This is a genomic window from Pseudomonas sp. 31-12 (assembly GCF_003151075.1).
In the GTDB taxonomy this organism is placed as follows: Bacteria; Pseudomonadota; Gammaproteobacteria; order Pseudomonadales; family Pseudomonadaceae; genus Aquipseudomonas.
On sequence record NZ_CP029482.1, the window covers coordinates 6058956 to 6225000 of the forward strand.

The 166045-nt window shown below is 59.2% G+C and carries 162 protein-coding genes, 4 tRNA genes and 2 rRNA genes (2 of these 168 only partly in view); 61 read left to right on the forward strand and 107 right to left on the reverse strand.

What is annotated here, in order from left to right:
* A protein-coding gene (locus tag DJ564_RS28640; protein ID WP_109635093.1) for a DUF6515 family protein crosses the window boundary here: on the reverse strand, window positions 1-701 show its 5' portion. 316 nt of this gene lie to the left of the window's left edge; 701 of the gene's 1017 nt are visible here — the first part of the coding sequence; its start codon is at window positions 699-701; its stop codon lies off the left edge, out of view.
* Between the two features lie 436 nt (window positions 702-1137).
* Here DJ564_RS28640 and DJ564_RS28645 point away from each other — a divergent pair, with 436 nt between their 5' ends.
* Window positions 1138-1617 (forward strand): Lrp/AsnC family transcriptional regulator, encoded by a 480-nt coding sequence (locus DJ564_RS28645; RefSeq protein WP_007894448.1) that lies wholly within the window; start codon window positions 1138-1140, stop codon window positions 1615-1617.
* 211 nt (window positions 1618-1828) lie between these two features.
* Entirely contained in the window at window positions 1829-2038 is a 210-nt protein-coding gene (locus DJ564_RS28650; RefSeq protein ID WP_109635094.1) for a DUF2788 domain-containing protein, read from the forward strand.
* On the opposite strand, the gene DJ564_RS28655 is transcribed toward DJ564_RS28650, so the two are convergent.
* The 4 genes from DJ564_RS28655 to DJ564_RS28670 form a co-directional block, all read right to left on the reverse strand.
* Window positions 2033-2668, reverse strand: a complete 636-nt coding sequence (locus tag DJ564_RS28655) for a pseudouridine synthase (RefSeq protein WP_109635096.1) — start codon at window positions 2666-2668, stop codon at window positions 2033-2035. The two genes, DJ564_RS28650 and DJ564_RS28655, sit on opposite strands and share 6 nt — an antisense overlap.
* 70 nt (window positions 2669-2738) lie before the next feature.
* The gene (amn, locus tag DJ564_RS28660) at window positions 2739-4238 is read right to left on the reverse strand and encodes an AMP nucleosidase (RefSeq protein ID WP_169858286.1); all 1500 of its coding nucleotides are present in this window, start codon (window positions 4236-4238) and stop codon (window positions 2739-2741) included.
* 127 nt (window positions 4239-4365) lie between these two features.
* Entirely contained in the window at window positions 4366-6015 is a 1650-nt protein-coding gene (locus tag DJ564_RS28665; protein WP_109635098.1) for an acyl-CoA dehydrogenase family protein, read from the reverse strand.
* Between the two features lie 73 nt (window positions 6016-6088).
* Window positions 6089-8473, reverse strand: coding sequence for a hybrid sensor histidine kinase/response regulator (locus DJ564_RS28670; RefSeq protein ID WP_109635099.1), 2385 nt, complete (start codon window positions 8471-8473; stop codon window positions 6089-6091).
* Between the two features lie 421 nt (window positions 8474-8894).
* Here DJ564_RS28670 and DJ564_RS28675 point away from each other — a divergent pair, with 421 nt between their 5' ends.
* The 4 genes from DJ564_RS28675 (at window position 8895) to DJ564_RS28690 (ending at window position 12428) form a co-directional block, all read left to right on the forward strand.
* On the forward strand, window positions 8895-9692 hold the full coding sequence (locus DJ564_RS28675; RefSeq protein WP_109635101.1) for a hydroxymethylpyrimidine/phosphomethylpyrimidine kinase: 798 nt from the start codon (window positions 8895-8897) through the stop codon (window positions 9690-9692).
* 32 nt (window positions 9693-9724) lie between these two features.
* The gene (gene thiE, locus DJ564_RS28680; protein WP_109635103.1) at window positions 9725-10348 is read left to right on the forward strand and encodes a thiamine phosphate synthase; all 624 of its coding nucleotides are present in this window, start codon (window positions 9725-9727) and stop codon (window positions 10346-10348) included.
* A 15-nt stretch (window positions 10349-10363) separates the two neighbouring features.
* Window positions 10364-11647: a glutamate-1-semialdehyde 2,1-aminomutase gene (gene hemL / locus DJ564_RS28685; protein ID WP_109635104.1), complete on the forward strand. Its 1284-nt coding sequence runs from the start codon at window positions 10364-10366 to the stop codon at window positions 11645-11647.
* A gap of 226 nt (window positions 11648-11873) precedes the next feature.
* Window positions 11874-12428: a tetratricopeptide repeat protein gene (locus DJ564_RS28690; RefSeq protein ID WP_109635106.1), complete on the forward strand. Its 555-nt coding sequence runs from the start codon at window positions 11874-11876 to the stop codon at window positions 12426-12428.
* A gap of 179 nt (window positions 12429-12607) precedes the next feature.
* Here the strand turns inward: DJ564_RS28690 and DJ564_RS28695 are convergent, their stop codons facing one another.
* The gene (locus DJ564_RS28695; RefSeq protein ID WP_007894425.1) at window positions 12608-12937 is read right to left on the reverse strand and encodes a DUF1820 family protein; all 330 of its coding nucleotides are present in this window, start codon (window positions 12935-12937) and stop codon (window positions 12608-12610) included.
* Between the two features lie 135 nt (window positions 12938-13072).
* On the opposite strand from DJ564_RS28695, the gene miaB reads away from it, so the two are divergent.
* From miaB to lnt, 5 genes are all read left to right on the forward strand, one after another.
* Window positions 13073-14401 carry a tRNA (N6-isopentenyl adenosine(37)-C2)-methylthiotransferase MiaB gene (miaB, locus tag DJ564_RS28700; RefSeq protein ID WP_162556250.1) on the forward strand — a complete coding sequence of 443 codons (1329 nt, stop codon included), beginning with the start codon at window positions 13073-13075 and terminating at the stop codon, window positions 14399-14401.
* Between the two features lie 206 nt (window positions 14402-14607).
* A complete protein-coding gene (locus DJ564_RS28705; RefSeq protein WP_109635109.1) occupies window positions 14608-15612 on the forward strand; it encodes a PhoH family protein in 1005 nt (334 codons plus the stop codon).
* Entirely contained in the window at window positions 15605-16099 is a 495-nt protein-coding gene (gene ybeY, locus DJ564_RS28710) for an rRNA maturation RNase YbeY (RefSeq protein ID WP_109635111.1), read from the forward strand. Before DJ564_RS28705 ends, ybeY begins: the two co-directional genes overlap by 8 nt.
* A gap of 5 nt (window positions 16100-16104) precedes the next feature.
* Window positions 16105-16944 (forward strand): HlyC/CorC family transporter, encoded by an 840-nt coding sequence (locus DJ564_RS28715; protein WP_109635113.1) that lies wholly within the window; start codon window positions 16105-16107, stop codon window positions 16942-16944.
* Window positions 16945-16958: 14 nt separating this feature from the next.
* Window positions 16959-18482, forward strand: coding sequence for an apolipoprotein N-acyltransferase (gene lnt, locus DJ564_RS28720; RefSeq protein ID WP_109635115.1), 1524 nt, complete (start codon window positions 16959-16961; stop codon window positions 18480-18482).
* Window positions 18483-18638: 156 nt separating this feature from the next.
* Here the strand turns inward: lnt and DJ564_RS28725 are convergent, their stop codons facing one another.
* Together DJ564_RS28725 and DJ564_RS28730 are read right to left on the reverse strand one after the other, a co-directional pair.
* A complete protein-coding gene (locus DJ564_RS28725; protein ID WP_109635117.1) occupies window positions 18639-19406 on the reverse strand; it encodes a YdcF family protein in 768 nt (255 codons plus the stop codon).
* 105 nt (window positions 19407-19511) lie between these two features.
* The gene (locus tag DJ564_RS28730) at window positions 19512-19832 is read right to left on the reverse strand and encodes a hypothetical protein (RefSeq protein WP_109635118.1); all 321 of its coding nucleotides are present in this window, start codon (window positions 19830-19832) and stop codon (window positions 19512-19514) included.
* A 279-nt stretch (window positions 19833-20111) separates the two neighbouring features.
* On the opposite strand from DJ564_RS28730, the gene leuS reads away from it, so the two are divergent.
* The 5 genes from leuS to DJ564_RS28755 all read left to right on the forward strand — a co-directional run bounded on the left by leuS (window position 20112) and on the right by DJ564_RS28755 (window position 26243).
* Complete coding sequence (gene leuS / locus DJ564_RS28735) at window positions 20112-22718, forward strand: leucine--tRNA ligase (RefSeq protein WP_109635120.1); 2607 nt, start codon at window positions 20112-20114, stop codon at window positions 22716-22718.
* Between the two features lie 89 nt (window positions 22719-22807).
* Entirely contained in the window at window positions 22808-23413 is a 606-nt protein-coding gene (lptE, locus tag DJ564_RS28740) for an LPS assembly lipoprotein LptE (protein WP_109635122.1), read from the forward strand.
* Between the two features lie 39 nt (window positions 23414-23452).
* Entirely contained in the window at window positions 23453-24490 is a 1038-nt protein-coding gene (holA, locus tag DJ564_RS28745) for a DNA polymerase III subunit delta (RefSeq protein ID WP_109635124.1), read from the forward strand.
* Window positions 24491-24693: 203 nt separating this feature from the next.
* Window positions 24694-24858, forward strand: coding sequence for an alternative ribosome rescue factor ArfA (gene arfA / locus DJ564_RS28750; RefSeq protein WP_094470475.1), 165 nt, complete (start codon window positions 24694-24696; stop codon window positions 24856-24858).
* Between the two features lie 62 nt (window positions 24859-24920).
* A complete protein-coding gene (locus tag DJ564_RS28755) occupies window positions 24921-26243 on the forward strand; it encodes a lytic murein transglycosylase (protein ID WP_109635125.1) in 1323 nt (440 codons plus the stop codon).
* A gap of 101 nt (window positions 26244-26344) precedes the next feature.
* Here the strand turns inward: DJ564_RS28755 and DJ564_RS28760 are convergent, their stop codons facing one another.
* From DJ564_RS28760 to DJ564_RS28820, 13 genes are all read right to left on the reverse strand, one after another.
* Window positions 26345-27295 (reverse strand): LD-carboxypeptidase, encoded by a 951-nt coding sequence (locus DJ564_RS28760; RefSeq protein WP_109635127.1) that lies wholly within the window; start codon window positions 27293-27295, stop codon window positions 26345-26347.
* A 163-nt stretch (window positions 27296-27458) separates the two neighbouring features.
* The gene (gene lipA / locus DJ564_RS28765; RefSeq protein WP_109635129.1) at window positions 27459-28484 is read right to left on the reverse strand and encodes a lipoyl synthase; all 1026 of its coding nucleotides are present in this window, start codon (window positions 28482-28484) and stop codon (window positions 27459-27461) included.
* 1 nt (window position 28485) lies between these two features.
* On the reverse strand, window positions 28486-29133 hold the full coding sequence (gene lipB, locus DJ564_RS28770) for a lipoyl(octanoyl) transferase LipB (RefSeq protein WP_109635131.1): 648 nt from the start codon (window positions 29131-29133) through the stop codon (window positions 28486-28488).
* Complete coding sequence (locus tag DJ564_RS28775) at window positions 29133-29408, reverse strand: DUF493 domain-containing protein (protein ID WP_008152827.1); 276 nt, start codon at window positions 29406-29408, stop codon at window positions 29133-29135. Before DJ564_RS28775 ends, lipB begins: the two co-directional genes overlap by 1 nt.
* An 80-nt stretch (window positions 29409-29488) precedes the next feature.
* Window positions 29489-30646, reverse strand: a complete 1158-nt coding sequence (locus DJ564_RS28780; RefSeq protein WP_109635132.1) for a D-alanyl-D-alanine carboxypeptidase family protein — start codon at window positions 30644-30646, stop codon at window positions 29489-29491.
* 180 nt (window positions 30647-30826) lie between these two features.
* A complete protein-coding gene (locus DJ564_RS28785) occupies window positions 30827-31840 on the reverse strand; it encodes a septal ring lytic transglycosylase RlpA family protein (protein ID WP_109635134.1) in 1014 nt (337 codons plus the stop codon).
* Window positions 31840-32850, reverse strand: coding sequence for a lytic murein transglycosylase B (mltB, locus tag DJ564_RS28790; RefSeq protein ID WP_010467366.1), 1011 nt, complete (start codon window positions 32848-32850; stop codon window positions 31840-31842). Before mltB ends, DJ564_RS28785 begins: the two co-directional genes overlap by 1 nt.
* Window positions 32851-32867: 17 nt before the next feature.
* Window positions 32868-33971 (reverse strand): rod shape-determining protein RodA, encoded by a 1104-nt coding sequence (gene rodA / locus DJ564_RS28795; RefSeq protein ID WP_162556277.1) that lies wholly within the window; start codon window positions 33969-33971, stop codon window positions 32868-32870.
* A 31-nt stretch (window positions 33972-34002) separates the two neighbouring features.
* Entirely contained in the window at window positions 34003-35898 is a 1896-nt protein-coding gene (gene mrdA, locus DJ564_RS28800) for a penicillin-binding protein 2 (RefSeq protein WP_109635136.1), read from the reverse strand.
* Window positions 35899-35908: 10 nt separating this feature from the next.
* On the reverse strand, window positions 35909-36376 hold the full coding sequence (rlmH, locus tag DJ564_RS28805; protein WP_007937439.1) for a 23S rRNA (pseudouridine(1915)-N(3))-methyltransferase RlmH: 468 nt from the start codon (window positions 36374-36376) through the stop codon (window positions 35909-35911).
* A gap of 9 nt (window positions 36377-36385) precedes the next feature.
* Window positions 36386-36880 carry a ribosome silencing factor gene (gene rsfS, locus DJ564_RS28810; protein WP_010467363.1) on the reverse strand — a complete coding sequence of 165 codons (495 nt, stop codon included), beginning with the start codon at window positions 36878-36880 and terminating at the stop codon, window positions 36386-36388.
* Between the two features lie 72 nt (window positions 36881-36952).
* The gene (nadD, locus tag DJ564_RS28815; protein ID WP_109635137.1) at window positions 36953-37675 is read right to left on the reverse strand and encodes a nicotinate-nucleotide adenylyltransferase; all 723 of its coding nucleotides are present in this window, start codon (window positions 37673-37675) and stop codon (window positions 36953-36955) included.
* Window positions 37644-38915, reverse strand: coding sequence for a glutamate-5-semialdehyde dehydrogenase (locus DJ564_RS28820; RefSeq protein WP_109635139.1), 1272 nt, complete (start codon window positions 38913-38915; stop codon window positions 37644-37646). Before DJ564_RS28820 ends, nadD begins: the two co-directional genes overlap by 32 nt.
* Before the next feature lie 189 nt (window positions 38916-39104).
* Here DJ564_RS28820 and DJ564_RS28825 point away from each other — a divergent pair, with 189 nt between their 5' ends.
* Both DJ564_RS28825 and DJ564_RS28830 read left to right on the forward strand, forming a co-directional pair.
* Complete coding sequence (locus DJ564_RS28825) at window positions 39105-39803, forward strand: DNA-3-methyladenine glycosylase (RefSeq protein WP_109635140.1); 699 nt, start codon at window positions 39105-39107, stop codon at window positions 39801-39803.
* An 83-nt stretch (window positions 39804-39886) separates the two neighbouring features.
* Window positions 39887-41203, forward strand: a complete 1317-nt coding sequence (locus tag DJ564_RS28830; RefSeq protein WP_109635142.1) for a bifunctional DedA family/phosphatase PAP2 family protein — start codon at window positions 39887-39889, stop codon at window positions 41201-41203.
* On the opposite strand, the gene DJ564_RS28835 is transcribed toward DJ564_RS28830, so the two are convergent.
* The 3 genes from DJ564_RS28835 to DJ564_RS28845 are packed head-to-tail and all read right to left on the reverse strand — an operon-like array spanning window position 41204 to window position 42880.
* The gene (locus DJ564_RS28835) at window positions 41204-41794 is read right to left on the reverse strand and encodes an LON peptidase substrate-binding domain-containing protein (protein ID WP_109635144.1); all 591 of its coding nucleotides are present in this window, start codon (window positions 41792-41794) and stop codon (window positions 41204-41206) included. It abuts the gene before it with no gap.
* A 10-nt stretch (window positions 41795-41804) separates the two neighbouring features.
* Window positions 41805-42521 carry an LrgB family protein gene (locus DJ564_RS28840; RefSeq protein WP_109635146.1) on the reverse strand — a complete coding sequence of 239 codons (717 nt, stop codon included), beginning with the start codon at window positions 42519-42521 and terminating at the stop codon, window positions 41805-41807.
* A complete protein-coding gene (locus DJ564_RS28845; RefSeq protein ID WP_109635147.1) occupies window positions 42518-42880 on the reverse strand; it encodes a CidA/LrgA family protein in 363 nt (120 codons plus the stop codon). Before DJ564_RS28845 ends, DJ564_RS28840 begins: the two co-directional genes overlap by 4 nt.
* 197 nt (window positions 42881-43077) lie before the next feature.
* Here DJ564_RS28845 and DJ564_RS28850 point away from each other — a divergent pair, with 197 nt between their 5' ends.
* The 3 genes from DJ564_RS28850 (at window position 43078) to DJ564_RS28860 (ending at window position 46036) form a co-directional block, all read left to right on the forward strand.
* A complete protein-coding gene (locus tag DJ564_RS28850) occupies window positions 43078-43533 on the forward strand; it encodes a MaoC family dehydratase (protein WP_010467353.1) in 456 nt (151 codons plus the stop codon).
* 115 nt (window positions 43534-43648) lie between these two features.
* Window positions 43649-45367, forward strand: coding sequence for a C13 family peptidase (locus DJ564_RS28855; RefSeq protein ID WP_109635149.1), 1719 nt, complete (start codon window positions 43649-43651; stop codon window positions 45365-45367).
* Window positions 45368-45394: 27 nt separating this feature from the next.
* Window positions 45395-46036 carry an oxidoreductase gene (locus tag DJ564_RS28860; protein ID WP_109635151.1) on the forward strand — a complete coding sequence of 214 codons (642 nt, stop codon included), beginning with the start codon at window positions 45395-45397 and terminating at the stop codon, window positions 46034-46036.
* Window positions 46037-46146: 110 nt separating this feature from the next.
* Here the strand turns inward: DJ564_RS28860 and DJ564_RS28870 are convergent, their stop codons facing one another.
* The 4 genes from DJ564_RS28870 to DJ564_RS28885 form a co-directional block, all read right to left on the reverse strand.
* The gene (locus tag DJ564_RS28870) at window positions 46147-46431 is read right to left on the reverse strand and encodes a YceK/YidQ family lipoprotein (RefSeq protein WP_109635155.1); all 285 of its coding nucleotides are present in this window, start codon (window positions 46429-46431) and stop codon (window positions 46147-46149) included.
* Window positions 46424-47056 (reverse strand): flavin prenyltransferase UbiX, encoded by a 633-nt coding sequence (gene ubiX / locus DJ564_RS28875; RefSeq protein WP_109635156.1) that lies wholly within the window; start codon window positions 47054-47056, stop codon window positions 46424-46426. Before ubiX ends, DJ564_RS28870 begins: the two co-directional genes overlap by 8 nt.
* Window positions 47053-48402, reverse strand: coding sequence for a UDP-N-acetylmuramate:L-alanyl-gamma-D-glutamyl-meso-diaminopimelate ligase (mpl, locus tag DJ564_RS28880; protein WP_109635158.1), 1350 nt, complete (start codon window positions 48400-48402; stop codon window positions 47053-47055). Before mpl ends, ubiX begins: the two co-directional genes overlap by 4 nt.
* 220 nt (window positions 48403-48622) lie before the next feature.
* Window positions 48623-50536: a sigma-54-dependent Fis family transcriptional regulator gene (locus DJ564_RS28885; RefSeq protein WP_109635160.1), complete on the reverse strand. Its 1914-nt coding sequence runs from the start codon at window positions 50534-50536 to the stop codon at window positions 48623-48625.
* 478 nt (window positions 50537-51014) lie between these two features.
* Here DJ564_RS28885 and DJ564_RS28890 point away from each other — a divergent pair, with 478 nt between their 5' ends.
* The 10 genes from DJ564_RS28890 to DJ564_RS28935 all read left to right on the forward strand — a co-directional run bounded on the left by DJ564_RS28890 (window position 51015) and on the right by DJ564_RS28935 (window position 61261).
* Entirely contained in the window at window positions 51015-52535 is a 1521-nt protein-coding gene (locus DJ564_RS28890) for an aldehyde dehydrogenase family protein (RefSeq protein ID WP_033054129.1), read from the forward strand.
* A gap of 116 nt (window positions 52536-52651) precedes the next feature.
* On the forward strand, window positions 52652-54100 hold the full coding sequence (gene eat / locus DJ564_RS28895) for an ethanolamine permease (RefSeq protein WP_109635162.1): 1449 nt from the start codon (window positions 52652-52654) through the stop codon (window positions 54098-54100).
* 51 nt (window positions 54101-54151) lie between these two features.
* The gene (locus tag DJ564_RS28900; protein WP_109635163.1) at window positions 54152-55546 is read left to right on the forward strand and encodes an ethanolamine ammonia-lyase subunit EutB; all 1395 of its coding nucleotides are present in this window, start codon (window positions 54152-54154) and stop codon (window positions 55544-55546) included.
* 8 nt (window positions 55547-55554) lie between these two features.
* Window positions 55555-56379: an ethanolamine ammonia-lyase subunit EutC gene (gene eutC / locus DJ564_RS28905; protein WP_178082329.1), complete on the forward strand. Its 825-nt coding sequence runs from the start codon at window positions 55555-55557 to the stop codon at window positions 56377-56379.
* Window positions 56380-56499: 120 nt separating this feature from the next.
* Complete coding sequence (locus tag DJ564_RS28910; protein ID WP_109635166.1) at window positions 56500-56958, forward strand: N-acetyltransferase; 459 nt, start codon at window positions 56500-56502, stop codon at window positions 56956-56958.
* Window positions 56959-57199: 241 nt separating this feature from the next.
* A complete protein-coding gene (locus tag DJ564_RS28915; protein ID WP_010467341.1) occupies window positions 57200-57856 on the forward strand; it encodes a DedA family protein in 657 nt (218 codons plus the stop codon).
* 6 nt (window positions 57857-57862) lie between these two features.
* Entirely contained in the window at window positions 57863-58675 is an 813-nt protein-coding gene (locus DJ564_RS28920; RefSeq protein WP_109635168.1) for a zinc-dependent peptidase, read from the forward strand.
* Between the two features lie 113 nt (window positions 58676-58788).
* Window positions 58789-59316 (forward strand): inorganic diphosphatase, encoded by a 528-nt coding sequence (ppa, locus tag DJ564_RS28925; protein ID WP_028620880.1) that lies wholly within the window; start codon window positions 58789-58791, stop codon window positions 59314-59316.
* Between the two features lie 230 nt (window positions 59317-59546).
* Window positions 59547-60293, forward strand: coding sequence for a S24 family peptidase (locus DJ564_RS28930; RefSeq protein WP_109635170.1), 747 nt, complete (start codon window positions 59547-59549; stop codon window positions 60291-60293).
* Between the two features lie 563 nt (window positions 60294-60856).
* Complete coding sequence (locus DJ564_RS28935; protein ID WP_109635171.1) at window positions 60857-61261, forward strand: hypothetical protein; 405 nt, start codon at window positions 60857-60859, stop codon at window positions 61259-61261.
* 2 nt (window positions 61262-61263) lie between these two features.
* Here the strand turns inward: DJ564_RS28935 and DJ564_RS28940 are convergent, their stop codons facing one another.
* From DJ564_RS28940 to DJ564_RS28965, 6 genes are read right to left on the reverse strand one after another with little or no spacing between them, the layout of a single operon-like run.
* Window positions 61264-62079 (reverse strand): YfaP family protein, encoded by an 816-nt coding sequence (locus DJ564_RS28940; protein WP_109635173.1) that lies wholly within the window; start codon window positions 62077-62079, stop codon window positions 61264-61266.
* Window positions 62080-62082: 3 nt separating this feature from the next.
* Entirely contained in the window at window positions 62083-63702 is a 1620-nt protein-coding gene (locus DJ564_RS28945) for a DUF2300 domain-containing protein (RefSeq protein ID WP_109635175.1), read from the reverse strand.
* 1 nt (window position 63703) lies between these two features.
* On the reverse strand, window positions 63704-68269 hold the full coding sequence (locus DJ564_RS28950; protein WP_109635177.1) for an alpha-2-macroglobulin: 4566 nt from the start codon (window positions 68267-68269) through the stop codon (window positions 63704-63706).
* Window positions 68266-68916, reverse strand: a complete 651-nt coding sequence (locus DJ564_RS28955) for a DUF1175 domain-containing protein (protein ID WP_109635178.1) — start codon at window positions 68914-68916, stop codon at window positions 68266-68268. Before DJ564_RS28955 ends, DJ564_RS28950 begins: the two co-directional genes overlap by 4 nt.
* A complete protein-coding gene (locus tag DJ564_RS28960) occupies window positions 68901-70613 on the reverse strand; it encodes a DUF2138 domain-containing protein (protein ID WP_109635180.1) in 1713 nt (570 codons plus the stop codon). The genes DJ564_RS28955 and DJ564_RS28960 overlap by 16 nt, the downstream gene beginning before the upstream one ends.
* Window positions 70614-70649: 36 nt before the next feature.
* The gene (locus tag DJ564_RS28965; protein ID WP_109635181.1) at window positions 70650-71441 is read right to left on the reverse strand and encodes a YfaP family protein; all 792 of its coding nucleotides are present in this window, start codon (window positions 71439-71441) and stop codon (window positions 70650-70652) included.
* Between the two features lie 277 nt (window positions 71442-71718).
* On the opposite strand from DJ564_RS28965, the gene DJ564_RS28970 reads away from it, so the two are divergent.
* From DJ564_RS28970 to DJ564_RS28990, 5 genes are all read left to right on the forward strand, one after another.
* Window positions 71719-72864 (forward strand): Fic family protein, encoded by a 1146-nt coding sequence (locus DJ564_RS28970; protein WP_109635183.1) that lies wholly within the window; start codon window positions 71719-71721, stop codon window positions 72862-72864.
* Window positions 72865-73124: 260 nt separating this feature from the next.
* Window positions 73125-73367 (forward strand): exodeoxyribonuclease VII small subunit, encoded by a 243-nt coding sequence (locus DJ564_RS28975; protein ID WP_007894317.1) that lies wholly within the window; start codon window positions 73125-73127, stop codon window positions 73365-73367.
* Window positions 73364-74266, forward strand: a complete 903-nt coding sequence (ispA, locus tag DJ564_RS28980) for a (2E,6E)-farnesyl diphosphate synthase (RefSeq protein WP_109635185.1) — start codon at window positions 73364-73366, stop codon at window positions 74264-74266. The genes DJ564_RS28975 and ispA overlap by 4 nt, the downstream gene beginning before the upstream one ends.
* Before the next feature lie 91 nt (window positions 74267-74357).
* Window positions 74358-76256, forward strand: a complete 1899-nt coding sequence (gene dxs, locus DJ564_RS28985; protein WP_109635187.1) for a 1-deoxy-D-xylulose-5-phosphate synthase — start codon at window positions 74358-74360, stop codon at window positions 76254-76256.
* 164 nt (window positions 76257-76420) lie between these two features.
* Window positions 76421-78304 carry a TonB-dependent receptor domain-containing protein gene (locus DJ564_RS28990; RefSeq protein ID WP_109635188.1) on the forward strand — a complete coding sequence of 628 codons (1884 nt, stop codon included), beginning with the start codon at window positions 76421-76423 and terminating at the stop codon, window positions 78302-78304.
* A gap of 103 nt (window positions 78305-78407) precedes the next feature.
* On the opposite strand, the gene DJ564_RS28995 is transcribed toward DJ564_RS28990, so the two are convergent.
* From DJ564_RS28995 to nrdR, 12 genes are all read right to left on the reverse strand, one after another.
* Entirely contained in the window at window positions 78408-79244 is an 837-nt protein-coding gene (locus DJ564_RS28995; RefSeq protein ID WP_109635190.1) for a cobalamin-binding protein, read from the reverse strand.
* Window positions 79244-79663, reverse strand: coding sequence for an MFS transporter (locus DJ564_RS29000; RefSeq protein WP_109635191.1), 420 nt, complete (start codon window positions 79661-79663; stop codon window positions 79244-79246). The genes DJ564_RS28995 and DJ564_RS29000 overlap by 1 nt, the downstream gene beginning before the upstream one ends.
* On the reverse strand, window positions 79660-80277 hold the full coding sequence (gene ribA, locus DJ564_RS29005; RefSeq protein WP_109635193.1) for a GTP cyclohydrolase II: 618 nt from the start codon (window positions 80275-80277) through the stop codon (window positions 79660-79662). The genes DJ564_RS29000 and ribA overlap by 4 nt, the downstream gene beginning before the upstream one ends.
* Before the next feature lie 233 nt (window positions 80278-80510).
* Window positions 80511-81248, reverse strand: a complete 738-nt coding sequence (locus DJ564_RS29010; RefSeq protein ID WP_109635195.1) for an ABC transporter substrate-binding protein — start codon at window positions 81246-81248, stop codon at window positions 80511-80513.
* 22 nt (window positions 81249-81270) lie between these two features.
* The gene (locus DJ564_RS29015; protein ID WP_008033735.1) at window positions 81271-81774 is read right to left on the reverse strand and encodes a phosphatidylglycerophosphatase A; all 504 of its coding nucleotides are present in this window, start codon (window positions 81772-81774) and stop codon (window positions 81271-81273) included.
* Window positions 81771-82736 (reverse strand): thiamine-phosphate kinase, encoded by a 966-nt coding sequence (gene thiL, locus DJ564_RS29020; RefSeq protein ID WP_109635196.1) that lies wholly within the window; start codon window positions 82734-82736, stop codon window positions 81771-81773. The genes DJ564_RS29015 and thiL overlap by 4 nt, the downstream gene beginning before the upstream one ends.
* An 18-nt stretch (window positions 82737-82754) precedes the next feature.
* Window positions 82755-83255, reverse strand: a complete 501-nt coding sequence (nusB, locus tag DJ564_RS29025) for a transcription antitermination factor NusB (protein ID WP_008033741.1) — start codon at window positions 83253-83255, stop codon at window positions 82755-82757.
* Window positions 83252-83728, reverse strand: a complete 477-nt coding sequence (gene ribE, locus DJ564_RS29030; RefSeq protein ID WP_003185938.1) for a 6,7-dimethyl-8-ribityllumazine synthase — start codon at window positions 83726-83728, stop codon at window positions 83252-83254. The genes nusB and ribE overlap by 4 nt, the downstream gene beginning before the upstream one ends.
* A 91-nt stretch (window positions 83729-83819) precedes the next feature.
* Window positions 83820-84911, reverse strand: coding sequence for a bifunctional 3,4-dihydroxy-2-butanone-4-phosphate synthase/GTP cyclohydrolase II (gene ribBA, locus DJ564_RS29035; RefSeq protein WP_109635198.1), 1092 nt, complete (start codon window positions 84909-84911; stop codon window positions 83820-83822).
* A 16-nt stretch (window positions 84912-84927) separates the two neighbouring features.
* Window positions 84928-85590, reverse strand: a complete 663-nt coding sequence (locus DJ564_RS29040; RefSeq protein WP_109635201.1) for a riboflavin synthase — start codon at window positions 85588-85590, stop codon at window positions 84928-84930.
* Between the two features lie 46 nt (window positions 85591-85636).
* The gene (gene ribD / locus DJ564_RS29045; RefSeq protein WP_109635203.1) at window positions 85637-86770 is read right to left on the reverse strand and encodes a bifunctional diaminohydroxyphosphoribosylaminopyrimidine deaminase/5-amino-6-(5-phosphoribosylamino)uracil reductase RibD; all 1134 of its coding nucleotides are present in this window, start codon (window positions 86768-86770) and stop codon (window positions 85637-85639) included.
* On the reverse strand, window positions 86767-87231 hold the full coding sequence (nrdR, locus tag DJ564_RS29050; protein WP_003228656.1) for a transcriptional regulator NrdR: 465 nt from the start codon (window positions 87229-87231) through the stop codon (window positions 86767-86769). The genes ribD and nrdR overlap by 4 nt, the downstream gene beginning before the upstream one ends.
* A gap of 128 nt (window positions 87232-87359) precedes the next feature.
* On the opposite strand from nrdR, the gene DJ564_RS29055 reads away from it, so the two are divergent.
* The 3 genes from DJ564_RS29055 (at window position 87360) to trxA (ending at window position 89546) form a co-directional block, all read left to right on the forward strand.
* Complete coding sequence (locus DJ564_RS29055) at window positions 87360-87824, forward strand: YbaY family lipoprotein (protein WP_109636232.1); 465 nt, start codon at window positions 87360-87362, stop codon at window positions 87822-87824.
* Window positions 87821-88477 (forward strand): methyltransferase, encoded by a 657-nt coding sequence (locus DJ564_RS29060; protein ID WP_109635204.1) that lies wholly within the window; start codon window positions 87821-87823, stop codon window positions 88475-88477. Before DJ564_RS29055 ends, DJ564_RS29060 begins: the two co-directional genes overlap by 4 nt.
* Before the next feature lie 196 nt (window positions 88478-88673).
* Window positions 88674-89546 (forward strand): thioredoxin, encoded by an 873-nt coding sequence (gene trxA / locus DJ564_RS29065; RefSeq protein ID WP_109635206.1) that lies wholly within the window; start codon window positions 88674-88676, stop codon window positions 89544-89546.
* 25 nt (window positions 89547-89571) lie between these two features.
* On the opposite strand, the gene DJ564_RS29070 is transcribed toward trxA, so the two are convergent.
* Window positions 89572-89922: a hypothetical protein gene (locus DJ564_RS29070; protein ID WP_109635208.1), complete on the reverse strand. Its 351-nt coding sequence runs from the start codon at window positions 89920-89922 to the stop codon at window positions 89572-89574.
* A gap of 134 nt (window positions 89923-90056) precedes the next feature.
* Between DJ564_RS29070 and DJ564_RS29075 the strand changes: the two genes are divergently transcribed.
* The 5 genes from DJ564_RS29075 (at window position 90057) to DJ564_RS29095 (ending at window position 94197) form a co-directional block, all read left to right on the forward strand.
* Window positions 90057-90641, forward strand: a complete 585-nt coding sequence (locus DJ564_RS29075) for a DUF2796 domain-containing protein (RefSeq protein ID WP_109635210.1) — start codon at window positions 90057-90059, stop codon at window positions 90639-90641.
* Window positions 90642-90775: 134 nt separating this feature from the next.
* Window positions 90776-91486 (forward strand): ABC transporter ATP-binding protein, encoded by a 711-nt coding sequence (locus DJ564_RS29080; RefSeq protein WP_109635212.1) that lies wholly within the window; start codon window positions 90776-90778, stop codon window positions 91484-91486.
* 1 nt (window position 91487) lies between these two features.
* Window positions 91488-92753 carry an ABC transporter permease gene (locus tag DJ564_RS29085; RefSeq protein ID WP_109635214.1) on the forward strand — a complete coding sequence of 422 codons (1266 nt, stop codon included), beginning with the start codon at window positions 91488-91490 and terminating at the stop codon, window positions 92751-92753.
* A gap of 11 nt (window positions 92754-92764) precedes the next feature.
* Window positions 92765-93277: a DUF3299 domain-containing protein gene (locus DJ564_RS29090; RefSeq protein WP_109636234.1), complete on the forward strand. Its 513-nt coding sequence runs from the start codon at window positions 92765-92767 to the stop codon at window positions 93275-93277.
* 221 nt (window positions 93278-93498) lie between these two features.
* Window positions 93499-94197: an OmpW family protein gene (locus DJ564_RS29095; protein ID WP_109635216.1), complete on the forward strand. Its 699-nt coding sequence runs from the start codon at window positions 93499-93501 to the stop codon at window positions 94195-94197.
* A gap of 195 nt (window positions 94198-94392) precedes the next feature.
* Here the strand turns inward: DJ564_RS29095 and DJ564_RS29100 are convergent, their stop codons facing one another.
* Window positions 94393-95322 (reverse strand): NAD-dependent epimerase/dehydratase family protein, encoded by a 930-nt coding sequence (locus DJ564_RS29100; protein ID WP_109635218.1) that lies wholly within the window; start codon window positions 95320-95322, stop codon window positions 94393-94395.
* Window positions 95315-96199: a sugar nucleotide-binding protein gene (locus DJ564_RS29105; RefSeq protein ID WP_109635220.1), complete on the reverse strand. Its 885-nt coding sequence runs from the start codon at window positions 96197-96199 to the stop codon at window positions 95315-95317. Before DJ564_RS29105 ends, DJ564_RS29100 begins: the two co-directional genes overlap by 8 nt.
* A 345-nt stretch (window positions 96200-96544) precedes the next feature.
* On the opposite strand from DJ564_RS29105, the gene DJ564_RS29110 reads away from it, so the two are divergent.
* Window positions 96545-100861: a DEAD/DEAH box helicase gene (locus DJ564_RS29110; RefSeq protein ID WP_109635221.1), complete on the forward strand. Its 4317-nt coding sequence runs from the start codon at window positions 96545-96547 to the stop codon at window positions 100859-100861.
* 132 nt (window positions 100862-100993) lie between these two features.
* Here the strand turns inward: DJ564_RS29110 and DJ564_RS29115 are convergent, their stop codons facing one another.
* Window positions 100994-103102, reverse strand: a complete 2109-nt coding sequence (locus DJ564_RS29115) for a mechanosensitive ion channel family protein (protein ID WP_109635223.1) — start codon at window positions 103100-103102, stop codon at window positions 100994-100996.
* Window positions 103103-103458: 356 nt separating this feature from the next.
* On the opposite strand from DJ564_RS29115, the gene DJ564_RS29120 reads away from it, so the two are divergent.
* From DJ564_RS29120 to DJ564_RS29140, 5 genes are all read left to right on the forward strand, one after another.
* Window positions 103459-104661: an MFS transporter gene (locus DJ564_RS29120; RefSeq protein WP_109635224.1), complete on the forward strand. Its 1203-nt coding sequence runs from the start codon at window positions 103459-103461 to the stop codon at window positions 104659-104661.
* A gap of 208 nt (window positions 104662-104869) precedes the next feature.
* Window positions 104870-105796 (forward strand): DUF72 domain-containing protein, encoded by a 927-nt coding sequence (locus DJ564_RS29125; protein WP_109635226.1) that lies wholly within the window; start codon window positions 104870-104872, stop codon window positions 105794-105796.
* On the forward strand, window positions 105793-106590 hold the full coding sequence (locus DJ564_RS29130; RefSeq protein WP_109635228.1) for an endonuclease/exonuclease/phosphatase family protein: 798 nt from the start codon (window positions 105793-105795) through the stop codon (window positions 106588-106590). The genes DJ564_RS29125 and DJ564_RS29130 overlap by 4 nt, the downstream gene beginning before the upstream one ends.
* The gene (gene clsB / locus DJ564_RS29135; RefSeq protein ID WP_109635229.1) at window positions 106587-107882 is read left to right on the forward strand and encodes a cardiolipin synthase ClsB; all 1296 of its coding nucleotides are present in this window, start codon (window positions 106587-106589) and stop codon (window positions 107880-107882) included. The genes DJ564_RS29130 and clsB overlap by 4 nt, the downstream gene beginning before the upstream one ends.
* Entirely contained in the window at window positions 107869-108879 is a 1011-nt protein-coding gene (locus DJ564_RS29140; RefSeq protein ID WP_109635231.1) for a lysylphosphatidylglycerol synthase domain-containing protein, read from the forward strand. Before clsB ends, DJ564_RS29140 begins: the two co-directional genes overlap by 14 nt.
* A 122-nt stretch (window positions 108880-109001) precedes the next feature.
* Here the strand turns inward: DJ564_RS29140 and DJ564_RS29145 are convergent, their stop codons facing one another.
* The 3 genes from DJ564_RS29145 to DJ564_RS29155 form a co-directional block, all read right to left on the reverse strand.
* Complete coding sequence (locus tag DJ564_RS29145; protein ID WP_109635233.1) at window positions 109002-109760, reverse strand: S9 family peptidase; 759 nt, start codon at window positions 109758-109760, stop codon at window positions 109002-109004.
* Complete coding sequence (locus DJ564_RS29150; RefSeq protein WP_109635234.1) at window positions 109750-110859, reverse strand: DUF3182 family protein; 1110 nt, start codon at window positions 110857-110859, stop codon at window positions 109750-109752. Before DJ564_RS29150 ends, DJ564_RS29145 begins: the two co-directional genes overlap by 11 nt.
* Window positions 110860-111159: 300 nt before the next feature.
* The gene (locus tag DJ564_RS29155) at window positions 111160-112152 is read right to left on the reverse strand and encodes a GlxA family transcriptional regulator (protein WP_109635236.1); all 993 of its coding nucleotides are present in this window, start codon (window positions 112150-112152) and stop codon (window positions 111160-111162) included.
* Between the two features lie 104 nt (window positions 112153-112256).
* Here DJ564_RS29155 and DJ564_RS29160 point away from each other — a divergent pair, with 104 nt between their 5' ends.
* From DJ564_RS29160 to DJ564_RS29205, 10 genes are all read left to right on the forward strand, one after another.
* On the forward strand, window positions 112257-112811 hold the full coding sequence (locus DJ564_RS29160) for a cysteine hydrolase family protein (RefSeq protein WP_109635237.1): 555 nt from the start codon (window positions 112257-112259) through the stop codon (window positions 112809-112811).
* Window positions 112812-113093: 282 nt separating this feature from the next.
* On the forward strand, window positions 113094-113675 hold the full coding sequence (locus DJ564_RS29165) for a YjfI family protein (RefSeq protein ID WP_010467297.1): 582 nt from the start codon (window positions 113094-113096) through the stop codon (window positions 113673-113675).
* Window positions 113676-113699: 24 nt separating this feature from the next.
* Window positions 113700-114398 carry a PspA/IM30 family protein gene (locus DJ564_RS29170; protein WP_109635239.1) on the forward strand — a complete coding sequence of 233 codons (699 nt, stop codon included), beginning with the start codon at window positions 113700-113702 and terminating at the stop codon, window positions 114396-114398.
* Window positions 114399-114533: 135 nt separating this feature from the next.
* On the forward strand, window positions 114534-115097 hold the full coding sequence (locus DJ564_RS29175) for a rhomboid family intramembrane serine protease (protein WP_109635241.1): 564 nt from the start codon (window positions 114534-114536) through the stop codon (window positions 115095-115097).
* Window positions 115098-115168: 71 nt separating this feature from the next.
* The gene (locus DJ564_RS29180) at window positions 115169-116203 is read left to right on the forward strand and encodes an ion channel (protein ID WP_109635242.1); all 1035 of its coding nucleotides are present in this window, start codon (window positions 115169-115171) and stop codon (window positions 116201-116203) included.
* On the forward strand, window positions 116190-116867 hold the full coding sequence (locus tag DJ564_RS29185) for a DUF2491 family protein (RefSeq protein WP_109635244.1): 678 nt from the start codon (window positions 116190-116192) through the stop codon (window positions 116865-116867). The genes DJ564_RS29180 and DJ564_RS29185 overlap by 14 nt, the downstream gene beginning before the upstream one ends.
* A gap of 15 nt (window positions 116868-116882) precedes the next feature.
* Window positions 116883-117311 carry a DUF350 domain-containing protein gene (locus DJ564_RS29190; protein ID WP_109635246.1) on the forward strand — a complete coding sequence of 143 codons (429 nt, stop codon included), beginning with the start codon at window positions 116883-116885 and terminating at the stop codon, window positions 117309-117311.
* A gap of 18 nt (window positions 117312-117329) precedes the next feature.
* Window positions 117330-118049: a DUF1190 domain-containing protein gene (locus DJ564_RS29195; protein WP_109635248.1), complete on the forward strand. Its 720-nt coding sequence runs from the start codon at window positions 117330-117332 to the stop codon at window positions 118047-118049.
* Between the two features lie 12 nt (window positions 118050-118061).
* Window positions 118062-119219 (forward strand): glutathionylspermidine synthase family protein, encoded by a 1158-nt coding sequence (locus DJ564_RS29200; protein ID WP_109635249.1) that lies wholly within the window; start codon window positions 118062-118064, stop codon window positions 119217-119219.
* A gap of 109 nt (window positions 119220-119328) precedes the next feature.
* Complete coding sequence (locus DJ564_RS29205) at window positions 119329-121533, forward strand: OsmC domain/YcaO domain-containing protein (protein WP_109635251.1); 2205 nt, start codon at window positions 119329-119331, stop codon at window positions 121531-121533.
* A gap of 73 nt (window positions 121534-121606) precedes the next feature.
* Here the strand turns inward: DJ564_RS29205 and DJ564_RS29210 are convergent, their stop codons facing one another.
* Window positions 121607-122134, reverse strand: a complete 528-nt coding sequence (locus DJ564_RS29210) for a single-stranded DNA-binding protein (protein ID WP_016969466.1) — start codon at window positions 122132-122134, stop codon at window positions 121607-121609.
* A 9-nt stretch (window positions 122135-122143) separates the two neighbouring features.
* Window positions 122144-123541 (reverse strand): MFS transporter, encoded by a 1398-nt coding sequence (locus tag DJ564_RS29215; RefSeq protein WP_109635253.1) that lies wholly within the window; start codon window positions 123539-123541, stop codon window positions 122144-122146.
* Between the two features lie 191 nt (window positions 123542-123732).
* On the opposite strand from DJ564_RS29215, the gene uvrA reads away from it, so the two are divergent.
* Window positions 123733-126567, forward strand: coding sequence for an excinuclease ABC subunit UvrA (gene uvrA / locus DJ564_RS29220; protein WP_109635255.1), 2835 nt, complete (start codon window positions 123733-123735; stop codon window positions 126565-126567).
* A 65-nt stretch (window positions 126568-126632) separates the two neighbouring features.
* Here the strand turns inward: uvrA and bfr are convergent, their stop codons facing one another.
* From bfr to DJ564_RS29480, 52 genes are all read right to left on the reverse strand, one after another.
* Window positions 126633-127097 (reverse strand): bacterioferritin, encoded by a 465-nt coding sequence (gene bfr, locus DJ564_RS29225; protein WP_007943775.1) that lies wholly within the window; start codon window positions 127095-127097, stop codon window positions 126633-126635.
* Between the two features lie 149 nt (window positions 127098-127246).
* The gene (locus tag DJ564_RS29230) at window positions 127247-128701 is read right to left on the reverse strand and encodes a catalase (protein ID WP_109635257.1); all 1455 of its coding nucleotides are present in this window, start codon (window positions 128699-128701) and stop codon (window positions 127247-127249) included.
* Window positions 128702-128938: 237 nt separating this feature from the next.
* Window positions 128939-129325: a 50S ribosomal protein L17 gene (rplQ, locus tag DJ564_RS29235; RefSeq protein ID WP_008145500.1), complete on the reverse strand. Its 387-nt coding sequence runs from the start codon at window positions 129323-129325 to the stop codon at window positions 128939-128941.
* 42 nt (window positions 129326-129367) lie between these two features.
* Window positions 129368-130369 (reverse strand): DNA-directed RNA polymerase subunit alpha, encoded by a 1002-nt coding sequence (gene rpoA, locus DJ564_RS29240; protein ID WP_003186012.1) that lies wholly within the window; start codon window positions 130367-130369, stop codon window positions 129368-129370.
* Window positions 130370-130391: 22 nt separating this feature from the next.
* Entirely contained in the window at window positions 130392-131012 is a 621-nt protein-coding gene (gene rpsD / locus DJ564_RS29245; RefSeq protein WP_003210056.1) for a 30S ribosomal protein S4, read from the reverse strand.
* Window positions 131013-131030: 18 nt separating this feature from the next.
* On the reverse strand, window positions 131031-131420 hold the full coding sequence (gene rpsK / locus DJ564_RS29250) for a 30S ribosomal protein S11 (protein WP_002555466.1): 390 nt from the start codon (window positions 131418-131420) through the stop codon (window positions 131031-131033).
* 30 nt (window positions 131421-131450) lie between these two features.
* Window positions 131451-131807, reverse strand: a complete 357-nt coding sequence (gene rpsM / locus DJ564_RS29255) for a 30S ribosomal protein S13 (RefSeq protein WP_003186020.1) — start codon at window positions 131805-131807, stop codon at window positions 131451-131453.
* Window positions 131808-131937: 130 nt separating this feature from the next.
* The gene (gene rpmJ / locus DJ564_RS29260; RefSeq protein WP_002555468.1) at window positions 131938-132054 is read right to left on the reverse strand and encodes a 50S ribosomal protein L36; all 117 of its coding nucleotides are present in this window, start codon (window positions 132052-132054) and stop codon (window positions 131938-131940) included.
* Between the two features lie 27 nt (window positions 132055-132081).
* Window positions 132082-133410: a preprotein translocase subunit SecY gene (gene secY / locus DJ564_RS29265; RefSeq protein ID WP_007896784.1), complete on the reverse strand. Its 1329-nt coding sequence runs from the start codon at window positions 133408-133410 to the stop codon at window positions 132082-132084.
* Entirely contained in the window at window positions 133411-133848 is a 438-nt protein-coding gene (gene rplO, locus DJ564_RS29270) for a 50S ribosomal protein L15 (protein ID WP_007896782.1), read from the reverse strand.
* A gap of 3 nt (window positions 133849-133851) precedes the next feature.
* Window positions 133852-134028, reverse strand: a complete 177-nt coding sequence (gene rpmD / locus DJ564_RS29275) for a 50S ribosomal protein L30 (RefSeq protein WP_003186033.1) — start codon at window positions 134026-134028, stop codon at window positions 133852-133854.
* Window positions 134029-134030: 2 nt separating this feature from the next.
* Window positions 134031-134531: a 30S ribosomal protein S5 gene (rpsE, locus tag DJ564_RS29280; protein ID WP_007943782.1), complete on the reverse strand. Its 501-nt coding sequence runs from the start codon at window positions 134529-134531 to the stop codon at window positions 134031-134033.
* Between the two features lie 3 nt (window positions 134532-134534).
* Window positions 134535-134885 carry a 50S ribosomal protein L18 gene (rplR, locus tag DJ564_RS29285; RefSeq protein WP_003186037.1) on the reverse strand — a complete coding sequence of 117 codons (351 nt, stop codon included), beginning with the start codon at window positions 134883-134885 and terminating at the stop codon, window positions 134535-134537.
* 10 nt (window positions 134886-134895) lie between these two features.
* Window positions 134896-135429, reverse strand: coding sequence for a 50S ribosomal protein L6 (gene rplF, locus DJ564_RS29290; protein ID WP_003176412.1), 534 nt, complete (start codon window positions 135427-135429; stop codon window positions 134896-134898).
* Window positions 135430-135441: 12 nt separating this feature from the next.
* Entirely contained in the window at window positions 135442-135834 is a 393-nt protein-coding gene (gene rpsH / locus DJ564_RS29295) for a 30S ribosomal protein S8 (RefSeq protein ID WP_003186040.1), read from the reverse strand.
* A 209-nt stretch (window positions 135835-136043) separates the two neighbouring features.
* Window positions 136044-136349: a 30S ribosomal protein S14 gene (rpsN, locus tag DJ564_RS29300; RefSeq protein ID WP_003176414.1), complete on the reverse strand. Its 306-nt coding sequence runs from the start codon at window positions 136347-136349 to the stop codon at window positions 136044-136046.
* Window positions 136350-136362: 13 nt separating this feature from the next.
* Window positions 136363-136902 carry a 50S ribosomal protein L5 gene (rplE, locus tag DJ564_RS29305; RefSeq protein ID WP_003176415.1) on the reverse strand — a complete coding sequence of 180 codons (540 nt, stop codon included), beginning with the start codon at window positions 136900-136902 and terminating at the stop codon, window positions 136363-136365.
* Window positions 136903-136922: 20 nt separating this feature from the next.
* Window positions 136923-137237 carry a 50S ribosomal protein L24 gene (gene rplX / locus DJ564_RS29310; protein ID WP_003176416.1) on the reverse strand — a complete coding sequence of 105 codons (315 nt, stop codon included), beginning with the start codon at window positions 137235-137237 and terminating at the stop codon, window positions 136923-136925.
* 11 nt (window positions 137238-137248) lie between these two features.
* Window positions 137249-137617: a 50S ribosomal protein L14 gene (gene rplN / locus DJ564_RS29315; protein ID WP_002555479.1), complete on the reverse strand. Its 369-nt coding sequence runs from the start codon at window positions 137615-137617 to the stop codon at window positions 137249-137251.
* A gap of 23 nt (window positions 137618-137640) precedes the next feature.
* Complete coding sequence (gene rpsQ / locus DJ564_RS29320) at window positions 137641-137907, reverse strand: 30S ribosomal protein S17 (RefSeq protein WP_003176419.1); 267 nt, start codon at window positions 137905-137907, stop codon at window positions 137641-137643.
* Window positions 137908-137909: 2 nt separating this feature from the next.
* Window positions 137910-138101 carry a 50S ribosomal protein L29 gene (rpmC, locus tag DJ564_RS29325; RefSeq protein ID WP_002555481.1) on the reverse strand — a complete coding sequence of 64 codons (192 nt, stop codon included), beginning with the start codon at window positions 138099-138101 and terminating at the stop codon, window positions 137910-137912.
* A complete protein-coding gene (gene rplP / locus DJ564_RS29330; RefSeq protein WP_007896757.1) occupies window positions 138101-138514 on the reverse strand; it encodes a 50S ribosomal protein L16 in 414 nt (137 codons plus the stop codon). The genes rpmC and rplP overlap by 1 nt, the downstream gene beginning before the upstream one ends.
* A gap of 12 nt (window positions 138515-138526) precedes the next feature.
* Entirely contained in the window at window positions 138527-139213 is a 687-nt protein-coding gene (gene rpsC, locus DJ564_RS29335; protein ID WP_003176422.1) for a 30S ribosomal protein S3, read from the reverse strand.
* A 13-nt stretch (window positions 139214-139226) separates the two neighbouring features.
* Window positions 139227-139559: a 50S ribosomal protein L22 gene (gene rplV / locus DJ564_RS29340; RefSeq protein ID WP_003103908.1), complete on the reverse strand. Its 333-nt coding sequence runs from the start codon at window positions 139557-139559 to the stop codon at window positions 139227-139229.
* Between the two features lie 13 nt (window positions 139560-139572).
* Entirely contained in the window at window positions 139573-139848 is a 276-nt protein-coding gene (gene rpsS, locus DJ564_RS29345; protein WP_002555486.1) for a 30S ribosomal protein S19, read from the reverse strand.
* A gap of 16 nt (window positions 139849-139864) precedes the next feature.
* A complete protein-coding gene (rplB, locus tag DJ564_RS29350) occupies window positions 139865-140689 on the reverse strand; it encodes a 50S ribosomal protein L2 (RefSeq protein WP_003176423.1) in 825 nt (274 codons plus the stop codon).
* Between the two features lie 14 nt (window positions 140690-140703).
* Complete coding sequence (rplW, locus tag DJ564_RS29355; protein ID WP_002555488.1) at window positions 140704-141003, reverse strand: 50S ribosomal protein L23; 300 nt, start codon at window positions 141001-141003, stop codon at window positions 140704-140706.
* Window positions 141000-141602 (reverse strand): 50S ribosomal protein L4, encoded by a 603-nt coding sequence (rplD, locus tag DJ564_RS29360; protein ID WP_007896707.1) that lies wholly within the window; start codon window positions 141600-141602, stop codon window positions 141000-141002. Before rplD ends, rplW begins: the two co-directional genes overlap by 4 nt.
* A 12-nt stretch (window positions 141603-141614) precedes the next feature.
* Window positions 141615-142250: a 50S ribosomal protein L3 gene (rplC, locus tag DJ564_RS29365; protein WP_003186059.1), complete on the reverse strand. Its 636-nt coding sequence runs from the start codon at window positions 142248-142250 to the stop codon at window positions 141615-141617.
* Between the two features lie 80 nt (window positions 142251-142330).
* Window positions 142331-142642 (reverse strand): 30S ribosomal protein S10, encoded by a 312-nt coding sequence (gene rpsJ / locus DJ564_RS29370; protein ID WP_003186070.1) that lies wholly within the window; start codon window positions 142640-142642, stop codon window positions 142331-142333.
* A 156-nt stretch (window positions 142643-142798) separates the two neighbouring features.
* Window positions 142799-143992: an elongation factor Tu gene (tuf, locus tag DJ564_RS29375; protein WP_007896660.1), complete on the reverse strand. Its 1194-nt coding sequence runs from the start codon at window positions 143990-143992 to the stop codon at window positions 142799-142801.
* A gap of 31 nt (window positions 143993-144023) precedes the next feature.
* Window positions 144024-146129 carry an elongation factor G gene (fusA, locus tag DJ564_RS29380; RefSeq protein ID WP_109635258.1) on the reverse strand — a complete coding sequence of 702 codons (2106 nt, stop codon included), beginning with the start codon at window positions 146127-146129 and terminating at the stop codon, window positions 144024-144026.
* A 30-nt stretch (window positions 146130-146159) separates the two neighbouring features.
* Complete coding sequence (rpsG, locus tag DJ564_RS29385) at window positions 146160-146630, reverse strand: 30S ribosomal protein S7 (RefSeq protein ID WP_002555493.1); 471 nt, start codon at window positions 146628-146630, stop codon at window positions 146160-146162.
* Between the two features lie 118 nt (window positions 146631-146748).
* Window positions 146749-147120: a 30S ribosomal protein S12 gene (gene rpsL, locus DJ564_RS29390; RefSeq protein ID WP_002555494.1), complete on the reverse strand. Its 372-nt coding sequence runs from the start codon at window positions 147118-147120 to the stop codon at window positions 146749-146751.
* 216 nt (window positions 147121-147336) lie between these two features.
* Window positions 147337-151536 carry a DNA-directed RNA polymerase subunit beta' gene (gene rpoC, locus DJ564_RS29395; RefSeq protein WP_007896632.1) on the reverse strand — a complete coding sequence of 1400 codons (4200 nt, stop codon included), beginning with the start codon at window positions 151534-151536 and terminating at the stop codon, window positions 147337-147339.
* 64 nt (window positions 151537-151600) lie between these two features.
* A complete protein-coding gene (gene rpoB / locus DJ564_RS29400; RefSeq protein ID WP_010467260.1) occupies window positions 151601-155674 on the reverse strand; it encodes a DNA-directed RNA polymerase subunit beta in 4074 nt (1357 codons plus the stop codon).
* Window positions 155675-155894: 220 nt separating this feature from the next.
* A complete protein-coding gene (gene rplL, locus DJ564_RS29405) occupies window positions 155895-156260 on the reverse strand; it encodes a 50S ribosomal protein L7/L12 (protein WP_010467258.1) in 366 nt (121 codons plus the stop codon).
* Window positions 156261-156340: 80 nt separating this feature from the next.
* The gene (rplJ, locus tag DJ564_RS29410; RefSeq protein ID WP_010467255.1) at window positions 156341-156841 is read right to left on the reverse strand and encodes a 50S ribosomal protein L10; all 501 of its coding nucleotides are present in this window, start codon (window positions 156839-156841) and stop codon (window positions 156341-156343) included.
* A 198-nt stretch (window positions 156842-157039) separates the two neighbouring features.
* Window positions 157040-157735 carry a 50S ribosomal protein L1 gene (rplA, locus tag DJ564_RS29415; RefSeq protein ID WP_007896626.1) on the reverse strand — a complete coding sequence of 232 codons (696 nt, stop codon included), beginning with the start codon at window positions 157733-157735 and terminating at the stop codon, window positions 157040-157042.
* Window positions 157735-158166 carry a 50S ribosomal protein L11 gene (rplK, locus tag DJ564_RS29420; RefSeq protein WP_003210097.1) on the reverse strand — a complete coding sequence of 144 codons (432 nt, stop codon included), beginning with the start codon at window positions 158164-158166 and terminating at the stop codon, window positions 157735-157737. Before rplK ends, rplA begins: the two co-directional genes overlap by 1 nt.
* A gap of 117 nt (window positions 158167-158283) precedes the next feature.
* Complete coding sequence (gene nusG / locus DJ564_RS29425) at window positions 158284-158817, reverse strand: transcription termination/antitermination protein NusG (RefSeq protein WP_007896622.1); 534 nt, start codon at window positions 158815-158817, stop codon at window positions 158284-158286.
* A gap of 9 nt (window positions 158818-158826) precedes the next feature.
* Window positions 158827-159195, reverse strand: a complete 369-nt coding sequence (secE, locus tag DJ564_RS29430) for a preprotein translocase subunit SecE (protein ID WP_008145488.1) — start codon at window positions 159193-159195, stop codon at window positions 158827-158829.
* Between the two features lie 45 nt (window positions 159196-159240).
* Window positions 159241-159316, reverse strand: a tRNA-Trp gene (locus DJ564_RS29435).
* Between the two features lie 53 nt (window positions 159317-159369).
* Entirely contained in the window at window positions 159370-160563 is a 1194-nt protein-coding gene (gene tuf, locus DJ564_RS29440) for an elongation factor Tu (protein ID WP_010467251.1), read from the reverse strand.
* A gap of 83 nt (window positions 160564-160646) precedes the next feature.
* Window positions 160647-160722, reverse strand: a tRNA-Thr gene (locus DJ564_RS29445).
* Between the two features lie 26 nt (window positions 160723-160748).
* A tRNA-Gly gene (locus DJ564_RS29450) sits at window positions 160749-160822 on the reverse strand.
* 24 nt (window positions 160823-160846) lie between these two features.
* Window positions 160847-160931: transfer RNA gene (locus DJ564_RS29455), tRNA-Tyr, on the reverse strand.
* A 142-nt stretch (window positions 160932-161073) separates the two neighbouring features.
* A complete protein-coding gene (locus DJ564_RS29460) occupies window positions 161074-161514 on the reverse strand; it encodes a hypothetical protein (protein ID WP_109635260.1) in 441 nt (146 codons plus the stop codon).
* Between the two features lie 7 nt (window positions 161515-161521).
* The gene (locus DJ564_RS29465; protein WP_109635262.1) at window positions 161522-162271 is read right to left on the reverse strand and encodes a pantothenate kinase; all 750 of its coding nucleotides are present in this window, start codon (window positions 162269-162271) and stop codon (window positions 161522-161524) included.
* The gene (gene birA / locus DJ564_RS29470) at window positions 162261-163220 is read right to left on the reverse strand and encodes a bifunctional biotin--[acetyl-CoA-carboxylase] ligase/biotin operon repressor BirA (RefSeq protein WP_109635264.1); all 960 of its coding nucleotides are present in this window, start codon (window positions 163218-163220) and stop codon (window positions 162261-162263) included. The genes DJ564_RS29465 and birA overlap by 11 nt, the downstream gene beginning before the upstream one ends.
* Before the next feature lie 133 nt (window positions 163221-163353).
* A 5S ribosomal RNA gene (rrf, locus tag DJ564_RS29475) occupies window positions 163354-163469 on the reverse strand.
* A gap of 173 nt (window positions 163470-163642) precedes the next feature.
* A 23S ribosomal RNA gene (locus DJ564_RS29480) occupies window positions 163643-166045 on the reverse strand; it runs 489 nt beyond the window's last position.

Genomic DNA, 166045 nt, shown 5'->3' on the forward strand with positions numbered 1-166045 from the left:
CCGCCGATCCACACCTCACGCGCGTAGTCAGGCAAGTAGCTGACCCGAATCCCGCGCGGAGGTTGAACCACCACATAACGCGGGCCTTGTGGACGATACCAGTAGCCGCCGGAATAGAAATAATCCCGACCGCCATAAGGCACGCGGTAGTCACGGTCCGGAAAACGGTCAATCACATGACCCGGGCGATACTGCGGGCCGGGGCCCCAGCCATTACCGTGCCCGTCCGGGCGACCGGCCCAGCGGCGATCATCGGGACGCGGACCGTTGTTCTGCCAGTGCTGGTTGTAATCGTTGCGCCGTGGAACGTCCTGATAATAACCACGCTGCGGCTCCTGGGTCTGGCGCACGCTGTCGGGCCGACCCTGGATCGGCAGGTCATTGGCCGGTAGCTGCGGCGGTGGCGGCGGTGAGCGAACAGGATTGTTGTAGTTGGGCTGCTGACGGTTCTGCCACTGCCCGTTGTTCTGATTCTGGCCGTTATGCTCGAACTGGCGACTGTTGTCGCCCCGAATGATGTCGTTGTTCTGCGGGCGCGGCTGATTATTGCCGCCATGCCCCCGATCGTTGCCCTGATGACCGTCCGATCCACGTTGCCCGCCATCGGGGCCACGGTTTTGCTGATCATCGGCCAGCGATTGCGCAGTGACGCTTACACACAGCAAACCAACACCGGCCAAACGCCAGATGTGCGACTTCATGCTTTTCCTCACTGCGGGTTAGGGCCTGTACGTAAGACTGGGAAAGGACAGGGCGGTTCTGCAACAGGTTATCAGTCGCGCAACTTATTTATTGAGGGCAGTTCTCAAATTCCAGGCAAAAGAAAAGGGAGACCCGTCGGCCTCCCTTAGATAACTTCGTCCGTGCTCGACGCTTATGACGTCGGCTCACCTCACGCCGTCTTCTGGACAGTGTGTAGCTCGGGGGCCGGCACATCCCCTGTGGGGGTGGCGGCCGCCGCTGGCCTGATTCGGGCGAGCAGCTGTGGACTGTTTGTCCGAGCAGTGATTCTGGTGATAAGAATAGGCCGCGGGCGCCGGCAGAGGATTGCGAAGATTGCTCAATTAAACATCACTTGCGCAATTTTTAACCCTGGATAGATAATCTGCCGCAATAGTTATGACAAAGGCCTGATTGATGAGCAAACTCGACCGATACGACTTGAGCATTTTGGCGGAATTGCAGCGTGACGCGCGCATCTCCAACCAGGAGCTGGCCGAACGCATCGGCCTGTCGCCTTCGCCTTGCTCGCGCCGGGTCAAGCAACTGGAAGACGACGGCTACATCACCCGCCAGGTGGCGCTGCTGGACCGCAAGATGCTCGGCTTGAGCCTCACGGCTTACGTGCTGATCGGCATGGACCGCCATACGCCGGAGCGTTTCGAGAACTTTGAAGCCGCGATTCGAACGTTGCCGCAGGTGCTGGAATGCAGCTTGGTGACGGGGATGGATGCGGATTATCAGCTCAAGGTTGTGGTGCCGGATATGGATCACTATCAGAAATTGCTGCTAGGTCATTTGACCCGGATTGAAGGGGTGACCAGCGTTCGTTCGAGTTTTGTGTTGAATCAGGTGCTCAATAGTACCGAGCTACCTTTAACCCATCTGCGCAGCTAAGTACGCCATCGCGGGCAAGCCCGCTCCCACAGGTTATGTGTCGGTCACAGAATTGCGATCGACACAAAACCTTGTGGGAGCGGGCTTGCCCGCGAAGGGGCCGGCACAGGCGACGAATAGCTGCGACACACTGCCGCAGGTCAATCCTCCACCCCTGCCCCATGCCGTATACTCCAGCGCCTTTTAGCCCCGCCCGCGCTGGAGAAACTCAATGGATCCTGCCGTATTCGAAGAGTGGATGATGACTGGACTGGTCAGCATCCTGATCATTTTCATGGGTTTCATCGTCTGGGATCTGGCGAAGAAATCCAAGGCCGGACGCTTTGGCTCGGTCATCCTGTTCTCCGTACTGGGTCTGGGCGTGGCCGCGTTCGTGATCAAAAGCGTGGTGATCGGCCTGATCGAATCCGGCGCGTTATAAGCGCGCCGGCACTTCCTTCCACTGGCCCTGGTCGAGCCCTTCGATCGTCCAGTCGCCGATTCTGACCCGCACCAGACGCAACGTCGGCAAGCCGACCGCCGCCGTCATGCGCCGTACCTGACGGTTACGCCCCTCGCGAATGACCAACTCAAGCCAGCTCGTCGGCACACTTTTGCGAAAACGCACCGGCGGATTGCGTGGCCACAGCTCAGGCTCATCCAGTTGCCGCGCCTCGGCGGGCAAGGTCATGCCGTCATTCAGTTCGACACCGTCACGCAAACGCTGCATCTGCTCGACGCTCGGCTCGCCCTCCACTTGCACCCAATACGTCTTGGCCAATTTGTGTTTCGGGTCGGCGATGCGCGCCTGAAGCTGGCCATCGTTGGTCAGCAGCAGCAAACCTTCGCTGTCGCGGTCCAACCGTCCTGCCGGGTAGATCCCCGGAATCTCGATGTAGTCCTTGAGCGTCGCCCGCCCTCCTTCGTCGCTGAACTGCGTCAGCACATCGAACGGTTTATTGAACAGAATCAGCTTCGGCTCGGCCGGCGGCGCTTTGGCGACACGGCGCGGGGCTGAAGGAGCTGGCTTCGCGCCTGGACGACGGGAAGGAGGATGCGGTGGACGGGACATGGGGAAAACAACATCTAACGGTCAGGGCTGCTAATGCTAGTGCCCTGACCGCTAAATGGCCATCTCGCAATCAGCGGAACGGCGGCTCGTCGAAGCTACGCAGTTTGCGCGAGTGCAACGAGTTGAGTTCGGTGCGCAACAGATCCACCGCCTCGATGCCGATCTTCAAGTGCTGGCTGACCGCGCGCTCATAGAAGGCGTTGGCCGAACCCGGCAGTTTGATTTCGCTGTGCAGCGGTTTGTCCGAGACGCAGAGCAACGTGCCGTACGGCACTCGCAAGCGATAACCCTGGGCCGCGATGGTGCCGCTTTCCATGTCCACCGCCACGGCGCGGGACAGGTTGATCAGCGGACGTTCCTGAGCCCAGCGCAGTTCCCAGTTACGGTCGTCGTAAGTCAGCACGGTCCCGGTGCGCAGGCGTTTCTTCAGCTCATCGCCCTTCTCGCCAGTGATGTTCGCGGCCGCTTGCTGCAAGGCCATCTGCACTTCGGCCAGGGCCGGGATCGGAATGTTGGGCGGCACGACGCGGTCGAGAATCCCGTCGCGACGCATGTAGGCGTGGGCCAGCACGTAGTCGCCAATGGTCTGCGACTGACGCAAGCCGCCGCAGTGGCCGATCATCAGCCAGCAATGCGGACGCAGCACCGCCAAGTGGTCGGTGATGTTCTTGGCGTTGGACGGGCCGACACCGATGTTCACCAGGGTCACGCCATGGCCATCGCTGGCGATCAGGTGATAGGCCGGCATCTGATAGCGGTGCCACACCACACCGGCGGCAATCGCCGAGGCTTCGCCGTGGTCCATGCTCTTTTCGATGATCACGTTGCCCGGCAATACCATGCGCACGAAACGCGGATCGCTGCGCAACTGTTCCAGGCCATGGACGATGAACTGATCGACGTAACGGTGGTAGTTGGTCAACAGAATCCACGGCTGCACATGACGCCAGTCGCTGCCGGTGTAGTGCACCAGACGCCGCAGGGAGAAATCGACCCGCGCGGCATCAAACAGGGCCAGTGGCAGAGGATCGGTGTTTTCCCAATCATACAAACCATCGGCAATGCCGTCGGTCGCGGCCGACAGGTCGGTACTCGGGAACACCCGCGCCAGCACGGCAGCGGTGACACCGGAGCCGGCCAGTTCATCGCCCTGCTCGACCACGTACGGATAAGGAATGTTTTGCTGGCTGATGCCGACTTCCACGGTCACGGTGAAGTCGTGCATCAACGGCACGAGTTGTTCCAACAGGTATTTACGAAAAGCCGCCGGATGGGTGACGGTGACGCTGTAGGTTCCGGGCAACTGAACCTTGGCATAGGCGCGCGTGGTCTGTGGGACTTCGCCCTGGCAGTGGTAGGTCAGACGCAGTTCGGGATAACGAAACATCGCACGCTGTTCAGCGTCCGGTTCAACTCGGTCCTTGAGATAACGCTTGAGCGCCTGGTTCAGCGCGGTGGTTGCACGATTGTGCAAGAGCGCAAGCCGGTCCACGGCTTGCTCGGCGGTTTGAACGACAATAAAAGCTTCGGTCACGATCAGCATCCTGTGTTCTGACTTGCAGAGCTTCATCTTGCCTGCATCATCGCTTCACGGGAACAGTGGCGTGTTGGCTGCACACCAATTCTGAGACACCTTTGAACCTGTGGGAGCGGGCTTGCCCGCTCCCACAGGTTCAGCAGTGTTGATCAAAATGTGATCAGAATCCTTGCGGGGTTGAGCGGGCGACGATCGATTCCACCTCCAACCCACGCGGCAACGCGCCATACACTCGACCGGCCGAACCGAGGCGACTGGCGATGAAGGCATCGCTGACCGCCGAGTTGCCGGCCTCCAGCAGCAGCTTGGCCTGGAGCCCCAGCGCGATGTCTTCGGTGAGCTGCCGCGCGCGGTATTGAATGTCGCTGGTGTCCTTGAACGCCGTCTGCAACTGAGTGATGTGCGCGGCCAGGCGTTTATCGCCATGACCATCACCCAACTCGCTGAACAACACATCAAGCACACCCGGCTCCTTCGACAACGCTCGCAGCACGTCCAGGCATTGCACATTGCCGGAACCTTCCCACGTCGAATTGACCGGCGCCTCACGGTACAGACGCGGCAGGATGCTTTCCTCGACATAGCCCGCACCGCCCATGCATTCGGCGGCTTCATTGATCATTGCCGGCGCGCGCTTGCAGATCCAGTACTTGCCCACCGCCGTCACCAGTCGGGCGAATTTGGCTTCATGGCTGTCATCCAGATGATCCAGCGCCTTGCCCATGCGCAGGCTCAAGGCCAGGGCCGCTTCGCTTTCCAGCGCCAGATCGGCCAAAACGTTCTGCATCAATGGCTGCTCACTGAGCAACTTGCCGCCGACCCTGCGGTGAGCGCAGTGATGGCTGGCCTGAGTCAGCGCCTGACGCATCAGCGAGCTGGAGCCGACCATGCAATCGAAACGAGTCATCGCGACCATTTCAATGATGGTCGGAACCCCGCGCCCTTCTTCGCCGACCATCCACGCCAGCGCACCGCGAAATTCCACTTCGCTGGACGCATTGGAGCAGTTGCCGAGTTTGTTTTTCAGGCGCTGGATATAGAACTGGTTGCGCGTGTCGTCCGGGCGATGGCGCGGCAGCAGGAAACAGGTCAAACCCTTGTCAGTCTGCGCCAACGTCAAGAACGCATCGCACATCGGCGCGGAACAGAACCACTTGTGACCCACCAACTCATAGGCCTGGCCCGGACCACTGGCGCCAACCGGGTACGCCTTGGTGGTGTTCGCCCGCACGTCGGTGCCGCCCTGTTTCTCGGTCATCGCCATGCCGATGGTAACGCCAGCCTTGTGCGCCATACCGACATTACGCGGGTCGTATTCAGTGGAGAGGATTTTCGGCAGCCATTGTATGGCCAGATCCGGTTGCAGGCGCATCGCCGGAACGCTGGCGAAGGTCATGGTCAGCGGGCAACCGCTACCTGCTTCGGCCTGGCTGTGCAGGTAGGTCATGGACGCGCGAGCCACATGCGCGCCGAGCTGCGGATGCGCCCAGGGCAACGAGGTCAACCCGTGCTCGACCGCCGTGCGCATCAACTCGTGATACGCCGGGTGAAATTCCACCAGATCGATGCGATGGCCGTAGCGGTCATGGCTGACGAACACCGGTTTGTTCTGATTGGCCAGAAACCCTGCTTCCATCAGCGGCCCGCCGGCCAGTGCGCCATACGCGTCGATCCGCGACTCGGCCCAACCGGCCCCGAAACGCCGCGACCACTCCTGCAAAGGCAGGTCGATGCGGTAGAGGTTGGTGCCGTCCAGCGACGGTGGCTGGTTGGTGACTTCGTGGGTTTCGGCGAACTGATGCAGGTTCATGACGGGGCTCCTTTGGTCAGCCAAGGACTTCAGTTAAGCACCGCCCCCTGGCCGAACAAAGTGTCATACCTGCCTAAATGTCGGCGCTTTCGCCTTGCCCCGAACAGAGCACCCGCCGATACAGCGCCGCTTGCAAATCCTCGAATTTCACCGGTTTGCTCAGGTAGTCGATCAAGGCGCCAGTCGGGCAGCGCTCCCGATCGGCGCTCACGGCAATCACGAACACTGGCAACTCGGCGCAGCCCGGCAAGGCGCGGATCTGGCAGCACAGGGAGGTGCCACCCTGCGTCGGCAACTGACAATCGAGCAGCACCGCGTCAAAGGTTTCTCGCTGCAAGAGATCAAGCGCGGCAGCGCCACCGTCGGTGGCGCGCACCCGGAATCCGAGCTTGAGCAACATGCCGCGCATCACCAATTGATTGATGCTGTTGTCATCCACCAGTAGCACCGTGCAGTCCTGTGGCAATCGAAGACGAGGAAACTCGCGGGTCATCAAGGGCACGGCCGGCCGCTCGACCACGGGCAGTTCGAACTCGACATCCAATTGGAAGCGGCTGCCGCTGCCGGGCTCGGACCGATGGGTCAGGCGTCCGCCGAGCAATTCGACCAGTTGGCGACAGATCGCCAGGCCAACGCCCAGGCCGCCGTATTCGCGGGTCATTGAACCGTCGAGCTGGAAGAAGCGCTGATACATCGTCGCCTCGCCCAGATCGGTGAAGCCGATGCCGGTGTCGATCACCGCAAACGACACCGACACCCGACCGTTCTCCACCGGTTTGCCCGTGACGCGCAGGGCCAGCCCGCCGACCCGGGTGAATTTGATGGCGTTGTCCAGCAGGCATTCCAGGCATTGCGCCAGCTTGGCACTGTCACCGTTCAAGCGATCCGGCAGGCCTGGCGTCACTTCCACTTTGAAGTCCAGCGACTTGCTTGCAGCATTGCCTTCGAACTGCGCGCGCAAGGTCTCGACGACGCCGCGCAGACTGAACGTTGCCGAGCTGACCTTGAGCTTGCCGGCTTGCAATTCCGTCAGGGTCAGGATGCCGTTGACCATGCGCATCATGTCCCGCGCAGAACCGGCGGCGGTTTGCTGGTATTGCTCCAGTTCCGGGTCCATCTCGACGGTCTGCATCAACTCGAGCGAACCGATCACACCGTTCATGGGCGTGCGCAACTCGTGGGTCAGGGTGGCGAGGAATTCGTCCTTGAGCTTGTTGCTGTGGGCCAGTTGCTGGTTCAGCACTTCGAGCTTCTGACCGGCATCGAACAGCGTCTGCGCCTGCTGCTCGCGCATGGCGTTGATGCGGTCGGCCAGGGCCAGGGACAGCAACGCCACTTCGATGGCCGAACCGATCTGGCTGGAATACATGGTCAGGAACACGTTGGGCAGGTAACCCAAGACCATCATGGTGTTGACGATGCCGCCGAGCAGGAAAGCCGACCAGGCAATGATGAAATACCGCGCCACCCGCAGGCCACGCAACCAGGCGCACAGCCCGGCGATGAAGATCACCACGGTGAAGACCAGCGCCAAGGCTGTCGCCAGACGCAAGGCCAGCGCGTAACTGGCCATCAACGACAACCCGATCACCACTGCACTGAACGCCACCAGGGCCAACAGTAAACGGTCGAGCCAGCGACCGTGGCTGGCCGTCTGCAAGAAACTGCGAGCGAACTGGCTGCCGAACAGGCCTGCGCACCCGATGAAGAACGGCGTCGCGGCGTTGGCCCACCAGGGGTTGTCCGGCCAGAAATACTCCACGGCCGCGCCGTTCACCGACAGCTGATACAGGCCGAATGAAGCGATGTAAAAGATGTAATAGAGGTAACTGGTGTCGCGCACGCTGAGGTAAATGAACAGGTTGTAGACCAGCATTCCCAACAACACGCCATAGATCAGCCCCAGCACATACAGGCGGACCGGTTGTTCTTCGAGGTAAGCGGTGCTCGACCACAAGGTGACCGGCGCCTGGATCGACCCTTCGCTCTGCAGGCGCAGGTACACGGTTTGCGCCTGGTCAGGGGTGAAATTCAGATCGAACAGGTAGTTGTTCTGGCGGATCTCGCGCGTGGCAAACGGCAACGCATCGCCGGTTTGCCGGGCCAATCGATAGTCACCGCCCGCATCGGGCAAGTAGAGATCGAGGTGATCGAGGGGCGGATAGGCCAGTTCCAGCAGCCAGGTCCGTTGCGCCGCCGGATTGGTCGGGCGGTAATGCAGATCGATTTTCAGCCAGAACACCGAACGCGAGTAACCGGCGTTGAGAGTGGCTTTATCGTGGGGCTTGAAGTTTCCGGCCGCGGCTTGCGCACGAACATCGGCGATGGTCGCCTGACCGCCCGCGTCTTCGTACACCTGCAGGGCTCGGCCCAGGGGAAGGCTCTGGGTGAATTCATCGAACTCGACGGCGCTCGCCATTAGGGGCAAGCACAACAGTAACATCAGCAAATAGCGCATTTAAGCCCCAGCGTGGCCTGTCCGGTTATCTCAGGAAGCCCCTCATTCCCTTTGAGTAGACGTAAAACCGGTATTACCTGTTATTGGTTTGGATCCACTCTAGCATAGCCGTTGATGGCCATTGAGCACCATTGAAATTTTTCCTGCGAAGGCTCTAGTACGGGCGTTCCAGCGGCATGATTGAGGCAGATCTGTTTATGCTGTCAGCGCGTGACAAGGCATCGGCCGCTTTACACATTCCTGTAGCAGCTGGCGAAGCCTGCGTTCGGCTGCGAAGCAGTCGTGAATTCAGACGATGCGATGCATCATTCAGACCGCGCGCTCAGGTTTTACGACAGCTTCGCAGCCGAACGCAGGCTTCGCCAGCTGCTACAAGTCACTCCCATGACTCGTTGGTCGACTGGTGGTAAGCTCGCGCACCATGAATATCTACAGCTCTCGCCCCGTTGTCCTCTGTCTCTCCGGCCACGACCCAAGTGGTGGCGCCGGCTTGCAGGCAGATATCGAAGCCCTGCTCGCCCAGGGTTGTCATGCGGCCCCGGCCGTCACCGCCCTGACCGTGCAAGACACGGTCAACGTCACTGACTTTCGCGTGCTCGACCGCGAGTGGGTGCTGGCCCAGGCCAATGCCGTGCTCAACGACTCCGAAGTCGCTGCCGTGAAGCTGGGCATGCTCGGTTCCCTGGAGATGGTCGACACCGTCGTCGAACTGCTCTCGGCGCACCCGCATTTGCCGGTGGTCTGCGACCCGGTGCTGCGTGCCGGCGGCGGCGGACGCCTGGGCAAGGATGAAGTTGGCTACGCCATGCGCGAACGCCTGCTGCCCCTGTCCATCATCGCTACCCCCAACCTTCCCGAAGCCCGCATCCTCGCCGAACTGCCCGAAGGCACCGCGGACGAGTGCGCTGAAAAACTCCTGCCGTTCGTCAAACACCTGCTGATCACCGGCGGTCATGGCGACGAACACGAAATCCACAATCGCCTGTACAGCCGCGAAGGCCTGCGCGAAACCTATACCTGCCAGCGCCTGCCCGGCAGCTATCACGGTTCCGGCTGCACCTTGGCCAGCGCCCTGGCCGGTCGACTGGCCCAGGGTGAAAACCTCGCCAGCGCCGTGCAGACCGCGCTTGACTACACTTGGCGTACCCTGCGTGATGCCGAGCAGTTGGGCAAAGGCCAGTTCGTGCCGCGTCGCCTGCCGCTGGATTTCTGTTCGTAACTTTCTATTCGCACTGCGGTGAGGCTTGTCCGATGAAACTACGTGGCCTGTACGCCATTACCGACAGCCAGTTGCTGGCCGGTAAATTTCTCTCGTACGTGGAAGCGGCGCTGGAAGGCGGCGTCACCCTGCTGCAATACCGCGACAAAAGCAGCGACGACGCCCGACGTTTACGTGAGGCCGAAGCCCTGCGCGATCTGTGCGATCGCTACAAGACTCATTTGATCATCAACGACGACGCCGAACTGGCCGCTCGCTTGAACGTCGGCTTACACCTGGGTCAGACCGATGGTCCGCTGACACCGGCACGCGCGTTACTCGGCCGTCAGGCGATCATCGGTTCAACCTGCCACGCGCAACTCGAACTCGCCGAGCAAGCGGCCAAGGAAGGCGCCAGTTACGTCGCCTTCGGTCGCTTCTTCAATTCCAACACCAAACCCGGCGCCCCGACCTGCAGTCTTGAACTGCTCGACCAGGCCCGCAGCAAACTGCACCTGCCGATCTGCGCGATTGGCGGCATCACCTTGGACAACGCCGCGCCGCTGGTGGCCCATGGGGTCGACTTGCTGGCGGTGGTGCATGGCCTGTTTGGCGCCGACAGCACGGCTGAAGTGACCCGCCGCGCCCGTGCCTTTAACGAATTACTGAAAATCTGATTTGAGAGCCCGATCATGTCTCGTTCCGAAACCCTGTTTGCCAACGCCCAGAAACACATTCCCGGTGGCGTGAACTCGCCTGTTCGCGCGTTCAAAAGCGTGGGCGGCACACCGTTGTTCTTCAAACACGCCGAAGGCGCCTACGTCACTGACGAAGACGACAAGCGTTATGTTGACTACGTTGGCTCGTGGGGCCCGATGATTCTTGGCCACAGCCACCCGGACGTGCTGGACGCGGTGCGCAAACAACTGGAGCACGGCTTGTCCTACGGCGCTCCGACCGCGATGGAAACCGAGATGGCCGACCTGGTCTGCTCGATCGTGCCGTCGATGGAAATGGTGCGCATGGTCAGCTCCGGCACCGAAGCGACCATGAGTGCCATCCGTCTGGCCCGTGGTTTCACCGGTCGCGACAACATCATCAAGTTCGAAGGCTGCTACCACGGTCACTCCGACAGCCTGCTGGTCAAGGCCGGTTCCGGCGCCCTGACCCAAGGCGTTCCAAGCTCGGCCGGTGTGCCGGCGGATTTCGCCAAGCACACCCTGACTCTGCCGTTCAATGACATCGACGCAGTCGAAGCCATGCTCGCTGACGTCGGCCAGGACGTGGCCTGCATCATCGTCGAGCCGGTGGCCGGCAACATGAACTGCGTTCCGCCGGCGCCAGGTTTCCTCGAAGGCCTGCGGACCCTGTGCGACAAGCACGGCGTGGTGCTGATTTTCGACGAAGTGATGACAGGTTTCCGTGTTGCCCTCGGCGGTGCGCAAGCGCACTTCGGCGTGACGCCGGACCTGAGCACCTTCGGCAAGATCATCGGTGGTGGCATGCCGGTCGGCTGCTTCGGCGGCAAGCGCGAAATCATGTCGCGCATCGCGCCACTAGGCCCGGTGTATCAGGCTGGCACGCTGTCGGGTAACCCGCTGGCCATGGCGGCGGGCCTGACGACATTGCGCCTGATCAGCCGCCCTGGCTTCCATGACGAACTGAGCGACTACACCAGCCGCTTGCTCGATGGCCTGCAACAGCGCGCCGATGCCGCGGGCATTCCGTTCGTGACCACGCAGGCTGGCGGTATGTTTGGCCTGTACTTCAGCGGCGCCGATGACATCGTGACCTTCGATGACGTGATGGCCAGCGACGCAGCATTGTTCGGTCGCTTCTTCCACTTGATGCTCGAAGGCGGCGTGTACCTGGCGCCAAGTGCTTTCGAAGCCGGCTTCACCTCGATCGCTCATGGCGAAACCGAGTTGAAATTGACGCTGGATGCCGCCGAGCGTGCATTCGCCGCATTGAAATAACGCTGTGCCCGCTGACGCTGGCGATTGCCAGCGTCAGCTTTCACCTGGATTTACACCCTTATTCCTACGGTTCTGCTAATAATCCCCCGTAAATGGGGCGATATATTCCCCGCGCAGCAGAAAAACGAGTAAAGACTTTGTAAGGTTGGCCCTGCTTATTTCATAATGCGCGCTTATTGGATCCCCTCGATGGGTCCGCGCGCCCTTCAGAGGTAAGTCGATTCCCATGAACCGCACCGGCCGCGCCCTTGCACTGGGCTGCCTGTTGCTCCTTCAGCCCCTGCTCGCGCTCGCACAAGCAGGCGGCAACTCGTTGTTAATCCCAGCGATGGGTCGCTGCACCCTCAATACTCAGCCGCAAGACCTGACGCAAGCGCTCGCCGCCTGCCAGAAAGCGTCGGATGAAGGGGATGCGCAAGCGCAATACGAGTTGGGTGAGTTCTACTACGACGGCAAAAACACCCCGCGCGACCTCAAAATAGCCCTGGGCTACTTCGAAAAGGCCTCGCTGCAAGGCCACGCCCAGGCGCAATTCAAACTCGGCACCATGTTCTTTCACGGCGAAGGCGTGCCGGCCAATAACGTTCAGGCGTATATCGTGCTGAAAATGGCCGCGGTCAACGGCGCGGAAGATGCGCTGGATACGGCGGATGAAGTCGCCGAGAAGATGCCGCGCGAAGATCTGGAAGTCGCTACCCAGGTGCTGGGGCAAATATTCCGTAAATACCTGATGGAATTGCAGAGCGCCGATGGGCGTACGCCGTTTTCGCCACTGCCCTGATTGACGCAGGCCCCTGTGGCGAGGGAGCTTGCTCCCGCTCGGCTGCGCAGCAGTCGTAACGTCAAACAATGCGGTGAATCAGAAAAACGGTGTTTGCAGAGTTTAGGGCCGCTTCGCGCCCCAGCGTGAGCAAGCTCCCTCGCCACAAACAACCCAGTTCATTTCAAAAGCTTTCCTGCTTACTTCTCAGGCATCGGCATCGGAAACGGCATGACATTGCCGACCGCGCCGCGGGCTTCGCTGATTTTCGGTGTGCCGAGGCGTTCCACTTCGTCGATGCGCACAATCGAATGCATCGGCACGAAACTGCGCACCACGCCCTCGAACTGAGCTTTGAGCTTCTCTTCGCTCGGATCGACGACCACTTGCGTACGCTCGCCAAAGACGAACTCTTCCACTTCCAGGAAGCCCCACAGATCACTTTGATAGATCTGCTTGGCATACATTTCGTACACCTGGCCCTGGTTGAGGAAAATCACCTTGTAGATTGGGGCTTCACGTTTGGTCATGGTGGGCGGGCAACACATTGGGGGATAAAAATGAGGGCGCGAACTATAGCATAGCCGCCGGACGCACAGCGGTAGGAACCTGGGGACATGTTCCCTATAATGCGCGGTTCTTTGAATCACGTGATGACTGTATCCATGGCCAAGAAGCTTTACATCGAAACCCACGGTTGCCAGATGAACGAGTACGACAGCTCGCGCATGGTCGATCTGCTGGGTGAACATCAGGCCCTGGAAGTCACCGCTCGCGCTGAAGATGCCGACGTGATCCTGCTCAACACCTGCTCGATCCGCGAACGCGCCCAGGACCGGGTGTACTCCCAACTCGGCCGCTGGCGCGAACTGAAACTGGCCAACCCGGACATGGTAATCGCCGTCGGCGGTTGCGTGGCCAGCCAGGAAGGCGCGGCCATCCGCGATCGCGCCCCGTACGTGGACGTGGTCTTCGGCCCGCAAACCCTGCACCGCCTGCCGGAAATGATCGACGCCGCGCGCGCCACCAAGCTGCCGCAAGTCGACGTCTCGTTCCCGGAAATCGAAAAATTCGACCATTTGCCCGAGCCGCGTATCGACGGTCCAAGTGCCTACGTGTCGGTCATGGAAGGCTGCAGCAAGTACTGCACGTTCTGCGTGGTGCCTTACACCCGCGGCGAAGAAGTCAGCCGACCGTTTGATGACGTGATTGCCGAAATCATGCACCTGGCCGAAAACGGTGTGCGGGAAGTGACGCTGCTGGGTCAGAACGTCAACGGTTATCGCGGGACCACTCACGATGGTCGCCTGGCGGATCTCGCCGAACTGATCCGCGTGGTAGCCGCCGTCGATGGCATCGACCGGATCCGCTACACCACCTCACATCCGCTGGAATTCTCGGACAGCCTGATCCAGGCCCACGCCGACGTGCCGGAACTGGTGAAACACCTGCACTTGCCGGTGCAATCGGGTTCAGACCGCATTCTCTCGGCGATGAAACGCAACCACACCGCGTTGGAGTACAAATCCAAACTGCGCAAATTGCGCGCCGCCGTGCCGGGGATCTGCATCAGCTCGGACTTCATCGTTGGCTTCCCGGGCGAGACCGAGAAAGACTTCGAACAGACCATGAAGCTGATCGAAGACGTCGGTTTCGACTTCTCCTACTCGTTCGTCTACAGCCAGCGTCCGGGCACCCCGGCCGCCGATCTGGCCGACGAAACGCCGGAAGAGTTGAAAAAGGAACGCCTGAACGCGCTGCAACATCGCTTGAACCAGCAGGGTTTCGAGATCAGCCGACAAATGGTCGGGTCGATCCAGCGGATTCTGGTCACCGATTATTCGAAAAAAGACCCCGGCGAGCTGCAAGGTCGGACCGAGAATAACCGTATCGTCAACTTCCGCTGCGACAATCCGACCTTGATCGGCCAGTTCGCCGATGTGCACATCGATGCCGCACAGCCGCACTCGCTGCGGGGCTCGCTGGTCCAGTAACCCATATCTCCCCTGTGGGAGCGGGCTTGCTCGCGAAAGCGTCGGCACATCCAACATCTATGTGACTGACAGACCGCATTCGCGAGCAAGCCCGCTCCCACAGGGGGACGGTGTTTGGCGCTGGATTATTTAAGAGCTTTCGCACCCAGCCCACTGGCGTTATCCTTGATTTCATCTTAATTGCCCCAGGGCGGCTAAATACGACCTTGAACGCACCCATAGAACCACATCGTTTTATTCTCGAGCCCTTTGAGGCCCGCCGCTTCGCCAATCTGTGCGGGCAGTTCGACGAGCATCTGCGCTTGATCGAACAGCGCCTGACCATCGAGATCCGCAACCGCGGAAACCAGTTCGAGCTGATCGGCGACCCCAAACACACCACCTCCGCGGAAAACCTCCTGCGCCGCCTGTACCGGGAAACCAAGGGTACCGAGCTGTCGCCGGACATGGTTCACCTGTTCCTGCAGGAATCGGCCGTCGAAGAGCTGGACACCGTCTCCCCGTCCGAACCCTCCGTAGCCCTGCGTACCAAAAAAGGCATGATTCGCCCTCGAGGCTTGAATCAGCTGCGCTACGTGAAGGAAATTCTCGGCAACGACATCAATTTCGGCATTGGCCCGGCCGGTACCGGCAAGACCTATCTGGCCGTTGCCTGCGCGGTCGACGCGCTCGAACGCGAGCAGATCCGTCGCATCCTGCTGGTGCGCCCGGCGGTTGAAGCGGGCGAAAAGCTCGGCTTCCTGCCCGGCGACCTGTCGCAGAAGATCGACCCGTACCTGCGCCCGCTCTACGACGCTCTCTACGAGATGCTCGGTTTTGAACACGTGGCCAAGCTGATCGAGCGCCAGGTCATCGAAGTGGCGCCACTGGCCTACATGCGCGGTCGCACGCTGAACAACAGTTTCATCATCCTCGACGAAAGCCAGAACACCACCGTCGAACAGATGAAGATGTTCCTGACCCGGATCGGCTTCGGCTCCACAGCCGTCATCACCGGTGACATCACCCAGGTCGACCTGCCGAAAGGCACCAAGTCCGGGCTGCACCATGTGATCGAAGTGCTCAAAGACGTTCCGGGCATCAGTTTCACCCATTTCATGCCCAAGGACGTTGTGCGCCATCCGCTGGTGCAACGCATCGTCGAAGCCTACGAGCGCTTCGAGAATCGCGCGGCAGACGAAACGCCAAAGGACAGTCGCCGCGATGCTTGAGCTCGATCTGCAACTGGCTACCCAAACGTCTGCCCCCAGCGAAGCCGAGTTCCGCCAATGGTGCGAACTGGCCCTGCGCCAGCGCACCGCCGACTCTGAAATGACCATCCGTTTGGTCGATGAAGAAGAGGCCCGCGAGCTGAACCACACCTGGCGGCAGAAGGATTACGCCACCAACGTCCTGTCGTTTCCTGCCGATGTGCCTGACGAGTTTCTGGATATCCCACTGCTGGGCGATCTGGTGATTTGCGTGGCCGTGGTCGAACGCGAAGCCGCCGAGCAAGGCAAGGAACTAAAGGCCCATTGGGCGCATCTGGTGATTCACGGCAGCTTGCATCTGTTGGGTTACGACCATATAGATGACGACGAAGCCGAAGAAATGGAAGCACTGGAACGAATGTTGCTTGCCGAGTTGGGCTATCCCGACCCTTATGAAGACGACGAAACAGACACAACCCCTCCCGTGACAACAAAGGATTCAGAGTAATCGCTATGAGCGAAGATCGATCGAGCAACGGGCAAAAGTCTTGGCTGGGTAAGCTCACCCAGGCTTTTGCCCACGAGCCGAAGAACCGCCAGGAGCTGCTGGAGCTGCTGCGCGACGCACACCAAAACAAACTGCTGGACAGCGAAGCGCTGGCCATCGTCGAAGGCGCCATTCAGGTCGCTGACCTGCAAGTACGGGACATCATGGTCCCGCGCTCGCAGATGATCAGCATCAAGGCGACCCAGACACCTCGCGAGTTCCTGCCTGCCGTGGTCGACTCGGCTCACTCCCGTTACCCTGTCATCGGCGAAAGCCACGATGACGTGATGGGCGTGTTGCTGGCCAAGGACTTGCTGCCATTGATCCTCAAGGAGAATGGCGACAGCTTCAACATCAAGGATCTGCTGCGTCCGGCCACCTTCGTGCCCGAGTCCAAGCGTCTGAACGTGCTGCTGCGTGAGTTCCGCGCCAATCACAACCACATGGCCATCGTCATTGACGAATACGGCGGTGTAGCGGGCTTGGTGACCATCGAAGACGTGCTGGAACAGATCGTCGGCGACATCGAAGACGAGCACGACGTCGAGGAAGACAGCTACATCAAGCCGCTTCCAAGCGGTGACTTCCTGATCAAGGCCCTCACGCCGATCGAGAACTTCAACGAGTTCTTCGACAGCGAATTCTCCAACGACGAGTTCGACACCGTTGGCGGCCTGGTGATGAGCGCGTTCGGGCACTTGCCAAAACGCAATGAAATCACTGAAATCGGTCCTTATCGCTTCCGCATCCTGAACGCCGACAGCCGTCGGATTCACTTGCTTCGCCTGACGCCTATTGCCCGGTAATTCTAAGGATTGAAATGCATCGTATGACCCGCCCCGGCTGGCCCGGTAACCTGCTGGCCGTGGCGGCCGGTGCACTCACCACCCTGGCCCTGGCGCCGTTCGATATCTGGCCGTTGGCATTGCTGGCGGTCGGCTTCTTTTATGCCGGCTTGCGCGAACTGAGTCCTCGTCAGGCCTTGGGCCGTGGCTGGTGTTTCGGTTTCGGCCTGTTTGGCGCCGGCACTAGCTGGATCTATTACAGCATCCACCACTTCGGCGGCGCTTCGGTGCTGCTGGCCGGTTTCCTGATGCTGATCTTCACGGCGGCGATTGCCTGGTTCTTCGCCCTGCCCGCCTGGATCTGGGCGCGCTGGCTGCGTCGTAACGAAGCACCGCTGGCGGATGCCTTGGCGTTTGCAGCTCTGTGGGTCGGCCAGGAAGCGTTTCGCGGCTGGTTTCTCACCGGTTTCCCGTGGCTCTACTCCGGTTACAGCCAGCTCGACGGCCCGCTGGCCGGGCTCGCCCCCGTCGGCGGGATGTGGCTGATTTCCTTCACCCTGGCCCTGACGGCTGCGCTGATCTACAACTCAATACGTCTGGTGCGCACGGGCCGCAAAGGCTTCATCGCCGCAGGCGTGTTGCTGCTGGTCGGCCCTTGGGTGGCCGGCATGGCCTTGAAGGAACACGCCTGGACCAGCCCGGCGGGCCCGGCGCTGAGCGTCGCGGCCATTCAGGGCAATATCGAACAAAGCATGAAGTGGGACCCGGCGCAGCTCAACGCGCAGCTGGCGTTGTACCGCGACATGAGCCTCAGCTCCAAGCCAGTCGACTTGCTGATCTGGCCGGAAACGGCCGTCCCGGTGCTCAAGGAGTCCGCCGAGGGCTACCTGAACATGATGGGGAATTTCGCCGCAGAGCGTAAATCTGCGCTGATTACCGGCGTTCCGATCCGCCAGGAAGTCCGCCACGAGAAACGCTTCTTCAACGGCATTACCGTGCTCGGTGAAGGCGATGGCACCTATCTCAAGCAAAAGCTGGTGCCTTTTGGCGAATACGTTCCGTTGCAGGACGTGCTGCGCGGGCTGATCGCGTTTTTCGACCTGCCGATGTCTGACTTTGCCCGTGGCCCGGCTGACCAGGCCATGCTGCAAGCCAAGGGTTATCAGATCGCGCCATTCATCTGCTACGAAGTGGTCTACCCGGAATTCGCCGCCAGTCTGGCGGCTCGCAGTGATTTGCTGCTGACCATCAGCAACGACACCTGGTTCGGCACCTCCATCGGTCCGCTGCAACATCTGCAGATGGCGCAGATGCGCGCGCTCGAGGCCGGCCGCTGGATGATCCGCGCCACCAACAACGGCGTGACCGGCCTGATCAACCCGTTCGGGCAGATCACGGTGCAGATCCCACAGTTTGAACGCGGCATCCTGTACGGCGAAGTCGTGCCGATGCACAACCTGACGCCTTACCTGGAATGGCGTTCGTGGCCGTTGATCATCGTTTGTGTGTTGTTGTTTGGCTGGGCACTGGTGGCGAACCGGATGGCCAAAACCGTCTGAGACTGGCGAGCTTTTGTGGCGAGGGGGCTTGCCCCCGTTCGACTGCGCAGCAGTCGTAAAACCTGCAATCGCGACTTTACCCGCTGCGCCGCGTCGCATGACTTCAGGGCTGCTCCGCAGCCCAACGGAGGCAAGCCCCCTCGCCACAGGTATCGATTATTTCTGTCGGTAAAACAGCGAATACCCGATCTGCCCCACCGCCTCATTCAACAACTGCCCGCTCTGCCAGATCGATTTGAATTCCGGCATCCAGCCGCCCAGCGGCCGGGCATTGTCTACGCCTAAAAACCCCACCGGCGCTGGCACCACTTCAAACCCTGCCTGTTCAAAACTCCAGACCGATCGCGGCATGTGCCAGGCCTGTGTGACCACCACTACCCGCTTGATTCCCTGCGGCAACAACACCTCGGCGCTGAACTGCGCGTTCTCCCACGTCGTGCGGCTGCGCCCTTCCTGCCAGCGCACGGTCACGCCGAAATCATCGAGCAACGAATCCGCCATCAACTTCGCTTCGGTGGGCGGCGTACCGTAATGCAGGCCGCCACTGGTGAGAACGGGCAACCCGGAAGCCTTGGCCAGCCGCGCCGCATACCGTTCGCGCTCCAGACCTATACCTGTCGGCTGATCAACCCCCCAGGCAATATCGCCACGCTCACGCCCGGAACCCAGCAGCACAATCGCATCCGCGCGCTGGTTCAGGGTGGCCCATTCCTCCCGTGCCAGTGGCGGCTCACTTTCCAGCGCCTTGGCGCCCCACTGCACCACCACCGGCAAACTCATTAACAGGAAGCCGCCGAAACCCAAGGTAAAGAAAACCGCCGCAAGCCTCGGCCTAGAGCGGCGCAACCACCACGCAAGTATCAGCAACAGCAAAAGAATGCCGGGCGGCAATAGAAGTTGTTTCACGAAATAGCGAAAAGGCATCGAGCATCTCCAAAAGATGCCCGAAGCCTAAGTGGGTTGACGCAATGCGACAACAAGTGCGGAAGGACTATTCTTTAAAAAGCCATGGGACATGGCTTGCAGTCGTTATTTGAACTGCAGAGACCGGACCTTTTCCGCGTCCCTGCCAGGTGCCTTGTCCTTGAGCCAGATGATCTTGGCCGAACGTGGTGCGTCGAGTTGCTTCACTGCTGCAGACAAGCATCCGTGCGTCTCACGTTCACTGCGGTCCAGATAGGCTTTGACCAGTGCAAACTCTGCGGGGCTCAACCCACGCAGTTCCAGCTCCAGGGGACGCTCATCGCGTAGCCGGTCCGCGGTTTTAGCTGCGTCCAGGGCCATCCCCAGACGATCGATCAGCCTTTCGTACAACTGCGGTTTCGTGACTTTTTTCTGTGACTCAACCATCCCTCACCTCATTGAAGATAAGACTCGCTCCCCATTTAGAGCTTAGCTTCCATGAACAAACCGGCTGGATGCCGCGACCAACGGCCCTCGCGGCGGTTTTCACAAGACGCGCGGCAGTAATCAGGGTTTCCCTCGGTAGAGTGCGGTCATGTATGCTACGGCGCTTCCTGTAACTCCACTTCCAGCTCGCGTGGGCACCGAAACGCCGATTTGGCGTCGTCACCGTCCAGCGTTGCATTGAAGAGGATTAGGCCACCCCTATTCAGTTCAAAAGTAGCCATGCACGAACAATATCAGCCCCGTGAAATCGAAGCCGCCGCCCAGTCGTTCTGGGATGAGCAAAAGTCCTTTGAAGTCAGTGAACAGCCAGGCAAGGAGACTTTCTATTGCCTGTCGATGTTCCCTTACCCCAGCGGCAAGCTACACATGGGGCACGTGCGCAACTACACCATCGGCGACGTGATCTCCCGCTACCAGCGCATGCAAGGCAAAAACGTCCTGCAACCCATGGGTTGGGACGCCTTCGGCATGCCGGCGGAAAACGCCGCGATGAAGAACAACGTAGCGCCCGCCAAGTGGACCTACGAAAACATCGCCTACATGAAAACCCAGCTGCGCAGCCTGGGCCTGGCGGTGGACTGGTCCCGCGAAGTGACCACCTGCAAGCCTGATTACTACCGCTGGGAACAATGGCTGTTCACTCGCCTGTTCGAAAAAGGCGTGATCTACAAGAAAAGCGGCACCGTGAACTGGGACCCGGTCGACCAGACCGTCCTGGCCAACGAACAAGTAATCGACGGCCGCGGCTGGCGTTCCGGCGCGCTGATCGAAAAGCGCGAAATCCCGATGTACTACTTCAAGATCACCGCCTACGCGGATGAGCTGCTGGAGAGCCTCGACGAACTGACTGGCTGGCCTGAACAGGTCAAGACCATGCAGCGCAACTGGATCGGCAAATCCCGTGGCATGGAAGTGCAGTTCCCGTACAACGTCGACTCCATCGGCGAAGCCGGCGCGCTGAAAGTCTTCACCACCCGTCCGGACACCCTGATGGGCGCGACCTACGTCGCCGTGGCCGCCGAACACCCACTGGCCACCCTGGCCGCGCAGAACAACCCTGAACTGCAAGCGTTCATCGCTGAATGCAAGGGCGGCAGCGTTGCCGAAGCCGACGTCGCCACCCAAGAGAAAAAAGGCCTGCCGACCTCGCTGTTCGTCGAGCACCCGCTGACCGGTGAGAAACTCCCGGTGTGGGTCGCCAACTATGTGCTGATGCATTACGGCGATGGCGCTGTCATGGCTGTCCCGGCTCACGACGAACGTGATTTCGAGTTCGCCACCAAGTACGACCTGCCGATCAAGTCCGTGGTGCGCACCAGCTCTGGCGACACCAACCCCGCTCCATGGCAGGACGCTTACGGCGAGCACGGCACGCTGATCAACTCCGGTGAGTTCGACGGCCTGGACTTCGCTGGCGCATTCGACGCCATTGAAGTCGCGCTGATCAAGAAAAACCTCGGCGCCTCGCGTACCCAGTTCCGCCTGCGCGACTGGGGCATCAGCCGTCAGCGCTACTGGGGCTGCCCGATCCCGATCATCCACTGCACCACCTGCGGTGACGTGCCGGTCCCGGAAGATCAACTGCCTGTCGTACTGCCGGAAGACGTGGTGCCGGATGGCGCCGGTTCGCCATTGGCGCGCATGCCTGAGTTCTACGAGTGCGCTTGCCCGAAATGTGGCGCACCGGCCAAGCGTGAAACCGACACCATGGACACCTTCGTCGAGTCGTCGTGGTACTACGCCCGTTACGCCTCGCCACACTATGAAGGCGGCCTGGTAGAAAAATCCGCGGCTGACCACTGGCTGCCGGTTGATCAGTACATCGGCGGTATCGAACACGCGATTCTTCACCTGCTGTACGCGCGCTTCTTTCACAAGTTGATGCGCGACGAAGGCCTGGTGAGCTCCAACGAGCCGTTCAAGAACCTGCTGACCCAGGGCATGGTGATTGCCGAGACTTACTACCGTCGCGAAGCCAATGGTGCTTACACCTGGTTCAACCCGGCGGACGTCGAACTCGAACGCGACAGCAAGGCCAAGGTCATCAGCGCCAAGCTGATCGCAGACGGCCTGCCGGTGGAAATCGGCGGCACCGAGAAGATGGCCAAGTCGAAGAACAACGGCGTCGACCCACAATCGATGATCGACCAGTTCGGTGCAGACACCTGCCGTCTGTTCATGATGTTCGCCTCGCCACCTGACATGAGCGCGGAATGGTCCGACTCCGGCGTCGAAGGTTCGCACCGTTTCCTCAAGCGCGTCTGGCGTCTGGCTCAAGCCCACGTCACTCAGGGCCTGCCGGGCAAACTGGACATCGCCAGCCTGAACGACGAGCAGAAGACCATTCGCCGTTCGATCCACCTGGCCATCAAGCAGGCCAGCCACGACGTCGGTCAGAACCACAAATTCAACACCGCCATCGCCCAGGTGATGACGCTGATGAACGTGCTGGAAAAAGCCGCGCAAGGCTCAGAACAGGATCGCGCACTGGTTCACGAAGGGCTGGAAGCCGTGACGTTGCTGCTGGCTCCGATCACCCCGCACATCAGCCACGAGCTGTGGCATCAACTGGGTCACGCTGGCCCGGTGATCGACGCCGGTTGGCCGGTGGTGGACGAAACCGCGCTGGTGCAGGACAGCCTGACGCTGGTCATCCAGGTCAACGGCAAGCTGCGCGGCCAGATCGAAATGCCGGCCACCGCGACTCGCGAAGAAGTCGAAGCCGCTGCCCGGGTCAACGAGAACGTGCTGCGCTTTGTCGACGGCCTGACTATTCGTAAAGTGATTGTAGTGCCCGGGAAACTGGTCAATATCGTCGCCAGCTAAAATTGGATCAGGCGCCAGGTGAGCCTGGCGCCGAGTAAAACCTTTCGGGCCGCACGGTCGACCCACATGGTTTCAAGGGGAGCAACAAGATGATCAAACGCAATTTGCTGGTGATGGGCCTTGCGGTCCTGTTGAGCGCCTGCGGTTTCCAGCTGCGCGGCACCGGCACCAATGAAATGGCGATCAAGGAGCTCGATCTGAGCGCCCGCAACGCCTACGGCGAAACCGTGACGCAATTGCGTCAAGTGCTGCAAAGCAGCGGCGTCAAGGTTTACACCGGAGCGCCGTACAAGCTTGTGTTAACGGATGAGCAGGAAAGCCAGCGCATCCTCAGCTACGCCGGTGCCGGCCGTACTGGCGAATATCAGGTGAGCACCGTGTTGAGCTACGACATCCGGGGTGCGCAAGGCCTGCCGCTGCTGAGCGACAAGCTCGAAGTGCAGAAGATCTTCATCCACGATGGCAACAACCTGGTGGGTTCCGACCAGGAAGCCAATACGGCTCGCACAGAAACCCGTCGCGAGTTGGTTCAACGCATGATGCTGCGCCTGTCACAGCTCTCTCCGACTCAGTTGGAGCAACTGCAACAGACCGCCGACGCCAAGGCAAAAGCCGAAGCCCAGGCACTGGAAGCGGCGCAGAAAGCTGAAGCGGAAACCCCGCGTCAGTCGCCCATCGAAATCCCGCAGCAATAAGACTTACGGGGCGCCCAAGCGCCCCGTTCGACCTCTCTTATGAAACTCGCCCCTGCCCAACTCGCCAAGCACCTGCAAGGCACCCTCGCGCCTATCTACATCATCAGTGGCGATGACCCGCTGCTGTGTCAGGAAGCCGCCGACGCCATTCGTGCCGCCGCTCGCCAACAGGGGTTTGACGAACGCCAGGTCTTCGCCGCCGACGCCAGTTTCGACTGGGGGACGTTGCTGCAAGCCGGGGCAAGCATGTCGCTGTTCGCCGAAAAGCGCCTGCTGGAGCTGCGCTTGCCATCCGGCAAACCCGGTGACAAAGGCGCCGCTGCCTTCATCGAGTACTGCTCGCGCCCGGCCGAAGACACGGTGCTGCTGATCAGCCTGCCCAAGCTGGATGGCAGTGCGCAGAAAACCAAGTGGGGCAAGGCGCTGGTCGAAGGACAGCAGACGCAGTTCGTGCAGATCTGGCCGGTGGATGCCAACCAGTTGCCAAGCTGGATTCGTCAACGGTTGTCCCAGGCCGGGCTTTCCGCCAGCCAGGACGCCGTGGAACTGATTGCCGCGCGTGTCGAGGGCAACCTGCTGGCCGCCGCTCAGGAAATCGAAAAGCTCAAGCTGATGGCCGAAGGTGGCCAGATCACCGTCGAAACCGTGCAAGCGGCGGTGGCCGACAGTGCGCGCTTCGATGTCTTTGGCCTGACCGACGCGATTCTCAACGGCGAAGCCGCCCATGCCCTGCGCATCCTCGAAGGGCTGCGCGGGGAAGGCGTCGAACCCCCGGTTATTCTCTGGGCGCTGGCCCGGGAGCTGCGTCTGTTGGCCAACCTTTCGCTGCAATACAGCCAGGGCGTGCCGCTGGACAAAGCCTTCAGCCAGGCTCGACCGCCAGTCTGGGACAAGCGCAAACCGCTGATGAGCAAAGCCCTGCAACGCTACCCGGCGCAACGCTGGGCGCAGTTGTTGCTGGAAGCGCAGCGCATTGATGCGCAGATTAAGGGTCAGGCTGCCGGATCGCCGTGGATGAGTCTTAGTCGGTTGTCGTTGTTGATGGCGGGCCAACGGCTGACGTTGCCTGCGGAGTAAGGTTTTTTGTGGAGGGAGCTTGCTCCCGCTGGGTTGCGAAGCGACCCCGCTTATCCCTGAAAGCAGGGGACCGCTGCGCAGTCCAACGGGAGCAAGCTCCCTCGCCACAGATATCATTGCCTACGCAATACGGGGACTAGACAGCCCTCCAACTTCAGCAGATTATTTCCCCCGCAAAACCCACTCATCCGAGAGATCCGATCATGAGTAAAAAGCCATCCAAAAATGGCCCCAACAAGGCCAAATCCATCATCGCCCAGCCACTGTTCCGCAGCCGTCAGGAACGAGCCGGAAAGGGCAAAGGCAGCTACCGCCGCGAAGCCTTCCAGTCTAATAGCTGGGAGGCTTCTTACTTTCTGGCGGCCTGAAAGGCAAGCCATCGCTCAACATGTTAAGGTCTGCACCTGATTCGTATTCCCTGGACCTGTGCATGCCCCTTTGTATTTCCCGTCGTTGGCCCCTGCGCCAACTGATCGCTGCCTCCAGCCTCATTTTGCTTGTCGCCTGCGCGGAAAAACCGACCGCCGCTGACGCCCAGCCGCTTCAGACCCTTCCCGTCGCAACAGCCCCTGCGGTCATTCCGCCCGTGGTGCCGACTGGTGAAAACCTCGACATCCAGCCCACCCAGACGTTTGCCGAATGGCAGGCGGGTTTCCGCAAAGATGCGCTGGCCGCCGGCATTCGCGCCGATCTGTTCGACCGCGCGTTCGCCAATGTCAGCCTCGACAACAGCGTGATCCGCGCCGATCGCAGCCAGCCCGAATTTTCCCGTCCGGTGTGGGAATACCTCGACGGCGCCCTGTCGCCGCTGCGGGTACGTAAAGGTCAGGCGCTGGTCAGCCAATACGCTGACATCCTGCAAAGCATCGAACAGCGCTACGGCGTCGATCGCCAGGCGTTGGTATCGGTGTGGGGCATGGAGAGTAACTTCGGTCAGTTCCAGGGCAACAAGTCCGTGATCAACTCCCTGGCGACCCTGGCCTACGAAGGCCGGCGTCCAGGCTTTGCTCATGCGCAACTGATTGCCGCTCTGCAGATCCTGCAACAAGGCGATATCGAGCCAGAAAAAATGCTCGGCTCCTGGGCCGGTGCCATGGGCCAGACCCAGTTCATCCCGACCACCTACAACACCCACGCCGTGGACTTCGACGGTGACGGCCGCCGGGACATCTGGAACAGCCCGGCCGACGCCCTCGCCTCGACAGCGCACTACCTGCAAAGCTCCGGCTGGCAGAGAGGCCAGCCATGGGGCTTTGAAGTGCAGTTGCCGGGTAGCTTCAATTACGTTCTGGCCGACGGCACGATTCGCAAGAGCGTCGCGGAATGGCAACAGTTAGGTGTCTCGCTGCCCAATGGAGCCCAGGTTCCGGCGGGCTCCGAACACCTGTCCGCCGCCCTGCTGCTGCCAGCCGGTTATCGCGGCCCGGCGTTCCTGGTGCTCGACAACTTCCGCGCGATCCTCAAGTACAACAACTCGTCGTCTTACGCATTGGCGGTGAGCCTGTTGTCCGAGCGCTTCAATGGCGGCGGACTGATCAACGGCACCTGGCCAAAAGATGATTTGCCGTTGAGCCGCACCGAGCGGATCGAACTGCAAAGCCTGCTGAGCGCGCAGAACTACGATGCGGGCACTGCCGACGGCATCATCGGCGCCAACACTCGCAAAGCGATCCGTAGTGCACAGCAGTCCTTTGGCTGGCCGGCGGATGGGTATCCAACGCACAAACTGCTTGAAGGCCTGCGGAACCGTTAAAAGCTTCGCGAGCAGGCTCGCTCCTACAGTTTTTGTGTCGTTCACAAAACCAATGTGGGAGCGGGCTTGCTCGCGAAGACTGACTGTCAGGCGACAACTGTCTACCGTTTGACCACCACATCCTGCTCCAACACCAATTCCTTCCTCCCCGCATCCAGTCGAACCAACGCGCCCATCGGTAACGTCAGGTTCGGATCGCAATGCCCGCTGCGCCACCCGGCCAGCACCGGAATCCGCAACGACTCGAATGTCTGCTTGAGCAATCGCTCCAGCGCCATCACATCAACCCCCGCCACATCGCCCACCAGAACTCCGCGCAACTTGCCCAGCGTGCCAGCCAGGCGCAGATGAGTCAGCAAGCGGTCGATGCGATACAGCGGCTCGTTGATGTCCTCGATCAGCAGAATCACGCCCTCAGCGTCCATCTCGTAAGGCGTGCCCATGGTCGCGGCTATCATCGACAGATTGCCCCCCAGCAAACGCCCGTGAGCAATGCCAGGCTCAATTGTGGTCAGCGGGAAAGCCACAGGGTGCAAAATCACACTGCCCGCCTTCACCTGCCCTCTGAGCATGTTGAAAAACGAAGACTCGGTCGGCTTTTGCTTCTCACCAAGCAAATCGGCATTGAGCAGCGGACCGTGAAAGGTCACGAAACCGGCGTAACGGCTGATTGCCACGTGCAGCGCAGTGATGTCGCTGTAGCCGATAAACGGCTTGGCGTTGTTTTGCAGCAACTCGAAATCGATTCGATCGAGCAGGCGCGGCGTACCGTAACCGCCACGCAGGCAAATGATCGCGTCGACTTCGGTGTCGGCGAACGCCGCGTGCAAGTCATTGAGCCGCACATCGTCGCTGCCGGCCAGGTAGCCATCCTGCTCGTACACCCCAGGAAACACCCGCAGCGCATAGCCGCGAGCACGCATCCAGGCAACGGCCTTATCGGTGTCCAGCCCGGCAGGACCGGCGGGCGCAATGACGCCGATCAGCCCTTGCGAAGGCAAGGCCGGAACGGGTGAGTGAGGAAACAGCGTGTGAGTGGGTCGAACGGTCATCCATGAATCTCCCTGCGCGAAAAGCTTCACCACACAGTAGTCAGGAACGGGGACAAACAGAAGAGGATCAATCGCCCCGCAGGTTGCAGGAAAAGACGGTAGCGGCCGTAGGCACGGCCAACAAAAACGCCCGCAAGGTTTGAAAAACCTTGCGGGCGCTTTGTTACAAGGACGAGATCAGTTCAGCTTTAACCAGCTTCGCCTGCTCGTCGGCGTGATACGAGGAACGTACCAGCGGGCCGGAAGCGACGTTCTTGAAGCCCATCTTGTAACCTTCCTCGGCGAACCAGGCGAATACGTCCGGGTGCACGAAACGCTGAACCGGCAAGTGACTGCGCGACGGTTGCAGGTACTGTCCCAGGGTCAGCATGTCGATGTCGTGTTCGCGCATGCGCTTCATGACTTCGATGACTTCTTCGTCGGTTTCACCCAGACCCAGCATCAGGCCGGACTTGGTCGGAATGTGCGGCATCATCTGCTTGAAGCGTTGCAGCAGAGTCAGCGACCACTGGTAATCCGAACCCGGACGCGCAGCCTTGTACAGGCGCGGCACGGTTTCCAGGTTGTGGTTGAACACGTCTGGCGGCTCGGCTGCGGTGATTTCCAGCGCGACGTCCATGCGGCCACGGTAATCCGGGACCAGGGTTTCGAGCTGCACGTTCGGCGACAGCTTGCGGATCTCGCGGATGCAGTCGGCAAAGTGCTGGGCACCGCCGTCACGCAGGTCGTCGCGGTCAACCGAGGTGATCACCACGTATTTGAGTTTCAGGTCGGCGATGGCGATGGCCAGGCTTTCCGGCTCATTGACGTCCAGTGGCTTCGGACGACCGTGGCCCACGTCGCAGAACGGGCAGCGACGGGTGCAGATGTCGCCCATGATCATGAAGGTCGCGGTGCCGCCGGAGAAGCACTCGCCCAGGTTCGGGCAGGACGCCTCTTCGCACACGCTGTGCAGCTTGTGTTTGCGCAGCAGGGCCTTGATGCGGTCGACTTCCGGGGAAACCGGGATGCGCACGCGGATCCAGTCAGGTTTCTTCGGCAGTTCGGTAGTCGGAATGATCTTTACCGGGATACGTGCAACCTTCTCGGCGCCGCGCAGCTTGACGCCGGCTTCAACCTTGGCACGCGGGGCCGGACGCTCGGTAACATCCAGCGTCGGGATCATGGTTTGCACTGCATCAGTAGTCATATCAGTCGATTCCGCCCGTTAGGGTCGTCTGCTCAGCATAGTCGAGGTGTTTGACGAGCTGCGCGCGCAGCCGGGCACTTACCTCGGCAAATTCAATCGATCCTGCGTGATCGCTCAGCTGGGTCATCGCCAGCCCGGCGTAGCCGCAGGGATTAATCCGTCGAAACGGTTCCAGGTTCATGTCCACGTTCAGGGCCAGGCCATGAAAGGAGCAACCGTGGCGGATCCGCAGACCCAGGGACGCGATTTTCGCCCCGTTGACGTAGACACCCGGCGCATCGGGCTTGGCCGCTGCGGTCACACCGTAGCTGGCCAGCAGCTCGATCAGGCAATGTTCCATGCGGGTGACAAGGTCACGCACGCCGAAACCCAGTTTGCGCACATCGAGCAACAGGTAGGCCACCAACTGGCCAGGGCCGTGGTAAGTCACCTGACCACCGCGATCAACCTGCACCACCGGGATATCCCCCGGCAGCAGCAAGTGCTCGGCCTTGCCGGCCTGGCCTTGCGTGAACACCGGCGGGTGTTCGACCAGCCAGATCTCGTCCGCGGCATCGCTGCCGCGTTCGTTGGTAAACCGCTGCATGGCATGCCAGACCGGCTCGTAAGCCATCTGACCGAGCTCGCGAAAGCCCAGCGTGCCAGACATCACAGCACCATGTGCACGAAACCGGTAGCCCGCAACTCGCTGTTGATGTCATACAGCTGTTCTTGGCCGGTGGCGATGATGTGCAACTGGATGGTCGTGTACTTGCCGTTGGTGCTCTGGCGCTCGGCCAGGGTCTTGTGGTCAACGGTCGCGTGTTTCTCAAGGATCGCGATGATCTTGTCCTTGAAACCCACGCCGGTATCGCCGATCACCTTAATTGGGTAATCCGCGCAGGGGAATTCGATCTTTGGCGCCTTTACTTCGGTATCTGTCATGGCGTAACGGCCTCGTAAGCCGTGGCAACGGACATGGCCCCGCTCCGGATTGGAACGGGGCCATGCAAGTCCACACTAATTCAGTTGAACAAGCCGTAGAAGAATAGACGGATGCTATCCCACATGCGGCGGAAGATACCACCCTCCTCGACAGCGTCCAGGGCGATCAGGTCAGCGCTGCGCACCACCTTGTCGTCCAGTTTCACTTCGACTTTACCGATCACGTCGCCCTTGGCGATTGGCGCAACCAGTTGCGGATTCATGGTCATGCTCGCGGCGAGCTTTTTCAGCTGGCCTTTTGGCAGGGTCATGGTCAGGTCTTGAGCCAGGCCGGCCTTGACTTGATTGGTGCTGCCTTTCCAGACAGGAGCCTGAGCCAGCTCGGCGCCTTTCTGATAGAAGGTCTGGGTTTCGAAGAAGCGGAAACCGTAGGTCAGCAGCTTCTGGGTTTCGGAAGCACGGGCCACTTCGCTGTTGGTGCCAAACACCACGGCGATCAGGCGCATGCCATCACGTACGGCCGAAGACACCATGCAGTAGCCGGCTTCGTCGGTGTGGCCGGTTTTCAGACCATCGACGGTCTTGTCGCGCCACAGCAGCAGGTTGCGGTTAGGCTGCTTGATGCCGTTCCAGAAGAACTCTTTCTGCGAGTAGATCGCATAGTGAGCCGGGTCTTCGTGGATGATCGCGCGAGCCAGCACGGCCATGTCGTGAGCCGACGAGTAGTGCTCAGGGTTCGGCAGACCGGTCGGGTTCATGAAGTGGCTGTTGGTCATGCCCAGGTCGGCCACGGTTTTGTTCATCATGTCGGCGAATGCGTCTTCGCTGCCGGCGATGTGCTCGGAGAGCGCAACACTGGCGTCGTTACCCGACTGAATGATGATGCCGTGCAGCAGGTCGCTGACAGTAACCTGCGAACCAACCTTGATGAACATCCGCGAACCGCCGGTACGCCAGGCGTTTTCGCTGACAGTCACCGGATCGTTTTCACCGATCTGGCCACGACGGATTTCCAGGGTCGCGATGTACGCGGTCATCAGCTTGGTCAGGCTGGCCGGCGGCAAACGCTGGTCACCGTTGTTCTCGACCAGCACGTTGCCGCTGCTGGCATCCATGAGCACGTAGGATTTAGCAGCCAGTTGTGGTGGCGACGGCATCATCTCGACCGCGAACGCGGCAGGCGAGAGGAGCAGCGGGACTAGCAGGCACAGGCGTTTGGCAAAGGTGGTGATGTTCATCCGTCTCTCGAAATCGCTAATGGAAACTGCCCGAAGGCAAAACTAATCAGATGACCTTCTAACGGGCCATCGCGTGTTCAGTTGCTCACTCAGAACCCTTGCCGGGCTTTTGTTCTTCAAGAGCCAACAACCAGGCCCACCCCCCAAACCGCAAGTGAACCGTCAATCAAGTACTACGTATTATTCGGCGGTGACCACGCTCGGCGAACCGAGATTGGCCAGGCGCACGCTGTTCTGCACTTGCTGGATTTCACCCGGCGAGCCGATCGGCCCCAGGCGCACCCGATGCAGCGTCTGTTGATTACGCACGATCGAGCTGATGAACACCGGAGCGCTCACCATCCCGCTGAGCTTCGATCTCAGGAGCTCTGCAGCGTCCGGGTTGGCGAACGCGCCCACCTGCAGATACTGGCCAGAGGCTGGTACAGAAGCGTTTTTTTTTGCATCAATCTGCACGGGCACTACGGCCGCCGCGTGTTGCTGCGGCGGTGGCGTCCATTGCTCGACGGTGCCTGCCGAAGCGGTAATCGTCGGCGCGGCATTTTGCGCTACTTGCGGCTCGTTGAGCATCAAAGGCGCCGGACGGCCCTTTTGTGCCCACCACTGTTGCGGATCGATGCCTTCGACCTTGACCCGCGCAGTGCCGGTTTCGGCGTAACCGAGTTTTTTCGCGGCGGCGTATGACAAGTCGATGATGCGGTCCGAATAGAACGGCCCACGATCGTTGACCCGCAGGATCACACTCTTGTGGTTGTCCAGGTTGGTCACCCGAACGTAACTTGGCAGTGGCAAAGTCTTGTGAGCGGCACTCATGCCGTACAGGTCATACACCTCGCCATTGGCGGTGTTCTGGCCGTGGAATTTGGTCCCGTACCAGGACGCCGTGCCCGAGGCGACATAGGTCTTGGATTCTTGCAGCGGGAAGTACGTCTTGCCCAGCACGGTGTACGGGTTGGCTTTATAAGGACCCGAGTGCAGGGTCGGCGTGGCATCCGGGATGCGCGATACGTCGACATCCCACCACGGTGCGCCATCTTTGTGCGCACGGTTGATGTCCAGCCCCGGCGTCGAACGCACGGCGGTGGATGACGATTTCTGAGCCGGCGCGCGGCTGGTCGAGCAACTGGCGACCAGCACCGCCAACGCGGCGAATGCCATCAGCTTCAGGGGTTTATTCATAGGCAATGCCCGCATTACTTGACGCCCCGTGCTTGGACCAGCTGTTCAGACAGTTGATGTACCGCCATGGCGTACATCACGCTGCGGTTATAACGCGTGATTGCGTAAAAATTCTTCAGGCCCATCCAGTATTCGGGGCCGTTGTCACCTTCCAGGCGGAAAGCCGTGACCGGCATATCATCGCGCAGCGCATCATGACTCGACCAGCCCAAGGCTCGCAACTCCCCGACCGTTTTAGTCGGCTCGATGCCCGTCGTCAAACCTTCGTCCACTTGCTCGCCACGCACATCGGCGCGGCTGACCACCGGTTCACCGGCGACCCAGCCGTGACGCTTGAAATAACTGGCGACGCTGCCAATGGCATCGTCCGGGTTGGTCCAGATATTAATGTGGCCGTCACCGTCGAAGTCCACCGCGTAGGCGCGAAAACTGCTCGGCATAAACTGCGGCAAACCCATTGCGCCGGCGTAGGAGCCTTTGAGGGTCAGCGGATCGACCTGCTCTTCACGGGCCAGCAACAGGAACTCACGCAATTCCTTGCGGAAGAATTCGGCACGGGGAGGATAGTCGAAACCCAAGGTGGACAAGGCGTCGATCACCCGGAAATTGCCGGTGTTGCGGCCGAAAAATGTCTCAACGCCGATGATCGAGACAATCACCTGCGCCGGCACACCATATTCCTGCTCGGCACGGGCCAGTACCGCCTCGTGCTGACGCCAGAAGTCCACACCCCGGGCGATCCGCGCGTCGGTAATGAACATCGGGCGGTATTCGTTCCATTGCTTGACCCGTTCGGCAGGCTTCGAGATCGCGTCCAGAATCGACTGCTTGCGCTCGGCTTCGCGGAACACGCCCATCAGCTGTTCACCGGCAAAACCGTAGTCGCGGGTCATTTCACCGACGAATTCGGCCACCTGGGGTGAGCCTTCGTAATCGCCGGCCAACGCGTCCTGCGTTGTGCCAAGGATGCTTACCAGGCCGACCCACGGCGCGTATCGAGTCGCCCAGCCACGCATTACTTGCATTGACATCTTCACCTTATTCAAACCTGCGCGATCCACTTACGATGGGTATGGATCGACATCAAAACCCCAAACGCTGACAGCAGCGTTACCAGCGAAGTTCCTCCGTAGCTAATGAACGGCAACGGCACCCCCACGACCGGCAACAGGCCACTGACCATACCGATGTTGACGAAAACGTAAACAAAAAACGTCATGGTCAGGCTGCCCGCAAGCAATTTGCCGAACAATGTCTGGGCCTGGGCGGTTATCACCAGCCCACGACCGATCAATAAAAGGTAGATCAGCAGCAGTGCGCAGATGCCCACCAGGCCGAACTCTTCGCCCATGACCGCAATAATGAAGTCGGTGTGGCTTTCCGGCAGGAAATCCAGGTGCGACTGGGTGCCGAGCAGCCAGCCTTTGCCGAACACGCCGCCGGAACCGATGGCGGCTTTCGACTGAATGATGTTCCAGCCCGTACCGAGCGGATCGCTCTCCGGGTCAAGGAACGTCAGGATTCGCTGCTTCTGGTAGTCGTGCATGATGAAGAACCACATCGCCACCGCCACCGGCACGGCAGCGGCCAGCACGCTCATGATCCAGCGCCAGCGCAAGCCACCCATGAACAAGACGAAAGCGCCACCCGCAAGAATCAGCAGCGAGGTGCCGAGGTCCGGCTGCCGCACGATCAGGATGAAGGGCAAGCCGATCAGGAACAGGCTGACTCCGACGTGCTTGAGCTGAGGCGGCAAAGTACGTTTGGACAAGTACCAGGCGATGGTCGCCGGCATCAGGATCTTCATGAATTCCGAAGGCTGGAAGCGGATCACCCCCGGAATGTTGATCCAGCGCGTGGCGCCCATGGCGTTGTGGCCCATGACGTCCACCACCACCAGCAACAGCACGCCGATCACGTAACCAACCGGCACCCAGCGCGCCATGAATCGCGGCTCGAACTGGGCGATAACGATCATCGACACCAGACCGATGCCGAACGAAGTGGCTTGCTTGGCCAGCAGATCCCAGCTCTTGCCACTGGCCGAATACAGCACGAACAGGCTGCCGGCGGCGAGGGTCAGCAGCAGGATCAGCAACGGGCCGTCGATGTGCATGCGTTGCAACAGCGTCGCACGGCGACGCATCACATCCTCACTGGAGAGGATGCGATCGAAATTACTCTTCACGGGCCGTAGCCTCCGCACTGATAGGGCTGGCGTATTCGGCCTTCAACCGGCCGTCCTGGTCCAGAAGCCAGGCGTCCATGATCTGACGCACCACGGGCGCGGCGACGCCGGAACCGGACTCGCCGTTCTCGACCATCACCGACACCACGATTTGCGGGTTGTCGGCCGGTGCAAAGCCGACGAACAAGGCGTGGTCGCGGTGGCGTTCCTGAACCTTGGAGCGGTCGTACTTCTCGCCCTGCTTGATCGCGACCACCTGGGCGGTACCACTTTTACCCGCGATGCGGTATTGCGCACCGATCGCCGCTTTGCGCGCCGTACCCCGGGCACCGTGCATCACCTGCTGCATGCCATGGTTGACCTTGGTCCAGTCGGACGGGTCGCGCAGGACGATGTCCGGTATCGGGTTTTCGTCCTTCGGCTTCTCGCCTTCGACGGTCTTGGCCAGGTGCGGACGGTTCCAGACACCTTTGTTGGCGACCAGCGCGGTGGCCTGGGCCAGCTGTAACGGCGTGGACTGCATGTAGCCCTGCCCAATCCCAAGAATCAGTGTCTCTCCCGGGTACCAGGCCTGACGTCGGGTTGCACGCTTCCATTCCCGTGTCGGCATCAGCCCCGGTGACTCTTCGAACATGTCCAGCGAGACCTTCTGGCCGATGCCGAACTTGCTCATGTACGCCGACAAGCGATCGATTCCCAATTTGTGGGCCAGGTCGTAGAAGTAGGTGTCGTTGGACCGCATGATCGCCGTGTCCAGGTCCACGTAGCCGTCACCGGTACGGTTCCAGTTACGGTATTTGTGGTCGTAATTGGGCAACTGGTAATAGCCAGGATCGTAGACCCGACTCGACGCAGTCACGACACCAGCATCCAGCCCGGCAATCGCCACCGCCGGCTTGATGGTCGAGCCCGGCGGGTAGAGGCCGCGCAGCACGCGGTTGAACAGTGGCCGGTCGATGGAGTCGCGCAGCTCGGCATAGGCTTTGAAGCCGATGCCGGTGACGAACAGGTTCGGATCGAAACTCGGCGCACTGACCATTGCCAGCACTTCGCCGGTTTTCGGATCGAGCGCTACCACAGCGCCACGGCGACCACCGAGCGCCGCTTCGGCGGCTTCCTGCAATTTGATGTCCAGGCTCAGGACGATGTCCTTGCCGGGAATCGGATCGGTACGCTTGAGCACACGCAAGACGCGGCCCCGAGCGTTGGTTTCGACTTCCTCGTAACCCACCTGGCCGTGCAACTCGGGCTCGTAGAAACGCTCGATACCCGTTTTGCCGATGTGATGGGTGCCGCTGTAATTGACCGGGTCGAGGGACTTCAGCTCTTTCTCGTTGATCCGCCCCATGTAGCCCACCGAGTGCGCAAAGTGCGGGCCCTGCGGGTAGTGACGCACCAGCTGCGCGACCACTTCCACCCCCGGCAGACGGAACTGATTCACCGCGATGCGGGCGATCTGCTCTTCGGTCAGCTCGAACAGGATCGGCACCGGCTCGAACGGCCGGCGCCCCTGACGCATGCGCTTCTCGAAGATCACCCGGTCTTCGGGTGTCAGTTCCAGCACTTCGACGATCACGTCGAGCACTTGCTGCCAGTCGCCGGACCGTTCGCGGGTCATGCTCAGGCTGAAGCTGGGCCGGTTATCGGCCACCACCACGCCATTGCGGTCGAAGATCAGCCCGCGGGTCGGCGGAATCGGTTGCACATGGACGCGGTTGTTTTCCGACAGGGTCGAGTGGTACTCGTACTGGATCACTTGCAGGAAATACAGCCGCGCGATCAGCACGCAGATCAGCAACACCACCGCAATTGCCCCGAACACGACGCGGCCACGCACCAGACGGGCGTCTTTTTCGTGGTCCTTGATGCGGATCGGCTGGGGCATGAGGGCAGAACTACTTGTGGTAAGGGTGGCCGGACAAGACTGTCCAGGCACGATACAGCTGTTCGCCGATCAGAATCCGCACCAGCGGGTGCGGCAACGTCAACGGTGACAACGACCAGCGCTGATCGGCCCGCGCACACACTTCCGGCGCCAGCCCTTCGGGGCCACCGACCATGAAATTTACCGTGCGCGAGTCAAGCCGCCAGCGATCGAGTTCGACCGCCAACTGCTCGGTGCTCCAGGGCTTGCCGTGGACTTCGAGGGTGACAACACGCTCATTCGGCCCGACCTTGGCCAGCATGGCTTCGCCTTCCTGACGGATGAAGCGTGCCACGTCGGCGTTCTTGCCACGGGTGTTGAGCGGTATTTCCACCAGTTCCAGCGCCAGCTCGGACGGAAGACGCTTGGCATATTCATGCCAGCCTTCTTCCACCCACTTGGGCATGCGTGAACCGACGGCGATCAGTCGCAGTCGCACAGCGGTCCCTTATTGCTGGTCTTTGTTGAGCTTGACGAAGTGCTCATGGGTGTTTTCCGGGCTGTGGTGAGCCGCGTTCAGAGCACGGCTCTGTTCCGCACCGGACCACAGACGCTCCAGGTCGTAAAACTGACGAGCCGAAGCCGTCATCATGTGCACGATGACGTCATCCATATCCAGCAGCACCCAGTCGCTGTCGCCCTTGCCTTCTTCACCCAGTGGCTTGACGCCCAGGGCTTTGACGGCTTCTCGGACCTTGTCCAGCATCGCGCCGATCTGGCGGTTGGAGGTACCGGTGGCGATGATCATGTAGTCAGTAATGCTCTGCTTTTCACGAACGTCGATGACCTGGATGTCCTGGCCCTTGACGTCTTCCAGGGCGGCTACGGCAACCTTGACCAGCTCATCACCCTTCAGGGGCTCGGTGGTGAGAACCGGCTCAGGCAGCGGGGCGCTCTTGAACGTGCCTTTGCGCTTTACTTTAGTTACGTCTTTGTTCGTCATATAAAACTCGTTTTGCTCGTATGTTCGGGCGCTTCGGTACACGCGTTCACGTGTTTTGAAGCGCTCCCTTTTTCAGTTCGACGCACGGTAGAGTCCGTGCGCATCGATGTAGGCCAGGACCGCGTCGGGCACCAGGAAACGTACCGACTTACCGCTGGCCAGCAGTTGACGGATCTGGGTGGCGGATACCGCGAGCGGCGTCTGCCAGACGAATGCAATCTGTCCGCTCGGCCCTTTGAGGGCCAGCGGGTCGCTCACCGAGCGTGCCGCCAACAGATTGCGCAAGGCATCCGGCGGTTCGCTGTCGGCATCCGGGCGTTGCAGCACCAGGATGTGGCAATGCTGGAGCAACTCTTCCCAGCGGTGCCAAGTGGGCAGGCCGCAAAATGCGTCCCAGCCCAAAAGTAGAAAAACCTGGTCAGAGGCGGCCAATTCGGCGCGCATCAGTTCCAGGGTGTCGATGGTGTAGGACGGTTTGTCCCGCTGCAATTCGCGGGCGTCCACCACCAACGGCGCCACACCGGCCACCGCGCACTCGACCATCGCCAGACGGTCCTTCGCCGACACCTGCGGCGTACCACGATGAGGCGGCCGGGCACTGGGTGTCAGGCGTAACTCGTCGAGCGCCAGAGATTCGGCGACTTCCAGCGCACCGCGCAAATGGCCGATGTGCACCGGGTCGAAAGTCCCGCCCAGTACGCCAATGCGTCGAGGCGCAGGCTCGCTGGCGGTTTCCGGAGCTGCCTTTTTGAGGTCGCCCAAGTCAGACCGACGCCTGGCCGCGCAACTGGCCATCACCGACCACGATGTACTTCTCGCAGGTCAGACCTTCGAGGCCCACCGGGCCGCGGGCGTGCAGCTTATCAGTAGAAATGCCAATCTCGGCACCCAATCCGTATTCAAAGCCATCGGCGAAGCAGGTCGGCGTGTTGATCATCACCGACGACGAATCGACTTCCGCCACAAAACGCCGGGTGTCGGCGAGGTTTTCACTGACGATCGAGTCGGTGTGATGCGAGCCGTACTGATTGATGTGCTCGATCGCCTGGTCCAGCCCGTCAACGACGCGGATCGACAGAATCGGCGCCAGGTATTCGGTGTTCCAGTCTTCGTCAGTGGCCAAGACAGCCTCGATGATCGCCCGGGTGCGCTCGCAACCGCGCAGCTCGACGGCTTTTTCGCGGAACTGTGCGGCCATCGACGGCAGGAAATCCTTGGCGACGGCTTGATCCACCAGCAGCGTTTCCATCGCGCCACAGATGCCATAACGGTAAGTCTTGGCATTGAAGGCGATGCGCTGGGCTTTCGGCAGATCGGCGTGGGCGCTGACGTAGACGTGGCAGATACCGTCCAGGTGTTTGATCACCGGCACGCGGGCATCGCGGCTGACGCGTTCGATCAAGCCACGGCCGCCACGGGGCACGATGACGTCGACGTATTCGGGCATGGTGATCAGCGCGCCAACGGCGGCACGGTCGGTGGTTTCGACTACTTGCACGACGGCAGCGGGCAATTCTGCCTCGGCCAGGCCACGTTGAATGCAGGCAGCGATGGCGCGATTGGAATTTATCGCCTCGGAACCGCCACGCAGGATGGTTGCATTGCCGGATTTCAGGCAAAGGCTCGCGGCATCGATGGTCACGTTCGGCCGGGATTCGTAGATGATCCCGATCACGCCCAACGGCACGCGCATCTTGCCGACCTGAATGCCCGATGGCCGGAAGCTCATGTCGCGAATCGCGCCGACAGGGTCCGGCAGCGCCGCGACCTGACGCAAGCCGACGATCATGCCGTCGATGCGTTCCGGGGTCAGCGCCAGACGCTCAAGCAATGCCGGTTCGAGACCATTGGCACGACCTGCAGCCAAATCCAGCTCATTGGCCGCCGTCAGCTCGGCGCGTGCAGCGTCCAGCGCATTGGCAGCCGCCTGCAAGGCGCGGTTTTTCTGCGCAGTGCTGGCACGGCCAATGACGCGAGAAGCCTCGCGGGCGGCGCGACCCAGGCGGGTCATGTAGTCAAGAACGGACTCAGTCATTGTCTGTGGTGGTCTTTGCTAAGGTCTTGGTAAAGAGTAAAGCGGCAGATTATAGCTGTCGCGTCCCGGGACTAACAGCGGTGACGGGCGGATGGTCGAAATGGAGGGCAATTAGCCGACGTTCAGCCGGGATTAAGCTGCAGATTGTTATCATCACGACTCAATCAGCCTTGATAAACATCGTTCATCATGTCCAACCTGACTGTTCGAGCGTCCGCTGCAGGCCTGCCCACGGGGCTCCCGGACGAGTTTTTCGACCGCGACGCGCAAACCCTGGCCCGGGATTTACTCGGCAAAGTCATCCGTCATCGAGTCGGTGACCTGTGGCTCAGCGCCCGGATTATCGAGACCGAGGCCTATTACTGCGAAGAAAAAGGCAGCCACGCGTCCCTCGGCTACACAGAAAAGCGTAAGGCTTTGTTTCTGGATGGCGGGCACATCTATATGTATTACGCCCGCGGTGGTGATTCCCTGAACTTCAGCGCCCAGGGGCCGGGCAACGCGGTACTGATCAAATCTGCCTATCCATGGGTCGACGAGTTGAGCGGGCCGGCGAGCCTTGCGCAGATGCTGCTGAACAACCCCGACGCCCAAGGCCGCCCTCGCCCGTCGCAAAAGCTTTGCGCCGGGCAGACATTGCTTTGCAAGTCGCTGGGTTTGAAGGTACCGGCCTGGGATGCCAAGCGTTTTGACCATGAAGTGTTGCTGGTCGAAGACGTCGGCCCGGCGCCTGTTCACATCATTCAAACCACGCGACTGGGCATCCCCCATGGGCGTGATGAGCATTTGATGTACCGCTTCGTCGACGCAGCTTACGCGCCGTATTGCACGCGGAACCCGATGCGAAGGGGGCAGGTCGAAGGTCGCGATTATTTTTTGCTGTCCTGAATAATGCCTCCCACATGGGTTGTAGTGTTTTGAAGATTGCGTTCGTCCCATGGGACCAATGAACATCAGAGGGAGTTGTTTTTATGGGCCCATGGCTCGATAGCGTGACCGGTTGGCTGGCGGCTAACCCGCAATGGCTGGCCGCTGCGGTGTTCATCGTGGCATTCGTGGAATGCCTGGCAATTGCCGGGCTGATCGTGCCCGGCACGGTGTTGCTGTTCGCCGTGGCGGTGCTGGCCGGCAGCGGCGCGCTGTCATTGAGCGAAACGCTGTTGCTGGGGTTCGTCGCCGGCGTGCTGGGCGATATCGTTTCGTACTTCATCGGTCGACATTTCCACCAGAACATCCGGCGTCTGCCTGGGCTGCGCCACCATCCGGAATGGATCGCCGGCGCCGAGGCGTATTTCCAGCGCTACGGCATCGCCAGCCTGCTGGTCGGCCGCTTTATCGGCCCGCTACGGCCGATGCTGCCGATGGTCGCCGGGATGTTCGACATGCCGTTCCCGCGCTTCGCCGCTGTCAGCTTGTTGGCCGCCGCAGGCTGGAGCGTTGCGTACCTGCTGCCCGGATGGGCCACGGGCGCGGCGATTCGCTTGCCATTACCCGAAGGTTTCTGGCCTGAAGCAGGGATCGTCGCCGGCAGCATTGCGCTAATGATCGGCTTGAGCGTGACCAGCAGCCTGCGCCGCCATCGCCACGCCACCGCCTATATAGCGAGCCTCGGCTTGTTGATTCTGGCGGGGCTGTTTATCGGCTACCCGCACCTGACCGCGCTCGATCAAGGCGTGATGACCCTGGTGCAGGAACACCGCAGCCCGATGCTCGATGAAGTGGCCGTCACCTTCACGCTGATCGGCGAATTCCGCAACATGCTGGTGTTCAGCGCCCTGCTGACTGGCTTGCTGCTGCTCACCCGGCAGTGGCGCCAGGCGATTTTCGCCGGCGGCACCCTGCTCTTCACCGCGCTCGGCAACACGTTCACCAAACAATTTTTCGCCCGTGTGCGCCCGGAAGTGCTGAGCGACCCGCTCACCAGCTACAGCATGCCCAGCGGCCACGCCTCGGGCGCCTTCGCCTTGTTCCTGACCCTCGCCGTGCTGGCCGGTCGCGACCAACCGCCGCGCATGCGCCTGACTTGGTTGCTGCTGGGTTGTCTGCCGGCCCTGGCGATTGCCCTGTCCCGGGTATACCTGGGCGCGCACTGGCCGACGGATATACTGGCCGGCGCGATGCTGGCGGCCGGCGTGTGTGCCGCCAGCTTGTGGCTGAGCCAGCGCCAGACACCGCTCAATGCCATGCCGCCCAAGGTCTGGTGGCTGGTATTGCCGGCGATGGTGGCGCTGTTCGGGTTCTTCGCATTGCGACATCTGCCGCATGCGATGTTGCGGTATGCCTACTGATCAGGCAAACAACTCGCCCTGCAACTCATCCAGCAACGCCTGAATCGCATCCAGTCGCTGTTGGGGATCATCGAGTTGCAGCAGGTCGATCTTGTCCAGCTCGGCGAACGGCAGCAGGTACGCCAACTGATTCGCCAGCGACTGTTGCCCGGTCGCATCGGTGCCCATGTTCAACGCCTCGACCATCGGGTGTTCGGCCAATGCCTTGAGGAGTGCGACCAGGTCGGCATCCTCGTCCTGCAGCGGTTGCTCAGGCTCGTCTTCCAGCCACTCGACGTCAGCGACGGTCAACTGATCGCGCTGCACCTCGGTGCGCAATACATGAAAACGCCGCCCACCCTGCACGCGAATGCCCAGCAGGCCATTGTCCTGTTGCTTGAAATCGGTGATCAGCGCCTCACACCCCACCAGCGCATAGCCGGCCGGAGCAATGCCGACTTCTTCGCCGTCGAGAATGCACACCACGCCGAAACCGCCGCCCTGCTTCATGCAGCGGCCGATCATGTCCAGGTAGCGCGCCTCGAAGATCTGCAAGTCGAGGATGCAACCAGGGAACAGCACCGTGTTCAACGGGAAAAGCGGCAAGCTCATAGACATTTCCTTACACCACTATCGACACCGCCAACGGCAGGAACACCGCCGTGGCTACGCCCATCAGACTCATCGCCAGCGCCGCGAAGGCGCCGCATTCTTCACTTTCCTGCAAGGCCACCGAGGTGCCGACCGCGTGGGCGGTCATGCCCAGCGCCATGCCCCGGGCTTCAGGGCTGTGCACACCCAGCCGGGTCAGCAGACTCGGCCCGAAGATCGCACCGATCACGCCGGTGATCAACACGAACACCGCCGCCAGCGCCGCGACACCACCGATCTGCTCGGCCACCAACATGGCAATCGGCGACGTCACCGACTTCGGCGCCATGGTCATCAGGATCATGTGCTCGGCGCCAAACCACCAGCCCAGCAACACACCCATGCCCGTGGCAACCACGCCGCCTATCACCAGCGTAGTAAATATCGGCCAGAACAACTGCCGAATCCGTCGCAGATTGAGGTACAGCGGCACCGCCAGTGCAACGGTCGCAGGCCCGAGCAGGATGCTGAGGATCTCGGTGCTCTTGCGGTATTCGATAAAGGTGATGCCACACACCGTCAGCACGCCGATCACCAACAGCATGGAGACCAGCACCGGTTGCAGAAAGATCCAGCGGGTCTTCTCGAAGGCCGCCAGCACCAGCTGATAAGCGCCCAACGTAATGCCGATGCCGAACAACGGATGATGGATCACCGAATCCAGCGCGCCGTGCCAGTCGAGGATCATGGGCGATCTCCGCGGTGGGCATGACGCTTGACCATGCGCTGCATCAGCACCCCGGCAAACGCCATGGACAACACCAGCGACAACACCAGTGCGCCGACGATGGCCCAGAAATCCGCGGCGATGTCCTTGGCGTAAACCATCACGCCCACGGCCGGCGGCACCAGCAGCAACGGCAAATAACGCAGCAGGCTGCTGGCCGCCAGGTTCAGCGGCTCGCCGACCTGCCCGCGTGAAATCAGGTACACCAGCAACAGCAGCAGGCCGACAATCGGCCCAGGCAGTACCGGTAAAAACAAATGGTTGATGGCTGTGCCCAGCAATTGGAACAGCACCAGCCAGGTCAGGCCACGTAACAACATCCAGCATCTCCCGCACGCACTCCCCACCAAACAGGGGCCGGGCATTATAAGCACGTCAACGCTATGGATCGGCATTCGCCAAAAGCATGGTCGGTTGACCGGAGCAATTTGCCATGTTGATCTAAAGTGGTTCACAGGGAGGCCAAATCCCCCCACTCGAAAAACTATAAATCCGATGAAACCCAAGGAGAGTCTCAATGCCCTATGTTCCCGTTGCAGAGCTCAAAGATTATGTCGGCAAGGAACTCGGACGTTCCGAATGGCTCACCATCGATCAGGAGCGCATCAACCTGTTCGCAGAAGCCACAGGTGATTATCAGTTCATCCACGTCGACCCGGTCAAAGCCGCGCAAACGCCATTTGGCAGCACCATTGCACACGGATTTCTGTCGCTGTCGCTGATCCCGAAACTGATGGAAGACATCCTGATCCTCCCTCAAGGGGCGAAGATGGTGGTCAACTATGGTCTGGACAGCGTGCGTTTCATTCAGCCAGTGAAGGTCAACTCCAGGGTTCGACTCAAGGTCGACATGAACGAAGTCATCGAGAAGAAACCCGGTCAATGGCTGCTCAAAGCCACCGCCACGCTTGAAATCGAAGGATCGGACAAACCGGCGTATATCGCCGAGCCGCTGTCCCTCTGTTTCGTCTGACACAGGCCTGATTGCGAAACAGCTCACGCTGTTTCGCGCCGTGTCTCTGCCGTGTCTCTATAAATGCGACACATAGCTGCGGCATACTCCGTCGCATAATTGCCCGGATCCCGCTATGCGCTCACTTGCCCTCCTCGCCTTGACCCTGTTGCTCACCGCTTGCGGCGATGGCGAATCGCTGCTGCCTCCGGATGCCCGCTTGCCGGACGGCGGGCGCTATCGCGGTGATCTGGTCAACGGCTTGCTGCAAGGCCAGGGCCGCATCGACTACCCCAATGGCAGCTGGTACGCCGGCGAGTTCGACAAAGGCCAATGGCATGGCCAGGGCGAATGGCATGGCAGCAACGGCGAGGTCTATCGCGGCCAATTCAATCAAGGCTTGTTCGACGGCCAAGGCACACTGACCACCAACGGCAGCAGCTACACCGGCGGATTCAAACTCGGCCGTCGTGATGGCGAGGGCACGCTCAAAGAAAACGCGATGACCTATCGCGGTGAATTCAAGGCCGATCAATATTCAGGGCTCGGTCGTCTCGAACTCGACGACGGCAGCTCCTACCAGGGCCAGTTCGCCTACGGTAAACCCAACGGTGAAGGCCAGCGCGGCGACGCCAGCGGCAATCAGTTCACCGGGCACTTCAAGGACGGTCAGCTGGAAGGCAACGGGACCTTCAACAGCGCCGACGGCGACATCTACGTCGGTGGCTTCAAGAACAATCAACTGCACGGCAAGGGCCGCTACGAGAACGCCGACGGCGATGTCTGGCTGGGCCAGTTCAAGGAAGGCTCGCTGAACGGCAAGGGCGAGTTGATTGGTGCCGATGCCAGTCATTACGTCGGCCAGTTCAGCGACTGGCGCTTCAGCGGCCAAGGCCGATTGAACCTGCCCGACGGCAGCTTCTACATCGGCCAGTTCGACGCAGACGCCTATTCGGGGCGCGGCACGCTGGTGCTGACGGACGGCACGGTGCAAAGCGGCACGTGGATCAATGGTCAGCGGGTCCGCGATGCCGATGGCAAATTGTTGCCCGATAGCCTGGAGCTCGGTTTGCTGGCCCAGGGCCGTTTGCTCGACGATGCACTGACCAACGTGCCGGCCTCGACGCCAGCGGTTGAGCTGTACACGTTGACCGTCGGCGGTGACGGTAAGCAGAGCGTGTTCCTGCGTGAGTCCGATTACGTCAGCAACATGCTGACCAGCCGCTTCGGCGCCTTCGGCCAGATCCGCCTGGTGAACCATCGCGATCACCTCGTCGACCGGCCGATGGCCACCCGGGAAAACCTGCGCCGCGCTGCGTTGACCCTCGCCGAGCGCAGTGGCCCGGAAGACTTGATTTTCATCTACCTGACCAGCCACGGCAGCAGCGAACATGAACTGGTGCTCGACCAGCCGCGCATGGAGTTGGCCGATCTGCCGGCCGATGAACTCGCCGCCGTCCTCGCACCGCTGAAAAATCGCGACAAGATCATCGTGATTTCATCCTGCTACTCCGGCGGTTTCATCCCCGCGCTCAAAGATGAACGCACGCTGATCATGACCGCCTCACGCGCTGACCGGGTGTCCTTCGGTTGCTCGGAAGAAGCCAATTTCACCTACTTCGGCGATGCGCTTTTTGCCCAGGCACTGAACCAGACCGATGACCTGGAGCAGGCCTTCAAGCTGGCCAAGGCCACGGTGGCGGAGCGTGAGCTGGCTGACGGCTTCGAAGCCTCTGAACCGCAGATCTGGGCGCCGAAAACCGTTCTCTCGCACTGGCAGCTGTTACGCAAGCAGCAGGCACGAAAAGCACTACAAAGTGTCTCTATCAGCAACAAGGATGCAAAGAGCAACTAAGCTGAACAGTATCAAGGGGGAAACACTATGTACTTGACGCCTCAGCATGTATTGCTTGCCGGAGCTACCGGGTTGACCGGTGAACATCTGCTTGATCGCCTGCTCAATGAGCCAACGATTTCAAGGGTATTGGCCCCCTCACGCCGGCCACTGGCCGAGCATCCCCATCTGGAAAATCCGGTCGGTGACCCGGCGGTGTTTCTGCCGCAGTTGAACGGTCGCGTCGACATCGCCTACTGCTGCCTCGGCACCACGATCAAACAGGCCGGCTCCGAACAAGCCTTTCGTGCGGTGGACCTGGACATGGTGGTGGCGTTCGCCAAACGTGCGCGGGAGATGGGCGCACGACACCTGATCGTCATCAGTGCCTTGGGGGCCGATCGCAGATCCTCGGTTTTCTACAACCGGGTCAAAGGCGAGATGGAATACGCATTGCGTGCGCAGGACTGGCCGCAGCTGACCATTTGCCGACCTTCGGTGTTGTTGGGCGAGCGACTCGAACCGCGCACGGCTGAGCAATTTGTCGGGCCGTTGTCGCGCTTGATCCCTGGCAAATACCGCGGCATCGAAGCCTGCCAATTGGCGCGGGCGATGTGGCGGCTGGCACTGGAAGAACAGGATGGGGTGCGGATTGTCGAATCGGACGAGTTGCGCAAGTTAGGCAAATAGTCCGCAGGACCTGTGGCGAGGGGGCTTGCTCCCGTTGGACTGCGCAGCAGTCCCTATTTTGGGGCCGCTTCGCGACCCAACGGGGGCAAGCCCCCTCTCCACAGGGTCTCCTACAACCCACCCGTTGCCTGAAAACTTACCCCGATCACCGTCAGCAATGACAACGGCAATAACAGCGTGTCGAGCAACGCGCTGGCCGGCAGGTCGACACCAGGGTAGCTCGGCGCTTCGGCGCCAAACCGGTCCATGGCGCAGCACCCACCGTTCATGGCGTACAAATCAAGACGCGTCCCGGCGTACACCACTGGCGCCCCCGGCTTGGCGGCGTCCAGCGTGCGTGCCGTGGCGCAGCCCGTCAGTTGCAGCGCCAGCAGCATAATCAGCAGCTTATTCATCGCTGCTCAAATGATGTTCGCCCCAGCGCGGCAGCATGTCTTGCGGGATGTTCAACAGGTTGAGAATCCGCGCCACCACAAAGTCGATCAAATCATCGATGGTCTGCGGTTGGTGATAGAAGCCAGGGGATGCCGGCAAAATCGTCACGCCCATGTTCGACAACTTGAGCATGTGCTCCAGATGAATGCTCGAATACGGCGCCTCGCGCGGCACCAGAATCAACTGGCGACGCTCCTTCAACGTCACATCGGCAGCCCGCTCGATCAGGTTGTTGCAGGCACCGGTCGCGATGGCCGACAAGGTCCCGGTAGAGCAAGGCACCACCACCATCGCCGCGGGCGCACCGGAGCCCGAGGCCACCGGCGACATCCAGTCTTCCTTGCCGTACACCTTGATCTGCCCGGCCGCCGCGCCGGTGTATTCAGTGAGGAAGGCCTGCATCGACTGCGGCTTGGCCGGCAGCGTGACGTCAGTTTCGGTCGCCATCACCAGTTGCGCCGCCTTGGAGATCAGGAAGTGCACTTCGCGGTCTTCGCGGATCAGGCAGTCGAGCAGACGCAAACCGTACTGGGCGCCCGAAGCGCCGGTCATCGCGAGGGTGATGCGTTCCGGGCCGTTGTTCATTGCAGCGCCTCGGCGAGTTTGCCGTGCAGGCCGCCGAAGCCGCCGTTGCTCATGATCACCACGTGGGTGCCGGGCTGGGCCTGGCTCTTCACGCGCTCGATGATACCTTCCAGGGAGTCGCTGACAATCGATGGCACCGTGCACAATGCGGCGGTCGCGCCCAAGTCCCAGCCGAGGTTGGCAGGGGCGTACCAGATCACTTGATCGGCATCGACCACGCTTTCCGGCAAACCGTCACGGTGAGCGCCGAGCTTCATGGAATTGGAGCGCGGCTCGATGATCGCAATCAACGGCGCATCGCCGATGCGTTTGCGCAAGCCGTCGAGGGTCGTCGCAATCGCCGTCGGGTGGTGAGCGAAGTCGTCGTAGATGGTGATGCCGCGAACCTCGGCGACTTTTTCCATCCGGCGCTTCACGCTTTTGAACGCGCTCAACGCGGCGATGCCCATGGCAGGCACCACGCCGACATGGCGAGCGGCCGCCAATGTGGCCAGGGCGTTAGCGACGTTGTGCTGGCCGGTCATGTCCCAGTCGACGACGCCTTGGGCCACGCCTTCGAACATCACTTCGAACTTCGAACCGTCTTCGCTGAGCAGTTTGACCTGCCACTGACCGCCGGCACCGGTGGTTTGCACCGGGGTCCAGCAGCCCATCTCGATGACCCGCTGCAACGCCGGCTCGGTGGTCGGGTGGATCACCAGGCCTTCGCTCGGGATGGTGCGCACCAAATGGTGGAACTGCCGCTCGATGGCGGGCAAATCCGGGAAAATGTCGGCGTGATCGTATTCCAGGTTGTTCAGGATCGCCGTGCGCGGACGGTAGTGAACGAACTTGGAGCGCTTGTCGAAGAACGCGCTGTCGTACTCGTCCGCTTCGATGACGAAGAACGGCGTACCGCCCAGACGCGCTGACACCGAGAAGTTTTGCGGCACGCCGCCGATCAGGAAACCCGGGCTCATGCCCGCGTGCTCCAGGACCCAGGCGAGCATGCTGCTGGTGGTGGTTTTGCCATGGGTGCCGGCGACAGCCAGGACCCAGCGACCTTGCAGCACGTGGTCAGCCAGCCATTGCGGGCCGGAGACGTAAGGCAGGCCTTTGTTGAGCACGTATTCGACGGCCGGGTTGCCGCGGGACATGGCGTTGCCGACCACCACCAGATCCGGCGCCGGATCGAGTTGGGCGGGGTCGTAGCCTTGGGTCAACTCAATGCCCTGCGCTTCAAGCTGAGTGCTCATCGGCGGATAGACGTTGGCATCGGAGCCCGTCACGTGATGGCCCAGCTCTTTGGCCAGAACTGCCATCGAACCCATGAAAGTGCCGCAGATACCGAGAATATGAATGTGCATAGTCGACCTCGTAAAACATGGCCGCAGGTTAGCGTAGGGAGGAGAAAATCGCACTCTTTAGCTGATGGTGCCCCGGTCTCTGTGGCGAGGGAGCTTGCTCCCGTCCGGCTGCGCAGCAGTCGTAAAACCTGAGTTCGCGATGTACCTGATACACCGTAGTTGCAGATTTTTGGGCCGCTTCGCAGCCCAGCGGGAGCAAGCTCCCTCGCCACAAAAGCCTCTAGCGGGCGATTCCGTGTTTGCGCAGCTTCCGATAGAGGGTGTTACGACTGACGCCAAGCTGTTCGGCGGTATGCGTCATGTGCCAGCGCGTCTGCTCCAGCGCATTAAGCAACGCCAGCCGCTCTGCATCGTCCAGCGGATATTCGGAGGGCTCTTCGACGGCCACAACCGGCACCGGCCTAGCCTGGCGAATCATCGCCGGCAAATCCTCCAACCCGATCCGCCCGTCGTCACACAACGCCGCCAAGGTGCGCAGCACATTGCGCAACTGCCGCACGTTCCCCGGCCAGGCGAAGCCCAGCAAGGCTTGCCGGGCCGGCTCATCGATCAGCACCGTCTCACCGCCCGCCTCTTCGGCCAGCAGGAAATCAAGCAGCTGCGATTTGTCACTGCGCTCACGCAACGCCGGCAACGCAACCTCCAGCCCATTGAGCCGGTAATACAGGTCCTCGCGGAAGCTACCGTCCTGCACCCGGTCCAGCAAATTACGGTGAGTGGCGCTGATGATCCGCACATTGACCGCCTCCGGTTCGCCGCCAATCGGCACCACCTGACGATCTTCCAGCACTCTTAGTAGTCGGGTCTGCAACGCCAACGGCATGTCGCCGATTTCATCGAGGAACAGCGTGCCGCCGTCCGCCTGCTGCAACTTGCCGCGCATGCCTTCCTTGCGCGCGCCGGTGAAGCTGCCGCCGCGATAACCGAACAGCTCGCTCTCGATCAGGCTTTCGGGGATGGCTGCGCAGTTAAGGGCGACGAACGCTTTCTCGGCTCGCTGGCTGGCCTGATGCACGGCTTTGGCAAAGGCCTCTTTGCCGGAACCGGTTTCGCCATTGATCAACAGCGGCACGTCTCGCTCGAAGACCCTCAAGGACTTGCGGAAATCTTCCTGCAACGCGGCATCGCCCAGGCAAATGCCCGACAGACGCGGACGCTCGGCAATCGCCGGGCTTGGCACCACGGGTACCGGAATGCTGCGCGGCTGCCCGCGCAACAGGGCAAACAGGCTCCGCCCATCGCGGGTGCGCAATGGCCAACTGGCGCTGGCGTTGACACTGGCTCGACCGAGCAAGTCGTCCAGCGAGCAATCGAAAAACGCCTCGACCGGCTTGCCCAACAATCCGCCGCGAATATGCCCCAGCAAGTTCAACGCACTCTGGTTGACCGCACTGATCCGCCCTTCCCCGTCGAATGCCAGCAACCCTTCGCTGAACAGCCCGACGGATTCAGCCTGCAAGTGAAAGCGCAGCAGCCATTGATTGTCGAAGTAGCGCAGGAAATAGCAGCTCTCGATCATCTTCGCCGACAGATTGACCAGGGCCATGGTGTGGAATTGGCTTTGTCGTGAAACCTCGTGACGCGCCGAGGACACGTCAAGCACCGCCAGCAGCTCGCCGTGAGGGTCGAACACCGGGCTCGCCGAGCACGTCAGGCCCGTGTGGCGGCCGCGAAAGTGTTCATCCTGGTGAATGGTCAGCGACTGGCGCTCCACCAGGCAGGTGCCGATACCGTTGGTGCCTTCGCAGGCTTCGCTCCAGTCGGCGCCGAGCCACAGGCCTGCGCGTTCGAAGATTTTCCGTTCGGCGGGCGCGGTGACACAGTTGAGGATCACCCCGCGGGCGTCGGTCAGCAGTACGGCATGCCCGGCGCCGGAGAGTTGCTGATGCAGGCTGGTCATTTCGTTGCCGGCAATGTGCAGCACTTGCTGCAAGCGTTCGCGGCTTTCGAGCACCCGCCCATGTTCCAGCACCGTCGGCGCCATGGTCAGGGCCGGGTCGAGGTGATAGTCCTCAAGACAGCGCAGCCAGGAACGGGCAATGGACGGATCGCTGCCGGGACCGTGCAGGTGGGACTTGCCCTGAGTGACGGTCAAGACTTGCTGGGCATGGCGACTCAAATGGTTGTCGTGCATTTCTTATTATTCTCCCCGAGAGCTAAATACATAGCTTTAGCCACTTCCTGTGGCGAGGGGGCTTGCCCCCGTTCGGCTGCGCAGCAGTCGTAAACCCTGAACACGCGGCACGTGCCTGCTATATCGAGGTGGCCGGTTTGGGGCCGCTGCGCAGCCCAACGGGGGCAAGCCCCCTCGCCACAAAGCTCCCTCGCCACAGAGAAATACCGGTGCAGTGATTTGTGGCCCAGCATCCTCCAGCCATCGGCGCATTGCAATGCTGGCAAGACCGCCCGGTCACAGCTTGTGCCACAAGCGGTACAAAGTGTCACAGGGGCTGTACCGAAAGCGTCACAGGCGCGGTCCGCCTGTCCGACAAAAACCACGCAAGGCCTTGATTTGCCTGACCTGCAGGGCAGTGGCCCGACCTTTGCTCTACGCTTATAGCAGGCGCACATGCGCTCTCCCTTATAAGCACAAAAGCCAAGGAGAAATCACCATGCGTTACGCTCACCCCGGTACTGAAGGCGCTATCGTTTCGTTCAAGAGCAAATACGGTAACTACATCGGCGGCGAGTTCGTCGCGCCTGTCAAAGGTCAGTACTTCACCAATACCTCGCCAGTGAATGGCCAACCGATTGCCGAATTCCCGCGGTCCACGGCCGAAGACATCGAAAAGGCCCTGGACGCTGCCCACGCTGCGGCCGATGCCTGGGGCGCCACGTCCGCCCAGGCGCGCTCGCTGGTGCTGCTGAAAATCGCCGACCGCATCGAACAGAACCTCGAAGTCCTGGCAATCACCGAATCCTGGGACAACGGCAAAGCCGTGCGTGAAACCCTCAACGCTGACATTCCGCTGGCCGCTGACCATTTCCGTTACTTCGCCGGTTGCATCCGCGCTCAGGAAGGCAGCGCCGCCGAGATCGATGGCAACACCGTGGCTTATCACATCCACGAACCGCTGGGCGTGGTCGGGCAGATCATCCCGTGGAACTTCCCGATTCTGATGGCGGCGTGGAAACTCGCCCCGGCCCTGGCTGCCGGTAATTGCGTGGTGCTCAAGCCGGCCGAGCAGACGCCACTGGGCATCACCGTGCTGATGGAACTGATCGGCGACCTGCTGCCGCCAGGCGTGCTCAACGTCGTGCAAGGTTTCGGCAAAGAAGCCGGCGAAGCGTTGGCCACCAGCAAACGCATCGCCAAGATCGCCTTCACCGGCTCGACCCCGGTCGGCTCGCACATCATGAAATGCGCCGCTGAAAACATCATTCCGTCCACCGTGGAGCTGGGTGGCAAGTCGCCAAACATCTTCTTCGCCGACATCATGCAAGCTGAAGAGACCTTCATCGAAAAAGCCGCCGAAGGACTGGTGCTGGCGTTCTTCAACCAGGGCGAAGTCTGCACCTGCCCATCCCGTGCATTGGTGCAAGAGTCGATCTACGACGACTTCATGAAAGTGGTGATGAAGAAAGTCCTGTCGATCAAGCGTGGCGACCCGCTGGACACCGACACCATGGTCGGCGCCCAGGCGTCCGAGCAGCAATTCGACAAAATCCTTTCGTACCTGGAAATCGCCAAGGGCGAAGGCGCCGAGCTGCTAACCGGCGGCAAGGTGGAAAAACTCGAGGGCAACCTGGCGACCGGGTATTACATCCAGCCGACCCTGCTCAAGGGCACCAACAAAATGCGTGTGTTCCAGGAAGAAATCTTTGGCCCGGTGGTGAGCATCACCACGTTCAAGGACGAAGCCGAAGCCCTGGCCATCGCCAACGACACCGAGTTCGGCCTGGGTGCCGGCCTCTGGACCCGTGACATCAACCGCGCCTACCGCATGGGCCGCGCCATCAAGGCCGGTCGTGTGTGGACCAACTGCTACCACCTGTACCCGGCGCATGCCGCGTTCGGCGGTTACAAAAAGTCCGGCGTCGGTCGTGAAACCCACAAAATGATGCTCGACCACTATCAGCAGACCAAAAACCTGCTGGTGAGCTACGACATCAATCCGTTGGGCTTCTTCTAAACCGTCTGTCGCAGGCAAGCCACTCTCCTTGAGGGAGTGAGCTTGCTTGCACATCGGGCCTTCGTGCCAACCCGGCAATCACGCCGGTCAAAAACAATAAGAACAGGTGAACCCCTATGCCTAGCGATCAAGCCAGCGTGCAGCCGGCTACCTCCTCGGTCGACTTTGAAAAAGTTGGCTCCGACTATTTCCAGCAACGGGAACTGAAAAAAGGTGCAGCAGGCTGGGTCCTGCTGGTGGGTCTTGGCGTGGCCTACGTCATCTCCGGCGATTACGCGGGTTGGAACTTCGGCCTGGCCCAGGGTGGCTGGGGCGGCATGTTTCTCGCCACGTTGCTGATGGCGACCATGTACCTGTGCATGTGTTTCTCCTTGGCGGAACTGTCTTCCATGATTCCTACTGCGGGTGGCGGCTACGGTTTTGCCCGTAGCGCATTCGGGCCGTGGGGCGGCTTTCTGACCGGGACCGCAATCCTGATCGAATACGCCATCGCCCCGGCGGCGATCGCGGTGTTTATCGGCGCCTATTGCGAGTCACTGTTCGGTATCGGTGGCTGGATGATTTACCTGGCGTTCTACATCATCTTTATCGCCATTCACATTTTCGGGGTCGGCGAAGCCCTGAAATTGATGTTCGTCATCACCGCCATCGCCGCCCTGGCACTGGGCGTGTTTCTGGTGGCGATGGTGCCGCACTTCAACGTCGCCAATCTGCTCGACATCCCGGTGACTGAGGCCAAGGGCGCCAGCAGCTTCCTGCCCTTCGGCTACGTCGGCGTGTGGGCGGCAATTCCTTACGCGATCTGGTTCTTCCTTGCTGTCGAGGGCGTGCCGTTGGCAGCAGAAGAAACCAAAAACCCGAAACGCGACCTGCCCCGCGGATTGATCGGCGCCATGCTGGTGCTGGTGAGCTTTGCCCTGCTGATTCTGGTCATCGGCCCGGGCGGTGCGGGCGCCAATGCGCTGCTGACCTCGGGTAATCCGTTGGTCGAAGCATTGAGCAAGGCCTATGGCGGCTCGACCTGGATGGGCCACTTCGTCAATCTGGTGGGTCTGGCGGGTCTGATTGCCAGTTTCTTCTCGATCATCTACGCCTACTCGCGGCAGATCTTCGCGCTGTCCCGCGCCGGCTACCTGCCGCGCAAACTGTCAGAAACCAACAAGAGCAAGGCCCCCGTACTGGCACTGATTATTCCTGGCATCATCGGATTCGGCTTGTCGCTGACAGGTCAAGGCGACCTGCTGATTCTGGTAGCAGTGTTCGGCGCGACCATTTCCTACGTCCTGATGATGGCGGCGCACATCACACTGCGCATTCGGCGCCCCAAAATGGATCGCCCATATCGCACGCCCGGCGGTATCTTCACCTCCGGCGTAGCGTTGGTGCTGGCTTGCATCGCCGTAGTAGCGGGTTTTCTGGTAGACCCTCGCGTGGTGATTGGCGCTGCGATCATCTATGGAGTGTTAATTGCTTACTTTGCTTTCTACAGTCGGCATCACTTGGTAGCAGGCACGCCCGAAGAAGAATTCGCGGCCATTCAGAACGCTGAAAAAGCCCTGCACTAACGGCCAGAAATCGCGGCGCAGGCCCTGTCTGCGCCGTCACGGAGAATCTGTATGGCAAGTTTTGCTCAAACGATCGGCGCCCAGACCTACCGCTTCGCGAGCCTCAAGGACGTCATGGCCAAGGCCAGTCCGGCGCGCTCCGGGGACTTTCTGGCCGGCGTCGCCGCCCTCAACGACGGCGAGCGTGTGGCCGCACAAATGGCCCTGGCTGACATCCCCCTGAGCCATTTCCTGCAGGAAGTACTGATTCCTTACGAAGCCGATGAAGTCACCCGACTGATCATCGACACTCACGACAAACAAGCCTTCGCCGCCGTCAGCCATCTCACCGTCGGCGGGTTCCGCGACTGGCTGCTCAGCGATGCGGCCGACGAACAGAGCCTGCGCGCCCTCGCTCCCGGCCTGACCCCGGAAATGGTTGCCGCCGTGTCGAAGATCATGCGCGTGCAGGATCTGGTACTGGTGTCGCAAAAGATCCGCGTGGTCACGAAATTCCGCGGCACCATGGGTTTGCGCGGGCGACTGTCCACGCGCCTGCAACCCAATCACCCCACCGACGAACCGGCCGGCATTGCGGCGAGCATTCTCGACGGCCTGTTGTACGGCAACGGCGACGCGATGATCGGCATCAACCCGGCCACCGACAGCATCGCGTCGATCTGCGCCATGCTGGAAATGCTCGACGCGATCATCCAGCGCTACGAAATTCCGACCCAGGCCTGCGTGCTGACCCACGTCACGACCTCCATCGAGGCGATCAATCGCGGTGTTCCGCTGGATCTGGTGTTCCAGTCGATCGCCGGCACTGAAGCGGCGAACGCCAGTTTCGGCATCAACCTGAATGTCCTGCAGGAAGGTTATGACGCCGGCCTGAGCCTGAATCGCGGCACTCTGGGCCAGAACCTGATGTATTTCGAGACCGGCCAGGGCAGTGCCCTGTCGGCCAACGCCCACCATGGCATCGATCAACAGACCTGCGAAACCCGCGCCTACGCCGTGGCGCGCCATTTCAAACCGTTTTTGGTCAACACCGTCGTAGGATTTATCGGCCCGGAATACCTCTACAACGGCAAACAGATCATCCGCGCAGGTCTCGAAGACCACTTCTGCGGCAAGCTGTTGGGCGTGCCGATGGGTTGCGACATCTGCTACACCAATCACGCCGAAGCCGATCAGGACGACATGGACACCCTGCTGACCCTGCTGGGCGTGGCCGGGATCAACTTCATCATGGGCATCCCGGGCTCTGACGACATCATGCTCAACTACCAGACCACCTCGTTCCACGACGCCCTTTACGCCCGCCAGACCCTGGGCCTGAAACCGGCGCCGGAGTACGAACAGTGGCTGGCAAAAATGGGCATCCTGACGCAGGCGGACGGCAAGATTCACTTCGGCGACAAGCTGCCGCCGGCCTTCCGCCAAGCAATGGCGCAACTGGGATGAGTGTTGAAATGGATAAACCACCTGTTGATCCTGAGAATCCGCTATTGGAACTGCGTCGCCTGACCCCGGCGCGGATTGCCCTGGGCCGCACCGGCACCAGCATGCCGACCCGTGCGCAACTGGATTTCCAGTTCGCCCACGCTCAGGCCCGGGACGCGGTGCACTTGCCGTTCGATCACGCTGGACTCAGCTCACAACTGGCCAAGGCCGGGCGTGAGAGTTTGCTGCTGCACAGTGCCGCCACGAACCGGGACACTTACCTGCAGCGGCCCGATCTGGGGCGAAAGTTGAGTGATGAGTCGGCGCAGACCCTGCGCGAGTACGCGCTGGCCAAACCGGGCGGTGTGGACCTCGTGATCGTGGTCGCCGATGGCTTGTCGGCGCTGGCCGTTCATCGCCATACCTTGCCGTTTCTGGCGCGGATGCAAGAGCAGATCGAGGCTGAAGGCTGGTCCGTTTCGCCGGTGGTGCTGGTGGAGCAAGGCCGGGTCGCCGTGGCCGACGAGATTGGCGAATTGCTCGGCGCAAAAATGGTGGTGATCCTGATCGGTGAACGCCCCGGCCTCAGTTCGCCGGACAGCCTGGGGTTATATTTCACCTACAATCCAAAGGTCGGGCTGACGGACGCCTACCGCAATTGCATCTCCAATGTCCGGCTCGAGGGCTTGAGCTACGGCATGGCGGCACACCGTTTGCTGTACCTGATGCGCGAGGCTTGCCGCCGGCAGCTGTCGGGAGTCAATCTGAAGGACGAAGCCCAGGTTCAGACGCTGGAGTCGGACGCAGGTGCAGACATGAAAGGTAATTTCCTACTGAGCCCGCCGAATGCCTGAACCGTTTCCGCATTGCGTTTCTGTTCCGGTTTCAGGCAGGATCGATGCACGGCTGCCCGAGTGAAGAACCGTTCGCCGTCAGAGCACGTGAAGACAGCCACTTGAAGACGAGACCTATCGATGCGGATTATTCAAGCGACCCTCGAACACCTGGACCTGCTGACCCCGTTGTTCGTCAAATATCGCGAGTTTTATGGCTCCCTGGCGTATCCGGACTCGTCCCGGGCGTTCCTTGAGAAACGCCTGCGACGCAAGGAATCGGTGATTTACCTGGCGCTGGCCGATGGCGACGACAAACTGATGGGTTTCTGTCAGTTGTACCCGAGCTTTTCGTCCCTTTCGCTCAAACGCGTGTGGATCCTCAACGACATCTACGTCGCCGAAGACGCCCGCCGCCAATTGGTGGCCGACAACCTGATCCGCACCGCGAAGAAAATGGCCAAGGAAACCAATGCCGTGCGCATGCGCGTTTCCACCAGCAGCAATAACGAAGTGGCGCAGAAAACCTACGAATCCATCGGGTTCAAGGAAGACACCGAGTTCAAGAACTACGTGTTGCCGATCAGCGACGAGCTCTGATGCCTGCCGGCTTCTGTGATGAGGGATCGTTCGCCCTCATCACAGAAGGGTTATTTATTGTCACCAGTCTTCCGGCCGCGCCATAGACATCCCCCGCTACAATCTCGACGCGCGTTTCACCACTCAGCCCGTATAATGCCGGCCTTTTCGGCTTGTAAGAAAAACTACACTCCTCTGTAGGCTTTCGCGAAGTCATCCGCACAGGCCCGCAGAGTCCGGCCGTCACCACAGGTGCCCCTCCATGGATTTCAACCCGATCGACCTTATCCTGCATCTCGATGTTTACCTCGACTTGCTGGTGAACAACTACGGGCCATGGATCTACGCCATCCTGTTTCTGGTGATCTTCTGCGAAACCGGCCTGGTGGTAATGCCCTTCCTGCCGGGCGATTCCCTGTTGTTCATCGCTGGCGCCGTAGCGGCCGGCGGCGGCATGGACCCGGTATTACTGGGAGGCCTGTTGATGCTGGCGGCGATCCTCGGTGACAGCACCAACTACGTCATCGGCCGAACCGCGGGCGAACGTTTGTTCAGCAACCCGAACTCGAAAATCTTCCGTCGCGACTACCTGCAACAGACCCACGACTTCTATGACAAGCACGGCGGCAAGACCGTGACCCTGGCGCGCTTCCTGCCGATCATCCGCACCTTTGCACCGTTCGTCGCCGGCGTCGCCAAAATGCCTTACCCGCGTTTTTTTGCCTTTAGCGTCCTCGGCACCATTCTGTGGGTCGGCGGCCTGGTGACCCTGGGTTACTTCTTCGGCAACGTACCGTTCATCAAGAAAAACCTTTCGCTGCTGGTGGTGGCCATCATCCTGCTGTCGCTGGTGCCGATGATCATCGGCGTGGTCCGCAGTCGCTTCGGCAACGCCGCGTCCAAAACCCAATCGCGCTGACTCGCGATGTGGTCCCTGAGCGCCTGGCGTCGCCGGCGTATCCTGGCCAGACACCCGATTGCCGACGATCTGTGGCAACGGGTGCGCCATCACTTGAGTTTTCTCGATGGCCTCAGCGCCGCCGAAGATCAATGGCTGCGCGAAGCCTGCGTGCTGTTCCTGGAAGATAAACACCTGACCGCCCTGCCCGGCGTCGAACTCCATCAGGAGCAACGCCTGCTGCTCGCCGCTCAAGCGCAATTGCCTTTGCTGCACCTGGGCGACCTGAACTGGTATCAGGGTTTCCATGAAATCGTCCTCTACCCCGATGACTTCCTCAGCCCTCAACGCCATCGTGATGCCAGCGGCGTCGAACACGAGTGGGACGGCGAGCACAGCGGCGAAGCCTGGCAGCAAGGCCCGATCATCCTCGCCTGGCCGGGCGTAATGGCCAGCGGCGGCTGGGAAGGCTACAACCTGGTGATCCACGAACTCGCGCACAAACTCGACATGCTCAACGGCGACGCCAACGGCTTGCCGCCGCTGCACCCCGACATGCGGGTCAGCGAATGGGCCAAGGTCATGCAGCACGCCTACGACGACCTGAATAAGCACCTTGACCGTAATCCGGACGCCGAAACGGCTATCGACCCCTACGCGGCAGAAAACCCCGCCGAATTCTTCGCGGTCACCAGCGAATACTTCTTCAGCGCCCCGGATTTGCTGCACGAGGCGTATCCTCAGGTCTATGAGCAGCTGAAGCTGTTTTACCGCCAGGACCCACTGGCCCGGCTGCGGCAACTTCTGGCCGAGAACCCGGTCTATCAGGCACACGACTAAGGTCTCTACGACCCTTGGTACGTAGCATCAACGGCGGAATATGCCTATAATCGCCGCCACTTTTTGGTCAATCCGGCCAAGTGTTTTTGGTCAACTAACGGGGGCACCGCCCAATGAGCTACAGCAAGATTCCGGCTGGCAAAGACCTGCCGAACGACATCTACGTCGCGATCGAGATTCCGGCCAACCACGCGCCGATCAAATACGAAATCGACAAAGACAGCGATTGCCTGTTCGTTGACCGTTTCATGGCCACCCCGATGTTCTACCCGGCCAACTACGGTTTCATCCCGAACACCCTGGCTGACGACGGTGACCCCCTCGACGTGCTGGTCGTGACCCCTTACCCGGTTGCACCAGGCTCGGTGATCCGCGCACGTCCGGTCGGCATCCTGCACATGACCGACGACGGCGGCGGCGATGCCAAAGTCATCGCAGTCCCACACGACAAGCTGTCCCAGCTGTACGTCGACGTGAAGGAATACACCGATCTGCCTCCACTGCTGCTGGAACAGATCAAGCACTTCTTCGAGAACTACAAAGACCTCGAAAAAGGCAAATGGGTGAAGATCGAAGGTTGGGGTGACGCAGAAGCCGCTCGCACCGAGATCATGAAGTCGGTTGCTGCCTATAAAGGCTAAGGCGCCATTGGCCTCGTGCCTGTGACGGCTTGAAGAAAACCCCGGTTGATCCGGGGTTTTTTGTGGGCGTCCATTAAGGGCTTTTTAAACGGCGCGTTTACTTCCAGAACGCTACGTTTTTTCTTGTTTAATTTGTTCCAAATACGTCTTACATCCGGTCGTAAATTTCCCTCGAAATTTGAACGGTTCGTTTATTCAAAGCCCGCCCCAGCGCCCGTAGACTCGTGTTTATGAAAAAGAACACTAGCGGCCCACGGTTTAAAGCGCTCCTCGAAAAAGCGAAAATAACGACGACAGGATTTGCCGCTTTCTTCGATACGGAGCCGCAAAATATCCACAACTGGTACACCCGCGGTGTACCCGCCTACCGCATGGAAGAAGTCTCCAGACTACTCTCGGTAAACAGCGACTGGCTGAAAACCGGCGAGGGTTCCCAAGACTCCAAACACCTGCGCCTGCTCGACGAAGCCGGCAACACCTTCGACGCCCAGGCCATTCGCGGCATCTACACGGTGGTCGAACCCACCGATGTCGAATTGCCCCTCTACAAGGAAATACCCATCGCCCCGGGCTCCTTCAACACTCACGTCGTCGAAGACCCCGGCCAATTCATCCGCCTGCCCAAAAGCCACCTCGACTCCCTGGAAATCAAATACACGGATGTCTTCTGCGTCCACATGAGCGGCAACGGCATGGGAGCACGGATCGAGGACGGCTCCACACTCGCCATCGACCGCGGACTGACCAAGGTGATTGACGGGGAAATCTACGCCATCGAGCACGACGGCATGCTGCGCATCAAATACCTGCACCGGATGCCGGGCAATGCCCTGCGGTTGCGCAGCTACAACCAGGCCGAACACCCGGATGAGATCTTCAATGCCGAGCAGATTGATAAGCAGAACATCAGGGTGCTGGGGTGGGTGTTCTGGTGGTCGACGCTGAACAAACGGCGGCCGGCGGTGCCGTTTTTGTAACGCCCGGGCATTTTTACACCCACAGGCATCACACAATCCCTGTGGGAGCGGGCTTGCCCGCGAAAGCGATGGAACATTCACCCTGGATATCCAGACGGATCACTCGATCCCAAGCCCCGACAGCTCTAATACGCTCACCGCACTGGGAATCCGGCAAAAAAATCAGTATGCTGCGCCCCACATTTGCGCATCACCCCGCCCCGCGGCTCTGATCGCACCGACAAGGCAGATGATTTTCTCGCCGAGTCCCACAGCCGGACGCAAGATCCGGGTGTACGTTTTGAAGGCTGGCGAGGTTTACCAAAAATGAACCAAGCCAGTCCCCGAGAAGCCGGCCACAAGCCGGCTTTTTAATGCCTGTAAGAATCAGAATTGGGGCCCACATCGCATTAGTCAGCAGCCTGCCGACTAACTTTGCCTGCCTAGTTCAAGCAATTGTGCAACAGGTTGCTGCCCAATTAATAACCTCGCCCCTAATAAGCCTGTCTCGCTCAAATATCAGCAAAGACCGTCCAACAACCAGTACTCTCCGTCACCTCGACTCCCACCCTCTCTGGCCCTGCATGAAGAACCTGATCGTCACCACAGCCCTGATTTTCTGCCTGACTGGATGTGTCGGCGTACTCGTAGCGGTGCCGGAAAAGACGACACTTAAAACCGACGCCTACCGGGATCTGACTTATCAATCCAGTACGCCGGTGATTACCAGTACGGTCAAATCCTCGCCAACCCGCGAGTGGTGCGGTATTACGCTGTGGGCTGTGATAATTCCGGTGCCATTGAAGCTGCCAGTTTGCGAGTCGTACTACGAACAATCCTTCGGCAACGATGTATTTGGAAATACCGTAGTGCTGCTGAATTCCGAGCAAAAGGTACCCGAACCCTTTTATACCTGCGGCCCATTCATGGTACTTGGGCCGATCAGTCATGGGTATGAAGGCAACGCTCTGTGCGGGACGTTTCCCTAAGATCAGGGATAACTAAACCCCTTAACCAACGTCAACTCTCCCACCGCCCGCATCGGCACCAGAAAAGTCTCCATCTTCTCGTTCGGCGTCCCTTCCTCCGTAATCACCGTCACCTGCGCCGTGGTCAGCGCCTGAACCGCCTCCTCCTGCCCTTCCTCATCACTCCGATACCCGCCCCCGAAGTAATTCACATAAACGAGGTATTGCCCCTTGATCGGCGCCGGCATGGCGAAGATTTCAGGGCCATACCCCGTCGTCACGTCAACATCCAGCGCCGCACCATTAGGCACAACCCGATCGCCATACCAGATGTGCGCACCATCGGGCGTGATGAGGTGCAGATCCAGATCCGTCCCATCGCTGTCCCACGCCAGCAGCACCCGCAACTTGGCCGGTGTGGCACCACCACTGGCATTGAGAAACTGCGTCCGATGCCGTTGCTGTCCATCGGGGCTGCGAACTTCAACGCTGTTGCTGCCATTGGGAAACGAGAACGGTCGATCAAAGCGTCCAGCCGGATCAATCTTCAGCGGCATGCTGACGCCGTTGATGATCAACCGTCCCGGTTCACCGGACTTGGGCGTGGCGTTGATCTGCCCGGTGATACGCGCCGTGTTGGCCTGACCCACCGGGGTGTTCACCGACGAAGCCGGGTAGTTGACGGTCTGACGAAAGCTTTCACCTTCACCTTCGGACGCGCCAGTGCGCCAACCACCAACAGGCGTATCAAGTTTCACGCCGCTATCAGCCGCAAAAACCGTCGGCAATACGCAAAAAGTACAAAGGAACAGGAAGACCTGTGGATAACGGAGTTTCATGGCCTATTCCAGCAAGAGGTGGCGGGCGAGCCCTTCGATGTAGGTTTCATCCTGGCCGTTGGGATGTGCTTCGAAGGCCAGGTGCAGGTATTCGTGGGTCAGGTCGAGGCGGTCTTGCAGCGACAGCACGCCGCGCACGTAGATGCGCTGGCGTTCGCGGTCGACATAGGGGCGGCCGAAGGCCAGGCGGCAGACGGCGAAGGTGCTGACGTCGTTGTAGCCGACTTCGCTTTCCAACCGCGGACGCCAGCCGCGGCGTTGCTTTTGCAGCCAGTCTTGCGCGGCGGGCAGTGCTTCGCAGGAGGCGACGGGGTTGTCCCAGCGGCTGAGGCTGGCGCGCGGGTAGGCGTGCAGCAGGATGGCGTCGTAGCGTTGGCCGGCGTTGGCTTGTTCGACGGCGTGCTGCCAGGACAGTTTGTCCGGGCCGGGTTGGTCGGAGTGATAGGTGACGGTGCTGCCGGCGAGGACCAGGTCGCTGGTCCAGGCGGCGATGTGGCGTGATTCGGCGGTGGCCGGGCGTGGGGCGACGCGTTGGCGGCTGCTGCTGTCGTCGATGCTCAGGCAATCGCCGTGGCGGGTGGCGTTTTGCAGCAGGTAGGTGCGGATGGCGACGGCCAGGGCTTTGGCGGCTTCAGCGGGTTCGGGTTTGGCTTCACGTTGCAGGACACGGGCGACGTACTCTTCACGGTCCAGCCGGGCGACGAGCTTGTCCTTCAACAGAAACAGTTCGCCATCGCTGTGGATATCGAGTTGATTGCCGTTGGCGAATTCGACGCGGTAATCGCCTTGCAAAGGCCCGGAAGCCACAACGTGATCCCCGGCCAGAACACGCCCGATCGGATAACGGGAAAACAGACCGACCTCGACACATCGTCCTGCGTCCGCGGGCCAATCCACCGGCAACACCGAAGCCAACGCAGCCCCGTAATGACGAAGAACCATCTGACTGGTCCCGCGCCCACCCGCCCAGATCGGCGTGCCGTCCGTCATCCAACCGGCAAACCCGCCCTGACGCGACGATGGATCCTGATCGCCCAGCCAGCTCCAGGTTTTCACCCGCAGTCGACCACCGAGTTCGCCAACGACGTTGCCGTCAGCCGCATTGAGCACCACATCGAGCAACACCCGCCGCGCCTGATCCTGAGTCGGCATCACGGCCAGCACCTTCAGCAATTCCGCCACCGACACGCGCGTAGAAGGCTGCAACGAAGGCAAGTCCAGCAACCATTCCGGAGCCTGCCGAGCCTGCCAATATTCCCGCCAGCCAGCATCAGAAATGCCCAATCGCGCCGGATCAAAGTACAAGCCGCACGATTTCACCAACGCCTGATCGCGCTCGATCTTGCCACCCGCCGTGCAGCAATAAACTTCCTCTTTCGACTGCCCGCGACACTCATACGCCGGCTCACGGGCGCCGGTATCCACCAGCCAGCCGTACACAAACAATTTCCACAAACTGCCGAGCGGTGCCTGCACATCAGCAGGCAATGGCTCGCGGGAAATCACCTGAGTCCGGTTCAGCGAAATCAATTCACCCTTGAAGCCCAGTCGCAGCGGTTCGTCCTGCGCTGTCGCCAGCGCAGGAATCAAACACAGCAACCAAAAGACCAGCGCTCGGGTCATGTCAGTTGACCGTGACCTGACCGAGAGCCGGTTTCTGTTCCTGGGCCTGATGTTGTGGCGCGTAGACCTGAGTGAAGCGCACCGGCGGCAGGTCGAACTGGCCTTTCTGCGAGAAGCGCACCAGATGACGCAGGCGCAGTTCGCCGCTCAAGGCATCGACCGGAATGGCATACGCCATCTGGCCCGGTTCGAAACGCGCTTTCTCCAGTGCAGTCGGTTCCGTGCCGGCCTTGCCCATGAGCTTGATGCCCCAAGTCGTGCGCTCGACATCGGCGCCCGGCGGCAGCGGCACTTCAATCATGCCGTAGCGCAACGGCTTGGCGGCTTTGCTGGTGATGATCACTTCGTCCAGATACAGGCCGTCACTGGACAACGGTTTGTTGCCCACCGCTTCAAGCTTGAATTGGAACGCTTCGTCACCCGGCACCAATCGAGACAGGCGCCGGGTGATGGTCACCGCCATCGGCTCAACCGGCGGTTGTTTGGTCTGGAAGCTCAGCGCGGCGCGCAACGGACGTTCCTGCGTTCCGGTCAGCGACAACACCGCCGGCACAGACGAAGCACCCTGCCATGTCCAATACATCTCACCGGTAGCACTGTGTTGTTTTTTCCAGCCTTCACCCGGAGCCAGTGCAATCGTCGGCGACGCTTGCTCGATGCTGCGCTGCAACCAGGTCAGCGCCAACGCGCGCTCCAGGGTTGATTGCTGTGGCAGCAACCGTTGCAACAACGCTTGCGCACGAGCCTGATCGAAGGTTTGCAGCGACAGGTTCAAGGCTTCGGCAAAGGGCTGAGAACTGACCGCCAGACGTTGCTGTGCATCCGGCAGCTGACGATTGAATGCGTCGGGCAAAGCCACCTTCGACTGACGCGCCAGCGATGCCGTCAGCGCACGAGCAGCCGCCAGACCCAATGCGGAATCCGGATCGCTCATGACAAGGCTGTCCCCGCCATCCTCCATCAGGTTCGCCGCATTGCCCTCGCCTGCGTTGGCCAAGTCATCCATCAAACCGCTGAGCAACGTATTGACCGGCAATTGCATCTGCTTGGCGAACGACAGAATCAGCGCCCGCTGCAACAACGGCGTGTTTTTCGCCTGCTTCGAATACACCTCCAGCACTCGCTGCCAATGCTCCGGCGGCAGGCTCAGTTCCAGCGCTTTGCTGGCGTGCCAGTCGGCGTAATAGGCGTAGGCAGTGAGGAACGCATCCGGCTCACCGTCCATGCCCCACCAGGTGAAGCTCGCGGAAGGCCCGGCCATTTGCACCAGGCGCAGGCGGCTGTTCTGCATGATCAGGCGCAAGCGATCGCGGATCTGCGGGTTCGACGACAAGGTCGGATACGCAATGCTCAACGGCAGCAAACGGCTAGCCGTTTGTTCGACGCCGCCGTACGGATAGCTCAGCAAATCATCGAGCGCCGAGCGGAACAGCGCTTGCGGACTGTCATCCAGACGCAGGCGAATATCCGTCGCGTCCGCCGGCAGCGTCAGCGGCGTGTCACCGCTGGCCACGTCCAGGCTCTGGCTTTGCGTCACCTGCCAACCTTCGCCGGTCGCAGTCAGGCGCACGGCCAGGGCATCGGCGGTTTTACCGTCCTGCACCAGTTCGGCGGCCCACTCGCCGGAGGCCAGCGCGAACGCCGGCAGCGCGATGTAGTTGATGCCGTTGTTGAGCGTTACCGGCACGCGCTGCTCGGTGCCGCCGTAATGGATGACCAGTTCAGCCTTGACCGATTTTTCGGCCTGGCTGAAAGCGAACACACCGAGATCCGGTTTGTCGCCATTGCGGAACTTGGTCGGGCCGCTCCACTTCAGGTACAGCGGTTTCTCCGAGCGCACGAATTGCTTCTTCTGCCCGACCTGACCGTCATCGGCGATGGCCCGCGCAGTGATGCGCCAGCGGGTCAGCGAGTCCGGCATTTTGAAGGTGAAGCGGATTTTGCCGTTGGCGTCGGTGATCAACTCAGGTTCCCACGCGGCGGTGTCGACGTCTTCGCGACGCGGCCGCTCCAGCACTTTCACGCCGCGCTCGCTGCGGTTGGCTTTGCCCGGTGCCCCGGGGCTGCCCGGCAGCGCAACGTCGTAGCTGATAAACGACAGACTGGCGCTGGTACGCACGTTGTTGCGGCGCGGGTGGTAGAAGAACTGGTCGATGGTCGGCGCGACTTCCGGTTGCAACGCGTAGACCATTTCATCGACCACGCTGACGGTCAGGTGCGCCGGAATCGGCTTGCCGGCGAACTGGGTAGTCAGGTCGACCGACACGGTATCGCCCGGCTGGTACGACTCTTTATCGGTGGCAATGGCGACGTCGATTTGCGGCGCGATCACCTTGATGCCGGCGTTCTGGAAGCTGTACTGACCGCCCTTGGTGTACAGCACCGAGAACGTCAGGTTCGGCGCGAAATTGTCCTTCACCGGAATGCGCGCGCGGTATTGGGTGTCGCTGAGTTTTTCCATCTTCAGCCAGTCGCCGCCCTTGGACAACAGCGCGGTGGACTCGACCTTGTCGCGTTCCAGCGACAGCAAGGCATCGCTCACTGGCTCAGGGAAAGTGATCAGCGCCAAGGCTTCATCGCCCGCCTTGTACTCGGGTTTGTCGAGAACGATTTCCACGGTGCCGGGCACCGCTTTCACGCCATCGCCCGTGACCGAATGGCCAGTGGCGCCGACGACTCGACCATGGCCATCTTTCAACGTCAGGTTGTAGGTGCCCGGACGGTCGAAGGCCAACGTGAAGCCTTTGTCGGTTGCGGCGAGTTTGCCATCACCGATGCTCTGATCTTCCAGACGCACCCAGCTGTAGCTGCCCGGCGTGACCGCTTTGCTTTCCTCGCTGCCACCTTCATTGGCGTAGCTGAACGCAACTTTGTCGCCTACTGCGCTGAACCGCTGCGGGGCGCTCAAGCGGAAACTGGCGGCACCACGGTCGATGAGGATTTCCTTGGTGGTCTTGACCCGATACGCCGCGCCATCGCTGGCAAACACGGTGAGCATGTAGCGGCTCGGTTTCTCGGCGGCCGGCAGGTCGAGGGTCGCGCTGCCCTTCGAATCCGTGGTCAGTTCGGTGCTGGTCAGTTCCACCGGGAATTGCCCGAGGTATTGCAGCTCGTTGTCGACCATCGACAATTGCTGGGCGCGCAGGCTCAGGCTCAATTTGGCGTTCGCCACCGGCTTGCCGTCCGGGTACAGCAGCACGAGGCTGCCCTTGACCGGTTCGCCGGTGCGGTAATCCTGCTTGGCCAGGTTCAGCGAGATTTCGAAGTGCGGCTTGATGTATTCGGCGACGCGAAATGCGCTGCTGTAAGCCTGATCCTTGTAGCTGAAACGCAGTTCATAACCACCCGCCACCGCGTTATCCGGTAGCTGGAAGCGGCCCTGGGTGCCGGACTTGGAATCGAGTTTCAGCGAGAGCGATTGCAGCGCCGTGCCAGTAGCATCGAGCACGGTGACGTTGACGTCGGCAGCGGTCGGCTGCACCGAGTCCCGGGCATTCTTGAACTCGCGGCCGACGATTTTCAGCGACACCCAATCCCCCGGCCGATACAGCGGCCGATCGGTGAAGGCATAGAGTTTGGTGTCGTAGATTTCGCTGTCGTAATAGAAGTTCTCGGAGACGAATACACCGCCCTCCTCGTCCTCGCCGATCACGAACGAACGCTCCGGGCTGACGTGTTTGAGGCGTAGCAAACCATCGGTATCGGTGGCGCCGCTGCTCATCACGCCCAAGCCATCGGTCCACAGCACATTCACTTTTGGTACCGAACTGCCTTCGTGTTTGCGCGCGGCCCAGACCAGCAATTCATCACCGGCAATCTTGCTCACGGCGACGGTGTTGGAGACAAAGACCATGGTGGTCGCGCGGTACTTGCCGATCAGCGCTTCCACCAGGTACAAACCCGGTTTCAGGTTGCCCAGCGGAATGTAAACGTTGCCCGGTGCGACGCTGACGAACTCACTGGAAGAACCGGCCAGATTCACACCGGTAGGCGGCTGGATCGGCTTGGCTTGCCACAGCGGATAACGGAACTGACTGACCACCGGCAAACCCGGGATCAATGCGAATTGCGGCTGTGCGTCGTAAGGCGTTGGCGCGGCAATCGCGCTGCCCATCTTCAGTTCCGGCACTTCCTCGGTGACTTGTTTACGGGACTCGTAGGAAAACGCCCGCTGCATCACGCGACGGGATTTGCGATACCAGTTGTCCCACAGGTACGCGAGGGTGTTCGACAGCCCTTCGCCCTTGAACTGGCCGTCACTGACCACGCGGTGCAGGTTCTTCTGGCGCTTGAGGAAATCCAGCGGTTTGTCGATGCGATACACGCGGATGTCGGCGCCGCCGTAAGGCTCCATGCGGAACCGGCGATAGTCGCGGCCCGGCGCTTCGAGGCGCACCATCGCCTGTTCGTCGCTGGCGAAACTGCTGTCCGCCAGCAGGAAAAAGCTTTCACCGGCCACCGGCGTGTAGCCGCTCGGCTCGACGGAGTCTTCAGCGTTGACTGCTGAAAACGGCAACACCAGGAGCAACAGCAAAGGCAGAAAACGCAACATGCGGGCACCGATCATTGGGAGAGGAAGTTCAGTCGATAGACGCCGATGAAGTTGGGGTTGGCTGCGTCGGGTATCCATCGGGTGTCCTTCCATGTCATGAGTTGCTGCAGGCTCGCGGAACGCATGCCGTTGTCTGTGGGGGTGGTGGTGCCGGTGTGATAAGCGATGTAGCGGCCCATCCAGATCATCAGGTGCTGGTCGTCGCCCTGATCGAAAAACATCAGGTCGCCAGGCCGGGCCTGCGATACGTCGCGGCCCACCAGATGACTGTTGAACTGGATCAGTTTGATTGCGTTGACGTACGGCCCGACCTTGCCGCCGCCCTGCTGCCACTGCTGGGCGAGGCCGCGTTGGGCTTCGCTCAGTGGCAGCTCTGGCGGCAGGTAACGGTTGGACAGGCCATTGCTGCGCAGCCATTTATCGTCGTGGACTTTCAGCGCTTCGTTGGCGGCGAAACGCACCAGACCCGCACAGTCCTGCTGATACCAGCGCGGACTCGGGCCTTGGGTCAGTTGTTCCTGGGCGATGCGCACGAACCAGGCGCGGAACACCTGGGATTGCTGCGGATCCAGCGCTGCCGCTTCTGTGGCAAATGCGCGACTGCCCAGCAACATCGCCAGCAGGCCGAGGCCTCGGATGAGTGCGGTCACAGGGCTTTCCATTCCAGCGGCAGCCACTGCCAATGGCCGTCAGGCTCACTGCCTTCAGGCAAGGTCAGGGCGTATTTTCCGTAACCGCCGAGCTTGCGCAGTTTCGGGATCAGGTAGGTTTGCGCGGCGTTGTAGAACACCGGTTCCATGTCCTGCGGCAGGCTGTCGAGGGTTTCCTGTTGCATCAGTTGCGCCATGGCATCCGGGCCGAAGTAGACCGGCATCAGCAGGTCTTTCGGCACCACGTCGGCCATCGGCGGGAAGCGTTTGTCGAGGGTGCCGAGTGCCTTGTCCACGAGCTTGTCGTCGAGGGAGAACAGCAACGTCGAACCGTGACGCGTCAGGCTGACCTTCATGAACGCCTTGCCGGTGATCGCATCCGGGGTCTCGGCATCCTTGGCTTTATAAGGACCGAAGTTGGAGCTGACCTGGCGCTGCCATTGATGGCTTTGGCCTTCCTGCTTCTCGACCACCGGGAACGCGTGTTCTTCAACGTTGCCTTCGTAGGCGCCGACCATCGAGCCGAACAGAGTGCCCAGGTCGCCGTCGAGTTTGGCGCTGTCATCATCGTTCAGGCTGGCCACCAGCAACGGCGTGTACAGCCGCGAATCGGCGTACCAGCAGAGTCCGGCCGCACCGGCCATGTGTTCGGTCAGGGACTGGGCCACGGTTTCGTCGGCGCCCAGTTTCACTAGCAGCGGTTTCTGTTGTTCGGCGGCGAGCGGCAAGGCCACGCAAGCACTGGCGCCCATCGGCATGGCTTGCCAGATCGGTTTGAAATCGAAGTCCGGCTGGTTGTCCAGTTCGTCCATGGCGAGGAAGCTGTGCCAGCCCTTGTCGTCCATGTCGAAGCGCAGGCCGGCGAAGTTCGGGATGAAACGCTGGTAACCCATGGCCAGAACGCTGGCGTTGACCGACAAGCGTTGTTTCACTTCAGGCGTGCGCGGTGGCAGGCCGAAGGCTTCGGGGAACAGTTTCTGACCGCCGAGCAGTGCTTCCAGCGCTTGGGTCGACACCATGCCGCGCTCGTCAGTCGGGCCGTGGCCGGTGTCATACAGCTTCGAAGGGTTGGACAGCACCACCAACTTGTCGCCATAGGAGACGAACACCAACGCTTTGCTGTTGTTATAGGTCAGTTGATACAGCGGCACCGCATCGCCGGCGACCTTGATTTCACCGAGCTGGGTCAGCTGCGTATCATCCAGTGCCACTTTGGCCAGCGGCTCCAGCACCTTGGCCAGACCACCGCGATCCATCACCAACAAAAAGTCTTTCAGACGACCATCCGCCCCGCGCCACAACGCCACATCCGCCGGCTGATCGAAGAGTTGCTCGATCAGGCTGTCCTGCAATTTCAGGTCATGCTCGTAAATGATCCGCCGCAGGCTGCCAATCAAGCCGAGGCGATCGGCATGCGCTTCGTAATAGAAGACGAAATCTTCGGTCAGGGTTTCCTTGAGGAACGGCACGGCCAGCAAGTCCTTGGGCAACTGGCTCAAGGAGTGGGTTTCGAGCAGGCCGTCCGGGCGGCTCATGCCCAGTTTGTCACTGGCCAACTCTGCCGGTGGCGCCTTGGGTTTGTGCATGAACCAGCCCAGTCCGGCCGCGACGCCGGCCACCAGGCACAGTCCGATCAGCACGGCTGGCCAGCGCCGGGAAGGTTTGGCGGCCGGTGCGTCAGCGGCAGGAGTCACAGTGTTATCACTCATTTCACAAAGCCCAATTCATCCGTGGAGGCGGGATGCTTAATAGTTGAAAGTCTTGACCAGCAGCAGGTCACCGATGGCCCGCAGGGGCACGATGAAGGTCTCGCGTTTTTCGTCGACGGTGTTTTCGTTGAGCACCAGGTTGATCTGCGAAGTGATCACCTCGTTCTGGTTGCTGGTCTCATCGAAGTTATAGCCGCCGCTGCCGAAGTTGCCCCAATAGTTCACGTAAACCAGATAGGTGCCATGCATCGGTGCGGTCATGGTGAACATTTCCGGGCCAGGGCCATCGACACCGTCCGGGTCCAGGCCGCCGCCGTTGCTCATCGCCGGGCGAGCCCAGAACGCATGCTGGCCGTCGGGGGTCACGATGTGCAGATCGAGTTCGGCTTTCGGATCGTCCCATCCCAGCACCACGCGAATCCACGCCGGGGTGCGCAGGTTGTTCGCTTCATAAAATTGAACGCGCTTGAGGGATTTGCCTTCGACACTGCGCACTTCGACGCTGTTGGAGCCGGCACCGAACGCATACGGCCGGGCGAAACGCCCTTGGTCGTCGGTGTACAGATTCAGGGGATTGCCGTTGACCGCCAGCGTGTGCGGCCCGCGTTGCGTGCCGATGGCCTTGAGCTGGCCCTGGATCATCGTGCGATTACGCTGCACGCCCCGGTCGATGGGCGGCGTGGGATAGGCGACTTGAGGGTATTCGCTGCGATCGAGCAGGCCGTTGTAGCGCCAGCCGCCGACCGGTTCCGACAGCTCAGCCGTCGACTCGGCCCAGGCAGCGGTCGCGCAGACCCACCCCATCAGCACTAGAAGAAATGAACGCATGTGACGCCTCCTGCCATGCATAACGAAACCTTGCACCCGATCCTCGGCGCGTTACAGATCCAAAAACTGCGTTTCGTCAGAAAGACCCGTGACTATTGGGTCGTAGAAGGCGCGAAGGTTAGCCATTTGGCGGTTTTTTAACAATCGGATACATCTATATTTGCGGTAGGAATCACGGTGATTTTTGGACGTGAGCCGAATAAAGAGGTTATTCGGCTCACGAAATGAGCCGAATACGACTATCATTCGGCTCATTGACCTTGGAGCACCTGAATTCATGGCACCTCACTGGATCTGGCAACAGCCCGAATGGCCGAATTTCAACTGGCAAGCCGAGCGCCTGACACCGCTGCTGCGTGAGTGCGTGCAGGCGCAAGGCCGGTTGATGGGCATGGCCAGTTCCGTGGGTGGCTCGCTAAGTGCGCAGAGCGAACTGGATGCGTTGTTGCAAAACATCGTGACGTCTTCCGCTATCGAAGGTGAACAGCTCAATGTTGGCTCGGTCCGCTCTTCGCTGGCGCGGCGCCTGGGTCTGGAACAGGTCGATGGCGATCACGTCAGTCAGCGCAGCGAAGGTCTGGCGGAGTTGATGCTCGATGCCACCCAGCACTTTGCGAAACCGCTGACGCTGGAGCGATTGCTGGAATGGCATGAGTGGCTGTTTCCGGATCAGGACACTGACCTTGCTGCTCGAGCGATGCATGTCGGCGCGTTACGCGGCGATGAGCCGATGCAGGTAGTTTCAGGCCGGCTCGACAGACCGACCATTCACTTTGAAGCGCCTCCCCGTCGTGGCCTTGAGCAACAACTCGATACGTTCCTTGCCTGGTTTGAAGCCAGCCGAAGTCAGGAAGGGCTCGATCCATTGCTGCGGGCCGGCATCGTGCACTTCTGGTTCGTCACCTTGCACCCCTTCGACGATGGCAATGGCCGCCTGACACGCACCCTCACCGATCTGGCGCTGGCTCAGGGCGAGGCACAGGCCATCCGTTTCTATGCGATGTCAGCGAGCATTCTTGAGGATCGCGCTGGCTATTATCGGGCGCTGGAAGCCAGCCAGAAGGCGACGACGGATATTACTGATTGGTTGGAATGGTTTCTGAAAACCTTGCTGCGCAGCTTGCATCAGGCCATGGCGCGGATCGAATCGGTGCTGGGCAAGGCGCGTTTCTGGCAGACGCATCGGCAGTCCCCCTTAACGGCGGAACAGACCAAAGTGCTGAATCGCCTGCTTGATGGCGGGGAGCGCGGTTTCGAGCATGGCATCAGTGCGGCGCAGTATCAGGCAGTGGCGAAAGTATCCAAAGCTACTGCCACTCGTCATCTGAGCGAACTGTTGGAGAAAGGCTACCTGAAGCGTCTACCAGGCGGCGGGCGCAATACTCGCTACCAGATCAGCTACCCCGATGCCTCCACCGATTAATCAGGATCAACGCTGTCCTGTGGCGAGGGAGCTTGCTCCCGCTCGGCTGCGCAGCAGTCGTAAATTGCTGAATGCGGTCTTCTTGAAAAAACCTGGGTGAATGGTCTTGGGGCCGCTGCGCGACCCAGCGGGAGCAAGCTCCCTCGCCACAAGGGGTGTTTTCAACTTGGGATCAAGGCTCAAAAACCCGCCCTCATTTGCCCATAACCCCCATGTCTGCTAGTGTCGCGCCGGTTTAACGTCAACCGGAAATAGCCGCCATGGCCCGCAAAAAAGCTGCACTGGATTTCGAACAATCCCTCGCTGACCTGCAAACGCTGGTAGAGCGTCTGGAGAACGGCGAATTGTCGCTGGAAGACTCGCTGACGGCTTTCGAGCAAGGCATCGGTCTGACCCGCGATTGCCAGGCGGCGCTGGCCCAGGCCGAGCAAAAGGTTCAAGTGCTGCTCGAACGTGATGGCGAGCTGGCCGAGGAACCCTTCGACGCGGATCAGCCAGAATGATTGCAGCGTATTCGGCGACCAGCCAGGCCCGCGTCAACGCCGCACTGGAAACCTTGTTCAACGCGCCGAGCCCTGAGCTCGCGCGCTTGTACGAAGCCATGCGCTACAGCGTGATGAATGGCGGCAAACGGGTTCGCCCGCTACTGGCCTACGCCGCGTGCGAAGCGCTCGGTGGCAAGGCCGAGCAAGCCAACGGTGCGGCCTGCGCCGTTGAGCTGATTCACGCTTATTCCCTGGTGCATGACGATTTGCCGGCCATGGACGACGACGATCTGCGTCGTGGCCAGCCGACCACGCACAAGAAATTCGATGAAGCCTGCGCAATTCTGGCCGGTGACGGCTTGCAGAGCCTGGCGTTCAGCGCCCTGCTTGATCCGCGCCTGAGCAACTCTGACGCTGCTCTCACCTCCGATCACCTTCGCCTGCAAATGGTCAGTGCGCTGGCATTGGCGGCAGGCCCGGCCGGTATGGTCGGCGGCCAAGCCATCGACCTCGGTTCGGTTGGTCTGAAACTCGATCAAAAAGCCCTCGAAACCATGCACCGGCACAAGACCGGCGCGCTGATCGAGGTCAGCGTCAAACTCGGCGCCCTGGCCAGTGGCCGCGCCGAGAAGGACGAACTGAAGTCCTTGCAGACTTATGCACAGGCCATCGGTCTGGCGTTTCAGGTGCAGGACGACATTCTCGACGTCGAAAGCGATACCGAAACCCTCGGCAAACGTCAGGGCGCCGACATCGCTCGTGACAAGCCGACCTACCCGGCCCTGCTCGGCCTCGACGCGGCCAAGGCTTACGCCCTGGAATTGCGCGATCAAGCCCTGCATGCGCTGCGACCGTTTGACGCGGCCGCCGAGCCGTTGCGCGATCTGGCCCGCTACATCGTCGAACGGCGCAGCTGACAGCGTATCCGCCAAAAAAGAGCAACGCGTGGGCAGGGGGCGATGCATCAGGTAAACTGCCGCATCTTTTATACCTATAACGATTCGCCTGATGCCCACGACGTTTCATGAGATTCCCCGCAAGCGCCCGACCACGCCCCTGCTCGACCGTGCCAACACGCCGGACGGCCTGCGCCGGTTAGGCGAAGCCGAGCTGGAAACCCTGGCCGATGAGTTGCGCCTGGAATTGCTCTACACGGTCGGACAGACCGGCGGGCATTTCGGTGCCGGCCTGGGCGTCATCGAGCTGACCATCGCGTTGCATTACGTCTTTGACACACCGGACGACCGGCTGGTGTGGGACGTGGGTCATCAGGCCTATCCGCACAAAATCCTCACCGGCCGTCGCGAGCGCATGGGCACCCTGCGCCAGAAGGACGGCGTTGCGGCTTTCCCGCGTCGCTCCGAGAGCGAGTACGACACCTTTGGCGTCGGTCACTCCAGCACCTCGATCAGCGCAGCGCTGGGCATGGCCATTGCCGCCCGTCTGCAGAACAGTGATCGCAAGGCCATTGCTGTGATCGGCGACGGTGCTCTGACCGCGGGCATGGCGTTCGAGGCGCTGAACCATGCGCCGGAAGTGAACGCCAACATGCTGGTGATCCTCAACGACAACGACATGTCGATCTCGCGCAACGTTGGCGGGCTGTCGAATTATCTGGCGAAGATCCTCTCCAGCCGCACTTACGCGAGCATGCGTGAAGGCAGCAAAAAGGTCCTGTCGCGCCTGCCCGGCGCCTGGGAAATCGCCCGTCGCACTGAAGAATACGCCAAAGGCATGCTGGTTCCCGGCACGCTGTTCGAAGAGCTGGGCTGGAACTACATCGGCCCGATTGATGGCCACGACCTGCCGACCCTGATCGCCACCCTGCGCAACATGCGCGATCTGAAAGGCCCGCAGTTCCTGCACGTCGTCACCAAGAAAGGCAAAGGCTTCGCCCCCGCAGAAGTCGACCCGATCGGTTACCACGCCATCACCAAGCTTGAACCTGTTGATGCGCCGGCCGCGGCGCCGAAGAAATCCGGCGGACCGAAGTATTCCGGCGTGTTCGGCGAATGGCTGTGCGACATGGCCGCGTCTGACCCGCGCTTGGTGGGCATCACTCCCGCGATGAAGGAAGGCTCCGATCTGGTGGCCTTCAGCGAGCGTTTCCCGCTGCGCTATTTCGATGTGGCGATTGCCGAACAGCATGCTGTGACCCTCGCCGCCGGCATGGCCTGCGAAGGTGCGAAACCGGTGGTGGCTATCTATTCGACGTTCCTGCAACGCGGTTACGACCAACTGATTCATGACGTCGCGGTGCAAAACCTCGACGTGCTGTTCGCCATCGACCGCGCAGGGCTGGTGGGCGAAGACGGCCCGACGCATGCGGGCAGCTTCGACCTGTCGTTCCTGCGCTGCATCCCCGGCATGCTGGTGATGACCCCGAGCGACGAAAACGAACTGCGCAAAATGCTCACCACCGGTCACTTGTTCAACGGCCCGGCGGCGGTGCGTTACCCGCGCGGTAGCGGCCCGAATGCAACGATCGAGAAAGACCTGCAACCGATCGAAATCGGCAAAGGCGTGGTTCGTCGCCAGGGCAACAAAGTCGCCCTGCTGGTGTTCGGTGTGCAACTGGCCGAGGCGCTGAAAGTCGCCGAGAAGCTGGATGCGACCGTGGTCGACATGCGTTTCGTCAAGCCGCTGGATGAAGAACTTGTTCGCGAAATCGCTGGCAGCCACGAGTTGCTGGTGACCATCGAAGAGAACGCGATCATGGGCGGTGCCGGTGGCGCGGTCAGCGAATTCCTTGCCCGTGAAAACATCCTCAAATCGATGCTGCATCTGGGCTTGCCGGACAGTTACGTCGAGCATGCGAAGCCTGCGCAGATGCTGGCCGAGTGTGGGCTGGATGAGGCAGGGATCGAGGCTTCGGTGCGTGAGCGCCTGACCCTGCTCAACATCTGAATAAATGCAAAACCCCTTGTGGGAGCGGGCTTGCTCGCGAATGCGGCGTATCAATCAGCATAGATGTTGACTGATACGCCGCATTCGCGAGCAAGCCCGCTCCCACATTGGTTTTCTGTGACTTTCAAAATTTGTGTTCGCCTTAAAGCGCCAACGGATTGCCGATGAAACTCTCCCCCCTCGCCCTGACGCTGACCCTGCTGCCGGCCGGCCAACTCTTGGCTGACACCTTCGAACGCGATCAAGCCCTGAAGCTCCCCGAAGTGCTGATCAGCGCCAACCGTCAGGTCGAAGCGCGCAACGACAGCAGCGCCGCCAACACCGTCTTCACCCGCGAAGACATCGACCGCCTGCAACCGAGCAGTGTCACGGACTTGCTAAGTCGTGTGCCGGGTGTGCAGGTCGGGCAAACCGGCGGGCGCGGCAGTCTGCCGGGGATTTACATTCGCGGGACGAAGTCGGCGCAGAGCCTGGTGCTGGTGGATGGTCAACGCATCGGCAACTCGACTTCCGGCGACAGCAACCTGCAACACATCAACATCGAACAGGTCGAGCGCGTGGAAGTGTTGCGCGGCTCCCGCTCGGTGATTTATGGCAGTGATGCAATTGGCGGCGTTATCCAGATTTTCACCCGGCGTGGCGTCGAACAAGGCCTGCAACCGCGTCTGCACGCTGGATTTGGCAGCAACCAGACGTGGGAGCGAAGCCTGGGGTTGTCCGGTGGCAATGAAAAAACCCGTTTCAACCTTGGCGCCAGCCTCGATGAAACAGCCGGAATTAATCGCACCCACGAGTCGTATCCCAGTGATGGCGATCACGATGAGTATCGCAATAAATCGGTGAGTTTGAGCTTGAGCCATGCCCTCACCGATGACATCGAAATCGGTGCCAACGCTCTCGATAATCGCGGCAAAAGCGAGTTCGACAATCCATTTGGCCGCTTCGACACGACGACCTTCGAATCGCTCCAGCAGCAGCCTTACAGCGACTTTGCCGTAAGCAGCATCAGCAGTTATGTCGATGCCCGGGTTAACGGTCTCTGGAAAACCCGTGTCGAATTCGCTCACAGTGAAAACCGCGAGAAGACACTGGACACGCTCAGCGATGAGCGCAGCGTGTTCAACACGTACCGTGATTCGGTGAATTGGCAGAACGACCTGACGCTCAATGAGCGCAACAGCCTGATTCTCGGCGGCGACTGGTACGAAGACCGGATCAACAGCAGCACCCCGTTCGACGAGGACAGCCGCTGGAACCGCGCGGCGTTTATCCAGCATCGCTATCAGGCGGACAACTTTTCCACGGAACTGGGTCTGCGCCGGGACCAGAACCAGCAGTTCGGTGGACAGAACAGCTGGAGCGGCACCTTCACGCTGCCGCTGAACCCGGACAACGACGTGCTGCTGACCTACAGCGAAGGTTTCCGCGCACCGACTTTCAATGACTTGTACTACCCGGATTTCAGCAATCCGGACCTGACGCCTGAAACCTCGAAAAGCTACGAGCTGCAATGGCGCAGCCAATTGACCGAGACCAGTCGCCTCGAAGCTTCGCTGTATCGCACGGACCTTGAAGACGCGATTATCTTCGGCAGTAACTCACGGCCGCAGAACGTGGCTTCAGCGCGTATCAACGGGTTCGAAGCGACACTGAAACAGGAACTGTTCGGCTGGCAGAGCAACCTCGGCGTGGCGATCATCGACCCACGGGATCGCGACAGTGGCCATACCCTGGCCCGTCGTGCGCGGCGGACCTTGAGCCTGGATCTGGATCGACAGTTCGACCGGCTAGGCCTCGGCGCCAGTTGGCAGGCGGTGAGCAGCAGCTATGACGATGAGAACAATCTGCAGCCGCTGGGCGGGTATGCGTTGCTGGGGTTGCGCAGTAGCTGGAAATTGAATCGTGAGATCAAGCTTGAGCTGAAGGTCGATAACCTGCTGGACAAGGGTTATAGCCGGGCGTTGTACAGCCATGATGGCAGTCAAAACGGGTATCGCGAGGAAGGTCGGGCGTGGATGTTCGGGGTGACCTGGACGCCGGAGCTCTAAGAGCGACTCGGTCACCTGTGGCGAGGGGGCTTGCCCCCGTTGGGCTGCGAAGCGGCCCCAAATCCAGGCACCGAGCTTTATCAGACACACCGAATCAACCGAATTACGGCTGCTGCGCACCCGAACGGGGGCAAGCCCCCTCGCCACAGGGCGCGATGACTTGGCACAGTTTGGCCGTCGCCTCGATCATCTGCCCACTCGGTCGCTCCAGGCCCTTATCGGTCACCAGCAGCAATTGCTCCCGAGTCACTGCAGCGACTTGCGGCCAGGCTTTCCACGCGTCCAGTTGCGCCTGATCACCGGCCAGAACCACCTCGGGATTACGCTGCAACACGGCTTCGACGCTGACCTGCGGTGCCGGCAATGTCAGGTCGGCAAACACATTCCGCGCCCCGCACACTTCCAGCGCATCACTGATGATCTGCCCGCCACCCACGGTGTACAGCGGTCGATCCCATACCTGATAAAACACCCGCAACGGCTCATCCCGGCGATAACGCAGACGCAGCGCATCCAGTCGCTGGCGTAATTGCGCGGCCAATGAAACGCCACGCTCAGGCCGACCGAGTTGCGTGGCAATCGCTTCGATCTGCGCGGTCAGTTGTTCGAGGGTATGAGGTTCGGCGACATACGTGGGGATGTTCAGTCGCTTAAGCTGCTCACGCTGGGCCGGGCCAACGCTGCCGGGCCAGAGCAGCAGCAAATCGGGCTTGAGGCTGAGCAGCCGCTCCATGTCCAACTGGCCATAACGGCCAACCGATGGAAGCCCTTTGAGTTCGGCAGGACGTTCACCTGCATCCAGCACGCCGACCAGAAGGTCCGCGGAACCCAGTTCGACAACGATTTCAGACAGAGACGGCGCGAGGCTGACAACGCGCTCGACAGCAGAGGCCATGCCGCTACTGGCCAGCAGCATCACCGCCAGCCAGACGCGAAACATCAGGCGAGTTGACGCGGGATACGGTAGAGGTAGAACAGCACCGTGGTCGACAGCGCCAGCAGCACCAACGGCACTGCTTCGAGGCCGACGAACACCGCCAGCGCACCGATCCACGCCGGCAGACTCGCGACTAGCAACGCCGTGCGACGCTTGGCAGCCAGGGTGATCCAGGCGGCGGGTTCTTCAGGGGTGTCGAGGGCTTTCTGGGTGGCGATCAGTGCGTGCTTGTAGCCGCCGAAAAACTTCAGGCTGACAAACATAGAAGCGACACCAGCAATGAACAAAGGCATCGCCAGCACCGGCAAGATCGCCTCGCCCTGGCCAAAGACGCCATTGATCACGAACAGCGGCAACAGGGCCAAGGCCATGTATTGCCACCAGTTGAAGGACAATCGCCGCCTTACTTGACCGCGCGTCACGCCCGGTCTGCCTCGCCCTGATGCTCGTTGCCCATCATGTGGTCGAGCTTGCTGGCCTTGGTGGCCAGGTAGAGTTTGTTGTGCGGGTTATGCCCGGTGTGCAGCGGCACGCGCTCGGCGACCAAAATGCCCATGTCGGTCAAGGCTTTGACCTTGCGCGGGTTGTTGGTCATCAGGCGCAGGGATTTCACGCCCAGGTGTTCCAGCATCGGCAGGCACATGGCGTAGTCACGCTGGTCGGCGGCAAAGCCCAAGCGTTCGTTGGCTTCAACGGTGTCGGCACCGCCATCCTGCAACTCATAGGCGCGGATCTTGTTCAGCAGGCCAATGCCACGGCCTTCCTGGCGCAGGTAAAGCAACACGCCACGGCCTTCACGAGCGATAGCCTGCAAGGCGGCTTCAAGTTGCGAGCCGCAGTCGCAACGCTGGCTGAACAAGGCATCACCCGTCAGGCATTCGGAGTGCAACCGGCCGAGTACCGGGGCACCGTCGGCGAACTCACCCAGGCTCAACACCACGTGCTCGCGCCCGTTTTCTTCATCGAGAAAGCCGTGCATGGTGAATTGCGCAAAAGGCGTTGGCAGCTTGGAAGCGGCGACAAAAACGACAGGCACCGGTGTGCTCCTGATCAATAAGTACTGGAGATTCGCAGAGGCGGCATTGTAACAGCAGGTTCCTGCAGACGCTTAGGCTGAATTATGGGGCATAACGATCAAAAAGTTAGATCTCAGGCCCACCATCAACCCCTGTGGGAGCGGGCTTGCTCGCGAATGCGGGCTGTCAGTCGACTGAAATGTTGACTGAACTACCGTTTTCGCGAGCAAGCCCGCTCCCACATTGACCGTGTTCAGTTCGGGTTGAACGGATAGGGTTGTTTCCAGCGTTCGAAGATCGGTTTCAATCGGCCGCTTTTCACCAGCAGTTCCATGCGCTGATCGAACAGCGCCATCAATGCGCGAGCCTTGGGCGTATCGGCGAAGCACAGGTACAGCGGCAATTCCGCGATGTGTGTTCGGCGAAACTGCGACGGTTCCTTGGCCCACTTCAGGATGTAGTCGACCTCGGTCAGCGCGTCGATGTAGAAGTCGGCACGGTTACGGGTCAGCATCGACAGAATGCCGGTGCGCCGCACGACCTCGTTATAGCGCTGCACGCCGGGCAGGTATTTCTGGTACTCGTAACCGCGGACCCAGGCCAGTCGATAGTTGCCAAGGGTTTCCGGGGTCGGCGCCGGATTACTGGCCAGGCCTAGGGCGTAGATGTGATCGGTATCGTAATTCCAGCGTGGATAAAGCACATCACTGGCCTCGTCACGGTAAGAACCGACACAGGCATCCACTTCACCACGCTGGGCCAGGCCCACGGCGCGGGTGTAAGGTTCGGTACGAAAAGCCAGTTTGATCCCGGCCGGTTCGAACACTTCCCGCAGCACATCCCACCCCAGGCCATGCCCGTCAGCAGCGGTATAGTCTTCCCATTCCTCGCTGGCCAGATGGATCACGGAGGGCGTCGTCGCGGCATCCTCCGCCTGGGCGAACGAGCAAAACATGGCGAACACCATCACAGCCAACCGGCGCCGAGCCATCCTTAATCCCCTGTCTCGCCCGTCAGGCGAAAATCCATACCAGCCCCTGCATCGCCAACCACGCAAACACACCTGCCAATACGTCATCGAGCATGATCCCGACGCCACCGTGCACATGCCGGTCGATCCAGTGAATCGGCCAGGGCTTGAGAATGTCGAAGAAGCGGAACACCAAGAACCCCGCGAGCAACCAGTACCAACCTTCCGGCACCAGCCACAGGGTGATCCACATCCCGACCATTTCGTCCCAGACGATGCCTTCGTGGTCGTGCACCCGCAAATCGTCGGCGACCTTGCCGCACAGCCAGAAGCCGAACAGCATGGTGATGCCGAGCATCAGCCAGTAACCCCAGTCGGGCAGCATCTGCCACAACGGGATGAAGGGTAGCGCAACTAACGAACCCCAGGTGCCCGGTGCTTTTGGCAAGGTGCCCGAACCGAAGCCGAACGCCAGGAAATGCCAGGGATTGCGCCAGACCGAAGGCGGTACGAATTCCGCCGGGACCTGTTTGGGATGATCTGTCACGGTGTCTCCCGAAAATGTTGATAGCCCCGGGTTTGCGGGGTGATGTCTTGCCCAGCGGCATCCAGCAGCACAACGCCCTGCCCTGCCACCACACGTCCGACCACGTGGATCGGCCAGCCGGCGGCCAGCAACGCGGGCAACTCGACGGACGGTAGGCTGAAGGCCAGTACATAGTCATCGCCGCCACTCAGGGCCGCGTCTTCAGCACCCGGCTGGCCGAGGAAGGCAACTAGAGCGTTCGACAGCGGTAAGCGGTCGCGTTCAACCTGAATGCCGACATTCGACGCCAGGGCGATATGCCCGCAGTCCGCGAGCAGGCCGTCGGAGATGTCCAGCGCCGATGTGGCTTTGCCACGAAGCGCCTGACCCAACGCCAGTTGCGGCTGCGGTGACCAGTAATGGGCCAGCAATGGGTCGGCGATGGCGGTTTCAGCCGTACGCTGCCCCAACACCAGCGGCAAGGCACCCGCCGCATTGCCCAACTCACCGCCCACGCAGAACAAATCGCCGGGCTGCGCCCCCCGGCGGGTCAACGCCTTGCCGGCCGGCACACGACCAAACACGGTCATCGTCAGGCTCAGCGGCCCGCGCGTGGTATCGCCGCCCACCAGTGTCACCCCACAGCTCTGCGCCATGGCGTTCAAACCACGGGCGTAGGCGTCCAGCCAATCGGCGGTCACCGTCGGCAAGGTCAGGGCAAGGGTAAAGGCAACGGGGGTGGCGCCCATGGCGGCCAGATCACTGACGGCTACAGCCAGCGAACGCTGACCGAGCAGAAACGGGTCGCAAGGATCTGCGAAATGCACGCCGGCAACCAGCGTGTCGGTGGAAATCGCCAACTGCTCCCCGGGGGGAACAGCCAGCAAAGCGCAGTCATCGCCGATCCCGAGGGCAACGCCTTCGCCGCCTTGCGCACAAGGCGCGGCGGCGAAGAAATTGCGGATCAGCTCAAACTCACCCATAGCGATTGCAAGCGCCGATTAGCGCTTGAACGCCTTCACTTCAGCTTCACGCAGACGCGGGGCCAGCTTGTCGAGTACACCGTTGACGAATTTGTGGCCGTCGGTGGAACCGAAGACTTTCGCCAGCTCGATACCTTCGTTGATCACAACGCGGTAAGGGACGTCGACACGCTCAAGCAGTTCCCAGGTGGACAGGCGCAATACCGCCAGTTCAACCGGGTCCAGCTCTTCGATGGTCAGGTCCAGGCAAGGCTTGAGAGCGGCGTCGATCTTGTCCTTCTGCGCTGGAACCCCGTGCAGGATTTCACGGAAGTAGGCGCCGTCGACATCGCTGAAATCGTTATCGACCCGAAACTGCGCTTCGATCTCGTTCAGCGACTGCTTGGCCATGTGCCACTGGTACAGCGCTTGAGTCGCGAGCTGACGGGCTTCGCGACGCTTGACGCTTTTCGATGGCTTGCCAGCATCCGCAGGCTTTGGATCGCGCGGGTTGAAACGATCGCTTTCGTCGCTAATCACTTGGCCTCCAACTGCGCCAGCAGGCTGACCATTTCCAGAGCGGACAGGGCAGCTTCGGCACCTTTGTTACCGGCCTTGGTGCCGGAACGTTCGATGGCTTGCTCGATGGAATCAACGGTCAGGACGCCGAAAGCGACCGGAACGCCGAACTCCATGGACACCTGGGCCAGGCCCTTGGTGCATTCGCCCGCCACGTATTCGAAGTGCGGAGTACCGCCACGAATGACCGCGCCCAGGGCGATGATTGCCGCGTATTCGCCCTTCTGAGCGACTTTCTGCGCAACCAGCGGGATTTCGAAGGCGCCAGGCGCGCGGATGATGGTGATGTCGCTTTCGCTCACGCCGTGGCGAACCAGGGCATCAACTGCACCGCTGACCAGGCTTTCAACGACGAAGCTGTTGAAACGGCCCACTACCAAAGCGTAGCGGCCTTTAGGGGCGATGAAGGTACCTTCGATGGTCTTCAGGGTCATTCGTTAGATCTCTTAAAGAGCCGGGACGCGTTTTCTACGCATCCCTCAGTGATGTGTTAGCCGCGAATCAAGGACTGGAAACAACCGGTCATTATTCGGAGGGCACGTATTCTACAACTTCCAGATCGAAACCGGATATCGCATTAAATTTCATTGGCGCCGACATCAAGCGCATTTTGCGTACGCCCAGGTCCCGAAGGATCTGCGAACCGGCACCAACGATGCTGTAAGTGGTCGGTTTTTTCACGGCCGTCTGGTCCGCAGTTTCACGGATGTGCGCCAGCAACACGTCGCCATCGAGCGGGTGACCGAGCAACAGCACCACACCGCTGCCCGCCTCGGCCACCGCGGCCATGGCGGCGCGCAGGCTCCAGCGGCCCGGTTGCTTGACCATCAACAGGTCGCGCAGCGGGTCCATGTTGTGTACGCGAACCAGGGTCGGTTCTTCAGCGCACACGGTGCCCAGGGTCAGGGCCATGTGCACGTCGCCTTCCACGGAATCACGATAGGTCACCAGGTTGAACTGGCCCAGTTCGCTGTCCAAAGGCTGCTCGGCAATCCGCTGAACGGTACGTTCGTGGATCATCCGGTAGTGAATCAGGTCGGCGATGGTGCCGATCTTGATGTTGTGCTCGGCCGCGAAGGCTTCGAGTTCAGTGCGACGGGACATGGTGCCGTCGTCGTTCATCACTTCGCAGATCACGCCGCTTGGCTCGAAACCGGCCATGCGCGCCAGGTCGCAGGCCGCTTCGGTGTGGCCAGCGCGCGCCAGGGTGCCGCCGGCCTGAGCCATCAGCGGGAAGATGTGGCCAGGGCTGACGATATCTTCAGCCTTGGCGTCTTTCGCTGCGGCCGCTTGCACGGTGCGCGCGCGGTCGGCAGCGGAGATGCCGGTGGTCACGCCTTCGGCCGCTTCGATGGACACGGTGAACTTGGTGCCGAAGCCGGAACCATTGCGCGGTGCCATCAAAGGCAGCTTGAGCAGCTCGCAGCGCTCGCGGCTCATCGGCATGCAGATCAGGCCACGGGCGTGCTTGGCCATGAAGTTGATGTGTTCGGCCTTGCAGCACTCGGCGGCCATGATCAGGTCGCCTTCGTTCTCGCGGTCTTCGTCATCCATGAGGATGACCATCTTGCCTTGGCGGATGTCTTCAACCAGTTCTTCGATGCTATTGAGCGCCACAAGGCACCCCCTTCAGTCAGGATTTGAGGTAGCCGTTGGCGGCCAGAAAGCTTTCAGTGATGTTACTGGAGGCTGGCTCTGCGGCCTTGTCGCCCAACAACAGGCGCTCCAGATAACGTGCCAGCAAGTCGACTTCGAGGTTCACCCGGCGACCTGGCTGGTACGACGCCATGATGGTTTCGCTCAGGGTGTGCGGAATGATTGTCAGCATGAACTCGGCGCCATCGACCGCGTTCACGGTCAGGCTGGTGCCGTCGACGGTGATCGAGCCTTTATGGGCGATGTACTTGGCCAGGTCCTTCGGCGCACGGATGCGGAATTCCACGGCACGGGCATTCTCGGTACGGGCAACCACTTCGCCTACGCCATCGACATGACCGCTGACCAGATGCCCGCCGAGGCGAGTGGTCGGGGTCAGGGCTTTTTCCAGGTTCACCGGGCTGCCGCTTTTCAGATCATTCATCGCGGTGCAGTCGAGGGTTTCGCGACTGACGTCCGCCGCAAAACCATTGCCCAGCAATTCAACGGCAGTCAGGCACACGCCGTTGACCGCGATGCTGTCGCCCAGTTTGACGTCGCTCAGGTCGAGCTTGCCGGTTTCTACGTGGACCCGTACATCTCCGCCTTTTGGGGTCAATGCACGAATACTGCCGATGGATTCGATGATGCCGGTAAACATGGAGTCCTCCTCGAGAACAAAGCCGTCGCGTGGCGCAGGCCGGGAATTATACGCTCGCCGCCGGCGCAGGAATGGCGATGACTCGCCAGTCATCGCCAACCGCGCGAATTTCGGTGATTTTGAGCTCGGGCGCGTCTTTCATTTGCGCGAGCGGCCAGTCCAGTAATGGGCGAGCCGAGGAGCCGAGGAACTTGCCTGCGATGAAAATCTGGAATTCGTCCACCAGACCTTGCTGGGCGAAAGCCCCCGCCAGACGCGGACCCGCTTCGACCAACACTTCGTTGACCTCACGGGCGGCGAGTTCGACCAGCAGTTTGCGCAGGTCGACCAAGCCATCGTCACCGGCCACGATCAGGCACTCCGGACCGTTGGCGTATTGCTCTTCAATCGCCATGCAGGTGGCGACCAGCGCCGGGCCAGCCTTGAAGAACGGCGCGTCCAGCGGCACGCGTAAACGGCCGTCGATCAGCACGCGCAGCGGCGGACGGCTCATGGCCAGGGCCGTTTGCTCGGCGTCCAGGCCCAGCTCATCGGCCCGCACGGTCAAACGGGCATTGTCCGCCAGCACCGTATCGGCGCCGGTCAGCACAACGCTGGCCTGGGCGCGCAGGCGTTGTACTGCTGAGCGCGCCGCCGGGCCAGTGATCCATTGGCTCTCGCCGCTTTCCATCGCCGTGCGACCGTCCAGGCTCATGGCCAGCTTCACCCGCACGAACGGCAAGCCGTGTTCCATGCGTTTGAGGAAGCCTTCGTTGAGCTTGCGCGCCTCGCCTTCCAGCACGCCGCTTTCGACAGCGATGCCAGCCTGGGCCAGGCGCTGCATGCCGCGACCGGCCACCGACGGATTCGGGTCCTGCATCGCCGCGACGACCCGTGCGAGGCCGGCATTCACCAGCGCATCGGCACAGGGCGGCGTGTGGCCGTGGTGGCTGCACGGTTCGAGGGTCACATAAGCGGTAGCGCCTCGGGCCTTGTCGCCAGCGGCGCGCAGGGCGTGGACTTCGGCATGGGGTTCGCCGGTGCGCACATGCCAGCCTTCGCCGACAATTTGCCCGTCCTTCACGATTACACAGCCGACCCGAGGGTTGGGGTGGGTCGTGTAGTGGCCTTTACGCGCCAGTTCCACGGCGCGGGCCATGTAATGGGCGTCGAGGATGGCAAGTTCTGTGGAGGTGGTCATTCTTTCACCGGCTCACGGGCCAGGCGATCGATCTCTTCGCGGAACTCGTTGAGGTCCTGGAAGCGCCGATACACGGAGGCGAAACGAATGTAGGCGACTTCGTCGAGCTTTTGCAGCTCGGCCATCACCAGTTCACCGACCACGAGGGATTTGACCTCTCGTTCACCGGTGGCGCGCAGTTTGTGTTTGATGTGCACCAGCGACGATTCGAGGCGTTCGACACTCACCGGGCGCTTCTCCAGTGCGCGCTGCATGCCGGCGCGAAGTTTTTCTTCGTCGAAGGGCTGACGGCTACCGTCGGTTTTGATCAGGCGCGGCAACACCAGTTCGGCAGTCTCGAACGTCGTGAAACGCTCGCCGCAGGCCAGGCATTCACGCCGGCGGCGCACCTGTTCGCCCTCGGCGACCAGACGCGAGTCGATGACCTTGGTGTCGTTGGCACCGCAGAAGGGACAGTGCATGGTGGCAGGCAACAAAAAAAGGGAGGGCCATGGTAGCGCATCCCCGTGGCAAGACAAGCCATAGGGTTTGCGGTATACAGACTGGCTATAGAGCTTGATCCATGGATTTCACCTTGCTGGAGCCGCAAATGTCCCTAAGACCGCTCGTATTGCTCAGTGTTTTCAGCCTGCTGGTGGCCTGCAGCAGCGATGCGCCCAAGCCCCAGCCGCCAACGCCAGGGCCCGCCCCACAGGCGGCGCAGAAAAAAGCCAAGGAGTCGGCCAACCTCGGCCCGCTGCCCGCGTATCAGCGTGAACTGAGCGGCACCCTGCAAGGCATACCGGCCGGTGCCGAAGTCGAGCTGGCGCTGCTGGTGATCGATGCCCAGGACCGTCCGCAACAATTGCTCGCCAGTTCGAGCCTGATCGGCACCAATCAGATTCTGCCGTTTCACCTGCGCTTCAACCCGGAATCGTTCCCGGCGGGTGTGCGCGTTGAACTGCGCGGCCGTGCCAGCCAGTCCGGTCAGCTGATTTTGCATTTGCCATCGCAAGTCATTACCCAGCCGACGACTCAGGCCTTGGGTCAGTTGCAATTCGTCAAAGCGCCATGATTGCACCGCTCGACCTGCAACAGGCGTTGGGTGAGTTGCTCGGTGATGCGCAGCTGGTGCCTGTCCCGTTACCCGGCACCGAGCTGAAACTCTGGCTGATCGACGGCGACAACATGGACCGCGCGTTCAGCCCGGAAGAAACCCGGCGGATTCTGCATGAGCCGCCGTACTGGAGTTTCTGCTGGGCCAGCGGTTTGGCGGTGGCCCGTTATCTGGCAGCGTTTCCAGAATGGGTCAAAGGCAAACGGGTGCTGGATTTTGGCGCCGGTTCCGGGGTGGCAGGAATTGCAGCAGTCAAAGCCGGGGCGCTGGAAGTGGTGGCCTGTGACCTGGACCCGCTGGCGATTGCCGCGTGCCGGGCGAATGCTGAACTTAATGAAGTGGAGCTGAGCTACTCGTCGGATTTTTTCGCCGAGGCGGACCGGTTTGATCTGATTCTGGTGGCCGACGTTCTGTATGACCGGGCGAACTTGCCATTGCTTGATCAGTTTTTGAGCCGCGGCCAGGAGGCATTGGTGGCGGATTCGCGGGTGAGGGATTTCAGGCATCCGCTCTATCAACGCATCGAAATGCTGGAAGCGATGACCCTGCCGGATCTGGCCGAGCCTGAAGAGTTTCGGCATGTGAGCCTGTACCACGCGCGGCGCGCCTGAAAGCTTCGCGAACAAGCCCGCTCCCACAGTGTTCTGTGTTGTTCACAAAGATTACATTCACAGAAGATCCCTGTGGGAGCGGGCTTGCCCGCGAAGGCGTCCGGTCAGGCAACATACCTCTCAACCGCCACCCCGCTTCCGGCCGCCCCCCGTCAAGCCGTATAGTTGCCCCATTCACGCTTCCAAGAGATCCCCCATGAGTCAGGAAACGCCGTACATCTTCGACGCCACGACCGCCGATTTCGACCAGTCGGTGATCGAGAACTCTTTCCACAAACCGGTGCTGGTGGATTTCTGGGCCGAATGGTGTGCGCCCTGCAAAGTGCTGATGCCGATGCTGCAGACCATCGCCGAGAGCTATCAGGGCGAGTTGTTGCTGGCCAAGGTCAACTGCGATCTCGAACAAGACATCGTTGCCCGTTTCGGCATTCGCAGCCTGCCTACGGTGGTGTTGTTCAAGGACGGTCAGCCGGTGGACGGTTTTGCCGGTGCGCAACCGGAATCGGCTGTGCGGGCGATGCTTGAGCCTCACGTACAAATGCCGCCACCCGCAGCCGCCGATCCGTTCGAACAGGCCCAGGCGCTGTTCGATGACAGCCGTTTCGCCGACGCCGAGGCCGCGCTCAAAGTGCTACTGGGCGAAGACAACACTAACGCTGGCGCCTTGATCCTCTATGCCCGTTGCCTGACTGAACGTGGCGAACTGGGCGAAGCCCAAACCGTGCTCGACGCGGTGAAAAGCGATGAGCACAAAGCCGCGCTGGCCGGCGCCAAGGCGCAGATCCAGTTCCTGGGTCAGGCCAAGGATTTGCCGGATGCCGCAGACCTGAAAGCACGTCTGGCGAAAAACCCGCAGGACGATGAAGCGGTGTATCAACTGGCGATCCAGCAACTGGCCCGCCAGCAATACGACGCCGCGCTGGATGCCTTGCTGAAACTGTTCATCCGCAATCGCAGCTACGGCGAAGGCTTGCCGCACAAGACCTTGCTGCAAGTGTTCGAACTGCTGGGCAATGATCACCCGCTGGTGACCACCTACCGCCGCAAGTTGTTTGCTGCGCTTTATTAAAAGATCAAAAGATCACAGCGTCGTTTCACTCGATCCAGCTGTAGAGCGGCGTATCCCCGCCGCTCGACACTTTCACCTCCGCGCAATGGCGCAGGCGCACCAGCAGGCGCTTGCCCGACGCCGCGCTGCCGGTCAGTCCTTCCAGCTGCTCCAGCAAATCCGGCCCGCTCAATTGCCCGGCCTTGCGCAGCAAGTCTTTGGCGATCTGCCACAGCGCATCATCCTGGTTCATCGGCTTGGCCGGGGCAGCACTGGCTGCACTGGTGTCAGGTGTGACCACCTGCAACTGCGCGCCGAACCGAGCCCAGTCGGCGTCATCCATCTCCAACGTCAAATCCACCGGCCAGTCGCCGATGCTTCCGCGTATACGCAACATAAGTCTGCTCCTGCACATTTCTGACTTACATGCTCCCATGTGACTTGCGCAACGCCAAGCAGGCGGTCAAACTCCTCGCACTTTCGTTATAAGATTACATAACAAACTCTTCATTTTACTTTCGGAGACCCGCCATGCGCCGTCTGCTTCTCGCTCTGCCGTTTGCCCTGTTGCCGCTGGCCGTCGCCCACGCCGCTGAAGAACATGATCACGACCACGATCATGAACACGGCAGCCTCAGCGCCCACGAACATGGCGTCGCTCGCCTGAATGCAGCGCTGGACGGTCAGACCCTGGAGCTGGAACTGGAAAGCCCGGCGATGAACCTGGTGGGCTTCGAACACGTTGCCACCACTGACGCCGACAAAGCCAAAGTCGCCGCCGCTCGTGCACAGCTTGAAAAGCCGCTGGCGCTGTTCAATCTGCCGAAAGCCGCCGGTTGTGTAGTGGCGACCCAGGAACTGGAAAGCCCTTTGTTCGGTGACAAGCCAGGCGCTGATGACGATCACGATGCCAAAGACGAACATCACCACGACCACAGTGAAATCCACGCTCACTATCAGTTCACCTGCTCGGCCCCGGGCGCGCTGAAAACCCTGGACCTGGCGAACATCTTCAATACCTTCCCGGCTACCCAGAAGATTCAGGTACAACTGATCAGCCCGAGCGGCCAGCAAGGGGTTGAAGTGACGGCCAAGGCGGCCGCCCTGAAATTCTGAATGCACCAAAGATCCTGTGGGAGCGGGCTTGCCCGCGAAGGGGCCGTCACATTCAGCACACCTGTTGACTGTCAGACCGCTTTCGCGGGCAAGCCCGCTCCCACAGGTTCATCAACACTCATGAAATCGGTTAAATGACCCAAGCACTCATCGAACTGTCCGACCTGGGCTTCAGCTGGCCAGGTCACCCGCCGCTGCTGGACATCCCGGCGTTTCGCCTGGAACCCGGTGAAACGCTGTTCCTCAAAGGTCCCAGCGGGAGTGGTAAAACCACCCTGCTCGGACTGCTCGGCGGCGTTCAGAAACCCGATCGCGGCAGCATTCGCCTGCTGGGCCAGGAACTGACCGAACTCGGTGCCGGCGCGCGTGACCGCTTTCGCGTCGATCACACTGGCTACATCTTCCAGCAGTTCAACTTGCTGCCGTTTCTCTCGGTGCGCGAGAACGTCGAATTGCCCTGCCACTTCTCCAGGCTGCGCGCCGAACGGGCGAAACAACGCCACGGCAGCGTCGACCAGGCCGCGGCCACCCTGCTCGCGCATTTGGGTTTGAAGGATGAAAGCATCCTCAGCCGCCGCGCCGACTCGCTGTCCATCGGCCAGCAGCAACGGGTCGCCGCCGCGCGCGCATTGATCGGTCAGCCGGAACTGGTGATCGCCGACGAACCGACCTCGGCCCTGGATTACGACGCTCGCGAAAACTTCATTCGCCTGCTGTTCGCCGAATGCCGCGAAGCCGGCTCGAGCCTGTTGTTTGTCAGCCACGACCAAAGCCTCGCGCCGCTGTTCGATCGCCACTTGTCGCTGGCCGATCTCAATCGCGCCGCCACCCCGTTCGAGGTCTGAGATGTATTTGTTTCGTCTTGCGATGGCCAGCCTGGCTAACCGCCGCTTCACCGCGATTCTCACCGCGTTCGCCATCGCATTATCGGTTTGCTTGCTGTTGGCCGTGGAACGGGTGCGCACCGAAGCCAAGGCCAGTTTCGCCAGCACCATCAGTGGCACCGACCTGATCGTCGGCGCACGCTCCGGCTCGGTGAACCTGTTGCTGTACTCGGTATTCCGCATCGGCAACGCCACCAACAACATCCGTTGGGACAGCTTCGAGCACTTCGCCAACAATCCGAAAGTGAAGTGGGCGATCCCGATGTCGCTCGGCGATTCCCATCGCGGTTACCGGGTGATGGGCACCACCGAGGCGTACTTCGAACACTATCAATACGGTCATCAGCAACACTTGGAACTGGCCGATGGCCGCGCCTTCGCCAGCGATCCGTTCGAAGTGGTGCTCGGTGCCGAAGTGGCGGAGGCGCTGCACTACAAGCTCGGCGACAAACTGGTGCTGGCCCATGGCGTGGCGGTGATCAGCCTGGTCAAACACGACGACAAACCGTTCACCGTGGTCGGCATTCTCAAACGCACCGGCACCCCGGTGGACCGCACGCTGCACATCAGCCTCGGCGGCATGGAAGCGATTCACATCGACTGGCACAACGGCGTGCCGGCCCAGGGCAAAGGCCGGATCAGTGCCGATCAGGCGCGCAACATGGACCTGACGCCGCAAGCGATCACCGCGTTCATGCTCGGCCTCAACAGCAAGATTTCGACCTTCGCCGTGCAACGCGAAATCAACGAATTTCGTGGCGAGCCGATGCTGGCGATCCTGCCCGGCGTGGCGCTGCAAGAGCTGTGGAGTCTGATGAGCACGGCGGAAAAAGCCTTGTTCGTGGTCTCGCTGTTTGTGGTGCTGACCGGGTTGATCGGCATGCTCACGGCGATTCTCACCAGCCTCAACGAACGACGCCGCGAGATGGCGATTCTGCGCTCGGTCGGCGCCCGGCCGTGGCACATCGCGACGTTGCTGGTGCTGGAGGCGTTTGCCTTGGCGTTGTCGGGTGTGATCGCCGGGCTGGGGCTTTTGTACGTGGGCATCGCCCTGGCCCAGGGGTATGTGCAAGCCAATTACGGTTTGTACCTGCCACTCGCCTGGCCCAGTGAATATGAATGGACGCTGCTCGGTGGCATCCTGATCGCCGCGTTGCTGATGGGCAGCGTGCCGGCGTGGCGCGCGTATCGCCAATCCCTGGCCGATGGCCTGTCGATCCGACTATGAGGACGTTAATGATGCCCCGCGCCCTGCTTGCGCTGTTGATGCTGGTCGCCCTGCCACTGTGGGCGGCCGAGCCGAAAGACCTGACCTGGTCGGAAATGATCCCGCCGGACGCCATGCCGGAAGTGCCGAACATGACACCGCTGCATGACCTGTCGCAGATGAGCAGCGCACTGGAATCGGCGCCCGCCGCCAAGCAGGACATGCCCAATGCGCCGGTGGTGAAAGGCCTCGACGGTCAGAACATTCGCTTGCCGGGCTACATCGTGCCGCTGGAAGTGAGCGAGGAAGGACGCACCACGGAGTTTTTGCTGGTGCCGTATTTCGGCGCCTGTATCCACGTGCCGCCACCACCGTCGAACCAGATCGTGCACGTAAAAAGCGAAGTGGGCGTGAAGCTGGATGAGCTGTACCAGCCGTACTGGATCGAGGGGGCGTTGCAAGTCAAAGCGTCGACCAGCGAGCTGGCGGATGCGGGGTATCAGATGGAGGCGGACAAGATTTATGTGTATGAATTGCCGGAGTGAATCCGGGAGTCATGTGGTGTTTGATAGATAGCCTTCGCGAGCAAGCCCGCTCCCACATTTGATCGCATTCCAATGTGGGAGCGGGCTTGCTCGCGAAGAGGCCATCAAAGGTTCCACAAAAATCAGCACCATCACTGTTTCATTGAGCTGAATCAAAAGACCGTATCAGACGCCTCCGTACCATTGGACATCGATCATTTTTAACGTCCTTTGGAGCCTCCATGCACAAGTCCTTGCTCAGCGCTTCGCTGTTCGCCCTCGCGCTCGCAGCCCCGCTCGCCTACGCCCATGACGCCGGCGACATCCTCGTTCGTGCCGGTGCAATCACCATCAACCCGAAAGCCGACAGCTCCAGCGTCAAGGTCGATCAAGGCCCGCTGGCCGGCGCCGACCTGGGTGGCAAGGCCACCATGGGCAGCGACACGCAGCTGGGTCTGAACTTCGCCTACATGATCGACAGCCACTGGGGGATCGAGCTGCTGGCCGCCTCGCCATTCGAGCATGACGTGAAGATCAAAGGCACCGCCCTGGGCGCGGCCAACGGCAAACTCGGCACCCTGAAACACCTGCCGCCGACCTTGAGCGTTGTGTACTACCCGCTGGACGGGAAGTCCGCGTTCCAGCCGTACGTTGGCGCCGGCATCAACTACACCTGGATCTACGACGAGCACGTCGGCAGCGCAGCACAGGCCAACGGCTTCAGCAATTTCAAGGCGGATAACTCTTGGGGCATGGCGTTTCAGGTCGGTGCTGACTACATGATCACCGACAACATCATGCTCAACGCCCAGGTGCGCTACATCGACATCGACACTACGGCGACCGTAGAAAACAACGCCGTGGCTCCGGGCACTCGGGCCAAGGTCGATGTGGATGTCGACCCGTTCATCTACATGGTTGGCCTGGGTTACAAATTCTAAGAAGGACTTGAATGGCCTTAGTGGCGAGGGAGCTTGCTCCCGTTGGGCTGCGAAGCAGACCCGGGATTGATGACGACTGCTGCGCAGTCGAGCGGGAGCAAGCTCCCTCGCCACAGGTCCTGCATCGGCCAAAGAAGCATTTCCGGCCACAAAAAAGGCGCCCCGAAAGGCGCCTTTTTCATGGCTGCGAATACCTCAGCGCCCCAACAACCGCGCCAAGCCGACACTCATCGGTGTCTGCTCAGGGTAGGTAAAGCGCTCCAGCAATCGCCGGTTGTTCGCTCGCGAATGACGGATATCACCGGAGCGCGCCGGGCCATAACTCACCGGTGGCAATTGACCGACCACCGCCTCCAGCGCTTCAAGCATTTGCTTGAGGGAAGTCGCCTGGTTCCAGCCAACATTGACCGCGCCCACTTCGACCTGCGGTTGCTCGATGGCTTGCACCAGCAAGTCCACCAAATCCTCGACGTACACAAAATCACGCGTCTGCTCGCCATCGCCAAACACGGTGATCGGCAGGCCTTTCTGCGCGCGTTCGCTGAAAATACTGATCACGCCGGAATACGGCGAGGACGGGTCCTGACGCGGGCCGAAGATGTTGAAGAAACGGAAAATCACCGGTTCCAGATCATGCTGGCGACGGTAGAAATCGAAGTAGTACTCGCTGGCCAATTTGTCCGACGCATACGGGGTCAACGGTGCCTTGGGCGTGTCCTCATCGATCGACTCGCCTTCGCCATTGTTGCCATAGACCGCCGCGCTGGAGGCGTACAGCACTCGCTTGACGCCGGCCTGACGCATGGCTTCGCAGACATTCAGCGAGCCGATGAAATTGCTTCGGTGAGTCTTCACCGGATCGTCCACCGAGGCCTGCACCGAAGCCACCGCGGCCAGATGCGCCACGGCGCTGCAACCGACCATTGCTTGAGCCACCAATGCAGCATCGGCGACGTCACCCACGATGAGTTCGACCTTGGGGTTGTCCAGCGGCAGGTTGCTGCGTTTGCCGGTGGACAGGTCATCGAGAATGCGCACCGAATGACCCTTGGCGAGCAAGGCATCGGTCAGGTGCGAGCCGATGAAACCGGCGCCGCCGGTGATTAAAACAGGGCCGTCAGCCATGGCGATAGAACCTATCCAGTAAGCCCGGGAGTGCCGCACGCCAGGCGCGAGGCTTGATCCCGAACGTGTGCAGAATTTTCTTGCAGGCCAGCACCGCGTGTTGCGGCTCTTCGGCGGCGTCCGGGCGCGCGGCGTGAGCCTGGGCGGTCGGCGCTTCGATGGCGAGCGGATGCAGTGCGCGTGCTTCGGTGAGGATCGCTTGCCCAAGCGCCAGCGGCGTGGTCGCCTCATGCCCGGCGTAATGATAGGTGCCCCACAGCGGTGCCGCACAATCGAGTTGCTTGAGCACCGAAATGATCACCCGCGCCGCGTCATCGACCGGTGTCGGGTTGCCCCGGCGGTCATCGGCCATCAGCAATTCTTCAGGTTGTTCGGCGCGACCGAGGAAACGCCCGAGGGTGCCGTCGGGGCTGTCATCGAGCAGCCAGCCGAAGCGCAGCAGCACGTGTTGCGGGCAAGTGGCGCGCACGCTTTGTTCGATCCGCCACAAGGCCTGACCGCGCAGGCCCAGCGGCACCGGTTCGTCTTTTTCGCTGTAGGCGGTCGCCCGAGAGCCATCGAACACGCGATAGCTCGACGGTTGCAGCAGCACGATGTTGTGATGCTGGCACAGTTCGGCCAGACGCTCGATCGCCCGCTCCTGCCCGGCCAGACGCTGCTCGCTGACCGTCTCCGCCTGGAACCAGTCGAAGTAGTAGGCGAGATTGATCAGCGCGTCCGGGCGGGTGTCGTCGAGCAGTTGCGTCAGGCTCGCGGCATCCCAGCCGTCTTGCGGTGGGCGGGGGGCGAGGAAGCCGATGTCTTCCTCCGCACCGAGGCGAATCAGCGCCTGCCCAAGGGCATTTCCGCCGCCCAGTAACATAAGGCGCATTCGCATAGAGTCAGCAGGCCCAGTCTGATTGGAAGATTGGCTTTATCGACAGCGCCCACGGGCGATGTCGTTGATAGTTGCCGGAATCGTTGCATTTTGCGGGTTTAGTGCGCAACCGTCATCCGTAAAGTGTAGATCCCTTGGTTCACTGCGGCCCCTATGGCGAGGGAGCTTGCTCCCGCTCGGCTGCGAAGCAGTCGTAAAATCGGGCGGTTCGGAGTGTCAGGATGAACTGGGAGGCAGGTTTTGGGGCTGCTGCGCAACCCAGCGGGAGCAAGCGCCCTCGCCACAGGGACGGCGATAAACCGAGTGGTACTTGCAACTTCCTATCCCCACCCGCATAAATTACCCATGAATCTGCCCATCCCCACGGACGCGGCCCTGGCAGGCTTCCACCCCGCCGTCAGCGCCTGGTTCAGCAACACCTTCCCGACGGTCACCGCCGCCCAGGCCCGGGCGTGGCCGTTGATCCGCCAGCACCGCTCAACCCTGATCGCCGCGCCCACCGGGTCCGGCAAGACCCTCACGGCCTTCCTGGCGGTCATCGACGACCTGGTCCATCGCGGACTGGACAATGAAGGCGGGCTGCCCGACGAAACCCTGGTGGTCTACGTTTCACCGCTCAAAGCCCTGTCCAACGACATCCAGATCAACCTGCAAAACCCGCTGGCCGGCATCACCGAGCAATTACGCGTCATGGGCCTGCCCCCATTGCAGATCAACACTGCCGTGCGCACCGGCGATACGCCGCAAAAAGACCGCTCGGCCATGCGCCGAACAGCGCCGCATATTCTGGTGACCACCCCGGAATCCCTTTACGTGCTGCTCGGTTCCGACTCCGGCCGGCAGATGCTCGGCACCACGCGCACGGTAATCGTCGACGAAATCCACGCCATCGCCGCCAGCAAACGCGGCAGCCATTTGGCCCTGAGCCTCGAACGATTGCAGGCGCTGTGCGCGGTCCCGCTGATGCGCATTGGCCTGTCCGCCACGCAAAAACCCATCGAAGCGGTCTCGCGCTTCCTTGTTGGCCGTGATCGCGAATGCGAAATCATTGACATCGGCCACGCCCGCCCGCGGGATCTGGACATCGAAGTGCCGCCGGTGCCGCTGTCCGCCGTGATGGCCAACGATGTCTGGGAACTGGTCTACGACAGGCTCGCCGCCCTCGCCCGCGAACACCGCACCACGCTGATTTTCGTCAACACCCGGCGCCTGGCCGAGCGCCTGAGCCGGCATTTGAGCGAGCGCCTTGGCAAAGAGGCCGTCGCCGCGCACCACGGCAGCCTGGCCAAGGAATTTCGCCTCGACGCGGAACAGCGGCTCAAGCGCGGCGACCTGCAAGTGCTGATCGCCACAGCCTCGCTGGAACTGGGGATCGACATTGGCGACGTCGACCTGGTGTGCCAGATCGCCTCGCCGCGCTCGATTGCCGGGTTTCTGCAACGAGTCGGCCGCTCCGGGCACCAGGTCGGCGGCACGCCCAAGGGCCGTTTGTTCGCCACCACCCGCGATGATTTGATCGAATGCGCCGCCCTGCTCGACTGCGTGCGTCGCGGCGAACTCGACACCTTGCAGATTCCCAAGGCACCGCTGGACGTGTTGGCGCAGCAGATCATCGCCGAAGTCAGCTGCCAGGAATGGCAGGAGCAGGCGTTGCTGGAGATGTTCCGCAAAGCCTCGCCTTACGCCGAACTCGACGAAAAACATTACCAGGCGCTGCTGCACATGCTCGCCGAGGGTTACAACGGTCGTCAGGGGATCCGCAGCGCCTACCTGCACCGCGACGCCGTGACCCGTACGTTGCGCGGTCGCCGGGGCAGCAAACTGACGGCCGTGACCAGCGGCGGAACGATTCCGGACAACGCCGATTACAGCGTGCTGCTCGAACCTCAAGGGCTGAACATTGGCAGCGTCAACGAAGACTTTGCGGTGGAAAGTATCGCCGGAGACATCTTCCAGCTGGGAAATACGTCGTATCGAATCCTGCGCGTCGACACCGGCAAGGTCCGGGTCGAAGACGCCCAGGGCCAGCCGCCGACCATTCCGTTCTGGCTCGGTGAAGCGCCGGGACGCAGCGCAGAATTGTCGTTCGCCGTGGCGCGCCTGCAAGCGCAGCTCGACGAACTGCTCGGCGCCACACCGGGCAACTTGCAACCGGCCATCGACTGGCTGACCGACACCCTCGGCCTGAACCTCGCCAGCGCCGAACAACTGGTGGATTACCTGGCCCGGGCGCGCCTGACATTGGGCGCGCTGCCGTCGCAAGACACGCTGCTGATGGAGCGGTTTTTCGACGAGTCCGGCGGCACGCAATTGATCATCCACACACCGTTCGGCAGTCGCATCAACCGCGCCTGGGGGCTGGCCTTGCGCAAGCGGTTCTGCCGCACGTTCAACTTCGAATTGCAGGCCGCCGCCAGCGAAGACGCGATTGTGCTGTCGCTGTCCACCAGCCACAGCTTCGAACTCGACGACGTCTGGCGCTACGTGCACAGCAACACCGCCGAGCACCTGCTGATCCAGGCAATACTCGATGCGCCGCTGTTTGGCGTGCGCTGGCGCTGGAACGCCGGGGTTGCCCTGGCGTTGCCGCGTTACACGGGCGGGCGTAAAGTCGCGCCGCAGATCCAGCGCATGAAAAGCGAAGACCTGATCGCCAGCGTATTTCCCGATCAGATTGCCTGCGTGGAAAACCTCGCCGGCGAACGCGACGTGCCCGAGCATCCGCTGGTGGAACAAACCCTCGACGATTGCCTGCACGAAGCCATGGACAGCGAAGGTTGGCTGGCGTTGTTGCGGCGCATGGAAAGCGGCGATGTCCGGCTGATCAGCCGTGATTTGCCGGCGCCCTCGCCACTGGCAGCGGAAATCCTCAGCGCCCGGCCCTACACCTTTCTCGACGATGCACCGCTGGAAGAACGCCGCACCCAAGCGGTGCTCAACCGTCGCTGGACCGATCCGCAGTCCACCGACGACCTCGGTGCTCTGGACGCCGAAGCGATTCAAGCGGTACGCGACGAAGCCTGGCCAACGCCCACGAGCGTCGATGAAATGCATGAGGCCTTGATGAGCCTGGCATGCATCTCCGATGCCGAGGCGAAGGCCAATGCGCATTGGCTGGACTGGCTGAACGCCCTCGCTGAAAGCGGCCGCGCCAGCCGCTTGCAACTCAATGCCGGGCAATCGCTGTGGTTGGCGTTGGAACGCCTGACCTGTCTGCGGGCGATTTATCCACAGGCAACGTTGCTGCCACCGCTGGAGGCGCGGCCAGGTTTCGATGAAGTCTGGGAGTCGGATGAAGCGGTGTTGGAAGTGATTCGCGCGCGGCTCAGCGCGTTTGGTCCACTGCCGTTAAAAGCGATTGCCGAACCGTTGGGATTGCCGGCCATTGAAGTCACCCAAGCGCTGGCGCAACTGGAGCGCGAAGGTTATGTGCTGCGCGGTCAATTCACTCCGGGCGCCACTGAGGATGAATGGTGCGAACGGCATCTGCTGGCGCGGATTCATCGCTACACGGTCAAGCGTCTGCGGCGGGAAATCGAGCCCGTATCGTTGCAGGATTTCATGCGCTTTCTGTTTGATTGGCAGCACCTGTCCACCGCGACTCAAGGCCAGGGCAGCGCGGTCTTGTCCGCCATCGTCGCGCAGTTCGAAGGCTACCCCGCCGCCGCGTCAGCCTGGGACAGCGACATCTTGCCGATGAGGATCAAAGGCTATTCGGCGAGTTGGCTGGACGACCTGTGTCGCAGCGGCAAACTGGTCTGGACTCGCCTGACCGCGCGCAACAAGAGCGCCAGCACGGCGCTACGCAGCACGCCGATTCTGTTGCTGCCGCGCAGTCAGGTCGGGTTGTGGAGCAGCCTGACCGAGCAAACTCCGGTCAGCGAACTGTCGCCCAAGACGCAAAAAGTCTACGAAGCACTTAGTCAGCACGGCGCGCTGTTTTTCGATGAGCTGATTCACGAGGCGCATCTGCTGCGCGCGGAGCTGGAAATTGCCTTGCAGGAACTGGTCGGTGCCGGGCTGGTGAACGCCGACAGTTTCGCCGGCCTGCGAGCGCTGATCACCCCGGCCAGCAAACGCCAGAATCGCAGCAGCCGACGCGGGCGTGGGGCGTTTGTCGGCGGGATGGACGATGCCGGGCGCTGGGCTTTGCTACGACGCGGTCCCGCCGCGTCGGTTGTGGATAACAAACGCCCGGCGCCGACGCCGAGCGACACCCTGGAACACATCGCCATGACCTTGCTTCGGCGCTACGGCGTGGTGTTCTGGCGCTTGCTGGAGCGGGAAGCGGATTGGTTACCGAGCTGGCGGGAACTGCTGCGCACGTTCCATCGGCTGGAGGCGCGAGGGGAAATTCGCGGTGGGCGGTTTGTCAGTGGGTTGGCCGGGGAGCAGTTTGCGTTGCCTGAGGCCATTCCATTGCTGCGCGAAGTGCGGCGCCGACCGCATGACGGAAGTCTGATTGCGGTGTGCGGGGTTGATCCGCTGAACCTTGCCGGGACGTTATTGCCCGGGGCAAAAGTGCCGGCGTTGGCGAGTAATCGGTTGGTGTATCGGGATGGTCTTCCGGCTGCCGCCGAAATCGCCGGCAAGCAGGTTTATTGGGTAGAGCTGGATCAGCAAATGACTGCTGAATTGCACAACAAACTGACCCGGCATTGAGGTTGTCTGGACGGGCCTCATCGCGGGCAAGCCCGCTCCCACAATGATCTCTGTTGTTAATAAGATCTGAATTCACCGAAAAACCTGTGGGAGCGGGCTTGCCCGCGATGAGGCCAGTAGTAACAACGCAAACTATTGAGTGCGAGGCTGATCCGGCAGCATCACCGGCGAATTTTCGGCCAGCGGCCCATCATCTGCCATCGCATGTTTCGGCATCAAAACCTGCTGTGGATAAGTCTGCGCGAAATGCACCCACGGGCTGTTATCCACAAGCTTCTTCAAGCGCTGGTTAAACGCCCGGCTCACCGCATATTGCCCGCCCGACACCGTGCGGAACTGCGCCGTCAGCACCACGCCATTGAGGTCCATTTTGTCGACGCCAAACACGTCCAGCGGCCCTTGCAGGTTGTATTTGAGAAACGCATCCTCACGGATCGAATCCCCCGCTTCGCGAATCAACTCGATGGCTTTGTCGACATCGGTGTCATAGGTGAACTGCACCGAGAAAAACGCATAGGCAAATTGCCGTGATTGGTTGGTGACAGCCTTGATTTGCCCGAACGGCACCGAATGGACAAACCCCTTGCCGTCGCGCAGGCGCAAAGTGCGGATGGTCAGGCCCTCGACCGTGCCGGCGTGGCCGGAGTCGAGCACCACCCAGTCGCCAATCGACAGGGTGTCTTCGATGATGATGAACAACCCGGTGATGACGTCCTGCACCAATTGCTGCGAACCGAAACCGATGGCCAGGCCGACCACCCCGGCACCCGCCAGCAACGGCGCGACGTTGATCCCCAGGTTAGCCATGGTGGTGATCGCGCAGATCACCACCAGGATGATTTTGATCGCGTTGCGCAACAGCGGCAGGATGGTTTTGACTCGCGTACTCGGTTGCGCCGTGCGTTTGTTGACCGGTGGTTTCAGCGCTTCCTGGATTGCCGTATCGAGCACCACCCACAGCAACCAGGTCACCAGAAAGATCAGCCCCATGCTGCTCAACGACTCACTGATCGCCCGCCCTACCGAGTTCTGCTCGGCGAATTCGAACAGCGACACGCCCCAGATCCGGCCGAGGATTTCGATGAAGGCAACGGCCATGACGATGCGCAGCAACGCGTGCAGCAGACTGAGAAAACGCTCTTTGTAAGCGCTGCTGTGCTGGATCGCGGCGACCTGCCGCGACTTGAACATGTGCTGGAAAATCGTGCTGAGGAACACCGTGGCGATCAGCAGGATGGTGGTGAACAACGCACAGCGCAGGGCTTTCTGATTGTCATCGCCGACGCCGAGCAGGTTGATCGCCGAGACCATCACCATCAGCAGGATCGGCCAGTACCAGAGCCCGGAAAAGATCCGCAGGGATTCTTGCAGCGACGGCTGTTTGAGGCGCTGGGCCAGTGGCCGGTTACGGATCAGATGCGCGACCGGGCGCCTTAGTCGAATCACCAAAAATCCGAAAATGATCGAAACGAAAAACCCGGTCAGCACTGCAGCGCTGCTGGTGATGTTGCCGCCCAGTTGCCGGGCGATTTGCGGGCTGGTCAACGCATCACTGAGCGCGGCGAGAAAGCCGATCAGGAACAGCGGTCGTGGGCAGAAATCGCGAATGATCTGCACCGCCGTGCGCTTGTGGCCGGTGTTGAACATGACAATCACGCAGAGCAGCATCGAGGTCGAGAAAATACCGCTGCTGGTGGCATAGGCGAAACACAGCGCCAGCGCCCGACCTACCGAGGCGGGCAGAAAATGGCTGACGTACAGGGTCAAGGGCAGGCATATCAGCGCCGGGAGCGTGTAAGGCAGCACATAATTGAGCAGATCCTGGCTGCGCTGGCGGGTTCGCAGAAAGCGGCCCTGGTTCAAGCGTTTGGCGAGGATCCCGCCGAGCACGGTGAGCAAGGCAAAGGTGCCGAGCCAGACGCCGGACAACATCAGGAAGTCCCCAATCACGCTCCAACCTGAACGGCTCGAGGGTCGATTGACCAGTTTGTCCACTTCGTTCGCCGCCCGATCGGCCCGCAGGCGCCAGGCATCGACCAGGTCTTCGTTGAGGTCAAGTTTGTCCTGAACGTCGTCGATGCTGGAACTGATCGCTCCGAGCAGTCCGCCCTGGACCAACGGCTCCGGCGTAGCAGGTTCCTCGGCAGCGGCGGGAACACCCGGCAGCGCGGCGGCTTCCAGCTCGTTGCTGCCCAGAAACAGCAACGCCCCCAGTAGTATCGCGGTCTTGAACTTGAGCAAAACGGGAAGCTCCTTGGGAAGGGTCTGTAAGGAACTGATCGGGAAATGGCGGGCAAGTTCGGTTTTGCCCGCGAGATAACAGCCAGCACATCCCCCTGTGGCGAGGGAGCTTGCTCCCGCTGGGGTGCGAAGCGCCCCCAAAAACCTGCAAACCCGAGCTCCACAGGTACACCGCGCTGTAAGGCTTTGCGGCTGCTGCGCAGCCGGGCGGGAGCAAGCTCCCTCGTCACAGGGTTTCATTTGCCAGCGCGATATTTGACCGGCACGCAAATATCAAATGCCCACCCCTCTATTTTTCCGCACAACCCAAACCCCGACACTGCGCTCCATCAATCAAACCCACCGGAGTTGCAGTCATGCCCATTGCCTTGCTCGCGCTGACCCTCAGCGCCTTCGCCATCGGGACGACCGAGTTCGTCATCGTTGGCCTGTTACCCACCATCGGTGCCGACCTCGGCGTCAGCCTGCCGTCCGCCGGCCTGCTGGTCAGTCTTTACGCACTGGGTGTTGCCATTGGCGCCCCGGTGCTGACCGCCCTCACCGGCAAAGTCCCGCGCAAATTGTTGCTGTTGTCGCTGATGGTGCTGTTCACCCTGGGCAACCTGCTGGCGTGGAAAGCCCCCAGCTACGAGTCGCTGATCATTGCGCGAATCGTCACCGGCCTGGCCCACGGGGTGTTTTTCTCGATTGGCTCGACCATCGCCACCAGCCTGGTGCCGAAGGAAAAAGCCGCCAGCGCGATTGCGATCATGTTTACCGGCCTGACTGTGGCGCTGGTCACCGGCGTACCGCTGGGAACCTTCATCGGTCAGCATTTCGGCTGGCGTGAAACCTTCCTCGCCGTGTCCGCCTTGGGTGTGATCGCCTTTATTGGCAGTCTGCTTTATGTGCCGAAAAACATCGCCCACAGCAAACCCGCTTCGCTGTTGCAGCAATTGCAGGTGCTCAAGCAACCACGCCTGCTGCTGGTGTACGCCATGACTGCGGTCGGTTACGGCGGCTCGTTCATCGCCTTCACCTTCCTGGCGCCGATTCTTCAGGACATTTCCGGCTTCAGTGCCGGCACCGTCAGCCTGGTGTTGCTGGTCTATGGCATCTCGGTGGCCGTCGGCAACATCTGGGGCGGCAAACTGGCGGACAAACGCGGCCCGATCAGCGCCCTGAAAATCATCTTCGCCCTGCTCGCTGCCGTACTGTTCGTGCTGACCTTTACCGCCGGCAACCCATGGCTGGCGCTGGCCACCGTGCTGGTCTGGGGCGCAGTGGCGTTCGGCAACGTGCCGGGGCTGCAGGTTTACGTAGTGCGCCAGGCCGAACATCACACCCCGCAGGCTGTGGATGTGGCCTCGGGGCTGAACATCGCCGCGTTCAACCTTGGCATCGCCGGCGGCGCGTGGGGTGGTGGCTTGATCGTTGCGCACATGGGCCTGATCCACACGGCGTGGATTGGCGGGCTGGTGGTGTTGGTGGCATTGGCGCTGACGGCTTGGAGTGGTCGTCTTGATCGCCTCGGCCCGGTCTATGCCGAGGGCTCAACCCGCATCGCCGTCAGCCACTAAACCCTGTGGGAGCGGGCTTGCTCGCGAAAGCGGTGTGTCAGCTGCATTAATGTCGACTGACACTCCCTCTTCGCGAGCAAGCCCGCTCCCACATTTTGTTATGCGGTGTTTATCGAGGTTGCCGTCCGTAGCCCCGTCGAAACTTTCACGGTTATCCCACGGTCATCAAAAGACAGTGGCAACCGAGGACCATTAGACGGGAGGCGACATGGCGGCGATTCACATCGGTATTTCAGGCTGGCGCTACACACCCTGGCGGGGTGGTTTCTACCCGAAGGGGCTGACCCAGAAGCGCGAATTGCAATTTGCGTCACGGGCGGTCAACAGCATCGAAATCAATGGATCGTTTTACGCCCTGCAACGGCCTGAACGTTACGCCCAGTGGTACGCAGAAACCCCGGCGGACTTCGTGTTCAGCGTCAAAGCCCCGCGGTTCATCACCCATATCAAACGCCTGCGGGACATTCATAAACCGCTGGCGAATTTCTTTGCCTCCGGGATCCTCGAGCTCAAAGAAAAACTCGGTCCGATCCTCTGGCAGTTCCCGCCCAACTTCAAATTTGACGTCGAGCTGTTCGAAAGCTTCCTCAAGCAATTGCCCCACGACACCCAGCAGGCGGCCGCCCTCGCCCGCCAGCACGATTCGCACCTGCACGGCCCCGCCAGCATGAAGGCGTACAAGAAAAAGCCGCTGCGCCATGCCGTTGAAATCAGGAACGAGACCTTTATTGACCCGGCGTTCGTGCGCCTGCTCAAACGCTACAACGTTGCCTTGGTGATCGCCGACACCGCCGGAAAATGGCCGTACCGCGAAGACGTCACCAGTGATTTCGTCTACCTGCGCCTGCACGGCACCGAAGAACTCTATGCCAGCGGTTACACCCCCGAGGCGCTGGAACGCTGGGGCGAGCGGATCGACGCCTGGAACCACGGCCAGCAACCCGCCGATCCACAGTTGATCGCACCTCGGCAGAAACCGAAAGCGCGCAAGTCCCGGGAAGTCTTCTGCTATTTCGACAACGACATCAAGGTCCGCGCGCCCTTCGATGCTCGGCGCTTGCTTGAGCACTTCCATCTCGACAAGGACCTCGCTACCGCCCCCGGCGAACCTGTTGCCGAAGGGGTATTGCCATGAGCATTTCCGAACCGGTCGGCACCACCGACGAACAGCAACCGATCATCACCGCCGTGCGCCGCTTCACCGTGCTGACGGTCAATACCCACAAGGGTTTCACTGCGCTCAACCGGCGCTTCATCCTGCCGGAATTGCGCGAAGCGGTGCGCAGCGTGTCCGCCGACGTGGTGTTTTTGCAGGAAGTCCACGGCACCCACGAGCATCATCCGCAGCGCTACAGCAACTGGCCAGCGATGCCGCAGTACGAATTCCTCGCCGACACCCTGTGGCCGCAGTTTGCCTATGGCCGCAACGCGGTGTACCCGGCGGGTGATCACGGCAATGCGTTGTTGTCGAAATTCCAGATCATTCGCAACGACAACTTCGACGTCTCGATCAGCGGCCACGAGAACCGCGGCATCCTGCACTGCGTGTTGCGCCTGCCGGGCGATGGCCGGGAATTGCACGCCATTTGCGTGCATCTGGGGTTGCGTGAGTCCCACAGAACGGAACAACTCAAGTTGCTGGCGCAACGCCTTGAAGACCTTCCGGACGACGCCCCGGTGATCGTCGCCGGCGACTTCAACGATTGGCGCCTGCGGGCCGATGCGCTGCTCAAGCCCTGCGGCCTGCGCGAAGTGTTCGCCGAACACCACGGCAAACCGGCACGCAGTTTTCCGGCGCGATTGCCCGCGCTACGCCTGGACCGCATCTATGTGCGCAACCTCAAGGCCAGCCGTCCGCAAGTGCTCGCGGCGCGGCCCTGGTCACACCTTTCCGACCACGCACCGCTATCGGTGGAGATCGAGCTATGAGCAGCGCCCCGATGGAAAAGGCCACCGTTGAACACGTGCCGACTAACCCGCCGGTGCGTGAACCCGGTGTGGTCGACGTGGAATACGGCTGGCAGGGCAATAACCTTGTGGAAATGCTGGAAAACGGCGAAGCCTATTTCCCGAGGGTATTCGAGGCCATGCGCCAGGCCAAGACCGAAATCCTCCTGGAAACCTTCATTGTGTTCGAGGACAAGGTCGGCAATGAGCTGCAGCAAGTGCTGATCGAAGCCGCCCAACGCGGAGTGCGGGTCACCGCCAGCCTCGACGGGTTTGGCTGTGGCGAGTTGAGCAACGGCTATCTCGCGGCGTTGAGCCAAGCCGGCGTGCGCCTGCAAATATTCGATCCGGCGCCCAAGCATCTGGGCATCCGCACCAACTGGTTCCGCCGTCTGCACCGCAAGATCGTGGTGGTGGACGGCACGATTGCGTTCATCGGCGGGATCAACTTTTCCGCCGACCATCTGGCCGACTTCGGCCCCGAGGCCAAGCAGGATTATTCGGTTGAAGTGCAAGGTCCGGCGGTGGCTGACATCCACCATTTCGCGCTGCTGCAAAGTGGCCGCCCGGCCCGCGCCAAATACTGGTGGCAACGCCGCCGGCAGCGGCGCTCGGAACTGGCCTTCAGCGATCACGACGGCCAGGTTCGCCTGGTGTACCGCGACAACGGCGACCACCGGACGGATATCGAAGAGGTTTACCGCCAGGTGCTGCGCAGTGCCCAGCGCCGCGTCGTGATCGCCAATGCCTACTTCTTTCCGGGCTACCGCTTGCTGCGCGAGATCCGCAATGCCGCTCGCCGTGGCGTGGACGTGCGCCTGATCCTGCAGGGCCAACCAGACATGATGGTGGCCAAACTGGCCGCGCGCATGACCTACGACTATCTGCTCAAGTCCGGGGTGCAGATCTTTGAATACTGCGAACGCCCGCTGCACGGCAAAGTCGCGCTGGTGGATGAGGACTGGAGCACCGTTGGCTCAAGCAATCTCGACCCGTTGAGCCTGTCCATGAACCTGGAGGCCAATGTGTTGATCCGCGACCGCGCCTTCAACCACGACCTGTTCGAACGGCTTGAGGTGCTGAGCAATAACCACTGCAAAGCCATGTCCGTGGAAAAGTCACCGCGCGGACGGATCTGGCACATGACCGTCGGCTTTCTGGTGTTTCACTTCCTGCGCCACTTCCCGGCCTGGGCCGGTTGGCTGCCAGCGCATAAACCTCGTCTGAAACCCTTTACTCATCAAGCCGGGAGCGACCACCATGGACCGCGTTGAAGCTCACTCGGCACCTCATGACGACAGCACAGCACCTGCCCCGGAAAAGAAAACACGCTGGAGCCGCTGGAAAAAGCCGCTGACGATGCTGTTTTTCCTGGCGCTGATCGTGCTGTTGACGATGCTTGCCCAGCGCATCGAATGGGATGAAGTGTTCCACACCCTGGCCAATTTCAAGGTGCGCACACTGATCATTGCGTCCGGCCTGACGCTGGTGAGTTTTCTGGTATACGCCTGTTTTGACCTGATCGGCCGCACCTACATCCGCCAGGACCTGACCTGGAAACAGATCCTGCCCGTGGGGGTCATCAGCTACGCCTTCAACCTCAACCTGAGCGCGTGGGTCGGCGGCATTGCCATGCGTTATCGCCTGTATTCGCGGCTCGGGGTGAGCAAAAGCAACATCGCGAAAATCCTCGGATTGAGCTTGGCGACCAATTGGTTTGGCTACATGGTGATTGCGGGCGCGGTGTTCAGCAGCGGCCTGGTCAGAATGCCTCCGGGCTGGAAGCTGAGTAGCGGTGCATTGCAAGCTGTTGGCGTGTTGCTGTTGTTGGTGAGCGCGGGGTATCTGGCGGCGTGTCAGTTTTCCAGGCGTCGGGAATGGTCAATACGCGGGGTGGAAATCAACCTGCCGTCGCTGCGTATGGCGGTGCTGCAACTGGCCCTCGGGGCACTGAACTGGTCGCTGATGGCAGCGGTGATTTTCACGTTGCTGCCGAGCAAGCTGGATTATCCGTTGGTGCTCGGGGTGTTGCTGATCAGTGCGATTGCCGGGGTGATTACCCACATTCCTGCCGGGCTCGGGGTGTTGGAGGCGGTGTTTGTGGCGTTGTTGCAGCATGAGGCTTCGCGGGGGAGCCTGGTGGCGGGGTTGCTGGCGTATCGGGCGATCTATTTCATCTTGCCGTTGCTGATTACGTTGGTGATGTATTTGGCGGTGGAGGCCAAGGCGAAGTCGTTGCGGATTGCTAAAAAGCCCAAAGAGTCAGATTGATTTCGAGGACGCCATCGCGGGCAAGCCCGCTCCCACAAGGTTCTGCGGTGTTACAAATAGTGTGTTCACCAGAGACCCTGTGGGAGCGGGCTTGCCCGCGATGGCGTCCGCAAGACCACCACTCATTTCGACTGAATAATGCTCAACCGCTCGCCCACGACCATCTCGGTAATCCAGTCCACCAGAATTGACGTATAGGCCTGCTGCGAAACCGGCTCGCTCAACGCGTGATCGGCGCCGTCGATAATCCGGTGCGTCAGCGAATGCGTCTGCTGGCACGCGGCGCGGTAGCTCATGATCGTTGCGTGAGGCACGAAGTCGTCGGTCTCGGACTCCACAAGCAGCACATCCCCGGTGAATTGCGAGCACGCATGCAGGGCGCGATTGCTGTCGGCGCGTACCAGCGTGTTGCGGTAATCGCGCAAATCCGCCTTGTCCAGTTCACGCTTGGGCGTGTGCCATTCATCGTCGCGATACAGCGCCGGCACCCGCAGCGCCAGCCAGCGCACCGGGCGCAACGAAGTCAGGATCGAGGCCAGATAACCGCCATAGCTGGTGCCGACCACCGCAATGGCGGAGGTGTCGAGCGCCGGGTGGGCGAGCAAGCGGTCGTACGCCGCCAGCAAATCGCGCAGGTTGTCTTCACGGGTGACGCGAGTGAGCGGAATACCGGTGCCGCCGGTGTGCCCGCGCAAGTCGAACGTCAGGCACACGCACCCCAGACCGGCGATGCCTTTGGCCCGTTCCAGGTCCCGCTCCTGGCTGCCGCCCCAACCGTGCACAAACAACACGCCGGGGACTTTCGATTTGGGGCTCAGAAATGTCCCGCTCATTTGTTCATCGTCGATGTCGATCTGAATGGTTTCGCTTCTAGCCGTCATAGGATTTGACCGTTACGTACTTGAGAAGAAAGTCACTGTTTTGCGCCGGTCCGCGATACACCTCAATGGCGTCCGCCGGCAGCGGCTGGTCGATGTAGGTTTCCACCGAAGACACGCTAATCGCGCGCATTCCGGGGTCGTTGACGAAGCTCTGCAACGCCGCCACTTCGGCACTGCTGGCACCGCCCATGCGCCAGGACTGTTCGAGCACACCGCTTCGCTGTTGGCCATTGCTGTCCAGGCCTTGGGCGATGTCATAGTTGCGGCGCGAGGCATAGAAACCGGGGTAGGCCTCGTCTGCGGCACTGTCGAACACTTGCGCTTGCTGGATCGCCAGGCGCACATCGTCAGGCAGGTCCAGTTTCAGCAGGTCTTCGTAATAACCTTGCACCACCAGCAGATTGGAACCTCCATAAACCTGCTCGCCCTGACCGTCTTCGGTCAAGTATTGATCGCCGCAATAACTCAGCACCCTGCCGCCGATAAAGCTCTGGCCGACGCTGTGGGTGATCACTTTGTCGAGATCCTGCTCAAGCACCACGCCTTCGTTGAACAGCGCCTTGGCATCGGGACGAGCCAGAATCGCATCGAACTGATCGAGGCTTTTGATCACTTCCTGGCCTCGTCCGGCGCAGGCATGAATCGGCTTGATGCGGATCGGTCCGGTGTAGAGCAAATGCTCAGCCGCCGGTCGCGCATCGTCGAACGAGAACACGCTGAGGCCATCGAGCACCACGCTGCGTACGCGTTCGGAAAACAACGGTGACCAGCCTTCCGGGGCGTGCGCATTTTTGTTGCGCAACCCGTGGCTGATGGCTTTGGTGCAGATGAAATCGTGATCGACGTAGCCGCCCCACATATCCTCCGGCCCCGTGACGCCCAATGCCCGGGCGGCAGCGACGCCGACCAGGGTCTGGGTCGGCAAGAGATAAAGATCGCGGCCGTTATGAAGTTCGGGATCGTAGCTGCCACCGAACTTGAGCCCGAGGATTTGCGCCAGCCAGCGGGCGAGTGCGCGATTGGTTTCGACTTCGTGCTGGGGCGCCTCGGGGCGGACCGAGTGGGCAACCACCAGTTTCTTGCGGTTTGTTGGGGTCATGCGTCCCCCTTCAGTCGGCTTTTGATGAATGTAGTTGAAGGGGTGCAGAGATCAAGCCAAGGCCGGCTTGATCGAAATGGCCTTGAATTCAGTCGGTTGCAGGAATCGTAATGGCACGACGCCTGCTCGATTCTGCACGACGCCCATCGGCGACTCCGGCATTTTGCACGATCCCGGCCTTCCACTGATCCCCTGTGGGAGCGAGCCTGCTCGCGATAGCGGTGCGTCAGTCACATTAATTTGTCTGACACACCGCTATCGCGAGCAGGCTCGCTCCCACAGGGGATTGGGGTGTTACAACTACCGGGTTGCGGCAGTGGGCGTCACGCCGAACCGTGACCGGTAATCACTCGGCGCCAGCCCGGTAATTTTCTTGAACGTCGCCCGAAATGCACCAGGGTCCTGATAGCCCACGGTCCACGCGATGTGGTCGATGGTGCCGTTGGTGAATTCGAGCATTTCCCGCGCCTTGCCGACCCGCAGGTGCTGGCAATACTCGGTGGGTTTCAACCCGGTCGCCGCGCGGAAGCGGCGCAGGAACGTGCGTTCTTCCAGCCCTGCCCGCTCGGCCATCGCCGGCAACGACACATCGGTCGCCCCGGTGCTTTGCAGCCAATGCTGAACCTTGAGAATCGACGCGTCGCCATGGCTGAGAATCGGCGAAAAATTGCTACCGCATTCACTCGCGCTGTCGCTGTGTTCCACCACCAGAAAACGCGCAGTGCCGGTGGCGATGCTCGGACCGAGCAGACGATCTACCAAACGCAACCCCAGCTCGGACCAGGCCATCAGCCCGGCGGTGGTGATCAAGTCGCCGTCGTCGACAATGGGCGTATCGGCCTTGAGCTTGATCGCCGGATAACGCTCGGCGAAGGTTTTGGCCGAGGTCCAGTGGGTGGTGGCGCTGCGGCCGTCGAGCAAACCGCTTTCCGCCAACAGAATCGAGCCCACGCAGATGCCACCGAGCGTCGCGCCCTGCGCATGTTGCTGACGCATCCAGTCGATCAACGCCTGCGGTGCCTGGCCTTCGGAAAACCCTGCGATCGACGGCGGAATCAACACCGCCACCAAGGCGCGGTCCGGCGCTGGATGACTGTCGTAGATCCGCTCCGGCGGCTGCTCGCCATCAACCTGCCAATGGCTGACCCGCAGCAACGGCAACTGCGCAGACTGATGCTCGGCGGCAATCCGGTTGGCCACGCCGAACAGATCGGTCAACCCGTGCACCGCCGCCATCTGCGCGCCGGGATAAATCAGCACGCCGAGTTCGGCGATTGCCCTTTGTGCATCCATTGTCAGTTTTCCCCCTTCTATTGTCGGTGCGGCCAATCCCCTGACGGCCTGCCAGAGCCAATACTTCGTTCCACACCCAACACACACATTTCGAGGAAACAGCCATGGCCAAGCAAGCACTCATCGTAGTCGATATCCAAAACGACTACTTCTCCCAAGGCAAGTGGCCGCTGGTCGGTGCCGATGCTGCCGCCGACAACGCCGTCCGTTTGCTCAAAGCCTTTCGTGATGCTGGTGATTCGGTGGTGCACATCCGTCACGAATTCACCTCTGACGAAGCCCCTTTCTTCACCCCGGGTTCGGAAGGCGCGAAGCTGCACCCCAAAGTCCTGAACCGTGCCGACGAGCCGGTGGTGCTCAAGCACTTCGTCAACTCGTTCCGTGAAACCGAACTCAAATCGATCCTCGACGAGCAAGGCATCAAGGAACTGGTGGTCGTCGGCAGCATGAGCCACATGTGCGTCGATGGCATCACCCGCGCCGCGGCCGATTTCGGCTACACCGTCACCGTGATCCACGACGCCTGTGCCTCACGCGACCTGGAATTCAACGGCGTCACAGTGCCCGCCGCCCACGTTCACGCCGCCTTCATGTCGGCCCTGGGTTTCGCCTATGCGAACGTGATTTCCACTGACGAATTCCTGGCGGCCGGCCGCTAACCTCCTAACTGATTGATCAACTTCCGAAAAGGGCCCGCCGCGCTTGAGCGCTGCGGGCCCTTTTGGCTGGCCGAAAAAAGTAATGCAAAAAATCTCACGCGTGAGCTATTGAGAGTGGCAAAAATTGCCTGTAGTGTTTCCCACGCGTGAGTTTTTCACATCGAGGTCAGCCCCATGAAAAGCAGCTCTCCATCGAGCCCCCCAACCGGGCCCGAGACCGATTCAGCAAGCCGCAAGGGAGAGCGCGCGAAACCGTCCGCGAAAAAACCATCGAGCTTTTACATGAAGCAGATGCGCGCGGGCCTGGGTGCCGCCGGTTATGTGAAACACGAGACTTGGGTGCTTCCCGAAAACCGAAGCCTGCTCAAGCAGATGGAGAAACAGCTTCGCCAACCGATTCTGGCTGGCTCATTCATGTCGGAGAATTACATGAGCGCAGGTACAAACTGGAACATTGATCGCCTCTTCAGCGCCCTTCAGGCCCTGGACGAAGTGGTTTCGAACGACATCACGCTTTCTCTCGTTCAAGGCTCCGAATCCAGCATCAAGCTGGAAATGAACGATTTCGGTGGCTTGCCGATTTACATCGCGGTGGTGGGCGAGCAGATCATCGTCGATACCGTTCTGGTCGACATCGAGTCTATCAACGACGTGCCGGCCTTCAATGACGCCGTGCTGCGCAGCCGGGAGATGTTCCCGCTGTCCTCGATCGGTATCGAGTCCATGCCGAACGGGCAGATTGTCTACAACATGTTCGGCGCCCTGAGCTCCGACTCCAGCCTGACGAACATCGTGACCGAGGTGAAAACCCTGGTCGATAACGTCCAGCGCGCCAGCGAAGCCTTCGAACGTTTCTTCAATTAATTATTCGGTATCAGGAAATATCCAATGACTCAGTCCATCTGGAGCAAATTGTTCACCGCGCTGCGTGGCGGTGCCACTGAAGTTGGCGAATCGATCGTCGACCAACAGGCCCTGCGCATCCTCGACCAGGAAATTCGCGATGCGGACAGCGCCCTGGCCAACGCCAAACGTGAACTGGTCACCATCATGGCCAAGCACAAACTGTCGGCTGACCGCGTCAGCGAGTACAACGCCAAGATCAAGGACCTGGAATCCAAGGCCCTGGCCGCGATCCAGGCCAACCGTGAAGACCTGGCACTGGAAGTGGCCGAAGCCATTTCGACCCTGACCAACGAGCTGGACGTCGAGCAAAAGCAGGCCACTGAATTCGGCGGTTACGCTGAAAACATGCGCAAAGACATCACCAAGGCTGAAAACCGCATCAAAAGCCTGCGCCAGCAAGTCGACATGGCCAAGGCGCGCGAAAGCGTACAGAAAGCCCAGGTCAGTGCTTCGATCGCCAGTGGCGGCGCCAACGGCAAGCTGGAAACCGCTGTCGGTACATTGAACCGCCTGCAGGCCAAGCAGCAGCAACGCGCGGCTGAACTGGAAGCTCAGGACCAACTGGCCGATGCCTCGACCGGTACTGACCTGGAACGCAAACTGCGCGACGCCGGCATCACGCCGAACGAAGGCAGCGCCAATGCGATTCTGGAACGCCTGAAGAAAAAATCGGCTGAGTAAGCAACCCAGGCAACACTGCAGCTTGGTATTCATTTCCCTGATGCCAAAAGCTGCGGAACCTGTGGGAGCGGGCTTGCCCGCTCCCACAGGGATTTCGTTAATTCGTTGCCCTTCTTTATTACGTCGAGGTCAAGGATGGATGCCCTGAAGGGTTTCAAGACAATCGCAGGCTTGGCGCTCGTCATGGTCGCGTTGCAACTGTTCAACGTCGCGACCGGCTACAGCCTCATGGCCTTCGGCCTGATCCCGAGAACCGTGCACGGTCTGCTCGGCATCATCACCTCGCCTTTCCTGCACGCTTCCTTTGCGCACCTGAGCGCGAACCTGATTGCCTTTTTGATACTGGGCACCCTGGTCATCATCGAAGGACTCAACCGGTTCATTGCGGTCAGCGCGATCATTATTCTGCTGGGCGGCGCACTGGTCTGGCTGTTCGGCTTTGCAGGCGTACACATCGGCGCCAGCGGCTGGGTATTCGGACTGTGGGCGTACCTCTTGTCCCGCGCCTGGTTTCACAGGAGCTGGGGCAACCTGATAACGGCCGGCGTCGTTGCCTTGCTCTACGGCGGGCTGATTTTTGGCTTCCTGCCTCGCCAGGGTGTTTCCTTCGAAGGTCACCTGTTTGGTGCACTCGCCGGATTTATTGCAGCCAAGGTACTTTTCTCGGCGCCGCGCAGCAGGTTTAATGCCGCCGGTTGAACGCACTTGTGCATTGAGACGCCGAGGCGATGAAGTCGCCAGGAACAAGTACCCACGGAGTCAGGGACGAAATGTCGATTTTCCTTTTATTGCGCATGTATGCCTCGTCCCTCTTCCACCGTTTCGGCTGGGCAGGTCTGGTCATTGCCTTGGGCGTCCACCTGATCACGGCGTATCTGGGCCTGGTGCTCCTGGGCGAACAACACCTCACCGCCCCCGCCACGTTTACTTACTTCTATCTGACCACCACACTCACCGTCGGCTATGGCGATCTTGCGCCGCAGACAGCGGCGGGACGGATTTTCGTGGCCACCTGGGTCATGCTCGGGGGCATTGCGCTGCTGACGGCAGCCATCGGCAAAACCACCAGCAGCGTCATCGATGCATGGAGAAAAGGCATGAAGGGCAAAGGCGATTTCACCGGCAAGGTCGGCCATACGGTTCTCATCGGCTGGGAAGGCGCGTCCAGCGAGCGGGTCATTGAATTGTTGCTTCAGGACGAAACCTCGAACGACAACCTGATCGTCATTTGCGATTGCACCCTTGAAGAAAACCCGATGCCGGGCAAAGCCAGCTTCATTAAAGGTGAAAGCCTGTCCTCCGTGGCGTTGTTGCTGCGCGCCGGCGTTCCCGGTGCCGAACGCGTTCTGGTGCGAACTCATTCAGACGACCTGACCCTGGCCACCGTGCTGGCGGTCAATCAACTGAAGCCTGTCGGGCATGTGGTCGCCCACTTCAATGACAGTGAAGTCGCAGCGCTCGCCAGCGCCTACGCGCCCAGCCTGGAATGCACCTCAAGCATGGCCATCGAGATGTTGGTGCGCGCGTCTCAGGATCCGGGCTCGTCAGTGGTCATCAATGAACTGTTGTGCGTGGGTCAAGGCGCCACCCAATACCTGATGAAACTGCCCGAGGCCTTTGAAGCGACGTTTGGCGATCTGTACACACGGATGAAAGAACATCACAACGCCACGCTCATCGGCTATCGCGCCAAGGGCGCCCGACAACCGTCGATCAACCCGCCCGGCGCCACCCGCGTTGAGGGCGGCGAACTCTTCTACATCGCCTCCACTCGCCTCAAGGAAATCTCCAATGGGATGGTTTAAACAGTTGATGGGGCTTGAGGCCCCGAACGCGACGCCAGAGTCGAAATGGACCGCCAACGAAACCCCGCCACCTGCCACCGGCCCATTGGGCCTCGGATTGGGCAAGGGCGTGATGTTCGACACCTCCCTGAGATTGTTGCTCGACGGCAACACCACGGTGACCATCCCGGGTTCCCAGCAGATCTGGAGCAACGGCACCGTCGATCTCGGGCAGTCGACCTGGCTGTCGCGCTATTACATGAACGACGAAGACTACTGGCTGCAGGTACACACCACCGGCGAAATTGCCGGGCAGGTCGAGTCGGTGATCCTGTTCAACTACCTCAGTTACATCACCATCAGCAGTGAAGCGGAGCTGCGCCGATTGGCCGGTCCGCAAAGCCTGATCGGGCTGCCGACCTACACCCATAACGGCGTCGAATACACCCGCGAATGGGGCACCGAGAATGGCCAGACAGAATTGGTGGCGTTGAGCGAACAGCTGAAAAATCCGGAGGAGTCCTACGGCATCGAGCACCGTTCGATGCTGTACGCCCGCGAAACCGGCCTGACCGATCGCCGGGAGTTCCTGCTGTTTTCCGTTGAGGAAGACGCCGAAGGCACCATCAGCTTGAGTACGTCGCTAGGCATCTCGCTGTACACAACCGACCTGAATACGTTTTAAAAAAGGAAGAAGTCCATGCTAGAAGCACTCTCCATCTCCCTGAACAAGGCCGCCGTGTTCGGATTTGTTTCGTACATTCTCGGCGCCGCGGTTTTGTTCGCGCTGTTTCAGTTCATCTACACCCGCATCACCCCGCACAAGGAATTCGAACTGATCCGTTCGGGCAACGTAGCCGCTGCAATTGCCCTGGGCGGCGCCGTCATCGGCTTCGCCATTCCGGCGAGCAACGTGATTGCGTACTCGATCAGTATCCTCGACTTCGTTGTCTGGGCAGTGATCGCGGCCCTCGTGCAACTGCTGGCGTTTCTGGTCACCAGCCTGGTGCTCAAAGGCACCTCGGAACGCATCAAGAAAGGTGAAATCGCGGCCGGCATCTACGTCGCAGCCGTGGCCATCAGCGTCGGCATGTTGAACGCCGCGTGCATGACCCCTTCCCAGAACTGATTGCGCCCGGAGATCCCGATGAAACGAAGCAAGTACGTTCAGCTTTCGCTGGCAGCGTCGGTCGCCATGGCGATATCCGGCTGCGGGCCGACGGAAAAAACCTACGCGGTGCAGAAGAAATACAACTTCCAGTCCGTTCAGCAGTGCGCCGATGAAAAGCTTCCGGTGGACGTCTGCTCGGACGCCTACATGACGGCCATGGCCGAGCATCGCCGCATTGCGCCGGTGTACGACAGCCAGGCCGATTGCGATGCCGACTTTGTCGCCGACTGGTGCCAGCAGGATTCCGCCGGCAAGTTCATCCCCAAGCTCGGCGGTTTCGAACTGACCGCCGATGGCCAGGTGACGCAATCCCAGGTGGACGCGGCCAAGGCGCAGTTACCTGCCTCGGAAACGGCGAACACTGGGGGCTCGGGCTTCTCCACCAGCAGCCTGCTGACCGGCCTGCTGATCGGCAACATGCTGAGCAGCAACCGCAACAGCTATTACTCCGAGCCGGTGTACCGCTATCGCGATGATCGCGGCAGCTACTCGAACTCGACGCTCAGCCAGCGGATTGCCAAGGGCTCGACGTTCACCAAGTCCAATCAGGCGCGGTACGGCAGCAGCAACTACGCCGACTCGGTCCGTTCTTCTACCAGCAAGCCGGTTTCCGTTTCCTCGTCCACCTCCCGTGGCGGCTTCGGCAGCAAGGCCAGCGCACGCAGCGGCTGGGGCGGCGGCGGATCGAGCAGTTAAGGAAACCGGGCCATGAAGAAGATCCAATGCGCAGAACGTCCTGACTGGAAGCAGACGGCCGAGAGTCTCGGCTTTATGTTCCATACCATCGACAACGAACCTTACTGGGACGAGAGCGCGTATTACCAGTTCACGCTCAAGCAGATCGAGAACGATCTCGAAGACCCGACCACCGAGATTCATGAGATGTGCCTGGATCTGGTGGCCCGCGTGGTGCAGAGCGAGGAGTTGCTGGAGCGCCTGAGCATTCCCGCGCCATTCTTCGACATGGTCCGCACCTCATGGCTTGAAGGTCACCCGCACCTGTACGGGCGCATGGACTTCTCCTACAACGGCACCGGTCCCGCCAAGTTGCTGGAACTCAACTACGACACGCCGACGAGCCTGTATGAGGCGGCGGCGTTTCAGTGGGGCTGGCTGGAGCAATGCATCGAACGCGGCGTGCTGCCCAAGCATGCCGACCAGTTCAACAGCATCGACACCAAACTGCATCAGGCCTTCGCGCAATTGCAGCTCAAGCAGCCTTTCTACTTCGCCTCGATGAAAGACTCGGTCGAAGACAAGGGCACCACCGATTACCTGCGGCTGGTGGCGGAAAAGGTCGGCATCGAATCACGCCACATCGATATCGAAGACATCGGCCTGACCAGTGACGGACGTTTCGTCGATCTCGAAGAACGCTGGATTCCTCACCTGTTCAAGCTGCACGCTTGGGAGTTCATCTTCCACGAGCCCTTTGGTGCCGCGATTGCCCAGAGTGATACGCAGTTTTTCGAGCCGGCGTGGAAATCCATCATCTCCAACAAAGGCATCCTGCCGCTGTTGTGGGAATTCAACAAAGGTCACCCGAACCTGCTCGCGGCGCACCTGGATGCTGACCCGAACAAAGCAGTGCCGAAGGGCTGGGTGCGCAAGCCGTTCTTCTCGCGGGAAGGTGCCAACATCGAGCTGCAAACCGCTGACGGTCTGATCGTGAAAGAGGACGGCCCCTACACCGATGCGCCGTTTATCCTTCAGGAATTCGCGCCGCTTCCGCAGTTTGGCGACAGCTTTACGCTGATTGGCTCCTGGGTGATCGGCGATCAGGCGGCGGGGATCGGTGTGCGAGAGGACAACAGCCTGATCACCAAGGATTCGAGCCGGTTCTTGCCGCATCTGATACTCGACTGACCACTAAAAAAGGCCCGTTGGGGACATATCGCAAGACGCTCGCAAGACTTACGGCTGAAATGCCGGATAATGGCGGCCAATCGTCTAGCCGTTATTCTGGTAATCCCCCATGGAAATCAAGGTCAACTTTCTCGACAACCTTCGACTTGAAGCCAAGTTCGATGACTTCACGGTGGTGGCCGATCAACCTATCCGCTACAAGGGCGATGGCTCGGCACCGGGTCCGTTCGACTACTTCCTGGCGTCGTCAGCGTTGTGCGCCGCTTACTTTGTGAAGTTGTACTGCAGCACGCGCAATATCCCCACGGATAACATCCGGCTGTCGCAGAACAACATTGTTGACCCGGAAAACCGTTACAACCAGATTTTCAAGATCCAGGTCGAGTTGCCGGCGGACATCTCCGACAAGGATCGCCAGGGCATCCTGCGCTCCATCGACCGTTGCACCGTGAAAAAAGTGGTGCAGGCCGGGCCGGAGTTTGTGATCGAAGAGGTGGACAACCTCGACGCCGATGCCCAGGCATTGCTGATGCCGGCGTCCAGTTCAGAGGCGAGCACTTACATCGCGGGCAAGGATCTGCCGCTGGAGCAAACCATCGCCAATATGTCGGCCATTCTGGCGGACCTGGGCATGAAGATTGAAATCGCCTCGTGGCGCAATATCGTGCCCAATGTGTGGTCGCTGCATATCCGCGATGCGCACTCGCCGATGTGCTTTACCAACGGCAAGGGTTCGACCAAGGAAAGCGCACTGGCATCGGCGTTGGGCGAGTTTATCGAGCGACTCAACTGCAACTTCTTCTACAACGACCAGTTCTGGGGCGAAGACATCGCCAACGCAGCGTTTGTGCATTACCCGGACGAACGCTGGTTCAAGCCTGGCCGTAAAGATGAACTGCCGACGGAAATCCTCGACGCGTACTGCCTGAAGATTTACAACCGCGACGGCGAGCTGCGCGGTTCCCACCTGATCGACACCAACTCCGGCAATGAAGAGCGCGGCATCTGCTCGCTGCCGTTCGTGCGCCAGTCCGACGGCGAGGTGGTGTATTTCCCGTCCAACCTGATCGAAAACCTGTTCCTGAGCAACGGCATGAGTGCCGGCAACACGCTGGCCGAAGCCCAGGTGCAGTGCCTGTCGGAGATCTTCGAACGCGCGGTCAAACGCGAAATCATCGAAGGTGAATTTGCATTGCCCGATGTGCCGGCCGATGTGCTGGCGAAATACCCCGGTATCCTGGCCGGTATTCAGGCGCTGGAAGAACAGGGTTTCCCCGTATTGGTGAAGGACGCGTCCCTGGGCGGTGAATTCCCGGTGATGTGCGTCACATTGATGAACCCGCGTACCGGCGGTGTGTTCGCCTCGTTCGGCGCGCACCCGAGCCTGGAAGTGGCGCTCGAACGCAGCCTGACCGAATTGCTCCAGGGCCGCAGCTTCGAAGGCCTCAACGATTTGCCACAACCGACGTTTGAAGGTCATGCGGTGACCGAGCCGAACAACTTCGTCGAGCACTTCATCGACTCCAGCGGCGTGGTGTCGTGGCGCTTCTTCAGCTCCAAGTCCGATTACGAATTCGTGGAGTGGGACTTCTCCGGCCAGGGAGAAAACTCGAATACCGACGAAGCCGCAACGCTGTTCGGCATTCTCGAGGGCATGGGCAAAGAAGCGTATATGGCGGTGTATGAGCACATTGGTGCAACGGCCTGCCGCATCCTGGTGCCGGACTATTCGGAAATCTATCCCGCAGACGATCTGATCTGGGATAACACCAACAAAGCACTGTTCTTCCGCGCCGATATCTTGAACCTGCATCGCCTGGACGACGACGAACTGCAAGCGCTGGTTGAACGTCTGGTGGAAAGTGAGCTGGACGACTACACCGATATCACCTCCTTGATCGGCATCGAATTTGATGACAATACGGCCTGGGGTCAGCTGACGATCCTGGAGTTGAAGCTGCTGATCTATCTCGCCTTGCAGCAATATGAAGAGGCGAAAGAGGCGGTGGAAATGTTCCTGCAGTACAACGACAACACCGTTGAGCGCGGCTTGTTCTACCAGGCTGTCAATGTGGTGCTGGAGATGAAGCTGGACGAAGACCTGGAACTGGAAGACTACGAGGCCAATTTCCGTCGGATGTTTGGCAACGAGCGCACGGATGCAGCGATCGGCTCGGTGGACGGTAGCGTGCGCTTCCATGGCTTGACGCCGACCAGCATGAAGCTGGAGGGGCTCGACAGACACCTGCGCCTTATCGAGAGCTACAAAAAACTGCACACCGCGCGGGCCAACGTCACGACGTTATCCCTTTAACAGTGCCCACAAAAAAGCGAAGCCGGATTAATGGCTTCGCTTTTTTTGGTGTCACTTATCGAGTAGCTGCTTCTCAGAACGGGATATCGTCATCAAAGCTGTCGAAATCCGGTGCTGGCTGCGGAGCAGCCTGCTGTGGAGCCGGAGCCTGACGCGACTGTTGCGGTGCCGACTGCTGCGGACGCGGCGCCTGCTGGCGTGGAGCCGGGGCAGACTGCTGATAGTTATTGCCCCCGCCTTGTTGGTCGCCCTGTTGTGGACGACCGCCGAGCAGTTGCATGGTGCCTTGCATGTCGACCACGATTTCAGTGGTGTAACGCTTGATACCGTCTTTTTCCCACTCGCGGGTCTGCAGTTTGCCTTCGATGTAGACCTGCGAACCTTTACGCAGGTATTCACCGGCGATCTCGGCCACCTTGCCGAACATCGAAACACGGTGCCATTCGGTCTTCTCGACCTTCTGACCGGTTTGCTTGTCGGTCCACTGTTCGCTGGTCGCCAGACTCAGGTTGGTCACGGCGTTACCGTTAGGCAAGTAGCGAACTTCGGGATCCTGGCCGCAAGTGCCGACCAATATGACTTTGTTAACCCCACGGGCCATAACGTTCTCCTAGGCTACGCACGCTGCCTCGGCCGGGTTGTTCACCAGGCGCTCAAGGGTGGTGCGATCCAATAGTTCTGTGTCCAATTTGATGTAAATCGCCGCTTCATCAGCAACGACTACCGCATCTGTTACCCCTACGACGGCCTTCAGGCGCTCAACCAGACCCGCTTCGCGGATCGCCTCGGGCGACAACGGCAAGCGCAGGCTCGTGACATAAGGTGGTTCGCGCATGGTAACAGCAAAGGCCAGCCAGAGGGCAGCCAGGCCGGCGCATCCGAGGAATACAACCGACAAACCGCCATGCTGGAAAAGCCAGCCGCCGAGGATCCCGCCCAGCGCCGAACCGAGGAATTGGCTGGTGGAATAAACCCCCATCGCCGTGCCTTTGCCGCCTGCCGGTGAAACCTTGCTGATCAGCGATGGCAACGAAGCTTCGAGCAAGTTGAACGCGGTAAAGAACACCACCGTCCCGATCACCAGAGCTCGCAGGCTATCGCCGAACTGCCAGAAGAATAGCTCAGTGAGCATCAGCGTCAGCACCGCGCCCAATAAAACTCGTTTCATTTTGCGTTTCTTCTCGCCGTAGATAATGAACGGGATCATGGCGAAGAAGGAGACCAGCAGCGCGGTCAGGTAGACCCACCAGTGCTGCTCTTTGGGCAACCCGGCTTTTTCGACCAGGGCCAGGGGCAAGGCAACGAAGCTCGACATCAACATCGCGTGCAACACAAAAATGCCCAGGTCCAGGCGCAACAGGTCCGGATGCTTGAGCGTCGGGATCAGCGCCGAACGCGCGACGCCGGATTCACGGTGCTGCAACGGGCCGGTGGAACGCGGCACCATGAACATCACAATCACAATGCCGAACAGCGCCATGCCACCCGTGGCGAAGAATAACCCGGACAGACCGAAGGCGCGGGTCAGCAACGGTCCTACCACCATGGCGACAGCGAACGACAGACCAATCGTCATGCCGATCATAGCCATGGCTTTGGTCCGATGCTGTTCCCGGGTCAGGTCTGACAGCAGCGCCATCACCGCAGCGGAAATCGCCCCGGCGCCTTGCAGGATCCGTCCGGCGATGACGCCCCAGATCGAATCGGCATTGGCCGCCAGCACGCTGCCGAGGGCGAAGATGATCAGCCCGAGATAAATAACCGGACGGCGGCCGATGCGGTCGGAAATGAAGCCGAAAGGAATCTGGAAAATCGCCTGGGTCAGGCCGTAAGCGCCAATCGCCAGCCCGATGAGGGCCGGGGTCGCCCCTGCCAGATCCATCCCATAGGTCGCCAGTACCGGCAACACCATGAACATGCCAAGCATACGGAAGGCGAACACCAGGGCCAGACCGCTTGCTGCGCGCGTCTCACTGCCACTCATGCGTTCGCTGTGGGGATCGTGCATGGAAAAACCTCATGTGAACCGGCGGCGATTCTACCAGTCCCATCGATTGACGGGGTATATCGCGACGCTTTGACGCGCTCCGCTGACAGACTCTTCATGTAAGACACAAATCCGCTCGTTTGATAGTGTGCATCCATCCAGTATTTGGCCGTATACTCCTACGTTTTCGACGCCCGCCAAGCGAGGCCACTTTGGACAAGATCCTGATTCGTGGGGCCCGAACCCACAACCTGAAGAACATCGACCTGACCCTGCCACGGGACAAACTGATCGTCATCACCGGCCTGTCCGGATCCGGCAAATCGTCCCTGGCGTTTGACACGCTGTACGCCGAAGGCCAGCGCCGCTACGTCGAATCGCTGTCGGCCTATGCCCGGCAGTTTTTGTCGATGATGGAAAAGCCTGACGTCGACACCATCGAAGGTTTGTCGCCAGCCATTTCCATCGAACAGAAGTCGACCTCGCACAACCCGCGCTCGACGGTCGGCACCATCACCGAAATCTACGACTACCTGCGCCTGCTTTACGCACGCGTGGGTATTCCGCGCTGCCCGGATCACGACATTCCGCTGGAAGCGCAGACCGTCAGCCAGATGGTCGACCTCGTCCTCGCCCAGCCGGAGGGCAGCAAGCTGATGCTGTTGGCCCCGGTGATTCGCGAGCGTAAAGGCGAGCATCTGTCGGTCTTCGAAGAACTGCGTGCCCAGGGTTTTGTCCGGGCGCGGGTCAACGGCCGGCTCTGCGAGCTGGACGAGTTGCCGAAGCTGGATAAACAGAAGAAGCACTCGATCGATGTCGTGGTTGACCGCTTCAAGGTTCGCGCCGACCTGCAACAGCGCCTGGCCGAGTCGTTCGAGACCGCACTGAAGCTGGCGGACGGCATTGCGCTGGTAGCGCCGATGGACGACGAGCCCGGCGAAGAGATCATCTTCTCCGCGCGCTTCGCCTGCCCGATCTGCGGTCATGCCATTAGCGAACTCGAACCCAAGCTGTTCTCCTTCAACAACCCGGCGGGCGCTTGCCCGACGTGCGATGGACTGGGGGTCAAGCAGTTCTTCGACATCAAGCGCCTGGTGAACGGCGAGCTGACGCTGGCCGAGGGCGCGATTCGCGGCTGGGACAGGCGTAACGTCTATTACTTCCAGATGCTCGGGTCGCTGGCCTCACACTACAAGTTCAGCCTCGAAGTGCCGTTCAACGACCTGCCGGCCGATCAGCAGAAATTCATCCTGCACGGCAGCGGTTCGCAAAACGTCGACTTCAAATACCTGAACGACCGCGGCGACATCGTCAAACGCTCGCACCCGTTCGAAGGCATCGTGCCGAACCTCGAACGCCGCTACCGCGAAACCGAGTCGGCTTCGGTGCGTGAAGAGCTGGCCAAGTTCCTCAGCACCCAGCATTGCCCGGATTGCCGCGGCACGCGCCTGCGTCGTGAGGCGCGGCACGTCTGGGTGGGCGAGAAGACGCTGCCGGCGGTGACCAATCTGCCGATTGGCGATGCGTGTGAATATTTCGGCGTATTGAAGCTGACCGGCCGCCGCGGAGAAATTGCCGACAAGATCCTCAAGGAAATCCGCGAGCGCCTGCAGTTCCTGGTCAACGTGGGTCTCGACTATCTTTCACTGGACCGCAGTGCCGACACCTTGTCCGGCGGTGAAGCTCAGCGGATTCGTCTGGCCAGTCAGATTGGCGCCGGCCTTGTGGGGGTTCTGTACATCCTCGATGAGCCGTCGATCGGCCTGCATCAACGTGATAACGATCGGTTGCTCGGCACGCTCAAGCACCTGCGTGACATCGGCAACACAGTGATCGTGGTCGAACACGACGAAGATGCCATTCGCCTCGCGGACTATGTGGTCGACATTGGGCCGGGCGCGGGTGTCCACGGTGGGCATATTGTCGCCGAAGGTACGCCGGCCGAGGTCATGGCTCACCCTGATTCGTTGACCGGCAAGTATCTGTCGGGCCGGGTGAAGATTGCGGTTCCAGCCAAACGCACACCGCGTAACAAGAAGTTGTCGCTGTCCCTCAAGGGCGCTCGCGGCAACAACTTGCGCAATGTCGACCTGGACATTCCGATTGGTCTGTTGACGTGCGTCACCGGTGTGTCCGGCTCGGGCAAGTCGACGCTCATCAACAACACTCTGTTTCCCTTGAGCGCCACGGCACTCAATGGCGCAACGACGCTTGAGGCTGCCGCTCACGACAGCATCAAGGGCCTGGAGCATCTGGATAAGGTCGTCGACATCGACCAGAGCCCGATCGGCCGTACGCCGCGCTCCAACCCGGCGACCTACACCGGGCTGTTCACGCCGATTCGTGAATTGTTCGCGGGTGTGCCGGAATCTCGCTCCCGTGGTTACGGCCCAGGCCGCTTCTCCTTCAACGTGAAGGGCGGACGCTGCGAAGCGTGTCAGGGCGATGGCCTGATCAAGGTGGAAATGCACTTCCTGCCGGACATCTATGTCCCGTGCGACGTCTGCAAGAGCAAGCGCTACAACCGCGAAACCCTTGAGATCAAGTACAAGGGCAAGAGCATCCACGAAACCCTCGAGATGACCATCGAGGAAGCGCGAGTGTTCTTTGATGCGGTTCCGGCACTGGCGCGCAAGCTTCAGACGTTGATGGATGTAGGCCTGTCCTACATCAAGCTGGGACAATCGGCGACGACGCTGTCGGGGGGTGAAGCCCAGCGGGTGAAGCTGTCCCGCGAGCTGTCCAAGCGCGATACCGGCAAGACCCTGTACATCCTCGATGAGCCGACCACCGGCCTGCACTTCGCGGATATTCAGCAACTGCTGGATGTGCTGCATCGACTGCGCGACCACGGCAACACCGTGGTGGTGATCGAGCACAACCTCGATGTGATCAAGACGGCCGACTGGCTGGTGGACCTTGGGCCGGAAGGCGGCTCCAAGGGCGGACAGATCATCGCTGTCGGCACGCCAGAAGAAGTGTCAGAGATGAAGCAGTCTCACACCGGCTTCTACCTCAAGCCGCTGCTGGCCCGCGACAAGGCCTGAATCACAGCCATGAAAAAGCCCCTGTCACTTTGTCGGTGACAGGGGCTTTTTTGTATCCGGTGGAATCAGGCGTGCGACTGCAGGTAGTTCTCGAGACCGATCAACTTGATCAGACCCATCTGCTTTTCAAGCCAGTAGGTGTGGTCTTCTTCGGTGTCATGCAATTGAACACGCAGCATCTCGCGGCTGACATAGTCCTTGTGCTGCTCGCAGAGCTTGATGCCCTTGCAAAGCGCAGCGCGGACTTTGTATTCCAGTCGCAGGTCGGCAGCGAGCATGTCAGGCACCGTGGTGCCGACGTCGAGATCGTCCGGACGCATGCGCGGCGTACCTTCCAGCATCAGGATACGGCGCATCAGTGCATCGGCGTGCCCTGCTTCTTCTTCCATCTCGTGGTTGATTCGTTCGTAGAGCTTGGTGAAACCCCAGTCCTCATACATCCGCGAATGGACGAAATATTGATCACGCGCCGCCAGTTCGCCGGTGAGCAACGTGTTGAGGTAATCGATTACATCTGGGTGGCCTTGCATCGCCCTACATCTCCCTGCTTGAAAGTCTGTAGTTTGAACCAAGGCGACTGTTTGGTCACTCCGTTCGCGCGATAAAAGCGAAGATATTCTGAGAAAAGCAATTCAAATAACGCAAAAACCGCCCAAATGAGGGCGGTTCTGCTTCTCGTTTAGACTTCGTTAAGCTGTACGTTGAGTGCCTTTGCGATTGCTTCTCCATACGCCGGGTCAGCCTTGTAGAAATACTGCAACTGGCGATCAACCACATCACTGGAAACACCAGCCATCGCGCCGGCAATGTTGCTGACCAACAGAGTTTTCTGCTCGTCATTCATGAGTCGGAAAAGTGCACCGGCGTGGCTGTAGTAGTCGGTGTCTTCGCGATGATCGTAACGGTCAGCGGCGCCGCTCAATGCCAAAGCCGGCTCAGCGTAGCGCGGCGCTTGTTTTGGCGAATCGACATAGCTGTTCGGCTCATAGTTTGGTGCCGCACCGCCATTGCTGCCGAACGCCATCGAACCATCGCGCTGGTAGCTATTCACCGGACTGCGAGGCGCGTTCACAGGCAGCTGCTGATGGTTGGTGCCAATGCGGTAGCGGTGAGCGTCGGCGTAAGCGAACACACGGCCCTGGAGCATGCGATCCGGCGACAGACCAACACCCGGGACCATGTTGCTCGGACCGAACGCCGCCTGCTCGACTTCAGCAAAGTAGTTCTGCGGATTGCGGTTGAGCTCCAGCTCTCCGACTTCGATCAGCGGAAACTCTTTCTGCGACCAGGTTTTGGTCACGTCGAACGGGTTTTCGGAGTGCGTCGCGGCTTGGGCCTCGGTCATGATCTGGATGCACACACGCCATTTCGGGAAGTCACCGCGCTCAATCGCTCCGAACAGGTCACGCTGCGCGTAATCCGGATCGGTACCGGCCAAGCGTGCTGCATCTGCAGGCGCCAGGTTCTTGATGCCTTGCTTGGTCTTATAGTGCCATTTCACCCAGTGCCGCTCGCCATTGGCGCTGATCAGGCTGTAAGTGTGGCTGCCGAAGCCGTGCATGTGACGATAGCCGTCGGGAATGCCACGGTCGGAAAACAGAATGGTGACCTGGTGCAACGCCTCAGGTGAGTGCGACCAGAAGTCCCACATCATCTGCGCGCTTTTCAGGTTGCTTTGCGGCAGACGTTTTTGGGTGTGGATAAAGTCTGGGAATTTCAGCGGATCACGGATGAAGAACACGGGCGTGTTGTTGCCGACGATGTCCCAGTTACCTTCTTCGGTGTAGAACTTCAAGGCAAAGCCACGTGGGTCGCGCTCAGTATCCGCCGAACCACGTTCGCCACCTACCGTGGAAAACCGCAGGAACGTCGGGGTTTGCTTGCCGACCGATTCAAACAGTTTGGCGCTGGTGTATTGGGTGATGTCGCGAGTTACGGTAAACGTACCGTAAGCACCCGAGCCTTTGGCGTGTACACGACGCTCAGGGATGTTTTCACGGTTGAAATGGGCAAGCTTCTCGATCAGGTGGAAGTCGTCGAGCAGCAGCGGGCCTCGAGGGCCGGCGGAACGGGAATTCTGGTTGTCGGCGACAGGAGCGCCGCTGGCGGTGGTCAGCGTTTTATTTTGACTCATGCGATCTCTTCCTCTGTCAGTCTTTAACTGCCGGCTATCGGCTGAGAGGGAGTATTGATCACGAACGTTACACTGACTAATTCATTAACTCGCGATCATCAATAGAAAATTACTAATACTCCCCCTTTCAGAGGCTGACGATATTAGTAATGTGCAGGCATGGACAATCAGACATAGGTTTATTTCAGGCACAAAAAACCGGGCACTAGGCCCGGTTTTTCGTTTCAGACTGACATCTTACTCAGCGGATACAGCTTCACCACCGGCAGGACGATCAACCAACTCGACGTACGCCATAGGCGCGTTGTCGCCAGTGCGGAAACCGCACTTGAGGATGCGCAGGTAGCCACCCTCACGGGTAGCGTAACGCTTGCCCAGGTCGTTGAAGAGCTTACCAACGATAGCCTTCGAACGAGTACGGTCGAAAGCCAGACGGCGGTTAGCCAGGCTGTCTGTCTTGGCCAAAGTGATCAGCGGCTCAGCAACGCGACGCAGTTCTTTAGCTTTCGGCAGTGTAGTTTTGATCAGCTCGTGCTCGAACAGCGACACTGCCATGTTTTGAAACATGGCCTTGCGGTGCGAGCTAGTGCGGCTCAGGTGACGACCACTTTTACGATGACGCATGGTTCATTCCTTACCAAACACAACGTTCGGTGATTACGACGATCAGGCAGTCGCCTTGTCGTCCTTCTTAAGACTTGCAGGCGGCCAGTTGTCGAGGCGCATGCCGAGGGACAGACCGCGGGAGGCCAGAACGTCCTTGATTTCAGTCAAGGATTTCTTGCCAAGGTTCGGAGTCTTCAACAGCTCTACTTCGGTACGCTGAATCAGGTCACCGATGTAGTAGATGTTTTCCGCCTTAAGGCAGTTAGCCGAACGTACAGTCAGTTCCAGATCGTCAACCGGGCGAAGCAGGATCGGATCGATCTCGTCTTCCTGCTCAACAACCACTGGCTCACTGTCACCTTTGAGGTCGACGAACGCAGCCAACTGCTGTTGCAGAATGGTTGCAGCGCGGCGAATAGCCTCTTCAGGATCCAGGGTACCGTTGGTTTCCAGATCAATAACCAGCTTGTCCAGGTTAGTACGCTGCTCGACACGGGCGTTTTCCACCACGTATGCGATACGGCGAACCGGGCTGAACGAAGAGTCAAGCTGCAAGCGACCGATGCTGCGGCTTTCGTCTTCATCGCTCTGACGCGAGTCTGCCGGTTCATAACCACGACCACGAGCTACGGTGAGCTTCATGTTCAGGGCGCCGTTAGACGCCAGGTTAGCGATTACGTGATCGGGGTTAACGATCTCGACATCATGATCCAGCTGAATATCGGCAGCGGTAACCACCCCCGAACCCTTCTTCGACAAGGTCAGCGTAACTTCGTCACGACCGTGCAGCTTGATAGCCAGACCTTTAAGGTTCAACAGGATTTCAATTACGTCTTCCTGTACGCCTTCGATGGCGCTGTACTCATGGAGCACACCGTCAATCTCGGCCTCGACTACTGCACAGCCGGGCATTGAGGACAACAGGATGCGTCGCAGCGCGTTGCCCAGGGTGTGGCCGAAACCACGCTCGAGAGGCTCGAGAGTGATCTTGGCGCGGGTTGGACTGACAACCTGCACATCAATATGGCGGGGTGTCAGGAACTCATTTACCGAAATCTGCATGGATGCACCTATTTTCTAGCCCTTACTTGGAGTAGAGCTCGACAATCAGGCTTTCGTTGATGTCGGCGGACAGATCACTGCGAGCAGGAACGTTCTTGAAAACGCCCGACTTCTTCTCAGTGTCTACTTCTACCCATTCTACGCGGCCACGTTGGGCACACAGATCGAGAGCTTGGACAATGCGAAGTTGGTTCTTTGCTTTCTCGCGAATCGCGACCACGTCACCAGCACGAACCTGGTAGGACGGTACGTTTACGGTCTGACCGTTAACGCTGACGGATTTGTGCGATACCAGCTGACGGGATTCGGCACGAGTAGAGCCAAAACCCATACGGTATACAACGTTGTCCAGACGGCATTCGAGCAGTTGCAGCAGGTTTTCACCGGTTGCACCTTTCTTGCCAGCAGCTTCTTTGTAGTAGCCGCTGAATTGACGCTCGAGAACGCCGTAGATACGACGGACCTTCTGCTTTTCACGCAGTTGGGTGCCGTAATCGGACTGGCGACCGCGGCGTTGGCCGTGGATACCAGGTGCTGCTTCGATGTTGCACTTCGATTCGATCGCGCGCACGCCGCTCTTCAGAAAGAGATCGGTGCCTTCGCGACGAGCGAGTTTGCATTTTGGACCAATGTAACGAGCCATTCTTTACAATCTCCTGGATTACACGCGGCGCTTCTTCGGCGGACGGCACCCGTTGTGCGGGATTGGCGTCACGTCGGTGATGCTGGCGATCTTGTAGCCACAGCCGTTCAAAGCGCGGACTGCAGATTCACGACCTGGGCCTGGACCTTTGACGTTAACGTCGAGGTTTTTCAGACCGTATTCCAGCGCAGCTTGACCAGCACGTTCAGCAGCTACTTGAGCAGCAAACGGGGTGGACTTGCGGGAACCGCGGAAACCCGAACCACCGGAGGTAGCCCAGGAAAGAGCGTTGCCTTGACGGTCGGTGATGGTCACGATTGTGTTGTTAAAAGAAGCATGGATGTGGGCAATGCCATCAACCACTGTCTTTTTAACTTTTTTACGAGGACGAGCAGCAGGTTTAGCCATGATTAATTTCCTGTCGATTCGCTGGGGCGATTACTTGCGGATCGGCTTACGCGGACCTTTACGGGTACGCGCGTTAGTCTTGGTACGCTGACCGCGTACTGGAAGACCACGACGATGACGCAGACCGCGATAGCAACCGAGGTCCATCAAACGCTTGATTTTCATGTTGATTTCGCGACGCAGGTCACCTTCAGTGGTGAACTTCGCCACTTCGCCACGCAGCTGTTCAATCTGCTCGTCGCTCAGATCCTTGATCTTTGCGGCTGGGTTTACCCCAGTCACTGCACAGATCTTCTGCGCAGTAGTGCGACCAACACCATAGATGTAGGTCAGCGAGATAACAGTATGCTTGTTATCTGGAATGTTAACGCCTGCAATACGGGCCATTCAGTGGGACTCCAATTGACAGCTACCTACGCCCCGGAAGCCAAGAAATAGGGCGCGAGATAATATCGCTGTAATAACAAATAATCAACCCGGTAGCGCACTAGCTACCGGGCTTGAAGCACAATCACAGTCAGCCTTGGCGCTGTTTGTGACGCGGTTCCGCGCTGCAAATTACTCGAACAACACCTTCGCGGCGAATAATCTTGCAGTTACGGCACAGCTTTTTCACCGATGCACGAACTTTCATCACCAACTCCTCGAACCTTATGGGTACTCAGCGCAACATGCCGCTGCCGTAACCCTTCAGGTTGGCTTTCTTCATCAGGGATTCGTACTGGTGCGAAACGAGGTGCGATTGTACTTGGGACATGAAGTCCATCACAACCACGACGACGATCAGCAACGAGGTCCCGCCAAGGTAGAACGGAACGTTTGCTGCAACCACCAGGAACTGGGGCAACAGGCATACGGCCGTCATATATAGAGCACCGAACAGGGTCAAACGAGTCAGAACGCCATCAATGTAGCGCGCAGACTGCTCACCTGGACGGATGCCCGGAATAAAGGCACCGGACTTCTTCAGGTTTTCCGCTACGTCTTTCGGATTGAACATCAACGCCGTATAGAAGAAGCAGAAGAAAATAATCCCTGCACTAAACAGCAGAATATTCAACGGCTGACCAGGAGCGATCGACTGCGAGATATCCTGCAGCCAGCCCATACCTTCAGACTGACCAAACCAGGTACCCAACGAAGCCGGGAACAGCAAAATGCTGCTCGCGAAAATGGCCGGAATAACACCGGCCATGTTCACCTTCAACGGCAAGTGGCTAGTCTGCGCAGCAAAGACCTTACGGCCCTGCTGACGCTTGGCGTAATGAACAGCAATACGACGCTGACCACGCTCAATGAACACCACGAAACCGATAATCGCTACTGCCAGCAAACCGATGGCAACCAGGGCAAAAATGTTGATATCACCCTGACGCGCAGACTCGAAAGACTGCCCGATCGCTCTCGGAAGACCGGCGACGATACCTGCGAAAATCAACATCGAGATACCGTTGCCAACACCACGCTCAGTAATCTGCTCACCCAGCCACATCATGAACATCGCACCAGCCACAAACGTGGATACCGCGACGAAATGGAAGCCAAAGTCACCAGTGAACGCAACGCCCTGCCCTGCCAGACCAATGGACATGCCAATTGCCTGAACGAGAGCGAGGACGACAGTGCCGTAGCGGGTGTACTGAGCAATCTTGCGACGCCCAGCTTCACCTTCCTTCTTCAACTGTTCCAGCTGCGGGCTGACGGCTGTCATCAGTTGCATGATGATCGATGCCGAGATGTACGGCATGATCCCCAGTGCAAAGATGCTCATCCGCTCCAGCGCACCGCCGGAAAACATGTTGAACAAGCTAAGAATGGTCCCCTCATTCTGTCGAAACAGGTCCGCGAGTCGGTCCGGGTTGATACCTGGAACCGGGATGTGTGCGCCTATTCGGTAGACGATAATCGCCAGGAACAGAAAACGCAGACGAGCCCAGAGTTCAGACATACCGCCTTTGCCGAGCGCAGAGAGAGCACCTTGCTTAGCCATTTATTCCTCGAACTTGCCGCCAGCTGCTTCGATAGCCGCACGCGCACCTTTGGTGGCGCCGATTCCCTTTCCGATGGTAACAGCGCGAGTAACTTCGCCGGACAGCATGATTTTCACACGCTGTACGTTGACGTTGATCACGTTGGCATCTTTCAGAGACTGCACAGTGACGATGTCGCCTTCCACTTTAGCCAGCTCGGACAAACGCACTTCTGCGCGATCCATGGCTTTCAGGGAAACGAAACCGAACTTCGGCAGGCGACGATGCAGCGGCTGTTGACCGCCTTCAAAGCCTGGAGCAATGGTGCCACCGGAGCGGGAGGACTGACCTTTGTGGCCACGGCCACCGGTCTTGCCCAAACCACTACCGATACCACGGCCCGGACGATGCTTTTCGCGACGGGAACCCGGCGCTGGACTCAGATCATTGAGTTTCATCGATTAACCCTCGACACGCAGCATGTAGTAAGCCTTGTTGATCATCCCGCGATTCTCGGGAGTATCAAGTACTTCTACAGTGTGACCGATGCGACGCAGACCCAGACCCTTAACGCACAGTTTGTGGTTAGGGATGCGGCCGGTCATGCTTTTGATCAGCGTAACTTTAACGGTAGCCATGATCAGAAGATCTCCTTGACGCTTTTGCCACGCTTGGCGGCAATGGATTCAGGAGACTGCATAGCTTTCAAACCTTTGAAAGTGGCGTGAACCACGTTTACCGGGTTAGTCGAGCCGTAGCACTTGGCCAGAACGTTCTGAACGCCAGCAACTTCGAGGACAGCACGCATAGCGCCGCCAGCGATGATACCGGTACCTTCAGATGCAGGCTGCATGTACACCTTCGAAGCGCCGTGACCGGACTTCATTGCGTACTGCAGAGTGGTGCCGTTCAGATCAACTTGGATCATGTTGCGGCGAGCAGCTTCCATTGCCTTCTGGATCGCAGCAGGCACTTCACGTGACTTGCCACGGCCGAAGCCAACACGCCCTTTACCATCACCAACCACGGTCAACGCGGTGAAAGTGAAGATACGGCCGCCTTTTACGGTTTTGGCTACGCGGTTAACTTGAACCAGCTTCTCAATGTAGCCTTCGTCGCGCTTTTGGTCGTTATTTGACATAACTTAGAACTCCAGCCCAGCTTCACGAGCAGCATCAGCCAGCGCCTTGACGCGGCCGTGGTACTTGAAGCCAGAGCGGTCGAAAGCCACCTGCGAGACGCCAGCGGCTTTAGCACGCGTAGCGACCAGCTGGCCAACCTTAGTGGCCGCGTCGATGTTGCCAGTGGCGCCATCACGCAGTTCTTTATCCAAAGTCGAGGCAGATGCCAGGACTTTGTTGCCGTCGGCCGAAATGACCTGGGCGTAGATGTGCTGCGACGAGCGGAACACGCAGAGACGCACGACTTCGAGTTCGTGCATTTTCAGGCGTGCTTTGCGAGCGCGACGCAGTCGAGTAACTTTTTTGTCGGTCATTTGCTATGCCCTACTTCTTCTTGGCTTCTTTACGACGGACGACTTCGTCCGCGTAGCGCACACCTTTGCCTTTGTACGGCTCTGGTGGACGGAAGTCGCGGATCTCGGCGGCCACTTGACCTACCAGCTGCTTATCGATGCCCTTGATCAGGATATCGGTCTGGCTAGGAGTCTCAGCGGTGATGCCTTCCGGCAGTTCATAATCCACTGGGTGCGAGAAGCCAAGAGCCAGGTTCAGCACTGTGCCTTTTGCTTGCGCTTTGTAACCAACACCGACCAGCTGGAGCTTGCGCTCGAAGCCTTGGCTTACGCCTTGGACCATGTTGTTTACCAACGCACGAGTGGTACCAGCCATTGCGCGAGTTTGTTGATCGCCATTGCGAGCAGCGAAACGCAGCTCACCAGCTTCTTCAACGATCTCAACGGACGAATGGATGTTCAGTTCGAGAGTGCCCTTGGCACCCTTCACCGAAAGCTGTTGGCCTGCGAATTTTACTTCGACACCGGCTGGCAGCTTAACGGGGTTCTTAGCGACGCGTGACATGCTTATCCCCCCTTAGAACACAGTGCAAAGAACTTCGCCGCCGACACCGGCAGCGCGCGCAGCACGATCCGTCATCACACCTTTGTTGGTGGAGACGATAGACACACCGAGACCGCCACGAACTTTTGGCAGATCATCGACGGACTTGTACTGACGCAGGCCTGGACGGCTAACGCGCTTGACTTCCTCGATGACCGGACGGCCTTCGAAGTACTTCAGCTCGATGGACAGCAGTGGTTTGATTTCGCTGCTGATCTGATAACCCGCAATGTAACCTTCGTCCTTCAGGACTTTGGCAACAGCTACCTTCAAAGTAGAAGATGGCATGCTTACGACGGACTTTTCAGCCATCTGGGCATTACGGATTCGAGTTAGCATGTCCGCTAACGGGTCCTGCATACTCATGGGCTAGACGCTCCTAATACAAAAAAATTAGCCTTGCGGCTACTACTTGTCGCCGAGGACATCCATGCGAAAAAAGCACGGGCTCAGGCGAGCCGGGTATTCTAGACACACCCCACAAATGAATCAAGCCCCAAAAGGGGCTTGATTCAAGTTCAAGGTCACCGGCGGTCAGGATCTTGCGATTCCGACCGTCGAGACTTTGACAGTGCTTACCAGCTGGCTTTAACCAGACCAGGTACGTCACCACGCATTGCAGCTTCACGCAGTTTGTTACGGCCGAGGCCGAACTTGCGGTAAACGCCGTGTGGACGACCGGTCAGGCGGCAGCGGTTACGCATGCGCGAGGCGCTTGCGTCACGTGGCTGCTTCTGCAGAGCTACTGTAGCTTCCCAACGCGCTTCTGGACTTGCGTTCAGATCAACGATGATAGCTTTCAGTGCTGCACGCTTTTTGGCGTACTTGGCAACCGTGAGCTGACGCTTCAGCTCGCGGTTTTTCATGCTCATCTTGGCCATTTTCCTACTCCAATCAGTTGCGGAACGGGAATTTGAAAGCACGCAGCAGAGCGCGACCTTCATCATCGTTCTTGGCAGTGGTGGTCAGGGTAATGTCCAGACCGCGGAGAGCATCGATCTTGTCGTAGTCGATTTCCGGGAAAATGATCTGCTCTTTAACGCCCATGCTGTAGTTACCACGACCATCGAAGGACTTGGCATTCAGGCCGCGGAAGTCGCGAACCCGAGGCAGGGAGATCGACAGCAGACGATCCAGGAATTCGTACATACGCTCACGGCGCAGAGTCACTTTGACGCCGATCGGCCAACCTTCACGGACTTTAAAGCCAGCGATGGATTTCCGAGCGTAAGTCACAACGACTTTCTGACCGGTGATCTTTTCCAGGTCAGCAACAGCGTGCTCGATGACTTTTTTGTCACCGACCGCTTCGCCCAGACCCATGTTCAGGGTGATTTTGGTAACGCGTGGAACTTCCATCACGTTCGAAAGCTTAAGTTCTTCCTTAAGCTTCGGTGCGATTTCCTTCCAGTAAATCTCTTTTAGTCGTGCCATGGTCTTCTACCTAGCAGTGTTCAAGCATCAACCGCTTTTTGGGTCGACTTGAAGACACGAATTTTCTTGCCGTCTTCTACTTTGAAACCAACGCGGTCAGCCTTGTTGGTTTCGCCGTTGAAAATGGCGACGTTAGAAGCGTCCAGTGGAGCTTCTTTTTCGACGATACCGCCTTGTACGCCCGACATCGGGTTAGGCTTGGTATGACGCTTAACCAGGTTCAGACCACCAATAACCAGACGGTTATTAGCGAGAACCTTAAGCACCTTACCGCGCTTACCTTTGTCTTTGCCGGCGATCACGATGATCTCGTCGTCACGACGAATCTTTTGCATGTCGGATCTCCTTACAGCACTTCTGGGGCGAGCGAGACGATCTTCATGAACTTCTCAGTACGAAGTTCACGGGTCACTGGCCCAAAGATACGGGTGCCGATCGGCTCTTGCTTGTTGTTCAGAAGAACAGCAGCGTTGCCATCAAAGCGGATAATGGAGCCATCAGCACGACGTACGCCGTGACGAGTGCGGACTACAACAGCAGTCATCACTTGGCCTTTTTTCACTTTACCGCGAGGAATTGCTTCCTTCACGGTAACTTTGATGATGTCACCGATACCAGCGTAACGACGATGGGAGCCACCCAGCACCTTGATGCACATAACACGGCGAGCGCCGCTGTTATCGGCCACATCGAGCATGGATTGAGTCTGAATCATATAATTTCTCCGACCCCTAGTCCTTAGACTTCCACAGCGCGTTCGAGAACATCAACCAGCGCCCAAGACTTGGTCTTGGCCAAAGGACGAGTTTCACGAATAGTGACTTTGTCGCCGATGTGGCACTGATTGGTTTCGTCGTGCGCGTGCAGCTTAGTCGAACGCTTAACGTATTTACCGTAGATCGGGTGCTTAACGCGACGCTCGATCAGAACGGTGATGGTTTTGTCCATCTTGTCGCTGACAACACGGCCAGTCAGCGTACGGACAGTTTTTTCGGCTTCAGCCATGATTACTTACCTGCCTGCTGGTTGAGCACAGTCTTCACGCGAGCGATGTCACGCTTAACTTGCGAGAGCAGATGAGACTGCCCCAACTGGCCAGTTGCTTTCTGCATACGCAGATTGAACTGGTCGCGCAGCAAGCCGAGCAGTTGCTCGTTCAGCTGCTGTGCGGATTTTTCACGAAGTTCATTCGCTTTCATCACATCACCGTCCGTTTAACAAAGGCGGTGGCGAGCGGCAGCTTTGCAGCAGCCAGGGCAAAAGCCTCACGCGCCAGCTCTTCAGAAACACCCTCGATTTCATACAGGACTTTGCCTGGCTGAATCTGGGCAACCCAGTACTCCACACTACCCTTACCTTTACCCATCCGAACTTCGAGTGGCTTTTTGGAAATAGGCTTGTCCGGGAATACACGGATCCAGATCTTGCCGCCACGTTTAACGTGACGGGTCAGAGCACGACGCGCTGACTCGATCTGACGAGCGGTGAGACGACCACGAGCTACAGACTTCAGCGCGAACTCGCCGAAGCTGACTTTGCTACCGCGCTGAGCCAGACCACGGTTGTGGCCTGTCATCTGCTTGCGGAACTTCGTACGCTTTGGTTGCAACATTTGGCGTACCCCTTACTTAGCAGCTTTTTTACGAGGCGCTGGTGCTTGTGGTTTCAGTTCTTCTTGGCGACCACCAATTACTTCGCCTTTGAAGATCCAAACCTTTACACCGATCACACCGTAAGTGGTGTGAGCTTCGTAGTTGGCATAGTCGATGTCGGCACGCAGGGTGTGCAGTGGCACACGACCTTCGCGATACCATTCAGTACGTGCGATTTCAGCACCGCCGAGACGACCACTCACTTGGATTTTGATGCCTTTGGCACCAATGCGCATGGCGTTCTGTACAGCGCGCTTCATAGCGCGACGGAACATTACGCGACGCTCCAGCTGCTGAGCTACGCTCTGCGCAACCAACATACCGTCGAGTTCCGGCTTGCGGATTTCTTCGATATTGATGTGCACAGGCACACCCATTTGTTTGGTCAGGTCCTGACGCAGTTTCTCAACATCTTCACCTTTCTTCCCGATAACGATACCTGGACGAGCGGTGTGGATGGTGATACGTGCAGTTTGAGCCGGACGATGGATATCGATACGGCTTACGGACGCGCTTTTTAGTTTGTCTTGGAGATACTCACGCACCTTCAGATCAGCGAACAAATAGTCCGCATAAGTCCGACCGTCTGCGTACCAGACGGAGGTGTGTTCCTTGACGATTCCCAGGCGAATGCCAATGGGATGTACTTTCTGACCCATCTCTTCGACTCCGTTACTTGTCAGCAACCTTGACAGTGATATGGCAAGACCGCTTGACGATGCGATCAGCACGGCCTTTGGCACGTGGCATGATTCGCTTCAGCGAACGCCCTTCGTTGACGAATACGGTGCTGACTTTGAGGTCATCAACGTCTGCGCCTTCGTTATGCTCGGCGTTGGCTACGGCCGACTCCAGCACTTTCTTCATGATCTCGGCGGCTTTCTTACTGCTGAAAGCCAACAGGTTGAGCGCTTCGCCCACCTTCTTCCCGCGGATCTGGTCGGCGACCAAGCGGGCTTTCTGGGCGGAGATTCGAGCGCCCGACAACTTAGCGGCTACTTCCATCGTTCCTTACCCCTTAACGCTTGGCTTTCTTGTCTGCCACGTGCCCACGATATGTGCGGGTACCGGCAAACTCGCCTAGTTTGTGGCCGACCATGTCTTCGTTCACGAGAACTGGAACATGTTGACGACCGTTATGAACTGCGATGGTCAGACCGACCATTTGTGGCAGGATCATCGAACGACGCGACCAGGTTTTAACTGGTTTGCGATCGTTCTTTTCCGCCGCCACTTCGATCTTCTTCAGTAGGTGAAGATCAATAAAAGGACCTTTTTTCAGAGAACGTGGCACTGTCGTATCCCTCTATTTACTTGCGACGACGGACGATCATTTTGTCGGTACGCTTATTACCACGAGTCTTCGCGCCCTTAGTCGGGAAGCCCCATGGCGATACCGGATGACGACCACCAGAGGTACGACCTTCACCACCACCATGTGGGTGGTCAACCGGGTTCATGGCAACACCACGAACGGTTGGGCGAACGCCACGCCAGCGTTTGGCACCAGCTTTACCCAGCGAACGCAGGCTGTGCTCGGAGTTCGAGACTTCACCCAGGGTCGCGCGGCATTCAGCCAGCACTTTACGCATCTCACCAGAACGCAGACGCAGGGTCACGTAGACACCTTCACGAGCGATCAGCTGAGCCGAAGCACCAGCGGAACGAGCGATCTGTGCGCCTTTACCTGGCTTCAATTCGATGCCGTGTACGGTGCTACCAACTGGAATGTTACGCAGTTGCAGAGCGTTGCCCGGCTTGATCGGCGCCAAGGCACCTGCGATCAGCTGGTCACCAGCACTCACGCCTTTAGGGGCGATGATGTAGCGACGCTCGCCATCTGCGTACAGCAGCAGAGCGATGTGAGCAGTACGGTTTGGATCGTATTCAATACGCTCGACAGTGGCAGAGATGCCATCTTTGTCGTTGCGACGGAAATCGACCAGACGATAATGCTGCTTATGGCCACCACCGATGTGACGAGTGGTAATGCGACCATTGTTGTTACGACCACCAGTCTTCGATTTTTTCTCGAGCAGCGGTGCGTGAGGAGCGCCTTTATGCAGCTCCTGGTTGACCACCTTGACCACAAAACGGCGGCCAGGGGAAGTCGGTTTGCATTTAACGATTGCCATGATGCACCCCTTCCTTACTCAGCACTGCTGCTGAAATCGAGATCTTGGCCTGGCTGAAGGGAGATAACTGCCTTCTTCCAGTCATTACGCTTGCCCAGACCGCGAGCAGTGCGCTTGCTCTTACCCAGAACATTCAGGGTAGTAACACGCTCTACTTTCACGCTGAACAGGCTTTCGACGGCCTTCTTGATTTCCAGCTTGGTTGCGTCAGTTGCAACCTTGAAAACGAACTGGCCTTTCTTGTCAGCCAGAACCGTAGCCTTCTCGGAAACGTGCGGGCCAAGCAGAACTTTAAATACGCGTTCCTGGTTCATCCCAGCAGCTCCTCGAATTTCTTCACGGCCGACACGGTGATCAACACCTTGTCGTATGCGATCAGACTAACTGGATCGGAACCTTGCACGTCACGTACATCAACGTGTGGCAGGTTACGAGCAGCCAGGTACAGGTTCTGATCAACTACTTCAGACACGATCAAGACGTCAGTCAGGCCCATGCCGGTCAGTTTGTTCAGCAGATCTTTGGTCTTCGGTGCATCAACAGCGAAGTCCTGAACCACAACCAGACGATCAGTACGCACCAGCTCAGCAAGGATGGAACGCATTGCTGCGCGATACATCTTCTTGTTCAGCTTCTGGGTGTGATCCTGAGGACGAGCTGCGAAAGTGGTACCGCCGCCACGCCAGATTGGGCTACGGATAGTACCGGCACGAGCACGGCCAGTACCTTTCTGACGCCATGGGCGCTTACCGCCACCACGAACGTCGGAACGGGTCTTTTGCTGCTTGCTACCTTGACGGCCGCCGGCCATGTAGGCCACGACTGCTTGGTGAACCAGCGTCTCGTTGAATTCGCCGCCAAATGTCAGTTCGGAAACTTCGATCGCTTGAGCGTCATTTACATTTAATTGCATGTCAGCTTCCCCTTAACCGCGAGCCTTGGCTGCTGGACGTACAACCAAGTTGCCGCCAGTAGCGCCAGGAACAGCGCCCTTGACCAACAACAGATTGCGTTCAGCGTCCACGCGCACTACTTCGAGGGACTGCACGGTCACGCGCTCAGCGCCCATATGACCGGACATTTTTTTGCCCTTGAATACACGACCAGGAGTCTGGCACTGGCCGATAGAGCCTGGAACGCGGTGGGACACGGAGTTACCGTGGGTATTATCTTGCCCGCGGAAGTTCCAACGCTTGATCGTACCCTGGAAGCCTTTACCCTTGGACTGACCGGTTACATCAACCAGTTGACCAGCGGCGAAGATTTCAGCGTTGATCAGATCGCCGGCCTGGTACTCGCCTTCTTCAAGACGGAATTCCATTACGGTACGACCAGCGGCAACGTTCGCTTTAGCGAAGTGGCCAGCTTGAGCAGCTGTAACACGCGAAGCACGACGCTCGCCTACAGTGACTTGCACTGCACGATAGCCATCGGTCTCTTCAGTTTTGAACTGGGTGACGCGATTCGGCTCGATCTCAATGACCGTGACCGGAATGGAGACACCTTCTTCGGTGAAAATACGGGTCATACCGCATTTACGACCGACTACACCAATAGTCATGTTGTAAACCTCATGAGTGTACGGGGCTTTCACCCGCTATGGCCGCCCATTTCAGAGCGTTACACGACTAAGACCGAGTCTTAGCCGAGGCTGATCTGTACTTCCACACCGGCCGCAAGATCAAGCTTCATAAGAGCATCAACGGTTTTATCCGTTGGCTGGACGATATCCAGAACGCGCTTATGAGTACGGATCTCGTACTGGTCACGCGCGTCTTTGTTGACGTGCGGGGAGACCAGAACGGTGAACCGCTCTTTACGGGTAGGCAGTGGAATTGGACCACGCACTTGAGCACCAGTACGTTTCGCGGTTTCCACGATTTCCTGGGTGGATTGGTCGATCAGGCGATGGTCAAAAGCCTTCAACCTGATACGGATTTGCTGATTTTGCATTGGATTTCAGACTCCGGCTGCTATTCCCACCGAGCGCAATACGCCCGTTAAAAGGAGGCGCAATTCTATAGACGCCCCATATAGGTGTCAACCCAATAAAAAAGCCCCCGCTGAGCGGGGGCTTTTTCAATTCATCAAAGCTTGCTCTAAAAGAGCTTACTCGATGATTTTGGCTACGACGCCAGCGCCGACGGTACGACCGCCTTCACGGATAGCGAAACGCAGACCGTCTTCCATTGCGATGGTCTTGATCAGGGTGACAACCATTTTGATGTTGTCGCCTGGCATTACCATTTCAACGCCTTCCGGCAGTTCGCAGTTACCAGTCACGTCAGTTGTACGGAAGTAGAACTGTGGACGGTAGCCTTTGAAGAACGGAGTGTGACGACCGCCTTCTTCTTTGCTCAGAACGTAGACTTCAGCTTCGAACTTGGTGTGCGGCTTAACCGAGCCTGGCTTAACCAGAACCTGACCACGCTCAACGTCGTCACGCTTGGTACCACGCAGCAGAACGCCGCAGTTCTCGCCAGCACGACCTTCGTCGAGCAGCTTACGGAACATTTCAACACCGGTGCAGGTGGTGACGGTAGTGTCACGCAGACCAACGATTTCCAGTGGATCCTGAACCTTGACGATACCGCGCTCGATACGGCCAGTTACAACAGTACCGCGACCGGAGATCGAGAATACGTCTTCGATTGGCATCAGGAACGGCTTGTCGATAACACGAACTGGATCTGGAATGTAGCTGTCCAGAGTCTCAACCAGTTTACGAACGGCAGTGGTGCCCATTTCGTTGTCGTCTTGGCCGTTCAGAGCCATCAGAGCCGAACCGATGATGATCGGAGTGTCGTCACCTGGGAAGTCGTAAGTGCTCAGCAGATCGCGCACTTCCATCTCAACCAGTTCCAGCAGCTCAGCGTCGTCAACCATGTCAGCCTTGTTCAGGAAGACAACGATGTACGGAACGCCAACCTGACGGGACAGCAGGATGTGTTCACGGGTTTGTGGCATCGGACCATCAGCGGCCGAGCAAACCAGGATAGCGCCGTCCATCTGAGCAGCACCGGTGATCATGTTCTTCACATAGTCAGCGTGACCTGGGCAGTCAACGTGAGCGTAGTGACGGATCAGCGAGTTGTATTCAACGTGCGCGGTGTTGATGGTGATACCACGAGCCTTTTCTTCCGGAGCGCTGTCGATCTTGTCGAAAGCAACAACGGCCGAACCGAAAACTTCGGAGCAGACGCGAGTCAGAGCAGCGGTCAGCGTGGTTTTACCATGGTCGACGTGACCGATGGTGCCAACGTTGACGTGCGGGAGGGTACGGTCAAATTTTTCTTTAGCCACGACAATTAACTCCTAGCCTAAAGGGGCTGAATCAGCCTTGTTTTTTGGTAACGGTTTCGACGATGTGCGACGGAGCCGTATTGTATTTTTTGAATTCCATAGAGTAGCTTGCGCGACCTTGGGACATGGAACGGACGTCAGTTGCATAACCGAACATCTCACCCAACGGAACTTCAGCACGAATTACTTTGCCGGAGACCGTGTCTTCCATACCCAGGATCATGCCGCGACGACGGTTAAGGTCGCCCATCACGTCACCCATATAGTCTTCAGGTGTAACAACCTCTACCGCCATGATCGGCTCAAGCAACTCACCACCGCCCTTCTGGGCCAGTTGCTTGGTCGCCATGGAAGCAGCCACCTTAAACGCCATCTCGTTGGAGTCGACGTCGTGGTAAGAACCATCAAACACGGTAGCCTTCAGGCCGATCAGCGGATAGCCGGCAACAACGCCGTTCTTCATCTGCTCTTCGATACCCTTCTGGATAGCCGGGATGTATTCCTTAGGAACCACACCACCCACTACTTCGTTCAGGAATTGCAGACCTTCCTGACCTTCGTCAGCAGGAGCAAAACGAATCCAGCAATGACCGAACTGGCCACGACCGCCGGACTGACGAACGAACTTGCCTTCAATTTCGCAGCTCTTCGTGATGCGCTCACGGTACGAAACTTGAGGCTTACCGATGTTGGCTTCGACGTTGAACTCACGGCGCATCCGGTCAACCAGGATGTCCAGGTGCAACTCGCCCATGCCGGAGATGATCGTTTGACCAGTCTCTTCATCAGTCTTGACGCGGAAAGATGGATCTTCCTGAGCAAGCTTGCCCAGAGCGATACCCATTTTTTCCTGGTCGTCCTTGGTCTTAGGCTCTACGGCAACCGAAATAACCGGCTCCGGGAAGTCCATGCGAACCAGGATGATTGGCTTGTCAGCGTTGCACAAAGTCTCACCAGTGGTGACGTCCTTCATGCCGATCAAGGCCGCGATGTCACCAGCGCGCACTTCCTTGATTTCTTCACGGGCGTTTGCGTGCATTTGCACCATACGACCCACGCGCTCTTTCTTGCCCTTAACCGAGTTGATCACGCCGTCGCCGGATGCCAACACGCCCGAGTAAACTCGAACAAAGGTCAAGGTACCCACGAATGGGTCAGTGGCAATTTTGAATGCCAGAGCGGAGAACGGCTCGTTGTCGTCTGCATGACGCTCCAGATCGATAGTCTCGTCATCCGGGTCAGTACCCTTGATGGCAGGAATATCAACAGGCGCAGGCAGGTAATCGATAACGGCGTCGAGAACCAGGGGAACACCCTTGTTCTTGAAGGAAGAACCACAAACAGCCAGAACGATCTCACCAGCGATAGTACGCTGACGCAGAGCGGCCTTGATTTCCGCGTTGGTGAGTTCTTCACCTTCGAGGTACTTGTTCATCAGCTCTTCGCTGGCTTCAGCCGCAGCCTCAACCATGTTGCCGCGCCATTCGTCAGCCAGTTCCTGCAGTTCAGCAGGGATAGGCTTGCGAACTGGAACCATACCCTTGTCAGCGTCATTCCAGTAAACAGCTTCCATGGACATCAGGTCGATCTGACCCTGGAAGTTGTCTTCGGAACCGATAGCCAACTGGATTGGAACCGGGGTGTGACCCAGACGCTGCTTGATCTGACTGATCACGCGCAGGAAGTTCGCACCAGCACGGTCCATCTTGTTTACGTAAACAAGACGTGGAACGCCGTACTTGTTGGCTTGACGCCATACGGTTTCCGACTGAGGCTCAACACCCGAGGTGCCGCAGAACACAACGACCGCGCCGTCGAGAACACGCAGGGAACGCTCAACTTCAATAGTGAAGTCCACGTGACCCGGGGTGTCGATGACGTTGAAGCGGTATTGGTCCTTGTGCTGCTTCTCGGAACCCTGCCAGAAGGCGGTAATAGCAGCAGAAGTAATGGTAATACCACGCTCCTGCTCCTGCACCATCCAGTCTGTGGTCGCGGCGCCGTCATGCACCTCGCCCATTTTGTGACTTTTGCCAGTGTAAAAAAGGACGCGCTCGGTGGTGGTGGTTTTACCAGCATCCACGTGAGCAACGATACCAATGTTACGGTAGCGATTAATCGGTGTAGTACGAGCCATAAAGCCCTCGCAAAATTAGTGACGCTAAAATTAGAAGCGGTAGTGCGAGAAAGCCTTGTTGGCTTCAGCCATACGGTGCACGTCTTCACGCTTCTTAACTGCAGCACCTTTGCCTTCAGCAGCGTCCAACAGTTCGCCAGCCAAACGCAGAGCCATAGACTTCTCGCCGCGCTTACGGGCGAAGTCTACCAACCAGCGCATTGCCAGAGCGTTACGACGGGACGGACGAACTTCGACCGGAACCTGGTAAGTAGCACCGCCTACACGGCGCGACTTCACTTCGACCAGCGGAGCGATGGCGTCGAGAGCTTTCTCGAAGATTTCCAGGGGGTCGCTGTTCTTGCGTTCTTTAACCTTTTCCAGCGCGCCATAAACGATACGCTCGGCAACGGCTTTCTTGCCGCTTTCCATCACGTGGTTCATGAACTTGGCCAGAATCTGGCTGCCGTATTTTGGATCGTCAAGCACTTCGCGCTTGGCTGCTACGCGTCTTCTTGGCATGGATAAGCCCTCAAACGGTCTTCAGGTTCGCTCGGAATCGGTGCCCTTTCGGGACGCCTCCGACCTTACTCTTATCGACTCAGAAAAATAGAAAATCAGTTTTTACAAAAAGCCGCTACTACTTAGGCTTCTTGGTACCGTACTTCGAACGACCCTGGTTACGACCTTTAACGCCGGAAGTATCCAAAGAGCCGCGAACGGTGTGGTAACGAACACCTGGCAAGTCTTTTACACGGCCGCCACGGATCAGTACGACGCTGTGCTCTTGCAGGTTGTGGCCTTCACCGCCGATGTACGAGGAAACCTCGAAACCGTTGGTCAGACGCACACGGCATACTTTACGCAGTGCCGAGTTAGGTTTTTTCGGCGTGGTGGTATACACACGGGTGCATACGCCACGACGTTGCGGGCAGTTCTGCAGCGCAGGCACGTCGGATTTCTCGACGATACGCTTACGCGGCTGACGTACCAGCTGGTTGATAGTTGCCATCTACTAGCTCCACTGTTGTCTTGCGACGCTATTGTCTTGCAAGAAAAGCAAAATGGCAGGAACGAATTCCCGCCAAATTTAGGGGTACAAGAGTCTAAAGAGGATCTTGCCCCCAGTCAAGGCAAGGCCCCGACCTCCCCGCTCATCCAACCTCGACAAATTGTCTCGATTCGATGAACGGAACGGCCAGGGCCTTACGCTCATTTACCGCAGAACTCAGTTACCGCTTGAGTTCAGCGCTTCGGTCAGTGCAGCTTCCACTTCACTGGCGCTTACGCGCAACGGTTTGTCAGCATCACGGCGGCGCTTACGCTCGCTGTGATAAGCCAGACCGGTACCCGCCGGGATCAGACGACCCACGACCACGTTTTCTTTCAGGCCGCGCAGGTAATCGCGCTTGCCGGTTACCGCCGCTTCGGTCAGTACGCGAGTGGTTTCCTGGAAGGAAGCCGCCGAGATGAACGATTCGGTGGACAACGACGCCTTGGTGATACCCAACAGCACGCGAGTGAACTTGGAAACGAATTTCTCGTCGCCAGCCAGACGCTCGTTCTCTACCAGAACGTGAGTCAATTCCATCTGGTCGCCCTTGATGAAACTGGAATCGCCGGATTCAGCGATTTCAACTTTACGCAGCATCTGACGCAGGATGGTCTCGATGTGCTTATCGTTGATCTTCACGCCTTGCAGACGGTAAACGTCCTGGATCTCGTTCACGATGTACTTGGCCAGCGCGCTCACACCCAACAGACGCAGGATGTCGTGTGGATCGCTCGGGCCGTCGGAGATAACTTCGCCGCGGTTTACCTGTTCGCCTTCGAAGACGTTCAGGTGACGCCACTTCGGAATCAGCTCTTCGTACGGATCGCTACCGTCGTTCGGGGTGATAACCAGACGGCGCTTGCCTTTGGTCTCTTTACCGAACGCGATGGTGCCGCTGACTTCAGCCAGAATCGAGGCTTCTTTCGGACGACGGGCTTCGAACAAGTCGGCAACACGCGGCAGACCACCGGTGATGTCACGGGTCTTCGAAGTCTCTTGCGGAATACGAGCGATAACATCACCGATCGCAATTTTCGCACCATCCGCAACACCGACCAAGGCGTTGGCTGGCAGGAAGTACTGAGCGATAACGTCAGTGCCTGGCAGCAACAGATCCTTGCCGTTGTCATCAACCATCTTCACAGCAGGGCGGATATCTTTACCGGCAGCTGGTCGGTCTTTGGCATCGAGTACTTCAATGTTGGTCATACCGGTCAATTCGTCAGTCTGACGCTTGATCGTGATGCCTTCTTCCATGCCCACGTAGGTCACGGTACCTTTCATTTCGGTAACGATTGGGTGAGTGTGCGGATCCCACTTGGCCACGATTGCGCCAGCGTCGACCTTGTCACCTTCTTTAACCGAAATCACAGCACCGTACGGCAGCTTGTAACGCTCGCGCTCACGACCGAAGTCATCAGCGATTGCCAGCTCACCGGAACGGGACACAGCAACCAGGCAGCCATCCACTCGCTCAACGTGCTTCAGGTTGTGCAGACGGACAGTACCGCCATTCTTCACCTGAACACTGTCGGCTGCGGAGGTCCGGCTTGCCGCACCACCGATGTGGAACGTACGCATGGTCAGCTGGGTACCCGGCTCACCGATGGACTGGGCAGCGATAACGCCGACCGCTTCACCGATGTTCACCTGGTGACCACGAGCCAGGTCACGGCCGTAGCACTTGGCGCAAATGCCGTAGCGGGTTTCGCAGCTGATCGGCGAACGCACGATTACTTCGTCGATGCTGTTCAGCTCGATGAACTCGACCCACTTCTCGTCTACCAGCGTACCGGCAGGAACGATGATTTCTTCGGTACCTGGCTTGAACACGTCACGGGCAATGACACGACCCAATACGCGCTCACCCAACGGCTCAACAACGTCACCGCCTTCAATGTGCGGAGTCATTACCAGGCCATGTTCGGTGCCGCAATCGATCTCGGTCACAACCAGATCCTGCGCCACGTCTACCAGACGACGAGTCAGGTAACCGGAGTTCGCAGTTTTCAACGCGGTATCCGCCAAACCTTTACGAGCACCGTGAGTGGAGATGAAGTACTGAAGTACGCTCAAACCTTCACGGAAGTTCGCAGTAATCGGCGTTTCAATGATGGAACCGTCCGGCTTGGCCATCAGGCCACGCATACCGGCGAGCTGACGGATCTGCGCAGCAGAACCCCGTGCGCCCGAGTCGGCCATCATGTACATCGAGTTGAACGATTCCTGGTCGACTTCGACGCCATGACGGTCGATGACTTTCTCTTTCGAGAGGTTGGCCATCATCGCCTTGGAAACTTCGTCGTTCGCCTTGGACCAAAGGTCGATCACTTTGTTGTACTTCTCGCCCTGGGTTACCAGGCCGGAGGCGTACTGACTTTCGATCTCTTTCACTTCGTCGGTAGCAGCACCGATGATGCGGGCTTTTTCATCCGGGATAACGAAGTCGTTAACACCGATGGAAACGCCGGAAATGGTCGAATAGGCAAAACCGGTGTACATCAACTGGTCAGCGAAGATCACGGTCTCTTTCAAACCAACCACGCGGTAGCACTGGTTGATCAGCTTGGAGATCGCCTTTTTCTTCATCGGCTGGTTGACGACGTCGTACGACAGGCCAGGTGGAACAACCTGGAACAACAGCGCACGGCCGACAGTGGTGTCGACGATACGGGTGTTCTTGACGCTGCCACCGTCACGATCGTTAACGGTTTCGTTGATCCGCACTTTAACCTTGGCGTGCAGTGCGGCTTCGCCGGCACGGAACACACGGTCAACTTCCTGCAGATCCGCGAACACACGACCTTCGCCTTTGGCGTTGATCGCTTCACGAGTCATGTAGTACAGACCCAATACAACGTCCTGCGACGGAACGATGATTGGCTCACCGTTGGCTGGCGACAGAATGTTGTTGGTCGACATCATCAACGCACGCGCTTCCAACTGAGCTTCCAGTGTCAGCGGTACGTGCACGGCCATTTGGTCGCCGTCGAAGTCGGCGTTGTACGCGGCACAGACCAGAGGGTGCAGCTGGATAGCCTTACCTTCGATCAGTACCGGTTCAAACGCCTGGATACCCAGACGGTGAAGGGTCGGTGCACGGTTGAGGAGAACCGGGTGTTCGCGAATTACTTCAGCGAGAACGTCCCAAACCTCTGGCAGTTCGCGCTCGACCATCTTCTTGGCAGCTTTGATGGTGGTAGCGAGACCACGCATTTCCAGCTTGCCGAAAATGAACGGTTTGAACAGTTCGAGAGCCATTTTCTTCGGCAGACCGCACTGGTGCAGACGCAGGGTCGGACCTACGGTAATTACCGAACGACCGGAGTAGTCAACACGCTTACCGAGCAAGTTCTGACGGAAACGACCCTGCTTACCCTTGATCATGTCAGCCAGGGATTTCAGAGGACGCTTGTTGGAACCGGTGATAGCGCGGCCACGACGACCGTTGTCGAGCAGTGCGTCGACGGCTTCCTGCAACATACGCTTTTCGTTGCGCACGATGATGTCCGGAGCGGACAGATCGAGCAGACGCTTCAAGCGGTTGTTACGGTTGATCACTCGACGATACAGATCGTTGAGGTCGGAAGTCGCGAAGCGACCGCCATCCAGCGGGACCAGTGGACGCAGATCTGGCGGCAGAACCGGCAGAACGGTCAGCACCATCCATTCTGGAAGGTTGCCGGAACCCTGAAAGGCTTCCATCAACTTCAGACGCTTGGACAGCTTCTTGATTTTGGTTTCGGAGTTGGTTTGCGGAATTTCTTCGCGCAGACGGCCAATCTCGTGCTCTAGGTCGATAGCGTGCAGCAGTTCACGGACAGCTTCGGCACCCATACGGGCATCGAAATCGTCGCCGAACTCTTCCAGCGCTTCGAAGTACTGCTCGTCGTTCAGCAGCTGACCTTTTTCAAGGGTGGTCATGCCTGGATCGATAACGACATAGCTCTCGAAGTAGAGAACGCGTTCGATATCACGCAGGGTCATGTCCATCAGCAAGCCGATACGCGACGGCAGCGATTTCAGGAACCAGATGTGGGCAACTGGCGAGGCCAGCTCGATGTGCGCCATGCGCTCACGACGAACTTTGGCCAGCGCGACTTCAACACCGCACTTCTCGCAGATCACACCACGGTGCTTCAAGCGCTTGTACTTACCGCACAGGCACTCGTAATCCTTTACCGGGCCAAAGATCTTGGCGCAGAACAGGCCGTCACGCTCAGGTTTGAACGTACGGTAGTTGATGGTTTCCGGCTTTTTAACTTCACCGAACGACCACGAACGGATCATCTCAGGCGATGCCAATCCAATACGGATGGCGTCGAACTCTTCGACTTGACCCTGGTTTTTCAGCAAATTCAGTAGGTCTTTCAAGGCCTTTCCTCCTGGCGGAGCAGAGAGCGGGCAATCCTGCCCCGCTCTCGATTCGCGTCACGTGTTATTCGGTTTCCAGATCGATATCGATGCCGAGGGAACGAATTTCCTTGATCAACACGTTGAAAGACTCGGGCATGCCCGGCTCCATACGGTGATCGCCATCCACGATGTTTTTGTACATCTTGGTACGGCCGTTCACATCGTCCGACTTCACTGTGAGCATTTCTTGCAGAGTGTAAGCAGCACCGTATGCTTCCAGTGCCCAGACTTCCATCTCCCCGAAACGCTGACCACCGAACTGCGCCTTACCACCCAGCGGCTGCTGGGTAACCAGGCTGTACGAACCGGTAGAACGAGCGTGCATCTTGTCGTCTACCAAGTGGTTCAGCTTCAGCATGTACATGTAGCCAACAGTAACCGGGCGCTCGAACTTGTTGCCGGTACGGCCGTCGGTCAGCTGCATCTGGCCGCTTTCTGGCAGGTCTGCCAGCTTCAGCATGGCCTTGATTTCGCTTTCCTTGGCACCGTCGAACACTGGAGTGGCCATTGGAACACCACCACGCAGGTTCTTCGCCAGATCCAGGATTTCCTGGTCGGAGAAGCTATCCAGATCTTCGTTACGACCGCCGATCTGGTTGTAGATCTCGTCGAGGAATTTACGAAGCTCGGCGACTTTGCGCTGCTCTTCGATCATCCGGTTGATCTTCTCGCCCAGACCTTTGGCTGCGAGGCCCAGGTGGGTTTCAAGGATCTGACCAACGTTCATACGCGAAGGTACGCCCAACGGGTTGAGGACGACGTCGACCGGGGTGCCATTGGCATCGTGCGGCATGTCTTCAACCGGCATGATCACGGAGACCACACCTTTGTTACCGTGACGACCGGCCATCTTGTCGCCCGGCTGGATGCGGCGACGGATTGCCAGGTAAACCTTGACGATTTTCAGCACGCCTGGAGCCAGGTCATCGCCCTGCTGCAGTTTGCGCTTCTTGTCTTCGAACTTGTCGTCCAGCAGACGGCGGCGATCAACGATGTAGGCCTGAGCCTTCTCGAGCTGCTCGTTCAGAGCATCTTCAGCCATGCGCAGTTTGAACCACTGACCATGCTCAAGACCGTCGAGAACTTCGTCGGTGATGTCCTGACCTTTCTTCAGGCCGGCGCCGCCTTCGGCTTTGTGGCCGACCAGAGCGGAACGCAGACGTTCGAAAGTGGCGCCTTCAACGATACGGAACTCTTCGTTCAGGTCCTTGCGGATCTCGTCGAGTTGAGTCTTCTCGATCGACAGTGCACGAGCATCACGCTCGACGCCGTCGCGGGTGAAGACCTGTACGTCGATGACGGTACCCTTGGTGCCGGTAGGCACGCGCAGGGAGGTGTCTTTAACGTCGCTGGCTTTTTCACCGAAGATGGCACGCAGCAGTTTTTCTTCCGGAGTCAGCTGGGTCTCGCCTTTCGGAGTGACCTTACCAACCAGGATGTCGCCTGCGCCAACTTCAGCACCTACGTAAACGATACCGGCCTCGTCCAGCTTGTTCAGTGCAGCTTCACCCACGTTCGGGATGTCTGCAGTGATTTCCTCCGGTCCAAGCTTGGTGTCACGTGCCACACAGGTCAGTTCCTGAATGTGGATCGTGGTGAAGCGGTCTTCCTGAACCACACGCTCGGACAGGCAGATGGAGTCTTCGAAGTTGAAGCCGTTCCACGCCATGAACGCGATGCGCATGTTCTGACCCAGAGCCAGTTCACCCATGTCGGTGGACGGACCGTCGGCCATGATGTCGCTACGCTGAACCCGATCACCTTTACGCACCAGCGGACGCTGGTTGATGCAGGTGTTCTGGTTGGAGCGGGTGTACTTGGTCAGGTTGTAGATGTCGACACCAGCTTCGCCGGTTTCAACTTCGTCATCAGCAACACGAACCACGATACGGCTGGCGTCGACGGAATCGATCACGCCGCCACGACGAGCCACGACGCAAACGCCGGAGTCACGGGCTACGTTACGCTCCATGCCAGTACCGACCAGCGGCTTGTCAGCGCGCAGGGTTGGTACAGCTTGACGCTGCATGTTCGAACCCATCAACGCACGGTTGGCGTCATCGTGCTCGAGGAACGGGATCAGCGACGCTGCAACCGAAACTACCTGCTTCGGCGATACGTCCATCAAGGTGACGTCTTCCGGCGCCTTGACGGTGAACTCGTTCAAGTGACGAACAGCTACCAACTCGTCGATCAGGACTTTCTTGTCGTTCATCGTGGCCGAAGCCTGAGCGATCACGTGGTCAGCTTCTTCGATGGCAGACAGGAAGACGATCTCGTCGGTGACCAGAGCGTCTTTCACCACACGGTACGGGCTCTCGAGGAAGCCGTACTGGTTGGTGCGCGCATAAGCGGCCAGGGAGTTGATCAGACCGATGTTCGGACCTTCCGGCGTTTCAATCGGGCATACACGACCGTAGTGAGTCGGGTGTACGTCACGAACTTCAAAGCCAGCACGTTCACGAGTCAAACCGCCAGGGCCGAGTGCAGATACACGACGTTTGTGGGTGATCTCGGACAGCGGGTTGTTCTGGTCCATGAACTGGGAAAGCTGGCTGGAACCGAAGAACTCTTTCACCGCCGCAGCCACTGGCTTGGCGTTGATCAGGTCTTGCGGCATCAGGCCTTCGCTTTCAGCCATCGACAGACGCTCTTTGACCGCACGCTCAACACGTACCAGGCCAACACGGAACTGGTTCTCGGCCATTTCGCCTACGCAGCGAACACGACGGTTACCCAGGTGGTCGATGTCATCGACGATGCCTTTACCGTTACGGATGTCGACCAGAGTCTTCAGAACCGCGACGATGTCTTCTTTGCACAACACGCCCGAACCTTCGATCTCGGTACGACCGATACGACGGTTGAACTTCATCCGGCCGACCGCAGACAGGTCATAGCGCTCAGGGCTGAAGAACAGGTTGTTGAACAGAGTCTCGGCAGCGTCTTTGGTTGGCGGCTCGCCTGGACGCATCATGCGATAGATCTCGACCAGCGCTTCCAATTGGTTGCTGGTGGAGTCGATCTTCAGGGTGTCGGAGACGAACGGACCGCAGTCGATATCGTTGGTGTACAGAGTTTCGATGCGAACAACCTGGGCCTTGGCAATTTTTGCCAGGATCTCGGTGTTCAGCTCGGTGTTGCACTCTGCCAGGATTTCGCCGGTTGCCGGATGCACGATGGCCTTGGCGGTAGTGCGACCCAGGACGTAGTCCAGAGGCACTTCCAGGGTCTTGAGACCGGCTTTTTCGATCTGGTTGATGTGGCGCGCAGTAATACGGCGACCCGCCTCAACGATGACCTTGCCCTTCTCGTCCTGAATATCAAGTACAGCGATTTCACCACGCAGACGCGAAGCAATCAGTTCCAGACTGAGGGTTTCGCCGCTCAGGTGGAAAACGTTGGTGGTGTAGAACGCGTCGAGCACTTCTTCAGTGGTATAGCCGAGCGCGCGCAGCAGTACCGATGCAGGCAGCTTGCGACGACGGTCGATACGCACGAACACGCAGTCTTTCGGGTCGAACTCGAAGTCCAGCCACGAACCGCGGTAAGGAATGATGCGCGCGGAGTACAGCAGTTTACCGGAGCTGTGCGTCTTGCCACGGTCGTGGTCGAAGAACACGCCCGGGGAACGGTGCAGCTGGGAAACGATTACACGCTCGGTACCGTTGATTACGAAGGTACCGTTCTCAGTCATCAGGGGGATTTCACCCATGTAGACTTCTTGCTCTTTAATGTCCTTGATCGCTTTGTTCGACGATTCTTTGTCGAAAATGATCAGGCGCACTTTTACCCGCAAAGGTACGGCGTAAGTTACACCGCGCAATACGCATTCTTTGACATCAAATGCCGGTTCGCCCAGGCGATAACCGACGTACTCCAGCGCAGCATTGCCGGAGTAGCTGATGATCGGGAAAACGGATTTGAAGGCCGCATGCAGGCCCACGTCGCGGAACTGATCTTTAGTCGCTCCCGCTTGCAAGAATTCACGATACGAATCCAGCTGGATGGCCAGGAGGTACGGCACATCCATGACGTCCGGCAACTTGCTAAAGTCCTTGCGGATACGTTTTTTCTCAGTATATGAGTAAGCCATCAGCGTTCCCCAGCTTGGTCACCTGCTTGTTTGGCCCCTCCCGACGGGAGCAGCCAGAAAATCGTGCAAACCCCATGGTTTGCGCCACCGCATCGGGTGGTTACAGCTCGTTACCAGCACCGACCCAGTCGGCTGCCAATAACGGAAAAAGGCCGGTGGCAAGAGCCACCAGCCATCAGCCTTTCGCTTAACGCTCGGGCTGGAGGAGCAAAGTCGATGCTTACTTCAGCTCGACTTTAGCGCCTGCTTCTTCCAGAGTGGCTTTGGCTTTGTCAGCTGCGTCTTTCGAAACAGCTTCCAGAACCATGCCAGGAGCGCCGTCAACTACAGCCTTGGCTTCTTTCAAGCCCAGACCGGTCAGTTCACGTACTGCCTTGATCACGTTAACTTTCTTCTCGCCAGCTTCCAGCAGCATGACATTGAATTCAGTTTGTTCTTCAACAACAGCAGCGACAGCAGCTGGACCAGCGGAAGCAGCGGCAGCGGAAACGCCGAACTTCTCTTCCATGGCCTTGATCAGCTCAACGATTTCCAGAACGGATTTTTCGCCGATTGCTTCGATGATTTGGTCGTTAGTCAGAGACATGACTATAAATTCCTGTATTGGGGTGACAGCCTACGCGGCCATCGAAATAAACAATAAACGCTGAAAGGTGTCGCTCAGCCTTAGGCTGCAGCGGCTTCTTTCTGGTCGCGAAGAGCCGCCAGAGTACGAGCCAATTTGCTGGTTGCGCCTTGAATCACGCTCATCAGCTGAGAAATTGCTTCGTCACGGGTCGGCAGGCTTGCCAGTACGTCGATCTGATTAGCCGCGAGGAACTTGCCCTCGAACGCAGCTGCCTTGATCTCGAACTTATCCTGACCTTTTGCGAACTCTTTGAAGATACGGGCAGCAGCACCCGGATGTTCTTTGGAGAATGCAATCAAGGTCGGGCCAGTGAACACGTCGTTGAGCACGTCATATTGAGTGCCAGCAACGGCGCGCTTGAGCAGGGTGTTACGTACAACACGTACGTAAACGCCAGCTTCACGAGCCTCTTTACGGAGTCCGGTCATAGCGCCTACTGTTACGCCACGGGCATCAGCCACGACAGCGGACAGAGCAACTTGGGCAGCCTTGTTGACTTCAGCGACGATGGCCTTCTTGTCTTCAAGTTTAATTGCCACGGGAAAAACTCCTGCTTGTTACCGTTTCATCCAACCGAGGCCAGATGTCGTTTTGGTGTCTGATTCGGTAAGGAACCGGGAGCACCATCTGCGTAGGCTTGTGGTTTAAGACTTGCGTCGCCTACGGTCTTGGATAGCCCCCGCCAGGCAGGGACCCCAATCTTTCAATTGGCACAATCACTTGCGCCAATCTGTGTCTTACGCGTCGAGCGAGCCTTGGTCGATGACCAGACCTGGACCCATGGTGGTGCTCAGGGTAACGCGCTTGACATAAATACCTTTCGAGGAAGCTGGCTTGATACGCTTCAGATCAGCGATCAGGGCTTCAACGTTTTCCTTCAGCTTGACGGCATCAAAGCCGACTTTGCCAACGGAGGTGTGAATGATGCCGTTTTTGTCGGTGCGATAACGAACCTGACCAGCCTTGGCGTTTTTAACCGCGGTGGCTACGTCTGGCGTTACGGTGCCGACTTTAGGGTTAGGCATCAGGCCACGTGGGCCCAGGATCTGACCCAACTGACCCACAACGCGCATGGCATCCGGGGATGCGATAACGACGTCATAGTTCAGGTCGCCGCCTTTCATTTCGGCAGCCAGGTCGTCCATACCTACACGATCAGCGCCGGCAGCCAGAGCGGCCTCAGCAGCTGGACCCTGGGTGAACACAGCTACGCGAACGGTCTTGCCAGTGCCGTGTGGCAGCACAGTAGCGCTACGAACAACCTGGTCAGATTTACGCGGGTCAACACCCAGGTTCACAGCAACGTCGAACGACTCGCTGAACTTGACAGTCGACAGCTCAGCCAGCAGAGCAGCAGCGTCTACAAAGTTGTAGGACTTGCCTGCTTCGATTTTGCCGGCGATAGCCTTTTGACGCTTGGTCAACTTAGCCATTACACACCCTCCACGTTAAGGCCCATGCTACGAGCAGAACCGGCGATAGTACGCACGGCTGCGTCCATATCAGCTGCAGTCAGATCCGCGTTTTTGGTTTTCGCGATTTCTTCCAGCTGAGCACGGGTCACGGTGCCAACCTTAACGGTGTTCGGACGAGCGGAACCGCTAGTCAGACCGGCCGCCTTCTTCAGCAGAACCGAAGCAGGGGTGGATTTGGTTTCGAAAGTGAAGCTACGGTCGCTGTAGACAGTGATGATCACTGGAGTCGGCAGACCTGGCTCAATACCCTGAGTACGGGCGTTGAAAGCCTTGCAGAATTCCATGATGTTCACGCCGTGCTGACCCAAAGCAGGACCAACAGGTGGGCTTGGGTTAGCCTGAGCGGCCTTCACTTGCAGCTTGATGTAAGCGGTAATCTTCTTGGCCATGAGGCACTCCAATTACGGGTTCGAACGCCTCGAAAGGCTCCCCGGTTACTTGCGCGTTTATCCCAGTGACGACAAAACCCCACAGCCTAGGGCTGCGGGGTTGGGATGCTTGCCCAGCTAGACCTTTTCGACCTGGCTGAACTCTAACTCTACCGGAGTAGAGCGACCGAAAATGAGCACTGCCACTTGGATCCGGCTCTTTTCGTAGTTAACTTCTTCGACCGTGCCGGTAAAATCGGCAAACGGACCGTCATTGACACGCACCGACTCACCTGGCTCGAACAACGTCTTCGGCTTCGGCTTGTCGCTACCATCAGCAACACGACGCAGAATCGCTTCTGCCTCTTTATCTGTGATCGGCGCTGGCTTATCAGCGGTACCGCCGATGAAGCCCATCACCCGAGGAGTATCCTTGACCAAGTGCCAAGTACCCTCGTTCATGTCCATCTGGACCAGCACATAACCTGGGAAGAACTTGCGCTCGCTTTTGCGTTTCTGGCCATTACGCATTTCAACCACTTCTTCAGTGGGAACCAGAATTTCGCCAAAGCCATCTTCCATGCCAGCCAGCTTTACGCGCTCTACTAACGAGCGCATGACATGCTTCTCGTAACCGGAGTAAGCATGCACAACGTACCAACGCTTAGCCACGGGACACCCTTAGCCGACAATCAAGGAAACAAGCCAGCCGAGCAGGGAATCAAGCCCCCACAACAGCAACGCCATAACCAGGACAACAGCCACAACGATCAACGTGGTCTGTGTGGTTTCTTGGCGAGTTGGCCATACGACTTTACGAATCTCGGTACGAGCTTCCTTAACCAGTACAAAGAAAGACTTGCCCTTGACTGTCTGCAAGCCTACAAAGGCAGCTACAGCAGCAATGGCGAGCAATGCAAGTACGCGGTACAGGATCGGCGAAGCAGAGTAATACTGATTGCCAACAACGCCAACAACCACCAAGGCGACTACTACAAGCCACTTGAGCAGATCGAAGCGAGAGCCTTGAGCTTCAGCTTTAGGAGTCATCTATGAAGATCCTGTGAAAAGAAAGCCAGACACACCAAGTGAATCTGGCAGGTCAGGAGGGAATCGAACCCCCAACCTACGGTTTTGGAGACCGTCGCTCTGCCAATTGAGCTACTGACCTAAAACAAAATCAGGCCGACCATTATGCCGGCCCGAAAAAGACATTACAACAATTTACTCGATAACCTTGGCCACAACACCAGCGCCGACGGTACGACCGCCTTCACGGATAGCGAAACGCAAGCCATCTTCCATCGCGATGGTTTTGATCAGAGTGACAGTCATCTGAATGTTGTCACCTGGCATCACCATTTCAACGCCTTCTGGCAATTCGCAGTTACCAGTCACATCAGTAGTACGGAAGTAGAACTGCGGACGGTAACCCTTGAAGAACGGGGTATGACGCCCACCCTCTTCCTTGCTCAGAACGTAAACCTCAGCCGTGAACTTGGTATGCGGCTTGACGGTGCCTGGCTTGACCAGAACCTGGCCACGCTCAACATCATCACGCTTGGTACCGCGCAGCAGAACGCCGCAGTTCTCGCCAGCACGACCTTCGTCGAGCAGCTTGCGGAACATCTCAACACCAGTGCAAGTAGTTTTGACAGTGTCACGCAGACCAACAATCTCAACCTCCTCCTGAATGCGGACAATGCCACGCTCAACACGACCAGTCACAACAGTGCCGCGACCGGAGATCGAGAACACATCCTCGATCGGCATCAGGAACGGCTTATCAATAGCACGCTCAGGCTGCGGAATATAAGTATCCAGAGTCTCGACCAACTTCTTGACGGCAGTAGTACCCATCTCGTTGTCGTCTTGACCATTCAACGCCATCAGCGCCGAACCGATGATGATCGGAGTGTCATCACCCGGGAAGTCGTAAGTGCTCAGCAAATCGCGCACTTCCATCTCAACCAACTCCAGCAGCTCCGCATCGTCAACCATGTCAGCCTTGTTCAGGAAGACAACGATGTACGGAACGCCAACCTGGCGGGACAACAGAATGTGCTCACGGGTTTGCGGCATCGGACCATCAGCGGCCGAGCAAACCAGGATAGCACCATCCATCTGAGCAGCACCGGTAATCATGTTCTTTACGTAATCGGCGTGACCTGGGCAGTCTACGTGTGCGTAGTGACGCACGGCCGAATCGTATTCAACGTGAGCAGTGTTAATGGTGATACCACGTGCTTTTTCTTCTGGGGCGCTATCGATTTTGTCGAAATCAACCTTTGCCGAACCGAACACTTCGGAGCAGACACGGGTCAGCGCAGCGGTCAGGGTAGTTTTACCGTGGTCGACGTGACCAATGGTGCCTACGTTGACGTGCGGCTTATTACGTTCGAACTTTTCCTTAGCCATCGAAGCAACCCCCAGCAGAAAAATTAAGCAGTAATACCAACCATTAAAACAAAGGCAGATATTTTCATATCTGCCTTGTTATATGGAGCTCTTGAGCGGATTTGAACCGCTGACCTCACCCTTACCAAGGGTGTGCTCTACCAACTGAGCTACAAGAGCGTAACGCTTTGCAGGACCTGCAAACTTGGAGCGGGTAGCGGGAATCGAACCCGCATCATCAGCTTGGAAGGCTGAGGTTCTACCACTAAACTATACCCGCGGAGCTTGCAGCTCTCGCTAAAAATGGTGGAGGGGGAAGGATTCGAACCTTCGAAGTCGTAGACGTCAGATTTACAGTCTGATCCCTTTGGCCGCTCGGGAACCCCTCCTAAGCGAGCCGGCATTCTATATCATGCCGACCTTCTGTCAAGCATTTTCTCATTAAAAACCTGAGGTTAGCTGCGTTGACACCGCCTTGCACCGTTGACCGTTAAAGGTCTTCACTGCGAAGCGGGCGCCATTCTATGCAAACTATTCCGCAGGCGCAACCCCCTCGCAGGGCATTATTTTATGTTTTAACTCATTGAAATCTTTGGAAAGGTTTAGCAGCTGAAGATCATCCACTAAACGCCGGCTTTCGGGCGCTATGCGGAGCCAGTAACCCACCGAATCTGAAGAGTCTTTCGGCAAGGATTGAAACCTGATATCCATCCCACTCAATCGTCGCTCAGCAGCTTGCGCGGTCTCTTGACGAGTGAAGCCACCCAAATAGAGACATCCACCGCCCACTGATGCCGACTTCCCTTTCTCACGAGCCGTATTAGTCGCCTCGCTCAACAAGCGAATGTCCTGCTGTGATCCTCGATACAAACTCAAGGGAGTTACATCTTTCGCACGCAGCGGCGCCTCTTGTTGATGCCAGATGTAATAGAAGACATTGAGCACAAGCAGCAAAAGGAACAACCAACGCATAAAAACCTCAAGACAAAGGACATGCCATCGCCAGACCTACAAACACCAGGTCTGGAACCCGCCTGGCATCAGGTACGATTTCAGAGACGAGCGCTGCATCACCTCCGGTGAGAAATACAGCAAAATCTTCCCCCCAATAGCCACGCGCCATTTCCAGCTGAGTCAGGACGAAGCCCCTCAACATAAGCGAACATCCTCGCTCAACCGCCTCGACCGTTGTGCGGCCAGGAGCAAGGCTTTCCAGCGCGCGCTCGGCAGCAATATCGCCATAGCGAATCTTGCGGGTATGGGTTCGTAACTGGTTGCGCATCAAAGGCATGCCTGGGCAAATAAACCCGCCAAGATGCTCTCCATCTCCCGCAATGAAGTCAGCAGTCACAGCGGTGCCAAAATCGAGCACCAGGCATGCTCCTGCGGCCAGGTTAAATCCACCGAGCATCGCCAGCCAGCGATCAAGCCCCAACCGCTCGAACTCCTCGTATCCATTTCGCACACCAGCCATTTCACGCGCCGGCGCTGCGCATATCGCGGACACAGAGAACGCTTTCGCCAGAAGAGATGTCAACGCTGCAGTCTCTTCGGTCGTTCTGACGCTGACCAACCGGCACTGTTTGAGGGCCAGCCCTTCAAGCCTGTTCAGGCTTTCCAGCAATGCGAGATCCGAATCCACCACGCCCTCACCAAACACCCGTTTGGCATCCGCATGGAGAACACGCCACTTTATGAAACTGTTTCCGCAGTCGAGCTCAAGAATCATCACGCAACCTCAGGCTGAGCTCACCACCACTAAATACTTTTTCCACACCATTTACCTTCAAGCGCAAGGCACCCTGACTGTCGACACCCAACACCTCACCATCTATCTGACTAACTCCAGCAATCAGCGTGACTGCGCGCCCGTGCCAAAGGTGGTTCTGTTCCCATTCCCGCTGGATGGCGGAAAAACCATCGATCTGATGGCGAGCCAGATACTTCTGAAGCATCAATCCTAAATGCGCGACGAGGTGATTGCGATCAAACATCCTGCCCGCCTCCAGCCGCATGGATGTCCACTGCTGATCAATCTCATCGGTCGCCTGCATGTTCACATTAATTCCAACACCCAGCACCACATGACACACATCAGCAGGATCACCCACCAACTCGAGCAATATCCCGGCAATCTTTTTCTGGCCAACCAAAACATCGTTTGGCCACTTCAAGCCCGCGCCCGGAATGCCGAGATCTCTCAAGGCTTGCATAACAGCAAGCCCAACCACAAGACTCAGCCCTTCAAGCTGACGCATACCACCTTCGATGCGTAATACGAGACTGTAATAGATGTTTTCCGCGAAAGGACTGGCCCAATTTCGTCCACGCCGGCCGCGCCCCGCAGTCTGCCGCTCGGAAAGCACCAAAAAGGGCGCGGCCTGGCCACGCTCAATTGCGCGCAGAGCTTCAGCGTTAGTGGAGTCAATTGAGTGGAAGAGCAGAATAGGCCAGCCACACGAGGGCGCCTGTTCTTTTATGTCGACAGGATCAAGCAGCGTCAATGGCGCAGCCAATTGATAACCACGACCGCGCACCTTGTGAATGGACAAGCCGAGCTCAGCCTCCAAATGCTGTAGCTGCTTCCATACCGCACTACGACTGATACCCAGGGCGATGCCCAGGGCCTGACCCGAATGGAACTTGCCATCCTTAAGAAGCTTTAACAACGTCAGCATGCAAGTCTCGCCTCACAATGAGGCCCGCATGATAGCCATGCCCCGAGCCGTTGCATAGAAACCCCGAGGGCCAGATTTCCTGCGGGCAAAACAAAACCCCAATTGCTTTCGCAATTGGGGTTTCGGAATTTAATCTTGACGATGACCTACTCTCACATGGGGAAACCCCACACTACCATCGGCGATGCATCGTTTCACTGCTGAGTTCGGGATGGGATCAGGTGGTTCCAATGCTCTATGGTCGTCAAGAAATTCGGTAGCCAGGTCGTGGGCCCTTGCGGGTTCACGCTCCAGCGAATGGGTATGTGACAGCTTGGTGTTTTGTGAGTATCTCGAACTTTCGGTTCGTTTCGTCTTCACACACCGCAATCTGGTGCTCTTTCGCCTTTGGGCTCGAAGCAAGCAAATTGCTTGGGTGTTATATGGTCAAGCCTCACGGGCAATTAGTATTGGTTAGCTCAACGCCTCACAGCGCTTACACACCCAACCTATCAACGTCGTAGTCTTCGACGGCCCTTCAGGGGACTCAAGGTCCCAGTGAGATCTCATCTTGAGGCTAGTTTCCCGCTTAGATGCTTTCAGCGGTTATCTATTCCGAACATAGCTACCCGGCAATGCCACTGGCGTGACAACCGGAACACCAGAGGTTCGTCCACTCCGGTCCTCTCGTACTAGGAGCAGCCCCTCTCAAATCTCAAACGTCCACGGCAGATAGGGACCGAACTGTCTCACGACGTTCTAAACCCAGCTCGCGTACCACTTTAAATGGCGAACAGCCATACCCTTGGGACCGGCTTCAGCCCCAGGATGTGATGAGCCGACATCGAGGTGCCAAACACCGCCGTCGATATGAACTCTTGGGCGGTATCAGCCTGTTATCCCCGGAGTACCTTTTATCCGTTGAGCGATGGCCCTTCCATACAGAACCACCGGATCACTAAGACCTACTTTCGTACCTGCTCGACGTGTCTGTCTCGCAGTCAAGCGCGCTTTTGCCTTTATACTCTACGACCGATTTCCGACCGGTCTGAGCGCACCTTCGTACTCCTCCGTTACTCTTTAGGAGGAGACCGCCCCAGTCAAACTACCCACCATACACTGTCCTCGATCCGGATAACGGACCTGAGTTAGAACCTCAAAGTTGCCAGGGTGGTATTTCAAGGTTGGCTCCACGCGAACTGGCGTCCACGCTTCAAAGCCTCCCACCTATCCTACACAAGCAAATTCAAAGTCCAGTGCAAAGCTATAGTAAAGGTTCACGGGGTCTTTCCGTCTAGCCGCGGATACACTGCATCTTCACAGCGATTTCAATTTCACTGAGTCTCGGGTGGAGACAGCGCCGCCATCGTTACGCCATTCGTGCAGGTCGGAACTTACCCGACAAGGAATTTCGCTACCTTAGGACCGTTATAGTTACGGCCGCCGTTTACCGGGGCTTCGATCAAGAGCTTCGCGTTAGCTAACCCCATCAATTAACCTTCCGGCACCGGGCAGGCGTCACACCCTATACGTCCACTTTCGTGTTTGCAGAGTGCTGTGTTTTTAATAAACAGTCGCAGCGGCCTGGTATCTTCGACCGGCATGGGCTTACGCAGTAAATGCTTCACCCTCACCGGCGCACCTTCTCCCGAAGTTACGGTGCCATTTTGCCTAGTTCCTTCACCCGAGTTCTCTCAAGCGCCTTGGTATTCTCTACCCAACCACCTGTGTCGGTTTGGGGTACGGTTCCTGGTTACCTGAAGCTTAGAAGCTTTTCTTGGAAGCATGGCATCAACCACTTCGTGTTCTAAAAGAACACTCGTCATCAGCTCTCGGCCTTAGAATCCCGGATTTACCTAAGATTCCAGCCTACCACCTTAAACTTGGACAACCAACGCCAAGCTGGCCTAGCCTTCTCCGTCCCTCCATCGCAATAACCAGAAGTACAGGAATATTAACCTGTTTTCCATCGACTACGCTTTTCAGCCTCGCCTTAGGGACCGACTAACCCTGCGTCGATTAACGTTGCGCAGGAAACCTTGGTCTTTCGGCGTGGGTGTTTTTCACACCCATTGTCGTTACTCATGTCAGCATTCGCACTTCTGATACCTCCAGCAAGCTTCTCAACTCACCTTCACAGGCTTACAGAACGCTCCTCTACCGCATCACCTAAGTGATACCCGTAGCTTCGGTGTATGGTTTGAGCCCCGTTACATCTTCCGCGCAGGCCGACTCGACTAGTGAGCTATTACGCTTTCTTTAAAGGGTGGCTGCTTCTAAGCCAACCTCCTAGCTGTCTAAGCCTTCCCACATCGTTTCCCACTTAACCATAACTTTGGGACCTTAGCTGACGGTCTGGGTTGTTTCCCTTTTCACGACGGACGTTAGCACCCGCCGTGTGTCTCCCATGCTCGGCACTTGTAGGTATTCGGAGTTTGCATCGGTTTGGTAAGTCGGGATGACCCCCTAGCCGAAACAGTGCTCTACCCCCTACAGTGATACATGAGGCGCTACCTAAATAGCTTTCGAGGAGAACCAGCTATCTCCGAGCTTGATTAGCCTTTCACTCCGATCCACAGGTCATCCGCTAACTTTTCAACGGTAGTCGGTTCGGTCCTCCAGTTAGTGTTACCCAACCTTCAACCTGCCCATGGATAGATCGCCCGGTTTCGGGTCTATTCCCAGCGACTAGACGCCCTATTAAGACTCGCTTTCGCTACGCCTCCCCTATTCGGTTAAGCTCGCCACTGAAAATAAGTCGCTGACCCATTATACAAAAGGTACGCAGTCACCCAACAAAGTGGGCTCCCACTGCTTGTACGCATACGGTTTCAGGATCTATTTCA

Excerpts from the sequence above, each read along its gene's own strand:
- clsB (WP_109635229.1), top strand. The coding sequence starts at position 106,587 with ATGAGCAGCGCCCCGATGGAAAAGGCCACCGTTGAACACGTGCCGACT.
- DJ564_RS29210 (WP_016969466.1), bottom strand. The coding sequence starts at position 122,134 with ATGGCCCGTGGGGTTAACAAAGTCATATTGGTCGGCACTTGCGGCCAG.
- DJ564_RS28950 (WP_109635177.1), bottom strand. The coding sequence starts at position 68,269 with ATGATCGGTGCCCGCATGTTGCGTTTTCTGCCTTTGCTGTTGCTCCTG.
- rpsN (WP_003176414.1), bottom strand. The coding sequence starts at position 136,349 with ATGGCCAAGATGAGCATGAAAAACCGCGAGCTGAAGCGTCAGCTCACG.
- mltB (WP_010467366.1), bottom strand. The coding sequence starts at position 32,850 with ATGCAAGTAATGCGTGGCTGGGCGACTCGATACGCGCCGTGGGTCGGC.
- rpsG (WP_002555493.1), bottom strand. The coding sequence starts at position 146,630 with ATGCCAAGAAGACGCGTAGCAGCCAAGCGCGAAGTGCTTGACGATCCA.
- DJ564_RS28885 (WP_109635160.1), bottom strand. The coding sequence starts at position 50,536 with ATGCACGACAACCATTTGAGTCGCCATGCCCAGCAAGTCTTGACCGTC.
- rplO (WP_007896782.1), bottom strand. The coding sequence starts at position 133,848 with ATGAAACTCAATGATCTGAGTCCAGCGCCGGGTTCCCGTCGCGAAAAG.
- DJ564_RS28940 (WP_109635173.1), bottom strand. The coding sequence starts at position 62,079 with ATGAAACTCCGTTATCCACAGGTCTTCCTGTTCCTTTGTACTTTTTGC.
- secE (WP_008145488.1), bottom strand. The coding sequence starts at position 159,195 with ATGACTCCTAAAGCTGAAGCTCAAGGCTCTCGCTTCGATCTGCTCAAG.
- DJ564_RS28785 (WP_109635134.1), bottom strand. The coding sequence starts at position 31,840 with ATGCGGGCATTGCCTATGAATAAACCCCTGAAGCTGATGGCATTCGCC.
- DJ564_RS28860 (WP_109635151.1), top strand. The coding sequence starts at position 45,395 with ATGTACTTGACGCCTCAGCATGTATTGCTTGCCGGAGCTACCGGGTTG.
- DJ564_RS29150 (WP_109635234.1), bottom strand. The coding sequence starts at position 110,859 with ATGACCCCAACAAACCGCAAGAAACTGGTGGTTGCCCACTCGGTCCGC.
- rplC (WP_003186059.1), bottom strand. The coding sequence starts at position 142,250 with ATGACTATTGGTGTAGTCGGTCGTAAATGCGGTATGACCCGTATTTTC.
- DJ564_RS28970 (WP_109635183.1), top strand. The coding sequence starts at position 71,719 with ATGGCACCTCACTGGATCTGGCAACAGCCCGAATGGCCGAATTTCAAC.
- DJ564_RS28820 (WP_109635139.1), bottom strand. The coding sequence starts at position 38,915 with ATGACTGAGTCCGTTCTTGACTACATGACCCGCCTGGGTCGCGCCGCC.
- DJ564_RS28910 (WP_109635166.1), top strand. The coding sequence starts at position 56,500 with ATGCGGATTATTCAAGCGACCCTCGAACACCTGGACCTGCTGACCCCG.
- ybeY (WP_109635111.1), top strand. The coding sequence starts at position 15,605 with ATGCTTGAGCTCGATCTGCAACTGGCTACCCAAACGTCTGCCCCCAGC.
- DJ564_RS29085 (WP_109635214.1), top strand. The coding sequence starts at position 91,488 with ATGTATTTGTTTCGTCTTGCGATGGCCAGCCTGGCTAACCGCCGCTTC.
- DJ564_RS28650 (WP_109635094.1), top strand. The coding sequence starts at position 1,829 with ATGGATCCTGCCGTATTCGAAGAGTGGATGATGACTGGACTGGTCAGC.
- DJ564_RS28830 (WP_109635142.1), top strand. The coding sequence starts at position 39,887 with ATGGGCCCATGGCTCGATAGCGTGACCGGTTGGCTGGCGGCTAACCCG.
- DJ564_RS29145 (WP_109635233.1), bottom strand. The coding sequence starts at position 109,760 with ATGACGGCTAGAAGCGAAACCATTCAGATCGACATCGACGATGAACAA.
- DJ564_RS29075 (WP_109635210.1), top strand. The coding sequence starts at position 90,057 with ATGCGCCGTCTGCTTCTCGCTCTGCCGTTTGCCCTGTTGCCGCTGGCC.
- DJ564_RS28670 (WP_109635099.1), bottom strand. The coding sequence starts at position 8,473 with ATGCGCTATTTGCTGATGTTACTGTTGTGCTTGCCCCTAATGGCGAGC.
- mrdA (WP_109635136.1), bottom strand. The coding sequence starts at position 35,898 with ATGCCCCAGCCGATCCGCATCAAGGACCACGAAAAAGACGCCCGTCTG.
- eat (WP_109635162.1), top strand. The coding sequence starts at position 52,652 with ATGCCTAGCGATCAAGCCAGCGTGCAGCCGGCTACCTCCTCGGTCGAC.
- DJ564_RS29105 (WP_109635220.1), bottom strand. The coding sequence starts at position 96,199 with ATGCGAATGCGCCTTATGTTACTGGGCGGCGGAAATGCCCTTGGGCAG.
- rpsC (WP_003176422.1), bottom strand. The coding sequence starts at position 139,213 with ATGGGTCAGAAAGTACATCCCATTGGCATTCGCCTGGGAATCGTCAAG.
- leuS (WP_109635120.1), top strand. The coding sequence starts at position 20,112 with ATGCACGAACAATATCAGCCCCGTGAAATCGAAGCCGCCGCCCAGTCG.
- ppa (WP_028620880.1), top strand. The coding sequence starts at position 58,789 with ATGAGCTACAGCAAGATTCCGGCTGGCAAAGACCTGCCGAACGACATC.
- DJ564_RS28930 (WP_109635170.1), top strand. The coding sequence starts at position 59,547 with ATGAAAAAGAACACTAGCGGCCCACGGTTTAAAGCGCTCCTCGAAAAA.
- tuf (WP_010467251.1), bottom strand. The coding sequence starts at position 160,563 with ATGGCTAAGGAAAAGTTCGAACGTAATAAGCCGCACGTCAACGTAGGC.
- rpoA (WP_003186012.1), bottom strand. The coding sequence starts at position 130,369 with ATGCAGATTTCGGTAAATGAGTTCCTGACACCCCGCCATATTGATGTG.
- secY (WP_007896784.1), bottom strand. The coding sequence starts at position 133,410 with ATGGCTAAGCAAGGTGCTCTCTCTGCGCTCGGCAAAGGCGGTATGTCT.
- DJ564_RS29140 (WP_109635231.1), top strand. The coding sequence starts at position 107,869 with ATGGACCGCGTTGAAGCTCACTCGGCACCTCATGACGACAGCACAGCA.
- DJ564_RS29110 (WP_109635221.1), top strand. The coding sequence starts at position 96,545 with ATGAATCTGCCCATCCCCACGGACGCGGCCCTGGCAGGCTTCCACCCC.
- rplB (WP_003176423.1), bottom strand. The coding sequence starts at position 140,689 with ATGGCAATCGTTAAATGCAAACCGACTTCCCCTGGCCGCCGTTTTGTG.
- rpmJ (WP_002555468.1), bottom strand. The coding sequence starts at position 132,054 with ATGAAAGTTCGTGCATCGGTGAAAAAGCTGTGCCGTAACTGCAAGATT.
- fusA (WP_109635258.1), bottom strand. The coding sequence starts at position 146,129 with ATGGCTCGTACTACACCGATTAATCGCTACCGTAACATTGGTATCGTT.
- rplD (WP_007896707.1), bottom strand. The coding sequence starts at position 141,602 with ATGCAATTAAATGTAAATGACGCTCAAGCGATCGAAGTTTCCGAACTG.
- DJ564_RS28780 (WP_109635132.1), bottom strand. The coding sequence starts at position 30,646 with ATGAACATCACCACCTTTGCCAAACGCCTGTGCCTGCTAGTCCCGCTG.
- eutC (WP_178082329.1), top strand. The coding sequence starts at position 55,555 with ATGGATAAACCACCTGTTGATCCTGAGAATCCGCTATTGGAACTGCGT.
- DJ564_RS28945 (WP_109635175.1), bottom strand. The coding sequence starts at position 63,702 with ATGACCCGAGCGCTGGTCTTTTGGTTGCTGTGTTTGATTCCTGCGCTG.
- rsfS (WP_010467363.1), bottom strand. The coding sequence starts at position 36,880 with ATGACGAACAAAGACGTAACTAAAGTAAAGCGCAAAGGCACGTTCAAG.
- DJ564_RS28870 (WP_109635155.1), bottom strand. The coding sequence starts at position 46,431 with ATGAATAAGCTGCTGATTATGCTGCTGGCGCTGCAACTGACGGGCTGC.
- DJ564_RS29185 (WP_109635244.1), top strand. The coding sequence starts at position 116,190 with ATGGGATGGTTTAAACAGTTGATGGGGCTTGAGGCCCCGAACGCGACG.
- DJ564_RS28760 (WP_109635127.1), bottom strand. The coding sequence starts at position 27,295 with ATGACCGTTCGACCCACTCACACGCTGTTTCCTCACTCACCCGTTCCG.
- trxA (WP_109635206.1), top strand. The coding sequence starts at position 88,674 with ATGAGTCAGGAAACGCCGTACATCTTCGACGCCACGACCGCCGATTTC.
- birA (WP_109635264.1), bottom strand. The coding sequence starts at position 163,220 with ATGCTGACGTTGTTAAAGCTTCTTAAGGATGGCAAGTTCCATTCGGGT.
- rpsE (WP_007943782.1), bottom strand. The coding sequence starts at position 134,531 with ATGTCAAATAACGACCAAAAGCGCGACGAAGGCTACATTGAGAAGCTG.
- rpsH (WP_003186040.1), bottom strand. The coding sequence starts at position 135,834 with ATGAGTATGCAGGACCCGTTAGCGGACATGCTAACTCGAATCCGTAAT.
- DJ564_RS28755 (WP_109635125.1), top strand. The coding sequence starts at position 24,921 with ATGCCCCTTTGTATTTCCCGTCGTTGGCCCCTGCGCCAACTGATCGCT.
- DJ564_RS28775 (WP_008152827.1), bottom strand. The coding sequence starts at position 29,408 with ATGACAGATACCGAAGTAAAGGCGCCAAAGATCGAATTCCCCTGCGCG.
- DJ564_RS29130 (WP_109635228.1), top strand. The coding sequence starts at position 105,793 with ATGAGCATTTCCGAACCGGTCGGCACCACCGACGAACAGCAACCGATC.
- DJ564_RS29070 (WP_109635208.1), bottom strand. The coding sequence starts at position 89,922 with ATGTTGCGTATACGCGGAAGCATCGGCGACTGGCCGGTGGATTTGACG.
- DJ564_RS28935 (WP_109635171.1), top strand. The coding sequence starts at position 60,857 with ATGAAGAACCTGATCGTCACCACAGCCCTGATTTTCTGCCTGACTGGA.
- mpl (WP_109635158.1), bottom strand. The coding sequence starts at position 48,402 with ATGCACATTCATATTCTCGGTATCTGCGGCACTTTCATGGGTTCGATG.
- bfr (WP_007943775.1), bottom strand. The coding sequence starts at position 127,097 with ATGCAAGGCCACCCAGATGTAATCGATTACCTCAACACGTTGCTCACC.
- DJ564_RS29160 (WP_109635237.1), top strand. The coding sequence starts at position 112,257 with ATGGCCAAGCAAGCACTCATCGTAGTCGATATCCAAAACGACTACTTC.
- DJ564_RS29205 (WP_109635251.1), top strand. The coding sequence starts at position 119,329 with ATGGAAATCAAGGTCAACTTTCTCGACAACCTTCGACTTGAAGCCAAG.
- DJ564_RS29055 (WP_109636232.1), top strand. The coding sequence starts at position 87,360 with ATGTCCCTAAGACCGCTCGTATTGCTCAGTGTTTTCAGCCTGCTGGTG.
- rplX (WP_003176416.1), bottom strand. The coding sequence starts at position 137,237 with ATGCAAAAGATTCGTCGTGACGACGAGATCATCGTGATCGCCGGCAAA.
- hemL (WP_109635104.1), top strand. The coding sequence starts at position 10,364 with ATGTCTCGTTCCGAAACCCTGTTTGCCAACGCCCAGAAACACATTCCC.
- DJ564_RS29100 (WP_109635218.1), bottom strand. The coding sequence starts at position 95,322 with ATGGCTGACGGCCCTGTTTTAATCACCGGCGGCGCCGGTTTCATCGGC.
- thiE (WP_109635103.1), top strand. The coding sequence starts at position 9,725 with ATGAAACTACGTGGCCTGTACGCCATTACCGACAGCCAGTTGCTGGCC.
- DJ564_RS28915 (WP_010467341.1), top strand. The coding sequence starts at position 57,200 with ATGGATTTCAACCCGATCGACCTTATCCTGCATCTCGATGTTTACCTC.
- DJ564_RS29230 (WP_109635257.1), bottom strand. The coding sequence starts at position 128,701 with ATGAGTCAAAATAAAACGCTGACCACCGCCAGCGGCGCTCCTGTCGCC.
- rpmC (WP_002555481.1), bottom strand. The coding sequence starts at position 138,101 with ATGAAAGCGAATGAACTTCGTGAAAAATCCGCACAGCAGCTGAACGAG.
- rplA (WP_007896626.1), bottom strand. The coding sequence starts at position 157,735 with ATGGCTAAGTTGACCAAGCGTCAAAAGGCTATCGCCGGCAAAATCGAA.
- DJ564_RS28645 (WP_007894448.1), top strand. The coding sequence starts at position 1,138 with ATGAGCAAACTCGACCGATACGACTTGAGCATTTTGGCGGAATTGCAG.
- holA (WP_109635124.1), top strand. The coding sequence starts at position 23,453 with ATGAAACTCGCCCCTGCCCAACTCGCCAAGCACCTGCAAGGCACCCTC.
- DJ564_RS28920 (WP_109635168.1), top strand. The coding sequence starts at position 57,863 with ATGTGGTCCCTGAGCGCCTGGCGTCGCCGGCGTATCCTGGCCAGACAC.
- DJ564_RS29040 (WP_109635201.1), bottom strand. The coding sequence starts at position 85,590 with ATGTTTACCGGCATCATCGAATCCATCGGCAGTATTCGTGCATTGACC.
- nadD (WP_109635137.1), bottom strand. The coding sequence starts at position 37,675 with ATGGCCAGTTGCGCGGCCAGGCGTCGGTCTGACTTGGGCGACCTCAAA.
- rpmD (WP_003186033.1), bottom strand. The coding sequence starts at position 134,028 with ATGGCTACCGTTAAAGTTACGCTGATCAAAAGCATGACCGGCCGCATC.
- DJ564_RS28990 (WP_109635188.1), top strand. The coding sequence starts at position 76,421 with ATGAAACTCTCCCCCCTCGCCCTGACGCTGACCCTGCTGCCGGCCGGC.
- rplQ (WP_008145500.1), bottom strand. The coding sequence starts at position 129,325 with ATGCGTCATCGTAAAAGTGGTCGTCACCTGAGCCGCACTAGCTCGCAC.
- DJ564_RS29010 (WP_109635195.1), bottom strand. The coding sequence starts at position 81,248 with ATGGCTCGGCGCCGGTTGGCTGTGATGGTGTTCGCCATGTTTTGCTCG.
- DJ564_RS29155 (WP_109635236.1), bottom strand. The coding sequence starts at position 112,152 with ATGGATGCACAAAGGGCAATCGCCGAACTCGGCGTGCTGATTTATCCC.
- ubiX (WP_109635156.1), bottom strand. The coding sequence starts at position 47,056 with ATGAACAACGGCCCGGAACGCATCACCCTCGCGATGACCGGCGCTTCG.
- rplK (WP_003210097.1), bottom strand. The coding sequence starts at position 158,166 with ATGGCCAAGAAGATTACCGCTTACATCAAGCTGCAAGTGAAGGCCGCT.
- DJ564_RS28835 (WP_109635144.1), bottom strand. The coding sequence starts at position 41,794 with ATGAGCTTGCCGCTTTTCCCGTTGAACACGGTGCTGTTCCCTGGTTGC.
- rplN (WP_002555479.1), bottom strand. The coding sequence starts at position 137,617 with ATGATTCAGACTCAATCCATGCTCGATGTGGCCGATAACAGCGGCGCT.
- rpsJ (WP_003186070.1), bottom strand. The coding sequence starts at position 142,642 with ATGCAAAATCAGCAAATCCGTATCAGGTTGAAGGCTTTTGACCATCGC.
- lipB (WP_109635131.1), bottom strand. The coding sequence starts at position 29,133 with ATGTCTGGCACGCTGGGCTTTCGCGAGCTCGGTCAGATGGCTTACGAG.
- DJ564_RS28890 (WP_033054129.1), top strand. The coding sequence starts at position 51,015 with ATGCGTTACGCTCACCCCGGTACTGAAGGCGCTATCGTTTCGTTCAAG.
- DJ564_RS29215 (WP_109635253.1), bottom strand. The coding sequence starts at position 123,541 with ATGCACGATCCCCACAGCGAACGCATGAGTGGCAGTGAGACGCGCGCA.
- DJ564_RS29165 (WP_010467297.1), top strand. The coding sequence starts at position 113,094 with ATGAAGCAGATGCGCGCGGGCCTGGGTGCCGCCGGTTATGTGAAACAC.
- DJ564_RS29190 (WP_109635246.1), top strand. The coding sequence starts at position 116,883 with ATGCTAGAAGCACTCTCCATCTCCCTGAACAAGGCCGCCGTGTTCGGA.
- arfA (WP_094470475.1), top strand. The coding sequence starts at position 24,694 with ATGAGTAAAAAGCCATCCAAAAATGGCCCCAACAAGGCCAAATCCATC.
- DJ564_RS28730 (WP_109635118.1), bottom strand. The coding sequence starts at position 19,832 with ATGGTTGAGTCACAGAAAAAAGTCACGAAACCGCAGTTGTACGAAAGG.
- DJ564_RS28725 (WP_109635117.1), bottom strand. The coding sequence starts at position 19,406 with ATGCCTTTTCGCTATTTCGTGAAACAACTTCTATTGCCGCCCGGCATT.
- DJ564_RS29125 (WP_109635226.1), top strand. The coding sequence starts at position 104,870 with ATGGCGGCGATTCACATCGGTATTTCAGGCTGGCGCTACACACCCTGG.
- rplW (WP_002555488.1), bottom strand. The coding sequence starts at position 141,003 with ATGAACCAGGAACGCGTATTTAAAGTTCTGCTTGGCCCGCACGTTTCC.
- DJ564_RS28855 (WP_109635149.1), top strand. The coding sequence starts at position 43,649 with ATGCGCTCACTTGCCCTCCTCGCCTTGACCCTGTTGCTCACCGCTTGC.
- rplF (WP_003176412.1), bottom strand. The coding sequence starts at position 135,429 with ATGTCACGCGTCGCTAAGAACCCCGTTAAGCTGCCAGCCGGTGTCGAA.
- dxs (WP_109635187.1), top strand. The coding sequence starts at position 74,358 with ATGCCCACGACGTTTCATGAGATTCCCCGCAAGCGCCCGACCACGCCC.
- DJ564_RS29170 (WP_109635239.1), top strand. The coding sequence starts at position 113,700 with ATGACTCAGTCCATCTGGAGCAAATTGTTCACCGCGCTGCGTGGCGGT.
- DJ564_RS28690 (WP_109635106.1), top strand. The coding sequence starts at position 11,874 with ATGAACCGCACCGGCCGCGCCCTTGCACTGGGCTGCCTGTTGCTCCTT.
- DJ564_RS29120 (WP_109635224.1), top strand. The coding sequence starts at position 103,459 with ATGCCCATTGCCTTGCTCGCGCTGACCCTCAGCGCCTTCGCCATCGGG.
- DJ564_RS28965 (WP_109635181.1), bottom strand. The coding sequence starts at position 71,441 with ATGCGTTCATTTCTTCTAGTGCTGATGGGGTGGGTCTGCGCGACCGCT.
- ispA (WP_109635185.1), top strand. The coding sequence starts at position 73,364 with ATGATTGCAGCGTATTCGGCGACCAGCCAGGCCCGCGTCAACGCCGCA.
- rpsQ (WP_003176419.1), bottom strand. The coding sequence starts at position 137,907 with ATGGCTGAAGCCGAAAAAACTGTCCGTACGCTGACTGGCCGTGTTGTC.
- DJ564_RS29460 (WP_109635260.1), bottom strand. The coding sequence starts at position 161,514 with ATGCGTTGGTTGTTCCTTTTGCTGCTTGTGCTCAATGTCTTCTATTAC.
- nrdR (WP_003228656.1), bottom strand. The coding sequence starts at position 87,231 with ATGCACTGTCCCTTCTGCGGTGCCAACGACACCAAGGTCATCGACTCG.
- DJ564_RS28675 (WP_109635101.1), top strand. The coding sequence starts at position 8,895 with ATGAATATCTACAGCTCTCGCCCCGTTGTCCTCTGTCTCTCCGGCCAC.
- DJ564_RS29080 (WP_109635212.1), top strand. The coding sequence starts at position 90,776 with ATGACCCAAGCACTCATCGAACTGTCCGACCTGGGCTTCAGCTGGCCA.
- ribE (WP_003185938.1), bottom strand. The coding sequence starts at position 83,728 with ATGACCCTGAAGACCATCGAAGGTACCTTCATCGCCCCTAAAGGCCGC.
- DJ564_RS29095 (WP_109635216.1), top strand. The coding sequence starts at position 93,499 with ATGCACAAGTCCTTGCTCAGCGCTTCGCTGTTCGCCCTCGCGCTCGCA.
- rpsK (WP_002555466.1), bottom strand. The coding sequence starts at position 131,420 with ATGGCTAAACCTGCTGCTCGTCCTCGTAAAAAAGTTAAAAAGACAGTG.
- DJ564_RS28655 (WP_109635096.1), bottom strand. The coding sequence starts at position 2,668 with ATGTCCCGTCCACCGCATCCTCCTTCCCGTCGTCCAGGCGCGAAGCCA.
- lnt (WP_109635115.1), top strand. The coding sequence starts at position 16,959 with ATGCATCGTATGACCCGCCCCGGCTGGCCCGGTAACCTGCTGGCCGTG.
- rplE (WP_003176415.1), bottom strand. The coding sequence starts at position 136,902 with ATGGCACGACTAAAAGAGATTTACTGGAAGGAAATCGCACCGAAGCTT.
- DJ564_RS29465 (WP_109635262.1), bottom strand. The coding sequence starts at position 162,271 with ATGATTCTTGAGCTCGACTGCGGAAACAGTTTCATAAAGTGGCGTGTT.
- ribD (WP_109635203.1), bottom strand. The coding sequence starts at position 86,770 with ATGACCACCTCCACAGAACTTGCCATCCTCGACGCCCATTACATGGCC.
- DJ564_RS29180 (WP_109635242.1), top strand. The coding sequence starts at position 115,169 with ATGTCGATTTTCCTTTTATTGCGCATGTATGCCTCGTCCCTCTTCCAC.
- DJ564_RS29090 (WP_109636234.1), top strand. The coding sequence starts at position 92,765 with ATGCCCCGCGCCCTGCTTGCGCTGTTGATGCTGGTCGCCCTGCCACTG.
- DJ564_RS28975 (WP_007894317.1), top strand. The coding sequence starts at position 73,125 with ATGGCCCGCAAAAAAGCTGCACTGGATTTCGAACAATCCCTCGCTGAC.
- lptE (WP_109635122.1), top strand. The coding sequence starts at position 22,808 with ATGATCAAACGCAATTTGCTGGTGATGGGCCTTGCGGTCCTGTTGAGC.
- rplV (WP_003103908.1), bottom strand. The coding sequence starts at position 139,559 with ATGGAAGTAGCCGCTAAGTTGTCGGGCGCTCGAATCTCCGCCCAGAAA.
- rpsL (WP_002555494.1), bottom strand. The coding sequence starts at position 147,120 with ATGGCAACTATCAACCAGCTGGTACGTCAGCCGCGTAAGCGTATCGTC.
- rpsM (WP_003186020.1), bottom strand. The coding sequence starts at position 131,807 with ATGGCCCGTATTGCAGGCGTTAACATTCCAGATAACAAGCATACTGTT.
- rplR (WP_003186037.1), bottom strand. The coding sequence starts at position 134,885 with ATGACCGACAAAAAAGTTACTCGACTGCGTCGCGCTCGCAAAGCACGC.
- DJ564_RS28840 (WP_109635146.1), bottom strand. The coding sequence starts at position 42,521 with ATGATCCTCGACTGGCACGGCGCGCTGGATTCGGTGATCCATCATCCG.
- amn (WP_169858286.1), bottom strand. The coding sequence starts at position 4,238 with ATGAAGCTCTGCAAGTCAGAACACAGGATGCTGATCGTGACCGAAGCT.
- thiL (WP_109635196.1), bottom strand. The coding sequence starts at position 82,736 with ATGGGTGAGTTTGAGCTGATCCGCAATTTCTTCGCCGCCGCGCCTTGT.
- DJ564_RS28825 (WP_109635140.1), top strand. The coding sequence starts at position 39,105 with ATGTCCAACCTGACTGTTCGAGCGTCCGCTGCAGGCCTGCCCACGGGG.
- DJ564_RS29060 (WP_109635204.1), top strand. The coding sequence starts at position 87,821 with ATGATTGCACCGCTCGACCTGCAACAGGCGTTGGGTGAGTTGCTCGGT.
- DJ564_RS29175 (WP_109635241.1), top strand. The coding sequence starts at position 114,534 with ATGGATGCCCTGAAGGGTTTCAAGACAATCGCAGGCTTGGCGCTCGTC.
- lipA (WP_109635129.1), bottom strand. The coding sequence starts at position 28,484 with ATGACTACTGATGCAGTGCAAACCATGATCCCGACGCTGGATGTTACC.
- DJ564_RS29200 (WP_109635249.1), top strand. The coding sequence starts at position 118,062 with ATGAAGAAGATCCAATGCGCAGAACGTCCTGACTGGAAGCAGACGGCC.
- miaB (WP_162556250.1), top strand. The coding sequence starts at position 13,073 with ATGGCCAAGAAGCTTTACATCGAAACCCACGGTTGCCAGATGAACGAG.
- DJ564_RS28960 (WP_109635180.1), bottom strand. The coding sequence starts at position 70,613 with ATGAGTGATAACACTGTGACTCCTGCCGCTGACGCACCGGCCGCCAAA.
- rodA (WP_162556277.1), bottom strand. The coding sequence starts at position 33,971 with ATGCGTCGCCGTGCGACGCTGTTGCAACGCATGCACATCGACGGCCCG.
- DJ564_RS28850 (WP_010467353.1), top strand. The coding sequence starts at position 43,078 with ATGCCCTATGTTCCCGTTGCAGAGCTCAAAGATTATGTCGGCAAGGAA.
- DJ564_RS28715 (WP_109635113.1), top strand. The coding sequence starts at position 16,105 with ATGAGCGAAGATCGATCGAGCAACGGGCAAAAGTCTTGGCTGGGTAAG.
- DJ564_RS28695 (WP_007894425.1), bottom strand. The coding sequence starts at position 12,937 with ATGACCAAACGTGAAGCCCCAATCTACAAGGTGATTTTCCTCAACCAG.
- DJ564_RS28845 (WP_109635147.1), bottom strand. The coding sequence starts at position 42,880 with ATGTTGTTACGTGGCCTGACCTGGCTGGTGCTGTTCCAATTGCTGGGC.
- rplL (WP_010467258.1), bottom strand. The coding sequence starts at position 156,260 with ATGTCTCTGACTAACGACCAAATCATCGAAGCAATCGGCGAAAAATCC.
- DJ564_RS29195 (WP_109635248.1), top strand. The coding sequence starts at position 117,330 with ATGAAACGAAGCAAGTACGTTCAGCTTTCGCTGGCAGCGTCGGTCGCC.
- DJ564_RS28955 (WP_109635178.1), bottom strand. The coding sequence starts at position 68,916 with ATGGAAAGCCCTGTGACCGCACTCATCCGAGGCCTCGGCCTGCTGGCG.
- DJ564_RS28900 (WP_109635163.1), top strand. The coding sequence starts at position 54,152 with ATGGCAAGTTTTGCTCAAACGATCGGCGCCCAGACCTACCGCTTCGCG.
- DJ564_RS28995 (WP_109635190.1), bottom strand. The coding sequence starts at position 79,244 with ATGTTTCGCGTCTGGCTGGCGGTGATGCTGCTGGCCAGTAGCGGCATG.
- DJ564_RS28665 (WP_109635098.1), bottom strand. The coding sequence starts at position 6,015 with ATGAACCTGCATCAGTTCGCCGAAACCCACGAAGTCACCAACCAGCCA.
- rpoB (WP_010467260.1), bottom strand. The coding sequence starts at position 155,674 with ATGGCTTACTCATATACTGAGAAAAAACGTATCCGCAAGGACTTTAGC.
- rpsD (WP_003210056.1), bottom strand. The coding sequence starts at position 131,012 with ATGGCTCGTTACATTGGTCCAAAATGCAAACTCGCTCGTCGCGAAGGC.
- rplP (WP_007896757.1), bottom strand. The coding sequence starts at position 138,514 with ATGTTGCAACCAAAGCGTACGAAGTTCCGCAAGCAGATGACAGGCCAC.